The 223,523-nt window shown below is 60.5% G+C and carries 196 protein-coding genes, 15 pseudogenes and 1 riboswitch (1 of these 212 only partly in view); of the genes and pseudogenes, 118 read left to right on the top strand and 93 right to left on the bottom strand.

Annotated features, from left to right (window positions below):
• The coding region (locus tag NKJ46_RS04520) for a site-specific integrase (protein WP_352662338.1) at positions 1–472 on the bottom strand (472 nt) is incomplete at its 3' end.
• A gap of 2 nt (positions 473–474) precedes the next feature.
• Positions 475–708: pseudogene (locus NKJ46_RS04515) on the bottom strand (PIN domain-containing protein); the annotation flags it as partial.
• Between the two features lie 56 nt (positions 709–764).
• Between NKJ46_RS04515 and NKJ46_RS04510 the strand changes: the two are divergent.
• From NKJ46_RS04510 to NKJ46_RS04485, 6 genes and pseudogenes are all read left to right on the top strand, one after another.
• Positions 765–1,613 (top strand): DUF1403 family protein, encoded by an 849-nt coding sequence (locus NKJ46_RS04510; protein ID WP_502903357.1) that lies wholly within the window; start codon positions 765–767, stop codon positions 1,611–1,613.
• A gap of 5 nt (positions 1,614–1,618) precedes the next feature.
• A pseudogene (gene scpB / locus NKJ46_RS04505) lies at positions 1,619–2,337 on the top strand (SMC-Scp complex subunit ScpB).
• Positions 2,338–2,503: 166 nt separating this feature from the next.
• Positions 2,504–4,867 carry an ATP-binding protein gene (locus tag NKJ46_RS04500; protein ID WP_352662335.1) on the top strand — a complete coding sequence of 788 codons (2,364 nt, stop codon included), beginning with the start codon at positions 2,504–2,506 and terminating at the stop codon, positions 4,865–4,867.
• A complete protein-coding gene (locus NKJ46_RS04495; protein ID WP_352662332.1) occupies positions 4,864–6,819 on the top strand; it encodes a hypothetical protein in 1,956 nt (651 codons plus the stop codon). Before NKJ46_RS04500 ends, NKJ46_RS04495 begins: the two co-directional genes overlap by 4 nt.
• Before the next feature lie 83 nt (positions 6,820–6,902).
• Positions 6,903–8,312 carry a DEAD/DEAH box helicase gene (locus NKJ46_RS04490; RefSeq protein ID WP_352662329.1) on the top strand — a complete coding sequence of 470 codons (1,410 nt, stop codon included), beginning with the start codon at positions 6,903–6,905 and terminating at the stop codon, positions 8,310–8,312.
• 230 nt (positions 8,313–8,542) lie between these two features.
• A complete protein-coding gene (locus NKJ46_RS04485; protein ID WP_352662326.1) occupies positions 8,543–8,809 on the top strand; it encodes a hypothetical protein in 267 nt (88 codons plus the stop codon).
• Positions 8,810–8,862: 53 nt separating this feature from the next.
• Here NKJ46_RS04485 and NKJ46_RS04480 read toward each other — a convergent pair whose 3' ends face one another.
• The 10 genes and pseudogenes from NKJ46_RS04480 to NKJ46_RS04435 form a co-directional block, all read right to left on the bottom strand.
• Positions 8,863–9,705, bottom strand: coding sequence for a phosphoadenosine phosphosulfate reductase family protein (locus tag NKJ46_RS04480; protein ID WP_352662323.1), 843 nt, complete (start codon positions 9,703–9,705; stop codon positions 8,863–8,865).
• On the bottom strand, positions 9,702–13,004 hold the full coding sequence (locus NKJ46_RS04475) for a hypothetical protein (protein WP_352662320.1): 3,303 nt from the start codon (positions 13,002–13,004) through the stop codon (positions 9,702–9,704). Before NKJ46_RS04475 ends, NKJ46_RS04480 begins: the two co-directional genes overlap by 4 nt.
• Positions 13,001–13,918 (bottom strand): DUF4007 family protein, encoded by a 918-nt coding sequence (locus NKJ46_RS04470; protein ID WP_352662317.1) that lies wholly within the window; start codon positions 13,916–13,918, stop codon positions 13,001–13,003. Before NKJ46_RS04470 ends, NKJ46_RS04475 begins: the two co-directional genes overlap by 4 nt.
• A gap of 16 nt (positions 13,919–13,934) precedes the next feature.
• On the bottom strand, positions 13,935–15,113 hold the full coding sequence (locus tag NKJ46_RS04465) for a cysteine desulfurase family protein (RefSeq protein WP_352662314.1): 1,179 nt from the start codon (positions 15,111–15,113) through the stop codon (positions 13,935–13,937).
• Between the two features lie 33 nt (positions 15,114–15,146).
• A pseudogene (locus NKJ46_RS04460) lies at positions 15,147–16,384 on the bottom strand (nucleotidyl transferase AbiEii/AbiGii toxin family protein).
• A complete protein-coding gene (locus tag NKJ46_RS04455) occupies positions 16,377–16,970 on the bottom strand; it encodes a DUF6088 family protein (RefSeq protein WP_352662311.1) in 594 nt (197 codons plus the stop codon). The pseudogene NKJ46_RS04460 and the gene NKJ46_RS04455 overlap by 8 nt, the downstream one beginning before the upstream one ends.
• Before the next feature lie 555 nt (positions 16,971–17,525).
• Complete coding sequence (locus NKJ46_RS04450) at positions 17,526–18,074, bottom strand: hypothetical protein (RefSeq protein WP_352662308.1); 549 nt, start codon at positions 18,072–18,074, stop codon at positions 17,526–17,528.
• 10 nt (positions 18,075–18,084) lie between these two features.
• Complete coding sequence (locus NKJ46_RS04445; RefSeq protein WP_352662306.1) at positions 18,085–19,200, bottom strand: AAA family ATPase; 1,116 nt, start codon at positions 19,198–19,200, stop codon at positions 18,085–18,087.
• A complete protein-coding gene (locus NKJ46_RS04440) occupies positions 19,193–20,884 on the bottom strand; it encodes a GmrSD restriction endonuclease domain-containing protein (protein ID WP_352662303.1) in 1,692 nt (563 codons plus the stop codon). The genes NKJ46_RS04445 and NKJ46_RS04440 overlap by 8 nt, the downstream gene beginning before the upstream one ends.
• Before the next feature lie 576 nt (positions 20,885–21,460).
• Positions 21,461–21,712, bottom strand: a complete 252-nt coding sequence (locus NKJ46_RS04435; protein WP_352541505.1) for a DUF6074 family protein — start codon at positions 21,710–21,712, stop codon at positions 21,461–21,463.
• Positions 21,713–21,787: 75 nt separating this feature from the next.
• Between NKJ46_RS04435 and NKJ46_RS04430 the strand changes: the two are divergent.
• From NKJ46_RS04430 to NKJ46_RS04375, 12 genes and pseudogenes are all read left to right on the top strand, one after another.
• Positions 21,788–21,985, top strand: a pseudogene (locus NKJ46_RS04430) (transposase); the annotation flags it as partial.
• Between the two features lie 1,495 nt (positions 21,986–23,480).
• A complete protein-coding gene (locus NKJ46_RS04425) occupies positions 23,481–23,708 on the top strand; it encodes a hypothetical protein (protein WP_352662301.1) in 228 nt (75 codons plus the stop codon).
• A 274-nt stretch (positions 23,709–23,982) separates the two neighbouring features.
• Positions 23,983–24,201: a hypothetical protein gene (locus NKJ46_RS04420; RefSeq protein ID WP_352566830.1), complete on the top strand. Its 219-nt coding sequence runs from the start codon at positions 23,983–23,985 to the stop codon at positions 24,199–24,201.
• Between the two features lie 190 nt (positions 24,202–24,391).
• Positions 24,392–24,646: a DUF982 domain-containing protein gene (locus NKJ46_RS04415; protein ID WP_352566828.1), complete on the top strand. Its 255-nt coding sequence runs from the start codon at positions 24,392–24,394 to the stop codon at positions 24,644–24,646.
• Between the two features lie 740 nt (positions 24,647–25,386).
• Entirely contained in the window at positions 25,387–25,626 is a 240-nt protein-coding gene (locus NKJ46_RS04410) for a DUF982 domain-containing protein (RefSeq protein ID WP_352566826.1), read from the top strand.
• A gap of 48 nt (positions 25,627–25,674) precedes the next feature.
• Entirely contained in the window at positions 25,675–26,046 is a 372-nt protein-coding gene (locus NKJ46_RS04405; RefSeq protein ID WP_352662298.1) for a hypothetical protein, read from the top strand.
• 117 nt (positions 26,047–26,163) lie between these two features.
• Positions 26,164–26,568 (top strand): ATP-dependent DNA ligase, encoded by a 405-nt coding sequence (locus NKJ46_RS04400; RefSeq protein WP_352662295.1) that lies wholly within the window; start codon positions 26,164–26,166, stop codon positions 26,566–26,568.
• Between the two features lie 96 nt (positions 26,569–26,664).
• Positions 26,665–28,231, top strand: a pseudogene (istA, locus tag NKJ46_RS04395) (IS21 family transposase).
• Complete coding sequence (gene istB / locus NKJ46_RS04390) at positions 28,164–28,895, top strand: IS21-like element helper ATPase IstB (protein ID WP_352662292.1); 732 nt, start codon at positions 28,164–28,166, stop codon at positions 28,893–28,895. The pseudogene istA and the gene istB overlap by 68 nt, the downstream one beginning before the upstream one ends.
• A gap of 120 nt (positions 28,896–29,015) precedes the next feature.
• Positions 29,016–29,387 carry an ATP-dependent DNA ligase gene (locus NKJ46_RS04385; protein ID WP_352662418.1) on the top strand — a complete coding sequence of 124 codons (372 nt, stop codon included), beginning with the start codon at positions 29,016–29,018 and terminating at the stop codon, positions 29,385–29,387.
• A complete protein-coding gene (gene ligD / locus NKJ46_RS04380) occupies positions 29,315–30,088 on the top strand; it encodes a non-homologous end-joining DNA ligase LigD (protein WP_352662289.1) in 774 nt (257 codons plus the stop codon). The genes NKJ46_RS04385 and ligD overlap by 73 nt, the downstream gene beginning before the upstream one ends.
• Positions 30,089–30,190: 102 nt before the next feature.
• Complete coding sequence (locus NKJ46_RS04375; protein WP_352662286.1) at positions 30,191–31,852, top strand: DNA polymerase/3'-5' exonuclease PolX; 1,662 nt, start codon at positions 30,191–30,193, stop codon at positions 31,850–31,852.
• 21 nt (positions 31,853–31,873) lie between these two features.
• On the opposite strand, the gene NKJ46_RS04370 is transcribed toward NKJ46_RS04375, so the two are convergent.
• Positions 31,874–32,512 carry a hypothetical protein gene (locus NKJ46_RS04370; protein ID WP_352662283.1) on the bottom strand — a complete coding sequence of 213 codons (639 nt, stop codon included), beginning with the start codon at positions 32,510–32,512 and terminating at the stop codon, positions 31,874–31,876.
• 372 nt (positions 32,513–32,884) lie between these two features.
• Here NKJ46_RS04370 and NKJ46_RS04365 point away from each other — a divergent pair, with 372 nt between their 5' ends.
• The 6 genes from NKJ46_RS04365 to NKJ46_RS04340 all read left to right on the top strand — a co-directional run bounded on the left by NKJ46_RS04365 (position 32,885) and on the right by NKJ46_RS04340 (position 38,645).
• Complete coding sequence (locus NKJ46_RS04365) at positions 32,885–33,199, top strand: alpha/beta fold hydrolase (RefSeq protein ID WP_352467863.1); 315 nt, start codon at positions 32,885–32,887, stop codon at positions 33,197–33,199.
• Positions 33,200–34,369: 1,170 nt separating this feature from the next.
• Positions 34,370–35,239, top strand: a complete 870-nt coding sequence (locus NKJ46_RS04360; protein ID WP_352467862.1) for an MBL fold metallo-hydrolase — start codon at positions 34,370–34,372, stop codon at positions 35,237–35,239.
• 354 nt (positions 35,240–35,593) lie between these two features.
• Positions 35,594–36,046: a YidB family protein gene (locus tag NKJ46_RS04355; protein ID WP_352503351.1), complete on the top strand. Its 453-nt coding sequence runs from the start codon at positions 35,594–35,596 to the stop codon at positions 36,044–36,046.
• Between the two features lie 150 nt (positions 36,047–36,196).
• A complete protein-coding gene (locus tag NKJ46_RS04350) occupies positions 36,197–36,493 on the top strand; it encodes a TPR end-of-group domain-containing protein (RefSeq protein ID WP_352662279.1) in 297 nt (98 codons plus the stop codon).
• A 467-nt stretch (positions 36,494–36,960) separates the two neighbouring features.
• A complete protein-coding gene (locus tag NKJ46_RS04345; RefSeq protein WP_352662276.1) occupies positions 36,961–37,164 on the top strand; it encodes an alpha/beta fold hydrolase in 204 nt (67 codons plus the stop codon).
• Positions 37,165–37,718: 554 nt separating this feature from the next.
• Positions 37,719–38,645, top strand: a complete 927-nt coding sequence (locus tag NKJ46_RS04340) for an ArsR/SmtB family transcription factor (RefSeq protein ID WP_352566810.1) — start codon at positions 37,719–37,721, stop codon at positions 38,643–38,645.
• A gap of 226 nt (positions 38,646–38,871) precedes the next feature.
• Here the strand turns inward: NKJ46_RS04340 and NKJ46_RS04335 are convergent, their stop codons facing one another.
• The gene (locus NKJ46_RS04335; RefSeq protein ID WP_352473704.1) at positions 38,872–39,795 is read right to left on the bottom strand and encodes a glycoside hydrolase family protein; all 924 of its coding nucleotides are present in this window, start codon (positions 39,793–39,795) and stop codon (positions 38,872–38,874) included.
• A gap of 399 nt (positions 39,796–40,194) precedes the next feature.
• On the opposite strand from NKJ46_RS04335, the gene NKJ46_RS04330 reads away from it, so the two are divergent.
• Both NKJ46_RS04330 and glf read left to right on the top strand, forming a co-directional pair.
• Complete coding sequence (locus NKJ46_RS04330) at positions 40,195–41,367, top strand: glycosyltransferase family protein (protein WP_352662273.1); 1,173 nt, start codon at positions 40,195–40,197, stop codon at positions 41,365–41,367.
• A 2-nt stretch (positions 41,368–41,369) separates the two neighbouring features.
• Positions 41,370–42,512: a UDP-galactopyranose mutase gene (gene glf / locus NKJ46_RS04325; protein ID WP_352467893.1), complete on the top strand. Its 1,143-nt coding sequence runs from the start codon at positions 41,370–41,372 to the stop codon at positions 42,510–42,512.
• A gap of 139 nt (positions 42,513–42,651) precedes the next feature.
• Here the strand turns inward: glf and NKJ46_RS04320 are convergent, their stop codons facing one another.
• From NKJ46_RS04320 to NKJ46_RS04305, 4 genes are all read right to left on the bottom strand, one after another.
• Positions 42,652–43,818, bottom strand: coding sequence for a glycoside hydrolase family 1 protein (locus NKJ46_RS04320; protein ID WP_023677857.1), 1,167 nt, complete (start codon positions 43,816–43,818; stop codon positions 42,652–42,654).
• A 203-nt stretch (positions 43,819–44,021) separates the two neighbouring features.
• Positions 44,022–44,546, bottom strand: coding sequence for a YciE/YciF ferroxidase family protein (locus tag NKJ46_RS04315; RefSeq protein WP_352662415.1), 525 nt, complete (start codon positions 44,544–44,546; stop codon positions 44,022–44,024).
• A gap of 1,845 nt (positions 44,547–46,391) precedes the next feature.
• Positions 46,392–46,775: a hypothetical protein gene (locus NKJ46_RS04310; protein ID WP_156937370.1), complete on the bottom strand. Its 384-nt coding sequence runs from the start codon at positions 46,773–46,775 to the stop codon at positions 46,392–46,394.
• 904 nt (positions 46,776–47,679) lie between these two features.
• Positions 47,680–48,033 carry a hypothetical protein gene (locus tag NKJ46_RS04305; RefSeq protein ID WP_352456137.1) on the bottom strand — a complete coding sequence of 118 codons (354 nt, stop codon included), beginning with the start codon at positions 48,031–48,033 and terminating at the stop codon, positions 47,680–47,682.
• Positions 48,034–48,673: 640 nt separating this feature from the next.
• On the opposite strand from NKJ46_RS04305, the gene NKJ46_RS04300 reads away from it, so the two are divergent.
• Entirely contained in the window at positions 48,674–49,183 is a 510-nt protein-coding gene (locus tag NKJ46_RS04300; RefSeq protein ID WP_352637601.1) for a ferritin-like domain-containing protein, read from the top strand.
• A gap of 700 nt (positions 49,184–49,883) precedes the next feature.
• On the opposite strand, the gene NKJ46_RS04295 is transcribed toward NKJ46_RS04300, so the two are convergent.
• The 7 genes and pseudogenes from NKJ46_RS04295 to NKJ46_RS04265 form a co-directional block, all read right to left on the bottom strand.
• Positions 49,884–50,648, bottom strand: coding sequence for a hypothetical protein (locus NKJ46_RS04295; RefSeq protein ID WP_352662268.1), 765 nt, complete (start codon positions 50,646–50,648; stop codon positions 49,884–49,886).
• Positions 50,645–51,526: a hypothetical protein gene (locus NKJ46_RS04290; RefSeq protein WP_352662265.1), complete on the bottom strand. Its 882-nt coding sequence runs from the start codon at positions 51,524–51,526 to the stop codon at positions 50,645–50,647. The genes NKJ46_RS04295 and NKJ46_RS04290 overlap by 4 nt, the downstream gene beginning before the upstream one ends.
• On the bottom strand, positions 51,523–51,918 hold the full coding sequence (locus NKJ46_RS04285; RefSeq protein ID WP_352662262.1) for a phage holin family protein: 396 nt from the start codon (positions 51,916–51,918) through the stop codon (positions 51,523–51,525). Before NKJ46_RS04285 ends, NKJ46_RS04290 begins: the two co-directional genes overlap by 4 nt.
• A gap of 4 nt (positions 51,919–51,922) precedes the next feature.
• The gene (locus tag NKJ46_RS04280; protein WP_352467850.1) at positions 51,923–52,270 is read right to left on the bottom strand and encodes a hypothetical protein; all 348 of its coding nucleotides are present in this window, start codon (positions 52,268–52,270) and stop codon (positions 51,923–51,925) included.
• A gap of 237 nt (positions 52,271–52,507) precedes the next feature.
• A pseudogene (locus NKJ46_RS04275) lies at positions 52,508–52,831 on the bottom strand (transposase); the annotation flags it as partial.
• Between the two features lie 15 nt (positions 52,832–52,846).
• Positions 52,847–53,017 carry a hypothetical protein gene (locus tag NKJ46_RS04270; RefSeq protein ID WP_352662260.1) on the bottom strand — a complete coding sequence of 57 codons (171 nt, stop codon included), beginning with the start codon at positions 53,015–53,017 and terminating at the stop codon, positions 52,847–52,849.
• Positions 53,018–53,116: 99 nt separating this feature from the next.
• The gene (locus NKJ46_RS04265; RefSeq protein ID WP_352467848.1) at positions 53,117–54,166 is read right to left on the bottom strand and encodes a YihY/virulence factor BrkB family protein; all 1,050 of its coding nucleotides are present in this window, start codon (positions 54,164–54,166) and stop codon (positions 53,117–53,119) included.
• Positions 54,167–54,414: 248 nt separating this feature from the next.
• On the opposite strand from NKJ46_RS04265, the gene NKJ46_RS04260 reads away from it, so the two are divergent.
• Together NKJ46_RS04260 and NKJ46_RS04255 are read left to right on the top strand one after the other, a co-directional pair.
• Positions 54,415–55,272 carry an alpha/beta fold hydrolase gene (locus NKJ46_RS04260; RefSeq protein WP_352662257.1) on the top strand — a complete coding sequence of 286 codons (858 nt, stop codon included), beginning with the start codon at positions 54,415–54,417 and terminating at the stop codon, positions 55,270–55,272.
• A 527-nt stretch (positions 55,273–55,799) separates the two neighbouring features.
• Positions 55,800–56,129: pseudogene (locus tag NKJ46_RS04255) on the top strand (transposase); the annotation flags it as partial.
• A 314-nt stretch (positions 56,130–56,443) separates the two neighbouring features.
• On the opposite strand, the gene NKJ46_RS04250 reads toward NKJ46_RS04255, so the two are convergent.
• A complete protein-coding gene (locus NKJ46_RS04250) occupies positions 56,444–57,661 on the bottom strand; it encodes an IS110 family RNA-guided transposase (protein WP_352662412.1) in 1,218 nt (405 codons plus the stop codon).
• A gap of 264 nt (positions 57,662–57,925) precedes the next feature.
• On the opposite strand from NKJ46_RS04250, the pseudogene NKJ46_RS04245 reads away from it, so the two are divergent.
• Positions 57,926–58,124, top strand: a pseudogene (locus tag NKJ46_RS04245) (transposase); the annotation flags it as partial.
• Between the two features lie 229 nt (positions 58,125–58,353).
• On the opposite strand, the gene NKJ46_RS04240 reads toward NKJ46_RS04245, so the two are convergent.
• The gene (locus NKJ46_RS04240; RefSeq protein ID WP_352662254.1) at positions 58,354–58,707 is read right to left on the bottom strand and encodes a hypothetical protein; all 354 of its coding nucleotides are present in this window, start codon (positions 58,705–58,707) and stop codon (positions 58,354–58,356) included.
• Between the two features lie 175 nt (positions 58,708–58,882).
• Between NKJ46_RS04240 and NKJ46_RS04235 the strand changes: the two genes are divergently transcribed.
• Positions 58,883–59,185, top strand: coding sequence for a hypothetical protein (locus NKJ46_RS04235; RefSeq protein WP_352662251.1), 303 nt, complete (start codon positions 58,883–58,885; stop codon positions 59,183–59,185).
• A gap of 491 nt (positions 59,186–59,676) precedes the next feature.
• On the opposite strand, the gene NKJ46_RS04230 is transcribed toward NKJ46_RS04235, so the two are convergent.
• Entirely contained in the window at positions 59,677–59,895 is a 219-nt protein-coding gene (locus tag NKJ46_RS04230) for a KTSC domain-containing protein (protein ID WP_352662409.1), read from the bottom strand.
• 274 nt (positions 59,896–60,169) lie between these two features.
• Here NKJ46_RS04230 and NKJ46_RS04225 point away from each other — a divergent pair, with 274 nt between their 5' ends.
• From NKJ46_RS04225 to NKJ46_RS04145, 16 genes are all read left to right on the top strand, one after another.
• Positions 60,170–60,403, top strand: coding sequence for a hypothetical protein (locus NKJ46_RS04225; protein ID WP_352467844.1), 234 nt, complete (start codon positions 60,170–60,172; stop codon positions 60,401–60,403).
• A 974-nt stretch (positions 60,404–61,377) separates the two neighbouring features.
• Entirely contained in the window at positions 61,378–63,405 is a 2,028-nt protein-coding gene (locus NKJ46_RS04215; protein WP_352662247.1) for a conjugal transfer protein TraG, read from the top strand.
• 119 nt (positions 63,406–63,524) lie between these two features.
• On the top strand, positions 63,525–63,938 hold the full coding sequence (locus NKJ46_RS04210; RefSeq protein ID WP_352662244.1) for a CopG family transcriptional regulator: 414 nt from the start codon (positions 63,525–63,527) through the stop codon (positions 63,936–63,938).
• Positions 63,935–64,903, top strand: a complete 969-nt coding sequence (gene trbB / locus NKJ46_RS04205) for a P-type conjugative transfer ATPase TrbB (protein WP_352662241.1) — start codon at positions 63,935–63,937, stop codon at positions 64,901–64,903. Before NKJ46_RS04210 ends, trbB begins: the two co-directional genes overlap by 4 nt.
• Before the next feature lie 11 nt (positions 64,904–64,914).
• Positions 64,915–65,223 (top strand): TrbC/VirB2 family type IV secretion system protein, encoded by a 309-nt coding sequence (locus NKJ46_RS04200; protein WP_352528997.1) that lies wholly within the window; start codon positions 64,915–64,917, stop codon positions 65,221–65,223.
• Positions 65,223–65,495 (top strand): VirB3 family type IV secretion system protein, encoded by a 273-nt coding sequence (locus tag NKJ46_RS04195; RefSeq protein WP_023680309.1) that lies wholly within the window; start codon positions 65,223–65,225, stop codon positions 65,493–65,495. Before NKJ46_RS04200 ends, NKJ46_RS04195 begins: the two co-directional genes overlap by 1 nt.
• Positions 65,489–67,939, top strand: a complete 2,451-nt coding sequence (gene trbE / locus NKJ46_RS04190) for a conjugal transfer protein TrbE (RefSeq protein ID WP_352662238.1) — start codon at positions 65,489–65,491, stop codon at positions 67,937–67,939. The genes NKJ46_RS04195 and trbE overlap by 7 nt, the downstream gene beginning before the upstream one ends.
• Positions 67,936–68,661: a P-type conjugative transfer protein TrbJ gene (gene trbJ, locus NKJ46_RS04185; protein WP_023718720.1), complete on the top strand. Its 726-nt coding sequence runs from the start codon at positions 67,936–67,938 to the stop codon at positions 68,659–68,661. The genes trbE and trbJ overlap by 4 nt, the downstream gene beginning before the upstream one ends.
• 36 nt (positions 68,662–68,697) lie before the next feature.
• Complete coding sequence (trbL, locus tag NKJ46_RS04180; protein WP_352662235.1) at positions 68,698–70,020, top strand: P-type conjugative transfer protein TrbL; 1,323 nt, start codon at positions 68,698–68,700, stop codon at positions 70,018–70,020.
• Positions 70,021–70,752: a conjugal transfer protein TrbF gene (gene trbF / locus NKJ46_RS04175; RefSeq protein WP_352662232.1), complete on the top strand. Its 732-nt coding sequence runs from the start codon at positions 70,021–70,023 to the stop codon at positions 70,750–70,752.
• Positions 70,742–71,770 (top strand): P-type conjugative transfer protein TrbG, encoded by a 1,029-nt coding sequence (trbG, locus tag NKJ46_RS04170; RefSeq protein ID WP_352662229.1) that lies wholly within the window; start codon positions 70,742–70,744, stop codon positions 71,768–71,770. The genes trbF and trbG overlap by 11 nt, the downstream gene beginning before the upstream one ends.
• Positions 71,771–71,780: 10 nt before the next feature.
• Positions 71,781–72,998 (top strand): TraB/TrbI/VirB10 family type IV secretion system protein, encoded by a 1,218-nt coding sequence (locus NKJ46_RS04165; RefSeq protein WP_352662407.1) that lies wholly within the window; start codon positions 71,781–71,783, stop codon positions 72,996–72,998.
• A gap of 11 nt (positions 72,999–73,009) precedes the next feature.
• Positions 73,010–73,282, top strand: a complete 273-nt coding sequence (locus NKJ46_RS04160; protein WP_352662226.1) for a DUF2274 domain-containing protein — start codon at positions 73,010–73,012, stop codon at positions 73,280–73,282.
• 458 nt (positions 73,283–73,740) lie between these two features.
• Positions 73,741–74,907: an ABC-three component system protein gene (locus NKJ46_RS04155; protein ID WP_352662223.1), complete on the top strand. Its 1,167-nt coding sequence runs from the start codon at positions 73,741–73,743 to the stop codon at positions 74,905–74,907.
• On the top strand, positions 74,904–75,416 hold the full coding sequence (locus NKJ46_RS04150) for a three component ABC system middle component (RefSeq protein ID WP_352662220.1): 513 nt from the start codon (positions 74,904–74,906) through the stop codon (positions 75,414–75,416). The genes NKJ46_RS04155 and NKJ46_RS04150 overlap by 4 nt, the downstream gene beginning before the upstream one ends.
• Positions 75,417–77,381 (top strand): DUF3732 domain-containing protein, encoded by a 1,965-nt coding sequence (locus tag NKJ46_RS04145; protein WP_352662217.1) that lies wholly within the window; start codon positions 75,417–75,419, stop codon positions 77,379–77,381.
• Positions 77,382–77,587: 206 nt separating this feature from the next.
• Here NKJ46_RS04145 and NKJ46_RS04140 read toward each other — a convergent pair whose 3' ends face one another.
• Positions 77,588–79,171, bottom strand: coding sequence for a hypothetical protein (locus NKJ46_RS04140; protein WP_352662214.1), 1,584 nt, complete (start codon positions 79,169–79,171; stop codon positions 77,588–77,590).
• Between the two features lie 326 nt (positions 79,172–79,497).
• Here NKJ46_RS04140 and NKJ46_RS04135 point away from each other — a divergent pair.
• The 3 genes and pseudogenes from NKJ46_RS04135 to NKJ46_RS04125 form a co-directional block, all read left to right on the top strand.
• Positions 79,498–79,897: pseudogene (locus tag NKJ46_RS04135) on the top strand (IS110 family transposase); the annotation flags it as partial.
• A pseudogene (locus NKJ46_RS04130) lies at positions 79,882–80,385 on the top strand (IS630 family transposase); the annotation flags it as partial. The pseudogenes NKJ46_RS04135 and NKJ46_RS04130, both read left to right, overlap by 16 nt.
• A 90-nt stretch (positions 80,386–80,475) precedes the next feature.
• The gene (locus tag NKJ46_RS04125) at positions 80,476–81,222 is read left to right on the top strand and encodes a hypothetical protein (RefSeq protein WP_352662212.1); all 747 of its coding nucleotides are present in this window, start codon (positions 80,476–80,478) and stop codon (positions 81,220–81,222) included.
• A gap of 342 nt (positions 81,223–81,564) precedes the next feature.
• Here the strand turns inward: NKJ46_RS04125 and gmd are convergent, their stop codons facing one another.
• The gene (gmd, locus tag NKJ46_RS04120; protein ID WP_023718702.1) at positions 81,565–82,635 is read right to left on the bottom strand and encodes a GDP-mannose 4,6-dehydratase; all 1,071 of its coding nucleotides are present in this window, start codon (positions 82,633–82,635) and stop codon (positions 81,565–81,567) included.
• A 131-nt stretch (positions 82,636–82,766) separates the two neighbouring features.
• Positions 82,767–83,084: pseudogene (locus NKJ46_RS04115) on the bottom strand (nodulation factor ABC transporter ATP-binding protein NodI); the annotation flags it as partial.
• A 1,630-nt stretch (positions 83,085–84,714) separates the two neighbouring features.
• Here NKJ46_RS04115 and NKJ46_RS04110 point away from each other — a divergent pair.
• A pseudogene (locus tag NKJ46_RS04110) lies at positions 84,715–85,440 on the top strand (nodulation protein NodZ); the annotation flags it as partial.
• Here NKJ46_RS04110 and NKJ46_RS04105 read toward each other — a convergent pair.
• On the bottom strand, positions 85,419–85,604 hold the full coding sequence (locus NKJ46_RS04105) for an SAM domain-containing protein (RefSeq protein WP_352662209.1): 186 nt from the start codon (positions 85,602–85,604) through the stop codon (positions 85,419–85,421). The pseudogene NKJ46_RS04110 and the gene NKJ46_RS04105 sit on opposite strands and share 22 nt — an antisense overlap.
• 1,668 nt (positions 85,605–87,272) lie before the next feature.
• On the opposite strand from NKJ46_RS04105, the pseudogene NKJ46_RS04100 reads away from it, so the two are divergent.
• Together NKJ46_RS04100 and NKJ46_RS04095 are read left to right on the top strand one after the other, a co-directional pair.
• Positions 87,273–87,623: pseudogene (locus tag NKJ46_RS04100) on the top strand (DNA polymerase ligase N-terminal domain-containing protein).
• A gap of 50 nt (positions 87,624–87,673) precedes the next feature.
• Positions 87,674–88,129 (top strand): hypothetical protein, encoded by a 456-nt coding sequence (locus tag NKJ46_RS04095; RefSeq protein ID WP_352662206.1) that lies wholly within the window; start codon positions 87,674–87,676, stop codon positions 88,127–88,129.
• A 68-nt stretch (positions 88,130–88,197) separates the two neighbouring features.
• Here NKJ46_RS04095 and NKJ46_RS04090 read toward each other — a convergent pair whose 3' ends face one another.
• Together NKJ46_RS04090 and NKJ46_RS04085 are read right to left on the bottom strand one after the other, a co-directional pair.
• Complete coding sequence (locus NKJ46_RS04090; protein ID WP_352662203.1) at positions 88,198–88,497, bottom strand: hypothetical protein; 300 nt, start codon at positions 88,495–88,497, stop codon at positions 88,198–88,200.
• A 95-nt stretch (positions 88,498–88,592) separates the two neighbouring features.
• A complete protein-coding gene (locus NKJ46_RS04085) occupies positions 88,593–89,348 on the bottom strand; it encodes an SDR family NAD(P)-dependent oxidoreductase (protein ID WP_352503877.1) in 756 nt (251 codons plus the stop codon).
• A gap of 190 nt (positions 89,349–89,538) precedes the next feature.
• Between NKJ46_RS04085 and NKJ46_RS04080 the strand changes: the two genes are divergently transcribed.
• From NKJ46_RS04080 to NKJ46_RS04055, 6 genes are all read left to right on the top strand, one after another.
• On the top strand, positions 89,539–90,111 hold the full coding sequence (locus tag NKJ46_RS04080; RefSeq protein WP_352503876.1) for a L,D-transpeptidase: 573 nt from the start codon (positions 89,539–89,541) through the stop codon (positions 90,109–90,111).
• 199 nt (positions 90,112–90,310) lie between these two features.
• A complete protein-coding gene (locus NKJ46_RS04075) occupies positions 90,311–90,445 on the top strand; it encodes an ABC transporter (protein WP_352503875.1) in 135 nt (44 codons plus the stop codon).
• Positions 90,446–90,593: 148 nt separating this feature from the next.
• Complete coding sequence (locus NKJ46_RS04070; protein ID WP_352662404.1) at positions 90,594–91,166, top strand: hypothetical protein; 573 nt, start codon at positions 90,594–90,596, stop codon at positions 91,164–91,166.
• A 199-nt stretch (positions 91,167–91,365) separates the two neighbouring features.
• Positions 91,366–91,953, top strand: a complete 588-nt coding sequence (locus NKJ46_RS04065) for a protein-S-isoprenylcysteine O-methyltransferase (protein WP_352662401.1) — start codon at positions 91,366–91,368, stop codon at positions 91,951–91,953.
• Between the two features lie 11 nt (positions 91,954–91,964).
• Positions 91,965–92,744: a hypothetical protein gene (locus NKJ46_RS04060; RefSeq protein ID WP_352662200.1), complete on the top strand. Its 780-nt coding sequence runs from the start codon at positions 91,965–91,967 to the stop codon at positions 92,742–92,744.
• Positions 92,741–93,631, top strand: a complete 891-nt coding sequence (locus NKJ46_RS04055) for an SDR family NAD(P)-dependent oxidoreductase (protein ID WP_352662197.1) — start codon at positions 92,741–92,743, stop codon at positions 93,629–93,631. The genes NKJ46_RS04060 and NKJ46_RS04055 overlap by 4 nt, the downstream gene beginning before the upstream one ends.
• Positions 93,632–94,011: 380 nt before the next feature.
• On the opposite strand, the gene NKJ46_RS04050 is transcribed toward NKJ46_RS04055, so the two are convergent.
• Positions 94,012–94,683, bottom strand: coding sequence for a Crp/Fnr family transcriptional regulator (locus NKJ46_RS04050; RefSeq protein WP_352662194.1), 672 nt, complete (start codon positions 94,681–94,683; stop codon positions 94,012–94,014).
• A gap of 224 nt (positions 94,684–94,907) precedes the next feature.
• Here NKJ46_RS04050 and NKJ46_RS04045 point away from each other — a divergent pair, with 224 nt between their 5' ends.
• Positions 94,908–95,069, top strand: coding sequence for a hypothetical protein (locus NKJ46_RS04045; protein WP_167522729.1), 162 nt, complete (start codon positions 94,908–94,910; stop codon positions 95,067–95,069).
• A gap of 185 nt (positions 95,070–95,254) precedes the next feature.
• Positions 95,255–95,530 (top strand): hypothetical protein, encoded by a 276-nt coding sequence (locus NKJ46_RS04040; RefSeq protein ID WP_352662191.1) that lies wholly within the window; start codon positions 95,255–95,257, stop codon positions 95,528–95,530.
• A 1,739-nt stretch (positions 95,531–97,269) separates the two neighbouring features.
• Here the strand turns inward: NKJ46_RS04040 and NKJ46_RS04035 are convergent.
• The 7 genes from NKJ46_RS04035 to NKJ46_RS04005 form a co-directional block, all read right to left on the bottom strand.
• Positions 97,270–97,974 (bottom strand): GntR family transcriptional regulator, encoded by a 705-nt coding sequence (locus tag NKJ46_RS04035; RefSeq protein ID WP_352662398.1) that lies wholly within the window; start codon positions 97,972–97,974, stop codon positions 97,270–97,272.
• A 102-nt stretch (positions 97,975–98,076) separates the two neighbouring features.
• Positions 98,077–98,817, bottom strand: coding sequence for an aspartate/glutamate racemase family protein (locus tag NKJ46_RS04030; RefSeq protein ID WP_023722329.1), 741 nt, complete (start codon positions 98,815–98,817; stop codon positions 98,077–98,079).
• A gap of 8 nt (positions 98,818–98,825) precedes the next feature.
• Entirely contained in the window at positions 98,826–99,548 is a 723-nt protein-coding gene (locus tag NKJ46_RS04025; RefSeq protein WP_254022275.1) for an ABC transporter ATP-binding protein, read from the bottom strand.
• Between the two features lie 2 nt (positions 99,549–99,550).
• On the bottom strand, positions 99,551–100,330 hold the full coding sequence (locus tag NKJ46_RS04020; protein ID WP_352488882.1) for an ABC transporter ATP-binding protein: 780 nt from the start codon (positions 100,328–100,330) through the stop codon (positions 99,551–99,553).
• 4 nt (positions 100,331–100,334) lie between these two features.
• Positions 100,335–101,309, bottom strand: a complete 975-nt coding sequence (locus tag NKJ46_RS04015; protein ID WP_292659991.1) for a branched-chain amino acid ABC transporter permease — start codon at positions 101,307–101,309, stop codon at positions 100,335–100,337.
• Between the two features lie 5 nt (positions 101,310–101,314).
• A complete protein-coding gene (locus tag NKJ46_RS04010; protein ID WP_352466754.1) occupies positions 101,315–102,181 on the bottom strand; it encodes a branched-chain amino acid ABC transporter permease in 867 nt (288 codons plus the stop codon).
• A gap of 76 nt (positions 102,182–102,257) precedes the next feature.
• Positions 102,258–103,460, bottom strand: coding sequence for an ABC transporter substrate-binding protein (locus NKJ46_RS04005; RefSeq protein ID WP_352466755.1), 1,203 nt, complete (start codon positions 103,458–103,460; stop codon positions 102,258–102,260).
• A gap of 746 nt (positions 103,461–104,206) precedes the next feature.
• Between NKJ46_RS04005 and NKJ46_RS04000 the strand changes: the two genes are divergently transcribed.
• The 4 genes from NKJ46_RS04000 (at position 104,207) to NKJ46_RS03985 (ending at position 106,193) form a co-directional block, all read left to right on the top strand.
• On the top strand, positions 104,207–104,881 hold the full coding sequence (locus NKJ46_RS04000) for a protein-L-isoaspartate(D-aspartate) O-methyltransferase (RefSeq protein WP_352662185.1): 675 nt from the start codon (positions 104,207–104,209) through the stop codon (positions 104,879–104,881).
• 313 nt (positions 104,882–105,194) lie between these two features.
• Positions 105,195–105,323 (top strand): hypothetical protein, encoded by a 129-nt coding sequence (locus tag NKJ46_RS03995; RefSeq protein WP_352662182.1) that lies wholly within the window; start codon positions 105,195–105,197, stop codon positions 105,321–105,323.
• 169 nt (positions 105,324–105,492) lie between these two features.
• Positions 105,493–105,930 (top strand): hypothetical protein, encoded by a 438-nt coding sequence (locus tag NKJ46_RS03990; RefSeq protein WP_352662179.1) that lies wholly within the window; start codon positions 105,493–105,495, stop codon positions 105,928–105,930.
• Between the two features lie 41 nt (positions 105,931–105,971).
• Positions 105,972–106,193 carry a hypothetical protein gene (locus NKJ46_RS03985; RefSeq protein ID WP_352662176.1) on the top strand — a complete coding sequence of 74 codons (222 nt, stop codon included), beginning with the start codon at positions 105,972–105,974 and terminating at the stop codon, positions 106,191–106,193.
• 431 nt (positions 106,194–106,624) lie between these two features.
• Here NKJ46_RS03985 and NKJ46_RS03980 read toward each other — a convergent pair.
• From NKJ46_RS03980 to NKJ46_RS03920, 13 genes and pseudogenes are all read right to left on the bottom strand, one after another.
• Positions 106,625–106,927: pseudogene (locus NKJ46_RS03980) on the bottom strand (ATP-binding cassette domain-containing protein); the annotation flags it as partial.
• 7 nt (positions 106,928–106,934) lie between these two features.
• A complete protein-coding gene (locus tag NKJ46_RS03975) occupies positions 106,935–107,954 on the bottom strand; it encodes an ROK family protein (protein ID WP_352662173.1) in 1,020 nt (339 codons plus the stop codon).
• On the bottom strand, positions 107,954–108,676 hold the full coding sequence (locus NKJ46_RS03970; protein ID WP_352662170.1) for a ribulose-phosphate 3-epimerase: 723 nt from the start codon (positions 108,674–108,676) through the stop codon (positions 107,954–107,956). The genes NKJ46_RS03975 and NKJ46_RS03970 overlap by 1 nt, the downstream gene beginning before the upstream one ends.
• Positions 108,676–109,506 (bottom strand): alpha/beta fold hydrolase, encoded by an 831-nt coding sequence (locus tag NKJ46_RS03965; protein ID WP_352662167.1) that lies wholly within the window; start codon positions 109,504–109,506, stop codon positions 108,676–108,678. The genes NKJ46_RS03970 and NKJ46_RS03965 overlap by 1 nt, the downstream gene beginning before the upstream one ends.
• Positions 109,506–110,324 (bottom strand): sugar phosphate isomerase/epimerase family protein, encoded by an 819-nt coding sequence (locus NKJ46_RS03960; RefSeq protein WP_352662164.1) that lies wholly within the window; start codon positions 110,322–110,324, stop codon positions 109,506–109,508. Before NKJ46_RS03960 ends, NKJ46_RS03965 begins: the two co-directional genes overlap by 1 nt.
• Positions 110,324–111,400, bottom strand: a complete 1,077-nt coding sequence (locus tag NKJ46_RS03955; RefSeq protein ID WP_352662161.1) for a Gfo/Idh/MocA family protein — start codon at positions 111,398–111,400, stop codon at positions 110,324–110,326. Before NKJ46_RS03955 ends, NKJ46_RS03960 begins: the two co-directional genes overlap by 1 nt.
• Before the next feature lie 4 nt (positions 111,401–111,404).
• Complete coding sequence (locus NKJ46_RS03950) at positions 111,405–112,226, bottom strand: sugar phosphate isomerase/epimerase family protein (RefSeq protein ID WP_352662158.1); 822 nt, start codon at positions 112,224–112,226, stop codon at positions 111,405–111,407.
• 185 nt (positions 112,227–112,411) lie between these two features.
• Positions 112,412–113,254, bottom strand: a complete 843-nt coding sequence (locus NKJ46_RS03945; RefSeq protein WP_352662156.1) for a carbohydrate ABC transporter permease — start codon at positions 113,252–113,254, stop codon at positions 112,412–112,414.
• 5 nt (positions 113,255–113,259) lie between these two features.
• Positions 113,260–114,159 carry a carbohydrate ABC transporter permease gene (locus tag NKJ46_RS03940; protein WP_352488892.1) on the bottom strand — a complete coding sequence of 300 codons (900 nt, stop codon included), beginning with the start codon at positions 114,157–114,159 and terminating at the stop codon, positions 113,260–113,262.
• Positions 114,160–114,295: 136 nt separating this feature from the next.
• A complete protein-coding gene (locus NKJ46_RS03935) occupies positions 114,296–115,540 on the bottom strand; it encodes an ABC transporter substrate-binding protein (RefSeq protein WP_352662151.1) in 1,245 nt (414 codons plus the stop codon).
• Positions 115,541–115,663: 123 nt separating this feature from the next.
• Positions 115,664–116,809, bottom strand: coding sequence for an ABC transporter ATP-binding protein (locus NKJ46_RS03930; RefSeq protein ID WP_352662148.1), 1,146 nt, complete (start codon positions 116,807–116,809; stop codon positions 115,664–115,666).
• Positions 116,810–116,898: 89 nt separating this feature from the next.
• On the bottom strand, positions 116,899–117,849 hold the full coding sequence (locus NKJ46_RS03925; RefSeq protein ID WP_352662145.1) for a PfkB family carbohydrate kinase: 951 nt from the start codon (positions 117,847–117,849) through the stop codon (positions 116,899–116,901).
• A gap of 3 nt (positions 117,850–117,852) precedes the next feature.
• The gene (locus NKJ46_RS03920) at positions 117,853–118,653 is read right to left on the bottom strand and encodes a beta/alpha barrel domain-containing protein (protein WP_352662395.1); all 801 of its coding nucleotides are present in this window, start codon (positions 118,651–118,653) and stop codon (positions 117,853–117,855) included.
• A gap of 162 nt (positions 118,654–118,815) precedes the next feature.
• On the opposite strand from NKJ46_RS03920, the gene NKJ46_RS03915 reads away from it, so the two are divergent.
• The 3 genes and pseudogenes from NKJ46_RS03915 to NKJ46_RS34715 form a co-directional block, all read left to right on the top strand.
• Positions 118,816–119,577 (top strand): DeoR/GlpR family DNA-binding transcription regulator, encoded by a 762-nt coding sequence (locus NKJ46_RS03915; RefSeq protein WP_352662143.1) that lies wholly within the window; start codon positions 118,816–118,818, stop codon positions 119,575–119,577.
• Between the two features lie 270 nt (positions 119,578–119,847).
• Positions 119,848–120,996: a Gfo/Idh/MocA family protein gene (locus NKJ46_RS03910; protein WP_352662140.1), complete on the top strand. Its 1,149-nt coding sequence runs from the start codon at positions 119,848–119,850 to the stop codon at positions 120,994–120,996.
• Positions 120,997–121,233: 237 nt separating this feature from the next.
• Positions 121,234–121,428: pseudogene (locus tag NKJ46_RS34715) on the top strand (hypothetical protein); the annotation flags it as partial.
• Here the strand turns inward: NKJ46_RS34715 and NKJ46_RS03900 are convergent.
• Positions 121,388–122,410 (bottom strand): LacI family DNA-binding transcriptional regulator, encoded by a 1,023-nt coding sequence (locus NKJ46_RS03900; protein ID WP_352662134.1) that lies wholly within the window; start codon positions 122,408–122,410, stop codon positions 121,388–121,390. The pseudogene NKJ46_RS34715 and the gene NKJ46_RS03900 overlap by 41 nt on opposite strands.
• A gap of 266 nt (positions 122,411–122,676) precedes the next feature.
• Here NKJ46_RS03900 and NKJ46_RS03895 point away from each other — a divergent pair, with 266 nt between their 5' ends.
• Complete coding sequence (locus tag NKJ46_RS03895; protein ID WP_352662131.1) at positions 122,677–123,627, top strand: sugar kinase; 951 nt, start codon at positions 122,677–122,679, stop codon at positions 123,625–123,627.
• A complete protein-coding gene (locus tag NKJ46_RS03890; protein ID WP_352662128.1) occupies positions 123,624–124,910 on the top strand; it encodes a D-tagatose-bisphosphate aldolase, class II, non-catalytic subunit in 1,287 nt (428 codons plus the stop codon). The genes NKJ46_RS03895 and NKJ46_RS03890 overlap by 4 nt, the downstream gene beginning before the upstream one ends.
• Before the next feature lie 1,036 nt (positions 124,911–125,946).
• On the opposite strand, the gene NKJ46_RS03885 is transcribed toward NKJ46_RS03890, so the two are convergent.
• Positions 125,947–126,087: a hypothetical protein gene (locus NKJ46_RS03885; RefSeq protein WP_352662125.1), complete on the bottom strand. Its 141-nt coding sequence runs from the start codon at positions 126,085–126,087 to the stop codon at positions 125,947–125,949.
• A gap of 108 nt (positions 126,088–126,195) precedes the next feature.
• Between NKJ46_RS03885 and NKJ46_RS03880 the strand changes: the two genes are divergently transcribed.
• Positions 126,196–127,113 carry an NADP-dependent oxidoreductase gene (locus tag NKJ46_RS03880; protein WP_352662122.1) on the top strand — a complete coding sequence of 306 codons (918 nt, stop codon included), beginning with the start codon at positions 126,196–126,198 and terminating at the stop codon, positions 127,111–127,113.
• Between the two features lie 255 nt (positions 127,114–127,368).
• Here NKJ46_RS03880 and NKJ46_RS03875 read toward each other — a convergent pair whose 3' ends face one another.
• Genes NKJ46_RS03875 through NKJ46_RS03850 form a run of 6 tightly spaced genes read right to left on the bottom strand, consistent with a single transcriptional unit; the run spans position 127,369 to position 132,558 of the window.
• Entirely contained in the window at positions 127,369–127,962 is a 594-nt protein-coding gene (locus NKJ46_RS03875; protein ID WP_352662119.1) for a HupE/UreJ family protein, read from the bottom strand.
• A gap of 34 nt (positions 127,963–127,996) precedes the next feature.
• Positions 127,997–128,548 (bottom strand): hypothetical protein, encoded by a 552-nt coding sequence (locus NKJ46_RS03870; protein ID WP_352662116.1) that lies wholly within the window; start codon positions 128,546–128,548, stop codon positions 127,997–127,999.
• Between the two features lie 2 nt (positions 128,549–128,550).
• Positions 128,551–129,759: an agmatinase family protein gene (locus NKJ46_RS03865; protein WP_352662113.1), complete on the bottom strand. Its 1,209-nt coding sequence runs from the start codon at positions 129,757–129,759 to the stop codon at positions 128,551–128,553.
• A gap of 11 nt (positions 129,760–129,770) precedes the next feature.
• Entirely contained in the window at positions 129,771–130,580 is an 810-nt protein-coding gene (locus tag NKJ46_RS03860) for an ATP-binding cassette domain-containing protein (RefSeq protein WP_352662110.1), read from the bottom strand.
• Positions 130,577–131,479 carry an ABC transporter permease gene (locus tag NKJ46_RS03855; RefSeq protein WP_352662107.1) on the bottom strand — a complete coding sequence of 301 codons (903 nt, stop codon included), beginning with the start codon at positions 131,477–131,479 and terminating at the stop codon, positions 130,577–130,579. Before NKJ46_RS03855 ends, NKJ46_RS03860 begins: the two co-directional genes overlap by 4 nt.
• A 14-nt stretch (positions 131,480–131,493) precedes the next feature.
• Entirely contained in the window at positions 131,494–132,558 is a 1,065-nt protein-coding gene (locus NKJ46_RS03850) for a putative urea ABC transporter substrate-binding protein (RefSeq protein ID WP_352662104.1), read from the bottom strand.
• 102 nt (positions 132,559–132,660) lie between these two features.
• Positions 132,661–132,776, bottom strand: a riboswitch (guanidine-I (ykkC/yxkD leader).
• Positions 132,777–133,150: 374 nt separating this feature from the next.
• Here NKJ46_RS03850 and NKJ46_RS03845 point away from each other — a divergent pair.
• The 8 genes from NKJ46_RS03845 to NKJ46_RS03810 all read left to right on the top strand — a co-directional run bounded on the left by NKJ46_RS03845 (position 133,151) and on the right by NKJ46_RS03810 (position 139,038).
• Positions 133,151–133,792: an NADPH-dependent F420 reductase gene (locus tag NKJ46_RS03845; RefSeq protein ID WP_352662101.1), complete on the top strand. Its 642-nt coding sequence runs from the start codon at positions 133,151–133,153 to the stop codon at positions 133,790–133,792.
• A complete protein-coding gene (locus NKJ46_RS03840; protein WP_352662098.1) occupies positions 133,789–135,267 on the top strand; it encodes an aldehyde dehydrogenase family protein in 1,479 nt (492 codons plus the stop codon). Before NKJ46_RS03845 ends, NKJ46_RS03840 begins: the two co-directional genes overlap by 4 nt.
• A gap of 36 nt (positions 135,268–135,303) precedes the next feature.
• Positions 135,304–135,648 (top strand): antibiotic biosynthesis monooxygenase family protein, encoded by a 345-nt coding sequence (locus NKJ46_RS03835; protein WP_352662095.1) that lies wholly within the window; start codon positions 135,304–135,306, stop codon positions 135,646–135,648.
• A gap of 8 nt (positions 135,649–135,656) precedes the next feature.
• Complete coding sequence (locus NKJ46_RS03830) at positions 135,657–136,427, top strand: type 1 glutamine amidotransferase domain-containing protein (protein ID WP_352662092.1); 771 nt, start codon at positions 135,657–135,659, stop codon at positions 136,425–136,427.
• A 144-nt stretch (positions 136,428–136,571) separates the two neighbouring features.
• Entirely contained in the window at positions 136,572–136,916 is a 345-nt protein-coding gene (locus tag NKJ46_RS03825) for a hypothetical protein (RefSeq protein ID WP_352662089.1), read from the top strand.
• A gap of 75 nt (positions 136,917–136,991) precedes the next feature.
• Positions 136,992–137,786 (top strand): helix-turn-helix domain-containing protein, encoded by a 795-nt coding sequence (locus NKJ46_RS03820; protein WP_352662086.1) that lies wholly within the window; start codon positions 136,992–136,994, stop codon positions 137,784–137,786.
• A 30-nt stretch (positions 137,787–137,816) separates the two neighbouring features.
• Entirely contained in the window at positions 137,817–138,047 is a 231-nt protein-coding gene (locus NKJ46_RS03815) for a YdeI/OmpD-associated family protein (protein WP_352662083.1), read from the top strand.
• Between the two features lie 181 nt (positions 138,048–138,228).
• On the top strand, positions 138,229–139,038 hold the full coding sequence (locus NKJ46_RS03810) for an MBL fold metallo-hydrolase (protein ID WP_352662080.1): 810 nt from the start codon (positions 138,229–138,231) through the stop codon (positions 139,036–139,038).
• Between the two features lie 152 nt (positions 139,039–139,190).
• Here NKJ46_RS03810 and NKJ46_RS03805 read toward each other — a convergent pair whose 3' ends face one another.
• On the bottom strand, positions 139,191–140,060 hold the full coding sequence (locus tag NKJ46_RS03805; RefSeq protein WP_352662077.1) for a LysR family transcriptional regulator: 870 nt from the start codon (positions 140,058–140,060) through the stop codon (positions 139,191–139,193).
• Positions 140,061–140,283: 223 nt separating this feature from the next.
• On the opposite strand from NKJ46_RS03805, the gene NKJ46_RS03800 reads away from it, so the two are divergent.
• Both NKJ46_RS03800 and NKJ46_RS03795 read left to right on the top strand, forming a co-directional pair.
• A complete protein-coding gene (locus NKJ46_RS03800) occupies positions 140,284–140,439 on the top strand; it encodes a YjiS-like domain-containing protein (protein WP_156937304.1) in 156 nt (51 codons plus the stop codon).
• Between the two features lie 10 nt (positions 140,440–140,449).
• Entirely contained in the window at positions 140,450–141,433 is a 984-nt protein-coding gene (locus NKJ46_RS03795; protein WP_352662074.1) for an aldo/keto reductase, read from the top strand.
• 159 nt (positions 141,434–141,592) lie between these two features.
• Here the strand turns inward: NKJ46_RS03795 and NKJ46_RS03790 are convergent, their stop codons facing one another.
• From NKJ46_RS03790 to NKJ46_RS03780, 3 genes are all read right to left on the bottom strand, one after another.
• Positions 141,593–143,584 (bottom strand): calcium-binding protein, encoded by a 1,992-nt coding sequence (locus tag NKJ46_RS03790; RefSeq protein WP_352662071.1) that lies wholly within the window; start codon positions 143,582–143,584, stop codon positions 141,593–141,595.
• A gap of 405 nt (positions 143,585–143,989) precedes the next feature.
• On the bottom strand, positions 143,990–145,096 hold the full coding sequence (locus NKJ46_RS03785; RefSeq protein WP_352662068.1) for an acyltransferase family protein: 1,107 nt from the start codon (positions 145,094–145,096) through the stop codon (positions 143,990–143,992).
• 94 nt (positions 145,097–145,190) lie between these two features.
• Positions 145,191–146,012, bottom strand: a complete 822-nt coding sequence (locus tag NKJ46_RS03780) for a class I SAM-dependent methyltransferase (protein WP_352662065.1) — start codon at positions 146,010–146,012, stop codon at positions 145,191–145,193.
• Between the two features lie 425 nt (positions 146,013–146,437).
• Here NKJ46_RS03780 and NKJ46_RS03775 point away from each other — a divergent pair, with 425 nt between their 5' ends.
• The 8 genes from NKJ46_RS03775 (at position 146,438) to NKJ46_RS03740 (ending at position 157,651) form a co-directional block, all read left to right on the top strand.
• A complete protein-coding gene (locus tag NKJ46_RS03775; RefSeq protein ID WP_352489794.1) occupies positions 146,438–147,148 on the top strand; it encodes an AAA family ATPase in 711 nt (236 codons plus the stop codon).
• Between the two features lie 88 nt (positions 147,149–147,236).
• Entirely contained in the window at positions 147,237–148,520 is a 1,284-nt protein-coding gene (locus NKJ46_RS03770; RefSeq protein WP_352662061.1) for a hypothetical protein, read from the top strand.
• Positions 148,521–148,807: 287 nt separating this feature from the next.
• Entirely contained in the window at positions 148,808–149,041 is a 234-nt protein-coding gene (locus NKJ46_RS03765; RefSeq protein ID WP_023675609.1) for a Trm112 family protein, read from the top strand.
• A gap of 339 nt (positions 149,042–149,380) precedes the next feature.
• The gene (locus NKJ46_RS03760) at positions 149,381–150,604 is read left to right on the top strand and encodes a glycosyltransferase family 4 protein (RefSeq protein WP_352662058.1); all 1,224 of its coding nucleotides are present in this window, start codon (positions 149,381–149,383) and stop codon (positions 150,602–150,604) included.
• Positions 150,601–151,857 (top strand): O-antigen ligase family protein, encoded by a 1,257-nt coding sequence (locus NKJ46_RS03755; RefSeq protein ID WP_352662056.1) that lies wholly within the window; start codon positions 150,601–150,603, stop codon positions 151,855–151,857. The genes NKJ46_RS03760 and NKJ46_RS03755 overlap by 4 nt, the downstream gene beginning before the upstream one ends.
• A 4-nt stretch (positions 151,858–151,861) precedes the next feature.
• Positions 151,862–153,859, top strand: a complete 1,998-nt coding sequence (asnB, locus tag NKJ46_RS03750; RefSeq protein WP_352662053.1) for an asparagine synthase (glutamine-hydrolyzing) — start codon at positions 151,862–151,864, stop codon at positions 153,857–153,859.
• A gap of 1 nt (position 153,860) precedes the next feature.
• Complete coding sequence (locus NKJ46_RS03745; RefSeq protein ID WP_352662050.1) at positions 153,861–156,077, top strand: GumC family protein; 2,217 nt, start codon at positions 153,861–153,863, stop codon at positions 156,075–156,077.
• A gap of 122 nt (positions 156,078–156,199) precedes the next feature.
• A complete protein-coding gene (locus NKJ46_RS03740) occupies positions 156,200–157,651 on the top strand; it encodes a lipopolysaccharide biosynthesis protein (protein ID WP_352662047.1) in 1,452 nt (483 codons plus the stop codon).
• Between the two features lie 147 nt (positions 157,652–157,798).
• Here NKJ46_RS03740 and NKJ46_RS03735 read toward each other — a convergent pair whose 3' ends face one another.
• Together NKJ46_RS03735 and NKJ46_RS03730 are read right to left on the bottom strand one after the other, a co-directional pair.
• The gene (locus NKJ46_RS03735) at positions 157,799–158,914 is read right to left on the bottom strand and encodes an NAD-dependent epimerase (protein ID WP_352662044.1); all 1,116 of its coding nucleotides are present in this window, start codon (positions 158,912–158,914) and stop codon (positions 157,799–157,801) included.
• Between the two features lie 247 nt (positions 158,915–159,161).
• On the bottom strand, positions 159,162–159,875 hold the full coding sequence (locus NKJ46_RS03730; RefSeq protein WP_352489803.1) for a helix-turn-helix transcriptional regulator: 714 nt from the start codon (positions 159,873–159,875) through the stop codon (positions 159,162–159,164).
• Positions 159,876–160,161: 286 nt separating this feature from the next.
• Between NKJ46_RS03730 and NKJ46_RS03725 the strand changes: the two genes are divergently transcribed.
• A complete protein-coding gene (locus tag NKJ46_RS03725; protein WP_352662040.1) occupies positions 160,162–161,901 on the top strand; it encodes a sensor histidine kinase in 1,740 nt (579 codons plus the stop codon).
• 185 nt (positions 161,902–162,086) lie between these two features.
• On the opposite strand, the gene NKJ46_RS03720 is transcribed toward NKJ46_RS03725, so the two are convergent.
• A complete protein-coding gene (locus NKJ46_RS03720) occupies positions 162,087–162,764 on the bottom strand; it encodes a LuxR C-terminal-related transcriptional regulator (protein WP_023675618.1) in 678 nt (225 codons plus the stop codon).
• A 510-nt stretch (positions 162,765–163,274) separates the two neighbouring features.
• Here NKJ46_RS03720 and NKJ46_RS03715 point away from each other — a divergent pair.
• The 5 genes from NKJ46_RS03715 (at position 163,275) to NKJ46_RS03695 (ending at position 168,281) form a co-directional block, all read left to right on the top strand.
• Positions 163,275–163,997 (top strand): nucleotidyltransferase family protein, encoded by a 723-nt coding sequence (locus NKJ46_RS03715; RefSeq protein ID WP_023675619.1) that lies wholly within the window; start codon positions 163,275–163,277, stop codon positions 163,995–163,997.
• 53 nt (positions 163,998–164,050) lie between these two features.
• On the top strand, positions 164,051–165,187 hold the full coding sequence (locus tag NKJ46_RS03710; RefSeq protein ID WP_352490098.1) for a DegT/DnrJ/EryC1/StrS family aminotransferase: 1,137 nt from the start codon (positions 164,051–164,053) through the stop codon (positions 165,185–165,187).
• Positions 165,184–165,858, top strand: coding sequence for a sugar transferase (locus NKJ46_RS03705; RefSeq protein WP_352489804.1), 675 nt, complete (start codon positions 165,184–165,186; stop codon positions 165,856–165,858). The genes NKJ46_RS03710 and NKJ46_RS03705 overlap by 4 nt, the downstream gene beginning before the upstream one ends.
• Positions 165,859–165,932: 74 nt before the next feature.
• The gene (locus NKJ46_RS03700) at positions 165,933–166,937 is read left to right on the top strand and encodes an SDR family NAD(P)-dependent oxidoreductase (protein WP_352662035.1); all 1,005 of its coding nucleotides are present in this window, start codon (positions 165,933–165,935) and stop codon (positions 166,935–166,937) included.
• A gap of 81 nt (positions 166,938–167,018) precedes the next feature.
• A complete protein-coding gene (locus tag NKJ46_RS03695) occupies positions 167,019–168,281 on the top strand; it encodes a polysaccharide biosynthesis/export family protein (RefSeq protein WP_352662033.1) in 1,263 nt (420 codons plus the stop codon).
• Positions 168,282–168,305: 24 nt separating this feature from the next.
• Here NKJ46_RS03695 and NKJ46_RS03690 read toward each other — a convergent pair whose 3' ends face one another.
• Both NKJ46_RS03690 and NKJ46_RS03685 read right to left on the bottom strand, forming a co-directional pair.
• A complete protein-coding gene (locus NKJ46_RS03690; RefSeq protein ID WP_352662030.1) occupies positions 168,306–169,844 on the bottom strand; it encodes an HlyD family type I secretion periplasmic adaptor subunit in 1,539 nt (512 codons plus the stop codon).
• Positions 169,837–171,588 carry a type I secretion system permease/ATPase gene (locus NKJ46_RS03685; RefSeq protein WP_352662027.1) on the bottom strand — a complete coding sequence of 584 codons (1,752 nt, stop codon included), beginning with the start codon at positions 171,586–171,588 and terminating at the stop codon, positions 169,837–169,839. Before NKJ46_RS03685 ends, NKJ46_RS03690 begins: the two co-directional genes overlap by 8 nt.
• 404 nt (positions 171,589–171,992) lie before the next feature.
• On the opposite strand from NKJ46_RS03685, the gene NKJ46_RS03680 reads away from it, so the two are divergent.
• Complete coding sequence (locus NKJ46_RS03680; RefSeq protein WP_352662025.1) at positions 171,993–172,685, top strand: N5-glutamine methyltransferase family protein; 693 nt, start codon at positions 171,993–171,995, stop codon at positions 172,683–172,685.
• A 101-nt stretch (positions 172,686–172,786) separates the two neighbouring features.
• Here NKJ46_RS03680 and NKJ46_RS03675 read toward each other — a convergent pair whose 3' ends face one another.
• From NKJ46_RS03675 to NKJ46_RS03640, 8 genes are all read right to left on the bottom strand, one after another.
• The gene (locus NKJ46_RS03675) at positions 172,787–173,053 is read right to left on the bottom strand and encodes an acyl carrier protein (RefSeq protein WP_023675628.1); all 267 of its coding nucleotides are present in this window, start codon (positions 173,051–173,053) and stop codon (positions 172,787–172,789) included.
• A gap of 56 nt (positions 173,054–173,109) precedes the next feature.
• The gene (locus NKJ46_RS03670; protein ID WP_352662022.1) at positions 173,110–174,666 is read right to left on the bottom strand and encodes a class I adenylate-forming enzyme family protein; all 1,557 of its coding nucleotides are present in this window, start codon (positions 174,664–174,666) and stop codon (positions 173,110–173,112) included.
• Entirely contained in the window at positions 174,663–176,678 is a 2,016-nt protein-coding gene (gene asnB, locus NKJ46_RS03665) for an asparagine synthase (glutamine-hydrolyzing) (RefSeq protein ID WP_352662019.1), read from the bottom strand. Before asnB (NKJ46_RS03665) ends, NKJ46_RS03670 begins: the two co-directional genes overlap by 4 nt.
• A 3-nt stretch (positions 176,679–176,681) precedes the next feature.
• Complete coding sequence (nadE, locus tag NKJ46_RS03660) at positions 176,682–177,665, bottom strand: NAD(+) synthase (protein ID WP_352662392.1); 984 nt, start codon at positions 177,663–177,665, stop codon at positions 176,682–176,684.
• Positions 177,662–180,400, bottom strand: a complete 2,739-nt coding sequence (locus tag NKJ46_RS03655) for an AMP-binding protein (protein WP_352662016.1) — start codon at positions 180,398–180,400, stop codon at positions 177,662–177,664. The genes nadE and NKJ46_RS03655 overlap by 4 nt, the downstream gene beginning before the upstream one ends.
• A 222-nt stretch (positions 180,401–180,622) precedes the next feature.
• Positions 180,623–180,871 carry a hypothetical protein gene (locus NKJ46_RS03650; RefSeq protein ID WP_352662013.1) on the bottom strand — a complete coding sequence of 83 codons (249 nt, stop codon included), beginning with the start codon at positions 180,869–180,871 and terminating at the stop codon, positions 180,623–180,625.
• A gap of 374 nt (positions 180,872–181,245) precedes the next feature.
• Positions 181,246–182,145 (bottom strand): proline iminopeptidase-family hydrolase, encoded by a 900-nt coding sequence (locus NKJ46_RS03645; RefSeq protein WP_352662011.1) that lies wholly within the window; start codon positions 182,143–182,145, stop codon positions 181,246–181,248.
• 173 nt (positions 182,146–182,318) lie between these two features.
• Complete coding sequence (locus NKJ46_RS03640; RefSeq protein WP_352662008.1) at positions 182,319–183,044, bottom strand: LuxR family transcriptional regulator; 726 nt, start codon at positions 183,042–183,044, stop codon at positions 182,319–182,321.
• Between the two features lie 300 nt (positions 183,045–183,344).
• On the opposite strand from NKJ46_RS03640, the gene NKJ46_RS03635 reads away from it, so the two are divergent.
• From NKJ46_RS03635 to NKJ46_RS03590, 10 genes are all read left to right on the top strand, one after another.
• Complete coding sequence (locus tag NKJ46_RS03635; protein WP_352662005.1) at positions 183,345–185,018, top strand: ABC transporter substrate-binding protein; 1,674 nt, start codon at positions 183,345–183,347, stop codon at positions 185,016–185,018.
• A gap of 107 nt (positions 185,019–185,125) precedes the next feature.
• The gene (locus NKJ46_RS03630; protein WP_352662002.1) at positions 185,126–186,154 is read left to right on the top strand and encodes an ABC transporter permease; all 1,029 of its coding nucleotides are present in this window, start codon (positions 185,126–185,128) and stop codon (positions 186,152–186,154) included.
• Complete coding sequence (locus NKJ46_RS03625) at positions 186,154–187,128, top strand: ABC transporter permease (RefSeq protein ID WP_352661999.1); 975 nt, start codon at positions 186,154–186,156, stop codon at positions 187,126–187,128. Before NKJ46_RS03630 ends, NKJ46_RS03625 begins: the two co-directional genes overlap by 1 nt.
• Positions 187,118–188,143: an ABC transporter ATP-binding protein gene (locus tag NKJ46_RS03620; RefSeq protein WP_352661996.1), complete on the top strand. Its 1,026-nt coding sequence runs from the start codon at positions 187,118–187,120 to the stop codon at positions 188,141–188,143. Before NKJ46_RS03625 ends, NKJ46_RS03620 begins: the two co-directional genes overlap by 11 nt.
• A complete protein-coding gene (locus NKJ46_RS03615) occupies positions 188,140–189,132 on the top strand; it encodes an ABC transporter ATP-binding protein (RefSeq protein ID WP_352661993.1) in 993 nt (330 codons plus the stop codon). The genes NKJ46_RS03620 and NKJ46_RS03615 overlap by 4 nt, the downstream gene beginning before the upstream one ends.
• Positions 189,133–189,457: 325 nt before the next feature.
• Positions 189,458–190,666 carry an ABC transporter substrate-binding protein gene (locus NKJ46_RS03610; protein WP_352661990.1) on the top strand — a complete coding sequence of 403 codons (1,209 nt, stop codon included), beginning with the start codon at positions 189,458–189,460 and terminating at the stop codon, positions 190,664–190,666.
• Between the two features lie 11 nt (positions 190,667–190,677).
• The gene (locus tag NKJ46_RS03605) at positions 190,678–191,451 is read left to right on the top strand and encodes an ABC transporter ATP-binding protein (RefSeq protein ID WP_352661987.1); all 774 of its coding nucleotides are present in this window, start codon (positions 190,678–190,680) and stop codon (positions 191,449–191,451) included.
• Positions 191,444–192,154, top strand: coding sequence for an ABC transporter ATP-binding protein (locus NKJ46_RS03600; RefSeq protein WP_352661984.1), 711 nt, complete (start codon positions 191,444–191,446; stop codon positions 192,152–192,154). Before NKJ46_RS03605 ends, NKJ46_RS03600 begins: the two co-directional genes overlap by 8 nt.
• 7 nt (positions 192,155–192,161) lie before the next feature.
• The gene (locus NKJ46_RS03595; RefSeq protein ID WP_352661981.1) at positions 192,162–193,049 is read left to right on the top strand and encodes a branched-chain amino acid ABC transporter permease; all 888 of its coding nucleotides are present in this window, start codon (positions 192,162–192,164) and stop codon (positions 193,047–193,049) included.
• A gap of 1 nt (position 193,050) precedes the next feature.
• Entirely contained in the window at positions 193,051–194,028 is a 978-nt protein-coding gene (locus NKJ46_RS03590; protein WP_352661978.1) for a branched-chain amino acid ABC transporter permease, read from the top strand.
• 19 nt (positions 194,029–194,047) lie between these two features.
• Here NKJ46_RS03590 and NKJ46_RS03585 read toward each other — a convergent pair whose 3' ends face one another.
• The 4 genes from NKJ46_RS03585 to NKJ46_RS03570 are packed head-to-tail and all read right to left on the bottom strand — an operon-like array spanning position 194,048 to position 198,080.
• The gene (locus NKJ46_RS03585; protein WP_352661976.1) at positions 194,048–195,226 is read right to left on the bottom strand and encodes an ABC transporter ATP-binding protein; all 1,179 of its coding nucleotides are present in this window, start codon (positions 195,224–195,226) and stop codon (positions 194,048–194,050) included.
• A complete protein-coding gene (locus NKJ46_RS03580; RefSeq protein ID WP_352661973.1) occupies positions 195,219–196,361 on the bottom strand; it encodes an extracellular solute-binding protein in 1,143 nt (380 codons plus the stop codon). The genes NKJ46_RS03585 and NKJ46_RS03580 overlap by 8 nt, the downstream gene beginning before the upstream one ends.
• A 22-nt stretch (positions 196,362–196,383) precedes the next feature.
• The gene (locus NKJ46_RS03575) at positions 196,384–197,205 is read right to left on the bottom strand and encodes an ABC transporter permease (protein ID WP_352661970.1); all 822 of its coding nucleotides are present in this window, start codon (positions 197,203–197,205) and stop codon (positions 196,384–196,386) included.
• A complete protein-coding gene (locus tag NKJ46_RS03570; protein WP_352661967.1) occupies positions 197,202–198,080 on the bottom strand; it encodes an ABC transporter permease in 879 nt (292 codons plus the stop codon). The genes NKJ46_RS03575 and NKJ46_RS03570 overlap by 4 nt, the downstream gene beginning before the upstream one ends.
• 250 nt (positions 198,081–198,330) lie before the next feature.
• Between NKJ46_RS03570 and NKJ46_RS03565 the strand changes: the two genes are divergently transcribed.
• The 6 genes from NKJ46_RS03565 (at position 198,331) to NKJ46_RS03540 (ending at position 205,291) form a co-directional block, all read left to right on the top strand.
• Entirely contained in the window at positions 198,331–199,257 is a 927-nt protein-coding gene (locus NKJ46_RS03565) for an ArsR/SmtB family transcription factor (protein WP_352661965.1), read from the top strand.
• A gap of 184 nt (positions 199,258–199,441) precedes the next feature.
• Positions 199,442–200,953 (top strand): arabinosylfuranosidase ArfA, encoded by a 1,512-nt coding sequence (gene arfA / locus NKJ46_RS03560; RefSeq protein ID WP_352661962.1) that lies wholly within the window; start codon positions 199,442–199,444, stop codon positions 200,951–200,953.
• 49 nt (positions 200,954–201,002) lie between these two features.
• The gene (locus NKJ46_RS03555; protein ID WP_352661959.1) at positions 201,003–202,094 is read left to right on the top strand and encodes an ABC transporter ATP-binding protein; all 1,092 of its coding nucleotides are present in this window, start codon (positions 201,003–201,005) and stop codon (positions 202,092–202,094) included.
• A gap of 19 nt (positions 202,095–202,113) precedes the next feature.
• Positions 202,114–203,031, top strand: coding sequence for a carbohydrate ABC transporter permease (locus NKJ46_RS03550; RefSeq protein WP_502903356.1), 918 nt, complete (start codon positions 202,114–202,116; stop codon positions 203,029–203,031).
• Positions 203,028–203,876, top strand: coding sequence for a carbohydrate ABC transporter permease (locus NKJ46_RS03545; protein ID WP_292653774.1), 849 nt, complete (start codon positions 203,028–203,030; stop codon positions 203,874–203,876). The genes NKJ46_RS03550 and NKJ46_RS03545 overlap by 4 nt, the downstream gene beginning before the upstream one ends.
• 95 nt (positions 203,877–203,971) lie before the next feature.
• Positions 203,972–205,291: an ABC transporter substrate-binding protein gene (locus NKJ46_RS03540; RefSeq protein ID WP_352661953.1), complete on the top strand. Its 1,320-nt coding sequence runs from the start codon at positions 203,972–203,974 to the stop codon at positions 205,289–205,291.
• Positions 205,292–205,473: 182 nt separating this feature from the next.
• On the opposite strand, the gene minE is transcribed toward NKJ46_RS03540, so the two are convergent.
• The 3 genes from minE to minC are packed head-to-tail and all read right to left on the bottom strand — an operon-like array spanning position 205,474 to position 207,298.
• Positions 205,474–205,746, bottom strand: coding sequence for a cell division topological specificity factor MinE (gene minE, locus NKJ46_RS03535; protein ID WP_352661950.1), 273 nt, complete (start codon positions 205,744–205,746; stop codon positions 205,474–205,476).
• A complete protein-coding gene (gene minD, locus NKJ46_RS03530; protein WP_352661947.1) occupies positions 205,743–206,558 on the bottom strand; it encodes a septum site-determining protein MinD in 816 nt (271 codons plus the stop codon). The genes minE and minD overlap by 4 nt, the downstream gene beginning before the upstream one ends.
• Positions 206,559–206,578: 20 nt before the next feature.
• Positions 206,579–207,298, bottom strand: coding sequence for a septum site-determining protein MinC (gene minC, locus NKJ46_RS03525; protein WP_352661944.1), 720 nt, complete (start codon positions 207,296–207,298; stop codon positions 206,579–206,581).
• Between the two features lie 238 nt (positions 207,299–207,536).
• Between minC and NKJ46_RS03520 the strand changes: the two genes are divergently transcribed.
• On the top strand, positions 207,537–208,397 hold the full coding sequence (locus NKJ46_RS03520) for an alpha/beta hydrolase (protein ID WP_352661941.1): 861 nt from the start codon (positions 207,537–207,539) through the stop codon (positions 208,395–208,397).
• Positions 208,398–208,490: 93 nt separating this feature from the next.
• Here the strand turns inward: NKJ46_RS03520 and NKJ46_RS03515 are convergent, their stop codons facing one another.
• Positions 208,491–209,597, bottom strand: coding sequence for a glycosyltransferase (locus tag NKJ46_RS03515; protein WP_352661938.1), 1,107 nt, complete (start codon positions 209,595–209,597; stop codon positions 208,491–208,493).
• 10 nt (positions 209,598–209,607) lie between these two features.
• Positions 209,608–211,158: a GumC family protein gene (locus tag NKJ46_RS03510; protein WP_352661935.1), complete on the bottom strand. Its 1,551-nt coding sequence runs from the start codon at positions 211,156–211,158 to the stop codon at positions 209,608–209,610.
• Positions 211,159–211,329: 171 nt separating this feature from the next.
• Here NKJ46_RS03510 and NKJ46_RS03505 point away from each other — a divergent pair, with 171 nt between their 5' ends.
• On the top strand, positions 211,330–212,607 hold the full coding sequence (locus tag NKJ46_RS03505) for a VpsF family polysaccharide biosynthesis protein (protein WP_352661932.1): 1,278 nt from the start codon (positions 211,330–211,332) through the stop codon (positions 212,605–212,607).
• A gap of 18 nt (positions 212,608–212,625) precedes the next feature.
• Here NKJ46_RS03505 and NKJ46_RS03500 read toward each other — a convergent pair whose 3' ends face one another.
• Complete coding sequence (locus NKJ46_RS03500; RefSeq protein ID WP_352661929.1) at positions 212,626–214,068, bottom strand: glucosamine inositolphosphorylceramide transferase family protein; 1,443 nt, start codon at positions 214,066–214,068, stop codon at positions 212,626–212,628.
• Positions 214,069–214,269: 201 nt separating this feature from the next.
• On the opposite strand from NKJ46_RS03500, the gene wecB reads away from it, so the two are divergent.
• Genes wecB through NKJ46_RS03485 form a run of 3 tightly spaced genes read left to right on the top strand, consistent with a single transcriptional unit; the run spans position 214,270 to position 217,548 of the window.
• The gene (gene wecB / locus NKJ46_RS03495) at positions 214,270–215,424 is read left to right on the top strand and encodes a non-hydrolyzing UDP-N-acetylglucosamine 2-epimerase (RefSeq protein WP_352661926.1); all 1,155 of its coding nucleotides are present in this window, start codon (positions 214,270–214,272) and stop codon (positions 215,422–215,424) included.
• Positions 215,417–216,748 (top strand): UDP-N-acetyl-D-mannosamine dehydrogenase, encoded by a 1,332-nt coding sequence (wecC, locus tag NKJ46_RS03490; protein ID WP_352541698.1) that lies wholly within the window; start codon positions 215,417–215,419, stop codon positions 216,746–216,748. Before wecB ends, wecC begins: the two co-directional genes overlap by 8 nt.
• Complete coding sequence (locus tag NKJ46_RS03485) at positions 216,745–217,548, top strand: WecB/TagA/CpsF family glycosyltransferase (RefSeq protein WP_352661923.1); 804 nt, start codon at positions 216,745–216,747, stop codon at positions 217,546–217,548. Before wecC ends, NKJ46_RS03485 begins: the two co-directional genes overlap by 4 nt.
• A 44-nt stretch (positions 217,549–217,592) precedes the next feature.
• Here the strand turns inward: NKJ46_RS03485 and NKJ46_RS03480 are convergent, their stop codons facing one another.
• Entirely contained in the window at positions 217,593–219,032 is a 1,440-nt protein-coding gene (locus tag NKJ46_RS03480) for a lipopolysaccharide biosynthesis protein (RefSeq protein WP_352661920.1), read from the bottom strand.
• A 169-nt stretch (positions 219,033–219,201) separates the two neighbouring features.
• Here NKJ46_RS03480 and NKJ46_RS03475 point away from each other — a divergent pair, with 169 nt between their 5' ends.
• Complete coding sequence (locus NKJ46_RS03475) at positions 219,202–220,320, top strand: glycosyltransferase family 4 protein (RefSeq protein ID WP_352661917.1); 1,119 nt, start codon at positions 219,202–219,204, stop codon at positions 220,318–220,320.
• Here NKJ46_RS03475 and asnB (NKJ46_RS03470) read toward each other — a convergent pair.
• Both asnB (NKJ46_RS03470) and NKJ46_RS03465 read right to left on the bottom strand, forming a co-directional pair.
• Positions 220,294–222,219: an asparagine synthase (glutamine-hydrolyzing) gene (asnB, locus tag NKJ46_RS03470; RefSeq protein ID WP_352661914.1), complete on the bottom strand. Its 1,926-nt coding sequence runs from the start codon at positions 222,217–222,219 to the stop codon at positions 220,294–220,296. The two genes, NKJ46_RS03475 and asnB (NKJ46_RS03470), sit on opposite strands and share 27 nt — an antisense overlap.
• A 166-nt stretch (positions 222,220–222,385) precedes the next feature.
• Positions 222,386–223,523, bottom strand: the 3' portion of a protein-coding gene (locus NKJ46_RS03465) for a glycoside hydrolase family 5 protein (RefSeq protein ID WP_352661911.1). The gene runs 104 nt beyond the window's last position; only the last 1,138 of its 1,242 coding nucleotides appear in the window; the start codon falls outside the window, past its right edge; its stop codon occupies positions 222,386–222,388.

Raw genomic sequence — 223,523 nt, 5'->3', positions numbered from 1 at the left:
CGGTGGCGATATGCCGGTCCTTGCGGTCCAGCGGCTGGCCGCGCTGGGCAAAATTCCAGGAGAGCGACGAAAGCCGGCGCTCGATCGTCGCCACAGAGTTTGGTTTTTTCTCCCCTGTTACCTTTCCGGACGCGCAGGCGGTGATGTAGAGCCCGACGGTCTGCGGATCAGGTGGGAGCACTTCCAGACCCTGCCGGCGCGCCCAGGCGCAAAAATGCTTCCAGTCGGCGGCGTAGGCGCGCCGTGTATTGGCCGAGCTGGCCGCCTCGACATAGTCGCGGGCGTGGCCGGCAAGCTCTTCCAGATAGCCGGGAAGGCTACCATGTCCCCGTGAGTGCATAGGCGGCAGGGGAGGGGAGGGGGATTTTTCGCCCTCCTGTGGATGCTGTCCCATTTCCATCACGACATCGATGATGTCGGGAAGATCGTCCCCTCGGGGCGCTGCAGTTGATCCCGCACCGTCGCCAGCCATCGTTATGCTGCCTCGATATCCGTCTGGGAAAAGTCATTGCCGATAAAGAGCAAGGGCTCATCCGCCCGTCTGGCCAACGCGTAGGAAAGGCAATCGGCAAAATTCAGGGCGGCCGGGTGGCGGCCTTTGCCGTAGGTGAGCCAAGCCTGCGTTGCCACATCGACGAGATCGGCATCCACGGCGATGATGTCGGCCTCGATCTTGCGCAGCCACAGATCGATCTCGGCCAACGCGTGCCCAAAGCCTTGCGGGAAAAGATGTTGAGGACTTTGCGTTTGCCGCCGGTGCGGCCATCGGCGCGCTCGATGCGGTTGTCCGCCGGCAGGAGCGGTGGGCCGGCGCCTGGCGGCAGCGGCTGGCGCTTTCGGCGGCTGCGGCAACTGCGCAGCAGGCCGGCCGCGTCGAGGATGAAAGCTCGCTGCGCGATGCCGTGGTGCTCACGCGGCCGGGCGACAACGTCGGGCCCGCCGGTCTTTTGCTCCTCGCCTGGCGTCGGCTGGCGACCCGGCCGGCTGAGGAATTGCTGACGGCGAAAAACCTCGCTGCGGTGCTGGAAGATCTCGGTCACGCCCGTGACGACGAGGCCGTTAGCGATCTGTCGACCGCGCTACGGCAACTCGGCGCCGGCACCGATGTGGTCGGGATCCTGAACGGTGCCTTCATGGCCGCCGAACGACACGGCTTCGGCCGCGTCCTCGGAGCCTGGCTCGCCGACGCCCTGCTGGCGCAACGGCTGGGTTGGGTCCACGCGGTGCCGCTGCTGGGCGCCGATGCGGTCTTGGGCACAAGCGCCCGCCCGCGTCGATCGGCAGCCAACTCTGTGGCGACAAGCATTGGGACACATCCTGAGCGTGCGAAAGGCCTGCTTGCCGCGCAAGCGCGCGCTGCGCTGCGCGCGATTGATCTTCACGCCGAACTCGGGCGACGCGCGGACCGGCTGCTTGCCGTCACGCCGAAGCTTAGAGCCAAGGCGGCGGACATCGTCGTCGAAAAGCTCCTGTCCGACGACGCCATCGTAGCCTCGGAAAACATTGCCGGCATGAGCGACCGTGGGCTGCGCCGCCTGTTCGACCGGCTGGTCGAGTTCGGCGCCGTGCGGGAACTGTCCGGCCGCACCGCGTTCCGCATGTACGGGCTCTGACGACCATGGTGGAGGCAGTGCGCAGGCGAGGGGGAGCCCGTCAGATAACCGTCGATCGGCTGACCAGCTGTTTGACCGGGAGCTGGATCACCTGCCGCCGGAGGCGCGCTGGCGAGAATGAATGCATCGCGTTGAGGCAACGATTTTTGCGGCCAGCGAGCCGGTCAACCGCGAAACGCTCGCCCGCATCGTCGGCAAAAGCTGCAGCATTGATCTCCTCATCGACGACATCCGCGAAGAACTGCGCGGTCGGCCCTATGACCTCGTCGCCGTCGCCGGCGGCTGGAAGCATCTGACGCGGCCGGCCTATGCCGATGCCATCCTTGCCGCGGTCGGCGGAAACGAGCGAGCCGTGGATCTGACACAATCTGAAGTGCTGGTGCTGATGTGTGTGGCGTACTTCCAGCCGATCACCCGCGCCGAGCTTTCTTCCTTCTTCGGCAAGGAGATCAGCCGCGATCTCATCGGTCAGCTGCGCGGCGCGAAGCTGATTGCGTCCGGTCCGCGCAGCCCGACGCCCGGCGCGCCCTACACCTACGTCACGACCAAAGAATTCCTGCTGGAGTTCGGTCTCGACACGCTGCGCGACCTGCCGGATTTCGAGGCCCTCGAGGATGCTGGGCTTCTCAGCAAGGAGAAGCTGCTGTCAGGTGACATTCCAGTTGGAATGGCAAGCGATGAGGGCAGCGGTAGTTGGTCCCCTCGCCGGACGTCGCACGATTGATCGCTTTAGACGTTCGTACCCGCCAGATGGCGATCCACCGGCTATTCTCGGGTGTTGCCCGCCTAATTGCCGACCTTGCGCTGACTAGCAAGTCGGCACGCTCCGAGTTAATAATTATCTCAGCTGAAGACGGATGGTCGAATCAGCATGCGATGGGAATTGCTGCTTGTTCCGTATATCCGCTCGTACAGTGCTGGAACTTGGCTCGGAACTCATAAGTTCCGATGTGATTGCGTTCTACGAGCTAATCAAGAACGGCTTTGACGCCCGTACGAAATCTGGTGTGGAAGTTCGCTTCGATGTCGTGCTGCGCAAAAATGATTACCTTACTTTGCGGACACGCATTGCTACAAAGGCGGCCGACTTAGCCGACCTCCAGAAACAAGCACTTGAGCTGACCAACGCCGACGCCAGCGTTGAAGCCCTCTCTACGTTCACGTCTTTAATCACAACCGCACCCGACATAGACGCGTTACTGGATGCCCTCGACGAGGGCCAAGCCCGTTGCAACCGTATCTTGGTTAGTGACACCGGCTCGGGAATGTCGATCAGTGACCTTGAGAAGAACTTCTTGGTAATAGGCACCGCGTCCCGAAAGCATGCGGTCGAGCAAGCGCTGGCAGCCGGCAAGTCCGAGAGTCCATACCTAGGCGAAAAGGGTATCGGACGTCTTTCCGCCATGCGCCTCGGAGAGCACCTCCGTATTGAAACCGCGCGCACTGATGACCCCGAGCTGAACGTCCTGAATATTGATTGGTCGCTCTTTGGCGATCTCGACGCGATGCTCGACGAAATCAGGATCGTGCCTAGCACCGGCGGCGCGAAAGAAAGTCCGACCTGGTCGGGCACTCGCGTCATCATAAGTGATCTTTCGGAAGATTGGACCGAACGCCGCGTCCATGAGATGGCAGAGTATGATTTCGCCCGGCTGACGGACCCATTTCTGGATCCAAAGCATCGTCCCCGCATCGCCATTTATTGGAATAACGAGCGGATCACCATCCCGTGGATGAGCCCGGATTTGCTTGCGCAGGCCCATGCCAAGGTCACGGGACGCTATGTCATCGAGGAGGGCCGTCCGGAGCTGCACTGTACTATTGAGGCTATGGATCTCGGGTTCCCACACCCGCGTGAGAGCCGCATTGTGGTTGTGCCATTGGAGGATCTGCAGGGGGCAATCATCGGCGAGCACAGTCCAATTCATGACAGCGCATTGGTCAGCGTTGGCCCGTTCGCGCTCGAAGCCCATTGGTTCAACCGCCGTCGGCTGACCGCTGTGGACGCGATCGGTGACCTACGCCAAGTGAAAGAGCTTCAGGAGAAATGGTCAGGGATTCTGCTATTTCGGGATCGATTCCGCGTCTTCCCTTATGGTGACGACGAGGACGACTGGCTTGGCCTAGATCGCCGGGCGCTACGACGCTCAGGATATACCCTTAATAAGACTCAATTCGTCGGCCGGGTTGCGATCTCCAGAACAGCAAACCCTGACTTGGTGGATCAGACCAACCGCGAGGGGCTTCGGGAAACTCCCGAACAGTATGTTCTACTCAACGTCATGCAATATGTCGTTCAGACTTTGCTCGGTGGGTTTCTTAAGGACGTCGAGCGGCAATACAAGAGTCAGAAGATTGACTTGTCCGACGCCCGTTCTGAAGTGAATCGGCTTGAGGAACGTGTGAAAAACGCACTGAAAAAACTGCAACGGCTAGCGCCGCCTGAAGGTCAGGAGGCGGTGGAAGACTTACAGCAGACCATGTTTGAATTTTCTGATTTCGCCGCGAGGGCGCGAGCGCGCATAGCGGAAGTCGAGCAGGAAAGCAGGCAGATGGTCGAGATGGCCGGTGTCGGCCTGATGGTTGAGGTCGTTGCCCACGAGCTCGCCAGGGCATCGGAGAATGCTTTGGACGCGCTGGACCGACTCCATCGGCGGCCCGTTCCCGACGAGATAAAAGCCAATATCGAAACGCTCCGAGCTGAAATGAAAAGCATCAGCAAGCGGGTGCGTGTCCTTGATCCGCTCAGCATTTCCGGCAGACAGCGCGCGGAGGTGTTTAGCCTCAATGATCTGGTGCGCGACACATTGGAAGCGCACGACGCTCAATTCGAGCGTCAAGGCATAACGCTAAAGCTCAGTCTTCCTGAGCGCTCCCTGCGCATCCGCGCCGTTAAGGGTATGGCCATCCAGATATTGGAGAATCTGATCTCCAATTCCGTCTATTGGCTCGCACTGCGCGCCGAAAGGGAGAAGAGTTTCAAGCCCGAAATCCGCATTGCCGTCCATGGCGGGCCGCCGAGTATCGTCTACGAGGACAACGGGCGGGGCATCGCTCCTGACAATCGCGAGAACGTCTTCAAGCCGTTCTTCTCGCTGAAGGAAAAGAGCAAGCGCCGCGGCCTAGGACTGTTCATCGCCCGTGAAGCCGCTCAATATCATGGTGGGACCCTCGTCCTCGACGACGCGATAAACCCCGAGACGGGGAGACTTCACCGCTTCATTCTTGAGCTTCCAGACAAGGTGATCGCATGACCACTCTGGCAGAGCTTCTCATCGAGAAGGGTGTTCGGCGCGCCCTGGTGGTGGATGACGCCTATGATCCCTTACCTCGAGCGGCAGACCTCACCATAGACGCGAATGAATGGACCAATTTCTTCGATGATCTGCAGGAACCTGACGTCGAGATCATCCGAAATCTCACGCCCGAATACGACGCCTTGCCGACCGCGGAGCTGCCCTCAAGCGATAGTTTCGTTGCTACCATCTGGCAGAATCGGAACCAACTTCGTCCCGAACTCATAGGTCCGGTCTTCGCGCGTTACGATGCCGACATGGCAACCGATCTTGCTTACGTCAACGCACTAGTAGATGAGTTGCAGACCTTGGGGCTCGCGATCGAGACTGCAGGCCGCAATTTCGAACAGCAGGCTGCGGAGGCGGACCTGATTGTGATCGATCTGTTTCTTGGGTCTGTCCAAGATTCAGATGCCATCGCTGAGTCAAAGACCAAACTTCGCCGGGTTGTCGATCTTCGGCGTAGCGAGCCGCCGCTCGTGGTCTTGATGTCGCGCAGCGGTAGGCTCGAGGAGAAGCGCGAGGAGTTCCGCGATAGTGCAGGCCTCTTGGCCTCAGCATTCCGGATTGTGCGCAAGGCGGATCTGCAGAGAGATGGCAAGCTCGCACGTATATTGCGCCGCCTAGCCTTTCATCGAACAGACTCTACGCGGCTCGCGGCCTTCATCGATGCATGGCAGCGAGGCGTGAGCAGCGCCACAATGCGGGCGGTGGGCTTGATGCGGACACTAGACCTACCCGACTACGCGCAGATCCAACAGTTGCTTCTATCAGAGGAAGGCGAGCCCACCGGGAGCTATATGGTCGATATCTTCGACCGTATTCTGCAGCACGAGATCGAGAGTGAGGCCGCTATAATTGACGCCGCCATCACGCTGAATGAAATTACATCTGCTGAGTACCCGCCGCCTTACCTGGTTGGGTCCCCAGATTTGCAGCAACTTGTCTATCGATCGTTGTTCCAGAACGCGGAGCGGCTGCGCTTGGCGGGGCCGGGAGGCGGTGTTGCTTTCGGCGACGTCCTGCGGCCGTTGCCTCCCCCCGGCGAGCCACCTTTGCCTAGCCCGATCGCCGATGTCGGACCAAGCAATGTGCTAGCCGTGTTAACGCCCGCTTGTGACCTTCAGCGCGGCGGCGCCAAGCGCGTGTTGCTTTTGATCGGAGAGCTCCGCCAGCTCGGAGCGCGCGATTGGAGCTATGCAGACGATCCTGTCCGCACGCCCGTTATTGAGCTCGACGACACGAGATATTGGATCAAATGGGATCTGAAGCACGTCGATACGATTGGACAGGACGCCCTTGCCAGGGCTCGCGCGGATGGGGGCGGGTTGGCTCTGATAGGGAGACTGCGTGAAGCACATGCCCTTGAGCTCCAGCAGAAGATGCTTTCGGCCATGGGTCGAGTCGGTTTGCCCGCGCCGATGCCGGCGACCTTTCCGATGCAAGTGCGGCTCGTGTATCCAGGGGCAGACCGAACCCCCGTTTCTCTTAATATTCCCGCGCTAGAGAACGACGGAGTATGTTTCGTTGGACGCCCTGGGCTTGCCAAGATGCGGCTCGTTCTGAGCGAAGATGCGTGCGAAGCAATCTCCGCGTCGATCGCAGACTTGGATCCTGCGACGGTACATCCCAATGCGGCCGACGCACTTCGTTATCTTAAAGACAATCCCGGCGAGCTTTTAGACGCGTTGGCGAACGGCGTTCCGTTGCCAGCCCCCGACGCTACGACATACAAGCTCATTCCATCGCCCAGTGGTGCGCTGATAGGCCAGAATCCGAGAAATATCGGTCTTATTTTACGAAACGGGAAAGAAGATGGGCCTATCGATAGTGGGTTGATCGCAAAGGCCGGGATTGTAGTGCAAACTACCGATATCCGGCGCGGAGGCGGCGGAAGTGACGCCGCATAGAGCGCTCAGGCAATAGTTCTGTTCCGTGTCGAATGTCCGACACGGGTGCTAGGCAACGGCGGTCAGGGTGGCGAGGGTTTTTGGTGTTTGATCCACAGCGGGGCTACGCGGGTGCCTCTCCCGGGCAAAACCTGGAGAGTTTGCTTGGTCGCCTAACCGTGCGCGATCTTCAGATCATTGTTGGCCCGCGGGTGCTTCCCTTACTTCCATCTCAGCCCAAGGGCGACCGATCTGCTCTCCTCGCTGCGGCGGAACGCGCCCTGCAAGACCGCGCACAAAACGCAGTTTCGAACACGGAAATCAGAAAGACCCTGCTGCGAAATCTCGACCTTGGGAAGCTCGAAGAATTGAAGGCGCGATTGACTCAAGGAGGGGTTGATGTCGCTGACGATGCGCTGGACATTAGCGATCTCGCGGCTCTCCGACCTTGGGCCATCGCCAGCGGTTTTTTCGGCTTGCAAGGGGAGGAGACGGCCGCCGGAACGACGGCTCTTAGTCGTCAAGAGATCCAGCCATCATTCTCTCTCTTTGCCCATCAGCGGTCTGTGGTCCGACGAGCTTATTCGCGTGTTGGCAGTGGATATGGTCGCACGCTCATCCACATGCCGACAGGTTCCGGCAAAACCAGAACGGCAATGCACCTGGTGTCCAGAGCGCTGAATGAGTTCGAGCCAGGTGTTGTCGTTTGGCTCGCCACCAGCCGCGAGCTTCTGGAGCAGGCTGCTGAAACCTTCGAGGCAGCTTGGGCATCGCTGGGGAATCGTGACTTGGAGATTCGTCGCTTCTGGGGAGCTCGTACTCCTGCACCGGAAGATATGGCCGACGGAATTCTCGTTGCTGGCCTGGCAAAGCTGCATGCTTGGCGCGAGCGAGACGGGTTAGCTTTCCTGAAGCTGGCGGCCAAGGTTCGCCTCGTCATCATGGATGAGGCACATCAAGCGGTGGCACCGACTTATCGCGAGGTGATCGAAGGTTTATGCGGGGCAGGTGGCGAAGGCGCCTTGCTTGGTCTGACAGCCACCCCAGGTCGATCCTGGAACGATATGAGCGCCGACGAAGCGCTGTCCGAGTTTTTTGGCGGCTCGAAGGTAGTGCTTGAGATTGGCGACGATCCCAACCCAGTCAAATACCTGCTCGACAACGGCTACTTGTCTCGTCCTGCTTTCCATCAGATTGAGTACTCGCCTGCAATCCGGCCGACACCGGCTGAGCTAAAGAAGCTCGCAAAACTCGATGACTATGCTGAGGAGACCTTGAATAAGTTGGCGGCCGATACGGCTCGCAACCTTGCAATTCTTGATGCAGCCAAAGGGTTAATTGCTCGCGGGCACGCCCGGATTATCCTGTTCGCGGTTAGCGTTGAGCATGCGCAGGACATGGCCAGCGCCTTGTCCGCGTATGGGATCTTGTCCGCTGTGGTATCTGGGGACACCCCGAGCCCCAAGGCGAAGCGGTTTTACGGTGTCGGGTGGCCCTGGGTGCCGCGCGCTTAGCTACAATCGAGGAACGGGACTCAATCCAAGCAGCTGTTGATCGTTTGGACCAAAGGCCTCTTCCCGAGGCAAAGACGGTTGATGACCTGCTAGCCGGCCCATGGCTCCCGAAACTGGCGGCACCTGAGCGGTTGTTCGCAGCCTATTTGCCATCTGCCCGTGAAAGGTTGACGTACTCGGCCATTGAGGCGGCTGATCATGATCTCAAGGCGCTAGCCATAGAGCCGCACTTGAGCGAAGCTGCCTTCCGCACCAAGGTGGCGGAGCGCTTTTCCACCATGCCTGCAGTCAGGGCGATACTGGACGCGGCTCAGAACGACTTATCGGACGCCGTTGCGGCAGACTTGATCACAACGCTCGTTGAAGCATCCGACATGGGTCCGGCCGTGCGTTGGCAAATTGTGCGCGAATGGCTCACCTACTTCTTGCGTGATAAATATGAGATCGCCCCCCAATCTTTCGTGACGCGGCTTCGTCCTGGCGCTGGACGCGATTAGAGATACATCGGGCTGGCATCAAAGATGAATTTAAGTTGCCGCGTTGTTACAGGCTATTTGTGACAAATCACGCAACCGCCTGCGGCCTCGTCTATGCCGTAAACGTCGTCGATCGTGTCGGAGTTCATTTCGGCTAGGGGATTTGCTGGTCGGCGACGCTTAAGACGCTCCCGACGGAGTTCATAATCCAATTTGATTTGTTCCGCACGCTCAGCACGGATCAGATCGGGCAAGCTCTCACCTTGGCTCCATGTAAATGGAGAACCATCCCGTAATGCGGTCTTTTCGTAATCCACGGCTTCCGCGAACCGGTCGGGGTGATGCTCGGCCAATCGTACCCACTCGATCTTCTGCTGAAAAAAGCAGAAGGTGCAACCCGATCGGGAGCGCCATGAGTAGTACTCCGGCTCGCCTACATCGGCTTGCTGGAGGATCTCGATCACTCCGGCGCGATCGATACCTGCCTCTCTCAACGGGAGGTGAACCCTCATATTCGGATGAGTCGCCTGGTATCCCTCGCGGGTTGGTTCATCGGCACGGATCGCCACATACGAGTGAACCGTGACGCCCGCGTCGAGATCAGCGCGCAGCCATTGCTCAAGTGGCCTCAGCTTCAGTTGGCGCGTACACCAGCGAGTCCGTGGGGAGGGAAGAAAATTACCATACTCGTCGAGCCAAAAATCAAAGTCGCGATCCGGGTTGAGGCGCAGGATAGGCTTTCCCAAAAACCCTTCCAGCCGATCAAGAAATGTGTAGACCTCCGGCAACTCCTTTCCGGTGTCCGTAAAGAAGTACTCGAGCGGCAGTTCAGGATGGTTCTGTCGCATGTGGACAGCCAGTGCCGCGCTATCACGTCCACCCGAGACACCAAGAATATGGCGGTCCATTTTGGTCATGCGATTTCTACGTCGCTATCAGCGGCGAGACTTGCGACTGCGCGCGCTAGGGCGGCGAACTGGATCCGCCCATGGGCCGAGTCCCTTGCTAGCGTTTCTAGGAGCTGGTCGGCGAGCGCGGTCGCTTCGACCTTCTCCACTTCGGTCAGAATGAAGCTGCGGAACAGTGGGGCCGTCTTCGGATCAACGCCAACAACCAACGCGAGAGCTTCAGTGTTAGATCGCCGGTCTCGCACGACGGCCAGTGCTTCCAGCTCCCGGAATTGGCGGCCGAACCTAGCGAGTTGCAGGAGTGCCTGTTCTCTATCGCGATCCGACCATTGGTGGGCAGGCTTATGAAGAAGCAGGCTGGCGACTCCCTCAATGTCGCCATCGCCGGACTCGAAGGCAGCGGCGCGCATAGCGAAGCCTTCGAAAGCATAGTCATTGGTTAGGTTCTTTATCGAAGCGGCCCGCTCGGAAAGTCCAGCAAAGGTCGATGCGTCGACCGCAAGGGATCTGGCGAGCGCTTTATGCAGGCGATCGAGGAGGCTCTGATATGCTCCTTCGGCCTCAAGCAGCGCGTCATAAACGGTTTGCGCCGAAGGGTTATCATCTAAGACGTTCGGGAGATCCTCAAACAGGAGTGCCTCCGGGTCGCGCGACTTCAGCACCACCCGCCGCACCTTTTGTGCCACGTCACCCAATGTCTCGGTGCGCTTGGCATAAATCGTCAGCTTTTCGTAACGCCGAAATAAGGCTTGGGCAACGAGCAGAGTTGCGGTTCCATCGTTGATGTCAAATTTCTGGGCCAAGCCGCCCAGGAAAGCGGCTTGCAGTACCGAACGATCCACACGGCGCAGGCGGACCTCGTTAGGTTTCTGAAGAAACTTGTCCACGACGACATCATTGAGGCCGGTCTGAAATACGCCGTCGATATAGATCGCTAATCGGTCACTGTTCACGATAAGGCTCGCGAGTGCCAAAACGGGCATGACGCCTGCCTTGATACCGAATGGTGGAGCCGCCCAAATTCGGTAAATCTCATCAAGCGTAATATCCGTGGCCGCTTCGATGACGTGCCACGCGGGCCACAGGCTTTTCCCGTCACCGTGGGTTGCCGGAGCTCGGAAGCCATAGACCCCAGAACCAATCTCCCCATGAACGCCAAATGGCACCAATGTGGTCATGTAAAGCCCCATCTCCGCCGGAAACCCTACGAAGCCTAGGTCGGCCTGATCCGCGTGCTCGACCATCGCATGACAAAGCTCGCGAAGAGCCGCCATAGCGCTCGATGATGGTCGGTCGCGCTGCAACAATTCGCTTTGGAGGATGGGCGTATTGAAATAAGCAGTGTCTGCAAGAGCTGTCGCCACGATCGCCAGCGGCTCACGTAGAACTGTTGTTGGTTCAGGTGCGAGCCACCAGCGCGCATTGGCGAGACCAGCCTCCAAGTCGCGATGGACAATATCGATGCCGGCGGAGCGGCGAGCCGCGATCTCGCGACGTGCAATCCGATCGCCTTCGAGTTGGGGATGCTCGCGGAACACACGCTCAATTGCAAACAATTCCGTCGCACTCGACCGCAGGGCATATGCATCGGTAGCGCCGCCGACTGCAGCCACGACGTTGGCCTTGCCGAGAGCCTTGGCCACCGCCTTGCATCGGCGCTCGACCTCGCCGCCGTTGATCGTCCCGTCGCCGAGTAGAAGGACGAGAGATCCGCTCCCTTTGGTCCGGCGGGAAGCGATGGTATCAGCAATGGCGGGCGGCGTGTCGGCCTCGCCCGTCAAATGGATTACCACCTCGAACGTTCTGAGCGCGCCAGTGCGGAAATAGTGGCGCTTGGCCGCCGCAAAGCCGAGGCCAACACGTTGCGGTAGGGCCAACAAATGTTCGGCGCTAAGTGGTGCTGTCGCCTTGTTGATCGCGTCATCGAGATCGAAATCACTGCCGGCGAACAGAGCATAGCCTTTGAGCCGCGATTGGCGGATCAGCACCGCCCAATCCACTAAGTCCGCGATCGCTGCCTTGCGCTCTTTCTCGGATGCATTCGGCGTCGCCGCCGCCAAAATGTCGTCGGCGAGTGCGAGCCCGGATCCGTTGCGGAAGAATTCAATGGCGGCAGCGGACTTGGTTAGACGAACGTGCAGAGGTCCCCCTTTTGCACCGGCGCGTTCGATTGCTTCGAAAGCCAGACTAAACCGAGAACCATCGACACCGCTTGCGAGGGCCATACCGAAGTTTGACGCCAAATAATCCCATAGTTTATCGGGGCCGTAGGTAGTGCCGTCCTCACTCCTATTAAGATGCTCCTGAAATCCGGACGGTTCGGCCGAGCTTAGAAAGCCGAAAACGCTTCGCTCGTTCTGGGCGAAACGCTGACGAGATACGGGACCGAGAAGAAGCGCGGTAACTGGATTCAGCGGCCATGTAGCGGTCAGGGCGGCCGCCAGAACCTGCTCATCGGTCGGCCGCCGCTTGCCAATTGCCTCTGCAACTGCCGTGGCTGATGCAGAGGCGGAAGCCGGTCGTTTAGTGCATCTGATCGCCCGGCCGAGCAACGCGACTGTTTCGTCAGCGCCGGCAAGAAATGCAATATCTTGATAGCGTCCCTGGACCTTTACCCATTCTTGACGGGAATCGCGGGATGCCCGAGCCGCGTATTGGTCGAAGGCTTGGTGTAAAATACCCACTACGACCAAGCGGCCGTCGCTTCGTGCAGCCCGCTCGGCAATGTCCTGGAGTAAATGTATATCGCCGCCTTCCAGCGCTTCATGCTCAAGGAGCTTTCCAAGTTCGTCCAACACGACTAGAGCGCCGCTGCGGCCTGCGATTGCGGACGCCTGCAGCGCGTCGATAAGGGCGTCATCGCTAACAACGGCCCTTGTATGCGCCGCCTTCGACCAACCGAACGTAACAAGACAGGCATCTGCGATTGCTTGGCGCAATCCCATCCGGCTGCCGGTGACTGCGACGACTGCCCAAGGGCCTAACTTTTCCGGAAATGCCTTTTGGAAGATACCCGCCAAGGACGGCCCGGCAATCTTGCGCGCGATCGCGCGATTCTCTGGAATGCCGGCAACGAGATTGGCCACGAGCAGGGCGGCGCTCGATTTGCCGCCGCCATATGGGCCGGTCCAAGTGAAGGCGCCTTGCTTGCTGTCGATCTGGCTGGATGCAAGAGTCGTAAGCGACTTTTCGATACTCGCCTGCAGCACGTAACCGACCAAGGGCGGTGTGCCGTTTAAATCAGCATCTAGACGTGCGGATCGCGCAAAGCGTCGGTCGATTTCTACGATCGAGGCTAGGCTGCTCATGCCGCGGCCGCAAGCCGTGCTGGATACGCATTGGCTATCAGCTCAAGCGGATCGATCTCACCGATCCGCTGTATCTGACGCAAACCAGCAGTGTCCGTCCAAAGCCATGCTCCTTCCGTTATCGTCTCTAATCCCATGAGCCTGGTTATGACGCTGTCTTCATCGAGCTTAAAGACGCGACCGGGCGAGCCCGCCGCGTAGCAGACTTGCTCGGCGGTTAGCGCGGTAGATCCTCCCTGCCGCCGCCAAAATTCGTTCAGGGCGTATGCAAAAACGCCGTCGGGCAGCGTCGGCTTGGGGCCACGCACAAACTCGTGCCAACCTCCAAATCGCGCTTCTCGGATAAGCCCGAGTTCCGCTAGTAGGGGCTCGGCCGCATCCTCACCTTGACTATCTCCCCGTCGCGCATAACCTCGAAGAAAAACTTCGACATCGCGCTTGAGGGTACCTCGCGTGGCGCGCCATCCCTTCGCCGCAACCAAATCAAGCAGTTCCTCGACAAGCATCGCGGGGTCGAATTCGATAGCGGCCAGGCCATTGAACGCGTAGTACGCTGTCGTCGTGAACTGTGGGCTGCCAGCAATTGCCCAATGAACTAGCCATACAGTCGCGGGCCGCTCAATGTACGGGTCGAATCCCTCGTCAGACAGGATCGCCGCGCCAAGTGGCGTAGGTTTCAGGACACGCTCGACCTCTTCCACGAAACCTGAGGCCATGGCCCAATAGCGCATCGAAACGGCCATGTTGCGCCCGACGCCAAACCGTGCAATTGCTGATTGTTCCTGAAATGTTCCCGAGGGCGCGCCTCCAACAACCGCGTCGAAGGCTTTCTTCAGCCACAGGAGGCGGAGGGGGAAGGTTTCATGGCCTGCGAATTGGCCACGAGCATCAGAATCAAGGAGCCCATGCTTCATTCCCCCACTCTAACGGCTACTGGCGGCTACGTCCAGATGGGAGGCGTGCACGCAAGAGTGCTTTGGCAATTTCGTCTGCGGCAATGTCAATATCGCCTTCCGTTGTGTAGCGACTGCAATATATACGAAATACAGTTCGAGCCTCAACTTGAGTCATACCCATTGCAAGTAAGACATGAGATGAAAGAACTTGACCGGCCGTGCATGCTGATCCAGTCGAAAAACACACCCTTGTTTGCAAAAGCGAAACAAGATCATCAGCGTCTACACCCGATGCTGATAAACTTAGGGTCCCAGGCAGGACGGGGGCGCCGTTAGTCGTTCTGCGGCAGGCTGCCTGTCGCTCTTCTAGTTTGGCGAGCAGACGAAGCGCGAGCTCGTCCCCGTGTTTGGCATCCGCCGAGAACTTGCTGCAGGCAAGACTTGCCGCCGCGCCAAATCCAACGATCAATGGGACAGGCTCGGTGCCTGGTCGGATGCTGTTTTGCTGGCCGCCACCAAACTGGATTGGCCGGGGCGGCGGTGCGGCGGCAGACACATAGAGGCCTCCGACTCCAACAGGTCCATACATCTTGTGAGATGAAAGGCTCAGATAGTCGATGTCGAGTTCAACCACATCCAGCGGAATTTTTCCCGCAGCTTGGGCTCCATCACAATGTATGAGAGCACCGTTCGCGCGAGCGATCGCGACAACGTCGGATAGCGGCTGCAGTACACCCGTTTCATTGTTTGCTGCCATTATCGAAATCAGCAGCGTGTTCAAGTCTACAAGCAGTCTCAGCGCGCTAAGGTCAATCACGCCGCTGTAATCTACCGGCGCAACAACCACATCGAACCCGAGCTTCTTCAGCCGGTGCGCCGGTTCAAGCACCGCCTTGTGCTCGACCGCCGATACTACTATGCGCCGCCGCGGGTTTTGAGTTTCGATTGCCCAATCGGCGATGCCAAGCAAGGCAAGGTTGTTTGCTTCAGTTGCGCCGGACGTGAATACGATTTCAGACGGAGCACAGGCAATCAATCTGGCGACGTCGGCGCGCGCTCCAGAAATGGCCGCTGCCGCGCGCTCGCCTAGGATATGCGGCGATCCGGCATTTGCCGGCGTCGTCCATGCTGCCACCATCGCCTCTTGAGCCTCCGGCGCCAGCGGCATGGTTGCAAAGCCGTCAAGGTAGATGGGAGGATCGATACTGTTCATGTTTCTTTTCGTCACATTAGCGATTTCGCTTTGTTAGGAGGCCCGAAAACATCTTCCACGACGGGCCAATAGGCAAGGTTCGACTCCCGGGCGCTTGTTCAGGGCGGCGTTGTTCAGCGTCACAGCGGCTAGTGAGCATGCCGGTAATTTCAGGAGGTCGGATATCTGCACCTGCGTGAAGATATTTGTTTCGCCAGCATGGGCCGTACGCGCCTCACGACAAATGTCATGAAGAGACGGGTTGATTTCGTCCTCCAGCTTTTGGATTCGGGCAAGAATTTCGTCGAATGCTAAAGGTTTCTCGTCAAACATCATCAGCGCCATGTTGCGGTAGTCAGCACGCAGGTCTCTCTGCCTGGCTTCAGAAGGCATCAGTCGCAACGTTCCGGGCCGAGCGGTATCGTAATTTGCCCAGCCCGAGCGGAAAAATGCCGCTTTGTGCCTTGCCACCTGTTCGAGGAGGTCGAAGTCGGTCGCCGCGGCCTTTCCATCCGCGGTTTCGAGAAGCATGGCGATATCGTAATAGTGCCGCGAAAAATATTGCAGCGTTGGAGTTTCGTCTGGCCGGTGTGCCTCGGCATGGAGCGCCGTGGCCTTCTCCCAGAATGTGCGTCGCGCAGAGAGCACAGGCACCGTGCAGTCGGGATCTTCGAAGAAATCCGGGAAGTCGTCGGCCGCATATGGGCGAATGGTCCGTTCTTCGGTCGGCCATGGGTCCCCCAAGCGCCGAATTCCAGCTTCACCCGAGGTGTGATGTAGGCCATGCCCTCGTATTCGCCCTTCGACAGCGCGGCAAGGTAGTGAAAATTGATGGTCTGCGGATCGCTACGATCGATCGCTAGGGACCATCCGCCATTATCTGGGGTACCCAGATTCGAGGCGATAGCCATTTGAAGAGCTGGCAGAAGCGTTTCGGCGATATGCTTTTCGACATCTGCGGCGAGCTCGTCCATGAGTTTTCCTGCAGCTTTTCGACTAAGGCCGGGGTTCTCAGGGTCGCGCTCGCCCGTATAGCCGAGATCCGTACGATCAAAGGACAAATCGATGTCCTCGGAGAAGCGACGAATAGCGTTGAAGGCCTTCGATAATGATGTGCCACCCTTAAACACGAGAGTGGGCGCGTTTTCTTTTTGGAGCTCGAAGAGACGCTTCAGTGTCCAGCAGACCCAGAAATCTTTCTCGATGATGGTGTTGGCGACGCCACGTGCCTCTCCAGTCTGGCCGAACAACGCGGAGCGATCGGAGCGGCTAAAAACAGCGACTTTATCCATCAGCCATCCCAACCGCACCTTGAGCGATGGACACAAGCGTTGACCTCATCCATGCTGGGGCTTGAATGACGCTGTTGGCGAGTATCTTCTTATCGCGGGCGGACAGGCTGCGGGCGGCCACGTGAGCGATATCGACGGCCCGGGTGGGACCAAGATGCCGCAGGGCCTGGACAACTGTCCCAACTGGACTGCCTGGCGCGATCAGATGCTTCGGTGAGGCATGACGCAAATCGACGGTCCGCCTGCCAAGTACGACGCGCCTGGATGGGCCGTCGGTGAGATAGGTGTTCCTGGCTGGCACCTGCGTGGACAGGCCGAGGGCATTCGCTGCCTGTGCTCCAGTAATCTGTACCTGCGATCCAGTCTCACGGGCAAGCGCTCGGGCTACGTCGTCCGGAGTTGGCGACAACGGACCAAGTTTTATGTGCATCTTTGGAAAGTCGTAAAGGCCACGGGCCAAGCGGCGGAGCTTGCCGCCCTTAACCAGACGCGACAGAGCCTGATCGATCGCCGCACGGTCACCAAGGTCGAGAAAATCACTGGGCGTAAAAACACTCCCGCGCCCACCACCGCGGGCACGCTTCATGATCTGGTCTGGCGCTGATGGAGCCCTCGTTTTCATTTGTCAGAAAATAGCGGGTATTTTTCTGACATTCAAGTGCACGAAGGAAGAACTTTCCCCCGCTACTATGTACTTTCTTGGTCCATCCGATGTGGTGTAAGCGCGATATCGGTGGTCGTTATCCGATTCCGATTTTTCTACCGACGTGGCCGATCAGTGCCCTACGCTCCGGTTCGGTTTGAAGCAGAAAGTGCAACCTACCTTCACCTGGCGTGAATTTGGCGTGGTCTTCAAAATTGAGGATTGTGCCGTTCTCGTCAGCGAACGCAGCGAGCGGCCGTCGCGTGCGACTTTCACCGTTTACGCTAAAGGGATAAACTGGATACGGTGACCGGTTTCGTCTCCAAGCGCCGATGGCGCTGTCTAGGGCTAACAGTCGTTCCACGGTTGGATTAAGCATTCGATCACCGTGGCTCAGGGCTTCAATTTGCTGTCGCGTTCGAGGAATGAAGCGCAAATTCGGAAACAACAGGTCTCTTTCAGCCCAAAGCTGGGCTCCATCGACGATATTGGGCCTGACTAGGAGGATGAGCGCTCCTGATGATGGGCAACGCCTTCATCAGAGCATGCGTTTCGGCTTGTAACCATTTCCTCTTGAATGTCTCCGCCCTCATCGAGCGACAGCCTGCGCAGGTCGATACCCGGCTCGCTCCAGAAAGCATGGGAAAATATGCTGAGAGCTAGACCGTTAAACTGATGCGCTAGACCGAGTCCGAGCGCCGCTTCGCCCACGAGGATCGCCGCAGTGTCACCTATGCGGTACTCGAGACCGGCTAGTGGCGGCCCTTCAAGTTCCGCGACCGTCTGACCGTAGGGGAAACGATCCTGGACCGTCTTGAGATAGATATTCTCGTCGGTACAGCCGCCATCATTGCGAAGTGCAGCTAAGGACCAATTCGTTGCGAAACTCAAATCGGCCAGAGAATGGGGTCCGTTCAGGACAAACTGCGGAGAAATTGATGCAACCGCTCGAAGCGCATCAACGAACTGCTTTAGCCGCGCTGTAGCGACCTCTCGAGAGCAGGGGGCATTAGGGATGGAGAGATCGTTGAGAAGAAGCTGCAGCATCCTGAAAATCTTACGACAGCAATTGATCCAGGCTTCGCTCCCATTGATCGAAGAACCCGGACGGCCAGAACGAAAGTCGACCTTTCGAGTCGAGAACGGGCGTTTCATAGGTTGTGGCGGTCCCGGGCGATCGCGTGAAAAAGTGCAATTTGGTGTCTGCGGCTTCAAGGTGGCCATCTTTGACAGTAAGCCGAATACCATTCAGGATATGATCGCTATGAGTTTCGACGATAAGTTGAGCGCCGCTTGCTGCGGTCAGAGCAATCAATCGACCAAGCGCGGCCTGACCGCGAGGATGGAGCTGTGCCTCAGGATTTTCGATGATCAGCAGCGTTCCAGGTTCTGCCGCTAGGCACGCTGTCACGACGGGAAGAACATGCGTCAGACCGAATCCAACATTGGTAGGGCGCAACGGGTTTCCATAGGCGGCCTTCCGGCCTCTGTAGGTATAGGCCAACCGCACAAAGTCGGTCATCGGGACCTCCTCTGGTTCGACCCGAACCCCAGGGCTGAACTCCTGCATCCAGGCATTCACTTGCGCCAAGAGGCTTGTAGCATCACTTTGCTCCGCATAGCGGCGTGATGGCGCGACCGTGAGATCCTGACCAAACTTCAGTAGGAAGTATGCTGTGTATTCGCCGCGCGCACCAAGAAAACGCTCATGTCCGACGGCATGCTGGGACTTAGGAAATGTAACGGAGGGCGTTATTCGGTCAGCACGTAAAAACTGGAATCCGCGGCTGAACAAACCAATGGGCTCGTCAGCGACATTTTTCGGGCTCTCCTTGCAAACCAGGACGTCAGCCTCTGATGGCGCGTCCGCGATCCAATCCAGGAAGTGACGACCATCGTCGGACTTTACGGCTAATGCTATCTGCACAACGCGCTTGTCAAAATCTTGGTAGAGCAGATCGCGCCCTGTTCCAATCTCGACGAGGGGGCCGTTCAGACCCAGTTCGCCTGTCTGGAGACTTCCTGCGTCGAAAGACTGTCGGAGCAATCCCAGAGCCTGTAAAATCGAGCTTTTCCCCGTTCCGTTCAAGCCTGACAGGACCGTGAGCATCTCAAGCGGTAGCGCGAGATCGTCGAACGCCTTGAAATTTACCAGGGCGACGCTTTCAAGCATTGCTCACGACCGTCTGAAACATCTCGGCGACCATATCGAAACGTCGGTTAACCTTAGCTACATCACTCGTTCCTTGCGAAATAGCGGCCTCAAACTGTCGATCGGCGCAGAGCGCCATGAATTCGCTCTGCAGATGTGTGCGCCGCTCAACCAGAAAGCTACCCTCTTGCTCTGCCAACTTCGCAAGGTTGACAGAGACCGCTTCGAACAAAGCCTTATTGATGGGCATTCTTGCCGCCTCGGGAGACAAGCGCTTTCGAAATGCTTCGCCTTCGAAGATCAAATAGGCGAGGAGCATGGCACGGCTGAACGCCGACTTTACGCGCTCAATATCTGCCGCCTCCAGCCTGTTCAAGCTTCTCATGGCTTGGATGAGAAAGCCGTCCATGTCTGCTCTATTGTAGGAAGACACGCCAAGCGAATAGAAGGCAACAAATCGAAGGACCAGTTCCCGGTCATCCATTCTGATCGGCTTTACGCTCCTGTCCGTTGCCTTGAGAAACTCCTCCGAAGAAGCCCATTTTGCCAGCAGACCACGACCCGCACCGGGAGTTATTGCATGGCGTAATTCTTGCGGCGACAAGGCAATGCCACCTGAATTTATGCGCGCGAACACATTGAACTTAACCTCCGGCGGTGTTCCCTTCCGGATCAGGTGGACGACCAACTCTGTCTCTCTGAGACGTGTCTTCAGCTTCTCGCTCAAGTCGTTGAAGCTCTTGCCCTCATAAGCTTCGAGATATTGCAGGTCGGACAGGAGCAACGGCTGGCTATTTATGCTATCAGGGCGAACGAAGCGGGCAATCGTGGAGAGGCGTTGAATGCCGTCGACGATTTCCCATCGCTCGTCTTCGTCCTCGGCTGCGTAAAGGACAGGCAGCGGAATTCGAAGTAGGAGTGACTCGATCAGCCGGCTTTGTCTCTTTTGGTCCCATAACCCTACCCGTCTCTGAAAATCGGGCATCAAATCAATTCGCTCGTTGCTGACGCGAGAAAGCAGCAGATCGACGGTTACCGTCCTGGTTGCGACATCGATGGCTTCGGGATCGAAGGGCTGCTCAATATGATCGCTCTCAAGCGCAGAGGCGTCATCGATTTCGACGCCGGTGCCTTCGCCAAAAAGGTCAAGCTGTTCGCGAAAGAGCCGCAACTCCTCCATGACCTCTTCTTCTGGAGGCCATTCCTTCTGAAGCATCGCAAATTCGGCGCGAAAGAGCTGGCGCGCAAATCGCCGGCAGCCTTCGTCATCGTTCGCAAGGATGATCAACATGGCGCGACGTAGCGCCCGTCTATACTCAGGATCGAGCCAGAGAGTTCTATAAGGCTCGTTGACGGTCAGGAGGTCGAAGCGATTGAACAGAATAGCCTTCGTTCCTGGCTTGCGGTCCGCGCCGAAATCGTCACTCGTAATCGCGATATCGTCGTTAAAAAACGTCCAAAGGCCATCGTTGGATAGGTGCCACAACGGCTTCCATCCCATGTCAGCACGCGCTCGAAAACTCAGCCTCACATAGGCTTGGAAGCGCGAAAGAATCGCATCTGCATTGACCCGAGCGGGATCGAGTAGTCCTTCATTGGACAAATCTATCGCGGCAATCACGCAAACGGGTTTGAAAAATCGTGCCTCCGGAGCCCGTCGGCGACGAATAGAAGACACGAGCAACGCCCAAGGATCATTTCTCATACGATGACCCCGCTTTCGCAGGAACGCAGCGTGACTCTCGTTTGCCTATATTCGTCTCGAGACAATGCACCCCCCGCTCTCACAACTGATTTGGTCTGCGGGAACCGTACTAACTGCGTCAGCCAAGCGCCAGTGATGGATGCGATGTAAGAGCCTCCGCCAACGATGGGAAGATTTGACGCACAGTCTTCTGAACACGCACAACAGGAACCTGCGGGAAAGTTGAATTTAGCGGGTTTAGATGCGTTCGTGATGTGTTCTACATAATAAAGTCATAAATGGCAGTGTGGAACTCAACGGCGGCTCATTGGTTTTGCGGGTTCAGCTCGTGGAAAAGGTCCGTCGGCCTTTCGTGAATGCGGGTTTCCGCATCGCCTACCTCGATTTGGTCGATGACCGCCGGACAGGCGAGGCGGAGCCGTATCTCGCCCGAGAGCACATTCGCGCGCATGATTTCGACGAACGCGCCTATCTTTTCATCCGCAGTGAGAAACCTGCGTTTGACGGATGCAGTGGTGCTACGCTTGTGGAGCCCCGGGGCGTCTCTATGCGGCAATCCTTCATCGTGAGCCGATGCTATTGTGCAAGTTTCGCAGCACTGCGGGTGGCGATATCGGCCAAGACAGCATGAAGAAGCGTTCCAACTTCCTGTTCGGCGACCCCGGGTGCAATTCCTGATTCGGACAGTTGAACGAGAATTGCCTTGGCGGTGTTGCGCCAGAAGGCGTTCGCGTCCTTCCCGTTCTTGGATTCCAGGACCCGGGCGATCCCTTCGACCAACTTCCGCCGCCGATGCAGCGGAAACGCGCTTATGTTTGAATCACACATCGATCACCTCACCCCTTCAGTCGCGCGAATAAGCATTGGCGGGTGAGAAAATTTGGTTAACAGCGCTTTTGGACAATGGTCAGCAATGGAATAAAGCGTCTACCCAACAAGCCAAGAGGTGTGCCACATGTTGATGATCGGCGCGTGCTGAACGGCATCTTCTGGGTGCTGCGCTCCGGTGCTCCATGGCGCGACCTGCCTCAGCGCTATGGCCCGCGCACCACCTGTTGCAACCGCTTCGTCCGATGGCGAAAAGTAGGTGTGTGGCTGCGCAGTAACGAGTCTACGCCTAAGGTTTGCGGAGCCTCACGCCGGCGCGGCTGCCGTTCTCCGGGATGAACTCGACGCCGGCGGCCTAGAGGGCGATGCGCAAGGCAGCAACGGTTCGCTCTTGTGTGGAGCCCTGTCGGGCCGCGACATCTACTTAATGTCTACTTCAGACAGTCGCGCGACCATAACTTTTGATAACAGGTCAGGGTCGCGGGATGCCGAGCCGCTTGAAATACCGAGTTACGTCCGGATGCTCGCGATCGTCCCGCCTCAACCGCGCAAGCGCGTCATCATCGCCGGCGAGCGCCATAGCCAAACCGGGAGCGCTTATTCTCCACGGAGCACCGGGCATTGTCTGGTTGTGAAGACGGTGCTTGATCACCAGCCGCCTGAGTGTGTCTTCGCTTACGTTCTAGTCGTACCTGAACAGATCAATGGCCCTCTGGACCGTGATCGCCTCTGCCCGTGGGATGTAGAGCGGCCGAAGCCGTTCGCCTGTTTCCGGCGCTGTTTTGACAGGGCGCGCATTGGTCATTCGGCCCATCGCGCTTTTCTGCGGCCCGCCGTTTCGCCCGACATCAGGGAACGATATCGCCCCCCATGTATTAGAAACTGATGGACACTATGGAACCCCAGGGCCACGGGATGGCGGCCGATATTTTGACATCGGAAGTTGCCAATGCCAGGCAGCGCATCCACCGGACCGAGCTCGCGCTTCAACGCACTGAAGAATGCTGGCCGAAAATCTCGCGCTGTGCAGCAGGATACGAACTGCGGTCGAGGTGAAGATCGATCCCCCCAGCTGTGAAGGACGTCGCGGGGGTTGAACTGGGCCGGCGTTTCATTCGTCGCGACCTTGCGGCACCCTGCCGCAAGAGCCTGCCCTGTTGGCATCACAGCGTGAGCAAACATTGGACAGAAGCATTCCAACGTTCACGATGTGCAACGCCGACGCCAGACCGACACGAATCTTCAGTTCAAAGAGCCAGGATTAATGCTGCGGCAAACGAAGGTGGCACGGGGGTTTTCGCGCGAGCCAGTTAGCCGATCTCCCGCTCAGAAATTTCTATCAAATATTCCGACCTCCTGATGGAACCCATTCGTTGCGGGCGAGTTGCGGCTCATTGGGACGGACTTCCCGAACATGACAGCGAGCAACAAAGCAGACCATCAGTCTGTCTCCGAAGCGTTTCGGAAACTGATCCGTTCCGAAGGCTATCGTCATCACGTACAAACGTTCTTAAATGTGGAGGTCGAACCAGAACTGCCGCCAACCCTACAGTCATTACTTGCGGCTATTGATCGGGCCAAACAGGGGCCGACGGAAGAAGTCCCTTAGCGGGCTGACTGAGCGTCAAAGCGGAAGAGTACAGAGGCTCGCTCCGTACTTTTTTCTCTGGTTCCCGCTCAGAAATTCCGCCAAACATTTCTTCTTGATTTTTCCCGATAGAGGGTAATGAATATCCCCTTGGGTTCTCGCTGAGGTGGGAGGCCTTGTATGAACGTTTGGACGAACTGCCGACCCGACAAAGTGACTGCCAAACACCTTGTTCACGAGCTGATCCTACAAGCCCGTCGCGGCCAAATCATCTCCGTCAAAGAGACTATCGCAGCGGTGCGCCGAGACGGGCCACATCTGGCGGAAACTGACTGCGAGCTGGTGGAGGTTATTGTCAATGTTGCCCCAGCCTTTGGCCTGTTCGTCGGGTTCGATCTTCGCGAATAGCCTCATGGCAACCCATTGGTTCTCGCCTGCGGTGTACGTCAGGACAGACCGACCTGGGATTGTGGGAGAAAGGCGGCTCGAGGCGCGTCAATAGGATCGTGGAGGAGCATGAGGGTCTTCGCGAGCCGGTGTCCGATCCCCACCACAGAAATTCTACAAACATTCCTGACTGTCGCGGCCCAGCGCCGTACCAATTTGTACAATTCGTACATGGCCTTGATGCCGCTCAGGTAGGGAGTAGAGTACGCTTCGGCGTGTCCCTGGGGAGGGCTGGATGAGCGTCGCGCGAAGGGTCGGTCCGCTTCTAGAGCAAGCAATCACTGTACTCCTCAACAGGGCGGACCGTGGCGACACGGTCTCGATAAAAGCGGCACTACGCGAAACGCGGGAGACTGCGCCTTATTTGGTGGCCTCCGATGAAGAACTGACCGAGGCGATCGTCGAGGCAGCAACTGCCATGGGCCTCTGCGTGGCTTTCGACTGTGGCGAGTAGCTGTCAGCCACTTCAGTCACTGTGGCATCGCAACAAAGCGCGCCGTCCTGCGCTATTTTCCCATTTTCAACAGTTAGAGGTAATCCGCAATTACCTTCGCAACGTGCTAAATCTGCCTGTAGAACGGGAACTGCCGGCTGAGCAAAGGTAATTGCTGGAGGAACTTGATAGGGCCGACAAAGAGTGACGTATGGCTCTCCACTGGTTCAACCCTCCGGTCCCGGTCAAGACCGAGCGTCTCGGGATCATCCGCAACGTCAACAACGCCGAGGCAGCCGGCGAGGAGCTGATGAAGTGGACCAAGCGTGGCCCTTGCTGGGACCTCGCGGTGCGCGTTTGCATGACCGTGATTTTCGACGAGATGGAAGCTGAGGAGGCCCGCAAGGCATTCCTGGCTGCGGCAAAAGAGGAGGGGACATTACTCCCCCCAATGACAACCAGCTAAATTGGATTGCGGTATAAGGTTCTAGGTGTCTCAGACTGAAACCGCCTTCGCGAAAGGAGCCCGCCGCCAAGCATGGAGATGAGAGGCGACGGACCCCCCCACAGCGGCTGCACATCCACGAAGTAATCCCGCTGCCGCCTCTAAACCCGCGAGGGCCTACATCGTTCCCTTAGCTGCAGCTAAAGCGGGGTTGGTCGGCGGGCTCTTGCCGCTCTAAGTTCCCTCTTATGGGTCCCCTCTGGTTCGCTCCCCCGGTCTACGTGAAGACGAAACGTCCGGGCATTCGCAATGGGGTCAGCCACGTCGAGGGAGCCGCCGAGGAACTCCTGGCATGGGACACAAAGGGCCCGAGGTGGACGAAGGCGGTCCAATCCTGCGTCGACGCGTTCGAGGGCAGGATGTCCCCCATGAGGTGCGTGAAGCTTTGAGGCGGCTGCCAAGGAGGCCAACGTGTATCTCTCCCCTGAGTAGGAGGTATCATGGCGCCCATCTGGTTCGTCGCTCCGGTGTTCGTGAAGACTGAAACCGGTGTCAGGCATGGCTGCAACGCTGCAACAATGCGAAGGAAGCCCTTGAGCAGCTCAAGATGTGGACCCGGCGAGGGCCTCGCTGGCATAGGCGGTGACCCTCTGCCTGTCAGCCTTGGAGGGCGATTCGATTGACCCCCACATAATACGAAAGGCCTTTGAGGCTGCCGCCAAGGAGGCCAAGATGTATCTCTCCCCTGAGTAGGAGTTGTCGTGGCAACCCATTGGTTCTCCCCTCCTGTGTACGTCAGGACCGACCGACCTGGGGTCAGCTACGGGAGCAACAACGTCGAGGGTGCCGCCGAGGAACTCATGAAGTGGACCAAGATGGGACCTAAGTGGAGGAAGGCTGTGCAACTGTGCGCCGACGCCCTTCAGGACCGTGTGACTCCGGAAGAGGTCCGTCAGGCTTTCGAGGCTGCTGCCAAGGAGGAGGGGGTGCTCCGTGAGTAGCAGGCCGGTGCCCATGGCTATGTTGGGAAGGACCCGTTAGGCTGTCTAATGCTGACCAAGTCCGCGCTGCTCGAAATAGACCCGGATACGAGAGCATTCACTCTGGTTGGCGCATTCATGGGCCATTTTGCACTTCTTGAAACTGGCATCGGAGCTGCTCTGGGCGAGGTAGTTGGCGTCAATGGGGCACGTCCAGTAATCATCAATCGAAACATGGGGTTCGACGAGAAGATCAAAACCGTACGCACAGGGGACCGGAACCGGAATGTCAGGCTTCTAAAGCCGATGGCAGAAACCGGACACGCTGTGGCGGCATTTGAGGGCACGTTCCTGCTCTTGATTATTGCCTGTGAGCTGTGCGCGAAAATCGGGGATGGAAGGGCCGGAGGCAGGAAGCACGGCCTCAGGCCGAGGCGCTAATCAGGCGCGTCGGCAATGATCCCGAAAAGCTCAAAACGGCGGCAGCGAAACTAAAGAAGTAGTCGCGCGTTGGACGCGGATAACGCTATTTCGTCTCTCAGTATGGTTTAGGTCAGAGTGGTCAAGCCAACGTCGGGTAAGGCAATCAATGGGTCGAATGCTAGTCAAGCGAAGTCGCCCGCTCGTGACGAGGTCACTTTAGCGCCGCCCGCTTTCCGGCCGGTCCAGCTCGCAACGCTCGTGGACACGGTCCCTGCCGGCGATCGTTGGATCCATGAGATGAAATATGACGGCTATCGTATTCTCGTTGCCGTCGGCGGTGGCGAGGCGCGAGCCTACACACGATCTGGTCTGGACTGGTCTAGCCGTTTTCCCTCGATCCTCTCCGAGGCTCGCAAGCTCAAGGTGCGCTCCGCCCTGATTGACGGCGAGGCCGTGGTTGTCGATGCGGAAGGAAGATCTAACTTCCAGGCGCTTCAGAATGCATTGAAGGGTGCCCTGTGTTTCGGCGTGCAATTTTGACCCCCTGAGGCGGGGAATCGGCGTCCAATTTTGACCCCCCCCTGTTGATGGCGATCTGCGACCATCCGCTTGTCTCGGCGAGCGGATGGAGGGGGGATGAAGTCGGTGGATACAATTGCCCGTGTTCGGCGCGCTTTTTACGTTCAGAGGTGGTCGGTCAAACGGATCTGCCGGGACCTTCATCTGGCGCGCAACACGGTGCGCAAGATCCTCAGGTCTGACGAGACGTCCTTCTCCTATGAGCGCGAGCGGCAGCCGATGCCGAAGATCGGACCCTGGCAGGACCAGTTCGATGCGCTCCTGAGCAGCAACCGCGGCAAGTCCGGCCGCGATCGCCTGACGCTGGTGCGGATATACGAAGAGCTTCACCGGCTCGGCTACGAAGGCGGCTATGATGCGGTCCGGCGCTACGCCAAGACCTGGGCGAAGGCGCAAGGCTCGGCGTCGGAGGACGCCTATGTGCCGCTGTTCTTCCCGCCCGGCGACGCCTACCAGTTCGACTGGAGCCACGAGATCGTCCTCATCGACGGCGTGACGGTGACCCTGAAGGTGGCCCATGTCCGGCTCTGCCACAGCCGCATGATGTTCGTGCGGGCCTATCCGCGCGAGACGCAGGAGATGGTATTCGATGCCCACGACCGGGCCTTCGCTTTCTTCGGCGGGGCCTGCACGCGCGGCATCTACGACAACATGAAGACGGCGGTGGAGACGGTCTTCGTCGGCAAGGACCGTCAATACAATCGCCGCTTCCTGCAGATGTGCAGCCATTACCTGGTGCAGCCGGTCGCCTGCACCCCGGCCTCCGGCTGGGAGAAGGGGCAGGTGGAGAACCAGGTCGGGCTGGTGCGCGAGCGCTTCTTCACGCCGCGGCTGCGCTTCAGGAGTTATGAGGAGCTGAACGCCTGGCTGCTCGACAAGTGCGTCGCCTGGGCTAAGGCCCATCGCCATGTCGATCAGCCGGACCGCACGATCTGGGAAGTGTTCGAGGAGGAACGCCGCAAGCTGGTCGCCTATCGCGGCCCGTTCGACGGCTTCCATGTGGTTCCCGCCTCGGTGTCGAAGACCTGCACGGTGCGCTTCGACAACAACAAATACTCGGTGCTGTCGACGGCAGTCGGACGGCCGGTCGAGATCCAGGCCTATGCCGACCGCATCGTCATCCGCCAGGACGGCCTCATTGTCGGCGAGCACGCCCGCTTCTTCGGACGCGGCGAGACGGTTTATGATCCCTGGCACTACGTCCCGGTCCTCTCCCGAAAGCCCGGAGCGCTACGCAACGGCGCACCGTTCCGGGATTGGGTTCTGCCGTCGGCCACGGAGCAGGTCCGCCGCATACTGAAGGACGCCGACGACGGCGACCGGCAGATGGTCGCCATCCTGGCTGCGGTGGTCTCCGACGGGATCGAGGCCGTCGAGACGGCCTGTCAGGAGGCGCTCGACCAGAACGTCTGCTCGTCGGCCGTCATCCTCAACATCCTGGCCCGCCGCCGCGATCCGGCGCCGGCGGTGACCGTGCTCACTCCGGATGCGCTACGCCTGAAGCATGAGCCGCAGGCCGACTGCGCCCGTTACGACAGCCTCAGGAGGGCAAGCTGATGGAAAGGACTCAGGTTCTCGAACTGATGGGCACCTTGAAGCTCTACGGCATGCGCGGCGCCTATGACGAGATCATGGCCACCGGGATCAAGCGTCAGCACGAGCCGCCGAGGATCGTCGGCGATCTCCTGTCGGCGGAGATTGCCGAGAAGCAGGCGCGCTCCATCAAATACCAGCTGACCGTCGCCAAGCTGCCGCTCGCCAAGGAGATCGAGGACTTCGACTTCACCGACACGCCGGTCAACGAGGCCCTCGTCCGCGAGCTCGCCAACGGCACCTTCGTCGCCGACCAGCGCAATGCCGTGCTCATCGGCGGCACCGGAACCGGCAAGTCGCATCTGGCGATCGCCATCGCGCGCGCCCTGATCCGCAACGGTTCACGCGGCCGCTTCTTCAACCTCGTCGATCTCGTCAACCGGCTCGAGACGGAGCACCGAAACGGCAAGCAGGGACGCATCGCTGACCACCTCACTCGACTCGACTTCGTCGTCCTCGACGAACTCGGCTATCTCCCCTTCGCCCAGGCCGGCGGGCAGCTTCTCTTCCATCTCATCAGTCGGCTCTACGAACGCACCTCCATCATCGTCACCACCAACCTGGCATTCGGCGAATGGCCGAGTGTCTTTGCCAGCGACGCAAAGATGACGACGGCGCTGCTCGACCGGCTCACCCATCACTGCGAGATCATCGAGACCGGAAACGAGTCCTGGCGCTTCAAGAACCGCGCCTGACGCGCCTCTGCCGACCACCGCCCAAACAATCCGCACTCGCCGGGCTGCGCAACCCCGACCAGCTCCGCCCGGCGAGCGCTCCTCGTCGCGCTTAGGCAAGGGGGTCAATATTGGACGCCAATCGGGGGTCAAAGTTCGGCGCCGATTGACAGTGCCCCGGCGACTATCGACTTTTATGCGTTCGATCTGCTGCAGCTCGACGGCGAAGATCTGACAAGGCTTCCTCTTCTTGAGCGCAAGGCGAAGCTGGAGGCGATCTTGCCTGCGAAAAATCCGGTCCTTCGTTACTCCGACCATATCCTCGGCCGCGGAGAAGGGCTGCTCGATCGCTTCTGCGCAGCCGGCCTTGAGGGCGTCATCTCAAAGCTCGCGGATTCGAGTTATGTGGCGGCCCGCGGCGCAAGCTGGCTGAAGATCAAATGCATCAGGCGGCAAGAATTTGTGATTGTCGGCTGGACGCCGTCCGACAAGGTCCGCGCGTTTCGTCCTTGATCCTTGGCGTTCATGACGGCGGCAAGCTGCGCTACGCCGGGAAAGTCGGCACCGGCTTCGATACCGCTGAACTTCTTCGTCTCTTGAAGATCATGGCGCCGCTCGAGCAGAAGGCCGCCACCGTCGACGCACCACGCGCCGAAGTGCGCGGCGCACACTGGCTCCGTCCGAAACTGGTCGCTGAGATTGCCTTCACCGAAATGACAAATGAAGGGACGTTACGACATCCGAGCTATCTTGGTCTCCGCGAAGACAAGAAGCCGGAGGCGGTCGTGCTCGAGACGGAACGTCATGCAGCCGATCTCGCCGCGTCTGCGACAACCGCCATCGCGATAAGTAACCGTGACCGCGTCATCTATCCGGAATCGAACATCACCAAGGGACAGCTCGCCGATCATTACGCAGCGGTCGCCAAGAGCGATCCGGCCCATTTCACGGCCGTGGTGTCAAAGGCGCGCCGCAAGGGTCGCATCTTTGTGGACTATCTACGCAATCAGCGCGGGGCGACCGCGATCATGCCCTACAGCGCGAGATCACGTCCGGGCGCTCCTGTCGCGGCACCGATCACGTGGGCGGAGATGAAGACAATAGATGCGCCCTCTCATTTCCACGTGGGCGATGCTCCTGAATTAAAGAAACGCGCAGCCTCCAAAGCTCTGGCGGGATGGGGTCGCGCTGACCAATCCTTGCCCAATCTGTAGCGTACGTGAAGAGGCAGTAAAGCCGGGATTCACAGGGCAACGCGGCGCTCATGGCCTTGCCTGATTGGAACCTGCGGAGATCGGCCTCGTTTGGCTGAAGCCATGGCAAAAACCGATCCGAGGACCGTCGCCAGTCTTTTGAGGGAATACGCGCAACGGGCGTCTATGCGCGGCGACAATCTCTATCGCACAAGAGCATACTTGCGCGCGGCAGACAGTCTGACGGCGCTGTCGCAGCCGCTTGATCGGATCATCGCCGCCGGCGCCCTCACCAGGATCCCGGGGATCGGTGAAGCGATCGCAGACATCGTGACCAAGCTTTACCAAACCGGCACGCACCCGAGCCTTGAGAAGCTGCGCGAGGATGTTCCAGCGGGCGTGATGGAGCTGTTTGCCATACCCGGGCTTCGTCCTGATAAGATACTGAAGCTTCATCAGGCGCTCGGCGTGAACTCGCTGGCCGAGCTCGAGGCCGCAGCAAGAGAAGACCGCATACGCCCAGTCAAAGGCCTCGGCGCCGCGCTCCAGACAAAGCTCCTGCAGAACCTGGCCATCGTACGAAGCGGCGAAACGCAACTTCACCTGCACAAGGCCGCCGCCCTTCTCGAACATGCGGTCACATCGGTGAAGCAAGAGCATCCAGAGTTTTCGCGCCTCGAGATTGCCGGTGACTTCCGGCGCGGTTGCGAACTCGTTTCCGACTTCGCCTTGGTAGCGCAGGGCAGAAAGTCGACTGGAATCGAGGATACGACCCTCAGGCTTGTTGTCACGGACAGGAAGCACTTTGGCGCGAGCCTGCTCGAAGCAACCGGTTCGGCAGACCACCTCAAGCAACTGAAGACGTTCGCGGCCGACAAGGGGTTCACCCTAAACGCCGACGGGCTTCATCGCGGGAGAAAGCTGATCGCGTCAGCGACAGAAGAAGAAATCTACCAAGCTCTAGACTTGCAGTTTATCGAGCCTGAATTGCGCGAAGGCAGGGACGAGATTGAGCGGGCGGCAAAGCAGAAGCTACCCGCCCTCATTCGGGATGAAGATCTGCATGGCATCCTGCATTCTCACACGACCGCATCCGATGGCACCGAAACGCTTGAGGCAATGGCTGAAGCCACGCGCAAGCGCGGTTTCGAATACTATGGTGTCGCCGATCATTCGCAGTCCGCTCACTACGCAGGCGGCCTTTCGTTGCAGGAGATTGCTGAACAGCACCGCGAAGCTGACCGGCTGAACAAGGCATACAATGGAAAATTTCGCATACTGAAGGGCATCGAGGCGGACATCCTGGCGGATGGCTCGCTCGATTATCCGAATCACATCTTGGAGCTGTTCGATTTCGTCGTCGCGAGCGTGCACAGCCGCTTCAACTTGCCCAAGAAGGAACAGACGGAGCGTATCATTGAGGCAATCGGAAATCCTCGGACGACAATCATCGGGCACATGACCGGTCGCCAGCTGTTGCGCCGGCCCGGTTATGATCTCGACGTCGACAAAGTCCTCAAAGCGTGTGCGAAACACGGCGTCGCTGTCGAAATCAACGCACATCCGTGGCGACTCGACCTCGACTGGCGCTGGCATCAAAAGGCACTCGATCAGGGCTGCATATTCAGCATCAATCCGGACGCTCACTCGATCCGCGAGCTCGATCACATGCATTGGGGTGTCGAGATGGCGCGCAAGGGCGGTGTCCCTGCGAAGCGGGTCCTGAACGCAATGCGTTTGACGGCCCTCCTTGCGCATCTCGCACGGCGCAGGCAAACGTTTTAACCTGCCTGTGCGCCCGGCCTATCAGCGCAGGAGTCCCTCATTCTCAAAATCTTCCCAGCCGCGCAAACTGGAGTGCGAGTTCTCATCGGGGCCATGGCCAGCTGAAGCTGCAGTTCCGCGACCGCGTCTTTGAGCACGTTTCATCGCGGCCTTCCCCGCGGCTCGCCGCCTATTCTCTGCAGCTGTCGCTGCGTCCTGTTCGCGCCAGACCGTAACCAGGTCGCGGTCAAGCACATCCTCCACGTGCTGCGGGTCGAAGACGTGAAAGGTGATGTTCCTTGCCCGCCCGCGAAGTTTCACCGTTTTCGTCCCGGCGCTCTGCAAGCGACCATCTTTCAGCCAGCGGTGCCGTTCAGCGGTCGAGATCGTCAGAATGTCCTCGATTTCACGGGGGATTACGGGCAGGTCTTCGATATTCTGCAGTGCTTTGGATACGATCCCGAATACCACCTTCACATCATCCTCGGCGCCCTCAAACAGGCGCACGGTAAGCACGCGGGACTCGATATGGAGCAGTTTCCTGAACTCCGTTGGAAGGCGGGCGCGTATTTCGAGAAAAATACCCTTCGCTCTGACGGACGATCCAAGCGTTGCAGCCGGGGTTAAAGGCCACTCTCCAATCAGCTTCGCTGTTGCATTGATTTTCCGATGCTTGGACATGCCCCTTTATATAGGTCGTCGATCGCCAGCAGCGATGCCGATCGCAAAGCCAACATGAGTTCTAATCCGCCAGCGGTCTGAACCACGATGCCCAAAGGCGCAACCACGATTGTGAGCGGGGCCGTTTGCAACTTCGGCTAACAGGAAACGGCAGAGTTGATCTCGAAGTGCGATATCAGGCGCGTCGCCGCCTGGCGGCTTTTTGGGGGCCGTTTGCTGTCCGTCCGGTTATTGCCGAGGGACCAGTTAAAGCCGCCGTTCGGCTCACGACCTCTTCGCGGAATACAAGGCAAGTTCAGATCCCGCGGAAGTCGACATTGAACTGCCTCTCCGTTTACACGTTTGGCAAATGTTGCGAATGGAGGGAGTTGCATGTTTGAAGGTTTCTCGCTGGAGCAGATCAAACTTCCGGAAGCGACGCTCAGAGTGCGGGTTGGTGGAAGGGGCCACCGCTTCCTGATGCTGCACGGTCATCCTCGCACCCATGCCACTTGGCATCGCGTGGCGCCGATTTTGGCTGAGGAATACACCGTAATTTGCCCTGGTCTTCGGTGCTCGCCCTTGCGGTGTGTCGCAACACAATCAGCGCGTCCGGTTTGCCGTGAACAGATCTTGCTGATGCACCAGTTCGTCCGCGACGGGCTGACGGAGGCGGCGTGTGCCATTCGGGTGGATGGCCGAAAATAACCCCACCTCTGCATGACGCGAATTGTGCCAGCCCGGGTAGGCCGTTATCGGGTACAGGCAAATACCCTCGAATCGATGCTCCGACACCCATAGCGGCACGCACCTCGTCGCGGCATACATAGTGGAGCCAAGCCGGCCCGCCGGATCCCTCTGAGCCGGTCTCGGCAATGAACATCGGCTTACCGTACCGATGAGCAACCTCGAGCAACATTTCCGACAAAGCGCGGTACTCATGGTGTCCCATCGATATCGTCGGCCCGTTTATTTACCATTGATTGTGCGGCTAGAAATTCAGGCCCACGACATCGACAACATCTTCGCTCCCGCCCAACTCAGGTTCGACGCGGCCCAGCAACATGTCGTAAGCTTCGAACTGCCCCTGACGGGCGTTTTCGGCCCGACCCCGTTCGCTGCGGGTCCGGTCACGAGGAGCGATTTGGATAAGGGGCTCGGCCCAGACAAATCTGCAGGCGGGGTCGATCTCCCGCATTGCACGAACACCCGCGATGGCAGCCTTCACGAGATGCCGCTTGAACCATCCACGTTTGTTCGGCCCCACGCGGGAAATAGCCGACCTCAACAGCCCATGCGAAAAAGGAGATCTAGTTGATGGGACACAACAGAGGCGGTGTTCCGGCGATCGAACGCTGTACGCTCACGGCTTCTGCCGCGAACGAGGCATAGGCATCGATGAAATGCAGCGATCGCTGATCGACATGGTCTGGAGATCCGTAATGGAAGATGTCCCAGATAACCTGGACACCTGCCGATCGGGCCGCCTTGACCATTGGCGCCCAACTTGACCAGTCATAGGCGAAGCTTGCGGAACCGGAGCCTCCACCTGGTGCTCGTCCATACGCCCCACTTCGCTCATTCGAAGTCTTCTTTCAGCAGTCGGCTTCGAACTCGGCCGCCTTGTTAGGACCGGGAACCGCGTTGGCGAAATACCGCATCCAATGGGGCGCGCCATCTTCGTTGCTCAGTCCAGCTCGTCCTGGCGCGACCGGGTAATGCCGAACCGATTTGGTCGAGCCTTTGTTCCTGTGGTGGACTGTCCGGAGCTGGGTGGCGAAGGAGGAACAAGGAGGGCCGTGCCAAGTTCGGGGCGATATACCACCGCCGCCGATCGACTCGAGCGGCTGCTCAGCAACAAGAGAGGCACGGGATCACATGACCGTTCAGATTCGACTTTCCGAGATCGACCACGCCAGGCGCGAGGATCGTGGCGACGGCGCTTGGAGCATCGCACCGGACTTGGGCTATTTGCGCCTAGCAATCGTCAATGTCGTGTTCTTCGGCGCACCGGGCAGCGGAGATCGGAACTGGATGCTGATCGATACCGGGTTGCCGACGTCCCGCGGCAGCATTCTTGCGGTCGCGGAAAAGCGGTTTGGCACGAACGCACGGCCGGCCGCGATCATCCTGACCCACGGCCATTTCGACCATGTGGGAACGGTTCTAGACCTCGCGAATAGGTGGGACGTGCCTGTCTTCGCGCATCCACTCGAGCGCCCCTATCTGGACGGAACCGCGTCCTATCCGCCACCGGATCCCTGGGTCGGGGGTGGACTGATGGCGCTGCTTTCGCCGCTTTTTCCACGGGGGCCAATTGATCTTGGCAACCGTTTGGAACTCCTACCTGCCGACGGATCGATCCCCGGAATGCCCGGATGGCGATGGCTACACACACCCGGGCACGCTCCTGGGCATATCTCGCTCTGGCGCGAGGAGGACCGCTCGCTGATCGTAGGGGACGCTTTCATCACCACCGGTCAGGAGTCAGTCTATGAGGTCGCCGTTCAGGATCTTGAGATGCACGGTCCGCCGCGCTACTTCACGCCGGACTGGGATGCGGCGGAAAGATCCGTGAAGCACCTGGCTGCCCTGAACCCGCACATGGTCATCAGTGGACACGGTGCGGCTGCTGCGGGAGTGGGCATGCGTCAAGCTCTTGACAGCCTGGCTGAGCGGTTCAGGGTGTTCGCCGTCCCGCCGAAATTGAAATTCGTGCGCGAGCCGGCGGCAGTCCTAGGTAGCTGAGGCTAACTGAGCCGCCGTCGTTCTGAAGTATGATCAAGTTGGGCAGACTCTATCTCTCGAGCCGGTAGAGTTACCCGTCGGGTCGCGCTTTCCATCGTCGCGACAAACTCTGACAAGCGGAACAAACCCGGGAGGCGCCGGGTTAGGGTCGCTCGATCGGCGCAGGGCGACTGCGGCCAAGCGCCCCGAAGTTCTGCGTCAGGAGAAGACGTCAGATGGAAAACGAGTACCCGAAGGACGCGTCCTCTCCGCCCGCGAGCCGACCGGCAATAAGTTGTTCGAGTCCACACGCGTCGGCATCCGCCAAGACTTGGCTTTGATTCGCTCATCGGCCAAAACCGTGGAGGAGACCAAATGGCAAATCTGGGAAGATTGGCGATCGCGATGCTTGGCGTTCTGGCATACCAAAACCGCGACAAGCTCTGTGAATTGATTCCGGGAGCGGGGTATCTTAACCCAAACGACCCGCAACGCAGAATTCTGGCTCAGATAACGAATGGCGTGTCGAGGGCTGACCTTGGTGAGATCCTCGACCGGTTCAGGGAGGTGGGGGCAGGATCGAAGGTCGACTCGTGGGTTGGCAGCGGGCCAAACCAACCGATTGAGCCAAGGGACGTCCAAGCGGCAATGGACGAAGGTACACTCACGTCCATTTCGATGCAGACGGGTCTTTCGCGCGAGGAGCTAATCAGAAGGATTGCGCGGGATCTACCCGAGACAGTCAACGAGATGACGCCGAATGGTGAATGGCCGCCTGAGCCGACACATGGCTTGGATAAGTCGACCCTGCTCGACAATGTATCCTAGGGGACACAGCCAGGAATGCAGCCGGCCAAGGCGAGATCCAGGGTGGCAACTCTACACCGGGGGACGCTCCTGCGCGATCGCCTTCATCCGCTCGCGAACTAAGGATCTGTTTCGAGCGCGCCGAACGCGCAACTGGCCGCCATCCTGAAAATGCGGCACCGCTGCATCGCGGCGCCCTCGCTCGCGTATATCGGTGAGCGGAAGAAGGCGCGTTCCTGGCTGGCCAGAGCGCTGGCGATCGATCCGAACGACTTCGTGACGCAGTACAACGCCGCTTGCATGTATTCCGTGCTCGGGGAAGTGGAGGAAGCGGTGCGGTACCTGGAAAGAGCCGTCGGAGGAAGCGTGAGTCAGAACGTATTGGAACGAATCCGTCACGAAGTCGATTTCGACGCCATTCGCGATCACCCGCGGTTCGTGCAGCTTCTTAGTTCACTTGGCTTGTGACGCACAGCTGTACTTGCACAAGCTTCGGCCTGCCTAGCAGCCGCGTTCGGTTTGGGTGGCGGATTCAACTGATCGCAGCAACACACGCTCTTTTCTGAAAGATGGAGTGTGAGCCATGAAGCAGCGAAGTCGCATCTGCTACTCGGCCGCTCAGCGCCTGAGATTTGGGTTCGATGGCAGGCGGGCGAGTCGATGAGCTCGATCGGACGACGATTCGATCGGGAGTCTTCATCGGTCCGTTCTTGCCGCCGCGCCTGGGCCTTGCACTGGCGGGCTGCCGGCCTTGCCTGTCGCCGGTGGTGTTTTCCCGCACATTTTGCTGCTGCCGCTGCTTGTGCTGCTCACCTGGCCGCTCGCCATGGGCAAGTATTTCGCCCCGGCATCGTCTCTGCGGGGTTTGCTTCGTCGGCAAAGGACATCGCCAGCTGGCCTCACAGCTGCGGTCGATCGCGGCCGAATCGGGATTGATGCTGGCCGACGCGCTGGCCGGCGGCCGCTTCACCCGCTACAATGATCTGTTGATGCCTGCCGGCATTATTGCCGGGGCCGGCGACCGGTTGTTCGATGCGAAAGCCGAGGCTCTTAGACTACAATCGGAGATTCCTGGTTCGTTTGTCGATATCATCCCGCAGGCCGGCCACATGGTCCACCACACCGCACCGCACCGCTAGCTGTTCTCGCCATGGTGGACAGGGTCGCTGCCGCGGCCAGCATGAAGTAGGCCGGCACTGGCGCGATCCCGAAGAAGTGGAATCGCGATTTTCGGAAAAGATCATGCTCAAAAGCAATAGGTAGAACCCCGTCCCGACTCTATCGGGTGGCGAATCCGATGATTTACTTCACGGCGGCACGCACTTCAGCGAACCGCATCCTGTGCATCCATCCGCGCCGGTTCGGCTAACATCGACGTCGAGGTCCCGTATCTTGGGGATTTGGCCAGGGGAACGGCCCCAATTCCGTGTTCGGCTTCTGCCTCTCTTTGTGGCTGCCAGCATCTAGTCGTCTGCAAATCGAGGCCACGGACTGACAAGCACCCCCGCACTACAAGGAGCTGGCGGTCGGAGAACAAATGTAGACATGTCGCACCATCCTTGCGGGTACGGCTTGCGATGCATACTGACGGTCGAGGGCTTAATGTAACCAAATCAACGGCTCGGCGTTTCGGTCAGCGCCGTTGCAATGAGCGAAGCCATAACCTCTGTCACGAGCATAGACTGGCGATTTCATGAGTCGCAATTTTCTGGTGATCGAACCTGAGGAAGGAATTGCCGTGCTCAAGGGGCTTGCCTCCTCGGCGCGGATCTCGATGCTGAAACTGCTGCATGAGAAGGGGCCGATGAATGTCAACGAAATCGCCGCCGAGCTGTCGCTTCCGCAGTCAACCGTCTCGACCAATATCCAGGTGCTGGAGGATGCGGGGCTGATCCGCACCGAGAGCCTGAAAGCGAAGAAAGGCAACCAGAAAATCTGCTATCCGACCGCCGAAAAAGTGCTCATCGTGTTCAAGGGTGAGTATCGTAAGGTCAAGAACGACGCGATCGAAGTGTCGATGCCGATCGGGCTTTACACCGGCTTCGAGGTTACCGCGCCCTGCGGCCTTTGTTCGCCGGACGGCATCATCGGTCTGCTCGATGTGCCGAACACTTTCCTTGATCCGGACCGCATGAAAGCCGGTCTGCTATGGTTCACGCGCGGTTTTGTCGAATACCAGTTCCCCAACAATGCCAAGCTCGCCAATGCCGAGATCACCGGACTCGAAGTTGCGTTAGAGCTGTCTTCGGAAGTGCCGGGCACCAGCGCCGATTGGCCCTCGGACATCACGCTGACGATCAATGGCGTCGATGTCGGCACATGGACGTCACCGGGAGATTTCGGCGACAAGCGCGGCGTCTTCACGCCCTCCTGGTGGAAGCTCAAGGGCTCGCAATACGGCAAGCTGAAGACCTGGCGAATTGCCAAGGACGGCACCTATGTCGACGGCGTCAGGATTTCCGAAACCGGCCTCGCCGCACTCGATCTGAAGAGCCATCATTCAATCCGCGTCCGTATCGGCGTCAAGGACGACGCCGAGCGCCCCGGCGGGATCAACATTTTCGGCATGGGCTTTGGAAATTACGATCAGGACATCCTGCTCAGGATCAAAACCGCGTGAATCCACTGGCGGCGTGCTGCGCGCAATTACGGTCCACTGCCGAATTTCAGCTAGCAACGTCGTTTATGGCGACCAGCTTGCCTGAGGTGTATAGATGCCCCCGTCGCAAGCTTCGCCGACTGGCTGCGTATCACCTACTACCCTCAATCACCGGTATAAAGCGATCCCTCCCACCAACCGCCAGAGCGTTTCATCCTCCGTTCCGGCAAATGCCGGAACTTACCATCTAGGCAACTCTCGAAAGTATATGCCGATCCAGGTCACACTTTGCCAACCCGAACCGCCAGCGATGGTTGGTCGCCTCACGCCTGCTCTGGTAGAACAAGGTCAGTTGCCGGCCGTCGATCATCACCGTCGAATGGCCATTCTCGCCGGGCTCACCAGGGTCGAGAACGGGGCCAACGGAAACGTAGGGACCCTTGACGTCATCGGCGATGGCGAAGAAGACGCGCTGCCGGCTGCCGCGCGGACCTTCGGGGAGGAAGCAGGTGGCGTTGAGAAGCACACGACCGTCCGGCAGCTCGACGAGCTGCGCGCCTTCGATCCCCCATTCGTAATCGGGGTGCTCGCGCGCATTGTGATGCGGCACGTCGAGATGATCGAGTATCTTGCCGAGACGTTTCCATGGCCCGAACCAGGAATCGGATTGGCTGCGCGCCAGATAGACATCAGGCTGGGGCACCCTGGTGAATTTGGGCATGCCTGAATAGACGATATAGCGCTTGCCTCCGACGATTGCGGGGTGGGGATCGTAGATGCCGTCCTCATCGGTGTCGGGCAGCGACAATATCGCCGGATTGAGCACCACCCAATGAAAGCCGTCATTGGACACCGCGTGCTCGCAACGTCCGCCGGACTTCATGAATTCGGTCTGGATAAACATGTGGAAGACGCCGCACTCATGAATGACGCCGGGCGCCGCAATGCCAGATCCGGTTACCGGCAAAACGATCGCCTCGTGCTCTGTCCAGGGTCCATAAAGATCCGGCGCTGTGGCGTGGAGGATTTTCCAGCTCTCTGTTGTGACGGTGCCGCTGGAGCCGAAGACGTGCCAGAGCGTGCCGTCGAACACCGGACAAGGGTCCTTCAGATCATCCACAACCTGCGGGTGAAACAATGGAAAGACGTTGGTTTCAAAGTCGATCTTCATTCGCCAGCCATCCCTCGATTCGTCTCGGTCTCCATTCAAATGAACCACCGGCGCGACTCAGATGATTCGATTCCAAGCGTATTTATAGCTCCGCTGATGAACGGTTGTTGAACGATTGAAGGATTTGAACCGCTCTGTGGCAAAGGGCCACATTTGGGGAGCCCGACCTGACGCGAGGGGCTTCATCATGTGGATCGAATGGGGGCGGCCGGCTCGCCCCTTCTCTGTTGAGCCGTCGCAAGTGGAGCGGACGGCTGGTCTCGCCCGAGACAGTTTGGAGCTATGGAACAACTTATCAGGATGGAAGTTATATAGAAGGCTGCGAACTTCATGTCAAAGCTGCCTCGATTGACTTTTGTTAGTCGAGGCATTTTGTAACTATATCGAAGGATAATCTACATGGAAATGGCGGCGGGCCGGGCCAAAACACCAAGAAACCCTGTACAACCGTCTATTTTAATTTGCTTTTCACACCTCCGATGGAACTTCGTATATCAGAGACCACAACACATTCTGACCCTGGCGTCAAAACAGCAACAGCTAATTTACTTCGAAGAGCCAATCTTCGATGAGAGGCGCCACCCTTCGATGCGGGTGCACAATATTACCCCCAAGATCAGAATAGTGACGCCGCTGATGCCAGTTGGTACTTCCGCGACCAGGGCGGACGCAATCCAGCGCAGGTTCGTCGATCAGATCCTCGCCTCCACGCCGCATGACCGATTGACGACCTGGTATTACACGCCCATGGCGCTACGCTTCAGCGATCATCTCGCCTGTGACGTCTGCGTCTACGACTGCATGGATGAACTCTCCGCGTTCAAAGACGCTCCCGCAGAGTTGACGCAGTTGGAAAAGGCGCTGTTGCAACGTGCCGATGTCGTCTTCACGGGCGGGCAGAGCCTCTACGAGGCCAAGCGCAGCTTGCATCGGGCGATCTTTCCCTTCCCGAGCAGCATCGACGTTACCCATTTCCATCAGGCTAGGGCGCCAGGTGAAGACCCGTTCGATCAGGCCGACATACCTCACCCGAGGGTGGGGTACTTCGGGGTCATCGACGAACGGCTCGACCTTGAACTTATCGCGCATGCGGCTGCGGCAATGCCAGACGTGCATTTTGTCATGCTCGGCCCTGTCGTCAAGATCGATCGGGCGAGCCTTCCCACGGCAGGCAACCTGCATTGGCTGGGCGGCAAGTCCTATGCAGACCTGCCGAACTATCTCAGGCATTGGAGTGCCGGCTGGATGCCGTTCGCGCTCAACGAAGCGACCCGCTACATCAGCCCGACCAAGACTCCCGAGTTTCTTGCGGCAGGACTGCCGGTGTTGTCCACGGCGATCGTCGACGTTGTGCGTACCTACGGCGTCGAAGGCCTTGTCGAGATTGTCGAGGCGGAGGACATCGAGGCCAAGCTTCGCTCGATCCTGGCCCACCCCCGCGATTTCCTGGTGAAGAAGGCCGACGCCTACCTCGCCGACATGTCCTGGGAGAAGACCTGGAGCGCGATGGCTGCCCACATCGAGCGCGCCCATGCGATGAAGAGCGTCGTCCCATTCCTGAGGAGGGCGTGAGCGTGTTCGACTGGTTGATCGTCGGGGCCGGTTTCGCCGGCAGTGTGCTGGCCGAGCGTATCGCATCGCAACGGCAGGAAAGCGTCCTGATCATAGACCGACGAAATCACGTCGGCGGCAATGCCTATGACTGCTACGACGAGGCGGGAATACTAATTCACCGTTACGGGCCTCACATCTTTCACACCAACGCCCAATCGATCGTCGACTATCTGTCGCAATTCACGCAATGGCGGCCTTACGAACATCGCGTGCTGTCGCTTGTCGATGGAAAGCTGCTGCCGATACCGATTAATCTCGACACCATAAACCGCCTCTACGGCCTTGAATTGACGTCCGAGCAGCTGCAGGACTTCTTCACTTTCCGACGCGAAACGGTCAAAGAAGTCCGCACCGCCGAGGACGTCGTGGTGAGCACAGTAGGCAGAGAGCTCTACGAGAAATTCTTCCGCGGCTACACGAGGAAGCAGTGGGGTGTCGACCCTTCCCAGTTGAGCAAGTCAGTGACGGCGCGAGTCCCGACCCGGACCGATCGCGACGATCGGTATTTTGGCGACAGCTTCCAGAACATGCCGGCAGGCGGGTATACGCGCATGTTTCAGCGCATGCTGGATAGTCCCAAGATCAAGATCATGCTGCAGACCGACTACCGCGAAATTCGCGACAAGATCCCCTTCCAGCAGATGATCTATACCGGTCCGATCGACGAGTATTTCGACTGGAAGCTTGGTCGCTTGCCCTACCGTTCGCTGCGCTTTGAGCACACGACGCTTGATTGCGAGCAGTTTCAACCGGTCGCCGTCGTCAACTATCCGCAGACGGAAAAATACACACGGATCACCGAGTACAAGCATCTGACCGGTCAGCAGAGTCCGAAGACCAGCCTCACCTACGAATACCCCACCGACGTCGGAGATCCTTATTACCCGGTGCCGCGGGCCGAAAACGAGGCTTTGTACAAACGATACGAAGCTTTGGCCGCGGCGTGCCCGGAGGTCTGGTTCGTCGGACGTCTTGCAACATATCGCTATTACAATATGGATCAGGTGGTCGGCCAGGCATTGGCTACGTTCGGGCGCATTCAGACACGCCTGCCAGCAAACGGGATGCTCGTCACGCCGACGCAGCGCGAGGCGGCCGAGTGAATGATGCGCCGGCCTGACCGGCGTCGGGCGACCCACGGCCAAAGAGACCAACGATGTTTCTCGGCTTCTCGGCGAACAGCTCTAGATATGCTGTGCTGTTGATGCAGCTGAAAAGCGCGCACTGTTCGTATCAGCGAGGCTATAGCGCGCTTGCTTGTTGTTCCTCAAACGCCAAGAACGATTGGCGCTGGCGCTCCAACTCGTCCGCAAGTGGCTTGCGAACAGTGCGCGAGCCGTCCGCATGAATGGTGGAGAACAAGCCGACTTCGGCGTGGCGCGAATTGTCCCAACCTGGGTAGGCCGTCACCGGGTACAGGCATATACCCTGAACAGGTGCACCGAGGCTCGTCGCATCGCGCACTTCGTCGCAAACGTAGTGAAGCCAGGCTGGCCGGCCTGAACCTTCGGCGCCGGTCTCGGCGATGAACATCGGCTTCTTGTATCGTTCGGCGACCTCGACCAGCAATTCCGAAAGTGCACGGTATTCGTGGTGCCCCATCGGTATCGTTGGGCCATTCAAGTACCATTGGTTGTGCGGATAGAAGTTGAGGCCGATGACGTCCACAACGTCCTCGCTGCCGCCCAACTCCGGTTCCACGCGCCCGATCAGCATGTCATACGCCTCGAATTGGCCCTGGCGAGCATTTTCGGCGCGCCGCCGCTCGGGGTGAGTACGGTCACGAGGAGCAATATGGATCAGCGGTTCAGCCCAGATGAACCTGCAGCCGGGTTCGGCCTCCCGCATGGCCCTCACGCCGGCGACCGCTGCCCTGACAAGGTGTCGTTTGAACCATCCACGCTTGTTCGGCCCGACGCGGGGGAAATAGCCGACCTCCACAGCCCATGCAAAAAACGAAATCTCGTTGATCGGGCACACCAGGGGAGCCACCCCGGTAGCGGAGCGATGAACCCGAACAGCTTCCGCGGCGAAACGGACGTAGGCCTTGATAAACCCCGGGCCACCTTGGTCGATATGGTCTGGCGAGCCATAGTGGAAGATATCCCAGATAATCTGCACCCCGGCCGCCTGGGCTGCTTCGATCGCCGACGTCCAACTCGACCAGTCGAAGACTCCGGGCGCTGTTTCAATCAGGTGCCAGCGCAAGCCGTCGCGGATCGTGCGAAGCCCAAGCTCGGCACAACGGCGATAGTCGGCATGTGCATGGATGTCATGTGAGGTCGCGCGGATCAGATCAAGACGGGCCCCGTCGGCGCGCCTGTGGGAGGAACACTCGAAACCAGCCATGAAAAAGCTGTCGAACCCGGAAGAGCCTGCCGTGGGCCGACGAGCGGTATCCTCGTTCATACCAACATCCTGTCGCCCAAGGCGTGGGCAAGTAATCGCATTCGCAGTCCCCCATTGTCAGTTCCGGTGGCCTAGTCGAAACCGGTCGGCCACCACCTCGACGGCTCGGCGGCTGCGGTGTACACGTGTGCCTGGATTGGCGAATACAACCAAGCTCCAATCCCGTCTGCCGGGGGCCGCGGTCGCGTCGATTCGATCCGAAGTTATGCGGCCTGTTGCATCGCCCGTTCGTTGACGCCTGTTTCGCCTAGTCGGGTGAGCGCCTCATCGGTTGCTTTTTCTTCCTTGAGCGTCTGTTCGAGTAGCGGGACGGCGTCTTTCAAGCCAAGTAACCCGGCCCATGTGACAAGAGTCCCGTAGCGCGCTATTTCATAATGTTCGACGGACTGGGCTGCAGCCACGAGACCCGCATCCAATGCCGGAGCCTCCTCGAATTCCTCCAAAATCTCCTGTCCTTCTTCGATGATGCCGTCGATCGCCGGGCACGTTTTCCCTTGGGCTCTCTTGCCAAAGGCGTCGAAAACTTGCTGCAGACGCTCGATCTGACCTTCCGTCTCGTCACGATGTTTTTCGAACGCCGCCTTCAACTCTTTGGACTCCGCGCCCTTTGCCATTTTCCGGAGCGCCGTCAGAATCTTGCGTTCGGCGTAGTAGATGTCTTTCAGACCATCATAGAAAAGGTCTTCCAAGCCCTTGGAGCTGCCCTGAGAGCTTTTTTTCGTCGCCATTGTCATCTCCTCTTTCATTTCTATCGACGCATGCATGGCTCTAACTGGACCAGTCTCTTGTTGTTCCTTCGGCGACGGCACACCGGCAGCCAACAGCGAGCGAGGGTCGGGTTGACCGCTGATTTCAGTCCGCCGCGCCAGCAGCGGCTTGAGCATCTCGGCTGCGCTCCATTGCGGAAGTTCCGGAATGAGGATCGTCTGCCTGAAGGGTTTCCGCTGTCATCGAGTCCTTGCGGCCGCATTTTTCGCAACGGACCTTTGCCCGCACCTGATCAAGGTTCCCGATCTCTTCTCGGGCCCCCAATGGCGTCGAACCTGGACGAAGTTGCCGACCAGATCAGCAGTGTATAGGGCCGCGGACCTGTTTTGCGATGTAGTTGAACTCACCTTGAGGCAGCTGCTCGCGCAGGCGTTTGGACGACAGGCGGACGGCATCATGGCCTCTAAATTCGAATTCGAGGTCAAGAGGACCACGTCCACAGCATAGTTGCACCTAAGATCCTCCTCGATGTCGCCAGCGGCGCGAAGCCTCAGATGGTCTTCGAAAACCCCTCTGCGGACCGAGCATGTCATGTCTCCTTTGCAGTACCGGAAAGGCCGTGGACAGCCGTGTCGTCCTTCGCGATGCTGAACGGATGCGACGGCGGTTTGTTCCTGAGGCCAACATGCGCTGGAGCCGGATTGACTTGCACCCCCGATCACAAACGAATGAGAACATTCAATCGGGGTCCTCATGGCTTCCGCCATCGACATTCTGGCATGCTGACCAGCGACGAGGTCGGCAATTGTCCAGGACTAGAGCGGCCGGCCAGGTGCAGCGGTGCCGGGGGGACCTCACGCTCCAAGGCCGTCCTGGCCTTCGCCAGCGACAACCACAAGGCCTGCAAAAAAGCTTCATCTGCTTGCGGTGTTAATCCGACCTCCTTGCAATGTTCAACGATCCTGTCCTGGATCGACACTGCGGTTTCATACCGTTGGACAACCCTTGCCAGAACGTCCTGACAGGTGCCAATCGCCACCTCCCGAAGGTGGTCAGCGACGGGAGAGAGGGCAGCACGGGTGACATCATGAGCAACGGGGGCGTCCCGATCAGTCGGATGTATTCCGCCTCGGGCTGCCCATAAGAACGATCCGCCAACGCGCGTCTATAGCAATAGCTTCAGCCTTCAATTGAACAAAGCAATCGTGCGGGGACCGGTCCTCACCCATGACCAGGGCTGACCCGGTCATACCGTCAAAGCCAATAAGGCCAACCTCGGCCTCGACGTCAGCCCGAAGCTTCGCCACCATTGACCCGGGACCGCTCTCGAAGAAATCGACGGTGTCAATCGGGACCGAGGCCTGCTCCAGGTGCGTCCTCAGTCCCAAGTGACGGGCTTCGAGGTGAGGCTGCAGCAACGTCAGATCCGGCGCGCTCAGGCCGCAACAGTTCGTTCTTGAACGAGGTTTCCATCTGCGCTGTCTCCCGATCGGGGCGGAAGCGCGATGGTCGCTCACAGCTGACGACGCCCTAACAATTGTCGACAGTCAGGGGAAAGTATACCTAAAAGGGCGGGGAGTCTCAAAAAGCTACTATGCTGACCAGAGAGGCTCGTCAGTCTGGCGATCATCAAGATGCTGCTAACAAGCAGTGTCCGCCTCTCCTGGTCGAAGGTTGCCTTCGCAATCTGGTGTGCGCCTTTTGTCGAAGCATACGGCCCCAAACTGATTCATCCTCTGGGGAAGCCAAGCGGTATCGACGCTGCCTGAAAACTTACGCGCAAGCTCCACACTTTCGGGGGGCGCTTTGTCGATCGACCAGAGTAGCCAAGCACCCCTTCTGTATCCCATAGTATTCGGCTTCGCCTATTGCTCCGGAACGGCAGAGGTTTGCGGACGATTTCGTGCTGCTTCGGCAATTTCCGGGATGTATTTCGTCGCGGTGCAGCTTCGGTTCACATTGGCGCGTGCGTCGAATACCTCTTTCTCGCAGACCCGCTTGGCGAGCTCGATAGGCACATGAACTGCCAGAGGCACTTCCACCTCGGAGATTCCAAGCTCCCTTGCGATCTGCTGTTTCACTTCGTGCCTGCCAAGCGAAACGTCGACGCCGACATCCTGGGCATCTTCGGTTGTCGATGATGCGCCTTGCCCCGGCAGATCTTGCTGCTCGGTCTGAGCAAATGACTGCACGGCAAAAAGCTGCAAGGCGAACACGGCGAGCGGCAAAATTCGTTGGAATACTCTCATGCCTGGCTCCTGCAGGTGCCTTTAACAACGGCAAAGTATTTGAAGCGTTCCAGAGGCGGGGATGCGCGCGCTCAGCGGCAGTCGAGGCGGGTTTTTTCTGTTGGAATACGATATGGCGACCGTGGTTGGGTGCCGACAGCCGACTGTGCTGGCACATCGGAGTGTAGGAATTTGCCTACCGAGAAAGAAAGACAAGCCAGAGACGAGCGCACCTCGGATGCTGCACGAGGATTGACCGACATTGAGCGTGCGGCACGAGACGCAAAGACCGCGGCTTCGGGAGCAGCGCCTGAAGGCCGCACTTGCTGTGACGTCGGCCGCGGCATCTAAACCGAAGAGGACACCAAAAACCACGAAAGCCTAGCAGTCACTTGCACCACACGGGAGCTTGCATTCAACCCCACGGTGCTCAAGATCCAAGTAGGCTCTGCAGCTCTCTAGGCTCACAACCTCGTGCACCCAAGTTTGATCCTGCTGCAGCAATCAGGACTACCCCAGAACGAATATGGCCAGCAGGGCAACAAAGAGAACGAGGGCAGTCCAAACTGAGCAACGTGCCGTGCAAGGCTGTTCCCAACGCTCTCGGAGCCAACTTGGTGTCAGTCCAACTGCCGGTTGCCGTAGGGCTTCGAATCGCTCTAGCGCTATCGGCAATACAGCGCGGCTCTCCTCTGAGCGCGACCGCAGCTCCCTTCAGGCAAGATGCGCGAGCAGACGGATATCTATCTGACCGAAAGCAAAAGAAACCACGCGTGCCCCACTGAAAGCACAAGCAAGCGCAAAGGTTCCTGAACTGATGCTCGGCTGGCGGGAACTTGCTCGCCAGCCGAGTTGAGTTCAGGCGGTGGTCGGGGGAGATCAGCCAGCCACACGCTGGTGATTCCAACCTGAGCCGATGTGCCAATCAGCAACCTTCGTCGGTCTTTTTCACCTGGCCTGGCGCGGCGGTATTGGCTGTCGTGTCCTGCTGACCAGGCGCCGCCTGCTGAGCGCTGCCAGTCTGCTGGCCGGGCGCGCAGTCTCTGGCCGAGTTCGGATTTGTGGTGCCGCTGGTGGTGGTCGTGTCGGTGCCCTGATCGCCGGACATGTTGGTGCCGCTGCTCGTCGTGCCGGTGCCCTGATCCGTCGTACTGGGCATGGTTGTCGTGGTCGAGGTTCCGCTGGTCGAGGTTCCGCTCGAAGTTCCGCTGGTCGTCTGGGCAAAGGAAAGCCCTGCCGACACCGCCAGCACGGCCGAAGCCAAAAGGATGCGTTTCATCTTCTTTCTCCTGTCTGAATGCGCGGGATGCGCCTGGCAAATCGAACAGGCAGACAGAAGGAGTGTTCCCCGATGAAGTTCAACTTTTGTAACTCTGGTCATAGGTCCGCCTTAGGATGGCCGGCGTATATTAGAAGCCTCATGACGGCGGCTCGATTCGAAAAGCAATCAACGAGCGGAGAGGCCGTCGCGTTCCTTGTGACTGCGGTGGCGCGGTGAGGCACAAGGCTCAATGCGGAGCGCCAGCCGCCGCGATCAGCGCCTCGTCGAGAATCCACTTCAGCTTCGCCGAGCGCTAGTAGCTTGATCTGCTTGCCGTTCTTACTTGCCAGGAACGACATGCAGCGGTCGCAGTATGCCATGCGGACCTTCAATATGTCGCCGTATGTCGCCGCGTCGGATGGCCAGGAGCGGCCAGTGCCAGTTGGATTTTGTGATGGAGCGGCGCAGCGGCGAGCGTCCACGGGCCGTTTTCCTTGCGCCGATCTTCCGCGATCTTGGCCTTTTCCACGCATCGCTGCAGGATTTTTCGCGAGGTGAATTGAGACCCGCCACGACTGTCAGGGGCGTTCGGCGGGCTCTACTCCGGAACAATGTCTTCTTCTGAAAGTTTTTCCTTAAATCGCAAAGGAGATCCGAAATGTCAGAAAGCCGCGAATGGTTTGTCCAATGGCTTAGAGATGCCCATGCCATGGAAGAGCAGGCCGAAACGATGTTGAACGGGCAGTTGGGTCGCATCGAGAACTATCCCGAGCTGAGCGACCGGATCCGACAGCACCTCGACGAGACGAAGCAGCAGGCTGCCCGGCTGAAGACTTGTCTCGATCAGATGGACGAGGGTTCATCCACGATGAAGGACGCTGGCGGTAAGCTGACGGCGATGGCGCAATCGCTGAGCGGCGTCTTCGCTGGAGACGAGGTGATGAAAGGATCGCTCGCGAGCTACACGTTCGAGCACATGGAAATCGCCTCCTACACGATCCTGATTGCCGCCGCTCGATCGCTCGGCGAAACCGAGGTTCTTCGGGCTTGCGAAGAGAATCTGCAAGAGGAAGTCGCGATGGCGGATTGGCTGAAATCCCGTCTTCCCTCCACGACCGAGCAGTTCCTTGCGCGGGCCGAAGCGGACAGCGACAGCGCCAAGCGGTGATCGGGTAGGAACGCAGTAACCGTAAACTGGGTGATCGGGATTCGTCCGCTAGCGCGTCCCCCTTCGTGAACGCTGGGCAACGAACACGCCTAGCAAGCGGTCGTTGAGTTGCGCATTTCGAGAAATTGCAACGACGAGCGATGCTAATATTGCGGCGTCGTCACATAGAGAGTCGAAGCGTTCGCCTGCGCAAGCCTGGTTAAATACGCATTGGCAATAGCCAGATCGGAAGGGCTAGCGCAGCGCTCGGCGAGATCAAGCTCGAGTGGGCGTGTTAAAACGTTCGAAACGAGGTCGCGATAGCGGAATGCCCGAGAACGCCCCAGATGACTGAGCAGTTGCGTGCGCGGGCACCGGCAGCGCCAAGCCGGATCGGAGAAAGTTCGTCCTGACAGCGGACAGAGCGCGCCGTTGCGCTCACGTTATGGGGTCGGCAGCACTTGCACGGTTTTCGGGGTGAATTCCGCTTCAGCCGGTCGCTGGCGGTTTCGCTGAAGGCCGTGACCGACCGGCCGACGATCATCATGCTCGAAGGGGTTGACCGCTTTGTCTTCTCCGCCGTGCGCATCGTCATCGCGCCGTCCGTGGTTCCAGAATATGCAATCCGATGGCTGAACTCGTCGGGACTCGATAAATGTCAGCGCGGCATCATACTTTGCCTTCAGGACGACTGTTTCTCTGCAATGACCTCTGTCTACGCTCATCCAGTTCGGTCGGTGTCCATCTGCTCATTCAGACGTCGTTGATAGGCAAAGCCGACAGCCGCGGCGACTGCCAAACCTGCCGCCGCCAGAAGGAGTTTGTCCTCGGTATGCTCATTGCCCGATGCGTCTTGAATAGCTAACGAAGCTTCATCGAAGGGTGCGGATGCTCTTGCGGCAGTCTCGCCCTCGTGCGCCCCAGCGCCGCTATGGCGGATACCCGCAGCTAGACGTTCTGTCTTCTCTTTAACAGTTTCCTTGGCCACGCCGGTCAACTCGGCAGCTTCGCGTTTTATTTTACCAGCCGTTTCAAGAGCGAAATCACTGACGCTTTCCGCCAAATCACTAGATTGCTCCTTCAGGCGCTCCTTGGCGTAGGGTAGGTGATCCACCTGCTGCTCGCCGGGTGGCCGGGCTGAATTGGTCCGCCACAAGCTGATCAATCCCGCTCCGACGAGTGCGGTTGCGATCGGCGGATGGCGGAGGAAACGCCACCCCAAACCGGCCCCAATCGCCAAAGCAGCGCTCGGATTGGCAGCCGCCTTGGCCTTGAGATCGTCAATAATCGCCTGCGCCACCGATTGCATTGAGGCTCTTGCTTTCTCCACCAGGGCATTCTTTGCCTCAAGCGCTTCGTGTTTCAAATCATCGGTAAATTCGGAGAGCGTGTTTGGCGACCGAAGTGTCGACAAGTCCTCGGCGAGCTTAGCCCGGGCAGCCTCAACTTCGTATTCAAGATGCTCAAGTTGCGGATCGGCCATCATAAATCTCTCTTGCCACCGGGGCGGGCAGGTTTGCTCGACCGAGCGTTGCCCGACCGCGATTTGGCCGTTATTCCTTCCGAAGGGGTGGCGCTGCCCGGTTGCAGCTTGGCGGCCGGAGTGGATGAACCGCTCGATCCACTTGGGCTTGGCGAAGGCGGCTGCACGGGTTCACTTGATTGCTCTTCTGACAAGGCGCTTCCAAAGGCGCCCGCAACGTCCCTCGCCACCTCCTTGAGGCCGTCCGAATTCAGCCCACGTTCCTCGGCGACGCTCTTGAGCCGTTCGCCCGCCTTTGCTGTCGAAGACTTCAAGCGGTGCCCAGCTTTTTCAGCAGCATCCGTCAATCGCTCTCCTGCAGGGCCGAGCGTGCGCCTCTCGACATCGCTGGCCGGTAAAGCAGCAGCTATAGCGGCACCGGCTGCGAAGCCGGCCAGGACAAAAGCCAATGGCTGTTCTTCCACCATGCGGCCAATCGTGTCCTGGAACGTTGATTGGGCTTGCTGCACCACGCGCCCTGACTTCTCGGATACGGTGCGACCGGCCTGTTCTGCGTATGCCGCGGCCGATGATGCGTAGTGACTTGCGGTTTCACTCACCTTCTCCCCAATGCCGGCTAAATTGTCGCGCATGGCCTCAGCTGTCTCGCTAGCCTCTTCCTGCGTTTTTGACGCCCCGCCGCTGGCGGTGCGTACGTGCGGAGCATTTTGGCGCCCGTTGGTTCCACGGGATTGCTCGCGATGCCCGGCACTTGAACCGCGGCTGCGCATTAGCAGCGCGCACCCTGCTGCGACGAGCAGAAGGCCTTCGGGATTGTTCCTAGCGGAGCTGAGAAGCCATTCTTTCGTTCCAAAATCCTGGACCTGTGAATTGCGGCTCATGTTAGTTGCTCCTTGGTTGTCGCAATATCCTGCTTTATTTGGCTAATGGAGTGTGTCGGCAGAAGTTGTTTTTGCGCATCAGCCCGGCCCCTATAATAGGCGAAAGCAGCGGCGACGCCCGTTGCGGCCGCGACGATCAGACACGACCAGTGCAGGGCTATCCCTAAGCTGGCGATTCCAAGTACGAGGGCTTGCATTAGAAGCAGAGCGGCGACCACTCCCAGCGCGCCAGCAGCAGACATCCACACACCTGCTTGGAGCTTCGTTGAGACGTTGGCGGACAGCTCCGCATGCGCCAGGCGCAACTCTTTTTGAAAGAGGTCCGCGACGTCCGCCAAGACTGCCGACAGTGCTTGAGGGAGAGGCGAATTCTTCAGATGTTCCTGTGCCATCAGATCAGTTCGCTCCCTGCCGCCTTCCTTTGATGGACTCTGGTGCGGGAGGCGCGCTCTTCAGTGTGCGGAACGTCAAAAAGCCCGCTACGGCGGCCAGCCCAAACACCAAACCCGGCTTGCGCCTCGCGAAATCGGACGCTGCAAGAACCAGCTGATCGACGGACCTGTCTCGCAGGTCGTCTGCGTATCCATCAAGCCTATTCGCGAAGGTGCGCACGACCCCAGCGACTATCGGTGCGTTTGCGTCGAGGTCCTCGGCCGCACGCTTGGTCGAACTCGCCAGTTGGCCCATCACCTCGGCGCCGCTGCCGACCTGACGGTCCAACATCTCCTTCACCTGATTGGTCACGGTGGACGCGCCACCAACGGCCGCCCGTTTGGCGGTTTCCGCTGCCCCTTGCGCTATGTCGGACGCTTTGGATAACGTGCCGCTTACAGTCGCTCCTATGTCTTCCGAGGTACCGTCACCAACTCTTACCGCAGTCGGGGGACGCCGTTCAGAATTCCGGTTGTTCATGGTTTCCTCCATTCGAGGAGCAAACGGAGGTAAGGCCCGTTGGTTCCCAATGAGTGACTATCTGGGGTTTCAAGTTGCGTTTGCGAACTCGAGGCGCGCATCGCGTGCTTTTGCATTGGGAATGATGGGTAGCTTGCGGGCGGGCGCAATGCGAATAGTCATCTTTTCCTTTCCTGTCTGAAGGCGCGAGGGGATCATATCTGGCGACGGTGAGCGCGACGAGGAGAGGCTGGAGCGCGGACCTTCACGGCCGCCGCGCACCGGTCTTCGACCGCTGCGCCTGCCGCTGTCACTGGCGATCGGCGCCAAGCCTACGAGTTTGGCGATGGCCTTATTGGAAAGGGTGCCAATCTCGGGCAACTCGGCCATCAGGAGTACGCGGGCGACACCGTTGACCGAACGGAAGACCTAATCGAGACAGGCCCACAGCGGGTCGTCGTCGCTAGCGAGGCGATCTCGCCCTTCAAGTCGGCGGCTCTGACGCTTGAGCAGAACAATGACCTCGTCGAGGCTGGCGAGGGGTTCGGCATCGGCGACGGCGCTTTTGCGTTGCTTCTGGATGGTGAGATCGCCAGTCACCTGGGCAAGCCGGGCGACCAGCGCCTTGAGCCGTTCTGGGCTACGCGCCGCGGCGTTGGTTACAGCCGCTTGACCATGGTGTCCAAAGTGATCTGCGCGCTACTCGTTGCGCTCGTCAAAACGCGACTGCTGGTCGGCGGCATCGGCCGATCCGCCCAGCGTGTCGGCAACCGTGGCACCTCGCGCACCCATCGGCTGCTGCGCACCTGTGGTGGTGTCCATCGCTGTCTGATGCTCCATCTCGGAATTCAGCTCCGCACCTACAACCAGGATAATCACAGAAATCCAAGTCCACATCATCAAGCCGATGACTGCCCCAAGAGCCCCATACGTGGCGTTGTAGTTGGCGAAGTTTTCAAGATAATAGGAGAAGCCTATCGAGACTGCGATCCAGACCACAGCGGCGAGGAAGGCGCCCCATGTCGCCCATTGCCACTTTGCCCTTTCCCGGCTGGGTCCGTAGCGGTAAATCAGCGTGATCCCGACGCCCACCATGATCAGCATCATCGGCCACCGAAAGATCCGCACAAGGGCTTCGGTCCAGCCGCCGAGGTTCAGCAGCGCAAGCACGGCCGGCACAATCCCCACCGAGATGATAAAGCCGATACCAATGAGGATGGCGCCAAGTGTGAAGCCCAAGGCCAGGAGATTCAGGTGGATGAAGCCGCGCTTTTCACTCTCCTCGTAGGCGATGTTCATGGCTTCGAATAGCGTCTTTATGCCGTTACTGGCGCTCCACAGTGCGACGGCAAGGCCGAAGATGAAGCCGAAGCTGAGCGCGCCAGCCTTCTGAGCGGCCAAGGACGCAAGCTGAGATCTGATAATATCCAGACCTCCCGAAGGCAGTACGCCGCCAAGGAACGCAATGTGCTCAGCGATGGTCTGAGGATCGGCGACGAAACCATAGATGGACACGAACGCGGCAAGCGCTGGAAAGAGGGCAAGAAGCAGATAAAATGCAGCCCCCGCCGCGATCAGCATAACACGGTCCTCGGTTACCTCAGCAAAGACCCGCCACAGCACGTCCTTCCAGCCGCGGCTGGGAATCTCTGACGGCCATTCGGCATTGCGTCCGCGGCTCTCCCGTTCGGCCCGCCGCTCAAGTTGCACTTGACCTTCGTAAGCGTCCTCGGTTGTTTTCTTCGACATGGCCGCCGGTCCGGAGCATCTTCTTCGCGGGGCAAACGTATAATAGCGCCAAAGGATGCAGGTGCAGACCTGCGCTTACAAATAAACATCCGCCGCCTGCAGCAACAACTGCGCGATCCCCACTTGGCCCTTCGGCTCCCATGCTCATCTGGCGGGGGATGCGACGGCTGAGCGTGCATGTTGTCGGGACGACAGCCTGATAATCCTCATTGCGCTGGATCAGTTTTAGGACACCCGCGTTACCAGCCATGGTCTCGCTCGCGCCTGAACATCAGTTCGTCAACGCCGGAAGCATTCGGTTTCATGTCGTTCAGGCCGGGCCTGCCGGGGGTAAGCCGGTCATGCTCCTGCACGGCTTCCCGGACTTCTGGATCGGCTGGAGACGGCAGATCGGTACGCTCGCTTCCGCCGGATATCGGGTCATCGTTCCCGACCAGAGGGGCTACAACACCAGCGACAAGCCAGAGGGTATCAGCGAGTACACGCTCCCCAAGCTGCTCGGCGATGTATTCGCCCTGGCCGACGCGCTCGGCATCGGAAGGTTTCACCTCGTCGGACATGACTGGGGCGGCATCGTCGCTTGGGCCGCCGGGGCAAAGTTGCCTCATCGCCTGGACAAGCTCGTCATCCTGAATGCGCCCCATCCCGACGTTGTGTTTACCCATGCCCTGCGATCTCCGACGCAGTTTCTGCGGAGCAGTTACGTGGTTTTCTTCCAGATCCCATTGCTGCCCGAAGCCGTTTTGGGTGCGCGGCGCTCCGCCTTGCTCGCACGAGCACTTAGGACATCCAGCCGGGAAGGCGCCTTCGAAGAAGAGGAGATTGCAGAATATCGGCAGGCTTGGGAGCGGCCGGGGGCGCTGACCAACATGCTCAACTGGTATCGCGCCTTGCCCTTTCGCCCGAGCTTGAAGGAGCGGATCACGACGCCCACTCTTGTTATGTGGGGGATGCAGGACCAGGCTCTAGAATCCGGGCTGGCCAAGCGCAGTCTCGCCCTTTGCGACGATGGCCGCGTGCAGACTTTCGAGAAAGGGACGCATTGGGTTCAACGCGAAGAGAGCAACGCGGTGAATGCGGCGCTTCTGGCGTTCCTGGAGGGCTGAGGAACTCAAAAATGGATAGAAACTGGGGGCAGCGTCAGATGGAGCCGGAGGAGGCCTGCAGGGCATTCCTGGCTGCTGCAAAAGAGGAGGGGACATTACAACTAGCTAAGTTGGATTGCGGTATAAGGTTCTATTGTCTCCGACCAACACCGCGCTTTGCGGAGCCCGCCGCCAGCAAGGAGAGGCGACGGACCCCCGCCTTTGATACGCCTGTTCATGGCCTCCACGCTCATATCGGCGCAGCGGGCGCTCGACATCACTAGAGCTCATTGGCAAGCAGCCCGCCGATATACACTGGCAGTGTCCAGGCGTGGGCGTGGCCTTTCCGCTTGGGTATTATGGTGCGGCCTGCCCGATCGGCCGTCCCTCGATCGACCCTGAGTTGCTGATCCGCATGCGGATCGTCGGCAGCTCGTCCTCGACTCGATGCGCGAAGTCGTCGACGCCGTGCGCAAGCCTGGAGCTGTAGCGGCCTCGCCTGTCCCGCCCCGGTGTCATCGCTTCGCTGGCGCTAACGGTGAGACCGCGTCTCCGACGACCATCCGGGGCTCAGGGCGGCAATCCGCGAAGTGCTGCCCGAAGCGGTCTGGCAGCGCTGCTACGTGCACTTCCTCAGAAACGCGCTCGACTACGTGCCGCGCAAGGTCGACGACGATTGCCTGATGGAGCTCAGATGGTTCTACGACCGGCGCGACCTTGCCGAGGTCAAACGCGACCTGGCGCAGTGGATCGCCAAATGGCAGGCCAAATACCCGAAGCTGGTCAACTGGGTGGAAGATAACATCGAGGAGACGCTGAGCTTCTATGGGCTGCCGCTAGCTCACCACAAGCACATGAAGTCGACGGATGACATCGACAACCCTGATTTCGACTTTTTCGATTCCTGTTGCGTTTCTTTGTTCGGCTCAGGTGAGCCTGTTTCTTCGTCCCGGCCCACAGGATTTCCCATGCGAGCGTGTCGAGACGCAGTCAAGGCTGGCCGGTGCGATGGCGCCGCGGCCGGCTGCGAGGTTTCCAGGCCACGCCTTGACGGCGTCGAGCACGGCGCCGTTCTGGAGCGGACCGAGGGCGTAGGTCGTGCCGCCAGATTTCCTTGTGCTATATTTGTCCGGCACGGACGACCACGTGGCAAAGAGTGGTGCGAGAGGATGAGAGTGCCGCCACGCAGCCGTTATAGTCGTTCCTCCTTTGTGGCGTCCGTGCGCCGCTTCGGCCCGCGTGACCGCCAATGCCGAACCATTAGCTCGTAGGCACGTTCGGCATTCTCGGCCGCGGCTTTCTCGCTGTTTCGCAACTCCTTCACGTTGTAGGCGTAAGCCGAACCGCGGCGACCGACACCGCGCTCGCCCGGCGCGCCGGCCTTGAGAGCGAGCTGCCTCTGCTTTGCCGCCACCAGCGCCGGGCGAGCCCAGAAGTAGTCCTGCTCCTTTGTCAGCAGATGCCAGATCAGCACGGCGAGCTTGCGGGCGACCGCCACAGCTGCGACCTGATGACCACGCTTGTTACGGATGCGTAGGAAGAAGGCCCTGAGCGGTCCGGGCGCCTTCGCCGCCGCCCAGGCGGCCTCGACCAGCATGGCGCGGGCATTGGAACGCCCATGTTTGCTGATCCGGCCATATTGCGCCAAGCCAAGACCGGATTGGCGCACACGCGGATTGAGGCCGAAGTAGCTCACCAGCTTCTGCGGCTCGCGGAACCGCCGGATGTCGCCGACGGCGGCGATGATACCGCTCGCGACGATGACATTGACGCCGGTGATCGTCTGAAGCCGCCGGACTTGCGCATCATCAACCGCTTCCCGGGCGATGTCGCGATCGAGGTCAGCCAGATCCTCGGCCAGGCGATCGATCTCGCGGATGTGGCGGGCGATAGCGGCCCGCTCGTCGTCGGGAAGCACCTGCCGCTCGAGCCAGGCGCGACCGCGATTGTTGAACAGATCGGCATGCGGGCACTTCGGCACGAGGTGCGCCTGCAGGATGCCATGCACCTCGTTCTTCACTCGCGTGCGATGCCGCACGACCTGGTTGCGCCGCGCGACGTGGCGGCGAAGCCGCTCAGTCCGCTCATCGGGAACCCAGACCTCCGGCAGAAAGCCGCTGGCATGGAGCTGCGCCAGAACGCCGGCATCAATCTTGTCGGTCTTGATCCTGGCATGAGCGATCGCCTTCACCTGCATCGGGTTGGCGACAATCACCCGGCCGACATAGGGCCACAGAACCCGCACCACCGCCATGGCGTTGCCCGTAGCCTCGACGACAACCTCATCAGTCCGTCGCAAACTGCGGCCGAACCCTTCCAGTCCCGAGCGGGTCATGTCGATCCGTCCGTGATGGCGCAGCCAGCCGTCTTCCCAAACCACCACCTCCGCAAAGGTGCGGTGGATGTCCATTCCAATCACACGTCTCATCGGCTCCCTCTCCTCAACAGTCGGGAGCCGGCGGGCGACGCGACACCTACGGATCCGCGCTCTCGGCCCAACCGGGCAGGTCGCAGGGGCGGCCAGCTACTAACGCGAGCTCGCAGCTTATCGAATACATCGGCCTGCCCGCACTTGGCGTGCTCCCGGTGCCCCTGTCCCGGATGGTCGCACCATACGCCGAAAATCGCTCATCTCCAGCGGGGATCGGATGGCACCGTCATGATCATACCGGTTACCCATCCGATCGAGCGCCTCAACGGCGAGATCAAGCGGCGCACCGAGGTCGTCGGAATCTTCCCCAACCCGCGGAGCTGTCTGCGGCTGGTTCGGGCATTGGCGGTGCCACGAGAACTGGCTCGAGGCGACCCGCTACCTCAACATGGATCATCTGCGCGAGCACAAGAAGGAGAGCCTGAGGGCCTTGGCCGCCTGAGCACCGTCATGTGTCCGCCGCTCCGCTAAACACGGGGGCTGCGCGGCGGACACGCCGACGTCACCGCAATGCCACGCCATTTTGCAGAACTTGACGCACACAACTTATTTTCAGCATCAGACCGTTGAGCTGGCGGGAACTTGCTCGCCAGCCGAGTTGAGTTCAGGGGATGGTCGGGGGAGACTGGCCAGCCACACGCTGGTGATTCCAACCTGTGCCGATGTGCCAATCAGCAACCTTCGTCGGTCTTTTTCACCTGGCCTGGCGCGGCGGTGTTGGCTGTCGTGTCCTGCTGACCTGGCGCAGCCTGCTGAGCGCTGCCAGTCTGCTGGCCGGGCGCGCAGTCTCTGGCCGAGTTCGGATTTGTGATGCCGCTGGTGGTGTTCGTGTCGGTGCCCTGATCGCCGGACATGTTGGTCCCGCTGCTCGTCGTGCCGGTGCCCTGATCCGTCGTACTGGGCATGGTTGTCGTGGTCGAGGTTCCGCTCGTCGAGGTTCCGCTCGAAGTTCCGCTCGTCGTCTGGGCAAAGGAAAGCCCCGCCGACACCGCCAGCACGGCCGAAGCCAAAAGGATGCGTTTCATCTTCTTTCTCCTGTCTGAATGCACGGGATGCGCTGGCAAATCGAACAGGCAGACAGAAGGAGTGTTCCCCGATGAAGTTCAACTTTTGTAACTCTGGTCGTAGGTCAGCCTTAGGATGGCGGGCGTATATTAGAAGCCTCTTGAAGAAGACGCTGCCCGCACCAGAATCCATGGCATGGCTCAGGGAATAGGCATTGGTGACCAGGTGGCGATTACTGCCACGGTTCGAAGGCGGATAACAGAGGACCGCGTAAGCGTCTCTATCCCAGGTTATGACTTCCCACATTCCATCATCGACCACACCAAGGTGAACCGAGGCCAGCAAATCGACCTGAAAGGCGAGGTCACGCGCATCGACGAGGACACCGTGACGATCGACCTCGGGCCGCTGGTCACGGTCGACCGTGACAAGGTCCGGCTAATGGAGAAATATTGGCCGCCAAAACGACGAAAGGCACTTGTCGTTGCCCCGGATTAGAACCGACAACATCGCGACGGGCTATGAGGGCAGGCCGCATGACGGGCCGGTAGAGGACGAGTCGAAGCACTTGCTCTACTGCCCAGTCTGCGGCCAAACATTCGACGCGCGCGATCTTGGACAGGTCTTCCACCACGCTGAGCCGCAGCACGAGCCGCTTCCGGTCGAGCAATAGTCCAGCTAGTTGAGCTCCGGCGGCAGACCGATGTTGAGATCCTTCAGCGCGCCACCGACGTACGTTGGATGAGGAAAAGGTGCTGCGTGCACCGCGCCTTCCCCGCGCGCCGATGCTCCACCTGGACCGCAAAAAAGTCCCGCCGCACTGCCAGAACGGCGGGACCGATCAAACGCTTTGCACCAGGCGGGGGGATGCGGGGGGGTGGGCTTGCCAAGTGAGCGCGGACCGTAACCAACCCTAAGCGCCACAGCGGCAACGCGTCCACCAACCGCCGGTTGGAGCGACAGGACGATTGAGCCGCCGGCAGGTCAGGTCATCCCGGGTCGCTATCGCTCGCAACCAGACGGTAGCGGAAATTGTTGCGGATGTGGTCGTTGAAGTAGCGGCCCTTGGCGAACGCGGCCCGGAACGCGGCAAAGGTTTCCGGCGGTACCCCCTCAAACTCGTACCGCTTGACGCTGGCCACAAACCAGACAGAGAGGATTCTTCTGTCAGGATCATATTCCATCTTGCGGATCGAAGTAGATGGCATGAGCACCACAGGCCGAGGCCCGCGCCCTTGCGGGGAGCGCGGGCCGATCGGGATACCGATCTGCAGCAATACCTGGAGGGGGAGGATTCGCTGCGTGCACCGAACTTTCGCGGCGGTCCCGTGTTCCCAATCGAGATACACAAAAAGCTAGCTGCACCTTTCGGCATCACGCGGACGTTGGATTTCTGAGAAAGCGCGAGCGTCAATACTAACTTCTGGTGATGGAATTTTCCCGTGAGATAGGCACGCTCCACGGCGAAAGGAGTGCCCCGCCATGACCGTCCTCGCCTACAACCTTGCCAATGACATCAAAGGATTGTGGAGGGTCGTCTTCGTGCCGGACGAACTGCATCTGTATGTGGAATTCAGCCAGCCAGACGCCGACACAAACCCGGCTGATTGGATGAGCGTTGATGATTTCCTTGCATGGCGGCCGAAAGGCGCACTCCACGAGCGAGCGCGCGACAGCTTGGTTTCGCTCATTTGCAAGGCGCTGACAGGGCGATGAGACAAGGGAAACCCGCACCGAGATCCAGTGCGAGCGCCGCGAGTGGGCCTAGGGGCCCCACAAGCCAGTGCCACCACCGCCGCCGACAACCGCGGCGGGCGGGTGCCTCGGGGACAAGATGGTAGATCGCTAATGCGTTTGCGGGTGTGGCCTTAAGTCGCAAACTATTGGCTTCAGAAGCAGGGCGTCGGGCTTCATTGACGGTGCTGCCAACACCATATGGTAATCCATAGCCTCCCAAACGAGAGAAGCTCGCCCCTGACGGGTCGCACTGCGGCCGTCACCCGGCAATTGCTACGAACTAGGAAACCATCATGCCTGAAAATATCAGACTAACTTCGAGAGATGTCCCCCTCATTCAGCTAGGCCTCTATCAATGCCGCTTCCCGGTGAGCGAAGACCCGTCAGTACCCGGCGGTTATCGTTTTTGTGCTGGGCCAACTTCGCCGGATCGCGTCTACTGCGATCACCACCACAACATTGTGACCGCCGTGGACCCTCGTCGAGCCCGTTCGGGTCTCCACCTCGCTCAACGACGCGCCGCGTAAGTCTGACGGGCGGCGGCCTCCCGGCCAAGCGCTATGCGCTCCAAGGCCTTGGCTACGCCCATTCCGTCGGCTCGGTCTGGCCCATCCTCCCTTATGCCGTCTTCGCCGATGTATCCCCCGTCGCCCGATTGAGAACGACGACTTCTCGCCGAGCCCTTCAGCTCGCTACTCGCACAAACGCGTCGGCTCCAAAGGTTTGTCTGTCAGCACATCTTCAATGTGCCCGCGCCTGAAGCCCCAACATCTTCTGCGACCAAACCGCGTACCTGGCACCGCCGATCGGTTGCTGCGGCGGATTTTCGCTGTTCGCAGCTGAACAATGCCTATCAACCTTGTCATCGCACCTAGTCGCACATAGCGGCCGTTCGAATTCTCATCGCTCGGCGCGATGTTTGGTCCGTCTGGCCAGAAGAGCGGAGCAAGCCATTGACACCCACGAAGTTGCTGATTGGGCAGATCGCTGTCGTATTCGCAATTGTCATTCTTGGCGTGTGGACTGCAACCCAATGGTGCGCCCACATGCTCTCCTATCAGCCGCCACTCGGCGCGCCATGGTTTGTGACAGTCGGCTGGCCGATCTACCAGCCGTGGAAACTGTTCGAATGGTGGTTCCAATTTGACGCCTATGCGCCTGAAGTCTTCGACAAGGCTGGCATACTTGCCGGAGCCAGCGGGTTCCTGGGCTGTGCCGCCGCGATAGCTGGGTCCCTCTGGCGCGCACGGCAGCGGGGGTTGGTCACCACCTATGGGTCCTCACGATGGGCCATGAAGCTGGAGATCGAGAAGGCGGGGCTGTTTCAGCCGGCCGGCGTTTTCCTTGGTGGACTGAATTATCGCTATCTGCGCCATGACGGACCGGAACACGTCATGGCCTTTGCGCCGACACGTTCGGGCAAGGGCGTCGGACTCGTTGTTCCAACCCTTCTTTCCTGGACCGGCTCGGCCGTCATTCACGACATCAAAGGCGAGAACTGGCAGCTGACCTCTGGCTGGAGGTCGAAGTTCTCGCACTGTCTCTTGTTCAATCCGACCGATCCGAGATCGGCGCGGTACAACCCGCTGCTGGAAGTGCGCAAAGGTCCAGATGAGGTCCGCGACGTTCAGAACATCGCCGACATTCTCGTCGATCCGGAAGGCGCGCTGGAGCGGCGGAACCATTGGGAGAAGACCAGTCATTCACTCCTAGTTGGCGCCATCTTGCACGTGCTCTACGCCGAAGAGGAAAAGACACTCGCCCGTGTCGCCACCTTCCTGTCGGACCCGCAACGCTCATTCGCTGCGACACTGCAGCGGATGATGACCACCAACCACATCGGCACGGTGGACAAGCCCCAGGTCCATCCGGTCGTGGCCTCGGCGGCTCGTGAGGTGCTGAACAAGTCAGAGAACGAGCGCTCAGGCGTTCTCTCGACCGCCATGTCGTTTCTCGGGCTCTATCGTGATCCAACGGTGGCCGCGGCAACATCGGCCTGCGACTGGCGCATTGCCGACCTTGTGGATGCCGAGCGACCGATGTCGCTGTATCTGGTCGTGCCGCCGTCGGATATCTCGCGCACTAAGCCCCTGGTGCGATTGGTGCTCAATCAAATCGGCCGGCGGCTGACCGAGCGCCTGGAGGGCGATCCAAAGAAGAGCCGCAAGCATCAGCTCCTGATGATGCTGGATGAATTTCCGGCGCTCGGTCGGCTCGACTTCTTCGAGACTGCGCTCGCCTTCATGGCAGGCTACGGCATCCGCGCTTATCTGATAGCGCAATCGTTGAACCAAATCTCCAAGGCCTATGGCGAGAACAACGCCATTCTCGACAATTGCCATGTGCGGATTGCCTTTTCCTCAAATGACGAGCGCACGGCCAAACGCATCTCGGACGCGCTCGGTACCGCGACGGAACTCAGATCGATGCGTAACTATGCCGGCCATCGGTTGGCGCCCTGGTTGTCCCACGTCATGGTAAGCCGCCAAGAGACCGCTCGTCCCCTGCTGACGCCGGGTGAGGTGATGCAGTTGCCGCAGGCTGACGAACTAATCCTGGTTTCGGGATTGCCGCCGATTCGCGCCAAGAAGTTGCGTTATTACCAGGATCCGAATTTCACGGAGCGAGTGCTGCCTTCGCCGGTGCTGCGCGACGGTGCCTACGCGGATCGGCCCACGTCGCGCCCGGACGATTGGAGCGGACAGGTGCGCGGCGTGGATCGGCGTCTTGCTGGCGACGACGACAGTGCCGGCGCGGCAATCGAAGACGGAGGTGTCCAGCAGCAGCGCCATCCGGGCCTGCCCGAAGAACGGACCCTCGTCGCCCAGGAGCCTGATCATGGCGATCTGTTCACGCCCGCAGACGATGACTGCGAGACGCTCGCCGACAAGCGCGTCATGGATCGGATTTCCACCGCAGCACGTGCGTACGGCCTCAATGAGGGAATGGGCGACGACAAGGACATCGTGCCCGGCTTCTGAACGGCGCGCCATACGCGGGCGCATCTCAGCGTAGATAACGGCCGTAAGCGATTTCGAGGATCTCGACGATGCTCGTTCCCGTCGCCGGTGCATCAGCGCCGGTCAGAGGAACGAGCAGCATGAAGCCCCACCGCATTCGTCACCAGTTTTTGCTTGAACCCGAGTTGAGCGAGAAGCTGGAGAACCTCAGCCGCAATCCATCGACCACCAAATCGGCCATTGTGGCGCACGCGGTCGAGGCCTTTATCGAGCGGCGTGGGGAGAATGAACTCGACCAGCGCTACGGCAAGAGGCTCGACCGTCTTTCCCGCGACCTCGGACATGTCACGCGCGATGTCGAGATGATCCTGGAGAGCCTGGCGCTCTTCATCCGCTTTTCGATCACGCTTCATGCTCACACGCCGGTGCCGGACAGGGCCACGCAAGGGATTGCCCAGGAGCGCTTCGACAAATTCGTCGAACAGGTCGGCCGCCAAATCGCTTCCGGGAAACGGTCCCTTGGCACCGACGATCGCAGGGGAGGGGAAGGATGAGTTCTCATCCGGAAGCCGACCATCGCCGCCGCGCCATGCTGCGCACCGCCATGGGTCCGGCGATCACTGAAGCCCTTGCCGATCCGACCGTCATTGAGGTGATGGTCAATCCCGACGGTGCGCTGCGGCTCGACCGGTTGGGTGAAGGCCGGGTCGATACCGGCGTGCACATGCATCCTTCTGAGGCCGAACGCATCATCCGCCTGGTCGCCTCCCACGTGCGCGCCGAGGCGCATGCTGACAATCCGATTGTCAGCGCCGAATTGCCATCGGGCGAGCGCTTCGAGGGTCTGCTGCCGCCTGTCGTGCTGGGGCCATGCTTCGCCATCCGAACGCCTGCGGCGAAACTCTACACATTGGCCGACTATGTCGCCGACCGGGTCATGCTGCCGCTGCAGGCCGATGCGCTGAAGACGGCGGTCCGCGAGCGGCGCAACATCCTGGTCGCCGGCGGCACGTCGTCGGGCAAGACAACACTTGCCAACGCGCTGCTGGCACAAGTCGCCGATTGCGACGAGCGGGTGATCCTGATCGAGGACACGCGCGAACTGCAATGCGCGGCGAAGGATTGCGTTGCCTTGAGGACGAGGCGGGGGTCGGTCACGCTCGCCGATCTCGTGCGCTCGACCCTGCGGCTCAGACCCGACCGCATCATCGTGGGCGAAGTCAGGGGCGCGGAAGCCCTGGACATGCTGAAGGCATGGAACACCGGGCATCCCGGCGGCATCGCGACGGTTCACGCCAATTCGGCGCGCTCCGCTCTCTACCGTATCGAGCAGCTCGCCCAGGAAGCCGTCGTCACCGTTCCCCGCTGCCTCATCGCTGATGCGGTAGATCTGATCGTCTTCATCGCTGGGCGCGGATCCTCGCGCCGCATTGACGCGATCGCTGAGGTCACCGGTCTCGACAGCAGCGGTGATTACGCCGTCACCCCGCTCACGCTTCCGCAACTCCAGCAGTTTTGAAAGGTCACCTCATGCGCAAGAAGCTTCGCTTCCTTTCGTCCACCGCGCTCGCGTTTCTTCTCACCGTCCCGGCCCACGCAGCGGGCTCCGGCATGCCTTGGGAACAGCCGCTGCAGCAGATCCTTGAGTCGGTGCAGGGACCGGTCGCCAAGATCGTCGCGGTGATCATCATCATCACCACCGGCCTGACCCTTGCTTTCGGTGACACGGCAGGCGGTTTTCGCCGGCTGATCCAGATTGTCTTCGGCCTGTCGATCGCCTTCGCGGCATCGAGCTTCTTTCTCTCCTTCTTCTCCTTCGGCGGCGGGGCACTCGTCTGATGGCCACCGGAGAGCAGCATATCGAGGGTTTCGAAGTCCCCGTTCACAGGGCATTGACTGAGCCGATCCTGCTGGGCGGCGCGCCGCGAGCGGTGGCGATCCTCAACGGCACGGTGGCCGCGGCAATAGGCCTTGGCCTGCAGCAGTGGATCGCCGGACTGGCGCTCTGGATCGCCGGCCACACCCTCGCGGTCTTTGCCGCTCGCCGCGATCCGGACTTCGCCAGCGTGCTTGTCCGTCATCTTCGCCTGAAGGGGTGGCTTGCATGCTGAACCTTTCGGAGTATCGCGGCAAAGCCGATCGGCTTGCCGATCATCTGCCCTGGGCCGCTTTGGTCGCGCCCGGCATCGTGCTCAATAAAGACGGTAGCTTCCAGCGAACCTTCCGGTTCCGTGGCCCCGACCTTGAAAGCGCGACCGAAGCCGAGTTGGTCGGCATCTGCGCACGAGCCAACAATGCGCTACGAAGGTTGGGCTCCGGATGGGGGTTGTTTTTCGAGGCCGAGCGCGTTGAAGCGCTGGGCTATCCGAGCTCGGCTTTTCCCGATGCTGCCTCATGGCTGGTCGATGAAGAACGGCGCGCGGCCTTCGAGGGCAAGGTCGCGCACTTCGAGAGTCGCTATCATCTGACCTTGGTCTTCATGCCGGCGCCAGATGGCCAGGCGCGGGCGGAAAGCGCACTGGTCGACTCGCATCACTCGGGAGGGGCTAGAGACTGGCGCCAGGAGCTGGCGTGGTTTCGCGACGAGACCGACCGCGTCCTGGATTTGCTGTCCGGCTTCATGCCGGAAGTGCGCGCCCTCGATGATGCCGAGACGCTAACCTATCTGCACGGCACAATCTCGACCTACCGCCATCCGGTCGCCATGCCGGAAACGCCAATGTATCTCGACGGTGTTCTGGTTGACGCGCCGCTTACCGGCGGCCTGGAGCCGATGCTGGGTGAGCAGCATCTGTGCAACCTCACCATCCTTGGTTTCCCGAACGTCACCCGGCCAGGGATCCTCGACGCGCTCAACCATCAGGATTTCGCCTACCGCTGGATGACGCGCTTCATCCCGCTCGACAAGACGGAAGCCACAAAGACACTGACCCGGTTGCGCCGTCAGTGGTTTGCCAAGCGCAAATCGGTCGCAGCCATCCTGCGCGAGGTCGTGACCAACGAACCCGCCCCTCTCGTCGATAGTGACGCCGACAACAAGGCGCTCGATGCGGATGCCGCCCTTCAGGCATTGGGCGGCGATCACGTCGGCTTCGGCTATCTCACCACAACGGTGACGGTATGGGACCAGGATCGCCAAGCCGCCGCGGAGAACCTTCGCGCGGTTGAGCGCATCGTCAACGGACTCGGCTTCACCACAATCCGTGAAAGCATCAATGCGGTCGAGGCGTGGCTCGGCTCATTGCCCGGCCATGTCTATGCCAACGTTCGCCAGCCGCTCGTTCACACGCTGAATCTTGCCCATGTCATGCCGCTGTCGTCGGCGTGGGCCGGTCCGGTGGATAACGAGCATCTCGCCAACGTGACTGGGACCGAATCCCCGCCGCTTCTCTTCGCAGAGACCAACGGGTCGACACCGTTTCGGCTTTCCACCCACGTTGGCGATGTCGGCCACATGCTGGTCGTTGGGCCGACCGGTGCCGGCAAGTCGGTTCTGCTTGCGCTAGTCGCTCTGCAGTTTCGACGCTATGCCGGGGCGCAGGTCTATGTCTTCGACAAGGGCAATTCGGCTCGTGCGGCAACACTGGCCATGGGCGGAGAACACCACGCGCTGGGCGCGGATGGTGCGCTTGCCTTCCAGCCACTGAGCAATATCGGCGACCAGGCTACTCGCAGCTGGGCGGCGGAATGGATCGCCGGCCTCGTTGCCCATGAGAATGTCACCGTTACGCCGGAGGTAAAGGAGGCGATCTGGTCGGCACTCATCAGCCTTGCCACTGCGCCGGTGCAGGAACGCACGCTGACGGGCCTGTCGGTTCTGCTTCAGTCCAATGGGCTCAAGGCCGCGTTGATGCCCTACACGCTCGACGGTCCCTTCGGCCGTCTGCTCGATGCCGATGAAGATCGGCTGGCTTTGTCGGATGTGCAGTGTTTCGAGACCGAAGAGCTCATGCACAGCCAAGGCGCTGTTCTCCCGGTGCTCACCTATCTGTTCCATCGTCTCGAGGAGCGGTTCGACGGACGGCCGACGCTGCTGATGCTCGACGAGGCGTGGGTCTATCTCGACAACCCTCTCTTTGCCGCCCGCATCCGTGAATGGCTGAAGGTGCTGCGAAAGAAGAACGTGTCGGTGATCTTTGCCACGCAGTCGCTTGCCGACATCGCTGGCTCTTCCATCGCGCCGGCGATCATCGAGAGCTGCCCACAGCGCATTTTTCTCCCCAATGACCGTGCCGTGGAACCGCAGGCACGGGTGGCTTATGAGCGATTTGGTCTGAACGAGCGGCAGATCGAATTGGTCGCCCGTGCCACACCGAAGCGCCAGTACTATCTGCAGTCGCGCCGCGGCAACCGCCTCTTCGAGCTCGGGCTCGGCCCGATCGCTCTTGCGCTCTGCGGCGCCTCTGATCCGGCCACGCAAGCTTTGATCGACAGCGTCCTGTCAGAGCACGGGCAGGACAGCTTTGCCTCCCGGTTCCTGAGTGCGCGCGGCCTCGATTGGGCTGCCGAGCTTCTCCAGCAATTCCCTCAACCAGACAAGGAGCAATCGTCATGATGCGGCGCCGCCTTCTCACCAGCCTGATCACCGTTTCCCTAATCGCAAAACCGATGGCCGACTACGTCCAGCCGGCCCACGCCCTAATCGTGTTCGATCCGTCGAATTATGCGCAGAACGTGCTGACAGCGGCACGTTCCCTGGAGCAGATAAACAACCAGATCCAGTCGCTTCAGAACCAGGCGACGATGCTGCAGAACATGGCGCGCAACCTTCAGCGCCTGGATTTTTCTTCCGTCGGCCAGCTCACAGGTTCGCTCCAACGGATCGACGGCCTGATGACCCAGGCCAGCGGCCTGAGCTTCGATCTCGACAAGCTTCAGAACCAGTGGCGTGTGCAATATCCGGAAAGCTACGACGCCACAATCAAGGTCAGCGATGTGGCGAGCGCCGCGCGCGAGCGCTGGCAAAACGCCATGCAGGCGTTCCGCCAAACCATGAGCGCGCAGTCGCAGATCGTGGAGAACGTGCGGGCCGACGGCGACCTGCTTACCGATCTCGTCAACCGCAGTCAGGGCGCGGCAGGTGCCCTTGAGGCAAGCCAGGCCACCAATCAGCTGATCGCGCTTTCGACCAAGCAGCAGATTCAGATCCAGACGCTGCTCGCGACCCAGTTCCGGGCTGAAGCCGAAGATGCTGCCCGCAAGGCGCAGTCTGAGGAAGCCGCCCGCGAGACGACGAAGCGTTTCCTGGGCACCGGTACGGCCTATCCCGGCAACTGATCAGCAGTTCTTCAAGACAACGAGGAAGACGGCGACATGAATGACCTCGGCGTCATCGATCGCTTTATGCAGATCTTCATCCGCTATATCGACAGCGGGTTCGGTCTGCTTTCGGGCGACGTCGCCTTTCTCACTACCATCCTGATCGGCATTGACATCACGCTGGCGGGCCTGGTCTGGGCGTTCGGCGGCGAGCCCAATGTTCTTGGCCGGCTTGTCCGAAAAGTGCTCTATGTCGGCGCCTTCGCGTTCATCCTGAACAATTTCAGAAGCCTTGCCGACATTATCTATCGCTCCTTTGCCGGGCTCGGCATCAACGCATCGGCCGGCAATCTGTCCGCCGACAGTCTCCTGCGGCCAGGCCGCATTGCCGCGGCCGGCTTCGAGGGCGCCTGGCCGCTGCTCAATCAAGCGAGCCAGCTAGTCGGCTTCCCCGAGATTTTTGGCAACGCGCTGACCATCTTCGTGCTGCTTCTCGCCTGGTTCCTGGTCCTCATCGCCTTCTTCATCCTTTCCATCCAGCTTTTCATCACCATCCTGGAGTTCAAACTCACCACATTGGCCGGCTTTGTTCTGGTGCCCTTCGCGCTCTGGAACCGCTCGGCGTTTCTGGCCGAGCGCGTGCTCGGCAATGTGATCTCGTCGGGCATTAAGGTGATGGTGCTTGCCGTCATCGTCGGCATCGGCTCCACGCTCTTCGGCGAGTTCGCTTCCGCCCTGCAAGGCAAGGAGCCGGACTTGGCCGCGGCCATGTCACAGGTACTGGGCGCGTTGGCGCTGCTTGGGCTCGGCATTTTCGGACCGGGAATTGCCTCGGGTCTTGTTTCCGGCGCGCCGCAGCTTGGCGCGGGAGCCGCACTCGGAACCACCGCGGCGGCCGCCGGATCAACGCTCGTTGCCGGAGGTGCGGCGCTTGCCGGCGCGCGCATGTCAACCGGCGGCGGTCTCGCCGCCGTTCGAGCCGGCACGGCCATGGGATCGGCTGCTTCCACAGCTTGGCAGATGAGGCGTGCAACATCGCCCGAGTCCGGCCTCTCCGGCGTAGCTGCTGGACTGCAGGGCGTTGCCGGCGCAACTGGCGGCGCCGCGATTCGGGGAATGCGATCTGCAACAGAACCATTCCGGCGCAGCGCCGATGCCGGCCGCGATGCCGCCTGGACCGCGACGGGCGGCACGCCGACCGCATCAATGACCGGAAACCCTGCCGCGTCAGGTGCCAATGCCGCGCCGGCGTGGGCGAGGCGCTTACGTTCCGAACAGACCGCGCGCGCCCATCGCCACGCCGCCACGCAGGCCGTCCGCGATGGCGATCGGGGTGGAAGCGGCGCCAACCCCTCTCTCAACGATAAGGAAGACTAGATGCTCTTCAAGCGACCAGTTCAACGTTACGGGAAGACGCCCCACCCCGTCACACCATACCAGAAGGCCGCCCAACTTTGGGACGAGCGCATCGGCACTGCGCGCGTGCAGGCAAGGAACTGGCGCCTGATGGCCTTTGGCTGCCTCGCTCTGGCCACCGGGCTCTCTGGTGGACTCTTGTGGCAGTCGATGCAGGGCCGCGTTGTGCCTTATGTTGTCGAGGTCGACCGCTTCGGTGAGACACGGGCTGTGGCGCCGGCAATCCAAACCTATGAGCCCACCGATGCCCAGATCGCCTGGCATCTCGGCCGCTTCATCCAGAATGTCCGCTCTGTTTCCACCGATGCGGTGCTAGTGCGGCAGAATTGGCTGTCGGCCTACGACTTTGCCACCGACCGTGGAGCCCTCTTTCTCAACGAGTACGCTAAGGCCAACGACCCGTTCGGCAAGATCGGGACGCGCAGCGTCTCGGTGCAGGTGACGAGCGTGGTTCGAGCGTCCGACAGCTCCTATCAAGTCAAATGGACCGAGCAGGTCTTTGAGCGCGGCAGCCTCGCCAGCACAACGCGTTGGACCGGGATCCTCACCATTGTGATCCGGCCGCCGAACAATACCGATCAGCTGCGCAAAAACCCGCTCGGCGTCTTCATCAATGCCATCGACTGGTCGCGCGAGCTCGACAGTGCCGCGCAGACTTCCGTTCCCCCAAAGGAGCCCGCCAATGAAAAATAGACTCTCGTCGCTCCGCACTGCGCTGGTCCTGTCGACGTCGGCTGCGGTCATCTCCGCCTGTGCCTCGAAGCCGGTGCCGCCACCTCAGATTTCCTATGATGCTGCCAAGTTCCAACCGGCGGCAATCGAGAAGGCGCCGGAGAAGCCCGTCAAAGTCGTGGAAGTGCCGAAACCGCTACCGCTGCCCGGCCAGTTGCAGCCCGAGCCGGGCAAGGCTGCTGAAGACAAGCGCTCGCCTGAAGAACGTGTCGCCGATGCCAACAAGGCGGCGACGCAGCAACCCACCAAATATGGCTATGTGAATGCGGTGCAGGTTTACCCCTTTGCCGAAGGCGCGCTCTATCAGCTCTATGCCGCACCGGAGCGCGTCAGCGATATCGCTCTGCAGTCAGGCGAGAAACTCCAATCCGTGTCGGCCGGCGATACAGTGCGCTGGGTAATTGGCGACACCGTCAGTGGCTCCGGCGATGACCAGCGCACCCATGTGCTGGTGAAGCCCTTCGCGCCAGGACTTGCCACCAATCTGGTGATCACCACGGACCGGCGAAGCTATCACCTGCAGCTTCAAAGCACGGATAAGACCGCCATGGCAGCCATCTCCTGGACTTACAGCGAGGACCAGATCATCGCGCTACGCCGGCGCAATGCGCAGGCCGACGCCGCTATGCCAGTGGCGTCGAATGTGGCTCTCGAAAATATTCGCTTCCGCTATTCGATTACCGGCGACATGCCGCCCTGGAGGCCGACGCGCGCGTTCGATGATGGCAGCAAGGTCTACATCGAGTTTCCGCGCCGCATCGATCAGGGCGAGGCCCCGCCGCTCTTCATCGTCGGTGCTGACGGGGACAACCAGCTCGTCAACTACCGCATACGGGGCAACTATTACATCGTCGATCGCCTCTTCGCCGCGGCCGAACTGCGCCTCGGCGCCAAGCAGCAGCAGGTGGTGCGCATCACGAGGACCGACGGCAGGCAAGCGCCGCGGCGGATATTGCTCTTTTCGCGTTCCAGCAGGTGAGGGACGGCCCATGACGGATACTTCCCGCTCCGATGCTCCACCGAAACTCGATCCAGAACAGCTGCAGCTGCGGGCCTCGCCTCGCCGCACTGTGCGCTTCAAGCGCGGCATTATTGTCGCCATTGCTGCTGTTGGTTCCGGCAGCGTTCTAGGCGTCACCATGATGGCGCTGCAGGGACCGGCGCTGCGCATCAAAGAGCAGCCTGAAGAGCTTTACAACACTGAGCGGAAGCCAACCGCGGAGGCAATTGAAAGGCTGCCTAAGGACTATTCCGGGATCAAGCCCAAGCCTCCGGTGCTTGGATCACCGCTGCCCGGCGACCTCGGCCGCCCCATCCTTGAGCACCAACGCCAGCTGGGCATCGCGCCGGGCCAGGAGGTTTCGGCGGAGGAGCAGCGCCTTGCACAGCAGGCGATCGAGGCGCGCGAATCGCAAGTCTTCTTCCGGATCGAAAATCGACCCCGGCAAGCGGATGCCGCCGGCAACGGACAGGGCGGGCGTCCACCCTTTGAGGCAACGGCACCACAATCCGATGCCGCACGCGATTCAGCTTCCGTAGCACCGGCCGAGGGCGACCAAAACAATCAACAGCGCAAGCTCGATTTTGTCAGCCAGCGGAACACAACTGGAATCTACAATCTGCATGCACTGCAGACGCCGGCTTCGCCGTATCAGCTGATGGCCGGCAGCGTCATCGCAGCGAGCCTGATCACTGGCATCAATTCCGACTTGCCCGGCCTCGTCGTCGCACAGGTCACCGAGAATGTGCACGACACAGTCACCGGCAGCACATTGCTCATTCCGCAAGGCTCTCGCCTGATTGGCACCTATGACAGCGTTGTTGCCTTTGGACAAAGGCGCGCGCTGCTGGTCTGGCAACGGATACTGCTGCCCGACGGCTCTTCGATCGAAATCGACAATCTGCCGGCAACAGACACTGCCGGCTACGCGGGGCTTGAGGACAAGGTGGATTTCCACACCTGGCAGCTGATCAAAGGCGTTGCGCTGGCCACGTTGCTAGGGGTCGGCACCGAGCTGAGCCTCGGGGAAGACGAAAGCGACCTTGTCAAAGCAATCCGCGAATCCGCTCAGCAGAACGTCAGTCAAGCTGGCCAGCGCATCACCGAGAAGAACCTCAATATCCAACCCACCATCACTGTCCGGCCCGGTTGGCCACTGCGCGTCATCGTGCACAAGGATCTTGTGCTGCGGCCGTACCGGAATTGACTGGAGTCATCATGACCAATCTGAAACTCGCCAAACTTCCGGACCGGACTCCTTCGAAGATCACCATAAGCGTAAGTGCAGACCTGAACCAAGCACTGAAGGACTATGCGGCGCTTTATCGTCAGACCTATGGCGAGTCCGAATCGGTAGCGGAACTCATCCCGTTCATGCTGGCGGAGTTCCTGGACAGCGATCGAGCGTTTGCCAAGGCCAGAAAGGAAGGACTCCCTGTCGTCGACAAGCCAGAGAAATCGCGACGGCAGCCAATTTCAGGGTCCGAATAAGTGACAGCGACCAGTGAGTCCGAGGGGGCACCTTTCTAGGCGGGCAAATGCATTGAAGCAATTTGCCGGCGACAAGCCGAAACATAGGGCACGATAGACGAGCTGATCTGCCCCGAACCAGTGCCGGCTCTGCGCCTTCAAGCCGGAGTTCCGGCAAACTTCGCGTCCGTCCAAGAGCGGACATATCATCCGAGCCATATGGATGGTCGCGATACGCCTCGCAATGGTCGTCCTGCCCATTCGTTCGCCTCCCGCAAGTGGACTCCGAGCGCTGGCCTAGACCGCAATTGCATCGCGCCTGGCCGCCCCGATCGAGCAGATGACGATATCGCCGGTTGCCTGCCAAGTGCGGCCAGAGTTCGAATGAAACCGCCGGGCGCCAATTGTAAACAACGGCGAACTATACCAATATCTTTGCTGGTTTCTTCCTGTGCGACTCGGGAGAATCGGGATGGGCAATGAACGCGATAACACAAACGGGTAAACACGGCGCCGCTGGCCAATACCTCGGCTATGCGCTTCAACCCGTGCGCCTTTGCTTTCACCTGCTCAGCGTGCCTAGCGGCGCCTCGGTCTCTCTCGAACATTTAGACGATGTGGCGGTTCACCTGGTCGGCGGCGAAGTGGTTCTTGAGCAAAGCAAGAGCGCGCTGAAGCAAAATCCGATATCCGACTGGGCTGCGGACCTGTGGAAGTCGCTGGCCAACTGGCTCAGCTTCATGGCTGCGGGAGAGATCGACCCGGCGACCAGCCGTTTCCAGCTATATGTCACACCGGTGAAGGCATGCGCCTCCGCGACCGCGCTTAACGACGCGAAAACAGACGCCGACGTGGAGGCGCTAGTCGCCAATCTCGTCAAGGCCCACAGCAAGCTGAAAGCCGCCCCGGCATGCGAAGCCGACGTCCAAGCTTTCCTGAATGCTGATGCGGCTCATCGCGCCGCCTTGGTCAAGAATATCGCCGTTGTCAGCGTCGATGCAGATCCTGTCGATCCGATACGCGCGATCTTCAAGCCTACGGTCTCTCCTCTCATCATCGACCTAGTGTGCGAACGCGCGATCGGCGCAGCGAAGGAGGCGGCGGACAGGCTGATCAGAGCTGGCAAGCCCGCCATCTTGGATGCCGACGCGTTTCAGGCCGAACAAAGAGCATTTGTTCAGAAGAACAACCTTCCAGGGCTGCTGTCGTCTTTCACCAAGCAACCGCCGGTCGAGGCCATCGAACAATTGGTCGCCGACCGTCCCGCCTTCGTCCGCCAGCTAGAACTGATTGAGGTGGGAGACGAAGCGTGCGTCCGGGCCGTCAGCGATTATCTTAGGACGCTCGCCGACATCTCGATCTGGGGCGAAAGCGGGCTGATCTTTGAGAAGAACCTAAGCGACTGGGACGATGATCTTGTCGGTCGCTACGAGCACGTCAGTGCAGAGGTGCACGACGTACAGGCCGGACACCCCGCAACGGTTCGTGGGAGAATCGTTTACAGGCGCTGCGCGCAGTTGCAGCCCCCACTCGACGGTCGGGTCGTCCCCGGCCATTTCGTCCACGGATCGTTCAACGCCCTTGCCCACGGCCTGCGGCTCGGCTGGCATCCCGAATACCAGACTCTGCTGGAGCCAGCGACTTGATTGAGGCTGGCCGATCTCGCCTGCCGCTCAGCGACCTCGCTATTGTCCAGAATCCAGGACTTGGGGCTTTCGCATTGTGGCGGTTTGGCCAAGGTTTCCAGGCTGAGGACGAACGTCCAGCGCCGTTCGCCCTGACGTTTCTCGTGCTGCCGATCGTCTTGCATCGCGCAACGCTCGACATCGTGACCTCGACAAACCGACCCTCCGGGCTGGCGCTCTTCGCGGCCAAGCTCGGGAAGGAACGGGAACAACTCCTCGCCGTCCATGAGCGGGCGCTGCTGCTGCGCGCTCTGACATTGCAGTCGGTCGCTGTCGGTGTAAGCGGGCGGCTGCTGTCCGTGGATTACAAGGACGCTACCTTGAGAGCAAATGTGCCAGAACCGAAACCGAAGAGGCTGGTCCTTCCAGAGCGCGTCAAGCACCTCGGATCGGCCTCTGAGAAGTTGGGCTTCTGGTTTTCGAAACTGGGGACCGCCCAGGTGGCCAACCTGTTACGGGTGGAGTTCTAGATGTATTTCCAGCTTCGAAAACTGATCCTTTGGCCCCGCAATGGCACAGCGCCGCGGGTCGTCAAGTTCGAGCCCGGCGTCGTCAACGTCATCAGCGGCGCGTCGAAGACCGGGAAGTCCGCCGTGATCCCTATTATCGATTACTGTCTGGGCTCGGACAAATGCGCAATTCCGGTGGGCGTAATCCGCGAGAACTGCAGCTGGTTCGGCATTCTGATCGAGACGCTGGAGGGCGAAAAGCTCTTGGCGCGACGCGAACCGGGGGACCAACAGAGCACAGGCGACATGGTGCTGATCGAGGGGGCGGAGGTCGAGATCCCAGAGACGATCACCGACAAGACCACCAATGTCGACACGGTCAAGCGCGCGATGAACCGCCTGGCAGGCCTGACAGACCTCGACTTCGAACCGGGTACGGACAACGGATTCAAGCAGAAGCCAAGCTTCCGCGACCTCATGGCCTTCACGTTCCAACCTCAGAACGTGGTCGCCAATCCCGACGTGATGTTTTTCAAGGCCGATACGACGGAACACCGGGAGAAGCTGAAGACCATCTTTCCGTACGTTCTGGGCGCGGTCACCGCAAAGATTCTCCAGGCGCGGTTTGAGATCGATCGGCTCCAGCGCAACCTTCGCCGGAAGGAGGCTGAGCTACGCGCGATCGTGTCAGCGACTGGCGCTTGGCGGGCGGAGGCGGAGGCGTGGCTGCGACAGGCTGTCGAACTTGGCCTGGTCGATTCCTCCACTGAAGTGCCGAAGGACTGGAGTGACGTCGTTGACCTGCTTCGACGGGTGTCGAACAGCAACTCAAGCCTTGCTCGACCAAGCCTGGCCGGAATCGATGTGGTGCTCACGCGTCTGGAGACCCTTCGTGCGCTGGAAACCGAACTCGCCTCGCGACTTACCGAACATCGTCAGCGCCTGAACGAACTGCGCCGTCTGGTGGAGAGCAGTGAGGCGTACGGCGACGCCATGCGCATCCAACGTGACCGTTTGGACCTGTCCACGTGGCTGAGGGACTTGGCCGACGAGTCGGCCGATCCGTTGGTCGCACTCGGGGACGGCGGCCGTGAGAAAATCTTGGCCCTTTGCGACAACCTCGGCGGTCTGGAGATCCGGCTGCGGACTCACCCTGCCATGTCCAACACACTCGACAGGGAAATCCTGCGCCAGCGCGGCGCCGCTGAAGCGGTCCTATCTGAGCTGAACGAGGTGCGTAGCGAGATAACGATGCTGGAACAGGACTCTGACGCCGCCCGAGACGAGGTCAATCGCTTCGATCGGCTTGAGCGCTTCCTTGGTCGATTGGAGCAAGCGCTGCACATCTACGATCGCGCCGACCAGTCGTCGGACTTGCGGCAGGAACTCGCCTCGCTGCAGGCCGACATTGCGACGCTGCAAAAGACGATCTCCGAGGCCGACATCCAGCGCAAGCTATTCAACGCCCTGAACCAAGTCGCCCATCATGCCAATCGGCTGGTTCCGCAGCTTGACGGGGAGTGGCCCGAGGCCCCGATCAGGCTGTTGATTGAAGACCTGACCGTCAAGGTGACCAGGGGAACGCGTGAGGACTACCTGTGGGAGATTGGCAGCGGCGCCAATTGGCTCGCGTATCACATCGCACTAATGCTTGCGCTGCAGCGCTACTTCCTGGCCGAGCCTCATCACCCAGTCCCTGGGCAGCTGATCTTCGACCAGCCTAGCCAGGTCTATTTTCCCAAGCGGGCCGCGGGCGACGAGGGACCCGACCTCATCGCGTGGAGGGATCAGGACGTGGTCGCTGTCAGGAAGGTCTTTGCGCTCCTTGGCGCTGAGGTCACGGCCGCCAAGGGGCGCCTCCAGATCATCGTCCTGGACCACGCAGATGAGGACGTCTGGGGGAAGTTGCCGGGAGTCAAATTGATCGAGGAATGGCGTGGACAGGCCCTCGTGCCTAGGGCATGGATTACCGTCGCATCGGGCTGAAACGCATTAGTGGAGCGGCGGCTATCCGGCTCCTCTGCCCGAGAGCAAACCATACGAAAGCGGCCCCGACCCCGCAGGACGGTAAGGCGCCTCGTTGTCGGCGTTCGGGTGGCAAATCGCCGACCCCGGAACCGGTCGTACAATTAGGAGCGCCATCGCGACTCTTGCCCGCCAAACGTGGGGGGCGGGGTTTCCGCGTGGCTTGCCTAGCGATCGGACTCGGCCGCGAGCTTCCACGCGCCATCGTCCGCCATCTGCTCGGACAGCCGCTGCATCACGCAGATCACTTCGACAAGGCGCACGCCGTCGATCCGGCGCATGTGCATCGTCGGACGCCGGACTGCGATCAACTTCTGCATGTCATGGTCGAATTCGGTCTTGTCGACGAATACATAGCCGAACACTTCATCCCAGTTTTTCGTGCTCTGGATGATCCCCGACAGCTCACCCAGTTCGGTAAAATTGACTAGCGGTGCGAACGCTTCACCGCGCGCCATCGCCACCTTGCGAATCTCCTTCGCCTTGCCGATCAGGTTCGACGCGCGCAGCTTGAACCAGTCCGGACCGAAGCGCTCTTCGAGCTTGCGCTCGACATAAGCGCGCAGTTCTTGCTCGAACCGCCCGACCAACGCATAGGCATCCTTGCTGGTGCCGTGCGACCGCACGGTCATCGATATTTCGCCAAGTGTCACGACCGCCACGGCATTGGCTTCCGAGCGAAGCCCAACGGTCAGTCCGCTCTCGATCATGATCTCGAGCGCCATGCCGGGCTGGGCGACAACTAGCCCTTCATCGACTTCGGCCTCGCGATACATGCGCTTGCGCACACGCCCGTCGCGCCAGAAATTTTCTGGCAGATTGACGCGCGTGCGCCACTCGCCGAAGAGCGAATGATAGGCGTCGATCCGGAAATGGCTGCGCCGGTCGAACACTTCGCCAATGCCGGCGAGCGCCGACATCTTGAGTTGGGTCGCCGCGAAATCGGCTTCGAACCGGGCGGTCAGCCCAAGCATTGCGCTCATCTTGGCCTGATCGATCGCGGCCGAACCGACGAAGTTCTTAGCGATCGCGTCGCGCATGTCGCCGACAGCCGTGCCAAGGCCCCCGCCGAGCAGCTTGGTGATATCGGGGGTGTCGATCCGGCCGAGGGTGCTCGCCCATTGCGAGGTCTTGGCGATGTCACCGAACGGCCCGGCAAGCGAGGCGAATAGCGATTTCTGGATGGCACGCTGCTGCTCTTCGAACTGCTTGATCGCCGATCCGATGCCGCCGAGCGGTCGCATTGCCTCTTCGAATGTCCGCTGCGCCCGGCTGACGGTGCTCGCCAACAACGGATCGATCTTGAGCGGCTGCACGCCCTGGATCGCCGCAATCACCTTGGGATCAATAGACGGCGTGATTGCGCCGAGAAAGGCGAGCTTGGCATGGTCGATTGCGAATGGCTGGATCGCATTGAGCTTCGCGGCCAGCGCCGTGGACGGTTCGAGTAGCTTGCGCATCGCTTCCGTGCGCGCGATCTCGGCCGCTCCAAAGGCCGGGCTAAGCCCGAGCGCGACCTGCTGCGCAGGCGAATTGGCGTAATCGCGGGCGAGCTTTGCCGCAGGGGAAACGTAAAGCTCCCGCGCCATTTTGACCGACGGCGATTCCAGATACTCGCGGGCGAGGCGCTCGGTCGCGAGCTCACGCGCGCCGCGTGCGATCTCTTCGGCAGCCGTCAGCGGCTCGCCGCGCGCAATTTTCGAGAGCTTGTCGCCGGGCAGTTTGCCGCTAGCACTGTGGTCGTCATTCATCGCTACCGCCTGTACGTTCGCACTTCGATCGGCGGCCGCGCGCCGCCTTGTCTATATACATTCGCTCGCGTCCTGTCACACGTCGCCGCGACCAAAAGGGTCGCGCGCCCAATGGAATCAATCGGGTTTGGCTCGGCCGCGCGAGAAGCGGCATTTCGCAGCCCCGCGGCGATCAGGCTCATCGCCAGATCGGTCGAATGCTTGATGTGAATCGACTGCAGGTTTCTGCGGTCCGGGCCTGACAGCCACCGGTCTGCTATTGATGCGGTGGACGGCTCTCCTCCCTTCCTGCGGTATGATCGCGGGATTAGAGCTGGAGGAGCGCTATGATAAGCAACGTTACGACAATCGGTCTGATATTGCGAAGTCCGTGTTTCAAGTCCACGGCGTGGATGCGGCTGGTGAGGTTGCAGTTCGCAGGAAGTTGACGCGTGGGCGTGTGCTGCCGTTCTTTGAGAGTTGCAGCGATGCCTTGTCGCGATCGAGGCGTGCAGTTCGTCGCAGTATTGGGCTCGCGAGCTAATCGCGCGTGGCCACGATGTGCGGCTGCTGCCGGCACAGTATGTGAAGCCGTATCTGAAGCGGCAGAAGAATGATGCTGCAGATGCAGAGGCGATCTGCGAGGCCGTGACACGACCGACGATGCGCTTCGTGCCGGTGAAGTCGCCTGAGCAACAGAGTGTGATGATGCTGCACCGGGTTCGATTGATGCTACCACTACGAAGATGACACGTCTGCGCGGCCGCTGCCTAAAGGGCCAACGGCTGCGCTCAAAGGCACCGTTCGGGCATTGGAAGACGCAGACCTTCATCGCCGGGTTGCGCTGTCATGGGCTCACGGCCCCTTTTGTTATCGACACGCCGATGAACCGGTCCATCTTCGAAACCTATGTCGAAACGCAGCTCGCTCCGACGCTGGCAAAGGGCGATGTCGTCATCCTCGACAATCTCGCTGCCCACAAGAGCCCGGCCGCCGAGGCAGCGATCCGGGCCAGAGGCGCATGGCTGCTCTTCCTGCCGCCCTACAGCCCAGATCTCAATCCCATCGAAATGGCATTCGCCAAGCTCAAGGCGCACCTGCGCGCAAAGGCCATCAGAACCATCGACGCCCTGTGGCAGGCCATTGGCGATATCTGCAACCTCTTCTCTCCTACAGAATGCAGAAATTACTTCGCAGCCGCAGGGTATGGTTCACATGAAAGTCCGCCGCTCTAGGTCTGAATGGCCTGACTTTAGACGCGTGATGCCAAATGACAGAGAGTTCACAGCTGACTAGAGTGCCGAGCTGGCTCTTGGGAAACTGTCATGATCATCGACCAGAAGCATCCCATCTCTTGGTCACTCGTCGAGCGCGGCGCAGACGGCCGGAAAGTGATGAAGGACCCCGCACTCACAAAACCATTCCTCTATCATATGCTCGAATGGCGTTACGCCAAGCTGATTTTCGAAACTAACAAACTGCGGCTCTCGCCCGTCCGATGTTGGCAGGACCCCTATGAGCGGTGGTGGTGCGATGGTCTGTTCAATCGCCCCGGTCCCTTGTCGGGGTTTCAACCGTACGGCTCGTGTTGGACCACAGGTGCACATGACGAACCGCGTTGGCGAATGGCAGGCTTTGGTCCCGACAAGGAAACTCCTATTGTTCGAATCCGCTGTCGGGTGGACGCTATGGTGAACGCGGCAAAAGGCCTCCTCAAGAACAGCGCCGGCTCCGCTTTTCTAGGCCGCGTCCAATATCGTGGCGAGAGAACTCTTGTTCGTCTGGCACAGTCGGTCGCAGAAGGATCGAAGAAAGAAGTTACCCGGATGGCCGCGACCATGCTGTTGCACAAGCGGCGTGCCTTCAAGTTCGAAGACGAGGTGAGACTCCTTTGGCTAGACAAGCAGGCATTGAGAGAGGGCGTCTATATCGACATCGAGGCGAAGACGTTCATCGACCAAGTGATGATTACACCTCACGCAAGCCCCGCTGAAACGGCGAACATCAAACGGGAGATGAGGCCTTTTGGCGTACCTTGCCTCTCGTCTGGTGTGTTGAAGTCGCCGCGTTAGGCGCGGTCCACGAATCCTTGTGCCTCACGCAGTTCGTCACCACCTTCAATCTGCGACGGTCGCTCGCGCTGCGCGATGCCAAAGGCTCCGCGCCAGCGCCCGTCGCTTCACCCGCCCAGCAGGGCACAACCCACGCCGGAAACGACCTCAAAACTGGATAGAAACTGGGGGCAACGTCAGGGCAAATCCACCCCCGGAACGAACTCACGACTGGATAAAATTTGGGGGAAACGTCAGGGCGGCCATAACTTTGCAGTCTTCAGACGCGAGGCGGCCTACAACAGCGCTGCTCACCATGCTTGTGGCCCGCGACCCACACGGCTTTTCCCTTCAGATCGTACATTATGCTTCCTTCATGATTACCGATGTCTGCATGACCTTGAGGTCTTCCCGCACCATTTCCGCGGCGAGCTCGCGCACGGATGTCTCATGCACCCAGCCGAGCTTCTCCTTCGCCTTGGTGGCATCGCCCAGGAGAAGATCGACTTCCGTGGGGCGGAAGTAGCGTGGGTCTACCTGGACTAGGCATCTGCCGGTCTCGACATCATAGCCCTTTTCGTCGACTCCCTCACCACGCCATTCGAGCTCGACGCCGACATCTTCGAAAACCCATTCGACGAATTGGCGGACAGGGGTCGTCTTGCCCGTCGCCAGCACGTAATCATCCGGTTGATCCTGCTGCATCATCATCCACATACCACGCACGTACTCACGCGCATGGCCCCAATCGCGTTGAGCATCGAGATTGCCGAGATAAAGCTTGTCCTGCTTGCCGAGGTAGATAGCAGCGGCGGCGCGGGTGATCTTGCGCGTCACAAAAGTTTCGCCGCGCAGTGGGCTTTCATGATTGAAGAGAATGCCGTTGGAAGCATGGATACCATAGGCCTCGCGATAGTTGACCACGATCCAGTAGGCGTAGAGCTTGGCGGCGGCGTAAGGGCTGCGCGGATAAAAGGGCGTTGTTTCGTTCTGCGGTACGGATTGCACGAGGCCGTAGAGCTCTGAAGTCGAGGCCTGATAGAAGCGGGTCTTGTCCTTCAGACCGAGGAGGCGGATCGCCTCAAGAAGTCGCAATGTTCCGATACCGTCGGCGTTTGCTGTGTATTCCGGCGTTTCGAACGACACCTGGACATGGCTCTGAGCGGCCAAGTTGTAAATCTCGTCTGGCTGGGATTCCTGAACTACTCGGATGAGATTAGTCGCATCAGTGAGGTCACCGTAATGCAAAATTAGGCGCGGATCGGGATCGTGCGGGTCTTGGTAGATGTCTTCGATGCGACCCGTGTTGAAGGAAGAGGAACGTCGTTTAATCCCATGAACGACGTAGCCTTTTTCCAGCAGAAGACGCGTGAGATAGGCACCATCCTGTCCCGTTATGCCCGTAACCAGAGCAACTTTCCTGTTCTCGCCCATTTTCTTCCTGCTCTATGGTAGTTGAAATTTCGAATCTGGCTCGCCACACCGGCGGCCCGCCTCATACCCTATGGTAGGATTTCGACAGATGTGGCGCGGAGCTCGTCATTGACAGTGTCAGCCAGCGAGCACACCTGCTCCTGCTTGGAGGCATAGCAAAACAGAGTCTCGCCGCTAACCTGCCTAAGTCGCACATGCGGCCTGAGTGCCGAACTCAGCTCACGGGGTGAGCGACATAGATTTCAATCACGTCGGCACCCGATTTGCTCATCAATCAGCGAGTTAGGACGCCCTTCTGGGATTCTATATCCGTTCTCAAGCACGCACAGTCGGTTGCATAGCCGCTCCGCTTCTTCCACGAAGTTGGTGGCCAGTAGAATCGTATTGCCCTGCGCCAGCAGGGCACGTAGCCGTTCCCAGATAAAATGGCGAGCATGTGGGTCCAAGCCACACTAGAACTCCACCATCCCTCTTTTGCGCTGACCAAGTAATCTTTGCCTGCTTCAGCGTCTTCTAATGGAAATTGTTTTGATCAGTGAAATCGATTGTTTGGATGAGGTGCATCCATAAAATGGATTGTTTGACGGGCAGCGCGGCACATCGGCGGCACAAAGTCGTGGGCGCGAGGTTTCGCTCCGCGCGAAGGCAAAGTTCGTGGCAGTCGGGGGCTTTGGGCGAACCGCACATCTGAGACGGCGGCGAAAAGCCGGGTAGGGCATTACGCATTGACCTCCAAGGAATTTCGGGCGCGCTAGCCCGAAAACGGTGGCTGGGCTTCAACGATGGGCGGGACGAGGCGACCATCAACCTGTGATTCATACTGTAGGCGATCGCAGTGCGGCGAATTTGAACGGCCGCCTTCTCGCCATCGCATCCGGCTACAGGTGCCGAAGATCTTCTCGATCCGAGTACAAATTCTGTGGATCGGTTGGTTCCAGGCGTCAAGCTCTCGGCCTCGTCGCGCCCCCACATAGCGGTTGCGACGATGCGCGGCCTTCCACCCTTGGCGCGCCCCGCGCCGCCGAGATGATTGCCTCGGTAGGCGCTGTCGGCAAACACTTCGCCGGGATTGTCGGGCGGAGCATCAGGAACGGCGTTGCCGTCCTCGGTGTGGGCGCCGTGACGGCGATCTCCTCGACAAGGGCCGTATCGGCGTAGGCACCGAAATGGGCTTTGAAGCAATGAAACGCTGGTCGGCGCTTGTACTTGACCCAATGGCCCTCTTCATCATCTTCGCTGGCCGAGGCGATGATCGCCGCATCGACAGGCGTGCCGATCTTCACCTGGATCGCTGAACTGGCGGGTGATCTCGGCGAACAACAGGGTCATGAACCTCAAGGGCCTGTCGAAAACGGACGAGAGCGGGTTCGCACAGGTGTCCGCTCTGACACCGAGAACCCGCAGAACCGTCGGAACGATCCTCCACATGGCTGCAGACGCCAAAATTCCTCTCCCGGCCATCGTCGCACAGCATCGCGTGCCAGTCGCTCAGTCCAGCCGGCTCGAAAGCTATCCGGCAGGAATTGCGCCATGTTGGCGCACTTGAAAGCGTCAGAGGGCGCCGTGTCGCATCTTTCGATGGGACCGGACGCCATGATGGCCATAAATGACGTGGATGGCCTGCACCTGACATTCGACGGCTGGCGGGTCCTGCACATCCGTCCGTCAGGAAACGCCCGCAAATGACATGTTACGTTGACGCAGTTAAGAATTGGACTTGAAAAAGGGACTTTGTGGACTGCCTCGCCCGGTTGTTTCGCTTAGCAAAGCGCGGCCCCACGTCAGCAGAGGCTCATGGTCAAGGAACGCCTTAGTATCCATCACATGGATGGGCCACATTCACGCAATCAATTTTACACATGTCGCCGGGCGCATTAGAGAACGCTGAATTTAAACCGGAAGCGAGTGTACCCGGCGTCAAGATTTGCGAGCGTCACAGAGATAAGGATAGGCAGTGCTGAGGAGCTCTTCTGCCCCATGCGCAGCCTCTACCAAATCGCCCGGCGTAACGGTCGACTAGTATCGATTAAGAGATCCCAAGCCAGATGCAACCTCGTCTCTGAAACGAGATTTCCGAAAATGCAGGTCAGTGGATTGGTAAAGCGCAGGTTCGTCGTCTCTCAGAGGCGTACGGGGTTCGGTGATTGTCTGTGGTCGCTGGCGGCCGCTTGGCGCTACGCTCAGCGGTCGGGACGAACGCTAGCCGTCGACTGGCGCGGGTCCTGCTATCTCGACCAACCCTTCACAAATGCCTTTCCGGTGTTCTTCCAACCGATCAATGACATCGCTGGCGTACCGGCTATTTGCGACGACCGGATCAACGACTTTTCCTTCCCGGGTCCATTCTTCCCGGAGTGGTGGAATAGGCCAGCGATCGACTGCCTTTACCGCCCAGATGAGCAGATTTTCCAAGAGCGCGACGAGTTGGGCGAGCTCTTTCAGGCCGAACACGATGTCGAAGCGAACACAGTAGTGTGTGACGCTTGCTTGATGTGGCGCTGCGATGAGGATGCCGAGCGGCAGGTCTTCCAGAGTGTCAAGCCTCGGTCTGAAATTCAAACACGCATAGATGCCATTTACCAAGAATGTTTTGAGGGGCACAGCATCATCGGGGTTCATGTTCGACATGGTAACGGTGAAGACATCATGGACCATGCGCCCTACTGGGCCGATCCGGAGTTCGCCGTTCGACAAGTGTGCACTGCGGTTGATAAGGCTAAAGCGTTACCGCACCCCAAGCCTGTGCGGCTGTTCTTGTGCACGGACAGCGCGCAAATCCTGGATCATCTGTCGGCCAAGTTTCCCATCGCGGCAAGCAGCTTGCGACGATGGCCGACGAGGGTGACGCCGAGCTCCTTGAGATCTTCGGCAGTCAACTCGCGCAAGGTTTCAGCGTCGACCGCGTTGTCTTCAAAGGCTGCAGCGTATTGACCAAGTCCCAAGCTGCGCAGCCAGCTGCCAACATCCATGGGTCTCCCCCATCGGAATTCGTCACGGCAAGTTGTTTCAGTCTACCTCAATATGCTGCAGAGCGAGCATAAAAACTCCAGGACACTGCGATGCCTTCGGTCATTTCTCGAGCGCTTGGCAATGCTGGGAGGATGGTTGGTGGGACTCCAGCCGCCAGATTGGAACAAGGCGGACCTTGCACGATCAGAATGCGAAGGTCCGGGTCGGGTCATTAGCGTGAATTTGGGCGAGCGCGAAAGAGCTTCCGCTTAGGGTCGTGAGCCGATATTCAACCGCGAAGTTACCCAACATTTTGACCCAGCGCAAAGCTGCCCCACCACAACCCCTGTAGAACATTGATCGCGGGGGCCCCAAGGTGGCGGCTAAAACCGAACTGACCCAATCCTAAGTGGCGAGGCTACGGCAATGGCTGCTGCCTTTTGCCCTCTTGGCTCCCAGATCCGCTGCGCAGCGCTTTTTGGCCCGACCTCACGAGATTCGGCTCTCATTTCGTCGCGGCCCTCCGGCCAGCCCTTCGCGAGCGTAAGGTCGGACATCGGAACGAAAGGCGGATTCGCGAATTCTACTGCTAGATAATTGGAATCGTTCGCCCATGAGGCTCGCGACCCTGCACCTTGAAACTGCGAGATACGGCGACGTATATCGCGCCTCAAGGCTTGCCCAGCTGAGGCGGCAAATGGTGAGGCACATCGAGCGCACGGACGCTTCGGCGCAGAAAGTCGAGCAAGCGCTGGCCAAGTTGGCCGAAGCAGACGCACTCATGGACCGGCTCGCGCGGCATCAGTAGCCCAACCTCATGCCCGCCTTCGGATCGGCACTATGTGCGGATTATGCGGTCCGTACGTCATCACTGCTAACCTTGCTCTCATTAAGCGGTTCAATGCTCATTGTCGTGGGCCTGGTCACGCAATGTCTGTGAGCGGTAACTATGCGTTCAAGCCGATGCCACTTCGTGGCACGGCTCAACTTATTCGTTCGGCGTACGGGCGGGAGAATGGCCATTGACAGGCAATGGTTTTGAAAGGCGCGAAGGGCCGGAGCCTAATCGTTCCTCCGCTTGGGCCTGGGCGGCTCTGCTGCGCTGTTCGGGACCGGGGCTCTGCTGCTGTTCCTGACTACGCGGGTAGCCGTCCCCGCGTTGCTCTTCGCCACCGGGGCTGAGACCGTGGTGATGTGCCATGTCGAGAAGCATTTTTGCTCCGCGGCTTGAGCATAGGGCGGATAGCACTGCACGATGGGGATTTGATTCGTCGAGATGCCGAATTGTGCCATCGCGTCCCCATCATGATCGAGCGGGAAGGCACTAATCAAATCCCGATCCGCTCGGCTCGGCGTATGCCGATGGGCTCGCTTTAAACGGCATTTTCCTGCACCCGCACCGGTCTAACTCCGTCGGGCGCGATCCGATGAGGCTAGGCCGGATCGCATGGACAAACCTTGACGGAAGTCAGTTTTGGTCCGGACTTCGGCAGCCGTTATCTTTGGGTTACTCTGATCATCGTGCGCTTGTTGAATGCTGACGGACATCAAGCGTTTAAGGGGACTTCCCAGCAATGATCCTGGACCCTGCGCAAGCTGGCGACAGCCGCTAGTCGAAAAACATCGCGGCTAGCACCACGCAGAGCAAGGCGAAAACCGAACCAGTGCGGCGCCAGGCGAACTGAGCCATGGTGCTCGAAGCCTATCGGCAAAAACGCAACTTCACGGCCACGCCTGAACCGAAAGGCAAAAAGGCGCGCAAGCGAGGCAACAGGTTCGTTATCCAGAAGCACGACGCTCGGCACCGACACTATGATTTCCGGCTGGAGATGAACGGCGTTCTGAAAAGCTAGGCCATCACAAAGGGTCCAAGCCTCGTTCCGGGCGAGAAGCGGCTGGCGGTGCGTGTCGAGGACCACCCGTTCGAGTATGGCGACTTTGAGATCTACGTGCGGAATTACAATGAGCAGCGCCAACGGCTGGCAGCTGGTGCGACCAATGCTCGGATCACCCTTGAGATAAAGATCGCACGGGATTGAAGCCGAGCGCCAACGCAACATTGACTTAGTAGTCAAGGGAGTCATTGGGGATGACGACGCCCGGACGCATTGCCGAACTGAAAGGTCGACGCATCGAGGCCGAGGCAGAACTCGCCAATCTTGAAGAGGCGCCATCAACCCTTGCCGTACATCCAGCGGAGATAGAGAGGTACGTCAAAACGGTCGATGAGCTCGCTTCGGTCTTAGCTCATCACGCCGAGGCGAATGACGATCAGGGCGCGCTGGTGAAGAGCTTCCGCGCGCTCGTTCACAGTGTGAGGGTTCATCCCAAAGGGGCGCGACAGGGTATTGAGCTCGAGGTCAAAGGCAAGCTTGCCGCCCTTATCGGCGGCGACACATTTCCCCAAGCGCGCGATGCTGGGGAACGCGCGGTGGCCGAGGAGCGCCACAGGCAAGATCCCACTATTGCGTACGATAGTGGGTTTAGGGTGGTAGCGGGAGAGGGATACCGCCAATACAGTGCTGCTACTGAATTCACTTGCTAAATCGAGTCCCTGCGCCTGTTGGCGGTTCGAATCTCGTGCTGTGCGCCACTTTACGATTTTGCGCGATTTCATACCCTGCCGCGGACGGATGCCGCATCACGCCGCCGACAGCCGCACGTGGAACTTGCTGTCGGTTGCCGAAAATTGTGGCAATCCGGACAGACCCGTCGAAACAGGGTGTAGGCTTCCGCCTCCTGGGTCACAACCGCTGTTTGCAGGGTGGCCATGATCTTCTTGCCGTCGTCGATCGACAGGCCCAGGTCTCCTTCACGCAGACGCTCATCGCTTTTGTCGATCCGGACCTCTCGGCGACAGATGTCGCCGAATTCGTTCGTCCCTTCGATCGAAATCGTCCACTCCATTCCCATCACTACCTCCGAAACCAAAGAGATGGTGATGGCCCAGTCGACGCTAACAAATCGTGGCCGCGCTCACCCCAGAGAAGTCACCGGTCTCCACTGCACTAATGGGCGGTGTAAGCTCCGTCCACCAGATGGTAGCTCCCAGTGATAAAGCTGGCCTGGTCGGACAACAGGAAGCACACAAGAGCCGCTACCTCTTCCGGTTTCCCGCGCCTGCCCATCGGCTGAAGACCCGCCATGCGCCGGCTGGCTAATGCCTCCATTTGCTCCGATAAAAGAGGCGTTTCGATCCAGCCGGGGCCGACGACATTGATCCGGATGCCCATCCTAGCATATTCAATCGCCGCAACCTTGGTTAATCCAACGACCCCGTGTTTCGCTGCCGTGTAAGCGGACGCAGTTGGCAAGCCGACGGAACCGAGAACGGAGGACATGTTCACGATGGCACCTCCGCCTCGATCCAGCATCGCGGCGATTTCGTACTTCATGCTGTAGAAAACGCCATTGAGATTAACGTTTATCAGTTTGTGCCAGTTGTCGAGCGGATAGTCTGCCGTTGCTTTTCGAATGCCGTCGATACCTGCATTGTTTACCGCCATATCCAGTCCGCCGCATTTCTGGACAGTGAACTCGATCAGCTTTTCCACTGCTGCCGCATCCGTGACATCTACCGCAAAGTCGTAGGCCCTGCCTCCTTGCGAGCTTATTTCGGCGGCTGTGCAGCGCGCGGCCTCGGCATCAAGGTCGGCGACAACAATCTCGGCTCCTTCTTGCGCGAGTTGCCGTGAAACAGCCGCACCTATTCCGGAGCCTGCGCCGGTCACAATCGCGACTTTACCATGGAAGTCAGGCTTCATCGGCTCTGTCCTATGCCATTTCTGACATAACCGAACAGAGGCAGACGGTCATCGCAAGAAGTTTCGCTCCAATTCGCTTGTTTAATCCTGTGAATTCATTTTTGCCACCACACAGCGAGACTTGGCCCGCAGGCCTTGGAATGGTAGAGACGAGGGCGGCGGTAGATGACCAGTTTCCTAGCAGGTACAAATGGAAGAACACCACATTGCGCGCCGGGGGCTCGTGCTGGGTAGTCTGGCTCTGATGATCTCCGGATGCACGTCGATTTCATCCGCGTTCGGACCAAGGCGTGGCCTGAATCCTCGTTACCGACGGCAGCATGTGCGGTACGACGGAAACGAGCCGGCCGGAACGATCGTCGTCGATACTTCGCACCGTTTTCTCTATGCCGTCGAGTCTGACGGGTGGGCGACGCGCTACGGCGTTGGCGTCGGCGAGCAGGGACTTTCGTTCAAGGGTACAGCGACCGTCGGCCGCAAGGCGGACTGGCCGTCGTGGACACCCACCGCCAGCATGATGCAGCGCAAGCCGCGCCTGGTGCAGTATGCAGGGGGGGTCCCTGGCGGACCAAACAACCCGCTTGGTGCGCGTGCCCTTTATCTCTATCGAGACGGGCGCGACACCCACTTCCGGATACATGGTACAAACGAGCCATGGACGATAGGCACAGCGGTATCGAACGGGTGCATCCGTATGATAAATGACGACGTCATTGACCTCTACGACCGTACTCCTTTGGGCACGACGGTGGTGGTTGTTTGATGGTGGGCAGGCCTGATCTCCGTTGGATGGTGAACCCTGCCAGCACGTCACCGCAAAGGTGCCGCCGGCAACCGGGTACCAACTGTGTCATTTCTGCACTAGGCGTTGGTGTAGATCGCAGCTAACTTCGTGGGGCTGCATATCGTTTTAGTTGTGGCGATTCTATAGGCTATTCCGCCCCCGGGGAAAGGATTGCTTGATGAACAGGATATTGATTGCAATGGTTGCTGTGCTCGCCGTTGCCAGCCTGAGCGGCTGCGCGAACGACTGGATCGGCAAAGGAAAGGGTAAGGCTCCGGCACCCGCTCCGGTAGAGCAACCAGTGATTAAGTAAGGACCGGCTTGTATGGGGAAGGGGTGCCAAGCCCTTCCCCATACATACGCAGCCGGGGCTTTGGCCGGCTTCATAGCGTACGGCGCGGTTGGCGGGCATAGGCCGTTATTAGGTCTGTGCTTTGTGAAGTTCGGGAATGGACGCGGCGATGACGCTTCTAAGTAGCCGTCTCTTGCTTGTGGCGTTGGTGGCCCTCCCGGCAGCGGCATGTCAGACGAAAGACCTGCCGCCCCAGCCGAATTTCGTATCTTATGCCGATGGCGGAGCTGCGCCTCAAAAAAACGACGAGCGGTACTTCATCGAGTTCCGCTCCCGCTACGCCCTAAGCTACGGCCACACCTACGCAGTTTTTGGGCGCCTGGACCGGGCCGGGAGAATGATCGATCCCCAAGTCGCGGGCCTTCACCCGGCTTCGAACAGTGCGGTTCCCTATGTTCTGGGCCATGTCGTGCCGGTGCCAGCCGAAACCGGGTGGAGCGACGGTGATCTGGAAGAACCATACAGATCCGCAAGCTGGCAAATCATATTGACCCGGGCCGAATACGACAAAGTCGTTGCCTACATCCGCAAGCTGCAGGCGAGCTCGCATGTCTGGCAGGCGACGGTCTTGAACTGCAACGGCTTCGTGGCGGACATCGCGCATTCCATGGGATATAAGACTCCCGCCATTCAGCTCCGGCCGCAACAATTCATAACCGAGCTTCGGGAGATGAATACATAACCAAAATTCGAGGGATGAATGGGACCGAATGCGATCGGTACTGCCCTCCGGCTTTCGCGTCTGCGGATTAACTCGGGGAGGATCGCTGCGCCTGAAGGTCGGCCGGTGACGAAATCGAGGCAATGGGTGAAGTGGCCATACTCAGGGGCAGCGGCTACAGTCGCGATCGCAGAAAGGGCGCCGGTGACCTGAAGTGAGCATTGCGGCAGCCTCACTTGGCGAGGTCATTTGGGTGATCGGCATCGTTGCTTGGTACGTGATTCGGTATCCTTTCGAGCGCCGGGCGAGGCGCGTGCGAATTGTAACTGGCTACCGCTCACGTTCGGACATCGTCGGGCTTGCATCTGCTCTGTTCGGCCTCGCAATCCTGCCTGCCTTCTATGTTGTCACCGGCATGCCCGCAGCGGCTGACCACCCGGCCAGCGTTTGGGCCGTGGCTCTCGGCACAATCATCTTCTGCTCCGCGCTATGGGTTTTTCGCAGATCCCACAAGGAACTTGGCCGGAACTGGTCGATTACGCTGGAGATTCGCGAACGGCATGAACTCATCTGCGCCGGACCATACGCCTTGGTCCGCCACCCGATGTATACCTCGTTCCTGCTCATGGGCCTCGGCCAGGTCTTTCTGCTGGCGAACTGGATTGCGGGCATATCGGGTTTGATTGGGTTCACAGTCCTTTTCCTGCTGAGAGTGGATAAGGAAGAGCGTATGATGCTGGAGAATTTCGGCCCGCAATACCGTGCCTATATGGAAAAGACCAAGCGAATAGTCCCTTATCTTTATTAGAGGTACGTTTGATGCGAGGCCGAGCCCTCAAGCTTTCCGCGCCCCGGCGCCTTGTTGGCGATCTGATGAGGTTTTCGATCGGCGTGCCACGGGTCGCGGTGCAGCGTCAGATGAACCTCGGCCCACTCGTAAGGGCTAGAATGGCGCAGCAGACCAGGCCCTCCTGGACCGCGATCTTCCTGAAAGGATATGCGCTTCTTGCCCTAGAGATGCCGGAGCTGCGGCGCGCCTATGTCAAGTTGCCCTGGCCGCAGCTTTACGAGTATCCGGCAAGCGTAGCCTCGATTGCCCACGAGCGCGAATATGATGGCGAGCCGGCCGTTCTGCTGAGCTGCATCAAGTGCCCGGAGCGCTACTCCATCACGGAACTTGAGGGATCCATCCATGCGGCTCGATCACGGCCGATCCTGGAGGTCCCGGAGTTTCGGCGTGCCTTGCGGGTGGCAGGTGCGCCCGCGCCAGTCAGGTGGCTGCTTATGTGGCTAGGGTTGAACATCGCCCGGCAAAGGGCAAATTACTTCGGTACCTTCCAACTGTCCGTCTATTCTGGTCTCGGTGCGGAATCACTCAACCCGCTGACACCACTGACCACGCTTCTGAACTACGGTCCGATCGGCAAAGACGGATCGGTGAATGTCCGCATCCACTACGATCACCGGGTTATGGATGGAGCGAACGTCGCACGAGCACTGGAGAGATTCGAAAAGATTCTGAACGGCACTGTCGCCAATGAAGTCTTGCTGCTCGGTCAAGGTGTTTCCGCTCCTGCAAGACAGAGGAACGCGACGTGATTTCGCACTGTGAATTCCGGCCAGCTATCGTCGTGATTGGCGGCTCGGGTGGAATTGGCCGGGCGATTGCGAGCGTCGCTGCAAGGGAGCGCGGTGCGGTTGTGCTGGTTGCCCGCTCGCCCGAGGGTTTGGCCGCCGCGGCGTCTGAGGTTAGGGAGGCGGGCGGCGAGGCATTCACGCTCGAGTTGGATCTCGTGGCAGGCGATGCGCCAACGCGCCTGGAGGGCTTTCTGTCCACACACGGCCTGGTCTGTGATGTCCTGGTCAACAGCGCCGGCTATGGCCTGCGGGGCGCGACGACGGCGCTGCCTATTGATGGTCAACTGGGCATCATCGATCTCAACATACATTCCCTCACAGAACTGACCCTCCATTTCCTGCCGGGAATGGTGGCGCGCCGACGGGGCGGGGTGCTCAATCTCAGTTCCGTGGCCGGGTTCGTTCCCGGGCCTTATATGGCTCTGTACTTCGCTAGCAAAGCTTTCGTGCGCTTCTTCTCAGAGGCGCTTCACCAGGAATTGCGCCGAACCGGTGTGACGGTCACATGCGTTGCACCAGGCCCGGTGTCGACAGAGTTTCTCGCAAGATCAGGCGCCAATCAGACGGTGCTCTTCAACATCTTGCCCAAGGTGGATCCGGAGTATGTGGCCGAACGGGCGTGGCGAGGGTTCAAATCCGGTCGTCGCCTCGTCGTACCGGGAATCTCGGGCAAGTTGGCTGCCCTTGCGGCAGCGCTCCTGCCTTCAGCAGCGCTGCTGCCCCTGGTCGGCCGGCTGCAACGCGGCGGCAATGATCAATGTCCTTGCGGTTCAGGTATGAAGTTCAAGAAATGCTGCGGTACCCGCCAGATTCAGCTACGCCGGGGCCCTCGGGGAATTATCCCCTGACCGGACCAGCACGCCCGCTCGCTATTTCAGAAGTCGCCGATGGTCTTGGCAACGACCAAACGCTTTCCACCTGAACCGTTGCTGCGCTCGTGCATGAAGTCCCTCTCGGCCAGCGAGACAAAAGCCAAACCTTCCAGACCCTACCGCCCTCCAAGTGACCGCCATCTCGGCGCGGCCAGCGCTCGTTCATCTACTCGACTCTTCGAGTCACAGACGGCTCAGCACGGTCACTGCCGACGATGCAGCCTGCCAGCGAATGGAACCGGGTACAGCAGCCCATGTCCGAATTCTGATGCCAATAAAGCCATCGTCCGCCGCTATTTCGATATGTTCAATTCCGGTGAAAGGTGCGGTGCCCCCCGCCGCAGCGACAGCCTTCGCTATTCCTTCTTGTCGACCAGCGCCCGTAGTGCCGAGACGTCATGCAGCAATAACCTGCTGCCGCGCTTTTCGATCAGGCCTCTCTTGGCGAGGTCGCTCATTTCGCGCGAGACCGCTTCCCTGTGCGTGCTCATCGTTGCCGCCAGCTCGGAATGCGTCGGTGCCGGGCTTATGGATACCTCGCCGTCCACGAGTGCGGCTTTCTCCGCCCGATGCAGGAGCTCGACGATCAGCCGTTTTCGCACGACCAGAGTGCTGTATTCGAATACCCGCTCGGTCATGCGCCGGAGCTGGGCAGACAGATGCTCAAGCAGCATCCAGGCAAAAGTCGGGCGGGTCATCACGATATCCCGGAATGCTGTGCCGGACAGCCGTGCAGCGCGGGTTGCCTCCAGCGCGACTACGCTGGCAGAGCGTGCAATCCCGTCAATGCCTCCGAGCTCCCCGAAAATGTCACCCGGTTCGACATCGCGATACGCTATCTCCCTACCGTCCGCTGAAACCAGTGTCACGCGAGCCCGTCCTTCCAGCAGGAAGAAGACATCGCGACCAATGTCGCCGTGGGAAATGATTAGCTCGTTGTGTCGATAGCTGCGCTCGTGCCACCGTTTGGTCAGCGCGGCGAGGTCGGCATCGCAAAGTCTTGAGATGAAGGCCAGAGAGCCTGTCACAACGGTCTCTTGTTCAATCAAGTGTACTTCACCTTACTCCCTATCCAAGGAAATTTGATGGCCGCAGGCCCCGTTTTCCGGGATGCAAACTGGGAGCGGATTTCGCCAATGTTTTCCCCGGTGTGGGAATTCCCACAGCCGGGCCTGGTTCGACTGTCATATCCTTGTTGCAACGTCAGGCCCGCCGGCTCGTGTGCAAGCCGGCGAAGGGAAAGGGAACAGTCATGAAATTCTTGGCTCCCGTCACAAAACTTGCTGCGGGGTTTCGCAAATTCGTCGCGCCGCGCTACCGCCCGGAGCTTTATTACATGCGTGGCCCGGGGCCAGCCACCGCCCGCCGTATGGGCACGCCGCGGCAAAACCAATCCATCGACCACTACGCCTAATTTGCCTCGCGGACGGCTGACGCTCTCGCCGGGAGTGCCGTTCGCGCCGTTCCGTGCCGGTCAATTCAGATCAATGAAGGGACGATCTGATCATGGTTATAATTCATGCTGCCGCCATTGGTCCATTTCGCAGGTGGTTACGTCTCCGCGCCGAGCGAAAAGCTCTCTTATCGGCAACGGACCAGTTGAGCCGTTTACCCGATGACGTTCTTGGCGACATCGGCATCTCACGTGACGAAATCATGTGCGCTTTGCCAAGCCGTGCCATCCGTCATGCGGAGGCAGGCGCGGCCGGCACGACGATCGAGCGCACCAGGATCGCTTCGGCCTCGATCCCGAAACGGTTGGCCGCCGGCGGTGGCTACGCCTCGGCCGAGATCCCCTTTGGCTGGTTCACGAGCGCGCGATCGAGCCTTACATCGCGGCTTCGACAAGCAGCGGCGCGCGGACGGGAGCTTTGAACGGCACTACACCTGCGACCCCAAGGACTGAATGTTGACCGACGGGAGCTGGGGAGGATCTTAAAATGATCATGTCAGTTGTTAAGTGCCTCGCGCCTATGACGCTCGGCACCGTGCTGATCGCAATCAGTCCGGCTTCATTGTCGGCTTCTGACGCTCAGGACCTCACGTTCGCTCACGCTGACATGCCAATCAAACAGCTGAAAGACGTCTATTTGGATTGCGAGCGGGGAGGCCGCCGGTGCGCTGGGGCGGGAAGACGTGATGTACTGTTCGATGCGCGAGTTCCGACTAGGCGCGCGATAGCAGTTTGCGCATAATCAACGATGCATGGCCTTCTGCACCGTGCGACGCGGCCCTGCGATCGACCACTTCGAACCATGTTTGGACCGCGCACTTCGCCGATCAGCGCAGTAACCAAGCCGCGGAGTTCCGCGAGCGACAGCCTTCAAATGAATCAGTCGGTGGTAGCGTCACGCATAGAGTGAATCACGAACGCGCTCGCCTGCAAACCCCTTCGCCCGGAAATCTGCCCCGGTTACGCGGTTCGCCAGCAGACTGACAAGGAGCGGCTTCAGCCGATCGCCGATGCTATTTGTTATCTTTGTGCCGAATGGCAGCTTTGCGCCCCGATTTCGGCCGTTCGACTATATCGTTCGAACTGCCGAAAGGTGTCGGGGCTCCGGCCCTCTCAAACCCTCCGCCGCCGTTATCGCGCATGTGCCGCATGCCACCTGCCGTGCTTTCAGCGAGCCGACCTTAACTCCAGTCTGGAACCTGGCAGTCGCCCAACTGGTTCAACCTTCCGCCACGGCCGGGCAGGGGAGGGCGTGCAAAACGGTAGGCGCGACCTAAGAAACGGTCGCCGTTCGAGTCGGTAGAGCGCTACCGCCTTTCCCCCACCCACCCTCGCCGCGTTTTGCACTTCGTTACCGCGCGTAGCACGCGATAGGTTCAGGGAACGCCATTTGATTTGAGAAGTAGCGCAGAGACCACTCATGTGGCCACGCGTCCAGAAGCACATGCGAGAGCTGTTCACAGCGCGAGGCGGACGGTTGCGCGCATGGTACCCGTAAGCAGACTAGTCGCACCGAAGCGGGCACCAAATGAGAGGACACAGGTACAGATGTCGGTGGTCGTTGTGCTCTTGTGAATGGTCTCTAGAAGCTGGAAAGTTTCATCGAGGCGCTGACGCCAGTCGCGAGTCCAGCCTTTGGCCTTCTGACTGCCGGCTGCTTGGGGGAGATGGTTGTCTGAGGCCGTTAACTTGGCGCATTCTGATTGCGTCGGGTTGACCTGCCTTTGTATATTTCCCGTCCTCAGATAGAGATGACATTTGGCGGATAGCCCTTGATGACTCGGATTCACCCAAGGCCGTCAATTCACCCATCGATGAATTTGCTAATTCTGAGTGCTGGATCACAGGCTCGGCCGGCCCGCGGCGAGGCGATCTTCCTTCACTGCACCGAGCAGGCCATGCGGCCCTGGGTTCGCGATGACTGGAATCGCCTCATGCAGGCGCTTGGCATCGAGGCCTCGCCGCAGCCGACAGGTTGCTGCGGCATGTCGGGGGTCGCGACGCCGGCGAGGGCAGCGCCGCGGACTCAACGAGCGCTACTGTTATGACGGCAGGAACGAAGAAGCAGTCCTCATGGACCGATGCATGCCATGCATTGCTTCGATCACGCCCAGCACGTGCGGAGATGGGCGAACTCCGGCGAAGAGTTTGACAGCGGAGATCAGCGCAAGATGTCCGACAGGCTCTCGGGCTTCTTCTCGCCGAGCGACAGATCAAGGCCCGACAGAAGGTCGACGAGATGACCTTGCATCAGGTCGGACGCGTTTTTTGCGTCGTGCTTTTCGATGGAATCAACGAGGGCGTGATGGGCGTGGCTTTCGCAGGTGGTTTCGCGGCGGCGCCAGTAGAGCGCGATGATCAGCGACGACCGCGACAACAGGTCCTTGACGAAGCCGGTCAGGATCGAATGGCCGGCGATTTCAGCGATGCCGACATGGAATTTTGCCGACAGCATTATGGCGTCGCTGTCGCGGCCGGCATGCAGGGCCTCGTGCTCTTTTTCGAGATGAAGCCGCAGTTGCGCGATCTCGGCCGGCTTTGCCACTTCGGCGGCAAGCGCCGCGACCTTGGGCTCGATCAGCGCCCGCGCTTCGAACACCTCGCGCGCTTCCTGCTTGGTCGGCTGAGCGACGAACGCGCCGCGGTTCGGCTCGAGCCGAGCCAAGCGGTCATGCGACAGCGCCTGCAGCGCCGCGCGTATCACCGCGCGGCTCACCGAATAGATCGAGGCGAGCTCGTCCTCGGGCAGCTTTGTGCCCGGTGCGAGGCGGTGGCTGACGATGGCGTCGCGCAGGCCGGCATAGACCGGAAACCAGCGCATCGTCGGCTTGTCGCCATCCCGTGTCTTTGGTCCAAGCAGGTCCATCGTCTCATTGTCCCGGCGGCCGGATCGCATAGCGGCGCGAACACCGCGTTTCCGGCCGGACATCGAACATCCTGTGTGGGAGTGTCAACAATTTTGCACGCATCAGGATACACGGCCGGAGGGCGAAAAGGGCGCAAAGATTCCGGCGAAGGATTTTTCGAGTGGAACCTGGTAGCCGCCGCGCTTCGAGGTCGACAGGCCAAGGCTGACGAGGCTCTCGCAGAGTTGTACGGCGCAGGCGACGCCGTCGAGCACAGGAAGGCCATGTTCGCGGCTGAGCGCGGCGGCGAGGTCGGCCATGCCGGCGCATCCCAGCACAATCGCTTCGGCCCGGTCGTCGCGGATGGCGCGCTCGATCTCCTCCGAAATTCGATGGCGGGCGTTGGAGCCGGGCACTTCGAGCTCCAGAACGGGAACGTCGCTTGCCCGCACCCTGGCGCAGCGGCTGGCGAGGCCGTAGCGCACCAGATTGTGCTCGATCGCCGGCACCGAACGCGACAGCGTCGTCACCACGCTGAACTTGCCGGCAATTAGGCTCGCCATGTGAAACGCCGCTTCGCCGATGCCGACCACCGGCATCTCGCCGACGCAGCGTACTGCGTCGAGGCCGGTGTCGTCGAAGCAGGCGATAACGCAGGCGCTCGCCGCCGGATGTCTCTGGATCTCGCCGATCATTCCCGGGATGGCGAAGACCTCGTCGAAATAGCCTTCGACGCTGGGCGGCCCGTCCTTCGGATTGACGGCGATGATCCTGGTGCCGGCCGAAGCCGCGCCGCGCGCCGCCTCGCCGATCTTTTCGGTCATGGACGCGGTGGTGTTGGGATTGACGACGAGTATGTCCATTTGCGCTTTCATATTTCCCCGCCGAGATAGAGTTTCTTGACCCGGTCGTCGCCAAGCAGCTCGGCCGAATGTCCGGCCAGCGCGATCTTTCCGGTCGTCAGTGCGTAGGCGCGCTGTGAGATGCGCAGCGCCATGCGCGAATTCTGCTCGACCAAGAGAACGCTGACCTTTTCGTCGCGATTGATCGCCACGATGGAGCGGGCGATGTCCTGGACGAGCTTCGGCGCGACGCCGAGCGAGGGTTCATCGAGCAGCAGAAGCTTCGGTTTGGCCATCAGCGCCCGCCCGATCACCAGCATCTGCTGTTCGCCGCCGCTCATCGTGCCCGCCGTCTGGGAATAGCGTTCCTTCAGGCGCGGAAAGCGCCCGAGCACCATGTCCAGCGTCCTGGCGATTTCGGACTTGTCGGTGCGGGTGAAGGCACCCATCATCAGATTGTCGCGCACCGTCATGTAGGAAAAGACGCGCCGACCCTCCGGCACCATGGCGATGCCCATCCTGACCAGCTCGTCCGGGCGCGTTCCGTCGATGCGGTGGCCCCGGAAATGAATCTCGCCGCTGCGGACTTTCTTCAGGCCGGTGATGGCGCGCAGGATCGAGGATTTGCCCGCGCCGTTCGCGCCGATCAGCGCGACGGTCTCGCCCTCGTTGACGTTGAGCGACACGCCCTTCAGTGCATAGACATGGTCGTAGTAGAGTTCGACGTCGGAGACTTTCAGTAATTCGCTCATGGCTAAAATCCGATCGCCTCATCTTCGGCGCCGAGATAGGCCTCGATGACCTTTTCGTTCTCCTGGATTTCCTTCGGCGTTCCCTCGGCGATTTTCACACCGAAGTTCAGGACGACGATGCGGTCGGAAATGTTCATGACGGCGGGCATATCGTGCTCGACCAGCAGGACAGTCACGCCGCGCTTCCGCACGTCGCGCACCATCTCCACCGCGCGCACGGTTTCGTCATGGTTCATGCCGGCGAAGGGCTCGTCGAGCAGAAGCACGGTCGGGTTGGTAGCGAGCCCGATGGCAATCCCGAGCGCGCGCAGATGGCCGTGCGGCAGCGTGCTGGCGATCTCATGCCGTTGCGCGCCGAGATCGAGGAAGTCGATGATCTCGTCGGCCGAGCGGCCGAATTCATCCTCGTCGCGCCGTGCGGTGTTCGTGCCGAGATAGAAGCCGGCAAGGCTGGCGTTGGAACGCAGGTGATGCGCGATGATGACATTGTCGCGCACCGTCATGCCCTTGAAGATCGTCGTCTCCTGGAACGTGCGCACCACGCCCTTCCGGGCGACGATATGCGGCGCCAGCCCTGAAATCCGCTCTCCCCGGAATAGCACTTCGCCCGAGGTCGGATTGAGGAAAGAGGAAATCAACTTGAACAGCGTCGACTTGCCGGCGCCGTTGGGGCCGATGACGGAGAGGATTTCGCGTTCGCGGACCGCGAAGGAAACATTGTTGACCGCGACCAGCCCGCCGAAGCGTTTGGTCACGGCCTTGATCTGAAGAAGCTCAGTCATGGTCCTAGCCCTGCTTCTTGCCGAACAGCCTGAGGCTGAGCAGGCCGTTGGGAAGGAACAGCATCAGCGCGATCAGCACCGAAGAGAAGATCAGCAACTGGAACTCGCCGGTCTCGAACAGGAAATCCCAGCCGAAATAGAGCACGAAGGTGCCGATCATCGGCCCGAAGACGTGGCCGAGCCCGCCGAGGAAGCAGTTCAGCATGAAGTTCACCGAGTCGGTGACGGTGAAGCTCGACGGATAGATCGACTGCGAGATGGCGACGAACATCGCACCGCCGAGACCGCCGAGGAATGAGGAGAAGGCGTAGGCGATAACGCGCAGATAGGCGATGTTGACGCCGATCGAGGAGGCCAGTTCCTCGTTCTGCTGCAACGACTGGCAGAGTTTGCCAATGCGCGAATGGACTAGGCGGTAGAGCGCCGCAAAGCACAGCACCATCAGCACAACCGACACCAGATAGAAGGCGGGACGCGGATTGGCGAGCGTCGCGAAATCTGGAAGGATGGTCAGCCCGAAGATCGAGATGCCGCCGGGGAGCGGAATGCTGACCATGCCCTTGGCGCCGTTGGTGATCGGCAGCGCCAGCGCGAGCAGCCGCGCCACTTCGGTTAAAACCAGCGTGACCATGGCGAAATAGACGCCGCGAAGCCGGAGGATGGGCAGTCCGATCAGCACGCTTGCAGCGGCGCAGAATAGCCCAGCCAGCGGCAGTGTCAGCCAGAACGACACACCATACTGGACGACAAGAATGGCCGAAACATAGCCGCCCATAAGCGCGAAGGCCCCCTGGCCGATATTGATGCGGCCGATGTAGAAAGTCACCCACACCCCGGCGCTGGCGATGCTGAGCAGCGCGACCGAGGTCAGCGTGTAGTAGAGGTCGAGCCGACCGGTCGCCTCGATCAGCCAGGGCACGCCGACGAGTACGACCAGCAGGAAGACAGCGACGGCGAGGATGTTGCGTGTACGCTTCATGTCCATCATCCCCACGGCTTGCCCATGAGCCCGTTCGGGCGGATGCTCAGGAACACCATCAGCGCGGCGAAGATGACGAGATAAGTGACGTCGCCATATTGGCGTAGGACCGTCAGGCCGACCGATTCCATCATCCCGAGGATGAAGCCGCCGGCGATCGCTCCGCTGACCACGCCGGCCCCGCCGATCATCACCATCAAGAACGCCTTGATCGAGATCGGCCCACCGATGCCCGAATTGACGCCGGTGATGGCGACCAGCAGCCCCCCGACTATGCCGGCAAGCATGGCGCCGAGCGCAAAGCCGATCATCGAATAGCGGTCGACCTCGACGCCCATCAGCTGCGCCGCGACCCGGTCCTGCGCCAGCGCCCGCATGGCGCGTCCCGGCTTGCTGTACTGCATGAAAAGCACGAAGGAGGCGATGAACAGTATGGCGAGTGCGCCGACCAGCAGCCGGTCGTAAGGCATTATGAGGCTGTCGGAGACGAAGACGCCTTTGACGATCTTCGGCACGCCGCGCTGCTTTTCGCCGAACAGGAGGAGGATCACGGCGTCGAGGAAGAATGCGACCGCCGCCGCGAGAAGCATCGTACTTTCCTCCCGCACGCTTCGCTTAATCACCGTCCTGAACAGGAATTTCTCGACAAGCGCTCCAATGACCAGCAGCGTGATCCCGGACGCGACGAGCGCGACGACGAATGGCATGCCGAGCTGGCCATAGACGGTGTAGGTGACGAAGCCGCCGAGAACGTACATCTGCCCATGGGCAAAGTTAAGCACGTTCATCAGCGCGAAGATCAGGGTCAGACCGAGCGCGATCAAGGCGTATTGCGCGCCAAGATAAAGCCCGTTGGCGATGACTTGTTCCATCAGGATGGTTCCGGCCGTTCAGAGGCTGAAGACGAATGCTCGAGCCTCTGCGGCAATCCGCTTCGGTGCAGTTGCGTCAATCGACTTGAGCGACGAAGAGCGTCTCGAACTTGCCGTCGCGGTATTCCGTGACCACCATCGGGACCGAAAGCTGGCGCTTCTGGCCAAACGACGTCATTCCGACATAGGTCAGCTTGGCATCGCCCTTCAGATAGGGATTGGGCGCCGAGAAAGTGTCGATCGTCTTCTTGAACTCCTCGACATTGTCGATCGCGGCCGGGTTCGCCTTCAGCGTCTCGATGATGTATTCGAGCGCGTAGACCTTGGTGTTGGACTCGTCATTGTATTCGCCGAACATTTTCGTATAGCGTTCGACGAACTCCTTCATCGTGTCGGACGCGATTTCGGGCGTCGATGCGCCGCCGACCGAGATGAAGCCGTTGGCCAACTCGCCCGCGCCCTCTTCCAGCACCTTGGCATCCTGCGCCGTTTCGGTGGAGATCAGGCCTTCGTAGCCGAGCTCGCGCGCGGCGCGGATCAGCAGCGGCGCATTGCCCGGCGCGACGCCCGAAAGCACCAGCAGGTCCGGTTTTTGCAAAACGATCGGCGTCAGTACCGGCGTGAAATCGCGGGTATCGTTTTGGTAGACATCCGTGGCAGCCACAACCTCGAGCCCGAGCGCCTTTGCCGCGGCAACACCGCCATCCCGCTGGCTCAGCGGATCGGATTCGTTGGCGGCGACAAAGGCAACTTTTTTCACGCCCCTGTTTTCCATGAGATATTTGTAGATCGCCGGAGCCGACTGGTAGTTGGCGATCATGCCGAGCACGGCGTTGGACGCCGGCGGGGTGTAGAGTTCCTTCGGGAATGCGTAGGGAAAATAGATGATGCCCTTGGATTCTGCCACGGGACGCACCGCCGCCGCGCCGTCGTCGACATTCGGACCGACGACATAGTGGATGCCCTCCTGGGCCATCTTCTCCATGCCGGCGATCGCCCGCTTCGGGTCCTTCTGATCGTCGAAGGTGACGATTTTGATGTCATAGGTCTCGTCACCAATCTTCACACCGCCGGTTTCGTTGATCCAGGCGGCGCGCGTCTGCATCGAGCGGACGTTGGATGTGCCCCACGCAGCGGCCGCGCCACTCGTCACGCCGACAAAGCCGATCTTGAGTTCCTTGTTGGCGGCGTGCACCGCGATTGTGCCGCCGGCCATGATTGCCAGCGCGGAGACGGCGCCGCGCGCCGCGGATGTGATTATTGAACGTCTGTTGATCATTGTTCTTTCCCCTTTGGAGGCCGCGCATTGTTGCGACAGAACTCGATCGATACGCGGACTTTTGTGAGTGAAGGCTCAAATCAATCACCTGTCAACAAAACTTTCTCAGATTGTTGACAATCTTGTGAGCGGCCGTAGACGAAGAACGTAGGACCGATCGCGGTTCGGTGCTTTGCTCGAGAGGTTCGTGGTGTCGGAATTCCTGAAGCTCGCATGGTGGGGGGCCAATAGTGCGAAACCCGCTTTCCAAGCCGTTTGCCGATCCAGAAGGACAGCCAGTCCCCCAGTGCCGCGCCAATGGCGGCGGCAAGCCATCACGAAATTCCGGTTCTTCTCAGCAGCGCCACGCGGGCTAACGCTGATTATCGTATGGCCGGCCTGCAGCGCGAATAGCGCTGCTGGCTCGCCCAGGTTCGGTCATCGAAATCGCCAGATCACGCACGATCAGCACGGGATGGAGCCGGTGAGCGACAGCGCAGGGTTCGGCGTCGTTTTGGCCTTCGGCCTATTGGTGCTCAACTGGCTGGCGATCCGCTATATCGATGTTGTCGCCTGGCTGGCGAGCTTCTGATGCGCACGCCGTTCCACCCTGTGCGAGGAACGGGAGAGCACCAAGGACGGCGACGAAATAGCAGGGCGGTACACCCCCCAACCGAAGCCGCGTTCTCGACGACATGGTTACTGTGACAAGACGAACAGGGTATAAGGCTATAGGCAGCAGACTGGTTGAGGAGCGCCCCACCGTCATGAAGCCGATGAACGAAGAGCACCTCGCGGTTCTACGCAGGCACATGGTCGAGATGATTGCAATTCACACCGATCTTGCAAGCGAAGAACTTGGCAAGGTGGCGCTCGATGAGCGGGTATTGGCGGCGATGAGGCGGATACCGCGGCACCTCTTCGTGCCAGCATCAGTTGCGCCTTATGCCTACCAAGACATGCCGCTGCCGATCGGCTTTGATAAAACCGTCTCGCAGCCCTTCATCGTTGCTCTCATGACCGATCTCCTTGCGCCGCAACCGCACGAGGTAGTGCTCGAGATCGGCACCGGCCTAGGCTACCAAACCGCAATCCTCGCGGACCTTGCCGGGCAAGTTTGGAGCGTCGAAATCATCGAGGAATTCGCAAGCCAGGCCGAGGCTCTCCTGCGGGGTCTCGGCTTCTCCAATGTCGGCATTCGTGTCGGAGACGGGTCTCGCGGCTGGCCTGAGCACGCCCCATTCGACAAGATCCTGGTCACCGCGGCCGCTGAGCGGACACCGCCGGCTTTGCTTGAGCAGCTCAAACCGGGGGGACGCCTGGTCCTGCCCGTGGGACCTGGAGAAGCGCAGTTGCTGACGGTCATCGACAAGGATGCGGCAGCGCAACTGAAGACTCGCAAACTCATCCCGGTTCGGTTCAGCCGTCTCGAAACGGTCTAATGAGGGGTGCGGCTGCGCGGAGCCGTGCTGGAAGATCAGGATAACGCGCGCCGCATCGATCACACAGGCGCTGGATGGCATCGCCGATCTTTTGACATCCATGCCGCAACGCTACTCGTCGAGCACGCCTGCAGCGCCGGTCGCAGCCGCTGGCGGTCATGTCGGCGCGGTCGTATTGCGCGCTTCTCAAAGACCCCTTATCCAACCTACTGTGTGCCTGCCAGACGGCAAATGGGTCGCTCATCTGGGAAATGACGGCCAAAGGCTCAAGGAATTCGCCCAGTGGCCAACATGTAGCGGGCAGGAGGTAACGATGGATCTCAAGGACAGGCGCCTCTGGTACGGCGTGGTATCCGTGATCGTGTCAGCACAGACTCTGCCCGTCGATCACCTCGATCGGCACGGACTCCAGACCGACATCGTCGAACAGCCGCGCATTTGACCGCGTTCGCCAAATTAATGGCCGGATCTTTGCGAAGCCTCCGCATTTTCGTGCGGGGAAGCCCTCCCAGCATCATCGTGATTGGACTTCACGATCGGTCGGAGTCACGCTGGCCGCAGGTATAAGAAGGATATGGGTGGGCCAACTATCGTCCGAATAGGAGGCTAAAATGAAGCACCAGACGCTTGAGCAACTGCAGATCGTCGCCGAGATCGATCAGGACTACCTGCGCCAGGCCATGTCGCGCAGCGAACGTCTTGAACGCTGGGCGGAGCTCCTTGAACGGAACCCTGACCGGCGACTCTCGACGCTACACCAGACCGAGTATCAGCCGGTTAGATCACGCGGGGCCATGCGCGGCGACGGCTCGCCGATCTCAGTCGCTTTCGAGGATCCTGTCCTCCGCGCCGCCGGGTTGGAAAACGACAACTACGGCGAAGCGAAGCGGTTCTTCGAAGTGACCGACAGGCAATTGCATGAGATCATTTGCTATTGTCATTTCGGCGCGACGGTGAGCGCCTTAACGGCCGCCCGTCACATCCGTGCGGCGATTGCCGGGAGACAGCCCGGCATGTTCGCTCGGATGCGTGAGGCGTTCGTCGGATAAAGCCGGAGCCGTTTCGCAGCATCATTTTTGAAGCGGCTCGCATGGAAAGCCGCCGCCGTAGTGCAGGCAAGCGTTCCCCACGCAGGGAGGCTGCGTTGCATGAGGGGTGCGGCTTTCCGCAGGAGCACGCCGACCTGCATCTTTTCCATCCGAACCGGAAAGATCCCAATGCTGCCAGTACATCCGTGGTCAGCGCGGTGGTTCAAAGGCTCGAACAGAGCGACATGCGCGCCGGATATGCACTGTCGTCCGCAGCACCATGACAATGATGTCTGCATGCTTGGCTCACCCATTCGGCGTCGGCTATTTGCGCGGAACCTCCCACACATGGTGAATGGCGGGCGCGCTCCAGCAGCACGATCTTATCCGCTGATCCAAGGTTTCCGGGAAGCTGCGCGCATCGCTGATCAATGGTGCGGTTTCCATTCCGACGCGCTCTCGGCAGGGAGCGGACGAGGCGAGCGCCCTCCATTCGCCGGTTTTCGCGCACGGGCGACATCCGGAATGACGTTGCAATGCGTAGCGACCGTGACGCGAATGTTGCGGCAGAGGCAGTGTTCGCGGCGATTCATTCGCCCAACAGTTGGTCGCCGACGAACGTTGCCGTAGTTGACTTAACTGCGGTCGAGCCTCAGCCCGATAGCTTGTGTGTCCGGCTGCGAGACCCGCCGCAGATAGCCTGTTTGTCCAGTGCCGGCACCCCAGCGATCTTCGGTGCGAAGCCCATATTTTCGGCCACGCTCATATGCGGATAGGGCGCATAGGACTGGAACACCATGGCCAACCCGCGCGCGGACGGGTCCATGTCGTTGGCGCGCACGCCGTCGATCATGAGGTCGCCCGCGCTGATCCTTTCCAGCCCGGCGATCATGCGCGGCAGCGTGGACTTGCCCAAACCGGACGGGCCGACGAAGACGATGAATTCGCGGTCCTCGACGTCGAGGTCGATGCCCTTGATGATCTCGGCGGCTCCATAGAATTTGCGCGCACCGCGCAGCTTGAGCTCAGCCTTGGCTTACCTCCCTGGCCCCGGTTTTCGGCTCGTCGTCCTGCACCATCGCCAGCGCCGTGCCAGGTTCGCCCTCCCACAAGATCAGGCTCGCCGCGCCGACCAGGCCCGCCCGATCGCCGAGCTCGGCCGGCACGATTGGCACGTCGCGATAGGCTTGCATTGCGCGCTCCTCGACGGTCGCCCGGATCGTCGGCGCCAGGAGATCGAAGCCGTTGGAAAGGCCGCCGCCCATCACGATCAGGTCGGGCGAATAGAGATGCAGGAGGTTGGTGAAGCCGATGCCGAGCCACTTGGCTTCGGCCTCGACCAGTTGGCGAGCCGCCGCATCACCCGTCCGCGCGGCATCCACGACATGCCGCGCCGAGACATCGCCATTGTTCGAAAGGCGCCTGAGCAGCGAGCCGTCGCTCGGCGCGGTCAGTTGTGTCGCCCGCCGTCCAAGCGCGGTGCCGGAGGCGACCGCCTCGAAGCAGCCGACGGCACCGCAGAAGCAGCGGTCCCCTTCGCCGGTGATGGTCATGTGGCCGATCTCGGCCGCCAGCCCGCGCCTGCCGTGATAGATGTGACCGTCTGCGACGACGCCGCCGCCAATGCCGGTCGACACGGTGACGAACACCAGCGATCCGGTGCCGCGGCCGGCTCCGAAGCGCCATTCGCCGAGGGCTGCCGCATTGGCGTCGTTCTCCAGTCGCACCGGCAGGCCGAACTGCCGGCTGAGGATGTCGATCAGCGGCACATTGTGCCAGCCGGCCAGCGTCGGCGGCCCGATGACGATCCCGGCTTTGGGATCGAGCGGTCCCGGCGCACACATGCCGATGCCGACCATCTTTGCCCGCGGATGCTCCGCCAGCAGGGTGCCTGCCAGCACGATGATCTGGCCGATCACAGCCTCCGATCCCGAGCCTGCCATCGTCGGTGCCGAAACCCGGGCGATGACATCACCGCTGCGTTCAACGAGCGCGCCGCGCAGCTCCGTGCCGCCGAGATCGAAGGCAAGCGCAAGCGTGCTCATCAGGCGGCGACCTTCAGTCCGTGCAGCCAGGCCATGCGCTGCGCGAGGTCGGGATCGCCGAAGGCAAGCGAGCCCAGCACAACCGTCTCGGCGCCGGCGGCGCGCAGCAGCGGCACTGTCTCGTGGCGGATGCCGCCATCCGCGGCAAGCACGATGTCGGCCTCACGGCCGGCCTTCCGCATCAGCGCGCGTGCCTCGATCAGGCGCGGACAGGCCTGGTCGGACAGGCGCTGCCCTTTGACGCCGATGGAGGTGCCGAGCAGCGTCACGAACGCCACTTGCGACAGGAAGGGGGTAACCGCCGCGACCGGCGTTTCCAGCCTGAGCACGACGCCGGCTTCGGCGCCAAGCTCATGCGCCAGCCGCACGGCGCGAAGCCCCGCTTCACCATTCTCGGCATGCACGCTGATCAGGTCAGCGCCGGCCCCGATGAACTGCCGCGTCTGCTCCTCGACGATCTCTGCCTCGACCATCAGATGCACATGGATAGGCCTTGTCGTCAGCCTGGCGATCCGCGCCACCAGATCAGGAAAGAACAGGAAGCCGGGGGTGAAACGGGCGTCGGCGACATCGATGTGATGCAAGTCGACGTAAGCGTCGATGCGCTTCAGGTCGCGCTCCATATTGGCAAGGTCCGCCGACCACAGGGAAAATTCGCCGAGCAGCCGGTTGCGCGGCAAGGCGGCTATTGCCGAGGGGCCGGACAGGGATTTGGTGGTCATTAGGGAACAAGGCTCCGGAAATTGGCGTGGGCGTGAAGGAAGGCGGTGATCTCGGCCTGCAGCTCGGCGAAATGCCTGGCGCTGTCGAGCGCCTTGGCAGGGATTTCGGCAAAGGTCGCGCCGGGAATGGTGGCCGCCAGCGTATAGGCGGAAGACAGCGGATGCACGGCATCCATGGCGTTGCCGATGACCAAAGTCGGAATATCGAGAGACTCGGCATCCCTTGCCGAGACGCCCGGTCCGTCGGCGGCGATGTCAGCGAGCACTTGCGCGAACGTCATGGCGTCCGGCCGGTCGAAATAGCCCAGCAGCGAAGCGAGATTGTCGGGCGCCTCGCGATAGAGGCGTAGGGCGGTCTCGGACTGCGCGAAAAGCGCCCGCGCTTTGTCCGGGCCGTGATCCAGCATGAGGCCGGCGACTTCCGCGATCGGCCGCATGTTCGCCGGTGCCTTGCCAAACGTCCAGGCCGGGCGCACCAGCACGAGGCCGGCGACGCGATCGCGATGGCGGCAGGCGAGGCGCAGCGCGATTCCCGCGCCCATCGACACGCCGCCGGCAACGAAGCGCTCGAGGCCGGCCTGGTCGGCGGCGGCGAGCACATCGTCGGCGAACATCTGGAAGGAGAATGGCCGATACTTGCCGAGTGCCGAGCCGCCATGCCCGCGGCATTCGAGCGTGACGCGCCGCAAGCCGGTGCCGGCCGGGAAGGACTGGGCGACCTGAGCCTCGCCGCCGCCAAGACCATGCTGGAAGACGACCGCCAGCCCGTCGCCCGCGTCGGAAACCCGTAGCGTGCCACTATCGCGGAGCAAGGTCGTCGGGCGCTTCATCACAGGAGCCCTTTCAGAAAGCCGGCGACGCCGGGCGCCTCTTCGGCCGAAAGCCCATGCGTCACCAACGGACCGTCGAAGCCTGTCGCCTTGAGCCGTGCGATGAAATCGGCGAAGTCGACGACGCCTTGCCCGGCGGTGGCGAAGCAGCCGTGGGCAAAACGGTCCTTGGCGTGCGCCATGGCGACATGGCCGGCCGTGGTTTCGATGGCGGCGGCGACGATGGCGCGGGCCTGCGCGGCATCCGCCTGCTCGAACAGGTTCGCCGGATCGAGCACGATGCGCAGCCGCTTCGAACCCATTTCGGCGATCAACTGCATCGCGTCCTGCGCCGACGTCACGATGTTGGCCTGTTCCGGCTCGATGCCGAGATCGACGCCGTGGCGATCGGCGAGTTGCAATGCCTTTTCCATTTCGCGCGCCATGTCGGCCCAGGCCGAGGGATCGGCATTGTCGGGATGATGCGCCCACTGGTCATCGCGGTTGCGCGTTCCCGTGCACAGCGTGACGAGCGGCGTGGAAAGCTTGGCGGCGGCCTCGATCACCACCTTCAGCCGGCGCAAGCCATCGTCGCGCACGGCGTTGTCCGGATGCGCCATGTTGTAGGTGCCTGACAGTGCCACCAGCGCGACACCGGAGGCATCAGACGCGGCTGCAATGGCACGGATGACATCGTCCGGGACCGCATCCGGCGTCGACGGCAGCCCGGCGCAGGCGAGGTTGAACTGGGTGACGGCAAATCCCGCGTCGCGCACCGCGGCGAGCACGCCGCCTGGCTCGCTGCCAGGAAAAGTCTTGGCGAACACCCCGATCTGCATCAGACCGCTCCCGTCACGCTGGCGATCTCGACGCGTTCGCCGCTTTCGACCGAGCGGGCGATCGCCACCATGGCGCGGATCGAGGCAAGGCCGTCATCGACGTTGGCGCCGCGCATCGGCTCGCCGTCGAGCACCGTCTCGGCGAGGCCCTCGAGCTGGCGCCGGAAGAAATGGCCGTCGGCGCCAAGCGGCTTGCGCGACGTCGCATCCTTCTCGTGAAAGATGTCGACCTCGCTGGCGCGGAAATACCAGGGATTGAAGGTCTTCGCGATCACCGAGCCGTTTTCGCCGTAGAGCTGGAAACCCTCGTGCCAGTCCATGCGCACGGCAACCGTGAGGTCGAGATGGCCGAGCGCGCCATTGGCGAACTCGGTCTCGACGAACCAGCAATAGGCGCCGAATTTTTCGTTGAGGCGGGCACGCACAGCGGTGATCTCGCCGCACAGGAAGCGCGCCGTGTCGACGAGATGCGAGCCATGCGCCAGCATGAAATATTGCCTGAGATCGGCCTTCGGATTTCCGGCCGGCTTCCTCGCCAGCTTGCTGGTGACGGGCAGAGGTTGGATCGCGTCGGTGTTGGTGTAGCGATGGGTGGAATCGCAATACCAGGCCTTCAGTGCCAGGATGTCGCCCATCTCGTCGCGGACGAAATCGCGCGCCGCTTCCAGCGCCGGGTCGAAGCGCTTCATGTGCCCGACCTGCAGCACCTTGCCGGAACGGCTGACCGCATCGGCAAGCTTCTGGCCTTCCTCGACCGAGACGCCGATGGGCTTTTCGCAGAGAACGTGCTTGCCAGCCTCGAGCGCCTTGATCGACATCGGCACGTGATAGGCATCGGAGGTGGCGACGATCACCGCCTCGAGTTCAGGGTCGGCCAGCATTTCATCAAAGTCGCCATACATCTTCTGCGGCTCATAAGTGGCGCCCATGCGTGCCAGCAAATCGGGCGCGGCATCGCAGATCGCATAGAGATCGGCATTGCTGGCCTTCACGCAGGATTCCAGATGCGCGAATTGCGCGATCGGCCCGCAGCCAAGCACACCGACACGAAGACGACGGTCTTTCTTGCGGATCATTGTCTCAGGCTCCGTAGCCGCGCATGGTCTGGCGGTTGGTCTTGACCGCTCCGGCCGGATCGGCGGCGGCGGTTTCGGATTCCTCTTCCAGCACCAGCCAGCCGTTGAAGTTGGGCGCCGCGCTAGCGATCTCGATCACTTTCGCCGTGTCGCAGACGCCCTTGCCGAGCATCGCCCAGGCGCCGCTCGCATCGACATCCTTCAGGTGCACGTAGCAGATGCGATCGCGATAGGTTGAGAGCGTGCCGGCCATGTCCTTGTGACCGCGCAGGATGTGGCCGGTGTCCGGCACCCAGCCGACCAGCGAGGCGTCGAGCAGCCCGAAGATGCGGTCGTAATCGGCGCGGTCGTAGAGCAGCGTGTTGTGGTGCGAGCTCGGATGCACCGCGACCTGGACGCCGACCTTGCGGCCGAGTTCACCAGCCTTGTTGTAGACTTCGGCCGCAATGGCGAACTTGTCGTGGCGCGGACCGTCCGACACGACGGTGGCCGAGCCCATGGACACCAGCGCGCCCGGAAAGGCGGCGGCAAAATCGATCCAGCGCCTGGCGGTCTCGAGGTCGGCGCCGATCTTCTCCTTGAGTGTGAAGCCGCTATTCGAACCGAAGGCGAAGGAGACGAGCGTCAGGCCGGATGTCTTCAGCGCCGTCGCGAACTGCGCCGGTTTGCCGGCATAGCGGCCGATCATCGTGTCGGTGATTTCGATGCCGGCATAGCCGCCATCGGCGATCGCTTTGAGCAGGTCGTCGGGGCCGCCGGCAAAACAGTCTCCGAGCATTTCCCAGGTGAAGGTCTGGCAGCCGACTTTGAGGTCTTTCACGTTCATCCTTTCATTCCTTGATTCCACCTGCGCAGGCCCTTCGATGATGTGGCGCTGGAAGAACGGCACCAGCACGATCAGCGACGCTACGGCGCCTGAGGCCGCGGCGATATCACCTGCCAGCAGAGAAGGTCCAATCCATCGATTGCGATGCGCGGCCTACTCCATCGGTTCTCCGTGGGAGGGACATCCTACTTGACCGAGCCCGCGGTCATACCGGCCAGAAAGAACCTCTGGGCAACGAGGTAGATGAGCAAGAGCGGTAGCGAGCCGAGCACGCTCATCGCCATCATCTGGTTCCATTCGAAGGCGTGCTGCCCCATCAATAGCTGGATACCGATCGGGACGGTGCGCATGGACGTTGACTTCGTCAGCGTCAGCGCAAAGAGAAATTCGTTCCAGCACAACAGGAAGGTGTAGACCGACGTCGCCACGATACCGGGCAGTGAAATCGGGACGATCACCCGCCAGAGTGCGGTCCAGCTGCTGCCGCCGTCGACAGCCACCGCTTCATCGAGATCGCGGGGCAAGGTGTTCAGATATCCCGTCATCAGCAGGATCGCGTAGGGCAGCGTAAACACCAGGTAAGTCAGGATCAGTGCGACGTAGGTGTCGAAGATGCCATACGAGACGACAAGCCCGAAGAAGGGGATCAAAAGCGTGATCGGCGGGATCGTCTGCGTGCTGATGATGAGTGTGTTGAGGCTGCCCTTACCGCGGAAATTGAAACGGCTGAACCCATAGGCCGCCAGCAAGGCGATCAGCACCGTCAGCACGGTCACCGCTCCGGCCACGAAGTAGCTGTTGAAGAAGAAGCGCAGCTTTACCGGGTCGCCAAGGATGGCCGCATACGCTTCCAGCGTGACCGCCTTCGGCAGGACGGTTGGTGGCAGGGCAAAGATTTCGGTATTCGACTTGAACGAGCTGCTCAGCATCCAGTAGATCGGGAAGGCCGCGAAAAAGAGCCCTGCTGCAAGCGCGACATGCAGCGCGACGGTGATCAGCCTGTCTTTCGGCGTGTGCCTTTTCCTCATGGTGACTATCGAGCCTTTTGATAGCGGATGTAGAACAGCGTCAGGCCGAGAGAGATCAGCAGGATGACCACGGCGCTTGCCGACGCCTGCGACAGGTTGTAGCTCGAAAACGCCAGCTTGTATGTGTAGGTGCTGAGGACCTCGGTCGAATAGATCGGACCGCCGCCCGTCGTTATCCAGATCAATGGAAAGACCTGCATGGTCCAGATGAAGTCGAGCAGAGAGATGCTGATGATGATCGGCATCAGCTGCGGGATGGTGATGAAGATCAGCTTCTGGTAGGCCTTCGCCCCGTCGATATCGGCAGCCTCGTAGAAATCCTTGGGAATGCCCTGCAAGCCTGCGAGCAGGCTGACCATGAAAAGCGGGTAGCCCGCCCAGATATTGGCGAAGGTGACGGCGTGCAGCGCGGTCTCGGGCGAGGAAAACCACTCGACCTTGGAACCGATGATGCCCATCTGCATGAGAACGCTGTTCACGACACCGTTCGGCTCGAGCAGGAGGCGCCAGATCACGGCGATAATAACCGCGGTGAACAGCCAGGGCAGAATGTAGAGCACGCGCAGGATATTGCGCAGCGTCGGATTGATGCGGTCGCTGTTCAGCATGAGCGCGAAGATCATGCCGATGGTCATGTGGAAGACGACACTCATACATGTGAAGTAGAGCGTGTGCCACAGCGAAGCCCAGAACACCGGATCGTTAAAGATTGCCTGGTAGTGTTTCAGTCCGGCAAAGGACGGGTCGCGACGCAGCACTGCGCTGTTCTGGAACGAATAGCCAATCACCGTCACCATCGGCAGCAGCATCAGCAGGCCGATTATGAGGAGCGAGGGCGACAGGTAGAGATAGGGTGCGACCGCTCGTTTCAGTCTATGGTGGCGGGAGCGCTTCTGCCGGGTCATATGCCAACCTTGGGATACGCCTTCAAGAGAAGGGGCTTCGGAAACAGGTCCGTCTCGCATTGCCGATCCGTTGTTGCCGGAGGCCTGCCCGAAGTCAGGCCCCCGGTCGAAGATCGAAAACGAAGAAACAGGCCGATCAGAATTTCGCCATCCAGCCCTTTTGAGCGTTGGCCGCGGCTTGTTCCGGAGACTGCTCGTCGGTGAGCATCTTCTGCGCTTCCACGTCGAACTGGGTCATCAGGTCTTCCGCCACCGGCAGGCCCGTGAACTCATTGGCAAGATAACCGGTCTTGAAGATTTCGAAAGCCTTGCCGAAAGCTTTGTCGGAGGTCACGAAATCGGGCTTGGCGTTGACGTTGCCCGGGAAGGCGTTGGCCAGCGACACCAGTTTGGCGTTCACCTTTTCACTCATCAGATATTGGACGAGCTTCCAGGCTTCCTCCTGATGTTTCGAGGCCGCAGAGATGCCGATGCCCCAGGAGGCGTAGGGAAGGCCGCGCTTGCCGTTGTAGTTCTCCACGACCGGGACCGGGATGAGATCGAAGTTCAGTTTGGGATTGCGTTTGCGGATGAGGTTCACATGCGCAAGCGAGTCGATCATCATTCCGACCCGATCGTTGACGAATTCCTCGACCTTTTCCTGCTCGGTCTTGGTGGCAATGCCGGGCGAGATGACGCCGGCGTCGTTCAGCGATTTGACGAACGTGAGCATATCCACCACCGGCTTGCCCTCGAGAGCCGGCTTGCCGTCACCCATCATCGATTGACCCGATGCCCAGACCCACGACATCATGTCGTTCTGGACACCGGACGGCGTTTGCAGCGACAGGGGTAGCACCCAGCCATACTGGTTCTTGTCGGCATGCGTCATCTTCTTGGCGGCTTCGAGAAACTCCGCGCGGGTCGACGGCAGCTTGGTCACGCCTGCCTGGGCGGCGAGGTCCAAATTCACGAAGACCGGATAGACGAACGAAGCCACGGGAAACATCACCGCCTTGCCGTCCACCTTGATGATATCCGCGACCTGGCTCTTGTCGAACCCGCTCGCATCCATCATCGGGTTCATGTCGGCCAGCGCATTCTGCGCGTTCAAATTGTTCACCCAGGCGCCGTCGAGGCCAACGACGTCGCTAAGCGTTCCGGTTGCAGCACCAACCGAGATCTGGTCTCGCGTGGTCGCATAGGGGCCGCTGACCAGCGTCACCTTGATTCCGGGGTTTGCAGCCTCGAAGTCATTCATGATCGCCCTGAGCGAGCCGGCCGGCAATTCGGGCTCCCACCATTGGGTGAATTCCAGCGTCGTATCCGCCATGGCGCCGGTTGCGCCAAGCAACCATGCGGCCGCGGCTATTTTCAGCATCGCGGGTTGTATCCGAAACATCACTTTCTCCTCCTTCTTCAAAATCGACCGCACAATGCGGCCGATCGTCTGGTTTATTTAGAAGTCTTCTTGCGAGTATCTTTCGCAGGCGCCTCACTCTCGCCTGCGGTCTGCTGCAGATATTCAGATCGCCAGATGCGTCTCGGGATCGAAGAAATGGAACTTGGCATCATCCACGGCCAACCCGATTTCCGAGCCGGAGTGCACGGCGCTGATCGGCTCGAATCTCGCCACCGCGTTCGATGCCAGGCCAAAATCGTCCACCGCGTCCGGATCGCCGGAATCCACCCGGACCGCGTCGATGTTCAGGTGAACGATATGTTCAGAGCCGAGTTCTTCGATCGAAGTCACCTTTGCGGGTATCGTCTGATACTTGCGACCGGATTCGAGGCTGCTGTCATAAAGATCCTCCGGTCGTATGCCGAACACGACCTTGCGCCCCGCATACGACCTCAAGCCCGGCCTGCGCACGAAGGCTGCATCCTGCAGCCGGATGGCGAAGGTGCCGGAAATCAGTTCGTCGCCGGTCAGGGTCGCCTCGAAAAGGTTCATCGAAGGAGAGCCGATGAAGCCGGCAACGAAGGCGTTCACCGGCGATTCATAGAGCCTCTTGGGTGTGTCGACCTGCTGCAGCACGCCGCCTTTCAACACCGCGACCCTGTCCCCCATCGTCATCGCTTCGGTCTGGTCGTGGGTCACGTATATGGTCGTGACGCCGAGTTGCTTTTGCAGACGGGTGATTTCGGCGCGCATTTGCACGCGCAGTTTCGCGTCCAGATTGGAAAGGGGTTCGTCCATGAGAAAGGCGGCCGGCTCGCGCACCATAGCGCGGCCCATGGCAACCCGTTGACGCTGTCCGCCCGAAAGGTTCGCGGGTTTGCTGTCCAGCAAAGACGTCAGCTGAAGGGTTTTGGCGATCTCGTCCACGCGCTTCTTGCGCTCGGCCTTCGGCTTGCCTGCCAGCCGCATCGAAAAGGCGATGTTTTCGAACACCGTCATATGTGGGTAGAGCGCGTAGCTCTGGAAGACCATCGCTATGTCGCGGTCCTTGGGCGGCATGTCGACGACGTCGACTCCGCCGATCCGAAGACTGCCGCTGGTGATGTCCTCCAATCCCGCGATCATTCGCAATGCGGTGGATTTGCCGCAGCCGGACGGCCCGACGAGAATCAAGAACTCGCCGTTCTCGACCGATAGGTTCAATTGGTCGATCGCGCGAAAATTGTTCCCGTAGGTTTTGCAGATACTCTCAAGAATGACTTCTGCCATCTTCCTCCCTCCACAAGTATAAGCCGCTGATTTTATAATTGTTCTCGGCTTATGTTCACCTCCGAAATATTTCCTCCGACAGCTTCAGGCTATGTTCCAGTATCGACATGCGCACTTTTCAGTTCGACTGCTGACGGCGCGTTGGTCGATGCCAGGAGTTCCGTGACCTGGTCGTCAGTCGGAAGCGCCTCGCGCCCGCCACGCCCGGTTATCGAAAGGGCCGCCGCCGCGGCCGCGAATGCCACCCGGCCTGCGGCGTCGGCTCCGCGCGTCAACGCAAGGGCATAGGCGCCATGAAAGCAGTCACCCGCGCCGGTCGAGTCGACGACCACAACCCGGTGCGGGGGCAAGTGCCAGAGACCTGTCTCTTCACGCCCGCGATAGTACACGCCCCTCCCACCATCGGTCAGAACCACGGCGGATCGCGACGGCAACCATAATGCCTCGAGCATCTCGGCGGGCGATCGGCACCCCGTGGCAGTCCGCGCAAAGCCGAGTGGAAGAATGAGATGGTCGCAGAGCGCGATCAGCCGCTCCGTGGCGGGGCCGCCGCTCCATTCGATATCGCCGAGGATCGCAAGGCCGAGATCGCGAGCCCGAGCCACGACATCCAGCGACCGGATCGCGTAGCTATCGACGATCAAGACGGTCGCGCGGCTGAGGATATCGTCCGGAAAGTCGGGAGCGGTGCCCAGCATCGCATCGTCGTCATACGCGATGAACCGTTCCCCGTCCGAGCCGACGGTGATCCGTGAGCGCACCGGGCGCGCGTCGGGATGGCGCGGCGCGAATGCGGTTTCAACACCGCTCGCAACGAGATCGCGCAGCACGGCGTCGTCCGCGGCACTGCCCAGCCATCCGACGAACCCGGCGGTTCCGCCGAGCCGCACGACTGCGGCCAGCGCCGTCGCGATATTTCCCCCAAAAGCGCGGGCATTTTGCAGGACCTTCCCCTTGCCCGCCGACAACGGCTGATCGACATAGACGATGTCGTCGATCGCAATAGCGCCGAAGCCGAGGATCGAGGGGACGGTGGGCATCGTTCAGGCACCCGCCTTCGCCAGGGCGTCTTGCGCCGAAAGGCCGTCATGGATGACGCCGCGAAAGGCAAGCGCTGCCTTCTCCGGATCGCCATGCCCCCAGAGATTGCGGCCCACCACGGCACCGCGTGCGCCGGCACGGATGGCGTCCGCCGTCTGCTGAAGCGCGCCGAGTAGCGTATCGGTCTTCGGACCACCCGCGATCACAACCGGCACCGGGCAAGTCCGGACGGTCTCTCGGAACGACTCGAAATCGCCCGTGTAGCCGATCTTGATCACGTCGACGCCGGACTCGTAGCCGATGCGCGCCGCATAGGCGATCTCGTCGGGGGTGAAGACGATTTTTGCTCCGTCGGTGAAATCGCGTGGGTAGATATGCGCCACCACAGGCATGCCGTAGCGGGCCGCTGCATTTACCGAATCGGTGAGCCAGCGTATGTATTTGCCCTCGGTCGCGCCGCGCACCGGAATGGCCACGGCCAACGCATCGGCCCCGGCGCGCACCGCATCCTCGGGCGTTGCGATCAACTCGCTGATGCGATCGTCCGGAGTGAAGCAGCCCGCCTGAATCACCAGGGAAGCCTTGCCTGCATATTGCGGCCACAGATGGCGCGCGGTGCCCGGCTGGATGCTGACGTAGTCGGGTCTGCCCGCCATGACGCGTGCAAGCGCACCCGGCAGGTCGGCAAGGCCGCCTTTGCGCACGTCGCCATAGCCGACGAAGTGGTCGACCGCGCCGCCAAAAAGGTTCCCCGATGGATGCGAGAAGAGGCGCGCAAGACGCACCTTGGTTCCTAGGCTCATGAGTGCAAAATTCCCTAATCGTTTGATTTCAAAATCCTGAACCCAGTGTTTCCGAAAGAAATAAGAAAAACAATCTTTCGAAAGCTTTCGAAATTGCGTATTTTTGGTAAGGTGAGCCAAGGCCAGAGCGGTTGCTTGGCGCAGGGAGGCGAAGGCAGGGCAATGTTGTCGGAGCAGAGACGCCAATCGATCCTGGGTGAGGTGCAACGCAGCGGACAGGTTCGCACGAAGGACCTGTCAAACGGGTTTGGCGTGTCGGAAGTCACGGTGCGCTCCGACCTCGAGATACTGGACCGAAAGGGACTACTGACCAAGACCCGTGGAGGGGCGGTGACCCGTACCACCGATTCGACTACGGCCGCGTTCGCCCGGCGGATGCAAACGAACCTCGACGCAAAGAAGTGCATCGCCCGGGCGGCGGTAGACCTGTTCGAGGACAACCAATCGGTCATCTTCGACGGCGGCTCGACATTGATGCAGCTTGCCATGCAGTTACCGCCGCTCAGCAATGTCGTGGTCGCGGCCACGGCCATGAATATCGTGCAGCATCTTATGCATCGTCCCGGGCTCGACGTTCATATGATCGGCGGCCGGGTCTACCCCGACACGGTGAGCACACTGATCACCGATTCCGATACGGCTCTCGGCGGCTTGGTAGCGCATCAGGTCTTTGTTGGAGCGCATGCGATAGACTCGTCACTGGATGTGGTCGACGTGAACGAAGACATGGCGCGAACGAAGCGAAACCTCGTTCGCATGGCCCGGCGCGTTGTCCTCCTTGCCGATTCGAGCAAATGGGGCGTCAGCGGGACCTCCAAGGCATTTTCGCTGTCGGCCGTCGATGTGGTGATCACCGACGATGGCCTGCCCGGTCCAATACGCAGCCAGCTTGATAGGACCAGGGTCAAGGTGATCTATGCCTGAACCCGTCTCGGTCCCTGGCCGCGACGGAAAGATCCAGTGCGCCCATGAGCCACGGGATTCGCATCGGCCGTTGGCCGGTTTTTCATGTCAATCATGTTTTCTCCTCCTCAAGGCTGGCGGCCTCCAATGCTGAGCCAGCGTTTTCACATGCTCTATAAAAATTTTACGCGCGTCAAGTTCTAAAATGTTGTATGGCGGCTTTCGACTATGAACCGTTGCTGACGCAAGGGTGCAGCCAGGCCATGACCGCGTTGGGAGGTACGATCTTAAATGCACGGAAAATCAAAGACAAAGCTCGGCATCGGCGTCATCGGATGCGGCAACATCTCGATGACCTATTTGCGCAATGCGGCTCTGTTCGGCGGGGTAGAGCTCAGCGCCTGCGCCGACATTTCGGCCGATATGGCTGCGCTGCGCGCCAGGGAGTATGGCATCCGCGCACTCGGCGTCGACACGCTGCTGGCCGACCCGGACATCGACCTTGTTCTCAATTTGACGATACCGGCGGCGCATTTCAACATATCGCTTTCGGCGCTTTCGGCGGGAAAGCACGTCTTTACCGAAAAGCCTCTGGCGACGTCGGCCGCCGACGGCCGCCGGCTGGTCGAAGAGGCGAGGGCGCGCGGGTTGCAGCTCGGCTCGGCTCCAGACACCTTCCTCGGCGCTGCCGGACGGCGGGCGCGCCGGCTGATGGACGAGGGTGCGATCGGCTGCGCTGTGACCGGCACCGCCTTCATGATGGGGCGCGGCATGGAGCACTGGCATCCCAATCCGCAATTCTACTATCAGCCCGGCGGCGGCCCCGTCTTCGACATGGGCCCTTATTACCTGACGATGCTGGTCAACCTGCTCGGCCCGGTCGAGCGCGTCATGGCGATGGCGACGCGCGGCCAGGAGGAACGGCTGATATCAGCCGAAGGTCCTTACAAGAACACCAGCTTCAAGGTCGGCACGCCGACCACCATTCTGTCGCTGCTGGAGTTCCGCTCCGGCGCCACCGTCACCTTCGGCGCCTCCTGGGACGTGTTCAAGCACTCCAACCATCCGATCGAACTGCACGGCACCGAAGGCTCGCTGCGATTGCCCGATCCCGACACATTCGGCGGCACAGTTTCGCTCTCGGCGCGCGGCGACGACTGGGCCGATTTCGCCAGCGAGGCCGAACTCTACGGTGCGCGCAACTGGCCCTATGTCGCACCCGACCGCGCCAACTACCGCATGCTAGGCGTCGCTGATCTTGCGCGGGCGCTGGCCGATGGGCGCAAGCCCCGCGCCTCCGGCGATCTGGCGCTGCATGTTCTGGAGATCATGGAGGCGATCCTGGCATCGGGCGAAAGCCGCGGCTCAATTGCCGTCAATGGGACCGTCGACCAGCCGCCGCTGCTCGGCGAGGACGAGGCGGCAGGTCTGCTTGCCTGACGAGGAGGGAGATCCATGATGAAATCGCCTTCAGCGCCGTCCCTGTCCCCACTCGACCCGGAAGCCCGGTATGTGCTCGAGCTCGGCCGGCAGGCCGACGCCTTGCCATTCGAGACCGGTACACCGCAACAGGCACGCCGTGCCTACGAAGAAGGCCTTCCGGACCAGCAGGGTGAGCGCCAGCCGGTGGCTTCGGTCACTGAGCGCGCCATCCTTGGACCCGGCGGTTCGCTGACGCGTCTGCAAGACGACGGTGTGCCGGTCGTGCTGCGGCGTTGGCCAGGCCAGATCCATGGTTTTGTTTCCATGGGCCGCCATGGCACGGCAGCGCGACAGGCCGTTGGCGCTGCGGTCGCCGCATGGCGCGGCTTCGATCCGGCTTTTGACAAGATCAGGCCGACTGACGCATCACCAGCGTCGCATCGAGACTGACTTTGGGTGCGACCGCCGTGTCGTCCTTCTCAAGCAGCGCCAGCAGCGTCTCGACGCTGCGCCCGGCCATCGAGGCGAAGTCCTGCGCCATGGTGGTGAGGCCGGGGCAGGTGTAGCGGCTCAGTGGATGATCGTCATGGGCGGCTACCCGCAGGTCGCAATCGCCCTTGCGGCCGATCTTGAGTCCGCGCGCATAGGCGGCGGCCATCACGCCAAAGGCCAAGCGGTCGTTGTTGCATAGGATGGTCTTTCCCGCCAGGCCGCCATTGTCGAGCATCTTTTCCGTCTGCTCGTAGCCGATCCGTTCGAAATCCCAAGTGTAGTCCTCGGTGTTGCCGATGACGACCGGCTCATGCCCGAGCCGCTTCATCGAGGCGACATAGCTCTCCAGCCGTTCCGGCGAGTTGTGGTTGACATGCGGGATATCGAAATAGACCGGGGCGCCGCCGGACCGGCAAAGATAATCGACGATGGTCGAGACGCTCTGCGCGTTGTTGTTGCCGACGAACGGCGTCCCGCCTTCGAGATAGGTGTCGAAATAGACGACCGGGATCGCCTGCGTCAGCTTCTCCAGCGTGCGGTGGTCCGAGCGCACGCCGAGCGGCGCGATCAGCGCGCCGGAGACTTTCAGCGACAGGATCGTTCGCGTTGCCTCCACTTCGAGTTCGCGCGAGCCGTGCGAGGAGATCACGATCGGCCAGTAGCCCTTGTCGCGCAGCCTGAGTTCTATGCGGCTGACCATCTCCGAATAGAAGGGATCGGCCACCGTCGGCACCATGATGCCGATGCTGCGGGTACGCTTGCGGTTGAGGTTGCGCGCGAACAAATTAGGCTGGTAGTCGGACGAGCGCAGCGCTTCCTCGATGCGCTTTCGCGTCGCCGCCTTGACACTGGTCGGATCGTCGAAATATTTCGACAAAGTCGGCCTGGAGACGCCACAGGAGCGGGCGAAATCCTCCATCGTCTTGTGCTTCATCGCCACCGATTCCCCCGCCTACCGGAAACCTCGTTCCTTGTGCTGCCCGGCACCTGCTTACGGTGCGCCGGCGTGCAACCGCAAGGCAAAATTTTACAGAAAACTCCGGCCGTTTCACGCGTATAATAAAATTATTCCACGCGCAAATTTTTAATTGACGCAAAAAAGTGCAAGCCGTATTGACTCTGGATGTCGGTTGCCGCCAGGCACAATTGTGCGCGACTGAAGTCCGCAGCCGGACTGGGGCGAAACGCCGGGAGGAATTCCGCCAGATGAAGAAGCTGGTCTCAGCCGGCGAGATCCTCGTCGAGATCATGGCCGAGCGTATCGGCCAGAGCTTTCTCGAGCCGGGCCCGCTGCTGGGGCCTTATCCGTCCGGCGCGCCCGCCATCTTCATCGGCCAAGCCGCAGCGCTCGGCCAACCCGCCGGCCTGATCGGCGCGGTCGGCGACGACGATTTCGGCCAGTTGAACATCGAGCGGCTGCGGACGCTGGGAGCTGACGTGTCGGCGATCGCGGTTCACAAGGGCCACGCGACGGGCACCGCCTTCGTCACTTACCGGGCGGACGGCAGCCGGCACTTTGTCTTCAACATCCGCAACAGCGCCGCCGGCCTGGTCGGGATCGATGCCGCTGCGACAAGCATGCTGGCCGGCACCGACCATGTTCATCTCATGGGCTCGTCACTGTTCTCCGACCGCGCCACCGATGTCGCGCTGGCGGCGATCCAAACGGTGAAGGCCAAGGGCGGGACGGTGTCCTTCGACCCCAACATTCGCCGCGAGATCATGCAGGCCTCCGGCATGCGCGCAGCGCTCGACCAAGTGCTCAAGCAAACCGATGTCTTCCTGCCGAGCGGCAACGAACTGTTCCTGTTTTCTTCGGCCAGCGACGAAAAGGGCGCGGTCGATGAACTCCTGCAGCGCGGCGTTTCCTGCGTCGTCCTCAAGAAGGGCGCCGACGGCGCCGCCTACCACGACCGTCACGGCACGGTGGCCTTGCCGGGCTTTGCCGTCAACGAGATCGATCCGACCGGTGCCGGTGACTGTTTCGGCGCTGCCTTCGTCTCGTTCTGGCTTCGTGGTGCTGCACCCGCCCAGGCGCTCAGGATCGCAAATGCCTGTGGCGCGCTAGCCGTTACTCGCAAGGGGCCAATGGAAGGTATCTTTCCGTTAGCCGAGGTTGAGGCTTTCGCAACCATCGCCGGAAAGGGCCAGCCATGAGCGCCGCGACGCAGAGATTTGCCAGCATCGCGGTGAAGCGCGCCGCGGGTGAGAAAGGCGGCATCGCCTCGATCTGTTCGGCGCATCCGCTGGTGATCGAGGCCGCGCTCCGCCACGGCGCGTCGCGCGGTTCCGATGTGCTGATCGAGGCGACCTGCAACCAGGTCAATCACGAAGGCGGCTACACCGGCATGACGCCCGCCGGCTTCCGCAGCTTCGTCGAGGGCCATGCGCAAAGGGCCGGCTTTCCGCTCGATCGCCTGATCCTCGGCGGCGACCATCTCGGTCCCAATCCGTGGAAGCATCTTCCTTCCGCCGAGGCGATGACGAAGGCGAAGGCGATGATCGACGCCTATGCCGGCGCCGGCTTCACCAAGCTGCATCTCGACACCAGCATGGCTTGCGCCGACGATCCCGCCCCGCTTGCCGACGAGATCATCGCTGCCCGCGTCGCCGCGCTTGCGGCCGTCGCCGAGGCGGCGGTCGAACGCATTGGCGGCGAGAAACCGGTCTACATCATCGGCACCGAAGTTCCGGTGCCGGGCGGCGCGCTCGAAGCGCTCGACCATATGCATGTCACCGAACCAGATGACGCCCTGCGCACCGTCGAAATCCACGGACAGGCATTTTCGCGCGCCGGCCTCGACGGTGCCTTTGCCCGTGTGGTCGGCGTCGTCGTCCAGCCGGGCGTCGAATTCGGCAATGCCGAGATCATCGCGTACGCGCCGCGGAAGGCGACGCAGCTGGTCGGCGTACTCGGGCGCATGCCGCAATTCGTCTTCGAGGCGCATTCGACCGACTACCAGCCAAACGAGGCGCTTGAGGCTCTGGTGCGCGACGGCTTCGCCATCCTCAAGGTTGGACCCTGGCTCACCTTCGCGCTGCGCGAGGCATTGTACGGGCTGAGCCACGTCGCGGACGTGCTTGCGCCAGACCCATCCCGTGAAAGCCTGCCGGCGGCGATGGAGCGCGTCATGCTGGCCTCGCCGGATAATTGGCAGAGATACTATCCGGGTACGCCGGACGAGCAGCGCGTGCAGCGGCACTTCTCCTTCAGCGACCGCATCCGTTACTACTGGCCGACGCCCGACGCACAGCACGCGACACAGACGCTGCTGGATTTTCTGGGCGACAGGGACATTCCCCGCCCTTTGGTCAGCCAGTATCTGGGGCAACTCGATGCCGACGTTGCGGCAGGTCGGATCGAGCCCGTCGCGCATGACCTGCTGATTGGCAGCATCACCCGTGTCCTCGATTCCTATGGGCGTGCGACGTTACAGTAGCGCGGATCGTTCTACATTCGTCGTTGCAGGGTGGAGCCGCGCCCGGAGGCCGCGCGCGTGAGCTAAGATGTGCGCTCACTGACACACGCGGAGGCTATGCCGGACCTTCAAAGGTGGGCTGCCGTTGGAGGCAGGGCATAGCCAATTCGATGGTGAGAGCATCGCGGAACCATACGGAACGATACGGGAATACTTCTGATTTTGGCCCACGAAAAACCCAATCAAATCGACGTTTCTAGGACATCCTCCGGGCCCACCATTATCGTTATTTATCAACGACTTAGAAAAATTTTACCTCGGTTAGGCACGCCATAATTGGCGAACCTCCATCCTGGAATTGATTTTGTTGATTTATGGTGGCTACCGAGGACTCGGTGCACCGAGGTGGAATGGACCGTAGGCGCCAAGAGGCGCGCTGAGATCAAAAGCTCGATCGCGATAGGTCTGAAGCTTCTCCTGGCTAGCGGTCCACTAGCGCGCGGCTTGCATCGATTGGCGGGGCAAAGATTGGCTGCTTCCTAGTGCGAACCTCTTGAGTGTCTGTCTGGAATGACCGCAATGGCCGACAGGGGAATGGCGGCTTGTGGCGTCTGAAGAAAGATGGCGGACGTTGAGCCCGGCAGGACCAAGGTCTGGAGCGACCCTCAACGGTCCTTCTGACGGTTCCGGCGGAATGACCGCAATGCGCGGCTTGCGGACACGGCCGTGCCCGCAAGCCAAGGGGCAGGAGCAGCCCATTGCAGGATCGGGCCCTTCAAGGATCGCTGAGCGCTAGTGGCGCTATTGCGCCGCTTCCGCGAGCTGTCGGCAATACTGTGTAAGCCGACGCGTATCCAAGTTGGTCACGCCGAGCAGGAGCCCCTGCCACGGGGGTGATCGGACGCACCATTGAGAGAGGGGCGACGGAGCCAAGCCGAACGAGCGGGCGCGGCGGGCGATCTCCACGTCCGACAGAGAGGCGGTTATCGAGACAATGACGGCCAAGCCAGCGGTGGCTTCGACTTTCAGCGACTCCGACCCGACCTGCGCGAGGCCCTCAAGCAGGGCTTGCCGCCGAGACGCGTAGAGGCGCTTCATGCGCCGCAGATGCCTCGATGGCGTCCCGGACCGCCCGGTAGATCTGCGTCGCCAGCGGCGTCCTTGCGGCGCGGTCGAGATGGATGGGCACAGCAGCCATGGCGCAATGGTACCATCATTCCCGCCAATCTTGGTCCTGTTTCACGACCAGAGCCGGACATATCTACCGGCCATCGCCACGTGACAAATGACCGAGGAGACAATTCCGATGAAGGCAATCGTTGTGACGGATCAGGCCGCGGGAACGGCCGGGATGAAGCTGGCCGAGCGGCCCGAGCCGCAGGCAGCGATAAACGACGTCGTCGTTAAGGTTCATGCGTCGGGATTCGTCCCGACTGAGTTGGCGTGGCCGTCGACCTGGACCGATCGCGTCGACCGTGACCGGACGCCATCGATCCCCGGGCACGAGCTGGCCGGAGTGGTCACCGCCCTCGGTTACGGGACGACGGGACTGTCGGTGGGCCAGCGGGTATTCGGCCTCGCCGATTGGTATCGCGACGGCACCCTGGCGGAGTATGTAGCCATGGAGGCACGTAACCTCGCGCCGCTGCCGGGCGACGTCGACTTCACGGTAGGCGCAAGTTTGCCGATCTCGGGCCTGACTGCGTGGCAGGGTCTGTTCGACCATGGCCGCCTTCGGGCCGGGCGGAGCGTCCTTGCGCATGGTGCGGCCGGCGCAGTCGGGTCGATGGTGACGCAACTCGCACGGGAGGCCGGCGCCTACGTTATTGGCACCGGACGCGCAGCCGACCGTCAGAAGGCGCTCGACTTCGGCGCGAACGAGTTCGTCGACCTCGAGAACGACGCCCTGGAAGACGTCGGCGGCGTCGATCTGGTGTTCGATGTCATCGGCGGCGACATACAGAAGCGATCCGCGGGCCTGGTTCGAGCCGGAGGAACACTGGTGACCGTCGTCGGGCCGCCCGACGCGCAGCCCGCCAATGGCCTGGCAGTCGACTTCGTTGTCGAGTCCGATCGTGCTCAACTGAGTGAAATCGTCCAGCGGGTGCGGGACGGACGGCTCCGGACGAACATCGGCAACATCTCGACCCTCGATGATGCCGTTTCCGCCTTCAACCCGACCGAGCGACGCTCGGGGAAGACGATCATCCGCGTTCGTCCGTGAGCGACACGCGCTTATCGATGCACGCGGCCGACCGGCGCTGTCCAGATCGGCCGGCTGCGTCCTAGTCGCGACCCACGGCGGACCGCTCCGTACGCGCGAGACGTACGGCAAGCGGCATAGCCTCGGTCCCTGGATGCGATCAGAGTCGCTCAGACCGGGTCTTCAGGATCTGGTACAGCATGTTTCGGATGCGCAGCCAGACGGTCAGACGCTTGATCATGCCTTCGCTTCCTGTTCATCGCAGATGCCTGCGGGTCAGATGATCTGTGCCGCCAACCCCATACCGACCACCGACGTGCCGACCCCTGCCGTGCGGATGGCTCCCGGCCAGCGCCGAAGTGTCAGGGCGGCCAACGCGCCGGTCGCGTGAAGAGCCGAGGTGGCGACCACGAAGCCAACCGCGTAAGCGATGCCGCTGGCAGTCTCGGGAATTTCGAGGCCGTGGGCATTGCCGTGGAAGAGGGCGAAAAGGGCAGTCAGCGACGCAGCCACAGCGAGCGGAAACGGCTTGGCAAGCATCATCATGGCGCCGAAGACTACCAGCGATAGCGCTATGCCCGCTTCGAGTGAGGGCAGGCCGATGCCGGCGATACCGAGCAGGGCGCCAGCGACCATCGCCGAGACAAAGCACGACGGCACGATGATGATCCCATTGCCGCCGGCGCGAGCGGCAATGATGCCTACAGCCATCATGGCAAGCAGGTGGTCCATACCGGCCAGCGGGTGCTGAAGGCCGTCTACAAACCCGTGAGCATGAAAACCGCCGCTGTGGGCGAAGGCCAATGAGGGGATGAGAGTTGTGGCGGCTGCCAAGGCGAGTCTGCCGAAGAATGAAAGCGTTTTGTTCATGGTTCCTGACCTGTTTGATAGAGGTGCGATCGGTTCAAGGCCGGTGCTCATTGTCCGGCTCTGGCATGGTGAATTGTGCGGCGCCGGACCTGTCGGCCAGAAGCCGCGCCTCGCCGAAGTCGAGGGGCGTTTGTGCCTCGCCGTTATGGTAGACGAAGGCCAGGCGGCGCCGACGCGACGTCAGTTTCGCGGGCAGCGGGTGATAGGTGACGCCGGCGCCGCCGATCAGCGGCATGACGGCGCCGACATCGACCATGTCCTGCGTCTCGACGCGCAGGAGATGCAGCCGTACGCCGTCGGCGGTCTCGCCGACGAACGGAATCCCGGCGAGGCGCAGGAAACTGGACGGGTCGGGCGCCCGCGAAAACCCTTCGAGAAACGCGATCTCGACGAGATCGAGATCCGTCGCCCGCGCGTCGGCGGGTTCGGGCGCATGGTGGTGCGGTAGATGCGGTGTCTGCCATTGCAACGGCTTGCCGGCCGGCCCGTTGTGGCCGACCGGGTGCGGATGGTGATGATGACCGTTCGGCCCGTGATGGTGACCGTCGCTATGGTCATGGCTGTGGTGATGATGATCCTCATGCATGGTCAAAAGCTCGTCGGCTTGTCGATGATGGATTTGTGTTTGCCGAGATTGCCGTGCGCGACCATCGAACCGAGCGCCTCGACGACCACCCGCACGCCAAACAGCGCCGTGATGTCTGACGTGTCGTAGGGCGGCGACACCTCGACCACTTCCAGTCCGCAGATGCCGGGCGCCGACACCAGCCCGAGCAGCTTCAGCGCCTCGCGCGGCAGGAACCCGCCCGGCTCCGGCCAGCCCGTGCCAGGCACAAAACCGCAATCGATGCTGTCGACATCGAAGGAGATGTATACGGCGTCGGTGTCCTTCCATGCGAGATCGAGCGCGATCTCCGCCGCCTTCTCCAGCCCCATCTGTTCAATGTCGGAGATCGTCAGCACGTTCGTTCCGCGCTTTCTCGCCTCGGCCACGCCGTAGCGAGGCACCTGCCAGCCGCCGATACCGAGCTGCACCAGATTGGTGGCCGAGACGTTCGGCAGGTTTGTCGCCCAATACCAGGGCGTCGTGTGCATACGTTCGTCGAGATCCTTTTCCTGGATGTCGATGTGGCGGTCGAAATGGATGATGCCGATGCGCTTGGAGGTCACGTCGGCGATGCCGCGCACGCACGGAAATCCGATCGAATGGTCGCCGCCCAGCATGATCGGCAGCGCGCCGGACGAGGCGACATGGCTGACGCCCTTGGTGATCTGGTCGAAGCTCTTTTCGAGATTGGCGGGGATGGTGAAGACGTCGCCGGCGTCGCAGAGCGTCATCTGCTCGCGCAGGTCGACACCGAGCTCGTAATTGTAAGGCGTGTAGAGCGCCGAGATGCGGCGCATGCCTTGCGGCCCGAAGCGGGTTCCGGGCCGGTAGGTGGTGCCGCTGTCGAAAGGAATGCCCATGACGGCAGCGTCATATCTGCCGACATCGCGGACGTTCTCGACATAGGGCGCCTTGAGGAAGGTGTTGATGCCGGCGAAATGCGGCAACTCGCCTCGCGCGAATGTCGGGATCGACTTGTCGATGATCGAATCCGATCCGGGCAGGCCCATGTCGAGTGCCCATTTCTGTTCCTTGCGCCAGCCATCCTCGGGTAGCTTTCCTTCCGCCTCGATCGACTTCCAGCCCTGCATGTCGCGGATCTCGAAGTTCGGATGGTGGAGGCGTTGGCGCGGCTGGCGGTCGGTGAGCCCGGCGCGGCGATGCCGACGTTCTGGACTATCTCTATGCATGAAAACCTCCTTCACGACGCCGTCGTCGCGATTGCGCTATCAAGTCGGGTCGTCCCGACCATCGCGGCCACTTCGGCCACGTCTCGTGCGGAAGCCCGGTTCTTGCGGTCGAGCTTCAGATCGTAGGTGATCGTCGCGCCATAGGCGGACGGGAACTGGGGGTCGTGGCGCACCTTGTCGAAGACCAGCACGCGGGTGCCGAGCTTGAATGCCTCGCCGATATCATGGGTGACCATGACCACGGTCATGCCGTGCTCGGTCCATAGCTCGGTGAGGAGCTCATGCATCTCGGCACGGATGCCGGGATCGAGCGCGCCGAACGGCTCGTCGAGAAGCAGGATCCGCGGCCGGCCGAGCAAGGTCTGCGCGATCGCCAGCCGTTGCTGCATGCCACCCGACAGCGAAGCCGGATAGAGGTCGCGCGCATGGGCAAGCCCTACCCGTTCCAGCATGGTTTCGGCTTCTTGCCTGGCGCTTTTGCGCCTGGCGCCGAAGACGCGGCCGAACGGTCCGCCCGAACGGAAGTCCTCGACCAGCAGCAAGTTCTGCAGCGCGGTCAGATGCGGAAACACGGAATAGCGCTGGAAGACGATGCCGCGCTGCGGCGTCGGCTCCGGCACGATTGGCTGGTCGCCGACGACGACCACGCCGCCGCTTTGCTGTTCCTGGCCAAGCAGGATGCGCAGGAATGTCGATTTTCCACAACCGCTGGCGCCAACCAGCGACAGGAATTCACCCGCTTCGGCGGAGACGTTGACCCGTTCCAGCACACGGGCGTCGCCGTAGCTCTTCTCCAGCCCATGGACGAGGATTCGGCTCATCTGGTCCGCACCGGATGCGCCCAGGGCGAGATGATGTGAGAGAGCCGCACGAGCAGCCAGTCGGTCATCACCGCAAGCAGCGTGATCCAGGCGACGTAAGGCAGGATGACGTCCATCGACAGGTAGCGACGAACGAGGAAGATGCGGTAGCCGAGCCCCTCGGTGGAGGCGATGGCTTCTGCCGCGATCAGGAACAGCCAGGCCGGCCCAAGCGCCAGCCGTACGCAAGTGATGAGGCGCGGCATGACCTGTGGCAGCACCAGCCTGAGCACCATGGTCCAGCTGTTGCCGCCGAGCGTCTGTGCCTTGGCGACGAGCTCCGGCGGCAATTCCATCACCCGGTTGGCGATGTCGCGCACCATGACCGGTGCGACGCCGAGAGCGATCAAGGTGATCTTGGCCGTTTCGCCGAGGCCGAGCGCAATGAACAGGATCGGCAGCAGCGCCAGTGGCGGGATGACGCAGACAACTGTGACCAAGGGCAGTAGAAAGGCCCTGACGCGCGGGATGAAACCTATGGCGACGCCGAGGCTGAGCGCCACCAGCGTGGCCACGCCGACGCCGGCGAACAGCCTAATCAGGCTGGCATAGGTGTCGGCCCATAGGATCAGGTCGCCGGAGCGCTTGTCCGGCACTGTCGCCAGGTCTGAAAAGGCCGACCACATCTGTGCAGGGGAGGGCAGCAGCTTGTCGCTGGGATTGACCGCCAGCCTTTGCGCGGAAGCGAAGAGATAGGCCATCGCCACGGCGGCAAACGGCAGTGTCCCAAGCAGCAACGCTCCGCCGCGCGAGACCGTCGCGTTGATGAGGCGAAGCCGCGCTTTCGGCCTGCTAAGTTGCAGGCGCGCGATCTCGGGGCCTGTTGCGGCCTGCACGATGCCGGTTCCTCTGGCTAGCATGTCGCGCTCCCGTGTCAGAGCGTTCCGCCCGCCGCCTCTGCCATAAAGGCCGGATCGAAGCGCAGTTTGACGTTGTTGACGTCACCCAGCGTCGAGCCATCGGGGAAGCTCATGCCGATCACGTCGACGCTCGGCGCGTTGGTACCAAGAATGCCGTGGCTAAACAGGAAGTTACGCACCAGATCCATGGTCTTCGGCAGTTCGGCGCCGTTGGTGAATGCGACCGCCTTGCCCGGCTCGAAGAACATCGCCGTCGATGCAAGCTGAGCGTCGAAACCGGCAAGATCCGTCCCCGACGCCTTGGCCATCTCTTCCTTGGCCGCCTTGCCTTCGGGCGTGCCCGACGTCATCAGCGCCATGACTTCATACCATGCACCGACAAGCGCCTTGCCCAAGGCCGGATTGTCCTTCAGCGTCGCGGTGTTGACGACCATCATGTCGATGATCTCGCCGGGAATCTCAGTCGAATCGAATACCTTGTGGGCGCCCGGCATGGCGGCGATTTCCGAGACCAGCGGATTCCAGGTGACGACGGAGGTGACATCGCTGGTGCCGTAGGCGGCGACCATGTCGGCATCGGAGGTGTTGACCACGGTGATGTCCTTCTCGGCGAGCCCGACCGTGTCCAGTGCGCGCGCAAGCAGATAATGCGAGACGGAGAGCTCGACGAGATTGACCTTCTGACCGGCAATGTCTTTGAGCGCGGCCTTGTCCTTGAGGATGACCGCGTCGTTGCCGTTGGAGAAGTCGCCGACGATCAAGGCCGTCGTATCGACACCGCCGCCGGCCGGGATCGAAAGCGCATCCATGTTGGTCATCGAACAGCCGTCAAAGCCGCCGGCGGTGTACTGGTTGATGCTCTCGACATAGTCGTTGATACGGGTGATCTCGACATTGATGCCGTATTTGTCGGCCCACTTCTTCATGATGCCGCTGTCGGAAAGATAGCCCCACGGCATCCATCCGACATAGATCGACCAGCAAATCTTGAAGTCTTTCTTGGGCGCCGCTTCCGCGGCCGATATGGAGGGAAGGCTGAGTGAAGCGGCTAGGATGATTGCGGCCAGTTTGCGAAGCATTGCATACCCCTGTTTGCGATCCGGATTGCGTCCGAACGTCTGTTTGGGGGGTTCACGGAGCGCGCATCCGGGAGAGGTTCGCGCCAGCAAACCCGTGCAGGGTTCTCCCGGGATTTTGGCCCGCCGTGTTCCGCCGGATGCCTCAATGCATCTCAAGCGGTCGCGTCTCTTGGACCAGCACCGTGATCGACACGGCCGGAACCCTAGACGCTCTGCACGTGAATGACGAAGCAAGGGGCGTGCCAGTCCGGAAAGCCGTCCTGAGGCGGCTTTCCCCGGATTTGCAGGCAATCGCGTTATGCTGATGCCACAAAAGTCATCGCAACGCCGACGGATTAGGCAAAGAAAATCTAGTGTCACCAATGTGAGCCTTGTGCCCTGGGGACCTCCGCTGATGGCACCATCCTCTATGGTGCCCCACATACACGCCCAGTAGGGACACGTTCGGGGAGGGCGTGAGCGCGCGGCGGATCCGGATGCCAATTGGCGCCGACCCATGTGGCGAGTGCGCCCGATCGTGCAAGGGCAATTCGTGAAATAAGCGCGACTGCAATGATGCTAGCCAAGCCCGATCGCGTGTCGGGAGGCAGTTGTGAAAGTTGCGATCATCGGACCAGGCTCGCTCGGAAAGGCCTTGGCGAAACGTCTTGGCCTCGCCGGGCACGAAATTCGCCTCAGCTTCAGTCGTGACGAAGGTAAGTTGCGCGCAATCGCGGCAACCCTCCATGTTGGCTTCGGTGCCCCTGACGAAGTAGCGAGATGGGCCGACGTAATTGCCCTGGCGACGCCATGGCCGGCTCTCGAGTTGGCGATGGACGCGCTTGGCGATTTGGCGGGAAAGATCGTCTGGGACAATACCAATGCAGTCGCGCCTGACCTTTCCACGATGCTGCTAGGCACTACGACGTCTGTAGGCGAGGAGGTTCAGAGGCGCGCGCGGGGCGCGCTTGTCGTCAAGTGCATTCCGACCTTTGCCGAATTGCTTGACAGGGATGATCCGCGTCTCAACGGCGATCCGGTGACGAGCTATGTCGCCGGCAATGACGCTGATGCCAAGGCGGCGGTTTGCCGGCTTCTCGCCGATCTTCCGACAATGCCGGTCGATGTCGGCGATCTCACGGCCTCGCGCCTGATCGAGCCGATGATGCTGCTATTGGTCCAGCTCGCCTATCGGCGCGGGATGGGGCCGACAATTTCCTTCAATCTCATTCGACAGCACGGAACCGGTTCATGACTGATTATCTACCCGCGCGGCGCACGGCGATTCCAGTAGGACGTCTGCTGATCGATGGTCAATGGCGCGATGCCGTCAGTGGCGAGACTTCGACGACTTTTGATCCGACCACGGAGGCGGCGATCACCGATATTGCGAAGGCGGACGTCACCGACACGAGCGATGCCGTCGCGGCCGCGCAGCGGGCTTTCGAGCAAGGACCCTGGGCGCGGATGCATCATGAGGAGCGCGCCAAGATCCTGTTTCGCATCGCCGATCTGATGGACGAGCGGGCCGAGGATTTCGCGGTGCGCGAGGCGATGGACATGGGTATGCCCTATCGCGATTTCCGCGATATCATCATGCCGCACTGCTCAGGACTGTTCCGCTTTCATGGCGGGCTCGCCATGAGCGCGATGGACGGCGCCTATCGTACAAGCTACGAACCAAATATCAGGATCCTGACGCGGCGCGAGCCGCTCGGCGTGGTCGCTGCGATCACCCCGTTCAATTTTCCCCTCGCGCTGTCCTGTTCGAAGATCGCGCCGGCACTCGCGGCGGGTAACACGGTCGTTCACAAGCCTGCGACCGACACGCCCCTGACGGCCCTCGCCTTGGCGCAAGTCATCCTCGACGCGGGCGTGCCGCCGGGCGTCTACAATCTCGTCACCGGCCCGGGCGGCACCATCGGCGACGCGCTGGTCAACGATGCCCGCGTCGACAAGATCGCCTTTACCGGATCGACCGCCGTCGGCCAGGGCATCATGCGCAACGGTGCCGGGACGATGAAACACCTGACCATGGAGCTCGGCGGCAAGAGTCCCAATATCGTTTTCGCCGATGCCGATATCGATGCCGCGATACAGGCAGCCTTCTGGGGCATCTTCTGGAACAAGGGCGAAGTCTGCGTGGCCGGATCGCGCCTGCTGGTCGAACGCGCCTGCTATGACGAGGTGGTCGAGAAGCTGAGCGCCATGGCGAAGTCGGCGACGCTCGGCGATCCGCTGGACCCTGCGACGATGATCGGGCCGATCGCGTCGCGCGGCGAGTATGACAAGGTCTTGAGCTATGTCGAAGAGGGCAAGCACACCGCGCGACTGGCCGCGGGCGGCGGCACCCGCAAGGTCAATGGCAAGGGCCTTTTCATCGAACCGACCATCTTCGCCGATGCGACCAATGACCTAAGGATATCGCGCGAAGAGATTTTCGGCCCCGTCCTGCCGGTGATTCCATTCGACAACGAGGAGGACGCGATCCGGATCGCCAACGATACGAGTTACGGGCTCGCCTCGGGCATCCAGACGGGCGATCTCGGCCGTGCCTTACGTCTTGCCGACCGGATCAAGGCAGGCACGGTCTGGCTGAACTGCTGGCACAAGTACCACCCCAATGCGCCGTTCGGAGGCTTCAAGATGAGCGGCTATGGCCGCGAGCAGGGCCGCGAGGCGTGGGAAAGCTACACCCAATACAAGACGATTTGGGCAAATCTCGTTTGACCAAGTGCCTGCCATCGCCAAGAATAAGGACCAGTCATGGCTTATATCACTACGATCGACGTCCTCGGAATCACACCGAAGGAGTACCGCGCAATCCTTGATGAAATGGGCGTAGAGCTCCGACCCGAACCGGGGATCTATCTGCATTTGACCGCACCGATTGAGGGCGGCTATCGCGTCATCGAGGTGTGGGATCATCGCGAGGGATTCGAGGCATTCATGCAGGCGCGGTTGGCGCCGGCGGCGGCGGCGATCGGCTTAAACCGAGAGATGAAGGTGACGATCGAACCGCTCTACAACATCTTCGCGCCTAGGTTGGAGGAGCTGCCGCCGCTGGTCGAGGACGCGTTTTTGCGCCCCAACGCTCCCATTCCGGCCTGATATCACGCATGTCGGTCCGCGATCCCAACCCGCTCGACCCGCTGCGTCCAAAGCGGGTCGCGATGGTCCTTTCAAACCCGGCTGTGTCAACCACCACAGGCTGGCCGGTCGGATTTTGGTGGAGCGAGTTAACTCATCCCTGGCTCGCCTTCACGGAGCGCGGATACGAAGTCGCGATCTTCTCGCCTGAGGGCGGCAAATGCGAGGCGGATGCCTTGAGCGACCCGCGTGATCCGTCCGGCTATTCGGATACGGATCTGATTTCGCTCGGTTTCCTGTCGACGCCGAAACTGGTGACGCTGGTGGAGACGACCCGGTCCATCGCGGAGCTGTCGGTCGACGCGTTCGACGCGATCGTCGTCGCTGGCGGCCAGGCGCCGATGTTCACCTTCGAAGGCGCAACTGAGTTGCAGCGGCTGTTCGTCGCCTTTTTCGCGGCCGGCAAGGTTGCGGCCGCCTTGTGTCATGGCGTCGCGCTGCTGCGCTACGCGCGCCTCTCAACCGGCGAGCTGCTGGCCAAAGGGCGCACTGTTACGGGGTTCGCCAATGTCGAGGAAGATTTCGCCGACAATGCCGTCTGGGAAATGGGCGCGCTGCCGCACGGTAAGCATCTGATGCCATGGCGGATCGAGGATGAGATGCGTGCGCTCGGCGCGAACTATGTTCAGGCCGGGCTGTGGCGCGATTTTGCCGTGCGCGACGGCAATTTGATCACCGGCCAGCAGAACTTCTCCGGAGCGGCGACCGCCCGTCTTGTCATCGAGGCGCTCGGTGGCTGAGGACCAAAGATCGCTCCTGTCGGTGAAGTTCGGGAGTCAAACTCGCCGTCAGGACGGCGATGCCAAACGACATCGGCCCAGTAGGATCCGGGGTCGTCCAAGAACTTCATTTCAAACAACCACAATCAGCAGCGAGGATGAACCATGGCCGTGGTGACGACACTTGATATTGCCGGCCTGACGGCGGAAGATTATAGCCGCATCCTCGATCGGGTCGGCGTGGAGAAACGGCCCGCTGGTGGCATCTACCAGCACATCTCGCATGCCACCGACGATGGCTATCGCATCATCGAGATATGGGACGACAAGGCAGGCCTGGAACTCTTCTTGCAGGGCACACTGTTTCCCGCCGCACAGGAACTGCAAATTCAGCGTGAAATGACCATTATGACCCAGACACTGCACAACATCTTTGTGCCCCGGATTGGTGAACTGACTGCCTTGGCAAATGATGCCCCTGGTGGACCGGTCAAACGGGCAAAAGTGTAGGCGTCAAGGATCGAGGATGCGGCGATCGATCATCGAAGTCCTGGAGGAACTTGCGTCCGGACGCCCGGTACAACGATGGTGACCGCCGCAAGTGCAAAGAGATTGTTCTTTCCTGCCGGCGACTATCGCCATGCGCCGGCCGGAGTCGTTCAGCTGCGTGTGATTCGCAGCGGTTCATCCTATGCAGAGATCGATCTTGGCCGCGGGCTGCGGCGCGTCTTCACCCGCCCCGGCGACCTGCTGCTCAGCCTTCCCGAGCGTGCCACGCGGTTCAAGATCGAGGAGCCGCGCGAGCTGACGATGATCACCGTTGACTCCGCGCTGGCGTCAAGGCTCCTGGTATCCGCAGCCGGGACGCTCGAGGATCTGGTGATCCTGACCGATCGACCGGTACGCGATTCGCTGGTGGCCGAGTTGTGCCGACGCCTCGAAGGCGACCCGCCAGCCAACCCCGTCATCCGCGAATGGACGCTGGGCCTGGTTTTCGCGAACCTGCTCCGTCTCGGGCATGCACGTCAGCGGCGGCAGAAATCTCCGGTCCTAACCTCGCAGCGGTTCGACCGGGTCCTCGCTACGATTGACGGCGATCTGGAAAAGGGGGTGTCGATCGACCATCTTGCCGGAATCGCGGGAATGCCACGACGCGCCTTCACCGCCGCCTTTCGCGAGGCGACGCAATTGCCGGTACATCAATTCATTTTACGCCGCCGCGTTGATCGCGCGGTCGAGCTTTTGGAAAATAGCGATCTGCCGCTGGCCGAGATTGCTCAGCACGCGGGTTTCACTCACCAGGCCCATATGAATCGCGTCGTGACCCGATTGAAAGGGCTGTCGCCAGGCCGGCTGCGGTCTCGCAGGCGCGACGGCTGACTTGTGATCTATTCCAGCATCAGGATTCGAATGGCGGAGCGTGAGTTGCTGAAACGTCCGTTGGCTAAAATGCCCGACAGTTTGCGTGCAGAGCTCGAGGCCGCAAATCTGATGCATGCTTTCAAGCAACGGCCTCCCTATCAGCGCAATGATTACTTGCATTGGATCGCGCGCGCCCGTCACCCGGAAACACACCGAAAGCGCATAAATCAGATGATTGACGAGCTTACGAAGAGAGGAATCTACATGGGCATGCAATAAGAGCTGGCATCGTCGCGAAGCTAGCAGATCCGTCAACGATCATCTTCCGATGGCCTATCGAGATCGGGTGCTTTCCGCATTGATCTTCATCGATTTCCCCACGCTTTTGCGCAGAGTATGCAGAGAGCCAAATAGTGACAATCGAACCTATCCTCCATTTTCGTTTGCGGCAGGTGGCCTGATGATCGTGACATCGCAAACCAGCAACGTGCTCAGCAGCACGTCGGGAAGGTGGCGCGTCTGGTCGCTCTCGGACGGTTACGTCGAGATGCCGGCGGACCTTCTGCGGGACCCGCAGGATAATCCGGTGCCGCAAGCTGTGCAGGCAGGGGCGCTTCGCCTGTCTGTCAATTGCTTCGCCCTTGCAGGTCCAGGCGTTGACGGCGTTCTCATCGACAGCGGAGGAGGGGGGTGGGCCCCAACAGTGGGGCGTCTTGAGCAGGCCATGGCGGAAGCCAAGATCGACCCGGCTTCGATCACGGTCTTGGCGCTCACCCACGCCCATCAGGATCATGTGCACGGACTTTTGACCCCCGACGGCCGAGTGCTCTTTCCAAACTTGAAGGCGATTATTATTCCCGAGGCGGCTGTGCAGAGCTTTTTCGCTTACGCGGACCTTGCGCAGTTCCGGCCCCTGCTGAAGCCTGTCCAGAATGGCGACAAGGTGGGTGACCGATTGAGGGCGGTCGCCTTGCCCGGTCATGCTGCCGGTCATACCGGCTACGGGTTCGACACGGACGAGGACCGTTTCCTATTCTTCGGGGACGTCGTTCATGTGCCGGCCTTGCAGTTCGGCAATCCCGCGTTCAGTTGGGGCTATGACGACGATCAGCTGACCGCGCGCACAACCCGCCTAAAGGTTCTCAGTGACGCGGCCGAGGCAGGGACGTGGATCGGCGGCGCGCACCTTGGCTGGCCGGGCATCGGCCGCGTGGTGCGCAAGGGCGAAGCATACGGCTATGAGCCCGCAGAAGGACGAGTGACCGGATAGGCGGCTCGGTTTATACCGCTCTCTTCGCCCAAGGCAAGGATCTCGACGAGCAGCGCGCCGCACTCCGGCGTCCTCAACGGCGGCGGCACCATCGTTCGGCCTACCAAAATATCTGATTCTTGATCCGCCGGCGGCCGATCGACGCCTGAGGCTTACCGGATCGGCGTCTCGCCGCGAAACAGCGGCTGGTGCGCCCGCATCACGGCAGCGATCCGGTCGGCGACTTTCCGTACCGGCGGGGAGTGACGTTCCTCGTGATGGGTGACGATCCATTGGTCGGTTTCAAGTTCGGGGATAGGCTGAGCAACGCGAACCAGCCGCGGATCGCTGTCACCGACGAAGCACGGAAAGACCGAAAGCCCGGCGCCGGCGGCCACCAGTTCGCGAACCGAATGGGTATTGTTGCCGCGTACGGCGATGCGGTCGCCGTGATGGGCTTGCAGCCAGCGCGCCGAGGCAATGTTGGCGCCTTCGCCGGTGACGCCGACGAACAATCCGGCGGCGATGCCGTTGATCAGGTGACGTCCGGAATAAATGGCGTGGGCGACCTTGCCGCTCTGACGGCCAGCCAGCCACTGCTCGGTCGGACGCTCGCTGCGGATGCCGATGTCGGCGGCACGGCGGCCGATGTCGACCCGGTCGGTAGTGGTCACGAGTTCCACCCTTATGCCGTCATCGACCGTCCAGATATCGCCGATATGAGCGGAAACGAACGCCGAGGTCCATGGCCCGGCCGAGACGCGGACAATGCGGTCGGGCAGGTTTCCCTCGCGCCAGCGGGTCAGCGACTGCATTGCCGCCTCGACGTCTTCGGCGCGCCGCAGCAGTTCTTCGCCGACCGGGGTCAGCCGATAGCCGGTCTGCCGGCGCACGAACAGAGGTTCGCCGATCTGCTTTTCGAGCGCGGTGACGCGTCGTCCAAGGGTGGCTGCGCTGAGGCGCGTGGTTCCCGTCGCTGCGCTCAAGCCACCCAGCCGCGCAACGTCGAGAAACAACCTCAGATCGTCCCAGCCGATATCCATTTTGCAGAAATGAAAAACTCCTTGCGACCGTGGCTGTAGCGCGAAGCGGGCATCATGCGCAAGTATGGAGGCGTTGGAGGTGTTGGACAATCCCGCCTGGCGGGACGTGACAAGCGCCTCCGCTCGCCAAAAAGCGACCTCAACCCTTTCGATTGCGCATGCGATTGGCGCAGATGTTTTGCGCTTCCGACCAACCCAGGCGCGCAGGCCAAAGGAGACGATCATGTTGGATGAACTTCGATACCGTTTCGCCCGCTGGATTGCCTATCGCCAGACGCTCGCGAGCTTGAGGCAGGCCCGGGACAGCACACTGGCGGATGCCGGCATTTCTCGCGAAGAGATCCGCGAGCGTGCCCGCCATGCCAGCCTGCGTCGTTGAGGAGGCGGGCATGCAGATGATCGAGCTTTGGGATGGCCGCTCGGTACCGCGCATCGGCATCGGCACCTGGGCGGCGGGTGGCGCCGCGCGCTGGCGTGACATGGCAACCATCTATGGTGAGGTCGACGATGTCAGGTCGCAAGCCGCGCTGACGATGGCCTATGAGATCGGCGCGCGGGTGTTCGACACGGCTGCCGCCTATGGCGCCGGCAATGCCGAACTGATCCTCGGGCGGGCGTTGAAGAATAAGGACGAAGCCGTCATCGTCACCAAGGTCGGCTATTTCGGCGATCCCCAAACGCGCAAGATCGCACCCGAGGATGCCTCTGCCGCGGCGATCCGGACATCGATCGACAATTCGCGGCAGCGCTTGCAGCGCGATTGTATCGACGTCGTGCTGCTACATATCAACGAGTATCCGATCGAGCGCGCCGGCGAGGTGTTCGATACGCTCGGCCTGTTGCGCCAGGAGGGCAAGATCGGCGGCTTCGGCTGGAGCACGGATCACCGCGAACGGCTTGCCGCCTACGCGCCGCGCGAGGGGTTCGTCGCCGTAGAGAACGACTTCAATGTGTTTACCCCGGCGAACGAGCTGATGGCCGTTGCGGCGCGCGAGAACCTCGTCTCGTTTAGCCGGCTGCCGCTGGCAATGGGGCTGCTCACCGGCAAATACACGCCGGCTATGCGGCTGCCCACCAACGATGTGCGCGGCGGGAATGCCGAATGGATGGTGTTTTTCAGGGATGGCGCCGCCAACCCGCACTATCTGTCAAGGCTCTCGGCAATCCGCGACCTGCTCACCTCGGGCGGACGCACGCTTGCGCAGGGCGCGCTCGGCTGGATCCTTGCCAAGTCGGCAATCGCCCTGCCGGTTCCCGGCTTCACGCGGCCCGAGCAGGTCGCGGACAATCTCGGTGCGCTGGAAAAAGGGCCGCTGCCGGCAGCGGTGATGGCCGAAATCGACGCCGTGCTGAAAATTGCCGAGACCGCTTAGGGTGTGGCGGCGCCGAAATTCGCATTGGCGATATGCCGGCCAGCTTCGATCTGTCGGATGTCAGCCGATATCGCATCTTCCTTGATCAAGCTTCCGTGGCGCAATTGAATAAGGACGGAGCGGCGGACCGCTCCAGTTGAAGGTCCGCCGCTCTGGTTTTCAGATCAAAGAGTGATGCTGCAACGGGAGATGGGTAGCGAACTGCGCTTGAGCTGCGCCGCCGACCGCGTCGCTGTCGATCGAGAGCGACCCGGTTGAGCTGTCAAAGATGATGTGGTGGGAACCATCATCCGTGGCCGTACCAGCAGGGGAAGTATGCAATGAAAGCCCGCCCGACTTAAGCTCGGTAAGAGCGGCTTGATCGAGGTGGAGCTTGTCCTGAAGCTTGCTGAAATCGAAGGCATCGTTGCCTCCGTGGCTAGACATGATTTCGGCGGCAGCGCCGTTCTTTGCCTGGGCGCCGACACTTTCATCGGGCTGGACGGTTTGCGCGAACCCGTGGCGGATCAGGCTGGTTGCCGTCTTGTCGGATGGATCGTTGGTCGGGAGAAGCTCCGAGCCGGCCGAAAGAGAATGGCTCAACGAGGCCAATATGCGGTCAACGCTGCTGCCCTCGCTTACCTTGTCGCCGGCATTGTCGTGGGTGGTGTCAGTCGAACTGCCGTCGGTGGCGAAGAGGTGCGACCGCGCGGTCTTACCATGACTGTCATCGCCGGTGGTGGCGGCGGTAGCAGTCGAACTGCTATTGCCAGCAAGGAATTGCGAAAGCGCGGTCTTGCTGTGGCTGCCATCGCTGGTGATAGCGCCAGAGGCGGCGGAATCAGTCGAACTACCATTGCCAGAGAGGAGGTGCGAAAACGCGCTCTTGCCATGGCTGCCATCGCTGGTGGTAGCGCCGGAGGCGGCGGTGACAGTCGAACTGCCGTCGCTGGCGAGGAGTTGCGACAGCGCGGTCTTGCTGTGGCTGCCATCGCTGGTGATAGCGCCAGAGGCGGCGGTATCAGTCGAACTACCATTGCCGGCGAGGAGGTGCGAAAACGCGCTCTTGCCATGGCTGCCATCGCTGGTGGTGGCTTCGGAAGGGGCGGTTGCGGTCGAGGTGCTGCCGCTGGAGGTGGTCTCGGCCGGGGCTGTGGCGGTCGAGGTGCTGCCGCTGGAGGTGGCCTCGGAAGGGGCGGTGGCGGTCGAGGTGCTGCCGCTGGAGGTGGCCTCGGAAGGGGCGGTGGCGGTCGAGGTGCTGCCGCCGGTGGTGGCCTCGGTAGGGGCGGTCGCAGTCGAGGTGCTGCCGCCAGTGGTGGCCTCGGCCGGGGCGGTGGCAGTCGAGGTGTTGCCGCCGGTGGTGGCCTCGGAAGGGACCGTCGCCGTGGAAATGGGATCAGTGGCCGCAGCTTCGGAAGGAGCAGTCCCGGCAGTGCTGAGATTGTGTTGCCGGAAAACGGCCTGCAGTTCCGGGGAGCTTTCAAGCGCGGTGTCGCCGCGCTGCGAACCCCAGGCGTATGCGTACTCGAAGGCGGGTGACGGAACCAGCTTGGCCCAGTGGTCCATCATGGTTTCCATCTGGGCGGCGGTGGGCACGACATATTTGCCACCCATGTCGGTGTTATAGTCGCCGCCTCCAAACGTCTGGTAGCCTGGAACGATCTTGCTCGTCGGGATGCCCGACGCCTGAGCGGCGGCGACGAATTTGTCGATCATGTTGTAGTCGACCGCGCCATCCGTGCGGACAGGATAGACATCCACGCCGTAGTAATCGATACCCGTATTGGCGGGATTGTACGTGCCCGAAAAATCCGGATTCGCCGACGTTCCCAAGCTCATCATTGTGATGTAGGTCTTGCCGTCCGGCACATTGGAATGAATCCAGTCGGATTCTGCCTTCAGATTTGCGGCAGAGGCATAAGTGCCCCATTGGCCGGTGGGATCCGGCTCGTCGACAAGGAAGAAGCCGAACAGCTTAGGATTGCCGATGAAGGGCGTGACCTTGTCGATAAACGATTGGGTTACTCCGTCGGTTTCGTTCAGATAGACCAAGCCTTTCATACCGTCCGGCAGCGCATTGAGCTGGTCAACGGATGAAACGTCAGCCAGGTTGAATCCGGCTTGAGCAATTTCCGTGCCTGATCCGCCTGACGTGTAATGCAGAGTTGTCATCCAATATTCCTTTTTCTGTTTCGACAGCGCCCTACCTACAGACAGCGTATATTAGCGCCAAATCACATACCGGCACTCGGTGTGAGAATCTTTGATCGTAAGTTGATACACATCGCGACGTTCTCGCTGATAAGCCCTTCGATGGGTGTCAGGTCGCAAGAGAGTCTCGCGCCATGTGTCGGACCTGGCGTGCGCTATCTGGGGCGCGCATCGCTGCTCTTGAAGCTCCGGTCTATCTTGAAGAAGGGCCTCGTCATGCCAGGTGCTGGGGTATCGGCTGAGCCGTCAACGAAATCGGAAGCGGGACGCATCCAGTGTGCAGTACAGCCGTGCCAAGCCCAGATGCTCCGGTGTTTCGCGATTAACGCGAATCTTTCTGGGACACCCGCCGAGAGCTTGCGATCATCATGTTCGTGCGGAAGAGGCTGGCCGGATTGGCTGCGAGGCTGGCGCAAGGCGATATATCCCGGACATCAGGGCGCGGACGAGCGGCTTGCGGACCGGCGTCTCGATGAAGCGCCAGACGAGAAAAGAGGCAAGGAGGACCCCGGCCAATACAGCGGCGAATGCGGCGTCCTTGCCGATATGCGGCGCCAGCGCGTTAAGCGAAATATAGCCAATGTACTGATGCAAAAGATACAGCGGATAAGTCAACCCTCCGAGCATCATGACGGTCTTGGATGGAGCAATCATGGAGCGGAGCAGTATCGCGCCAGCGAAGACTCCGTAGACCACTATATTGGCAACGAGGAGGGCAGGATACGAAATGGCTGCCCCAAAGTGCTCCTGCATCCAGTTGTGAGAGAACATTATGGTCTGGCAAGACACCAGGAACGCGACGGCAAGAAGCAGGAACGCAGCCGGCGAACGACCCCTTGCAACGATGTCTTCCGCGAGGATGCCGGCGGCAAACAAAGGCGCATAGTTTGTAATAAAAAGAATGCGTATCGCCATGTTTCCAAAGAAGAACTCGTTGCTTGCCGAAATTGCGAGCCAGATGGCAGCGATGGGTATTTTCCAGCGCTGAAAGGCACCTGCAAAGATCAGCACCGCAACCCAGCCGTAGAACAGGATCTCGAGCATGATCGACCAATAGGCGCCATCCATGGATGGTCTGCCGAAGAGGCGAGCGAACATGGAGAGATTGGCTATATAGGTTGCAACATCAGTCGGGAAACGCTGGTCTTTGGCGACGACGAGAAAAACAAACGTCGCGGTCATGCAGACGAGGAATCCTGGATAAAGCCGGGCGAAGCGGGCGACCGCGAATTCTTGCCAGGTTCGACCTTCGGCCGACCACGCGATGACGAAACCGCTGATCAGGAAAAACAGATTGACGCCGAGATAACCATAGATGGCGTAAGGTGCTGCGGCAGGATATTCCACATCGAGACTTCCGGCGATCGCGCCGCCAAAAAGATAATGATAGAGCACGACCGCGAGGGCTGCAGCCAGGCGCAGCAGGTCGAGTGATGCCATGCGCGCCGGAATGGCCTTGCCTGCCGGTTCCACAGCTACCTCCCGCAGCCGTTTCAGCTTTTGACAACCATCAGCGGCCTGATCCGCAGTACCAGTGCTAACGCGAAGACTGCAAACCGGCGGCAGGTCAAGCCTTTACCTTCTCAAGTACGAACAGCTGCTCGCAGGACAGGAACCGCAGGACGCTAAAAGAGCGTACCAGCTTGAGCCCCGCCGCCGCGAAATCCTGTCGTGCAACGGTGAGATTGACGGGATGAGGCGCCGACATCCTTCCGGTGATCATCTTTCGCAGCCTTAGCCGTATTCTCTGGAGGCGGGTGCCAAGGCCGTAGGATACGATCAGGCGACGGCTGGCAACGCGCGCGAGCTCAATGATAATGTCGCGCCTGAGATGTGGCGGGATAAGGTGAATGAGGCGAAGACAGACCACCGTATCAAAGCTTTCGTCGGCGAACGGCAGCTGCGTCACGTCACATCGGATGAATCCCCGAAATCCGGATTGACCTTCATATGCTGATTTAGCCAAGGCCATCATTTCCATTGAAATGTCTGCAGCCAGCACCTGACAATCATGCTGGCCCAGCACGCCGGCCAGCTTCCCGGTTCCGCATGGGATATCGAGCACCTGAGACGGAGGCGGGCTGCACCTCTCCAGCGCCTTGGCGATGCAGCGTTGCTCCCGTCGCGCAATGACGTATGACGCAACGGTGGACAGCTTCAACCGGCCTGTATAGCCGTTCAGGTACCAGCTCGCAAAACTCGGATCTTGGTATCTCTGTTTTGTCGGGAGCTCATAGGCCGCGACTGCCGCGACCTTGGCGTTGTAATTGGCAGGTATAACCGTATTTGCCGCTGCCGTCTGATGTGCCTCGAGGTTCTCGCTCATATGCCTGCTTTCATACGATTTCTCCTGCAGATGAGATCGAAGATTTTTGTCCGACACGTTCATTGGATAGCCGACCAAGCTGCCCTATTGGCGATAGAGGGGATAAACGGCCAGTTGGCTGCGTCCATCACAGAGAAGGTTTCCAGAAGGCTGGGTGTCTCGCATCCCTCGAACGGATGAGACATGGCGAACTCATGACTGCCGCGCCCCCGCGGAAGTGTGCTGGGGAATAGGGCTACTGCACACCCCTGTCGGAGACGGAACGGTAAACGGACGGAAGGCAATCCGGAAGGATAGTGACCGAAACGCACTCCTTCCGTTCACGATTTTGGCGTCCGTCGATATCCTAACGTGACCACACCGTCATTCATACGGATGGCGCGGATTCCTGGCTCGTCGGCTAGACATCCCAGGAAGAGATGGGCGTTCGCTTCAGCAAATGGACATGACGTCACTGCCAGTAGGCTTCCCTCAGTCTGGATTGAAAGATGATCTTGGAGCTATTTGGGCCGTCCGGTGCTGGTAAGACGACGTTAGCGTCCGAGCTGGTGCACGTTTTGCGAGCTCAGGGCTACTGTGTTGTTTTGCAGACCGGTGACCGCCGACATCCGGTTAGAAGGGCCGCCTTCAAACTGGTCTCCGGCTTGCATTCAAAGTGGATCGGACAGCGTTCTCTCGGTGCAGAAGTGCTTAAGATTCTTCCACCCAAGAATGAGCTGTGGGCGGCTCGCCTGAACTGGCACCTTGAAGCTCTTCTTCAAGCTTGGCGCGCGGCAATAGCGTCCAATGACACGATCTCAATTTTTGACCAGGGTATGGTGCAATTCGTATGTTCACTGGTTTTGTTCAGCGGCATAACGGATCGTGAAAGGGTGTCGCGCGCGCTTGAGCTTCTACCCAAACCGGATCTGCTTGTCCGATTGCAGGCGCCAAGAGAAATTCTAGAGGTCCGTCTGAAGGAACGCCGGCGTAACCTCGGTATCATTCAGAAGTTCCTCGAAGTCGATCTGCAGAGCAGTCTTGATCATATTGACCACGTTAATCTCATTGAGGAACAACTTGGATCGTTTCCGGTGCCAACAACTTGCGTCGAAAGTTTAGATTCGAACGGGCTCACAGCCGCCACAGAAATGATAGCGCGTGGAGTAATCGACAAGTTCGGCGCGGCGCGGGCGAAATTTAAAAGAGTTGAAGCTTAGAGAGATGGCGGTTTTGAAGCGTCGACAGGAAGATATCCAATAATATGGAATCAAATTATTGAAAAGGAACCGCGCGAGTTGACATGACATGCGCTTTTCTCGCTACCAGACTGCCTTGGCGTTGACGTTAGCTGCTGTCAGCGCGATATCCATAGTTATCCACGGGGCGGTGAGTGGAGAGGACGTCGCATCGACAAAGTTCGTCGCGCCGGTAGCCATGGACCTGCCGGATTACCTGCATGCCGCGAAGGATGCGGCATTTGGCACAACTTTCACCCGAATAACCAAACCCGGAATCCTCGGCGCCGGCATCGCATGCGGGAGCAAATATTGCAGCCACCGCTATTCGAGCGCCCAGGCCTGGAATTCGGATCAGAGCCTTCTTGTCATCAGCAACGGCTGCGGCGGCTTATGCTTCCTGGATGGGCGCACCTACGCCCCGCTTTTTCGCCGTGATCGATCGATCGAATGCGAATGGCATCCTCACGATCCCGACCTGATGATCTGCGTCGGTGGCCGGAAAATCTCGACCTGGGCGCCACGCACCAATCATGAGGAGGTCCTGTTTGTTTCGACTGACAGTAGCAATCTCCAGTTCGGGCCATATAAGGGCAATCCAAGCCGTGACGGCAGCCGTATTGCCGTACGCGCGCTTCGCCGGGACGGCAAAGCGGTGGTCTTTGCCTACGATCTCAAACAGCGGCGGAAATTTCCGGAAATCGATCTCGCACAGCTTGTCGGCGCCAACAACGCCTGCTCAATCTCGCCGCTGGGCGTCAACATCTTATGTATTCAGAGCCTGAAAGACGACACTGAACAGACGTTCATCTTTTCTGTTGACGGCGTTCTGCGCCAGACATGGACTGAGCATCATCGGCCTGGCCATGGCGACATGACCGTCGATGCCGACGGCAGCGAAATCTATGTGGGGATCAGTAAGTCCGATCCGGACAAATTCCAGGTGATCAAGCGAAGGCTGTCAGATGGGAAAGTCACCTCGCTCATGAGATATGGTGAAGCACAGCATGCATCGCTCAGGTCGCTGGACAGGCCCGGTTGGGTATTCCTTAGCTATTCGGGCAATCCGGACGAAGTATCGAAATATCCGGCTTGGGCGCCATATGCGCGGGAAGTCATCGCGCTGCGCATCGACGGCAGCGGAGAGGTCCGGCGCATTGTGCAGACGAACAATGTTCCATTTGACTACTGGAGTGAGACCCACGCCTCGCCGTCCCCGGACGGTTCACAGGTGATCTGGTCAAGCAATTGGGGAGTACCCGGCGGCCCGGTTTACGATTTCGTCGCCCGTATTGACTGGCCGGAAGGATCAGACACTGGCTCGAGAGCATTAGCCGCGAGCGGTCTTCAATAACGAAACCTTCCGGTCACCTATGGCGCCGATCGTGCTTGCTCCATTCACGCTTTTACCCGCCTCACGTTCAGCTTCGCCGCCATACGGCTCCGTTCAATGTCGATTCATTCAAACGGACGACGACAGTGGCCAAGCCTGCACCTAGCGTGATTGTGCAGTTTGCAAGGCTTATGACACTTGCCGGAATCCTACGAATTACAGCGATGACGTCGGGTGACGGCTTGTATCGCGAAGGGCGCTCGCGCCGGAGTTCACTGTTGATGTCACGGCCGAGAAAGGAATAGCAGATGGATACGGACAAGCGAGCCGAAGAGAATGCCTCTTTCAACCCTGAGTTGTTAGAATGGTTGGTATGCCCAATGACCAAGGGCTCACTTGCCTGGGATTCGGACCGCGATGAACTCGTTTCGAAGAGCGCAGGACTTGCCTATCCGGTTCGCGACGGCATTCCAATCCTGCTAGCCTCGGAGGCACGCACGATCACCTCCCGCGTGGTCAAACTTCGCGCATCCAGACGATGATGGGAGCCGCGCTAAAGTAGGCGGCTTTCCGACGACAGCCAGCAATGACAGGAAAGTGTGCCGCGGAGCGCGAGCCGTTTGTCAGTGGACCACTCTGCGCTCGGCACCCGGGGCAGCGGCGACTTCTTTGATGCAGCGCGCGGCGACCTGAACCGGCTGGGTACGGCGGCCCGTTGCCGGGACAGGGTTTGCGTCATTTAAACAGACGAGGACAGTGGCAAGACCTGCCCCTACCGTGACCTTGGGCGAGATGGGTAGCGAAACCAACACCATGAAAGCAAATTCAAGGGCCGGCCACTTCGCGCGATCGGGCTACAGCGAACGGTCAGGAGACGCAGGATGAATCCGCATCTCGTGTGTGTCGGAGGCGAGGATCATGCCCTGCGAATTCCGTTCCTGATGTCGCTGCGAGAGAAAGGATTCCGGGTTACTGCGGTGTCGAGCGGCGGTGAAGCCGCATTCCTGCGGCATGGCATTCCGCATCGCAGCTACGGTTTCGACCGATTTTCCAGCAGCAGCGGAGAATGGGCCGCCATCAGCACCATTCGAAAGCTGATGGCGGAACTCCGGCCGGACATTATCCAAAGCTTCGACACCAAGCCCAACCTGGTGACGCCACTTGCGGTGCGCGGGAGCGTTCCAGTCGTGCGCACAATCAATGGTCTGGGCTGGACGTTCTCGTCCCTGGAACCGCGCGCCCTTGCCCTGCGCCCAATCTTTTGCGGACTGCAATGGCTTTCGTCGTTATGGACGGCGGCTACGGTGTTCCAGAATCGGGACGATCAGGCATTCTTTGAACGTTACCGACTGATCGGACGCGGCAGCGGACGAGTGATCCGCAGTTCTGGAATCGACGTCGATGCGTTCGCCATGGCAAGGCATCTTGCCCCGTCGGCGATGAAAATGCGCGAAGAGTTTGGGCTCCAATCCGCCGAGATCGTGATTTTTGTCGGCCGGCTAACGCGCCAGAAAGGCATCCCGACACTCCTCAAGGCAGTCCCTCGCATCCTGTCGGAAAGGCCCAATGCCCGTTTCGTGCTTGTCGGGCCATTGGAATCCGAGGGCCCGTTTGCAGTGGACAAGGCGGAGATCGATCGACATGTGCCGCATGTCATCGCATTGGGTCCACGACGCGACGTTCCTGCCCTTCTTGGCATGGCCGATCTGTTCGCCTTTCCAACACAATACCGAGAAGGGATTCCGCGCGTCCTGCTGGAGGCAGGGCTCGCAGGATTGCCTATCGTCGCCTCGATGATGCCTGGTTGCAATGAGGTGGTCGAGGACGGATGGAACGGCCATCTCGTCCCCCCGCACGATGCGAATAGCCTTGCCTCTCGAATTATAGAGGTCCTGTCCGACCGCCGGAAGGGAACGACCATGGGCGCTCGCTCTGTCGAGCTCGTCCGGACGCAGTTCTCGCTACCCTGGGTGGTCGAGCAATATTGCGATCTCTACGACAATGTCCTTAGTGCCAAATCCCGGGGCGGCTTCGCTCGGCCGGCATCGCCGGTGTTGCTTGAAGAGCCTGCTGCAAACCGCGGATCGGGCGGAGCGCGCCGATGATCCGGGACGCGATCCTGGCCTGCGGCGTGGCCATGTCGTATGCGGCGCAGCTCTCAGTTCCGGGCTTGCCCTTCGGCTATGGCGAATTGTTTCTCGCGCTTTGGATCATGCTGTCGATCGGGCGGGTGCTCGCCGGCGGTCACTTGGTCGTCAGGCCCGCCCTGATTCGTGTTGCTGGCTTCTGGCTGATCATCACGCTCGCTCTGAGTATTGGCACCATCGTCGGCTATCTGACCATGGTGCTGTATCTGTCGGTGGTGATGCACGATGTCGTAGCCTACCTGCTGCTAATCTGCGTCACCTGCCTGGCCGCCGCGGAGCCCGACGCGGATCGCCGTCTGCGCAGTGCTGCCTGGTGGGTGGTCGCTATCGCGAATGCATGCTTTATTGTTCAGCTGGCACTTGGATGGGGTTGGATCCACCAATCCGGCGTCGATCCCTGGTACTGGGATCGCTTCCGAGGCTGGTCAGAGAACCCCAACCAGCTCGCGCTCTATTGCGCACTCTTTGGTCCGCTCGCCTTGCATCTTGCGACGACCACAAGCAAGCCGTGGGCGAGGTTAGCCGGGCTCAGCAGCCTTATCCTGATCATCTATGTCGGAAGGCTGACGAAGAGTGATACCTATCTTTACACGACGGTCCTGGTCGGCCTGATATTTGTTGGGCTGCGGGTTCGGACATGGCTCGCAGCCGGTGACGGCAAGGTCAGCCTGTCCCGGCAAATTACCCTCCTGCTGATGATTGGCTTCCTTCCGTTGGCCATGTCGATGACGCCTTACATCGTCACGGAGGCGGGCAGCGTCGAACAGTTCGCCTTGAGTCTTACCAAGGACAAGGGCGGCGAAGCGACCGCCGAAACAGCTGCACTTCGAATCCATCTCTGGGGAGATGCATTGGGCAAGGGCCTAACGTCAGGATCCCTGGGCCTCGGTCCTGGCCCGCATCTGGAGCGCCCGCCCGTCGGCGACAGCCAATTTCTGCCCCGGCCTTTCGAGGCTCACAACACGATTCTCGATCTGTACACTCAAGGTGGTTTGATTGCGGTCCTGGCCCTGGCCTGGATCGTCGGCGCGGCGGCTTTATGCGCATGGCGTGCGAAGCTCGATGCCCTGTTCGTGCTGGTGGTGTCGATCGTCATCTTCGGAACGCCACATCTGATCATCCGCCATCCAATCGTGTGGTTTGCGCTTACCATTTGCCTGGTTGCCGGAACGCCTCGAACGATTTCGGCAACCTCTAGCGACCTGAGGTGATGGCATGTGTGGGATTACCGGAATTCTCCTTGCACCCGATGCCGCCAACATCAAGCCGCTCAGGGCAATTGGCCAGATGACGACGGCCCTCCGTCATCGTGGGCCTGATGGCGAAGGCTTCTGGATCAATCGCGAAGCCGGCATCGCCTTCGGCCACAGGCGTTTGGCTATAGTCGACCTATCGGAAGCAGGACGCCAGCCGATGCATTCGGCAAGTGGCCGATATGCCATTACCTTCAACGGCGAGATCTACAATTTCCGCGATCTGCGCCGCGAACTTGAAGACGTTGGCCATCGGTTCCGTGGCGCCAGCGATACCGAAGTGATGCTGTGCGCAATCGAGAGCTGGGGTCTCGACACCGCACTCACGCGCCTCGCTGGTATGTTCGCATTTGGATTGTGGGATCTAAAGACCAGGACCCTCCATCTCGCCCGCGACCGAATGGGCAAGAAGCCGCTCTATGTTGCTGCAACGCGCGATGCGCTCGTTTTTGCCTCCGAGCTGAAGGCAATCCATCGTTTTCCAGGTTTCTGTCAGGAACTCGATCTCGACGCGGCCGCGACAATGCTTTCGAAGGGATGGGTACCGGGTAACTGTTGCATCTGGCGAGGCGTGTTCAAGCTACCCCCGGGCTCGGTCCTGTCTGTGACGGCGGCGGATTTTGCCGAGGCGCGCAGCGCCGCATCCCTTTCGCAACGCGTCCGACACTGGTGGTCGCTGCCTGAAGTCGCCGCGAACGGACGACAGAATCCGATCGCCGGCACCGACGAAGAACTGACCGATAAACTCGACGACCTGCTTCGACTTGCCGTCCGGGAACGCATGATAGCCGATGTGCCGCTGGGTGCCTTTCTGTCTGGTGGCCTCGACAGCTCCACGGTTGTGGCGCTGATGCAGGCCCAATCGCCAAAACCGGTGCGCACATTCACGATCGCTTTCGGAGAAGGCGGGTTTGATGAGGCTCCCCACGCCGCGGAGGTCGCGCGGCACCTGGGCACCGATCACACTGAACTCCACCTTTCAGCAGCCGCTGCGCGCGAAGTCATTCCGGAACTGCCGCGGATCTGGGACGAGCCGTTCGCCGATGAATCGCAGATACCGACTTTGCTCGTGGCGCGGCTGGCTCGCCAGCACGTTACGGTGGCCCTGTCAGGCGACGGTGGCGATGAATGCTTCGCCGGTTACGCCCGTCATTTCATGGCTGCGCGGTTGAAACGACAGCATGCGCTGCCGTCGCCGTTGCGTCACGCGCTTGCTGCAGGGGTCGGATTGCTGGCCCGTGCAGCGCGTCACGATTTCGTCGGCATGCTGCCGCTTTCGGCGAGTGGACGGCACGCGCTGCGGAGCGACCGGCTGCATCGCCTCGCTCGGCTGCTCGCTGCACCAGATGAGGACGAACTGTATCGACGGCTGACCGAAGCATCGTCCGGGAGCCTCGCACTCCACAAGCCGCCCACATCAATTCAAGGGTGCCCCCGGCTTGATGGCCTGCTGTCCCGTCTCTTGTACGACGATATGGCCGGTTACCTGCCCGACGATATACTGGTGAAGTTGGACCGCGCCAGCATGGCCAACAGCCTCGAAGGCCGGTGCCCGCTTCTCGACCATCGGGTTGTCGAATTCGCCTGGCAGCTGCCGGCACATGCGAAGGTTCGCAACGGCAAAGGCAAGTGGCTTCTTCGTCAGCTGCTTAGCCGCTATGTTCCGCAACGGCTGATCGACCGGCCGAAGCAGGGTTTCGATGTTCCCATAGCAGTCTGGCTGAGAGGCCCGTTGCGCGTCTGGGCCAGCGATCTTGTCGCCGATATACGCCTCTCCGGAGACGGGATCTTCGACTTTGCGAAGGTCGAAACCTGCTGGCGCGACCATCTTGACGGAAGTCAGGATCATTCTCGCGATTTGTGGCCCGCGTTGATGTTCCAGGCCTGGCGCAACGAGGCAGGGCGGTCCGCCGGACCGGCAACGGGCATGTCCACAGCGCTCGAACTGACAGGAGTATGAGATGGAAGGGTCCATAGTCAGCCGAATTCACCTTCCGCGCGCCACTGACATGCACGTGCCGACGCGCGAGATCAACCCGCGCATGAGGCCATTCCTGCGCGAACAGGTCGACGCGCAGAGCCCCTTCCATCAGCTCCTGATTACCATCGCGAGGAGAAAATGGTTCCTGCTTGCAATGGTGATTTTGGGCGGAGTGTTGGCTGGGCTTGCGGGTTTTGTGCGTCCTGTTCTGTTCGAGGCGACCGCACAGGTGATTGTCGATGCTCCTGGCAGGAACGCGGGTCCCGGAGGCGCGGATTCTGCTCAGGAGATGCTGGATGCGAGCATTGATGACCACTTAACCATGCTCTCTTCGCAGGGGCATCTGCGTCGCGTGGTGGCAGCCCTACGCAAGACAGAGATCGGCAACATTGCTGAGCAAGGTGATGTCGGAAATTCCGGCGCCGCCCCTGTCGGCGGCAACCTGCAGAACATACGCACCTTCGCAGCCGGTCTGCTAGAAAGGATTTGGCCGCAGGGCAGGTCGGAGGCGGCCGATGCAGCCGAACTCAAGGCGTTGCGGAAGGGCATGAGGGTTGGACAGGAACTGAGGTCAAGGGTGATCACAGTCGGCTTCACCGACGACGATCCGGCGCGAGCCGCCCTGGTGGCCAATACGTTCGTCCAAGTGTACATCGACGATCTCGCACAGAAGCGCAGGGCGTCAGACAGGCTGGAACTCACCTCGATCGTCGCCAGCCTGCCGGTCGTACAGAGCGACCTGGCGAAAGCGACCGACCGCCTGGAAAAGTATCGACTGAGCCATGGCGCGGTCGATCAAGGTGCGGCGGATAGCGCTGCCAAGGAGACAGCCGAACTTAGTCAGCAGATATCGTTGTCGAAAGCGGATCTCTCAGCGACGGAATCTCGCCTTCAGCACATCGAGGCTTTGCGAGAGGAAGGAGCATCGGTCGCGGCGCTCGCCGAAGCGATCGGGTCTCCGGTGTTGGCCGACATGGCGGCTCGCCAAGCCAACGACAATGCGGATGCGGGCCTTAGCACTGCGATCAACGGCGAGATCGAACAAGGCACTGCTCGCATTGTGGCGGAGGCGAACATCTACCGTGCCCAGATTGCTGCTCTGGAGGGGCGTAAGAATGTGCTCGATGCGGTGGTGGCCGACACAGCCGGCCGGCTTTCCGGCTTGCGTGCGCTCGAGCCGCAGGTCAGCATCCTGACGCAGCGATACAACCAGCTTCTCACCCAACAACAGGATCTGGTCCAGCGCATCGCAACGCCCTTGCCCGGCGTCTCTATCCTTTCAGCGGCCTGGCCGCCGACCAATCCAAAAACGCTGCCGCCCGTCTTTCTTATTCCGCCCGGCATGATCGTGTTTGGCCTCATTGGCGGGATCTTCGTCATGGTACGCAGCCGCCTCAATCAGACCTTGCGCGGCGGGGCCGAAGCTGAAGCCGCGCTCAGGGTTCCGTGCCTGGGGCTGATACCGGAAGCGCCCACAATACACGCGAAACGACTACAGCAGCTGGTTCTCGGCCAGCAAAACTGCAGCTACAGCCGAGCCGTCACCTCTCTACTTGTCACCGTGACGCTCAACAAGGCGAGGGGCCGCGCGTCGCACGTCATCCTCGTCACGTCCAGCGTCCGGCATGATGGCAAGACCGAGCTCGCATGGAGCCTCGCCTTGGCAGCTACCCGACTTGGGGGACGAGTGCTTTTTCTCGATCTTGACGGCACGGGCGCCCGCCTCACGAACGAGTTTCTGAACGAATTCGGTACGTTCAAGCCGCATAAATCCTTTGGCGACTATATGAGCGACCGTTGTCCCCTGCACGACGCGGTCACCGGGATGCCCGAAATTGGCATTGACTTCATGGCACTCGCACCATCGGAGGATTTGCTGCCGCAACTGTACATGATCGACGGGTCCCTGGTCACAGATGAGCTGCGCTCGATGTACAGCATCGTCATCATAAATGGACCGCTGGGACTTGGAGGACCTGAGGCCAGGCTACTCACGGGCTGGGCTGACGCGGTTCTTTTCGCTGTTCGCTGGGCCAGGACGCGCCGCAGCATCGCGCGTGGTGTTCTGCAGTTGCTGACGGAGAACGAGACGGCTCAGGTCCCCGTAGGCAGCGTTCTCACGCAGGTCAATCTTAGGAAACACGCCGGCTACCGGTTTGGGGACAGCGCGGATCTCTTGCTCGAGAGAACATCATGAGTGTCACATGCGGGATTCCGCGTAACGACCGCCACGGCATTCGGCCTGTCGAGCGGAGGATAATATCGACGATCTCGCAGTCCGGAGCCGGGTCCGCGGCCGAGGGCGATCAGGGCGATGAAATGCGCGACGCCGGCGCAAGAGACATCGACGATTGCAGCGATCCGAAGCTCGCCCGCTTCCCTGCGGCCGCCGTTGCTCCAACGAATATGGTTTTACCGCACAAGGAGGACACGGGCAGGGGGCTCGGCTATGCCAGCATCTTCGCGCTTTTGGTCTATATCGGGGGTGCGGGCTTGACCAGCTTGGCGCAGTTATTGATTGCGCGCATCGTCGGCTCCACCAGCTACGGCATCTATTCCTATGTTCTGGCCTGGACCTCGGTGCTTGCCTATCTTGCAACGCTTGGTTTCCATGTATCCTTGTTGCGTTTCGTCTCCGCCTACAGTGCCAAAGGGCGGCTTGACCTGGTACACGGCGTAATCAGGTTTGCTCTGCAAAGGTCGCTTGCGGCAGCGACACTATTCGGCGTCATTGGCGCCGCCTTGGTCTTTTTCTTTTCAGATCCTTCTCACAAGGAGCTTCAAATCAGCCAGCTGCTAGGCATGGCAGCAGTGCCTTTGGTCACCGCCTACGCGTTGGGCGCAACACTTGTTCGTGCTTTCGGCGGCGGTGTCTCGTCCCTTCTGCCGGAACGCATCGTGCGCGACGGCCTCTTGTTGACGTTGCTGGGAATGGCGGTCTTATCCGGATCATGGACCCCCAACGCACCCTTGGTGATGCAGGCGGTGCTGGCAAGTTCAACCATCACGGTCGGCCTGGTGTTCGTCATGGCGGCAAGATTTCAGCCGCCTGGCTTGCGGCAGGTTCAGCCAGCCAACGAGTCGCGGGAATGGTGGTCCGCGGTTCCGCCAATGATGCTCATGGCTGGGCTCGATGTTTTCATCAGCCGGGCCGGAGTCATGGTGCTGGGCTGGACGCATCACATTCGCGAAGCAGGCATTTTCGCATTGGGATTGAACGTCGCCTTGCTTGTGAGCCTTTCCCTGGTTGCCGTCTCTACGATGTTTGCGCCGACAGCGGCTGCCCTTCATGCCCGAGGCGATCGGCTCGCTCTGCAGCAGCTGTTTTCACGGGCCGCCCTACTTTCCTCTGGTGGGGCTCTAACGATGGCCATCCCGATGCTTGCGATTATTGAACCTCTGTTGAGCTGGTTCGGCGGGGATTTCAGTACCGCGGCACCAGTCGCGCGGATACTCATTCTCGGATATGTCTTTGTCGCGCTGTGCGGCCCCCAGATGCTCCTCTTGATGATGACCGGAAACGAATGGGCGGCAGCCGTAACCATGATCGTCGGCGCCGCGGCCAGTGTCATAGGCTGTGCCACAGGAATTGCGCTCTACGGCGCGCCGGGCGCCGCAATCGGCCTCGCGCTTGCGTTGGCGATTTGGAATGTGGCGATGTCGATCTACATCAGCAAACGGCTGAAAATTATCCCTGGGCTGATCTTTGCGCTAACATCGTTCAGAACGCACGCAGTCGAAGGCCAGCCGCGACATTGGTTCCTGCGCTGATCTGAGACCGTCGCCTCGATACGCGACGGCATCAGCGTTCAGGAATTTCGAGTCCAGGGTTGTGTCGGATAGAAGCTGGCGAGGGCGGCTTTCTGGCTGACGCGTTACGCGCCGAGTGGCAGATCATCGCCCGACAGGGCGCGCGGCCTACACGGTGGCCTCATCATTCACCAACGTCTGTTGCCGTATGCTGGCCGCGGCATCCGTTCCATGAAAGTCCCGGTACCATTCGACAAAGCGTTGCACTCCGTCCTCGAGCGGTGTTGCCGGGGCGAAGCCGACGGCCTGGCGAAGATCGCTGACGTCGGCGCGCGTCTCCAGAACGTCGCCAGGCGGCAACGGCACATCCACGCGAAGCGCCTGGCTGCCAAGAGCGGTCTCGATGATCGAAATCAGCCGGTTGATCTCCTCGGGCCGGTCGTTGCCGATATTGTAGACGCGATATGGCGCGGAACTTGTGGCAGGGTCGGCGGTGCAAGGGTCCCAATTTGGATCTGGCCGCGGCGGTGCAGCGAGTGCTCGAACCACGCCCTCAGCTATATCGTCGATGTAGGTGAAATCCCGCCACACACGGCCGGCATTGGCTACTTGAATTGGTTTGCCCTCGACGATCGCGCGCGTGAACAAGTAGACCGCCATGTCGGGCCTGCCCCAAGGGCCGTAAACGGTGAAGAAGCGCAGTCCGGTCACGGGCAGGCCGAACAAATGGCTGTATGAATGCGCCATGAATTCGTTCGAACGCTTGGTGGCGGCGTAGAAGCTGACGGGATGATCGGCGCCGTGGTGTTCGGAAAACGGCACGGTTCGATTCAAGCCGTAGACGGAGCTCGAAGAGGCGTAGACGAGATGACTGACGCTGTGATGCCGGCAGCCCTCAAGGACGTTGAGAAACGCCACTACGTTCGATTGTACATAGGCGTGCGGGTCAACAAGTGAATGACGCACGCCGGCCTGAGCCGCGAGATGGACAAAGTGTGAGGGGCGAACGTTTGAAAACAGCAACTGAACGCGCGCGGCATCGGCCAGATCCATTCGCACCGGCGTGAATTTCGCCTCGCTACAGAGGCGTGCAAATCGCGCTTCCTTGAGCCGCAGATCGTAGTAGTGCGTGAAATTGTCGACGCCCACGACTTTGACACCGAGACGCAAAAGCCGTGAGGCCACGTGAAAACCAATGAAGCCTGCGGCGCCGGTGACGACGATCGGTCCTGTCCGTGCAAGTTTCTGCACCGCGCGGTCCGAACGGGATCGAGCGATTTCCATCTTCTCCGATGCGGCAAGGACAGACTCGCTGCATAGATCGTTGTCCACTTGTCGCCTTTCGAATCCGTTCGACGGTACCGAATAGCCGGTCCGGGATTGCGGCTTTCGATATTTACGCTGGCGCATAGAACCTATTGGAGTGCGCAACGCGATGCACGACCTGCCAAGTCGTGACACGCCAACTTGCGTGGTTTTGAATCCCGGGCGGATGTCGACGTCCGGGCGATTGGATCTAAGTGGCCGGCCCTTACGGCAGGACCGAAATACGCCCGAGAAGGGCCACCAGTTCCGCCTGGCGTTTTGTTTCGGTCTTGGCGAACAGCGAGGCAAGCTGGGAACGGATCGTGGTGCGGCTGAGACGCCAGCTGCGGGCGATCTCCAAAGGTGCGTCGCCCTGGGCCAAGCGCAAGGCGAGGTGCGTTTCTGCGCTCGTCAGGCCAAACATTCTTTGCAGCGTGCGAGGATTTGGCCCCGACCTGTTGTCGCGATCCAGCAACGCCACAATGCTCGTTCCCTCGGGAGCGATAACGCCGTTCTCGTTCAGTATCACCGGTCGGTCGCCCCTGCTGCGGATCACCACCCAAGACAACGAGCCCGGCAGGAATTGGCCCGGAACATTCGCGATCAGCCGCCTTAGGGCGGCGGTAAGTCCGCTCGCCGTGTCGGCCGCTTCGCCCTGGCGCTCAAGCGTGGTTTGGGCGGCTGCGTTCCACTCGACTACTTTTCTTTCGCGATTCAGCACAAGATAGCCACAGCCAATGCGATCAAGCACGCCGGTTATGGATTCCAGACTGCGGCCTTTTTGTTCGCCGAACCTTGCGTCCAATGGATCCGATGCGCGATCGGGAAGGTGACCAGAAGAAGAGGGCCGTGTATTCCGCGCTTCAAAATCATACTTGGTCCTCGTAGCAATGTACCGATTGCTCGAAGAAGCATCGACCTGTCTATCGATCAGATTCATTTTCTACCCCTAACCCAAAGTTTCACACGCCCGAAATAAGTATTCGGGATTCATGTAGTTTTCTATGTGTCGCTGGATTCTAGTCTTCTATGCGCTGACGGATGATACGTTCATCACCACCTTGAAAACTTAATATGATCCGACAGTTCTAAGGCAGCTCTTAGGCCCCGCTGCGTCCGATAAAATGCGCGCTATGATAGCGGTATGGCAATCCGGCAGTGGTACTAAGCTGTACGTTTTTTGCTCTAGTCTCGACGGGCTAGTCAGAAGGTTGTAGTCTGTGTCCATGAGCTCGCAGTCGCGCAGGTCGAATTCGAACCCGTCGGGCAGATTGCTAACTCATATTGCCTCTGCATCGGTGTTAGCCGCCACACTGATATTTGAAATAAAATCCTCAGCCTATATTGGGCAAGGCGCCAGTTTTCTGGAATTTATTCCGGCTATTATTATTATCGCCTATCTCGAAGACCGTGTACCGGCGCTCGCTGCGACCATTCTGATGGTGGCTGTCGGGCTGTGGGCACGAGGACACGATCAGATTTCAAGTGGAGATTGGGCACGCGCAATCCTGCTTCTGGTTTCGGGCGGGGTGATTGCCATGACGTTCCATCGCCTTCGGCAGGACTTGCGTGAGTTGCTGGAAGTCGCGGAGGCCAGGCTCGCTGCCGTCGAAGCGACGGAAAGCCGCTATCGTTGGGCCTTCGAACGTGCTGCCCTGGGATTCGCGAACACCAACGAGAAAGGTGAGTTGCTGCAGTCCAACAAACGCCTCTGTGAGATGACCGGGTACAAGGAGGAGGAGCTTGCCCAATTGCAGCTCGATACGCTCGCCCATCCGAACGACCGGCACACCTTGGCGCAATTGTTGGCGAGGCTGGGCAATGACATCTCTTCGTTCGTTTCCGAGGTCCGTCTATCAAGAAAGGACGGTACGGCATTCTGGGCTCGGTTAACGCTTTCTTCGTCCGCACCCAAGGGGGGGCTCTCGGAGAGCATCTTCGTGGTGGTCGACGATATTTCGGAACGACGCGCTGTTCACGAAGCGCTTCGGGCCCAGAAGGAATGGCTGGACCTCGCTCTGTCTGCTGGGCGCTTGGCGACGTGGCGCATTGACCTTAAAAACGGGACAGTCACGGGCTCGGACACGTTCTGGGACATTCTCGGCCTGGCCCAGGCCAATAGCCGCAGTTTGGAGGAGCTGTCAGCTGTCGTTCATCCGGCGGACTGGCCAAAGCTGGCGGCATCGAGAAAGGCCGCACCATCGGTCACGAATTACGATGTCGAGATACGCGTCCGCCGACCGGACGGACATATCCGCTGGGTTGCGCTGCGCGGAAGGGAGGAAAGACATGATGATGGTGGACAGCGGCTTGGAGTGGCTGCCGACCTGAGCGAGAGACGACAAACCACGCTGCTGCGCGCCGCGGCAAAGAAGCGGGAGCGCATCATGCTCGAACAGCGTCACAGATTCGGCAATGTTTTCGCAGTGATCACGGCGCTCGTGAAGATGGTCGATGTTCCCGGAAACAACGTCGCCAAATACAAGGAAATGCTGATCGACCGGATACGCGCGCTCGAGGCAACCCATCTGCTTCTTTCACGCAACGGCAGCGTATCGGGGGCGATAAACGATCTCGTTGCGCAAGAATTGCACCCATATATTGGAACACGTGCGATATCGGTCAGCGGTCCTTCCGTGGCGATGTCGGGAGGCGCCGCCGAGAGTTTTGCAATGATCGTTCACGAGCTTGCCACCAATTCCATGAAATATGGAGCGCTTGCCGATCCAAAAGGCCGGATCGACGTAAGCTGGACGTTCGCACCTGAAGAAACAGGCAATGATATCGTGTTCGAGTGGGTGGAATCGGGGCGGCGTCGGACCTCAAGCGTAGTCCGTCATGGCTTCGGTTCCATGATAATCGGAGTGGATGGAGCGCCGCTTGTCGGTCACTCTCCCAGGCTGGAAATATCGGACCAAGGGTTGCGGTATTCGCTGCGGCTGTCACGCAAGGAAATCGGATTGTAGTGCAGTGCTCCAATCGGAAAGCAGATATCTAAAGGCGGGTCGCGCTGAGCGGCCTTTGAGATGCCCAGGGTTCCTTCCAAGAATGTCGTTGGCCCAAAGCCGCGCCGCGGCTTTGGGATATGCAGCAATTATGCATGAGGAGTCTTGCGACGCCGTTTGCACGTCCAAAAGGGACGCGCGGCGCTCTAGCTGGCATGTCTCGAAAGCCAAGTCTTCAGCATGACGGCAGCCTCGGTCCGATTGCGTACCCCCAACTCACGCAGAACCGCAGCAGCGTGGATTTTCGTGGTCGCCTCCGCGATTTCCAGATCGCGTGCAATTTCCTTGTTTGAATAGCCTTCCGCCATCAGCTTGAGGACTTCCTTTTGCCTCGAAGTCAGCCTGCCAAGGTTGACGCCGGCGGTACGCCTCTGTGGGCCTTTGTCGTCGGAATGGGTATGTGCGTGGGTTGTTTGCGTTGCACCCGGGCGTGACAGAAGTGCAGGAACATAGATGCGGCCGGAGAGGATTTCATTGACTGCCAAAACAACCTCTTCGTCCGTCTGCGATTTTACGATGTAGCCGTGAAGCCCGATCGACAGCGCGGTGAGTATTTCCGAGCGTGAATCGTTTCCGGAAACGATCGCAAATCGCGTGTCCGGATATGCGGACAGGATCCCGCCGAGCACTTCTTGATTGAACAGGCCCGGCATATTCAGGTCCAGGATCGCAAGATCCACGAACGATTGCTCTGCCAGCAAACTGAGCACCGCGTCGAAACAAGACGCTTCAAATATCTCTACACCTGGAATGCCTGCGGTCAGTGCCAATCGCAAGCCGCGACGATACAAGCCGTGATCGTCGGCGATGACGATTCGATACATTGAACTACCCCAACGCCTGTCTGAATGGATTGAACGGCGATGGCCTGAAAGTCGTGGCCATCCACTCGTCGATTCATCCAGCTGACGCTGCGGCACCCCCAACACCGCAAACGCCAGATTTCTAATATAATCTTAAATGACGGGAAACGCTCCTCTTTTTTTGCCCCTTGTAAGCGAAACCCGCCGAACGTCGTCGAACATACGTTCTGACCTTTTGGACAGCTGACAGACCGGTCGGTCGTTCAGCAGTGCTATAGGTCTAAAGATATAGAACAGCAAAACGGCTGAATTGTTACCATTCGAATGCACGACGACATCCACCCTGACGGCCACATACCATCCAGATGCAATGTCCGGATCAGGGGACAGTGGGGAAATCTCACCGGTCTTCTACGGGAAATCTCACCGGTTCTTCTGAGGGGACAAGAACGCATTTCCCGGTGCTGACCAGGGCAGGATAGCCGGCCCGTGACGATAGCGTTCAGGCCGAATAAACAAGGGAGGACCAGGATGAAAGCGGTTATTCAATGTGGAGGAATGGGAACACGCCTCCGCCCCTTCACTTCGGTCTTGCCGAAGCCGCTCATGCCGATCGGCGCACGGCCGGTTCTCGAGATGCTTCTGAAATGGTTGCGACGCAACGGTATTCAGGAAGTCTATATTACAACCGGATATCTCGGCCACTTGATCCGCACCGTGTGTGGAGATGGCTCGCAGTGGAACCTGAAAATTCGATATACGCAGGAAATGGAGCCGCTTGGCACCATCGGGCCACTGTCTTTGATCAGGGATGAACTGACGGAGCCATTCATCGTTCTCAATGGCGATGTCCTCACGGATCTAAGCCTCAGTCGATTTGTGGCAGCGCACCGTAAGCACACCGATCCAGTGACGATCGCAACAGCCTGTCGCCTGATCAAGATGGACTTCGGCGTCATCGACGAAGTTGACAATACCGTGCAGGTCTTTCGCGAGAAGCCGACGCTTTCGCATCTGGTCAGCATGGGAATTTACTGCATGAACCCGGATGTTCTGCAGTTTATCCCATCCGGCATACCCTTTGGGTTCGACGACCTGATGCTGCAGATGATGCAGAACGGCACAACCGTGCACGTGTACAAACATGAGGGTCTCTGGCTCGATATCGGGCGCGTCGACGACTTTCAGAACGCACAGACCATTTCCTGGGAGGACCAGTCGGCCTCGATCGAGGTCACTGCGACCGCTGCATGATCATGATGAAGTCACGAGTCCGGTTCCCACAGTTATCAGTCTAGGAGGTTGTGATGCTCTTGGTCAGTGCCCCGATCTTGGGTGTGCCGGAGAAGACTGCTTTGACCAAGGTCATCGACAGCGGCTGGCTGACCATGGGGGAGCAGGTACGAGCCTTCGAACAAGCTTTTGCCGACGTTCATGATGCAGAGGATTGCGTCGCGGTCAGTTCTTGCACCGCGGCGCTTCATCTCATTTTGCACGCACTTGGCATCGGACCGGGCGATGAGGTGCTGGTGCCATCCTTGACGTTCGTGGCGACCGCAAATGCGGTCCTCTATGTCGGTGCGACGCCGGTCTTCGTCGATATCGAGTCAGCCGACGTGCCGCTGATGTCGATCGTGGAAGCCGAAGCGAAATGCACGGCCCGCACCAAGGCAGTCATTCTTGTCCATTTCGCCGGCTACCTCGCCGATCGGGAACACTGGCAGAAGTTCGCCCGTGCCCGGGGGCTGCATATCGTAGAGGACGCGGCGCATGCGCCGGGCTTGAAGGAGGTGGGGACATTTGGTGCCGCGGCCGCCTTCAGCTTCTACGGCAACAAGAACATGACCACGGCGGAAGGCGGGGCAGTGATTGCCAGGGATGCTGGTCTGCTCGAGACAATCCGCCAGGCGCGTGGGCATGGGATGACCACCGGGACGCGTCAAAGGCTGAACAGCCGCACCCCGCAGTATGATGTCACCATGCTCGGTTTCAATTATCGCATGGATGAACTGCGGGCTGCAATCGGACTGGTCCAGCTGCAAAATTTGCAGGAGTGGAATGAGATCAGGCGTATCCTGGTCATGCTGTATCGCCGTCTCATAGCGAAGCATTGCCCGGCCGTGACCATCCCGTTCCACGAGCCGCGGACGTCGGCCTACCACATCATGCCTATCCTTTTGCCACGTTACGCCGACAGGCAAGACGTCATCGACGCACTGCGCGCGCAAGGGATACAAACCACTATCCACTACCCGCCGGTGCACCAGATGACGCTCTATCGTGAGCTCATTCCCGGTACTCACTTACCGCGCACTGAAGATTTCGCGCAGCGCGAACTGACTGTACCGCTACATCCGCAGATCACCGCGCCATTGGTTGAATCGGTAGTCGTCGCTCTTGCCGCGGCGGTCAATAACTGCGCTCAGACAGGAACAGCCGCATGAATGCCCTGGACCTAGCCATTCACCGGTCTAACGTCTCGAGCGCCGCCCATGGGTCTGCGAGACGAGCAATCGATCTCGTCATTGCTGCGGCCGCGGCGATCGTCTTCGCCCCGCTGATGCTGCTGATTGCCGTGGCGCTGCTACTGGAAGGCGGTCGGCCCATCTTCTTCACTCAGACCCGCGTCGGGGCTGGTGCTCGCCCATTCCGCATGTACAAGTTCCGCAAGTTCAGCGTGCAATGCGACCCCGGTGGCTTGGCGCTGACCATGGCCGACGACAGCCGCATGACGCCGATAGGACGGTTCCTCGCCGTCACAAAATTCGACGAACTGCCACAGCTTTGGAACGTCTTCAGAGGCGAGATGGCAATCATCGGGCCACGCCCGGAGAGCCTTGCCTTCGCCGATTGTTTTCGCGGGGGCTTCGAGGGTATTTTACAATACAAGCCAGGCTTGCTGGGTCCTGCCCAGGTTCTCTTCCGGCACGAAGCCCGTTTTTATCCTCGGTCCGTGGATCCGCTACTGTTCTACCGCGAGGTTCTGTTTCCTGCCAAAGCCAGGCTCGACCTTTCCTATTATCCGCAGCGCACGATCGGCTCCGATGTCGTGTGGATGGTGCGCGGGCTGCTGGCGGTGCTTGGCGTCGTCTCGCCGCCGCCGATCGGACCTTGAGAGCAGGTGGGACATCCGCGCTCTCGTGGATTTGCAAAGTCAGTGCCTCACGTCATAGGGGGAACGCTTGGGTCATGGCATACAAGGGCAGGAAAGTTCTGGTTACGGGTGCCGATGGGTTCATCGGTTCTCATCTCACCGAAGCACTCGTCCGTAGCGGTGCCGACGTCACGGCGGTGGCTCTCTATAATTCCTTCGACAGCCACGGCTGGCTGGACGATTTGCCGGACACCATACGAAGCCAGCTGAATCTCATCCGCGGCGATGTTCGCGACAGCGCGTTCCTTAACCGGATCGTGCGTGGCCAGGCGGTCGTGTTTCATCTCGCCGCACTGATAGCTATCCCGTATTCGTATGCCGCTGCCCAGTCCTATGTGGAGACCAATATCCTGGGCACGGTCAACGTTCTCGAAGCGGCGCGCCAATGGGAGACGGAGCGTGTGGTGCACACTTCGACAAGCGAGGTCTACGGCACCGCGCTGACAATGCCTATCAGCGAATCCCACCCGTTGCAGGGACAGTCACCATATTCGGCATCCAAGATCGGCGCGGACATGATGGCAGAGTCCTACGCCAGATCGTTCGACATCCCCGTGGTCATCATGCGGCCCTTCAATACGTACGGCCCGCGCCAGAGTGAGCGGGCCATCGTACCGACCATTATACGCCAGGCCCTCGACAAAAAATGCCCGGCGATCATGGTGGGAGACACAAGCCCGATCCGCGATCTTACTTTCGTGGAGGACACCGCGGCGGCGTTTCTGACCGCAGGTTCTGCCGAGCTCGAATTTGGCCATGCCTACAATGCCGGAAGCCAGCGCGCTGTGACGATCTCGGACGTATTGGATCTGGTGATCGACTTGAGTGGCTGCAAGAAACCAATCCACCGGGACGAGCGCCGCCTGCGGCCGCAGAATTCCGAGGTGCGTGCCTTGCTGGCCGATTCTTCGCTCCTCGAAAGCAAGACTGGATGGCGTGCCCAGACCAGCCTGCGCGAAGGCTTGGAGCGGACCATCGGATGGTGGCAAGGGCGCCTCAGCGAAGGCCGGGTGCGACACGAAATGGGTTACATGACATGAGCTTTCGCCTGGGAGGATTAGCTCCGCTGTTGATCGCGGCTGCGGTATCGCCGGATTCGAGCCAGAAGGAGATTGTAGCCGATGGTCCGCGTTGATCGAATCCTTATTGTCGTGCTCGGCATGCTGGCTGCCATGGATACGGCCGCTGCAGCGGAAGCACGGGTCGCCTATCGACTTTCCGCCGGCGACGCCGTCGAGATTGGAATTGCCTCCATCCCGGAGCGAACGCAACGTGCGGTGGTTCAGATGGACGGCACGATCGCGCTTCCCGAAGTCGGTATGGTTTCGGTGGGCGGCTTAACTCCGGCTGAATTGCAAACGCGCATGCAGACGATCTTGCCGACCAAGATATTCCACCAGCGTCTGCCTGATGGGCGGGAGCAAATGATCGTCATCAAGCCGACAGACGTGACCGCCGTTGTTGCGGAGTACAGGCCGATCTATGTGACCGGCGACGTGCTCACTCCCGGACAGCAGGCCTACCGCCCGCTGATGACCGTGCGGCAGGCGATTGCCGTGTCAGGCGGTTTCAGCCTTTTGCGGTCCCGGGCAAACCAGGTTGGCCCAGATCCGGTGGATCTGCGGCGCGATTACGAGTCGCTTTGGGGGGAATATACGAGAGATTATTTTCATAGCGCCCGCATCCGCGCCGAACTTCAGAACAAACCGACTTTCGACATGCAGCCACCACAAGGATCGCCCTTGCCGGCAAGTTTTGCATCGGCGATCGCCCAGGCTGAAGCAGAAGGGCTGAAGCTCTCGTTGGACAACTTCCAGCAAGAGCAGAGCTTTCTGGATAAAAGCGGCAAGGATGCCGCCGCACAAACCGAGACCTTGCTCAAACGCGAGCAGGCCGAAGCGGATGGTGTGAAGGCGGACGAAGACGATCTGGCGCGCGTAAGGAAAGCGTTTGAGTCCGGAAATCTCACCAACAACCGGCTCGCAGACGTCCGGCGCGCTTTGGTTCTCTCTTCCAGCCGGGCACTCGAAACGTCGGTTGAACTTATGAGAGCACGACGTCAGCAGGACGATTTTGCCAGACAGCACGAACGCAATGACAACCAACGACGGATGGGTCTGCTGATCGAGTTGAAGGATACCAACGTGCGCCTTGCCGACGTCAGCGCAAGGCTTCGCGCCGCCAGCCAAAAGTTGCAGCCCACGGGAGCTGCCGCACTGCCGTTGCCGGTTGCCGGCGAGAAGATCCAGGCCGAGGTCACGATCATTCGCAAGGTCGGCGAAGAATGGCGAAAACAGCTTGCCCAAGAAGACACCGAGGTCATGCCGGGAGACACGATCGAGGTTAGGTTCAGCAGCGCTCTCGAAAATGCGGCGACCCGATAGATCGGGCCGCGTTTCGCAACCGCTTTACTGCCTGAAAGCTCTGGAAAACTGGTCGGTAAGGGGCTTCATCAAGTAGGACCAGACACTGCGCTCGTCGGTTCTTATGTGGACTTCGGCGGGCATGCCCGGTTTGAGTATTTTCTCTCCTGTCAGGCAGGTCGCTTCATTCTCGACGTCGATGCGCGCCGAAAAATAGGAAAGCTGGCGTTGCTGATCCTTGATCAGATCCGCTGACACGCGCTTGACCGAGCCTTCGCAAGCAGGTGTGGTGCCGGCGTCGAACGCCGGAAAGCGGATCGACACCTGCTGTCCGGGATGGATCTCATCAATACGCGCCGGAGGAATGGAAGCGTCGACGACAAGGTTGTCGGAATCGGGCACAATCATCATAAGCACCTCTCCGGCGCCAATCACGCCGCCGACGGTGTGGATCGAGGATTCTTGTACCGTGCCCGATTGCGGGGCACGAATGTCTGTCCTGCCGAGTTCGTCTTCGGCCACCACCTTGCGCTCACTGAGTTCGGTCTGCTTGGCTTCCGTTTCGCGAAGTTCGTTGGTCACGTCGCTCCGCATTTGTTCGTCGAGCTGAAGCACCTGCAGGTCCGTTTCACTGATGTGAGCTTGTACCTCCGCTATCGCTGCGACAAGGCGTCCCGATTCGCCGCGAGTCCGGGTCTTCTCCAGGCTGACATTGCTCAACCTCTCCTTGGACACCAACTTCTTTGCGTAGAGAGATTCGACATCTGCAAGGTTCTTGGTCAGCAGATCCAGAGACTCGTCCGTTGCAGACTGCTGCGATTTGAGGCCATCGATCTGACGTTCCAGCTGCTTCGCGCGGCTTTGCAATTGTGCCTTCTGGCCAGCCAACGCAGCAGCACGACTTTCAAACAAGGCACGCTCGCCACTGACAAGTGCCACCACTTGCGGGTCACCCATTTGAGCCCGAAGGTCGGGCGGGATCTGCATTTCCGGCAGACCCTGGCGCTCGGCCTCCAGTCGGGCCAGACGAATGGTGGCGCGATTGAGGTCCTCGGTGATTATCTGCAGGTTTGCTCGGGTCAATGTGTTGTCCAGCCTGACCAACACATCGCCGGCCTTCACATGATCGCCGTCCTGCGCGAAGATTCCGCCGATGGTGCCGCCGGTTTGATGCTGGACTTTTTTAATGTTGCTTTCGACCACCACGGTTGCGGGCGCAATCACCGCGCCGGCAATCTTGGTCAATCCCAACCAGAGCCCTCCGCCAAAGATCAACAGCAAGCTGGTTGCCAGGCCCAAGAGCAGATTGGCCCGGATGCCATCCGGATCTGGCTTCGTCTCCAACGAACGGCTCTCGCCACCGGCGGCGACGTATGACGACACGGTAACAGCAGAGCGATACTTCACATATGCCCGGCTGCATCTTTGTGCGGCGGAACGACAATGTGCTGCCAGGCTCCGGACCAGAGTACCCCAGGGTAGATTGGCTCGAATCCCATCCGGCTCCGGCTTGTTCCCGGTCGGCTGGCCTTCGTCGCCAACCGCAGCATATGACGACATGGTCACGTTAGACACCTCAAGCATGCCCGCTTGCACCGTGCTGCAGCGGAACGACAATGTTTGGCTTGTCCGGGCGCGGGAAGGGCCGGATCACATTTGCCAGAACGTCTTCGCGCGAGCCGAACGAATGGAGCATCCCGTTCGACAGGACGAGCACTTGGTCGATGTTGACGAGAGCGGAGGGGCGATGCGCAACGACGATCACGATACCGCCGCGCTGACGCACTGCCAGGATAGCGCCGGCCAAAGCAGCATCACCGTCTGCGTCCAGATTGGAATTTGGTTCGTCAAGGACGACGAGAAATGGATCGCCGTAAAGTGCCCTGGCAAGCCCGACGAGCTGCCTCTGCCCAGCCGAAAGGGCCGCGCCGCCTTCTCCGATGCGTGTTTGAAAACCCTGCGGAAGACGCATGATCATCTTGTCCACGCCCGCAGTCTTGGCAGCTGCCAGCACGCCTTTTGCGTCGCTTTTGCCGCCGAACCTCGAAATGTTGTCGGCGATCGTCCCGTCGAACAGCTCAACGTCCTGCGGCAGATAGCCAATATGGATGCCGAGCAGTTCTGAGTTCCACTGATCGAGCGAGGCGCCGTCCAATCTTACGGTGCCACGAAGCGGCTTCCATGCCCCGACCAAAGCGCGCACGAGCGTGGTCTTGCCGGAGCCGCTCGGGCCGACCACCGCCAACCCTGCGCCTCTCGCCAAGCGGAAGCTTACATTGAAGATGGTTGGCTTCTGCAGGCTTGGTGGCGCGACGGTCAATTCCTCGACCGCAAGCTCTGCCTTCGGGCGGGGCAGTTCCATTGGCTCTTGCTGGCTATCAAAAGCATCCAGCGCTGCCGCCAGCTCGGTATAGCTTTTGCGGGTTGCCAGAAACCCTCTCCAGTTTGCGATCGCCACATCGACCGGTGCCAGCGAGCGACCCAGCAATATGGACGATGCAATGATCACGCCAGGCGAGGCCTCGCCGCCGATCACAAGGTAGGCACCAAGCCCTAGCACACATGATTGCAGGGCCATTCGGAGCGTCTTCGACAGTGAGCTTGCTGCGCCGACGACGTCGGAGAGCCGTTCCTGGTTCTTCAGATAAAGATGACTGACCTCGTTCCAGCGCCGGCTAAGCGGGGCGGAAAGGCCCATCGCCTGAACAACCTCCGCGTTGCGGCGGCCGGAGTCGGCCAGAAGCCGCTGCGCTACGAGTGTCTCAGATGCACGAGCCGCAGGTTTGCGGCCGATGATCTCGGCAACCACCGTCAAAAACACAACGGCGCATGCGCCGAGCGTTGCCAGCACGCCAAGCGCGGGGTGCAGCAGATAGATGACCACCATATAAAATGGTATCCAGGGAGCGTCGAATAGGACTGTCGGTCCCAGCCCGGAAAGAAAGCCACGTAGCTGGTCCAGATCACGAAGCGGGTGTACCCGGTTCGCATCCGGCCCGGCGACGAGGGGCAGGGAAAGCGAGGCTGCGAACGCTTTTTGCTGCAGATTTCTATGCAGGCGGCTGCCGATGCGGACCAACAGGCGAAGCCTCACGAAATCGAGGAGCCCATAGGCCGCGTAAAGTCCAAGCATCCCGACTGTAAATCCGATAAGAGTCGGCACGCTCTGCGAAGGCAGCACGCGGTCATAGACCTGGAGCATGTAGACGGAGCCGGTCAAGGCGAGGATATTTATCAATGCGGAGAAAACGCCTACGCCGACGAGGCCGTGCACACAGCCGAACATTGCGGAGCGGAGATCGAGCGAGCGCCCTTTGGTCGACTTCATGATGTGCGCTCTTTGACGCGAAATTGCTGCGCAATCTCGTCGATTCTTTCGATGAGGGACAAACTTTAACCTTCCGGGAAGCAGCAGCCCCGCCCCGCTGCTGAACATTACGAATTGCTTACATACGTGCCTTCTTTGATTAAAATGTAGCAAAATCGTGACGCCAGGCTGAGAATTCGGCAACTGGCTCGCCAGGCTGGGGATAACCGGGTCGGGTAAGGAGATATTCCTAATCATGACACCCAGCAGAAGCTTATGATCATCTTCATAGCATCAAGGCTTCAAAGCGTCTGGCGACGGATGGGTTTTGATTTTGTCGATCGAGAGTTAAACGGTTTTGAGATACACTTCATCGGTACGCAATTGTCGGCCACCAACGCCGGCCAAAACGGGAGGCGAGTGTCGTGAGCGAAGAGATCAATGTCGCCGATGCCTACGGCAAGGGCCGCAGCACCTTCATGGGATTGCAGTTGCTGGTCTCGCCCGGTGCGCTTGTTCCTCGGCCGGAAACGGAACTGCTCGGCAAGGCCGCTCTCGATGTCCTGAGCCAACTGAGCCTGCCGGTGCCTCGCGTTGTCGACATGTGCTGCGGGGCGGGCAATCTGGCGTGCGCCATTGCGCACCACGCTCCCACCGCGCGCGTGTGGGCAAGCGATCTTACCGACGGATGCGTGGAGGTCGCGCGCCGCAACGTCACCCATCTTGAAATGGAGGACCGGGTAACGGTTCTTCAGGGCGACTTGTTCAGCGCCTTCTCCGGCTTGGAGCTCGACGGTACGATCGACGTGATTGTTTGCAACCCGCCCTACATTTCGGAAAAACGGCTCGAGGGCGACCGTTCACATCTGGTCGAGCTCGAGCCGCGTGAAGCATTCGCAGCCGGCCCCTACGGCCTGAGCATCCACATGCGGGTGCTCAAGGAGGCGCCGCGTTATTTGCGGCGCGGGGGCATCCTGCTTTTCGAGGTGGGGCTTGGCCAGGACCGGCAGGTCATGAGTTTGCTCGAGCGTTCCAAGGCTTATGAGAGTATCCGGGCAGTCACCAACCAGGCCGGTGAGGGCAGGGTGGTTGTGGGACATACGAAGGCGCAGGCGTAAGCATCGCAGCCGTGGCAGGCCCAGACGCGCTGTCGCGGCTAGAAACGGCCGGGAACTTGAAACAGAGTTGCGCGAGATTTCGGTAATCAGTTTCGCTCGCGTCAGTTTCTCTTGCGCATGACGTATTGCGCAATTCCCTCGATGGAATCGAGATTCTCCGGCAGCAGCTCGCTGTCTTCGACCGTGATGCCGAAGGTCTCCTCGATGAAGCCGATAACCTCGAGCACACCCGTCGAGTCCACGATGCCCTGGTCGAGGAGCGAGGTGTCGCTCTCCAGGCTCTCGGGATCGGCTATATAGAAATTCGAAGCCAGGAAAGCGCGAATTTGTTCGCTGCAGGTATCGGTTCTATCCTTGGTAGATAACATTGATTTCGCCTCCGGTACAAAAAATGAATGCTGATCAACTTCGCCCTGGTACCGACTCATGACAGGGCCGTTTTTTTGAGCTTACCCGTGTCGGTCATCGGCAGACTGGGTACGATGACGATGGACTTCGGAACCATGAAGTTTTCCAGCCGTCTCTGGCACTCTTTCTGCAACTGCTTTTCACCGATCATGCTTCCTTGCTCCATCACGACAAATGCCTTCACTGCTTGCCCGAGCAGCTCGTCCGGAACGCCGATGACCGCGGCTTCCCGTACGCCCGCAATGTTCATCAACACGTTTTCCACCTCCTTCGGCGCTATCTTCTCTCCGCGCGATTTTATGATCTCGTCGCCGCGACCGACAAAGTAGAGGTAGCCCTCGGCGTCCATCCGGCAGTAGTCGCCGGTGTATAGGACCTGCTCACCCGGCAGCGGGCCGGGCTTGAGCTTCCTGGCTGTCGCCTCCGGCTTGCCCCAATAGCCCTTCATCACCGTCGCTCCGCGGATGACGAGCTGACCAACGATGCCGGGGCCTACCCGCCTGTCATGCTCGTCGACAATCCACATTTCCGTATTGGGGATAGCGATCCCGACGCTCGACGGCTTCCGCTCCAGATCCTCCGGCGGCAGGTAGGTGCAGCGCTTGCATTCGGTAAGGCCGTACATCGAATAGATGCGGGCGCCAGAAAACAGCTCCTGCAGCAGGAGAATGTGCTTGAGCGGCAGGGCGGCCGCAGTGTTCGTGACGTAGCGAATACTCGAAAAATCCTGATCCCTGAGAGACCTGAGCTCCCCGAGTGCGGCGAAGATGGTCGGTACGCCGGGAAAACCCGTCACCCTTTCTTGCTTGATCAGCCCAAGGATCTGCGCCGGGAAGGCGAACGAGCGCTCAAGCACCAGCCGGGCGCCCGCGCCGAATGCCATGATCATCTGGTAAAGACCGTAGTCGAAGGCGAGCGGCAGGACATTGAGGATCACCTCGTCTTCGGCAAGCGCCAGGTATGAGGAAATCGAGGCGCATGCGGCAATCATGTTTCGGTGCGTCAGCATCACGCCCTTGGGCTCGCCCGTCGAGCCGGACGTATAAATGATCGCAGCGAGATCGATGTCGATGCAACGGCGCGCGGGCGGCGTGCTGCGGGCTGCCGCGACCGCGGCGTCCCAGCGCACAGCATGCGGCAGTTCTTGCAGATCGCTGCGTTCGATCGGCCCGGAGACGATCATGCGGCGCAACGATGGGCAATTCCGCGCCGGCTCCCTGAAAATCGAGTGCAGGTGTTTGTCGGTGATCAATGCCGTCGGGCGGCAATCGTTGAGCAGATAATCAAGCTTGTCGCTTTTGGTGAGCGGATTGACGATGCACACCACGGCGTTGGCCTTGAGCACCGCCCAGAACGCAACGACGGCCTCGACAGTGTTGTCGGCGAAGACCACCACGCGATCGCCACGCGCAATTCCGGCATCGGTCAAATGGTGCGCTATGGCGTTCGAACGCATATCGAGATCGCCATAAGTGACACGTTGATTGCCGCACACCAGGGCCACCTTGCCGCCGAGCCGGCTGGCAGAGTGGGTGAGATAGTCGTTTAGGAGCGGTACGGCGCCATGCATCATGCGAGCACCTCTTCGCGATGCACGCGGTCGATATCGATGCTGAGCTTGAGCGTGCGGGCCCCACTTGGACGGCTCGCGATAAATTGCCGATGGAGAAGCTGCGTCGACAGCACCCCGACCAGCGCCATATTGTCGGAGTTGGACAGGTCGCCGCCGCCGGCGCTGGCCTGGCACTTGCTCAGGAGCCGGGTAACCGACTTGGGATCGAAGACGTTCGCTTCGCGCAGCGCCGCCTCCGAAAGTGCTTCGCGAATGTAGGCCGGAGCGCCATCTGCGACGAAGCAAAGCGCGTTGGGAGCCCGGTAAGGCTGCTTCTTGCGGGTGACGATTTCCGACGGCACGATCGGTTGCGCGACGCGCTTCAGCACATGCTTTTCATCGAGCACACGCAGCTTGTAGGCGGCCGGAAGCGAATTCGCGAGTCTCACGAGTTCATGATCGAGGAATGGGAAGCGCCCCTCGACGGAATGAGCCATCAGCATCCTGTCCCCCTGTGAGGAAAGCAGGTATCCCGACATCAGCGTCTGAATCTCTATGTACTGGTCCTGCGCAAGAGAGCCCCATCGCGAAAACTCCGCCGGCAGACGGGCAAGCAGCTCGGACACGGCATTGCGGCGCTCCGTTTGGGCGCGCATGTCTGCCGAAAACAGCCGCTTGATGGCGCTTGTGGTACGCCAGCGCGTGCCATGCGCAAAACCAGGCGCGTCAGAGGCGTGGATATCGCGCCCGAAGAACTGGCGTGCCATCGCCTGCTGCTGCACCGGCGAGCGGCTGAGATAGGGATAGAGGCGCTCCAGCAGCCGTGAGCGTCGCGTCGAGGCGGGCTGGCGTCCCCAGAAGCGGCGGACCTTGCCCTCGCGGAACAAATCGTAGCCGGCGAACATTTCGTCGGCCCCTTCGCCGGTCAGCACGACCTTGATGCCATGCTGGCGCACCAGTCTCGAGAGCAGGAACAGCGGCGCCGGTGCGGTCCTGAGGATTGGCCGCTCGGCGTGGTAGATCACCTCAGGGAAGATGCCAGCGATATCGCTGCGCGAAACAACCACCTCATGATGGTCACTGCCGGCCACGCCGGCAACCAGGCGCTGGAAATGCGTCTCATCATACTCGGCGTCGGCAAAACGCAGCGAGAAAGTCTGGAAGCGCTCGCCCGCGAAGCGTCTCCCCAGCGTGGCGACCAGCGAGCTGTCGAGCCCGCCGGACAAATAGCAGCCGACTGGCACGTCGGCGCGTACTATCCTGAGCGCCGTCGCGGCTTCCAGGGCGCTGCGCACTTCCTCCACCGCGTCATCAAGCGAGCCGGTGAATTCATCGGGTCCGTCAACCTTTGGATAGTCAGGCTTCCAAAAAGCCCGCTCCCGGACGACGCCGCTTTCATAAATACGAATGCGCCCCGGCGTAAGTTCGCTTACTCCTCCAAACACGCCCTGTGGCGGCGTGACAGTCCAAAGTGTGAAAGTCTGATCGATGCCGGCTGGATCGAAGGCGCGAGGTATGTCCGCATCGGCCGCGAAAATGGCCTTCACCTCGCTGGCGAAGTAAAGCCGTCCGCCATGCTCGCAAAAGTGCAGCGGGCAGATGCCGAACCGATCCCGCGACAAGACGAGACGACCTGCCACGGAGTCCCAGATGGCGACTGCCCACTGCCCATTCATCCGCTCGAAGGCGGCCTCGCCCCAAGCATGATAGGCATGGACGATGACCTCGGTGTCGCTGCGTGTGCGGAAGCGATAACCGAGCGCGACCAGGTCTTGTCGCAGCTCGACGTAATTGAAGATTTCGCCGTTGAAGACGATCCACATTGTGTCGCCCGCGCCGGCGAGTGGCTGCTGGCCGCTTGCGAGATCGATGACGGACAGGCGGGCATGCGCCAATCCCGCACGTCTGTCCCGGTAAAGGCCGCGCTCGTCCGGGCCGCGATGCGCCAGCGCGCCCGCCATGCGTATCAGCGCATCCCTGGAAGGGGGCGCCGCTGCGGCGCTCAGCGACACAATTCCGGCGATGCCGCACATCGCCTAGCCCTCGCCCATTGAAGAGGACACCAAGGGCCGCGCGTGAAGATAACGTGCGGCGCGCCGCTTGCTGTCGATATCCTTGAAAACCTTCTGGACCTGCATCACGGTGAGGCCGGTTGCCTCAGCGACGTCTTCGTCGGCGATCCCATGGTTCAAGCCGTAGAGGCACAAATCCATCAGATAATAAGGAAGCGCGAAGTAGAACTCCTCCTGACTCTGCGCCATCGAGAAGGTGTCCGTGGTGGGCGGTCTGCGCCGGACCTCGTCCTCCACCCCAAGATATTCGGCCAACTGATAGACCTGGGTCTTGTAGAGGTGGACGATTGGCATCAGATCGGCAATTCCGTCGCCCTGTTTGACAAAGAAGCCCTGGTCGTACTCCAGGCGGTTCGGCGTGCCCGCTACCGCGTAGTTGAGGCGGTCGGCATGGTAGTATTCGGTCATCTTGCGCAGGCGCTGCTTGTAGTTGGTTGCAGCGACGATCTGCAGATAGGCTGCCGACGGCAGACGCACCGTGGCGGTCCTGCCCTCGGGGTCCTGGACCGTGAGGCGCGTGATGTTGAGACCGTTGCTCTCGAGAACCGAAGCGAGCACCAGCTTGCATTTCCAGCCGTCCCCATATTCGGGAACGACGGTCTGGATTGCTTCGGTCTGCCGTCTATAGGCGCCGATCGCTTCCAGGGCCGGCGCTATATCCTCCAGGATCGTTTCGATACCAAGCTGTGCGGCGACAATGCGGCCGAGCCTCAGTGAGTCGCCGGAGGAATGGCGCTCCGGCATGAATATCCCGAGGACCTTGCCTTTCCCAAAGGCGCGAACACACAACGCCGCGACGACGGAGCTGTCGATGCCGCCTGAGAGGCCGACAACCACCCCTCGACGTCGCAGCGTGCCGAAGACCTGCTGGCGCAAGATCTGGACGATGCGATCGACTTCCGCGCCAGCGTCGAGCACCAGCGCGTCTTTGCCGAATGTTGAGATCAGGTCGATGGCTTGTACTCCAGTTTGCGAGACTCGATTGGCGAATAGGTTTTCGCCACCGCTTTCTCGATAAGGGGACGATTGGTGGCGACGTGAGGCTCTACAACCAGATCGATGTGGCTGCCGACGATCGGAATCACGTCCAGATGGGCGAAGACGCTATCCCAGCCGATTGCCAGAGGCATTCCGGGTCGAGCACAGCGGAACAGGGTGCCGGTGATCGGCAGAGCCGGCTTTGGCTCGGCCACCCACTGGAAGAAGGCTTGCGCGCGCAAAACCTCTTGCAATTCCAGTTTGGTTCTAAAGCTCGTCGCGTTGAACTGTCCTTGAGCGAAGCGGTCGAGAAGCTGGACCAGTTGCGCCTCTCGCCGCATTTTCACGGCGACTTTCGCAAGGGCGCGGCAAGTCATCCGGTAAGCGGACACGCGGTTGGTTCGGATTCGATTGAATGTGCGCGTAAACGTCTCCCAGCGGGCGCTTCGCTCACCGACGAGGCTGGTGTCGAGGATGCCGAGGAACTTTACGGTTCGCCCCGCTGCCAGCAGCCGCGCCGCAACTTCGAAGGCAACAGCGCCGCCGAGCGAATGGCCGAGAAGTCGTACATGGCCCGAGGGTTGGGCGCGGCGGATCTGGTCGACGGCGGCGTCGGCCATATCGGCGAGGCTGTCTTTTCCGCGCAGTATCATAGCCAGGGCCGGATACCTGATCGGGGCAACGCGGGTCACCTTGCCCATCGCTGCTGCAAAGGCAGCAAGGCTCGGGCCATAGCCGACGGACCCCGGGAACAGAAAAAGAATGGGAGGGTCGTGCTTCTGGGCGCGCTCGCTTTGATCGCCTGCCTGGGCGGACACGACCGCCTTGACCATTTCCTCCAGGCTCATCCCGACGGTGAACGCCTCAAGGCCGAGTTCCTGCCCGATGGCGCTTTCGATTTCCATGACGCAGTGCAGCAGCTTCAGCGAATCTCCTCCGGCGTCATCCCAGCGTCCTGCCGCCACGCGCGTATTGAGAATGCTGGTCCATGCCCGCTGGACGACCTGCTGCGCGGTCAGCTTGCCTCGCGGCTCGAGCGGACGCGCGGTCGCCGCTGTCTCTCTGGCTGAAAGATCCATCTCTGCAAGTGTCGTGATGTCGACTTTGCCGCTCGGCAGACGCGGAATCTCGGCGATCGTGTGCAACCGCAAGGGACGCAGCGGCGGCGGCAGATTGGTCCTGACAAGCTGGCGAAGCTCGTCCGAAAAGGTCGCTTCGGCCGAGCGCCGAGGAACAGCAAAGGCGACAAGCTCATTCGCGGCCGTCACGATTGCCACGGCATCCGCGACAGAGGGTGCACAACGCAGCACCCGTTCGAGTTCGGCTGGCTCGACGCGTCGACCGTTGATTTTTACCTGGCGCCCCTTGCGACCGACGATGTGCAGTAGGCCTTGATCATCAAGTCGAACGAGGTCACCTGTCGCGAAAATCCGAAGGCCTGGATCGTCCGGGTCTGATGTTGCCGGTACAACCGCCCCGTCCTCCCAATGGCCAAGCAAGACATACGGACTCCTGATCAGAAGCTCTCCGCTGCGGCCCGGTTGAACGCGGCGACCCGCTTCGTCGACAATTGCGAAGGTGATTCCAGGCAGCAGTCCGCCAACTGGAACCGAATCTCCATGCTCCGGCCAGTCTCGCGGCAGGAACCATTGCGAGCCGGTGGTCTCGGTTGACGAGTAACCGATCTGGATAAGGCACGTATCGGAGACGGCCTTGCGCAGCAGGGCGATGTCGGTCCAGGGCACTTTCTCGCCACCGATCCGGGCGACTCTGAGTGAATGGAACGCTTCTGCAGGTCCGTCTGCCATAAGCGCGCGAAGCAGTGCCGGCACCAGATAGGTGATTGTCACGTTTTCGGATCGCACCAGGCGTTGAACGGCGCGCAAGCCGACCGCTTCGACTTCGACCAGATGCAAGGTGGCGCCGGTGAGAAGAGCTGCAAGAATCTCCCGGCACCCGGCGATTGTGGCGGGTCCCGTCAATGGCAGGAAAACATCATCCGAGTTGATGTGGCATGCATCGACGTATTGCTGGACCCGGCACAGCAAGCTGCGCTGGCTGTTAACGATGCCTTTGGGCCGGCCCGTACTCCCTGACGTATAAAGCACGATGGCGGGCGCATCGACCGGGACGGAATAAGACCGAGGCACTTGCCCAGCCGGCGAGGCGGCACTGGTCGACACATCGATCCAACTGACCCGGTGAGGCAAACCATCGGGTCGGACATTGCCCTCGCCCAGGACAGCTGAGAGCCGCGCTCCGGCCACGATTTCAAGGATCCGCGAGCTAGGATCTCGCGCGTTGAGTGGCACCGAAGGCCGCCCAGCCGTCATGCTTGCCAGCATGGCAATGGGATACCAGGCCGAGTTGGCCTGAAGAATCCCTATCGCCTGTCCGTCTGGGACGGTCGCCGCGATCTGGTGGGACAGCGCCTCGACTGACCGGAGGAGCTGGGAATAGGTCAGACGATTGGCGCCGTCGCTGATTGCAAGCTTGTCGGGGTACTGGCGGACGACATTTCTCAGGTGATCGAAGGCCGCAATGTTGGTAAAATCGACGCCCAATCGTTGAAATGGGCGCAGTACGGGACCACCCTGATCCAGTGCGTATTGTGCGACACTTGACCAATTATCGGAGGTCGTTGTCTGACAATCCACCGCTAGATCCTGATCCGCGACTTGTGATCCCAAATATGCCGAAGACATGAGTTGCCTACGCTAAGATTAGGGTCACTTATCGCCCCCCGCCCCAATCTTTTCATCGATCATTCTGATGATGCCCTGATCTTCCCTCAAGCAAGCCGCCGGCGGAGCCAATCATGCCAGGCTCGCTGGCTGTGTGGTGCGCATGACACGGACACATGCCAAGGCGGGATCGAAGACCAAGGTGGGGTCGAAGACGGAATTGCCGCTATTCGGGCATATTGCCTATTCGGTGGTTCTCCCGGGCGATACCGGCGATACTTCGGTGTCGGAATAGCTGCCGGGGACGAAACAATATGCATAGATCTGTCCCCGATTTTCGTCGGTCACGCGGATCCAATCCTTTTCCCACGTTCGGAAGGTAATACGCCCGCCCGTCATCATCGCTGCGGCTCTGAACGGACTCGGCGCGTTGACAACGCGCACCGAGATAACATCGTCACCGTCCATGCGCTCGACGAGATACGTCTGCATGAAAGCCTCCCCATGCCCCGCTAGATCACCCGTACTTTAACGCCGGCTAATGAATTCGGTTGCAACTGCTTAGCGAAACTTTGGGTCCGATACTTTCCGTACCCACCGGCAACAGGGTCCCCTCCCACGCCGTGTCCGTCAGGTTTTCAGCGACGGGATGCCAGTTCAGGGGAAGGCAAGCTGATTCCGGCATGCCGGTGACATGCCAATCTGCGTCGCAACGTTAGGCCTCCGCGTGGCGTCGCGATCACGGAGCATCACAATGCGCCGGCGGAGGCATGGGACAGCGGGCTGCTCGAGGTTTCTGAACCTGCCTTCACGACGACTGCGCCGTGTCGACGATCCGTTGGAACAGAAGGCCGGGTGCTGGAACGTCAATCGTGTTTGGCCAGAAAGCGTCCGACGGCGGTGAGGCAGTCGTGCTTTTCCTCCACATGCGGCATGTGGCTGGAATTCGGGAAGACCAGGCCTTCAACGTGCGGAATATGATCCAGAAAGGGCTGGACGCAGGCTTCGGTCGCTTCGTCGTAGAAGCCGCGGAAAACCAGGGTCGGCGCCTCGATCCGATACAGGCGGTCAACGATGGTCCAGTCCCGCATCGTGCCGATGACGTGGAACTCATTGGGACCATTCATGGTGTGATAGACGGTCGGATCTTCCTCGATTGCCGCAAATGTCCGGGCGACCTCTGGCGGCATCGGAACGACGCGACAGACATGACGGTCGTAGAAAGCCTTCGTCGCCGCAACATATTCGGGGTGATCGGTGGTTCCCGCCGCTTCGTGCCGGTCGAGCGCACTTTGCGCATCGGCTGGCAACTCGGCGCGCAATTGCCGGGCTCCTTCCACCCACAGCGCCATCGAGGCCAGCGAATTGGCCAGGATCAATGCCTTGAGCCCCTCAGGGCGGCGCACGGCGTGCTCGGCCGAGAGTATGCCGCCCCAGGACTGGCCGAGCAGGGCATAATGGCCGGCAATGCCGATATGGGCGAGCAACGCATCGAGTTCGCCCAGGAAGAAATCGACGGTCCAGAAGTCACCGCCCTTGTCCGGCAGATGGGTCGATTTGCCGTTGCCGATCTGATCGTAGTGGATGACGGCTCGCCCGGTTCCGGCAAGCTCCTTGAATGAGTCCACATAGTCGTGGGTGCAGCCCGGTCCACCATGAGCGACGACCAGGGGCAGCTTGCCCGACCCGAGGTCCCCGGTCACACGGTACCAGGTGCGATAGCCCTTGTAGTCGCTAAATCCTTCGGTGATCGCATGTGCCGTCACAGTCCAAGCTCCGCATCATGGCGCGGCAGGAGCCACTTTGGTGCACCCCTCCCAAGCCTTGTTTGCGGCCGACGGTACTAAGCGGCCCGGCGCATTTACAGCTAGCACTATTTATAGGTTGGCCGGTTATGGGTTTGCCCGAGCCAAGGCCGATCGCCCGCAGGTCGCGAGCCTCAATGCTCCGGTTCGAGCAGCCGGTAATGGGCGGCGAGCGCGATGGCATGGAAGCGGTTGCGCGCACCAAGCTTTCGCGTCGCCGCGTTGAGGTGCAGCGTTGCGGTAGGTACCGCACGGCCAATCTCACGCGCGACCTGCTTGGCCGTCAGTCCGGCAGCGGCCAGGCGCAGGCACTGGCGTTCGCGCGACGTCAGATGGACATGTTGGCAGGTGCGGATCCCGGCGTCGAAACCGGCGTAGACGGAGTCATGCAGCAGATGACCCAGATCGCCGATCTCGGCGATGAAGGGTCTGGCTTCGAGCTCGAATCCGGCCTCCGGCTCGGCACGGATCGCGGTGAAGGTGGCGAGATCGCCGCCGGCAAGGCGAATGGGTACGGTGACGCCGCAGGTCATCCTGGTGTCAAGCAAATAGCTGACCACAGGATCGTGCTTGGACTGGAGCACGCGCTGCATGACGGTGCTCTGAACGCCGTTGTGCGACCAGAGAAACGGTCTCGATACGGTGAGCGCGGCCTCCTGCACCGGATCAAGCTGATAATATCCGCCCTTGCACCAGAGATCCTGCATGTCGCGCGGCACGTTGCGCAGAGCCATCAGCGAGGGCGTGATAAGGTCGCCCTTGTGACTGACCGGCACGGGCGTATAGTCGTAGATGAATGCGGTGAAACCGATCGGCTCCAGCACCTCCGTTGCCACCGCCATGGCAGCGTCGATGCTCATTCCAGTTCGGAACCGGCTCTCTAGATCGCCTGGAAGGCTTTGCATCCGGCAAGCTTACCCGCTGATGATTGCTTGTCAAATAGCCATGTCGGCCGGCTGCTCAACAAATAGGCGGGATAAGCCTGTCCGACCCTATCTATCTTAATAGCTATCCCGTCCGGCTTCGCTCGCCGTAGTCTTTTGCGATTGGGCCAAGTAGCGGACGCCGTTCGCAACCCCAGCACTGTTTTTAGCCGCGCGATGGTCGAGCGACCGGGCTCAGCGCGGCAAAAGCCGACACGCCTCCATGAGGGAACAAATATGAGACTCCAAAAAGCATTTACAGCGTTGATACCCGGGCTGGCTCTGCTCGGCGTGACGATGATGTCGCCGGCAAGCAGTGCCTTGGCCGCCGAGGGCAAGCCAGGCGGCACGCTCCGATTGCTGGCCAATGCCGCCGCAAGCACCGCCGATCCGCACATCAATTACACGCTGCAGTATTTCCAGATCAATTATGTCCTCTACGATGGCCTGGTGACCTACAAAAAGGCCGGGGACAAGACCGGCTTCGAGGTCGTCGCGGATCTGGCGGAAAGCCTCCCGCAGGTCGAGAACGGCGGCAAGACCTATGTCTTCAAGCTGCGCAAGGGCATCAAATTCGCGGATGGCTCGGACGTCACCACGAAAGATGTGGTCGCTTCGTTCCAGCGCATCTTCAAGATCAGCGGGCCGACGGCCGGGACCTTCTACAAGGGCATCGTCGGCGCGGATGCGTGCTTGAAGGCGCCGGCTGCATGCACCCTCGACGGCGGCCTGTCGGTTGACGATGCGGCCGGAACCATTACCTTCAACCTGGTCCAGCCAGACGCCGAGTTCCTGCAGAAGCTGGCCGTTCCACATGCGTCGATCCTGCCGGCGAGCGCGCCGCTCAAGGACGCCGGCACCGATCCGATCCCGGGTACCGGACCCTACATGATCGCCAGCTACGACCCCAACAAGCTGATGAAGATTGTGCGCAATCCTCACTTCAAGGAATGGAGCAAGGAAGCGCAGCCGTCCGGATATCCGGACGAGATCGACTATGAATTCGGCCTGACCGACGAGGCGGCGGTGACGGCGGTCGAGAATGGGCAGGCGGACTGGATGTTCGATCCGCCGCCGTCCGACCGACTCGCCGAACTCGGCACCAAATATGCCAAGCAGGTCACGGTTCACCCGCTGACGGCGATGTGGTATGCGCCGATGAACACCAATCTGGCGCCGTTCAACGACATCCGCGTTCGCCAGGCGGTGAACTTCGCGATCGACGGCGCCGCGATCGTCAAGCTGTTCGGCGGCAGCAATCTGGCGCAGCCGGCCTGTCAGATCCTGCCGCCGGGCTTCCCGTCATTCGCAGCCTATTGCCCGTTCACCACCAATCCAGGTGAGAAGTGGTCCGCGCCGGATATGGACAAGGCCAAGCAATTGGTCGCTGAATCGGGAACCGCAGGTCAGGAGGTGACGATCATCACCGAGGACACCACGGTCGCGAAGGCGATCGGCGTCTACCTGCAGGATGTGCTCAACCAGCTTGGCTACAAGACGTCGGTCAAGCCGATCTCGCAGAACATACAGTTCACCTACATCCAGAACACCAACAACAAGGTGCAGATTTCGATCTCGCAATGGTTCCAGGATTACCCGGCGCCATCGAATTTCCTGCAGGTCTTGTTCAGCTGTGCCTCGTTTACGCCGGGCTCCGACGCCTCGGTCAATATTTCGGGATTCTGCGACAAGTCGATCGACGCATCGATGGACGAGGCAGAGGCAGCCACCATCGCCGATCCGGCCAAGGGCGCGACACTCTGGACCGCCATCGACAAGGCCGTGACGGACAAGGCTCCGGTCGCTGTCCTGTTCACGCCAAAGCGCGTCGATGTGATCTCTTCCAGACTGAAGAACTTCACCTTCAGCCCGCAATTCTACTGGATCGTCAGCCAGTCCTGGGTGGAATAGCCAACCGGAGCCAATGCGACGGAGTGCCGCTGGCTCTCCGTCGCATTTCCTTTTCCGGCGGATCAGCGCATCTTCCAGGCCGAGATTTTTCCCAGGCAATCCTGTTCATGGTCAATGTCATTGCGGACCCGCCCGCCATCCCGGTTCGCCGGGCCACCGATGGCCCGTGGCGAACCGCGTGGCGCAAGCTGAAAGGCGATCGTTCGGCAATATCGGCCTTCGCCGTGCTCGTCGTCATCGTGATCGCCTCGCTCGCGGCGCCGCTTTATGCGCGATACGTCTCCGCCACCGATCCATTTGTGACCAATCTCAATGGCGAGATCGTCGTCGATGGGGTGACCCAGCCGGTGCTGCAGCCCTCCACGGAAGGCCTTGGCCTCGGCATGACGCCGATCGGGCCGACCTGGCGCATCGGCCCCTATATGCTCGGTGCCGACAACCAGGGCCGTGACGTGGTGGCGCGGCTGCTTTACGGCGGACGGGATTCGCTGTTGATCTCGGGTGCTGCAGCGGTGCTGTGCCTCGTGTTCGCGACATTCCTGGGGGTCGTTTCCGGCTTCTTCGGCGGCATCGTCGACATCGGCCTGTCGCGCATTCTCGACGTGCTCTGGGCCTTTCCGATTTTCCTGTTGGCGATTTCGTTGTCGATCGTGCTGATTGCGCAGAGCATCCAGATCGGTCCATTCGAAATCCGCTCCGGCAGCCTGTGGCTACCGGTCTTCATCATCGGCATCGTCTATGTGCCCTATGTGGCGCGGCCGATCCGCGGCCATGTCCTGACCTTGATGCATGCCGAATTCGTCACCGCTGCGATCGGCCTAGGCGCGTCGCCCTGGCGCATCCTTTTGCGCGACATCATGCCCAATGTGGTGACCCGCATCATCGTTTTCGTGCCGTTGATCCTGGCGCTCAACATGATGACGGAATCCTCGCTGTCGTTCCTGTCGATCGGCGTGCAGCCGCCGGATGCCAGCTGGGGCACGATCATCCAGGACGGCCAGGGCCTGCTCTATTCGCGGCCGGTCGTGGCACTGGCGCCGGGGCTAGCCATTGTCATCACGGTCCTGGCCCTCAACATTCTGGGCGACGGCGTGCGCGACGCGCTCGATCCGAAATCCTCGCCGAGGGGCGTCTAGTGGTTGCCGCGCTCGGCTTCCGGCTTGGTCAGATGGTGCTGGTCATGTTCGGCATCAGTGTCGTCGCTTTCCTGATCTTTTTTGCGACGCCCGGCGCTGATCCATCGGCGCGTATTGCCGGCCGCAATGCTTCGCAAGAGACGTTGATCCAGGTGCGCCACGATTTCGGTCTCGACCGGCCATTGCCGGTACAATATGGGCTGATGATGAACCGGCTTTTCGTCAGCCGCGATCTCACCTCCTTCGTCAATCGCGGGCAGCGCGTCATTCCGACCGTGATAAGCGCCATTCCCGTGACGCTGTCGCTGGTCGGCGGCGCGGCAGTGCTGTGGGTGCTGGGTGGACTGATTGTCGGGGTGATCGCAGGCGCAACGCGCGGGACATTCATCGATCGCGCGCTGATGATCCTGAGCTTGGTAGGCGTGTCGATTCCGGTCTTCTGGCTGGGCGAGGTCGCCAACCTGCTGACGCAAAGCCGCTGGCACGACAGTTGGCTGTTTTCCTGGGTTCCTCCGCTCGGCTACATCCCCCTGACCGAGAATCCCTGGGGCTGGTTCAAGGCGCTCGTCATCCCGTGGTTCACGCTGGCAACCCTTTATGTCGGCCTCTACGGCCGGGTGCTGCGGGCAAGCCTGATCGAGATGATGCAGGAGGATTTCATCCGCACCGCCCGGGCCAAGGGGATCGGCGAGCGGCGGGTGCTGCTACATCATGGCCTCAGGACCTCGCTGGTCGCATTCGTCACCATGTTCGGCCTCGATTTCGGTGCCCTGGTCGGCGGCGGCGCGCTGCTGACCGAAGTGGTCTTCGGACTGCAGGGCGTCGGAAAACTCACCTATGAGGCACTGCAGACGCTCGATCTGCCGATGATCCTGGCCACGGTGATCTACGCCGCCTTCTTCGTGGTGATGGCTAACTTCGTCGTCGACGTGGTCTTCGTCATCATCGACCCGAGGGCTCGCGATGTCGGCTGATGCTCCTCTTCTGGTGGTCAAGGACCTCACCGTCTCCTTCCGCAGCGACGAGGGCCTGGTGCGCGCGGTGGGAGGTGTTTCGTTCTCCGTCGAGCAGCGCGAGATCGTCGGTGTGGTTGGCGAATCCGGTTCGGGCAAAAGCCAGACCTTGCTCGCCATCATGGGGCTGATCGACAGCCCCAACGCTATAGTCTCCGGTTCCATCCGTTTCATGGGACAGGAGCTGATCGGGCTCAAGCGACGTGCGCTCGATGCCATTCGCGGCCGCCAGATCGCGATGATCTTCCAGGATCCGATGTCGGCGCTCACCCCGGTGCATACCATCGGCAATCAGATCAGCGAGCAGGTGCGCGCGCATGAAAAAGTGTCGGCGAAAGCGGCACGGGCGAGGGCCGTGCAATTGCTGGACGCGGTCGGCATCGCAAATCCGGATCGGGTCGTCGACAGCTACCCGCACCAGCTTTCCGGCGGCATGCGCCAGCGTGCGGTGATTGCCATGGCGCTCTCCTGCAACCCGGTGCTGCTCGTCGCGGATGAACCGACTACAGCCCTCGATGTTACGGTGCAGGCGCAGATCCTCGAACTGATCGGACGATTGCGCGACCAGTTCGGTTCCGCGGTGATCCTGGTCACGCACGATCTTGGCGTCGTCGCCGAAGTCGCGGACCGGGTACTGGTGATGTATGGCGGACGCTTTGTCGAGGAGGGCGGCAAGAGCAGCGTGTTCCGGGCGCCGCTGCATCCCTACACATGGGGCTTGTTCGGCTCGATCCCGCCGATGGAGGGACCACGTCCAGCCCGGCTTGCTGCCATTCCGGGAATTCCGCCCTCGCTCTCCAACCTGCCGAAAGGCTGCGCCTTCGGCCCCCGCTGCGCCTTTCGCCACGACGCCTGCCTGGCTGAGCTGCCGATCATGCAAGGCGAGAGCCATCGCGCCGCCTGCCGGTTGCCGGAGCCTACGCGCAGGCAATTCGCTGCCCAGAGGCCTGGCGGCGTGGTGGAGATGCAACGATGAATGCCATGCCACGCGAACGTCCGCTGCTTCGTGCCGGCGACCTGTCGAAGCGCTATAGCGTCGGCCGCTCGATCTTCCCGGCGCGGCGCCGGACCGTGCATGCGGTCGATACGGTGTCGCTCGACATCTGGCCCGGGGAGACCCTCGGCATCGTCGGCGAGTCCGGTTGCGGCAAATCCACGCTTGGCCGGTGTCTGGTGCGTCTGACCGAAATCAGCTCGGGGTCGCTGGAATTCGAGGGCCGCGACATCAGCGACGCTTCCCAGCGTCAGCTCCGTCCGCTGCGGCGGCAGATGCAGATGGTCTTCCAGGATCCCAGCGCTTCGCTCAATCCGCGCCGGCGGGTCGGCGATCTTCTGGCCGATCCGTTCCGCATCCATGAACGCCTCTCGGCATCGGAAATGGCGGACCGCGTGGCCGAGCTCCTGCGCCGGGTCGACTTGTCGCCCCAGCACGCATCGCGCTATCCGCACGAATTCTCCGGCGGCCAGCGCCAGCGTATCGGCATCGCCCGCGCGCTGGCGCTGCGGCCACGACTGATCGTGGCCGACGAGCCGGTCTCGGCGCTCGACGTGTCGATCCAGGCGCAGATCGTCAATCTGCTCGCCGACCTGCGCGAGGAGTTCAACCTGACTTATGTCTTCATCGCTCACGACCTTTCCGTGGTGCGTCAGATCTCGAGCCGTGTGGCGGTGATGTATCTGGGATCGATCGTGGAGAGCGGGCCGACCGACGAGGTCTTTGCGGCGCCCAGACACCACTACACCGCGGCGCTGCGTTCCGCCGTGCCGATACCTAGCATCGACCGGGCGCGGCGCGGCCGGCTGGTGCTCAAGGGTGACCTGCCCAGTCCGATGAGCCCACCCTCGGGGTGCCGGTTCCACACCCGTTGCCCGGCTGCCACCCCGATCTGCCGCAGCGAGCGTCCGCTTCTCCAAAGCATTGGCGAGGGCCGCCTGGTTGCTTGCCATCATCCAGCCGACGGTTGACGATGGGAATTCTCGTTCAGCGATATCGGATCAGGACCGTTCAGCCGTAATCGCCCTTTCGGCGAGGATAGAGGCCGATCTGGACGCCGCACGATCCGGCGCTATCTTGCGCTTCGGCGGCCGGGCATCGCGAATGCCTAATACTAAAGTAACTGTTCTCGCGTTGCCGAGCGATGCTACGATTTGAAGGACGGGCATAGGCGGCCGTATAGCGCTGCGCGATCTGGCGCCGGAGAGGACGGAATGTGGGAGGCCACTCTTCGTGCCGCAGCAGGCAGCCGCCGACATGATTCCTGGTTGTCGACCATAAGGGAGGAAGTCACCAATGAAGATATCGTACCTGGTCTCGGCCGCGCTTCTTGCAGCGACTGCGATGCCTGCCGCAGCCGCCGAGATTTCCGACGGCAAGGTCAAGATCGGCATTCTCAACGACCAGTCGGGCGTCTATGCCGATTTCGGCGGCAAGTGGTCGGTCGAGGCCGCCAAGATGGCGGTCGAGGATTTCGGTGGCAAGGTGCAAGGTGCGCCGGTCGAGATCGTCAGCGCCGACCACCAGAACAAGCCGGACATCGCCTCCAACATTGCGCGGCAGTGGTATGACACCGAACAGGTCGATTCCATCATGGAACTGACCACCTCCTCGGTGGCGCTCGCCGTTCAAGGGATTTCTAAGGAAAAGAAGAAAATCGACATCGTCACCGGCGCGGCGACCACCGAGCTAACCGGCAAACAGTGCTCGCCCTATGGCTTCCACTGGGCCTACGACACGCATTCGCAGGCAGTGGGGACCGGTGGCGCTCTCGTCCAGCAAGGCGGCGACAGCTGGTTCTTCGTCACAGTCGATTATGCATTCGGATATTCGCTCAAGGAGCAGACCGCAAAGTTCGTCGAGAGCCATGGCGGCAAGGTGGTTGGCGAGGTGCGTTACCCGCTCGGCTCGACCGACTATTCATCCTTCCTGCTGCAGGCGCAATCGTCGGGCGCCAAGGTCATCGGCCTGGCGAATGCCGGCCTCGACACCTCCAACTCGATCAAGCAAGCGGCCGAATTCGGTATCGTGCAGGGCGGCCAACGTCTTGCAGCCCTTCTGTTCACGCTGGCCGAGGTGCATGGGCTCGGCCTCGAGGCAGCGCAAGGCGTGGTGCTGACCGAAGGTTTCTACTGGGATCGCGATGACAAGAGCCGCGATTTCGCCCAGCGGTTCTTCAAGCGCACCAACCGCATGCCGAACATGATCCAGGCCGCCACCTATTCAGCGGTGACCCAGTATTTGAAGGCGATCGACAAAGCCGGCACCGATGGAACCGAGGCGGTCGCCAAGGAATTGCATGCGATGCCGGTGAACGACGTCTTTACGGCAAACGGCAAAGTGCAGGCCGACGGCAACATGGTTCACGACATGTATCTTTATCAGGTCAAGTCGCCGAGCGAGAGCACCAAGGAGTGGGACTATTACAAACCGCTCGCCACGATCCCCGGTAACGAGGCGTTCCTGAGCGCCAAGGAGAGCGGCTGTCCCACGGCCGGCGAGTGATTGGCGGACCGATGCCGCCGCCTGAACCGAATGAGCCGCGGGTAGTGCTTTCCGCCCGCGGTTTGCGGCGCGACTTCGCCGGCTTTGTTGCGGTCAGGAATGTCGATCTCGACCTCTACCACGGCAATATCCACGCACTGATCGGACCTAACGGTGCCGGCAAGACCACCGTCTTCAACCTGCTCACCAAGTTCCTGCCGCCGACCAGCGGCAGGATCGAACTGCTCGGCCACGACATCACCCGCACCTCGCCGGCCAAGGTCGCGCGGATGGGCCTGGTGCGCTCGTTCCAGATATCGGCGGTGTTTCCGCATCTCAGCGTGCTCGATAATGTGCGCGTTGCGCTGCAGCGGCCGGGCGGGCTCAGCGTTCAGTTCTGGCGCTCGCTGGCGGCCCTCGACCGGTTGACGCCGCGCGCCGAGGAGCTTTTGCGGTCGGTCGGCCTCGACGATGCCAAGAACAGGCCCGCCGCCGATCTCTCCTATGGCAGGAAACGCGTGCTCGAGATCGCCACGACGCTGGCGCTCGACCCGAAAGTGCTGCTGCTCGACGAGCCGATGGCCGGCATGGGGCATGAGGATGTGCGCACAGTTTCCGACATCATCCGCTCGGTCGCCAAGGAGCGCGCGGTGCTGATGGTCGAGCACAATCTGACTGTTGTAGCCGATCTTTGCGACTGGATAACCGTCATGCAGCGCGGCGAAATCCTTGCCGCCGGCGACTACGCCACGGTCAGCCGCGACGAGCGGGTGAGGATCGCCTACATGGGCACCGCCGATGAGTGATGCCGCGCCGCTGCTCGCAGTCCGCGGCCTCAACGCCTGGTATGGCGAGAGCCATGCGTTGCATGGCGTCGATCTAGAGGTCTTTCCAGGTGAAACGGTGACGTTGCTGGGCCGCAACGGCGTCGGCAAGACCACGACATTGCGCGCCATTATCGGGCTGATTCGCCAGCGGACCGGGCAGATTTTTTTCGACGGCAAGGATTTGATGCGCCTGCCGTTGCACCGGACCGCGCATCAAGGCATTGGCCTGGTGCCGGAGGAACGCGGCATCTTCGCAACATTGACCGTGGACGAGAATTTGGTCTTGCCGCCGATCGTCGCCGAGGGTGGCATGAGCGTGGAGGAAATATTCGATCTCTTCCCCAATCTGAAGGAGCGCCGCAACAGCCCCGGCACCAGGCTGTCGGGCGGCGAACAGCAGATGCTGGCGATCGCGCGCATGCTCAGAACCGGCGTGAAAATGCTGCTTCTCGATGAGCCGACCGAGGGCCTGGCTCCGGTCATCGTGCAGCGCATCGGCGATCTGCTGGCAACGATGAAAAAACGCGGCATGACGATCCTGCTGGTCGAGCAGAATTTCCGCTTTGCCAGCCGCGTCACCGACCGTTTCTACCTGATGGAGCACGGCAAGGTCGTGGCGGGCTTTCCGGTCGGCGAACTGCCGGATCGCATGACGCTGCTGCATGAAGTGCTGGGTGTATGATGGCGCCATGATGATGATCTTCGGAATACCCGTTCAGGCATTCCTCGGCCAATTGCTGGTCGGCCTCATCAACGGCTCGTTTTACGCAATGTTGAGCCTGGGCCTGGCTGTCATATTCGGCCTGTTGCGCGTCATCAATTTTGCCCACGGCGCGCTCTATATGCTCGGCGCCTTCATCGGCTACCTGCTTCTCACCCGGTTCGGCATCGGCTACTGGCCGGCTCTGATCCTGTCGCCGCTGATCGTCGGCGGCTTCGGCGTCGTGGTCGAGCGCCTGGCGCTGTCGAGGCTTTACGACATCGACCCGCTCTACGGGTTGCTTTTCACCTTTGGCCTCGCGCTCGTGCTCGAAGGAGTGTTCCGTTACTACTATGGCGTATCGGGAAGCCCTTATTCCGTGCCGCCGCTGCTCTCCGGGGGAACCAATCTCGGCTTCATGTTCCTGCCTAATTACCGCGGCTGGGTGGTGGTCGCCTCGATGATCGTCTGTTTCGGCACCTGGGCGCTGATCGAGAAGACCAGGCTGGGCTCCTATCTGCGCGCGGCAACGGAGAACCCCGGCCTGGTGCAGGCTTTCGGCGTCAACGTGCCGTTGCTGCTGACCCTCACCTACGGCCTCGGCGCCGCTCTTGCCGGGCTTGCAGGGGTTCTCGCCGCGCCGATCTATCAGGTGAGCCCGCTGATGGGATCTGACCTCATCATCGTCGTCTTCGCCGTCGTCGTGGTCGGCGGCATGGGATCGATCCTCGGGGCGATCGTCACCGGTTACATGCTTGGCCTCGCCGAAGGCCTGACCAAGGTTTTCTATCCCGAAGCCTCCAATCTGGTGGTCTTCGTCATCATGGCGATCGTGCTTCTGGTCCGGCCAGCCGGCCTGTTCGGAAGGGATGCCTGAGATGGCCGAACTCTCACTTCGCGAGACGCGCGGCAAAAGTTCGGTATGGCTTGAATGGACGCTGGTGGGGCTCGGCATCCTGGCGCTGCTGGTGGCGCCTTTCTTCGTCTATCCGATCTTCCTGATGAAGATGCTGTGCTTTGCGCTGTTTGCCTGCGCGTTCAACCTTCTGCTCGGCTACACCGGGCTGTTGTCCTTCGGCCACGCGACATTCTTCGGCGGGGCGGCCTATTTTACCGCATACGCGGTCAAGGTCTGGGGCTGGCCGCCGGAAGCGGGCATCCTGCTCGGTGTCCTGGGAGCCGCGCTGCTCGGCCTTGTGATGGGCTTCTTTGCCATCCGCCGGCAAGGCATCTATTTCGCCATGATCACGCTGGCGCTGTCGCAGATGTTTTTCTTCTTCTGCGTGCAGGCGCCGCTCACCGGAGGTGAGGACGGCATCCAGGGCGTGCCGCGCGGCAGGCTACTTGGAATGCTCGACCTGAACGTCTCGATCAACATCTATTATTTCGTGCTGGTGGTCTTCCTGATCGGCGTGTTCGCCATCTGGCGCATCATCAACTCGCCTTTCGGCATGATCCTGCGTTCCATCCGGGAAAACGAGAGCCGGGCCATTTCGCTGGGGTATTCCGTCGCCAACTACAAGCTGGCGGCTTTCGTCATGTCGGCAACATTGGCCGGGCTGGCCGGTGCGCTCAAGGCGATCGTTTTTCAGTTTGCCACACTCACCGACGTCACCTGGCAGATGTCGGGCGAGGTGATCCTGATGACGCTCCTCGGCGGCATCGGCACCATGGTCGGGCCGATCATCGGCGCCAGTCTGGTCGTCGGCCTGGAAAACACGCTCGCCACCTCCAATTTTCCGGTGACCATCGCCACCGGCCTGACCTTCATGGTCTGCGTGCTGGTTTTCCGGCGCGGTATTGTCGGTGAGTTCTATGCGCGGTTTCTCGGACCAAAGGGTGACGCGAAAGACTGAACGGCTCGGTTCCGCCTCGCTATGCGATGCGTAAACCTTGCGCGTCGAGAAGCACGCAGCCCAGCGGATCGAAGCAGACATCGACCGTTTCGCCTTCACGCAGCGGCTGGCCATCGATCAGCGTGTTGGCGCGCACCAGCGTGCCGGCGCCGATGTCGATCTCGTAGACCGCATTGCCGCCGAGATAGGAGGTCGAGACGATCCGTCCCGCCAGCCTGTTGGCAGCACCTGATGTACCGACGGTGAGCTTCTGCGGGCGAACGACGACGGTGACCGCGCTGCCAATCGCGAGCGCCTTCGGCGCGGCTGCTTTTACCACATGGCCGCTGGCCAGCGCGATCGTTGCCATCTTGCCGTCTATCACTGTCACGCTGCCGGGCAGCATGTTGGCCTTGCCAAGGAAATTGGCCACGAATGCGGTGGCCGGCTGGTCATAGACCTGCGCGGGGGAGCCGATCTGCTCGATCAGGCCGGCGTTCATTACAACGATATGGTCGGACATCGACAAGGCTTCTTCCTGGTCGTGCGTCACGAAGATAGCGGTGATGCCCGTCTCCCTCTGGATTTTCTTGATCTCGACGCGCATGTCCTCGCGCATATTGGCATCGAGCGCCGACAAGGGCTCGTCCAGCAGCAGCACTTCCGGCTCGAAGACGATGGCGCGGGCCAGTGCGATGCGTTGCTGCTGGCCGCCCGAAAGCTGTGACGGCAGCTTTGTCTCACTGCCGGGCAGCCGCACCATATCCAGCGCCTTCTTGACCCGGCGCACGATTTCCGGTTTCGGCACGTTCCGGTGTTTCAGGCCGAATGCGACGTTGTCGAAGACGTTCTTGTGCGGAAAGAGCGCGTAGTTCTGGAACACCAGACCAATGTTGCGCTTGTAGATCGGGATGTCGTCGACCCGCTTTCCGCCGATCGAGATCTGGCCACCGGAGATGTCGACCAGGCCCGCGATCGATCGCAGGATCGTCGTCTTGCCGCACCCGGACGGCCCCAGCAAGGTGACGAAACTACCCTTGCGGATCGCCAGTGAAAAATCGCGCACAGCGGCGAACTTGCCGTAGAAAATATCGATGTCGCGAAACTCGACCGCAGGCTTTTCTATAGGCTGCTGCCTCTCGCTCTGGGCGAGCGGGTCGCCATCAGCCCCGGCCGAAGCCGGCCGGGGCTGATGGTCGTGGCTGTTGTCGTCATGCACCTTTCGACACCCTGTCCCATTGCTTGGTCCAGGCGTCTTCGTTCTTCGCCCAGTAGAGCGGATCGGCGAAGGTCAGCGACTTCATCGATCCGGTCGGGTCGAAGGCCGGAAGTGCCGCGATCTTGTCGGTCAGCTTCACCTTGGTCGGGTCAAGCGATGGCGGATAGTTCTGGCCCTCGGCGACGGCGATCGACGTGGCCGGATCCAGCATGAAGTTGATCAGCTCCTCGCATTCGGCCATGGGCGAACCCTTGAGCACCAGCATGTCCTCCATCCATGCGTATGAGCCGGCAGGGTCGAGATAGCCGATCGGCTGGCCCTGCTGCTGCAGGGCGGCGACACGTCCTGACCAGGCGTCGGTGACGACGATCTCGTTGCGCGACAGGAGGTCCATGAGTTCCGCGCCGGAACTCCAGAACTTCTTGGCCAGGTCGCGGGTCTCGCGAACTTTGGCCCAGACCGCATCCATGTCCTGGATGTTGTTGGGGTCTTGTTTCGTCTGCAGCGCCGCATACCAGACGCGCGTCGTCATATCGGCGTAGCCGCCGATCTTGCCAGCATATTTCGTGTCGGTAAGCAGGTTGGCGCCCTTTTCCTTGGCTTCCTCCGGCGAGATGACCTTGTTGTTGTAGGCGATGCCGGTGGTGCCGTAATCATATGGCACTGCCGACAGCTTCGGCGTGATCTTGCGGAATGGCTCGATCATGGCGGTCAGCACATTCGCCATGTTCGGAATGTTCGCCTCGTTTATCTCCGAATTGAAACCGCCATTGACGTATTTGATGTAGTAGTTCACGCCGGAAGAATGGACGATCTGGAAGTCGCCCGGCTTCGACGTCTTGATCTTGGTGATGATCTCGTTCTCGTCGCCAAAGGTGCCCTGGACGACCTTGACCTTGGACTTGGCGGTGTAAGGCTGGAACGCGTACTTATCGATCGCCTCCTGCACCACGCCGCCCCATCCGTCGAAGCGCACTTCCGAAACCGCGGCCAGCGCCCGACCCGTCCAGGGCATGGAAAGCCCGGTGGCGGCGGCAGCGGCGGCCGTCAGGGTCAGGAATGATCGCCGGCTGATGTCGCCATTGGCATAGCGTTCGTTGAGCCGTTCCAGTCGTTTGGTGGTTGTCAGTTTCATTTCCATTCTCCCATTTTCATTTTCACTTGCCTGCCTTGAACCAGGTGAGGCTTTGCAGGATGAGCCCGCCAGCCAAGGGAATGCCGACCGTCAAAAGGATCATGACGGTCCCGAGCGCGTTCACCTCGGGGCTGATCGAGATCTTCAGCATCGAAAGGATTTGCGTCGGCATGGTCTCGACGCCCGCCGGCCGCCAGAACAGGCTGGCCGAGGTGTTGTCGAACGAAATGGTGAAAGCGAGCAGAACACTGGCAAGCACTGCGGGAATGAGCAGCGGCAGCGTGATCTCGCGGAATGTCGACACACGCGGCGCCCCGAGCGAAAGCGCCGCCTCCTCATAGGAACGTTTTATGCCGACCATACGCGCCTGGACGATCAGCACCACGTAGGGGAGCGTGAGCAGAATGTGGCCGAGCACCAGCAGCGTCATGCTGCGCGGCTGGTCGACGGCTTTGATCATGACCAGCAGGCCGACGCCGAGTATCGTTTCGGGGACCAGCGCGGGAAGAATGACAAGCGTGTTGATCGCCTGCTTGCCACGGAACTCGAAGCGCACCAGCGCCAATGCCGCCATGATGCCGAGCAGCGTCGTCACCGTTGCCGTCACCAGGGCAATCCACATCGATGTCCTGAAGGCGTCGAGAACCGGCTCGTTGGTGAGCAGCTTCTCATACCATCGCAGGCTGAAGCCGGTAAGGGGAAAGCCGCCGAACATCGAGGCGTTGAAGGAAAGCACGATCGTGGCGAGGATCGGCGCAAACATAAAGACGTAGACGCATACCGTGATCGCGCCGGTCAGCCGCCACGCCCATCTGCCTTCGCGATCGGGATGATCCGCTCTCATGCACTGAGGCCCTTCATGATCTGCGATAGGCCCATATAGCGGCTGTAGGCGGCCGCGGCCGCGCCGAGCAGGACGAACAGGACGATGGAAAGCGTGGCGCCCATCGGCCAATTGAGCTGCCCCATGATGGTATCGTAGATCAGGTTGCCGAACAGCGCATCGCGGCTGCCGCCGAGCAGCTGCGGCGTCACGTAGGAGCCGGCCGCCAGCACGAAGCAGAGCAGCAGCCCGGCGCCCAGCCCCGGCATCGATAGCGGCAGGGTCACTTCGCGGAACGCCTGCGCGCTGGTACAGCCCATCGAGCGGGCGGCGGCGATCAGCGTGCGGTCGATACTTTCCAGGCTGACATAGATGTTCAGGATCATATAGGGCAGCAGAAAATGCAGCAGCCCCATGATGACGGCGCCCTCGGTGTAGAGCATCGGCAACGGCTCGTTGATGACCCCCAGCCTGATGAGCGCGACGTTGATCAGCCCCTGTTCGCCGAGAATATGGATCCACGAGAACGTCCGGATAGTGAAGCTGATCCAGAACGGCACGATGAGCAGCAGCAACAGCAGCCATTTGTGCCTGAAGGTCGTGGCCCAGATGAAATAGGCGGGGAAATAACCAAGGATCGCGCAGATCACAGCGGTGATGGCGCCGACGCGAACGGTCTTCCAAAGAAAGCCGTGATAGTAACTATCGGTGAGGAATTCCTTCCAGTTGTCGAAGGTCAGCACCGCCGACTCCACCCCCGCGGTGACGAAGGTGAAAAATGTGTAGACCGTCATCATCGCGATTGGCAGCAGCAGAAGCAGGGTGAGCAGCAAAAGCGCAGGCGCGACGAGGACCCAGGCCAGTCGCTGATCGTATAATTTCCACCCTTTGGTCACGATCCGTCCAACCGGTTAAAGTGCAAGCCGCCATCACCGGGCTCGGCTCCGGACTAGATTGGGCGATAGGCGTTCAGGTGTCCACTCTGCATATGGCTCCTGCACAAATTCTGTGCAGGGCCACCGTACGACCACCGGCCTTGCTGGATTCAACAAATTGCTCGGCGTCCTGCCTGCGCATTGATTAAATCAGATATCCCGATATACAGGATAATTTCGGATATAGATTTTGCATAGGTCGGGCAATTTCATGAGTCGCAATTTTCTGGTGATAGAACCTGAGGAAGGCATTGCGGTGCTCAAGGGGCTTGCCTCCTCGGCGCGGATCTCGATGCTGAAACTGCTGCATGAGAAGGGGCCGATGAATGTCAACGAAATCGCCGCCGTGCTGTCGCTGCCGCAGTCGACCGTCTCAACCAACATCCAGGTGCTGGAGGATGCGGGGCTGATCCGCACCGAGAACCTGAAAGCGAAGAAGGGCAGTCAGAAAATCTGTTATCCGACGGCCGAAGAAGTGCTCGTCGTGTTCAAGAGCGAATATCGTGCGGTCAAGAACGACGCGATCGAAGTGTCGATGCCGATCGGGCTTTACACCAGCTTCGAGGTTACCGCACCCTGCGGCCTTTGCTCGCCGGACGGCATCATCGGCCTGCTAGATGTTCCCAACACTTTCCTCGATCCGGACCGCATGAAAGCCGGTCTGCTATGGTTCACGCGCGGTTTTGTCGAATACCAGTTCCCCAACAATGCCAAGCTCGCCAATGCCGAGATCACCGGACTCGAAGTGGCGATAGAGCTGTCCTCGGAAGTGCCGGGCACCAGCGCCGATTGGCCCTCGGACATCACGCTGACGATCAATGGCGTCGATGTCGGCACCTGGACGTCGCCAGGGGATTTCGGCGACAAGCGCGGCGTCTTCACGCCCTCCTGGTGGAAGCTCAAGGGCTCGCAATACGGCAAGCTGAAGAACTGGCGAATTGCCAATGACGGCACCTATGTCGACGGCCTCAGGATTTCAGAAACCGGCCTCGCCGCACTCGATCTGAAGAGCCATCATTCAATCCGCGTCCGTATCGGCGTCAAGGACGACGCCAAGCGCCCCGGCGGGATCAACATTTTCGGCAAGGGCTTTGGAAATTACGATCAGGACATCCTGCTCAGGATCAAAACTGGTTGATATCATGAAACCGGGTTCTGAAGATAACGCAGCAATTTCAACTAGCTGGCTTTCTGCCGTGCCAAAGCGTTCGTCTAATTGTCCTACATTTGGGTATTTTGGCTTGACGAAGGGCTGCCAATCCCGCTTTGATATCGGGCAAGATGATTTAAATCATCGTTTGTGATATCGATGGGAGGAATGCATGAAGGCAGCCGTTACGGCTCATCCGCATTATGTTGTCTCGGAAATCGATCCGAGGCTCTACGGATCCTTCATCGAGCATCTGGGGCGAGCAGTTTACACCGGCATCTACGAGCCGGGCCATCCGACAGCGGATGCCAACGGCATGAGGCAGGACGTCATCGATCTCGTCAGGGAACTCAATGTTCCGATCGTCCGCTATCCCGGCGGCAATTTCGTCTCGGCCTACAATTGGGAAGACGGCATTGGCCCCAAGGAACAGCGCCCGGTCCGCCTCGACCTCGCCTGGCACACATCGGAAAGCAACGAAGTCGGCCTGCATGAATTTGCCGATTGGTGCACCTCCGCCAACACCGAGATGATGCTTGCCGTCAATCTCGGCTCGCGCGGCCTAGACGAAGCCCGCAACCTGCTGGAGTACGCCAACCATCCCGGCGGCAGCAAATGGAGCGACAGGCGCATCGCCAACGGCCGCAAGGAGCCCTTCGACGTCAAGCTCTGGTGCCTCGGCAATGAAATGGATGGCCCCTGGCAGATCGGCCACAAGACCGCGGATGAGTATGGCCGCCTGGCGCATGAGACGGCCAAGGCCATGCGCGCCTTCTCCAAGTCACTCGAGCTGGTGGTCTGCGGCTCTTCGAATGCCAAGATGCCGACCTACCCTGAATGGGAAGCGACGGTTCTCGACCATACCTACAACGAGGTCGACTACATCTCGCTGCACATGTATTTCGATAACGAAGCCAACGACGCTCCGAACTATCTCGCGATGAGCGAAAAGCTCGACGACTACATTGTCTCGGTGGCCGGCGTCATCGACTATATCAAGGCCAAGAAGCGCTCCAACAAGCAGGTCTACATCTCGTTCGACGAATGGAACGTCTGGTACCATTCCAAGGAGCAGGACAGGAAGATACTCGGCGGCAGCAACGGCTGGCCGTTCGCCCCGCCGTTGCTCGAAGACATCTATAATTTCGAGGATGTGCTGCAGGTCGGCCTGATCCTCAACACCTTCATCCGCCGTTCCGATGTCGTCAAGATCGCCTGCCTGGCACAACTGATCAATGTCATCGCGCCGATCATGACCGTTCCGAATGGCCCGGCATGGCGGCAGACGATTTTTTATCCCTATCTGTTTGCTTCTAACTATGGCCGCGGCAATGCGCTGGATCTCAAGGTGGAAAGCCCGACCTACAAATCCAGCGTTGCGGGCGACGTCGCCTATGTCGACGTTGCCGGCGTGCACGACAGGCAAACCGGCCACGTCACCTTCTTCGCCGTCAACCGCCATTCGAGCGAGGCAATCGAAACAGTGGTCGACCTCACCGGCTTCGGCGCGGCGGAGATCGTCGATCACCAGGTGATGGCACACGCCGATCTGAAAGCCGTCAATTCGGCCGAAAACCCTGGCAATGTCGGCCCCAGGAAAGGTGAGGGCGCCTCGCTCGCCGGCGGCAAGCTGAGCCTGTCGCTGCCGGCGTATTCCTACCAGGTCATACGCCTGAGGCTCTGAGTTCAGGCGGATCATCGAGAAAGCGCAAACGCTGAGGAGGAGCGTCGACGTGACGGCCGATATCGAGATCAGGAACGTGAGCAAGCAGTTCGGTGCCATGACGGTGCTGGACCATCTGTCGCTCTCCATAAGGGCACGCGAATTCATCGTGTTCCTGGGCCCGTCCGGCTGCGGAAAATCGACGCTTCTTCGAATGATCGCCGGGCTCGAAGCTGTCGATAGCGGCGAGATTGCCATCAACAACGAGCGCATCGATCATTTGCCGCCGGGCAAGCGCGGCATTGCGATGGTGTTCCAATCCTATGCGCTTTATCCGCATATGACGGTGCGCGACAACATGGCCTTCGGCCTTGCGAATATCGGCGTACCAGGCAAGGTCATCGAGGCGCGCATCAATGAAGCCGCCCGCATCCTGGAAATGCCGCATCTGCTCGATCGCAAGCCGGGCCAGCTCTCCGGCGGTCAGCGCCAGCGCGTCGCCATCGGCCGTGCGATCGTCAAGGAGCCGAAGGCCTTTCTGTTCGACGAGCCGCTCTCCAATCTCGATGCGGCGTTGCGCACCCGTACCCGCATCGAGCTTGCCCAGCTTCACCAGCGGCTGCAATCGACGATGATCTTCGTCACCCACGACCAGGTCGAGGCAATGACGCTCGCCGACCGCATTGTCGTCATGAACAATCGCAAGATCGACCAGATCGGTACCCCGATGGAGATCTACGAGCGCCCGGCGACCAAATTCGTCGCGGGTTTCGTCGGCGCGCCGGCGATGAACTTCGTCGATGCGACACTCGACAGATCGGGCAAGAACGCCACGGCCAGCTTTGCGGACGGCATATCGGTGCAGACCGAGATCGCCTCCAGCCAATTGACCGACGGCAAGTACACTTTCGGCATCCGTTCTGAAGACGTGCGCATCGTTGCCGCCGGGCAGGGCAATGCCGACGGCGTCGTCGATGTGCTCGAGCGGCTCGGCGAACGCACCCTGATCTACGCGCGGCTGGGCGATGGCCAGCAGATCGTCGGCTCGGATGCCGGCAACAGCCGCGTCGCCGTCGGCGACAGAATCGGGCTCGCCTTTGACGGCCAGAAATCGCATCTGTTCAACGAGACCGGCCGCGCCTGGCATGCGAGGGAGGCCTGAGATGGCTGACCGGCTGGCGATGTCCCCGACCGCGACGCTGGCTGTCGGCGTCAGAGCCCGTACTGCCGACATCTATGCGCCGCAATGGCGAAACTTCATTTTCGTTGCGCCATTCTTGTTCTTCTTCACCACGCTGCTGCTCTTCCCGCTGCTCTGGGGGATGTGGCTGAGTTTCCACAAGGCCGACACGTTCTCGTCCGGAAATTTTGTCGGTCTCGGCAATTATGCCAGGCTGTATCACGACAAGGTTTTCCTGCAATCGATCTGGAACACCTTCTATTTCGTGCTTCTGACGGTACCGACGCTGGCGCTGATCGGCCTTTTCCTGGCGCTTTGCCTCAACCGCCGCACGCGCACTGCGGCGGTTTTGCGGACGCTGTTCTTTTCCTCGTCGGTGCTGTCGGTCACCATCGTCACGCTGATCTGGCGCATCGTCTTCATTCCGAATGTCGGCCTGTTGTCGACGATCTACGGATGGTTCGGCGCGACCGCACCGGCCTTCATTTCCGATCCCAGCCTGGCGATGATCGGCATCGCCATTGCCACCGTCTGGTGGTGCATCGGCCTGCCGATGATGCTCTTTCTCTCGGCGCTGCAGCAGATTCCACAGGATATTTATGAGGCGGCAGCCCTGGACAATGCCAATCGCTGGCAGACGCTACGCTCGATCACGCTGCCGTCGATCAAGCGGACCTTCATCCTGGTGATCATCATCCAGATCGTGCTGCAATTTCAGCTGTTCGGCCAAGCCTGGCTGATGACGCGCGGCGGTCCGAACAACCTGACCAAGCCGATCGTGCTCTACATCTACGATACCGCATTCCGTCGCTGGGATCTCGGCCTGGGCGCCGCTGCATCGGAAATCCTGTTCATCCTCATCCTGATTGCGGCCATGGCCCAGTACCTGGTGACACGCAGCAGGGGAGACCAGGCATGAGCGCTCCAGCCACTTCCATCAAGGGACGGGCATTTGGCGACCATGTGCTATTAGCCCTCGTCATCCTGCTTTCGATCGTCATGATCGCGCCGGTTCTGTGGGTGATCGGCCTGTCGCTCAAGGACAATGCCGAGTTGATGGCCGATCCGAATTCGGTGTTTCACGCGCCTTATACGCTGAAGAATTATATCAACACCGTCGGCACCTCGTCGGTGTTCATCTGGGTGCGCAACAGCATCATCGTCTCGGGCGGATTGACGCTCGGCACGTTGATCCTGTCGTCGCTCGCCGGCTACGGCTTTGCACGGCTGAATTTCCCCGGCCGAGACGTGCTGTTCGTGATTGTGCTGTTCGGCCTGGCGGTCCCGGAGCAGGCCGTGCTCGTCGCCCGCCACCAGATCTTCAGCATGCTGAAGTTCCACAACACCTATCAAGGGCTCATCCTGCCGGGCCTTTCGGCTCCGTTCGGTGTCTTCCTGATGACCCAGTATTTCAAGGCCATCCCGAAGGAGCTGGACGAAGCCGCCATGCTCGATAACGCCAGCCGGCTCAGGATTTTCTGGAAGGTGCTTCTGCCGCTCACGCTGCCTGCGCAGGCAACGCTCGGCATCTTCACCTTTCTCGGCGCCTGGAACGATTACTTCTGGCCGCTGATTTCGGCGACGAGGAAGGACATGTTCACGCTGACGGTCGGCATGGCCTCGACCCAGACCAATTTCGCCCAGTCCGAAGGCATCGGCTTCCTGATGGCGCAGGCGGTGTTTGCCGGTGCACCGATCCTGATCGTCTACCTGTTCTTCCAGAAATACATCGTCACGGCGGTCTCCGGCGCTGCGGTGAGATAACGAAGATTGCCTGACGGCCGGGGGGAATGCGCAGCAATTGAAGCACGAAAGCCAATCCAGGGTGGAGCGGCGGAAACTCAGTAGGAGGAACTGATATGAAACTGAAGAAAATACTGTTTGCCGCAGTTTCTGCGGGCGCAATGATGCTCGCAGCTCCAAGCTTCGCCGCCACGGAACTGAGCGTGCAGCGCTTTTTCGGCGCCTGCGATGCCGATTTCGGCACCAACACCGATCCCACCAAGGCCGTTGGCGAATGCGGCATCATCACCTCGCTGATCAACAAGTTCAATGCCGACAATCCCGATGTTCACGTCAACGTCACCACCGTGGAATGGCCCGGCTATGATCAGCTGACCGCGCAGTTCGCTTCAGGTGACGCTCCGGACATCGTCACGATCCATGAATCCGTACTGTCGGATTATCAGTCGAAGGGCCTGTTGATGCCGCTCGACGATCTCTTGAAGTCGGTCGGTGTGACACCCGACGCCTTCACCGACGCAGCGCACAATGGCGCCACCAAAGACGGCAAGATCTATGGCCTGCCGATCGACAGCTGGACGATGCTCTATCACGTCAACATGGATCTTTTCAAACAAGCCGGCCTCGTCAATGCCGATGGCACGCCGATTTTTCCAAAGTCGCCCGAGGAACTGCTCGCCCAGGCCGAACAGTTCAAGCAGAAGACGGGCAAGCCTTATTTCGTCCAGAACCTGGCCAATGAGACTGCACTCTACACACGCAACCTCTACACCTATCTTTTCCAGCAGGATTCCGATTTCTTCGCCGATCCGAAGCATGTGAAGTTGAATACACCGGAAGCCAAGAAGGTCGTCGAGCTGTACAAGGCGATCTTCGATAAGGGTTACACCACCAAGGATCTCGACTATGGCGGCTCGATCAACGCCTTCCTTGCCGGCGAGGGTGGCGTCCACCTCAACGGCACCTGGGTGGTGGGCGACTACAACGCCCAGTCCGAGACCAAGGGAACGGCGCTCAACAAGGGCGGCTATGCGGTCTATCCGTATCCGCAGCTGTTTGGCGGCACCCACGCGCAGTATGCCGACGGCCACACCTGGGCCGTTTCGCAGAAAGACCGCACGCCTGAACAGGTCGCGGCCATCGGCAAATTCCTGAAGTTCTTCGCCGACAACGACTTCGAATGGTCGCGTACCGGCCACCTGCCGGCCTATAAGGCCGTCATCACCTCGGACGCCTTCAAGGCCCTGCCGCATCGCAACACGATCTCTGCGGTCGCCGACCTCGGCAAGCCGCTGCCGTCCGCCGTACAGCGTCAGTTTGCGATCCAGGACATCATCGGCGAAGAGATGAGCGCAGCAATCAGTGGCCAGAAGGACGTCGACACCGCCCTTGCCGACATGGAAAGCCGCGTCAACGAATTGCTCGCCAACATCTGATCACGGGTTTCGAAAGGCCCTCCCAAAGCGCCCCGCGGCTGGAAACGGCCGCGGGGTTTTGGTGAGGAAATGGTTATTATCCTCGAGTTGCGCGACTTGCCGGTGGCAACCGGCTCAAGCACGCCAACCACGGCGCCGCAACCTCGGCAGCAGCCGACGCAAGCCCTGCCTGGAAGATTCCGTTAGAATGCCGCGGCCATGGGCATTGCGACCTTGTTGGGGATCTGGATGTCGATCTCCAATCTCGACGTCGTTTCGCCGTGATCCATGCTCACCTGCAGGAAATTCTGGTCGACCTGAACATGCCGGGCGATCACCGCCATGATCTCCTCGCGCAACACGGAGACGAGATCGGGCTGGTTGCGGCTGCGGCGCTCGTAAGCCAACAGCAGTTGCAAGCGCTCGCGCGCCACCGGCGCGCTGCCGCGGCGCTTGAAGATATCGAGCAGGTTCATGCTGCCCTCCTTCCCAACAGCCGGTCGAGAAGGCCCCTCCGCTCGAAAGGCAGAATGACCGGCAGGTCCTCGCCCTCGAGTCTTCGTGCCGCGTCGATATAGGCGCGTGCGGCGGGGTTGGTGTTTTCGCTGAGCGTAACCGGCGCGCCCACATTGGATGCGCGCAGCACGTCCTGGCTCTCGGGAATTATTCCCAGCAGAGGCGTCGACAGAATCTCGAGCACGTCATCGATGCTGAGCATCTCGCCGCGGGCAGCGCGCGCAGCGTCGTAGCGCGTGACGAGCACGTGTTTGGCAATCGATTCACCTTGCTCGGCTTTCATCGTCCTGGAGTCGAGCAGGCCGATGATGCGATCGGAATCGCGGACCGAGCTCACCTCCGGGTTGGTGACGATTACCGCCTCGTCGGCAAAGCGCATGGCAAGTTGCGCGCCCCGCTCTATGCCGGCCGGGCTGTCGCAGAAGACGTAGTCGAAAACCGATCGCAGCTTGTCGATGACATCGGCGACGCCGTCCTCGGTGAGGGCATCCTTGTCGCGCGTTTGCGAGGCGGGCAGCAGGAACAGCGTTTCGAGTCGTTTGTCACGGATCAGCGCCTGCGAGAGTTTGGCGGTTCCCTGAATGACGTTGACGATATCGAAAACAACGCGCCGCTCGGCACCCATGATCAGATCGAGGTTGCGCAGGCCGACGTCGAAATCGACGAGGGCCACTCGCTTGCCGGTTTTCGCGACCGCGGCGCCGAGAGCGGCCGTCGAGGTCGTCTTGCCGACACCCCCCTTGCCGGATGTGACAACCACTACCTTGCCCATAATTTGTGCCTCCAATGTTGTTAGTTGAGCGGTGCGACGCAAAGTGCGCCGTCCTCGAGAAAGGCCTGTACCGGCCTTCCTCGCGAGGAGGCGTCCATTTCCTCGGCGGTGCGGTACCAGCCGTCTACCGCCAGAAGTTCGGCTTCGTTTTTCCGGCAAAAGATGCGAGCCGCGGAATTTCCCGTGGCGCCGGCGAACGCACGTCCACGCAGCGTGCCGTAGACGTGGATCGATCCTCCGGCGATGATCTCGGATCCGGAACTGACAGAGCCGACAATGACCACATCGCCATCGGGGTGAAAGATCGACTGGCCGGAGCGGATCGGTGCCTTGATCATCAATGAGTTCGGCGCCTGCGGCTCTTCCGTCTTGGCCTCAGCGGCGGCCTTCGGGTCCGGCTGCACGTAAAGCGCATCAGCGGTGGCCTCCTTGGCGCCAACCAGGAGCGGCGGCAGATCGGCATCGAGAGCAACATTACCATCGGCCTCGATCGCGTAAATGCGAATCCCGCGCTCCGCGAGCTGTGAGACCAGATCCCGCATCTCGCCCACCTCGGGCTTGAGCATATTCAGATCGAGCACGACTGGACGGCCGGCAAAGAAGCCGGGAGAGTTTTCGGTCCAGTGATCGAGGCTTTGCAGCCATTCCCCTAACGGGGCCTCAGGGGTGAGGGTGAAGGCTACGAACGAGCGCGCTCGAAAGCGTATGGACTTGTTTTGGATGGGAGCGACGCAGGTCACAGAGGCGAGTCCTTACTGATTGGTTAAGGCTAGCCGGGCATGGTTAACGAAAAGTTAATGGCGGCTTCCCGAGGCGTTGGCGGAGGCATTCTTTTTGCCTCCGATCGTCCCGCCTGCGCCCTGCTTCCGGTGCACGACGAGGTCCTCCTCGCGGCTGCCTGGAGGCGTCTCCAGTTCACGAGGTCGGCCGACCGGTATATTGTTGCCGGAATGCCGGGCGTATTAAGGAGTTATCGATTTGACAAGCGTTGCGAGGGGGTCTGTCGCGGATCGCGGTCGCGCTACCTATGACCTTGGCGCGACCGCCATCTTTGCTTCCAAATCAGACCCGCGCTTTCATTATTGCCTGTATGTCCCTCCCGCAGTGGGGGAAGGGGCCAAAGTCGATCTGATGGTCGCCATCCATGGCACCGGCCGCACCTCTTTTCTTGGATTCCGCGACGCGTTTTCCGAGTTCGGACGCTGGAACGGCTGCGCCGTTTTGTGTCCGCTGTTTCCCATCGGCGTTCTCGGCGATGATGCCCGCAGCGGGTACAAATATATCCTCGAGGGCAACATACGCTACGATCAGGTGCTGCTCGCCATGGTTGAGGAGGTCAGCGCCAAATACAGTCAGGATTGGAGCCGCTTTGCCATGTTCGGATTTTCCGGCGGCGGGCATTTCACGCATCGTTTTGCTATCCTGCATCCCGACAGGCTCTGGGCGGCCTCAATCGGTGCGCCAGGCTCGGTGACCTTGCTCGATCCGACGCGTGACTGGTGGGTGGGCATTCGCGATCTGCCGGAGAAGTTCGGCACCACCTTCGATGCCGCAGCGCTGGCAAAAGTGCCTTTCCAGATGATCGTCGGCGACGCTGACCTGGAGACTTGGGAAATCACTCATGTCCAAGGCAGCACCCATTGGATGCCGGGCGCCAACGATGCGGGGCTAACACGGCCGGAACGCCTCATGGCATTGTGTCGATCGTTCGAGGAGGCGGGTGCGCGCGTGCGCTTCGATTTGCTGCCAGGCATATCTCATGAACGGGATGCGGTTCTCGATTCGGTCAAGGATTTCCTCGCCCAACAGCTCAAGGAACGACGGAACGCCTCACCATGAATCGTTGCGCCCCGGCCCGTGAAGATTTTGCGGCGATCAACACTCGACCACGTAGATCGCATCCAACCGCGACCCTGCTGCCGTGACCGACAACTAGAGCAACGCTTCGTACTGATCGCCAATCTTTTCGACTGCGAAATCCGCCGCCCTGCTTTTCAGCACGGCAGCAGGGGTGGGGTGGTCCAGCATCTCGGCCATCGCCTTCGCCAGGGCCGCGGCGTCACCGACCGGCACCAAGGTGCCGAAGCGGCCGTCACCGAGTATTTCGCGCGGGCCATGCGGAGCATCGGTAGAGATTATGGGGACACCTGCAGCCATGGCCTCGACCAACACGTTGCCAAAGCCTTCGCTGGTGGATGTAAGGACGAACAGATCGGTTGCGGCATAGCAGGCTGCGGGATCGTTGACGTAGCCGGCAAAGAGCACGTGCGCGCCGATGCCGGTCTCTTCGGCATAGGCGTGCAATTCGGCAGCCAGCGGACCTTCGCCGAAGATGACAAGCCGGGCAGGGCGGCGGGCACGCAGGGCAGCGAAGGCCCGCAGCAAAGTCCGGTGGTCCTTGACCGGCACCAGGCGCCCGGCGGTGGCGATGACCGGGCCATCGCCCATTGCCGCCAACGCTGCCTGCCAGGCATAGGAAATCCCCTGCGGTGATTCAGCCGGCGACAGCGGGTTGTTGATGACGACGACCCTGGATTCGGGGAAACCGCGGGCGATGATGTCACGGCCGACACCCGCCGAAACGGCGATGGCTTTGGTTGTACGCGCTGCAACCAGCGCGGAAAGCCAGATCGCCAGCCTCGCGCCGAGGCCGCTGGCAGGCAGCGAGGCGGCGGCGTGGAAGCTTGGAAAGAATTTTGCCCGGCTTCTAGCCAGCATGAGTGACAGCGCCATCACCAGATTGGCGAATTCCGGGGCGCTATAGACCGCATCAGGGTCAAGGTGGCGGAACAAATTTGCGCTTCGCACTATGCCTTTCAGCGTCGCCGACTTGGCGTAACCCTCGCCGCGCAAGAGAAGGCCGAAGTCGACCAGATGCACGGCGGCGGAGCGCAGCGCGGCGTTAGGGCCTTCCGCGTTCCAGGTAAAAAGCGTGACCTCGTGGCCACGCGACGCCAGTTCATTTGCCATCAGGACGAAGACACGTTCGGCGCCGCCGCCCCTCAGGCTGGCGATGTGGAAAACGATGCGCTTCGCCATGCCCTGTGCTTCAGGCTCGGCTGGCGGCAAGGCCTGATCGGTTCGGCGGCCGGCGCATGTCGCGGATGATGCCCATGCCGATGGCCAGCAGCATGCCCAGGGCAAAGCCTGCGAACGCTCCTGCGCCTGCCACCAGGGAAGGCCGCGGTGGCCATGAGCGCCCTGGTGGCGGCACCGCGGTCGAAATCACCTGTACGTTTGTGGTGTCGATCTGCTCGCGCTCGCTGATTTGGCGCGCACGTGACAGGAAGCTCTCATAGACGGCTCTCTTGGAGGCGGCATCGCGTTCAAGTTCACGCAGGGCGACTTCGGACTCGCTGTCGGTGAAAACATTGCTTTTCAGATCGTTCATCCTGGCGTTGAGAGAAGCCAACGAGGCCCTGGCCTTGTCCAGGCTGGCCTTTGCCGTGCCGACGGTGCGGGAGAACTCGGCCCGGAGTTGCGAGTTGACGGTCTCGAGTTCCGTCCTGAGTCTCACAATCGTCGGGTGGCGCGGACCGAAGGTCATTGACTGTGAGTCGATCTGCTGCCGCAGGCTGTTTGACCTGTCGCGCAGCGCTGCGAGTGCCTCCGAAACCGTGGGGTCGGGATTGGCTCCATTGATACCGGAGGCAACCAGGGCGTCATAGCTTGCCTGCGCGGCGATGACGCGCGATTGCGCATCGACGATTTCGCCATTGAGCTGCGTCAGCGTCTGCGAACTGACGAGTTGGCCGTTGCTGGACGACAGGTTGTGGCTGCGCCTGTAGCTCTCGACCTTCTCTTCGGCAGCCTGCACGTCGCTCTTGAGTTGGCCAAGCCGGCTGTCAAGGGCAGCCGCGGCACGGCTGGCGCCGGCAGCTTCGGCCTTGGCCAATTCTTCCTGGAAGTTTTTGACTATGGCCTGCGAGATCAGGATCGCCTTGGCGGTGGTTTCCGCAGATACCGAGAGGGTTGTGACAAACGAGGTCGGGTCCGCGATGGCGCCTACCCGATCCGCCAGGTTCTTCAAGGCGATGAGCCTCGGGTCGGGCTTCGCCACAGCGCCGGACGAGGATGTGCTCCGGTCCGGATCGAAAAACTCCGGATCGTGAGTCAGATTCAGTTCGTCCACCACACGGGAAAGCACGTTGCCCGAGGTCAGGATGCGCTGCTTGCTGCGCGTGCTGAGCAACTGGCTATCGACCTGACCCGGTTGCGAGTAGAGGTCGTTTTCCACAACCTGCAAATTGGATGGGTTGATGAGGACCTCCGTCGTGACGGTGTAACGCTGTTTACTGAGCAACGCATAAGCACCGCCGACAATGCCGCCGATTACCGCCAGCATCAACGCCAGGGCGAGGCCGGCCCGCAGCCAGACGAACAGGCGTCGAAAATCGAGCTCGAGGAAATCGCCGATCTTGTCCAGTGTCACCGTCGCGACTGGCTCTGGAGCTTGCGGCGTCACCGGCGCGGAGCTTGGCGCCGCGACCGGGCCACGCTGTTGCAGCATTGCCCTGCGCCGTGCATTGGCGATACGCTCGAATGCACTGTTGTTGGAAGCCGTCGCGGGGATAGGGGGTGTGCCGGAACCGGCAGACATGGTGACAACCCTTGTTAAATCATTACGCTTGGCCTGCTCTACAGAAACATCGTTAACATCTTATTTTCCAAGTTGGCCCATTTTACTGTTCATACACCCCGTCCGTCCGGCGGACGTTGAAGGGATTTCGTTGCCCAGAATGCCGTTCGAATATCGCCATTTGGATGGGCCATGAGCTATCCCGCTGCCGCTTCGGAACGAGTGTTGTCCAGCCGAGCGCGCCGTCAGAACGCGCTGTCGCTGCTGTTTTTCCTGTGCGCGGCGTTCGCGCTCCTGCTTCGCTTTACGGTGTCGCCGCAGGTGATGAACATGGTCGTCGACTATACGGCCCAGGGAGGCTCGTTCTACGAAAAGCTGCATTTCGGCACCTATGCGATCATCCTGCTGCTTCCTGTCGTTCTTTTCAGCCGACCGTTTCTGCTGCACGGCGATGAAATTGGAATATTCAAGGCGTTGATCCGCTATTCGGTGCTGATGTTCGCGCTGGTGCCTTATCTGTTCGTTACCGGCCGTGCGGGCTCCTCCGGCTTCATCATCGATACCTATCTGGTGGCCGGCGCCACAGGCCTGTTGATGCTGGCATTGAATGCAGAGGTGCGGCGGGCGTTGGGAGACGTCGTGCTTGGAATGGCGGTCCTGAGCGCTGTCATCGGCACCATCGAGGCGGTGACTCAACATCGGTTGTTGCCCTATGGCTTGAACGAACTGCAATTCAGGCCAACTGGCCTGTCGTCCCATCCGCTGGCACTGGGCGCGCTCTGCGCCACAAGCATTGGATTCGTGCCGCTGACGCACTGGCGCATCTGGATGCGGGTGATGGCGATCTTCCTGTTATTCATCGGTTGCGCTGCGTCAGGCGCTCGCGCTGCGCTGATGCTCGCCACGGCGGAAATCCTCATTCTGCTACTGTTCGTGCCCTGGCCGGGCCTATCGCTCAAATACGAGCGGCAGGCCAAATTTTTCGTACTGATGTTCACCGTCGCCGGTGGCGCGGTGCTCGTAGCTGTACTGTTTGCGGGCGGTCTGCTGAATCGATTCAGCAACACCATCTTCGACGAAAACTTCATGGCCCGGGTGACCATTTACCAGGTATTCGGACTAGTCAGCTGGAACGACATCCTGTTCGGCATGAACGTTGACGACCTGCTGGCGATCGTCAGGCAGAAGCTGCATCTGCCCTACATCGAAAGCGCGCCTGTGGTAATTATCTTGCTCTTCGGCCTGCCCATAGCCCTGCTGTTTACAGCGCTGATATTCTGGTTTGTCTTCCGGCTGCTGCGCGGGGCGCCGCTGCCCGCATGGATCGGCACCATAACGTTCTTGCTTGCCGCGCTGTCGAACAACGCGCTTTCGTCAAAAACGCCGGACATGACGATCATCGTGGTGTTGCTGCTTGCCTACAGGGACCAGTCTTCGGTCGCTGCATTGAAGCCGACTGAGATCCGTTAAGCCCGGACCCCAAACCGGTCAGCCGGCGCTATCCACAACCTCGACACGGCCCGCGCGATTGAGCGTGTGAATGCCGGACCGAGCCCATGCCGGCCCGGGATCGATTGGCTGGGGCAGTTCGAAACGGACGTCGAAATTATCAAGCCGATCCAGTCGCATCAAGCCCAGACCACCGCCATAGGCTCTCAAGCCGTTTTGCACCGGTAGCAGCAAAGCGTCGCCCTGGCGGATAAAAGCGCCGCCCGGTCGAGTGGCGGAGTGATCGACTGCGACCGGATTGAGCGCGTGCGCAGCCCAGGGCCCACGCAGCGCCGGAGCGGAATAGACGGCCATCGTGTCGGACGCGCTGCCGTGACCGAACCGCTCGGTCCCCAACAGCCAGAAGCGGCCGTCGGATTCGAGCAGCGTAGCGTCGTTGAAATCCCTGTCCGTCATCAGCACCGTATCGCGCACCCAGTGATCCGGAAACTGCACCGCACGGTAGAGCACCAGTTCTCGCGCCGCAGCGCTTTCAGGGATCATGAAAATCTCGCCGGAGTGAGCGAACACCTGCGGATATGACAGGTGATGCGCTTCCTCCAGCACCAGTTTCGGCACGCTGAAAGTGCCGTCGGTGCTAAGTTCGGCGACAGAAATCACGCCGCGGCCGGTGGCGTAGGGAAACTCCTCGACAAAAAGATAGTGACGGCCGTCGCGCTCGAGAACGAACGGGTCGGCGTAGAATCGCTGCCCGTCATCGGCAAGCACGGTGAACGGCTTGCCATCCAGCTGTCCGGTTTCGGCGACACCTGGACCGTCGATCAGCCGGTAAGCGACCTGCCAATAGAAGGGGCGCCGGCCACGTCGCAGTTTTTGCACGGCGCGGTCGAGCAATCCCCTGCCGAAAAAGGGCAGATAATACCTGACAAAACCGCCTTTCTTCAGGGGCGGCGCCGGGCTCTCGGCAATCGGCGCAAGTTTGCCCGTCGAAAAGCGGGCGACACATTGGGCAATCAGGGAGATGGCGCCGGCGAGCAGGTCATTGCTGGTTCGGGACAGCCAGAGCCGATCGCTGATCATCGGCCGCGCCCTGGCGACGGCAACGCCGTCGAGGCGCGCGGTGAGTTCTGGCAAACGCCCGCTCGCCAGCATCTCGGTCATGCCCGCGGCAAAGCTGCTATGGCCGCAAAATTCGAGCGTCAGGACAGGCGTGCCCCGTCGTGCGGCGGTAGCGGTGAGATCGACTATAAGATCGACTGGACCGGTATCGCCTGACGGCAGCGGCCCGGAACGGCTTGCCAGTGAGGGGCCGAAGCGCCGGCCCTCGAGCGCCAGCACATTATCCATCCCGCGCGCATTGGGTTCAGGCGCCGCCGCGCGGCAACTCGAAACCGCATGTCCAGCCGCACTCAACCGCGCCAGAAGCTCATTCTCCCAGCGCCGGGATGCGTCGGCGTGGCCGATGATTAAAATATTAGTCAATCCAATATATTCTTTTTCAAGACTACCGCCATAGACTACTTGTCAGCCCAACCTTTCACAAGAGTTAAGCCGGGAGAACGCGGCCTTGGTTATTAATCATATATTAAGAATTGAGATCACGAAGGCGCTTCCCGGCGCTATTATGGCTCTTGCGGGCAATAGTCGGCATGTCCCGAAGGCTGCAGGCAACCAGGATCAGCAATGAACGTCCTTTCACGTCCAAAACTGCCCTCCAGGCAGAAACTGCTGATCGTGTTCGGCACGAGACCGGAGGCACTCAAATGCTTTCCAGTGGCGCGCGCCGCCCTTGCTCATCCAGGCTTCATCACCGAAATATGCATCACCGCCCAGCATCGTGAAATGGTCGACCAGGTTGTCGAGCTGACCGGTCTGCCTGTGCACCACGATCTCAACATCATGCAACCCGGCCAGTCGCTGTTCGACGTGACCTCGCGCGTGCTCCTGGGCATGGCCGAGGTGCTGGACAAGGCGAAGCCCGATATCGTCATGGTGCAGGGCGACACCACCACGGCAATGGCCGCGGCCCTGGCTGCCTTCTACAAGCGTATCCCGGTCGCTCATGTCGAAGCAGGATTGCGCAGCCACAACATCAACTCGCCGTTTCCTGAAGAACTGAACCGCAAGATTGCCGGCGACATCGCCACCTGGCATTTTGCGCCGACCGTTCAGGCACGCGACAATCTCATCGCCGAAGGAAAGGCCGAAAGCACCATCTTCGTGACCGGTAACACGGTGATCGACACGCTGTTGCATTTTTCAAGCGCGATCGATGCCGACAGGCTGATGAACGCGAAGCTCGCTGCCCGCTTCCCCTTCCTCGACCCTTCCAAGAAAATGATCCTCGTCACCGGCCATCGCCGCGAGAATTTCGACGGCGGCATCCAGCGCATCTGTACGGCGTTGAAGGGATTGGCGGCGCGCGGAGACGTGCAGATCGTCTACCCTGTCCATCCAAACCCCAATGTGCGCTCGGTGGTCAACGCAGAGCTGGAAGGCGTGCCGAACGTCCATCTGGTCGAGCCGCAGGACTATCTACCGTTCCTGTACCTGCAGAAGCAGAGCTATCTGGTGCTTACCGATAGCGGCGGCGTGCAGGAAGAAGCGCCTTCGCTCGGCAAGCCGGTGCTGGTGATGCGCGAAAATACCGAGCGACCCGAGGGGATCGTGGCCGGCACCGCCCGTCTTGTCGGCACCGATGTCGAGAAAATCCTGTTAAACGCCAATCGCCTGCTCGACGATCAGGCTGCCTATCGCGGCATGGCGGAACGACACAACCCATATGGCGATGGCCGGGCCAGTAACCGGATTGTTGAGGAACTGCTGCACCATGGCTGAAATCAAAACCGTTTCCGTAATCGGCATGGGCTATATCGGCCTGCCGACCTGCGCCATTTTCGCCAGCCGCGGGCTCAACGTCATTGGCGTCGATGTCAACGGAGCGGTGGTCGAGAAGGTCAATCGCGGCGAAATCCACATCGTCGAGCCGGACCTTGACGGTCTGATCCAGAAGGTCGTGGCGAACGGCAAGCTCATGGCCTACAGCACGCCGCAGCCGGCGGACGCCTATATCATCGCCGTGCCGACCCCGATGACCCACGATCATAAGCCGGACGTGACCTACGTGCTCGCGGCGGCACGAAGCATCGCCCCGGTGCTGAAGCGGGGAGACCTTGTGGTGTTGGAATCGACGTCGCCGGTGGGAACCACGCGTATCATGACCGGCCTGCTTGCCGAGTTGCGGCCCGATCTCAAATTTCCTGTCCAGCATGGCGAAGACGCCGATGTGCTGGTTGCCTATTCGCCCGAGCGCGTGCTGCCGGGAAAGGTGCTGACCGAGCTGATCAACAACGATCGCTCGATCGGCGGATTGTCCCGCAAATCGTCGGAACGGACCGCGGCACTCTATTCGACCTTCGTCACCGGCGACCTGTTCATGACAACGGCCGAAAGTGCTGAGCTGGTGAAATTGACTGAGAACGCGTTCCGCGACGTCAATATCGCCTTTGCCAACGAGCTTGCCGCAGTATGTCAGGATCTCTCGCTCAACGTATGGGAAGTGATCGACCTCGCCAATCGGCACCCTCGCGTGAATATCCTTCAGCCGAGTCCGGGCGTTGGCGGTCACTGCATTGCGGTTGATCCATATTTTATCATCGACGCTGCACCCAACAGCACACGGCTGATGGCTTCGGCACGCCGGATCAATTCCGAGCGGCCCATGTCGGTGGTCAGGGATATCGAGGCCTTGCTCGACCCCTCCCGCAAACAGACGATCGCCTGTCTTGGCCTCAGCTTCAAAGCCAACATCGACGATTTGCGCGAGAGCCCGGCCGTCGAGGTGGTGAAGCTTCTGTCCGATATCCCGAATGTGAAGATCATTGCGGCTGAACCCAACACAAATGCGCTGCCGCATGAGCTCGAGGGCAGGGGCATCGTGTTCACCGACGCACTTTCGGCCATCGACAAATCCGATATCGTCGTCCTCCTGGTCGACCATCGGCAGTTCAATCTGGTCGACCCCGAGGCGCTCAAGGACAAGAAGCTCGTCGATACGAGGGGCCTGTGGACGTGGCGCAAGGCACGCAAGCCGGACGCCCGCATCGAAGGCAAGAAACCAGAGGTCGCACAAGTGACGCTTGCAAGGGAGCAGGCCGCATGAACGCGCACGCCCCGGCATGGGCGCAGCATTCCCTGTTGGCGTCACGGCGCCGGGAGTTCCTTGGCGCACCTATCCATGCGCTGACCATGGCAGAGACGCTGGCCATCGCCGACGAGGCGATGACCCTGCGGCGGCCGCTGCATCATGTGGTCGTGAACGTCGCCAAGCTGGTGACCATGCGCCAGAATGCCGAACTACGCGAGGACGTGGCCGGGGCGGACGTTGTCAATGTCGACGGCATCGGCGTGCTTTGGGGTGCACGTCTGTGCGGTGTCGCGCTGCCCGAGCGGGTGGCGGGCGTCGACATCATGATCAATCTGCTAAGCCTCTGCGCAAAGCGTGGATTTAGGCCGTATCTGCTGGGGGCCGAACAGCACGTTCTCGACGCGGTTGTAGCGAGACTTGCCAAAGACCATCCGAGTCTCAGTATAGCGGGAATGCGCAACGGCTATTTCAAGCCGGAGGACGAGGCCGGGATCGTCGCGGCGATCAACGCCTCGGACGCCGACTGCCTGCTGGTGGCCATGCCGACACCGCGCAAGGAACGCTTTCTCAAACGCTACCGCGGTGAACTCGCCTCAAGCTTCGTGATGGGCGTGGGCGGCAGTTTCGACGTCTATGGCGGCAAGGTTGCCCGTGCGCCGAAGCTGATACAAGCGGCCGGCCTGGAGTGGCTGTTCCGCGTCGTCCAGGAGCCGCGACGCTTGTGGCGCCGCTACTACGACACCAACACTGCCTATGCCGGGCTGCTGTGCCGGGAGTTCTGGGAGCGTCGCTGGCGCCGAAACGCCGGTTTATAAGTTCGCTTTCCCACAAATAGGGCCGTTGGCCTTGGACTTCGGCCCTACGCGATCCGTAGCCGCGCGCGCAGCTGGGCGACGAATTGCGTCGCTGCCACAGGGTGGAACAACGAGGTCAGCCCGAAGAAAACCGCAGCACCGGCAGTGCCGCCGGCGACAAGCGAGAAGATCGCCGGCAAGTCGCCCACCACCATGCTGGCAAGCTTGGCGGCCAGCCCCGTGCTGAGCGAGATGATCACCGAAACACCGATGTCGCGCCACGGCACCGGCACCGGTGTGAGCCGCTCGCTGATGATAATGCAGGTTATGGAGCCCACCACCGAGCCGCCCGCTAGCGCCAAAGCGGCGCCGATCTCCGCCATCGGGGGAATCAACAGCAGGGACAATGCGATTGTTGCCACCGAACCGAAGAGATTGGCGATGATCAGCAGCCACGGCCGCTTGTGCGCGTGCACCACGACGCCATAGACGAAGCTGGTGAGGTTGGCGCACAGCACGCTGAAGGCAATGATCGGAAACAGCAGGCCAAAGCGGCCGTGGTATTGCGAAGGCAGCATGAGCGCGGTGATATCGCTGCTGAGCGCGACCAGCATCGCTGCAATCGGCAGGCAAAGCCGCATCATCAGCGCCATCAGTTGCGACAGCAGCCGGCCCGACGCCGCGGGCCCATCCTCGTCGAACCGGCTGACCACCTCCGGAAAGGCGCCCATGTTGATGGCGTTGGCGACCATGTCGATCGGCTGGCGGGCCAGCGCATAGGCTGCTGCGAAGATCGCCACAGCGCTGGCATCGTAATAGATCTTGAGGAACAGACGCTCCGCGCTGTTGAGCCCGAAGCCAACCAGCGCCATGATGATCAGCGGTACACCGAGCGCAAAGAAGTCCCTGTGGGTGAAACGCGGCGGACCGGTAACGAGCCGTCGCGATGCCATGATGCCCGCCACGATGCCGGCAATCAAGGCGCCGAGGCTCGAGCCCAGCGATACCGTCAGAAAGCTATCCTGGAAGACAAGGATGGCGCCGATCGGCAATGCGAGTTGCAGCAGGGCACGCAGGGCTTCTAGCATCGAATAGACCGAATGGCGCTGCTGCATCTGCAGCACCGTCAACGCGAAGCGGCTGATGGATCCGGCGACCAGATAGCCGCAGACCGCGATCGCGAACTCGACCCAGCGTTCCGGCACGATCACCGCCGACGCGCCTACCGATATGACCAGCGCCAGGGCCGTAGTGGCAAGCAACACCTGCCCGGCCAGCATCAGGCTGCCGCGGCTGACTTCGCCCTTGCCCCCAAGCCTGAGCAAGGCGATGCGCAGCCAGTTGGTGACGGCAATGTCGGTCATTTCACCGACGGTCACCACCAAGGTGAGCAGGCCGTACTCGGTCTGGTCGATCAGACGCGTCACGACGACCAGCAGGAGCAGCGCTGAAATTCGCGTCAGCAGGATCGCCGGGGCATAAATGAGCGTGGAACGAAGCAGCAAGGGCGTGTCCCTGGAAAACTCACCTTCGACTAGCCGCCGACTGGCGGAAAATCCAGCGCGATGACGGCGAAGGGTGAACAGATTCAGTTTGAACTAAAAGATTTGCCGTAAACCTTATCGGGAACGTTTGCTTTGCAGTTACCCGGTCTGTGTTATTTAGAGTACCATCATGTTGCAGCGCCTCATATCCGATCGAAAAATACATGTCCTGGTCGCGACGCCGTCGGGCGTTTCGGGGCAGGGCGGCATCGACCGCATCATGGGGGCGCTGAAGCAGGAGTTCGAACGGCAAGAAATCGCCGACATCGATGTGTGCTTCCTTGCCAGTCGTGGCCCGGGGCATGTCGGACTTTCGATCTTCTATATGCTCGGCTTTTGCTTACGGATGCTTAAGGCGCGTCTGGCTGGACGCGCCGATGTCATTCATATCAACATCTCAGTTTCCGGCAGCACCTACCGCAAGATGGTGATCGCCGCCTGTGCACGGCTGCTGTCGATACCTTATGTCCTGCATTTGCACGGGGCGCAGTATCAGACATTCTGGAAAGCCGACCGCGGTTTCGTAAGCCGCCGTATCAAAGCTCTGTTCGAGCATGCCGATCGGGTGATCGTCTTGGGCAGGCTTTGGCGCGATTTCGTCGCCAGCCGGGCGCCGGGCGCTGCCGGCAATATCGTGATCGTGCCCAATGCGACCGAAGTCCCGTCGCTGGCGCATGTCGGCGGCGGCGACCATGTGCATATCCTGTTCCTGGGCCGGATCGGCGACCGCAAGGGCGTACCGCAATTGCTGGAGGCACTGCACCGCATGAGCCCTGCCAAGAATTGGCGCGCGACGATTGCCGGCGATGGCGAAGTCGAGGCGGCTCGGACAAAATCAGCCGCGCTGGGGATTGCAGACCGGATCGCCTTTCCGGGTTGGGTGGGACCTGACGATGTCGCATCGCTGATTTCTTCGGCCGATATTCTGGTTCTTCCCTCCTTCGCCGAAAATCTGCCGATGTCGGTGATCGAAGGCATGGCAGCCGGTTTGGCGGTGGTGGCGACCCCGGTTGGCGCCGTCGAAGACATAATCACCGACGGGCAATCCGGGCTGCTGGTGCCGCCAGGCGATGTTACAGCGTTGACCGAGGCGCTGAGCCGCCTTGCGGAAAACCCGGCACTGAGGGCAAGGCTTGGTGCCGGTGCCATGGCCGTGCATCGGGAACGGCTTGAACTCGCCCCGTTTGTCGGCGCAATCTGCGATGTTTGGCGGTCGGCGGCGTCAAGCCGTCAACCGGTCAAGCGCTGAGGCCGACGATCGCGGCGGCGCTTCCAGCCTGAATTCGCGGTGGAATATCTCCAAATTCAACAGCGCCCATATCAGCTTTTCGTGGTCGGCGGCACGCGTGGTGTGTTCCGAGACGATTTGATCAAGCTGCTTCGGACTCAGATAGCTGCGAATGACGGAGTGAGGCGAGCAAAGATGGTCATGCACGTAGTTCCTCATCGATCCGCGAAACCATTCGGCGACCGGTACCTTGAACCCGACCTTGCGGCGGCTGAGAATTTCCTCCGGGAGGATATTGGCCATGCTGTCGCGCAGGATCTGCTTGCTGTGCAACCAACCCAGCCTGTAGCGATCGGGCAATTTGCTGACGAATGAAACCAGGTCGCGATCGAGGAACGGCATTCTTCCTTCGATTGAACCGGCCATCATCATGTGGTCGCCTCGTTCCAGGAGATTGTCGGGCAGCCACGATGTCTGATCGAAAAACAGCACGCGGCGAAGATGGGAAGCCGTGGCGCTTGACGAGAACGGAAAGTCGTTGCGCTCATAACGGCGATTTGCGGACGCACCGATCAGCCAAGCGCGCTGCTGCGCCGAAACGGCTCCAAACCAGGAGACCATCCGGGCGGCAAAGTCCCTGTCGCCCGCGGTGCGGGCAAACGTATCGACCTTGGCCGACGCGCCCGGCATGGCGCGTACCAAAGGGGAAAGGACGTTGTCGTGCAGCGAGGCTGGAACAAGCGACTGGTAGATCCCGGCCAGTGATTCCGCGCGATGCTTGGGATAGCCGCCGAGAATCTCGTCGGCTCCTTCTCCGCTGAGCACCATCTTGACGTCCTGGGAGGCGCGCTCCGACATCAGGTAAATTGGAATATCGCTGCTTTGCGAAACAGGTGCGCCGCGTTGGCGAACCATCGCCGGCAGGTGATCCATCAGATCGCCTGGCTGGATGACAAGTTCGCAATGATCGGTCTTGAAATGATCCGCAACGCGCCGGGCGAATGCAAGTTCGCTATAGGCTGCGTCGTCGAACCCGACGGAAAACGTGCGAATAGGTGTGGCGCTGTGCCTCGCCATCAGGGCGACGATAGCCGAGGAGTCGAGTCCTCCGGAGAGGAAGGCCCCAAAAGGTGCGTCGCTGCGCATCCTGATCTCGACGGAATGGTCGAGCAGTTCCAGAAATCGCCGCTTGGCGGTTTTTCCGTCGATTCGCTCGGTCAGGGCCGCCTGGTCCGGAGGCGTATAGTAGCGCGTTTCCTTGACTACCCCTTGCGACCAAACAGCATAGCTTCCGGGATTGAGCTTGCGGATCTGTTTAAAAAGCGTGCGTGGTCCCGGCACATAACGCCAGCTCAGATACTCGTGCACGGCATCCAGATCGAGTTGCTGCGCATCTTGCTGCGACGACAACAATGCGCTGATCTCCGAGGCAAACAGCAGCAGTTTTTCGCTTTGCATGAGGTAAAGCGGCTTTTCCCCGAAAGGATCCCGGGCGAGGATCAATTCCTGCCTCTGAGCATCCCAGAGTGCAAAGGCGAACATGCCGCTCAGCCGGTCGAACATGGACAAGTGCCATTGATCGTAGGCTCGGAGCAGCACCTCGGTATCGGAGCGCGTTCGAAAATGATGGCCAAGGCCGATCAGTTCCTGGCGAAGCTCGATGTAGTTATATATCTCGCCGTTGAAAATTATTTTGAGACGACCGTCCTCAATCTGCATCGGTTGATTCGACTCAGGCGCCAAGTCAATAATCGCCAGGCGGCGATGGACCAATGCCAGTTGTTGCTCGCCGGTATTCAGGTCCAATATCTCGGTGCCTTCGGCATCGGGACCGCGATGCCGCAATGCGTTTGACATTCTGGCGGCCTGCTCTTGTGGATTATCGGCCCTTCGACCGATCCATCCGGCAATTCCACACATTGTTCCCCCTAGGCGCGCATTCCTCCACTCCAGTACAACAAATGTGTTAAACACTTCGTGCCAACACAACCCAACCGGGAGAAAGCTGCAACAGGCCCGTTCCTCGATCGGGCCCGGCGGTCAGGGGTTGCCACCGGCTGTTCGCTGGTGAGGGGACTGGCGGCACTTATGGCAGGCCCAATGCCTGCAGCATCTCCGGGTCGGGTACCGGGGCGCCATCGGCCGGGATGAGGCTCATCCCATAGGGATTGGAGAACTCCCAGACAGACCATGGGATCGCAAAGCGTTCGGACTCTCGGCGCACTGCCTTGAGATAGCGCGAACGGTCGGCCTCGAAAGCGCCCATGCGGCCGTCCGCGGACATGAGGATAGCACCGAATTCGCCCATGAAGAGCCGCCGGCTGGGAATGCCATGGGCTTCAGCCCAGTCGACAGCCTGGCGAAAGCTCGCCTCCAGTTGGCTCTGGCCCCAGTTCTGCTCGAAATATTTCGCGATTGCTTGGCGCTCGGTGGCCATGTTCATCATCTGCTCGACTCTGCTCAAGCCGGCAGCTTCCATCCGTGCTCTAAGGGTTTCGGTCACCACTTCGGGTGTACTGCTGTCGGCCGGCCAGGGAAGTCCCGAAGCAAAGCTGATTGTGTCATCGGGCCGCTGGTGAGTGAAGCTGTGCGGCTCATACATATGGAAGCTGTAATAGAGGTTTGGGTCATCAAAGCCGGGGCTGAGGTTGACCAATCCGGCAATGCTGCCGCCGCAGGCGCCGGTTGCAACGATGGTAAGTTCGCTGCTGACCGCTCGAATGTCGTGGACGGTCCCTGCCATGATCCGTTGCCAGTCATCGCTGCCGCTCGCATCGCAAGGGTAGTATGCGGGCTCGTTGTAAGGTTCGAGGGCGACTTTGTCGGTGCCTATCTTGACCAGCATGGCGGCGACCGCCACAACCATTTGACGATAGCGGGCGACACCCTCGCTGTCGGCGCCGCCATAGATCATCTCCATGCTGTAGTCTGGAACCTGAGTGACGCCATGCAGGTCGAAAACCACCTTGAGGCCAGTCGACGTGATCCGCTCGACGGCGGCGGCAAGTATGTCCAGCGCCTGCTGCCGCTTGGCGTCCCCGCTGGCAAGCAGCGGGCCGGGATCGACGCTCAGCCGGACGAAGTCGAAGCCCATCGATCGGATGTGGGCAAACACCTCCCCGGCCGGCCAGTCGGTGAGCGGCCTGCTTTCCGCAAGCCACTCCTTTTCGCTGCGATAGGGCGGCCAAACGTAGGTTCCATCTTTGTCCACCGGCGACCAGTTG

This window comes from Mesorhizobium sp. M0166, assembly GCF_040322255.1.
Taxonomy (GTDB): Bacteria; Pseudomonadota; Alphaproteobacteria; order Rhizobiales; family Rhizobiaceae; genus Mesorhizobium.
Note: the sequence above shows the minus strand (reverse complement) of the source record. Positions and strands in the feature narration are given on the sequence as shown.

Excerpts from the sequence above, each read along its gene's own strand:
- NKJ46_RS03590 (WP_352661978.1), top strand. The coding sequence starts at position 193,051 with ATGGCCGAACTCTCACTTCGCGAGACGCGCGGCAAAAGTTCGGTATGG.
- NKJ46_RS04435 (WP_352541505.1), bottom strand. The coding sequence starts at position 21,712 with ATGTGTGATTCAAACATAAGCGCGTTTCCGCTGCATCGGCGGCGGAAG.
- NKJ46_RS03875 (WP_352662119.1), bottom strand. The coding sequence starts at position 127,962 with ATGAACAAAACGCTTTCATTCTTCGGCAGACTCGCCTTGGCAGCCGCC.
- NKJ46_RS04025 (WP_254022275.1), bottom strand. The coding sequence starts at position 99,548 with ATGAGCGAATTACTGAAAGTCTCCGACGTCGAACTCTACTACGACCAT.
- NKJ46_RS04445 (WP_352662306.1), bottom strand. The coding sequence starts at position 19,200 with ATGCTTGAAAGCGTCGCCCTGGTAAATTTCAAGGCGTTCGACGATCTC.
- NKJ46_RS03575 (WP_352661970.1), bottom strand. The coding sequence starts at position 197,205 with ATGAGAGCGGATCATCCCGATCGCGAAGGCAGATGGGCGTGGCGGCTG.
- NKJ46_RS04495 (WP_352662332.1), top strand. The coding sequence starts at position 4,864 with ATGACCACTCTGGCAGAGCTTCTCATCGAGAAGGGTGTTCGGCGCGCC.
- NKJ46_RS04005 (WP_352466755.1), bottom strand. The coding sequence starts at position 103,460 with ATGATCAACAGACGTTCAATAATCACATCCGCGGCGCGCGGCGCCGTC.
- NKJ46_RS04080 (WP_352503876.1), top strand. The coding sequence starts at position 89,539 with ATGGAAGAACACCACATTGCGCGCCGGGGGCTCGTGCTGGGTAGTCTG.
- NKJ46_RS04480 (WP_352662323.1), bottom strand. The coding sequence starts at position 9,705 with ATGACCAAAATGGACCGCCATATTCTTGGTGTCTCGGGTGGACGTGAT.
- minD (WP_352661947.1), bottom strand. The coding sequence starts at position 206,558 with ATGGGCAAGGTAGTGGTTGTCACATCCGGCAAGGGGGGTGTCGGCAAG.
- trbB (WP_352662241.1), top strand. The coding sequence starts at position 63,935 with ATGAGTTCTCATCCGGAAGCCGACCATCGCCGCCGCGCCATGCTGCGC.
- NKJ46_RS03505 (WP_352661932.1), top strand. The coding sequence starts at position 211,330 with ATGAGCTATCCCGCTGCCGCTTCGGAACGAGTGTTGTCCAGCCGAGCG.
- NKJ46_RS04345 (WP_352662276.1), top strand. The coding sequence starts at position 36,961 with ATGCTGGCCGACGCGCTGGCCGGCGGCCGCTTCACCCGCTACAATGAT.
- NKJ46_RS03855 (WP_352662107.1), bottom strand. The coding sequence starts at position 131,479 with ATGCTAGCCAGAGGAACCGGCATCGTGCAGGCCGCAACAGGCCCCGAG.
- NKJ46_RS04155 (WP_352662223.1), top strand. The coding sequence starts at position 73,741 with ATGAACGCGATAACACAAACGGGTAAACACGGCGCCGCTGGCCAATAC.
- NKJ46_RS03910 (WP_352662140.1), top strand. The coding sequence starts at position 119,848 with ATGCACGGAAAATCAAAGACAAAGCTCGGCATCGGCGTCATCGGATGC.
- NKJ46_RS03915 (WP_352662143.1), top strand. The coding sequence starts at position 118,816 with ATGTTGTCGGAGCAGAGACGCCAATCGATCCTGGGTGAGGTGCAACGC.
- NKJ46_RS04000 (WP_352662185.1), top strand. The coding sequence starts at position 104,207 with ATGAAGCCGATGAACGAAGAGCACCTCGCGGTTCTACGCAGGCACATG.
- minE (WP_352661950.1), bottom strand. The coding sequence starts at position 205,746 with ATGAACCTGCTCGATATCTTCAAGCGCCGCGGCAGCGCGCCGGTGGCG.
- NKJ46_RS03870 (WP_352662116.1), bottom strand. The coding sequence starts at position 128,548 with ATGCATGAGGATCATCATCACCACAGCCATGACCATAGCGACGGTCAC.
- NKJ46_RS04290 (WP_352662265.1), bottom strand. The coding sequence starts at position 51,526 with ATGAGCCGCAATTCACAGGTCCAGGATTTTGGAACGAAAGAATGGCTT.
- NKJ46_RS03840 (WP_352662098.1), top strand. The coding sequence starts at position 133,789 with ATGACTGATTATCTACCCGCGCGGCGCACGGCGATTCCAGTAGGACGT.
- NKJ46_RS03550 (WP_502903356.1), top strand. The coding sequence starts at position 202,114 with ATGTCCCCGACCGCGACGCTGGCTGTCGGCGTCAGAGCCCGTACTGCC.
- NKJ46_RS03925 (WP_352662145.1), bottom strand. The coding sequence starts at position 117,849 with ATGCCCACCGTCCCCTCGATCCTCGGCTTCGGCGCTATTGCGATCGAC.
- NKJ46_RS04330 (WP_352662273.1), top strand. The coding sequence starts at position 40,195 with ATGGAAATGGCGGCGGGCCGGGCCAAAACACCAAGAAACCCTGTACAA.
- NKJ46_RS03860 (WP_352662110.1), bottom strand. The coding sequence starts at position 130,580 with ATGAGCCGAATCCTCGTCCATGGGCTGGAGAAGAGCTACGGCGACGCC.
- NKJ46_RS03965 (WP_352662167.1), bottom strand. The coding sequence starts at position 109,506 with ATGAAGCGCCCGACGACCTTGCTCCGCGATAGTGGCACGCTACGGGTT.
- NKJ46_RS04075 (WP_352503875.1), top strand. The coding sequence starts at position 90,311 with ATGAACAGGATATTGATTGCAATGGTTGCTGTGCTCGCCGTTGCCAGC.
- NKJ46_RS04420 (WP_352566830.1), top strand. The coding sequence starts at position 23,983 with ATGAGCGTCGCGCGAAGGGTCGGTCCGCTTCTAGAGCAAGCAATCACT.
- NKJ46_RS04375 (WP_352662286.1), top strand. The coding sequence starts at position 30,191 with ATGGCAAAAACCGATCCGAGGACCGTCGCCAGTCTTTTGAGGGAATAC.
- NKJ46_RS04085 (WP_352503877.1), bottom strand. The coding sequence starts at position 89,348 with ATGAAGCCTGACTTCCATGGTAAAGTCGCGATTGTGACCGGCGCAGGC.
- NKJ46_RS03800 (WP_156937304.1), top strand. The coding sequence starts at position 140,284 with ATGTTGGATGAACTTCGATACCGTTTCGCCCGCTGGATTGCCTATCGC.
- ligD (WP_352662289.1), top strand. The coding sequence starts at position 29,315 with ATGCATCAGGCGGCAAGAATTTGTGATTGTCGGCTGGACGCCGTCCGA.
- NKJ46_RS04350 (WP_352662279.1), top strand. The coding sequence starts at position 36,197 with ATGCGGCACCGCTGCATCGCGGCGCCCTCGCTCGCGTATATCGGTGAG.
- NKJ46_RS03695 (WP_352662033.1), top strand. The coding sequence starts at position 167,019 with ATGGTCCGCGTTGATCGAATCCTTATTGTCGTGCTCGGCATGCTGGCT.
- asnB (WP_352662019.1), bottom strand. The coding sequence starts at position 176,678 with ATGTGCGGCATCGCCGGAATTGTGTCGCTGAGCGCCGCAGCGGCGCCC.
- NKJ46_RS03920 (WP_352662395.1), bottom strand. The coding sequence starts at position 118,653 with ATGAGCCTAGGAACCAAGGTGCGTCTTGCGCGCCTCTTCTCGCATCCA.
- NKJ46_RS03485 (WP_352661923.1), top strand. The coding sequence starts at position 216,745 with ATGAACGCGCACGCCCCGGCATGGGCGCAGCATTCCCTGTTGGCGTCA.
- NKJ46_RS03865 (WP_352662113.1), bottom strand. The coding sequence starts at position 129,759 with ATGCATAGAGATAGTCCAGAACGTCGGCATCGCCGCGCCGGGCTCACC.
- NKJ46_RS03885 (WP_352662125.1), bottom strand. The coding sequence starts at position 126,087 with ATGGCTGCTGTGCCCATCCATCTCGACCGCGCCGCAAGGACGCCGCTG.
- NKJ46_RS03740 (WP_352662047.1), top strand. The coding sequence starts at position 156,200 with ATGCGCGACGCCGGCGCAAGAGACATCGACGATTGCAGCGATCCGAAG.
- NKJ46_RS04250 (WP_352662412.1), bottom strand. The coding sequence starts at position 57,661 with ATGGACATCCACCGCACCTTTGCGGAGGTGGTGGTTTGGGAAGACGGC.
- trbF (WP_352662232.1), top strand. The coding sequence starts at position 70,021 with ATGCTCTTCAAGCGACCAGTTCAACGTTACGGGAAGACGCCCCACCCC.
- istB (WP_352662292.1), top strand. The coding sequence starts at position 28,164 with ATGGAAAGGACTCAGGTTCTCGAACTGATGGGCACCTTGAAGCTCTAC.
- NKJ46_RS03820 (WP_352662086.1), top strand. The coding sequence starts at position 136,992 with ATGGTGACCGCCGCAAGTGCAAAGAGATTGTTCTTTCCTGCCGGCGAC.
- NKJ46_RS04285 (WP_352662262.1), bottom strand. The coding sequence starts at position 51,918 with ATGGCACAGGAACATCTGAAGAATTCGCCTCTCCCTCAAGCACTGTCG.
- gmd (WP_023718702.1), bottom strand. The coding sequence starts at position 82,635 with ATGGGCGAGAACAGGAAAGTTGCTCTGGTTACGGGCATAACGGGACAG.
- NKJ46_RS03670 (WP_352662022.1), bottom strand. The coding sequence starts at position 174,666 with ATGATGCATGGCGCCGTACCGCTCCTAAACGACTATCTCACCCACTCT.
- NKJ46_RS04235 (WP_352662251.1), top strand. The coding sequence starts at position 58,883 with ATGGCTCAGGGAATAGGCATTGGTGACCAGGTGGCGATTACTGCCACG.
- NKJ46_RS03615 (WP_352661993.1), top strand. The coding sequence starts at position 188,140 with ATGAATGCCATGCCACGCGAACGTCCGCTGCTTCGTGCCGGCGACCTG.
- NKJ46_RS04010 (WP_352466754.1), bottom strand. The coding sequence starts at position 102,181 with ATGGAACAAGTCATCGCCAACGGGCTTTATCTTGGCGCGCAATACGCC.
- NKJ46_RS03745 (WP_352662050.1), top strand. The coding sequence starts at position 153,861 with ATGGAAGGGTCCATAGTCAGCCGAATTCACCTTCCGCGCGCCACTGAC.
- NKJ46_RS04475 (WP_352662320.1), bottom strand. The coding sequence starts at position 13,004 with ATGAGCAGCCTAGCCTCGATCGTAGAAATCGACCGACGCTTTGCGCGA.
- NKJ46_RS04265 (WP_352467848.1), bottom strand. The coding sequence starts at position 54,166 with ATGTCGAAGAAAACAACCGAGGACGCTTACGAAGGTCAAGTGCAACTT.
- NKJ46_RS04035 (WP_352662398.1), bottom strand. The coding sequence starts at position 97,974 with ATGGACCTGCTTGGACCAAAGACACGGGATGGCGACAAGCCGACGATG.
- NKJ46_RS03515 (WP_352661938.1), bottom strand. The coding sequence starts at position 209,597 with ATGGCGAAGCGCATCGTTTTCCACATCGCCAGCCTGAGGGGCGGCGGC.
- NKJ46_RS03475 (WP_352661917.1), top strand. The coding sequence starts at position 219,202 with ATGTTGCAGCGCCTCATATCCGATCGAAAAATACATGTCCTGGTCGCG.
- NKJ46_RS04090 (WP_352662203.1), bottom strand. The coding sequence starts at position 88,497 with ATGGGAATGGAGTGGACGATTTCGATCGAAGGGACGAACGAATTCGGC.
- NKJ46_RS04465 (WP_352662314.1), bottom strand. The coding sequence starts at position 15,113 with ATGAACAGTATCGATCCTCCCATCTACCTTGACGGCTTTGCAACCATG.
- NKJ46_RS04440 (WP_352662303.1), bottom strand. The coding sequence starts at position 20,884 with ATGAGAAATGATCCTTGGGCGTTGCTCGTGTCTTCTATTCGTCGCCGA.
- NKJ46_RS03655 (WP_352662016.1), bottom strand. The coding sequence starts at position 180,400 with ATGTCTTCGGCATATTTGGGATCACAAGTCGCGGATCAGGATCTAGCG.
- trbL (WP_352662235.1), top strand. The coding sequence starts at position 68,698 with ATGAATGACCTCGGCGTCATCGATCGCTTTATGCAGATCTTCATCCGC.
- NKJ46_RS03810 (WP_352662080.1), top strand. The coding sequence starts at position 138,229 with ATGATCGTGACATCGCAAACCAGCAACGTGCTCAGCAGCACGTCGGGA.
- NKJ46_RS03760 (WP_352662058.1), top strand. The coding sequence starts at position 149,381 with ATGAATCCGCATCTCGTGTGTGTCGGAGGCGAGGATCATGCCCTGCGA.
- NKJ46_RS04370 (WP_352662283.1), bottom strand. The coding sequence starts at position 32,512 with ATGTCCAAGCATCGGAAAATCAATGCAACAGCGAAGCTGATTGGAGAG.
- NKJ46_RS04315 (WP_352662415.1), bottom strand. The coding sequence starts at position 44,546 with ATGGCGACGAAAAAAAGCTCTCAGGGCAGCTCCAAGGGCTTGGAAGAC.
- NKJ46_RS03975 (WP_352662173.1), bottom strand. The coding sequence starts at position 107,954 with ATGAGCACGCTTGCGCTTGCCTTCGATCTCGGCGGCACGGAGCTGCGC.
- NKJ46_RS03765 (WP_023675609.1), top strand. The coding sequence starts at position 148,808 with ATGGATACGGACAAGCGAGCCGAAGAGAATGCCTCTTTCAACCCTGAG.
- NKJ46_RS04320 (WP_023677857.1), bottom strand. The coding sequence starts at position 43,818 with ATGAACGAGGATACCGCTCGTCGGCCCACGGCAGGCTCTTCCGGGTTC.
- NKJ46_RS03630 (WP_352662002.1), top strand. The coding sequence starts at position 185,126 with ATGGTCAATGTCATTGCGGACCCGCCCGCCATCCCGGTTCGCCGGGCC.
- NKJ46_RS03835 (WP_352662095.1), top strand. The coding sequence starts at position 135,304 with ATGGCTTATATCACTACGATCGACGTCCTCGGAATCACACCGAAGGAG.
- NKJ46_RS03950 (WP_352662158.1), bottom strand. The coding sequence starts at position 112,226 with ATGAACGTGAAAGACCTCAAAGTCGGCTGCCAGACCTTCACCTGGGAA.
- NKJ46_RS03565 (WP_352661965.1), top strand. The coding sequence starts at position 198,331 with ATGAGTCGCAATTTTCTGGTGATAGAACCTGAGGAAGGCATTGCGGTG.
- NKJ46_RS04240 (WP_352662254.1), bottom strand. The coding sequence starts at position 58,707 with ATGAAACGCATCCTTTTGGCTTCGGCCGTGCTGGCGGTGTCGGCGGGG.
- NKJ46_RS03610 (WP_352661990.1), top strand. The coding sequence starts at position 189,458 with ATGAAGATATCGTACCTGGTCTCGGCCGCGCTTCTTGCAGCGACTGCG.
- NKJ46_RS03985 (WP_352662176.1), top strand. The coding sequence starts at position 105,972 with ATGGAAAGCCGCCGCCGTAGTGCAGGCAAGCGTTCCCCACGCAGGGAG.
- NKJ46_RS03675 (WP_023675628.1), bottom strand. The coding sequence starts at position 173,053 with ATGTTATCTACCAAGGATAGAACCGATACCTGCAGCGAACAAATTCGC.
- NKJ46_RS03715 (WP_023675619.1), top strand. The coding sequence starts at position 163,275 with ATGAAAGCGGTTATTCAATGTGGAGGAATGGGAACACGCCTCCGCCCC.
- asnB (WP_352662053.1), top strand. The coding sequence starts at position 151,862 with ATGTGTGGGATTACCGGAATTCTCCTTGCACCCGATGCCGCCAACATC.
- NKJ46_RS04125 (WP_352662212.1), top strand. The coding sequence starts at position 80,476 with ATGATCATCGACCAGAAGCATCCCATCTCTTGGTCACTCGTCGAGCGC.
- NKJ46_RS03600 (WP_352661984.1), top strand. The coding sequence starts at position 191,444 with ATGAGTGATGCCGCGCCGCTGCTCGCAGTCCGCGGCCTCAACGCCTGG.
- NKJ46_RS03995 (WP_352662182.1), top strand. The coding sequence starts at position 105,195 with ATGGATCTCAAGGACAGGCGCCTCTGGTACGGCGTGGTATCCGTGATC.
- NKJ46_RS03770 (WP_352662061.1), top strand. The coding sequence starts at position 147,237 with ATGCGCTTTTCTCGCTACCAGACTGCCTTGGCGTTGACGTTAGCTGCT.
- NKJ46_RS03880 (WP_352662122.1), top strand. The coding sequence starts at position 126,196 with ATGAAGGCAATCGTTGTGACGGATCAGGCCGCGGGAACGGCCGGGATG.
- NKJ46_RS03650 (WP_352662013.1), bottom strand. The coding sequence starts at position 180,871 with ATGCAGACGTATCTCGTCGAGCGCATGGACGGTGACGATGTTATCTCG.
- NKJ46_RS04015 (WP_292659991.1), bottom strand. The coding sequence starts at position 101,309 with ATGAAGCGTACACGCAACATCCTCGCCGTCGCTGTCTTCCTGCTGGTC.
- NKJ46_RS04450 (WP_352662308.1), bottom strand. The coding sequence starts at position 18,074 with ATGCTGCAGCTTCTTCTCAACGATCTCTCCATCCCTAATGCCCCCTGC.
- NKJ46_RS04335 (WP_352473704.1), bottom strand. The coding sequence starts at position 39,795 with ATGAAGATCGACTTTGAAACCAACGTCTTTCCATTGTTTCACCCGCAG.
- NKJ46_RS04365 (WP_352467863.1), top strand. The coding sequence starts at position 32,885 with ATGTTTGAAGGTTTCTCGCTGGAGCAGATCAAACTTCCGGAAGCGACG.
- NKJ46_RS03755 (WP_352662056.1), top strand. The coding sequence starts at position 150,601 with ATGATCCGGGACGCGATCCTGGCCTGCGGCGTGGCCATGTCGTATGCG.
- NKJ46_RS03960 (WP_352662164.1), bottom strand. The coding sequence starts at position 110,324 with ATGCAGATCGGGGTGTTCGCCAAGACTTTTCCTGGCAGCGAGCCAGGC.
- NKJ46_RS04260 (WP_352662257.1), top strand. The coding sequence starts at position 54,415 with ATGGTCTCGCTCGCGCCTGAACATCAGTTCGTCAACGCCGGAAGCATT.
- NKJ46_RS03940 (WP_352488892.1), bottom strand. The coding sequence starts at position 114,159 with ATGACCCGGCAGAAGCGCTCCCGCCACCATAGACTGAAACGAGCGGTC.
- NKJ46_RS04310 (WP_156937370.1), bottom strand. The coding sequence starts at position 46,775 with ATGAGAGTATTCCAACGAATTTTGCCGCTCGCCGTGTTCGCCTTGCAG.
- NKJ46_RS03730 (WP_352489803.1), bottom strand. The coding sequence starts at position 159,875 with ATGAATCTGATCGATAGACAGGTCGATGCTTCTTCGAGCAATCGGTAC.
- NKJ46_RS03720 (WP_023675618.1), bottom strand. The coding sequence starts at position 162,764 with ATGTATCGAATCGTCATCGCCGACGATCACGGCTTGTATCGTCGCGGC.
- NKJ46_RS03735 (WP_352662044.1), bottom strand. The coding sequence starts at position 158,914 with ATGGAAATCGCTCGATCCCGTTCGGACCGCGCGGTGCAGAAACTTGCA.
- NKJ46_RS03805 (WP_352662077.1), bottom strand. The coding sequence starts at position 140,060 with ATGGATATCGGCTGGGACGATCTGAGGTTGTTTCTCGACGTTGCGCGG.
- NKJ46_RS04060 (WP_352662200.1), top strand. The coding sequence starts at position 91,965 with ATGCGAGGCCGAGCCCTCAAGCTTTCCGCGCCCCGGCGCCTTGTTGGC.
- NKJ46_RS03580 (WP_352661973.1), bottom strand. The coding sequence starts at position 196,361 with ATGAAACTGACAACCACCAAACGACTGGAACGGCTCAACGAACGCTAT.
- NKJ46_RS04230 (WP_352662409.1), bottom strand. The coding sequence starts at position 59,895 with ATGCCATCTACTTCGATCCGCAAGATGGAATATGATCCTGACAGAAGA.
- NKJ46_RS03955 (WP_352662161.1), bottom strand. The coding sequence starts at position 111,400 with ATGATCCGCAAGAAAGACCGTCGTCTTCGTGTCGGTGTGCTTGGCTGC.
- NKJ46_RS03945 (WP_352662156.1), bottom strand. The coding sequence starts at position 113,254 with ATGAGGAAAAGGCACACGCCGAAAGACAGGCTGATCACCGTCGCGCTG.
- NKJ46_RS03540 (WP_352661953.1), top strand. The coding sequence starts at position 203,972 with ATGAAACTGAAGAAAATACTGTTTGCCGCAGTTTCTGCGGGCGCAATG.
- trbE (WP_352662238.1), top strand. The coding sequence starts at position 65,489 with ATGCTGAACCTTTCGGAGTATCGCGGCAAAGCCGATCGGCTTGCCGAT.
- wecB (WP_352661926.1), top strand. The coding sequence starts at position 214,270 with ATGAACGTCCTTTCACGTCCAAAACTGCCCTCCAGGCAGAAACTGCTG.
- NKJ46_RS03890 (WP_352662128.1), top strand. The coding sequence starts at position 123,624 with ATGAGCGCCGCGACGCAGAGATTTGCCAGCATCGCGGTGAAGCGCGCC.
- arfA (WP_352661962.1), top strand. The coding sequence starts at position 199,442 with ATGAAGGCAGCCGTTACGGCTCATCCGCATTATGTTGTCTCGGAAATC.
- NKJ46_RS04405 (WP_352662298.1), top strand. The coding sequence starts at position 25,675 with ATGCTGACCAAGTCCGCGCTGCTCGAAATAGACCCGGATACGAGAGCA.
- NKJ46_RS03705 (WP_352489804.1), top strand. The coding sequence starts at position 165,184 with ATGAATGCCCTGGACCTAGCCATTCACCGGTCTAACGTCTCGAGCGCC.
- NKJ46_RS03700 (WP_352662035.1), top strand. The coding sequence starts at position 165,933 with ATGGCATACAAGGGCAGGAAAGTTCTGGTTACGGGTGCCGATGGGTTC.
- NKJ46_RS03970 (WP_352662170.1), bottom strand. The coding sequence starts at position 108,676 with ATGACCACCAAATCCCTGTCCGGCCCCTCGGCAATAGCCGCCTTGCCG.
- NKJ46_RS04095 (WP_352662206.1), top strand. The coding sequence starts at position 87,674 with ATGACGACGCCCGGACGCATTGCCGAACTGAAAGGTCGACGCATCGAG.
- NKJ46_RS04225 (WP_352467844.1), top strand. The coding sequence starts at position 60,170 with ATGACCGTCCTCGCCTACAACCTTGCCAATGACATCAAAGGATTGTGG.
- NKJ46_RS04165 (WP_352662407.1), top strand. The coding sequence starts at position 71,781 with ATGACGGATACTTCCCGCTCCGATGCTCCACCGAAACTCGATCCAGAA.
- trbJ (WP_023718720.1), top strand. The coding sequence starts at position 67,936 with ATGATGCGGCGCCGCCTTCTCACCAGCCTGATCACCGTTTCCCTAATC.
- NKJ46_RS03990 (WP_352662179.1), top strand. The coding sequence starts at position 105,493 with ATGAAGCACCAGACGCTTGAGCAACTGCAGATCGTCGCCGAGATCGAT.
- NKJ46_RS03930 (WP_352662148.1), bottom strand. The coding sequence starts at position 116,809 with ATGGCAGAAGTCATTCTTGAGAGTATCTGCAAAACCTACGGGAACAAT.
- asnB (WP_352661914.1), bottom strand. The coding sequence starts at position 222,219 with ATGTGTGGAATTGCCGGATGGATCGGTCGAAGGGCCGATAATCCACAA.
- NKJ46_RS03685 (WP_352662027.1), bottom strand. The coding sequence starts at position 171,588 with ATGAAGTCGACCAAAGGGCGCTCGCTCGATCTCCGCTCCGCAATGTTC.
- trbG (WP_352662229.1), top strand. The coding sequence starts at position 70,742 with ATGAAAAATAGACTCTCGTCGCTCCGCACTGCGCTGGTCCTGTCGACG.
- NKJ46_RS03935 (WP_352662151.1), bottom strand. The coding sequence starts at position 115,540 with ATGTTTCGGATACAACCCGCGATGCTGAAAATAGCCGCGGCCGCATGG.
- NKJ46_RS04415 (WP_352566828.1), top strand. The coding sequence starts at position 24,392 with ATGGCTCTCCACTGGTTCAACCCTCCGGTCCCGGTCAAGACCGAGCGT.
- NKJ46_RS04340 (WP_352566810.1), top strand. The coding sequence starts at position 37,719 with ATGAGTCGCAATTTTCTGGTGATCGAACCTGAGGAAGGAATTGCCGTG.
- NKJ46_RS04030 (WP_023722329.1), bottom strand. The coding sequence starts at position 98,817 with ATGGACATACTCGTCGTCAATCCCAACACCACCGCGTCCATGACCGAA.
- NKJ46_RS04145 (WP_352662217.1), top strand. The coding sequence starts at position 75,417 with ATGTATTTCCAGCTTCGAAAACTGATCCTTTGGCCCCGCAATGGCACA.
- NKJ46_RS04470 (WP_352662317.1), bottom strand. The coding sequence starts at position 13,918 with ATGAAGCATGGGCTCCTTGATTCTGATGCTCGTGGCCAATTCGCAGGC.
- NKJ46_RS03895 (WP_352662131.1), top strand. The coding sequence starts at position 122,677 with ATGAAGAAGCTGGTCTCAGCCGGCGAGATCCTCGTCGAGATCATGGCC.
- NKJ46_RS04070 (WP_352662404.1), top strand. The coding sequence starts at position 90,594 with ATGACGCTTCTAAGTAGCCGTCTCTTGCTTGTGGCGTTGGTGGCCCTC.
- NKJ46_RS03605 (WP_352661987.1), top strand. The coding sequence starts at position 190,678 with ATGCCGCCGCCTGAACCGAATGAGCCGCGGGTAGTGCTTTCCGCCCGC.
- NKJ46_RS03640 (WP_352662008.1), bottom strand. The coding sequence starts at position 183,044 with ATGAGCATCGACGCTGCCATGGCGGTGGCAACGGAGGTGCTGGAGCCG.
- NKJ46_RS03790 (WP_352662071.1), bottom strand. The coding sequence starts at position 143,584 with ATGACAACTCTGCATTACACGTCAGGCGGATCAGGCACGGAAATTGCT.
- NKJ46_RS03510 (WP_352661935.1), bottom strand. The coding sequence starts at position 211,158 with ATGTCTGCCGGTTCCGGCACACCCCCTATCCCCGCGACGGCTTCCAAC.
- wecC (WP_352541698.1), top strand. The coding sequence starts at position 215,417 with ATGGCTGAAATCAAAACCGTTTCCGTAATCGGCATGGGCTATATCGGC.
- NKJ46_RS03850 (WP_352662104.1), bottom strand. The coding sequence starts at position 132,558 with ATGCTTCGCAAACTGGCCGCAATCATCCTAGCCGCTTCACTCAGCCTT.
- NKJ46_RS03825 (WP_352662089.1), top strand. The coding sequence starts at position 136,572 with ATGGCCGTGGTGACGACACTTGATATTGCCGGCCTGACGGCGGAAGAT.
- NKJ46_RS03635 (WP_352662005.1), top strand. The coding sequence starts at position 183,345 with ATGAGACTCCAAAAAGCATTTACAGCGTTGATACCCGGGCTGGCTCTG.
- NKJ46_RS03545 (WP_292653774.1), top strand. The coding sequence starts at position 203,028 with ATGAGCGCTCCAGCCACTTCCATCAAGGGACGGGCATTTGGCGACCAT.
- NKJ46_RS04360 (WP_352467862.1), top strand. The coding sequence starts at position 34,370 with ATGACCGTTCAGATTCGACTTTCCGAGATCGACCACGCCAGGCGCGAG.
- NKJ46_RS03725 (WP_352662040.1), top strand. The coding sequence starts at position 160,162 with ATGAGCTCGCAGTCGCGCAGGTCGAATTCGAACCCGTCGGGCAGATTG.
- NKJ46_RS03620 (WP_352661996.1), top strand. The coding sequence starts at position 187,118 with ATGTCGGCTGATGCTCCTCTTCTGGTGGTCAAGGACCTCACCGTCTCC.
- NKJ46_RS04425 (WP_352662301.1), top strand. The coding sequence starts at position 23,481 with ATGAACGTTTGGACGAACTGCCGACCCGACAAAGTGACTGCCAAACAC.
- NKJ46_RS04020 (WP_352488882.1), bottom strand. The coding sequence starts at position 100,330 with ATGACTGAGCTTCTTCAGATCAAGGCCGTGACCAAACGCTTCGGCGGG.
- NKJ46_RS03795 (WP_352662074.1), top strand. The coding sequence starts at position 140,450 with ATGCAGATGATCGAGCTTTGGGATGGCCGCTCGGTACCGCGCATCGGC.
- NKJ46_RS04045 (WP_167522729.1), top strand. The coding sequence starts at position 94,908 with ATGAAATTCTTGGCTCCCGTCACAAAACTTGCTGCGGGGTTTCGCAAA.
- NKJ46_RS03780 (WP_352662065.1), bottom strand. The coding sequence starts at position 146,012 with ATGAACGTGTCGGACAAAAATCTTCGATCTCATCTGCAGGAGAAATCG.
- NKJ46_RS03710 (WP_352490098.1), top strand. The coding sequence starts at position 164,051 with ATGCTCTTGGTCAGTGCCCCGATCTTGGGTGTGCCGGAGAAGACTGCT.
- NKJ46_RS04160 (WP_352662226.1), top strand. The coding sequence starts at position 73,010 with ATGACCAATCTGAAACTCGCCAAACTTCCGGACCGGACTCCTTCGAAG.
- NKJ46_RS04200 (WP_352528997.1), top strand. The coding sequence starts at position 64,915 with ATGCGCAAGAAGCTTCGCTTCCTTTCGTCCACCGCGCTCGCGTTTCTT.
- NKJ46_RS04305 (WP_352456137.1), bottom strand. The coding sequence starts at position 48,033 with ATGAAACGCATCCTTTTGGCTTCGGCCGTGCTGGCGGTGTCGGCAGGG.
- NKJ46_RS03815 (WP_352662083.1), top strand. The coding sequence starts at position 137,817 with ATGGCGGAGCGTGAGTTGCTGAAACGTCCGTTGGCTAAAATGCCCGAC.
- NKJ46_RS04295 (WP_352662268.1), bottom strand. The coding sequence starts at position 50,648 with ATGATGGCCGATCCGCAACTTGAGCATCTTGAATACGAAGTTGAGGCT.
- NKJ46_RS04140 (WP_352662214.1), bottom strand. The coding sequence starts at position 79,171 with ATGAATGACGACCACAGTGCTAGCGGCAAACTGCCCGGCGACAAGCTC.
- NKJ46_RS03690 (WP_352662030.1), bottom strand. The coding sequence starts at position 169,844 with ATGCTTGAGGTGTCTAACGTGACCATGTCGTCATATGCTGCGGTTGGC.
- NKJ46_RS03595 (WP_352661981.1), top strand. The coding sequence starts at position 192,162 with ATGATGATGATCTTCGGAATACCCGTTCAGGCATTCCTCGGCCAATTG.
- NKJ46_RS03775 (WP_352489794.1), top strand. The coding sequence starts at position 146,438 with ATGATCTTGGAGCTATTTGGGCCGTCCGGTGCTGGTAAGACGACGTTA.
- NKJ46_RS04195 (WP_023680309.1), top strand. The coding sequence starts at position 65,223 with ATGGCCACCGGAGAGCAGCATATCGAGGGTTTCGAAGTCCCCGTTCAC.
- NKJ46_RS04210 (WP_352662244.1), top strand. The coding sequence starts at position 63,525 with ATGAAGCCCCACCGCATTCGTCACCAGTTTTTGCTTGAACCCGAGTTG.
- NKJ46_RS04355 (WP_352503351.1), top strand. The coding sequence starts at position 35,594 with ATGGCAAATCTGGGAAGATTGGCGATCGCGATGCTTGGCGTTCTGGCA.
- NKJ46_RS04105 (WP_352662209.1), bottom strand. The coding sequence starts at position 85,604 with ATGGATGTTGGCAGCTGGCTGCGCAGCTTGGGACTTGGTCAATACGCT.
- NKJ46_RS03830 (WP_352662092.1), top strand. The coding sequence starts at position 135,657 with ATGTCGGTCCGCGATCCCAACCCGCTCGACCCGCTGCGTCCAAAGCGG.
- NKJ46_RS04300 (WP_352637601.1), top strand. The coding sequence starts at position 48,674 with ATGTCAGAAAGCCGCGAATGGTTTGTCCAATGGCTTAGAGATGCCCAT.
- NKJ46_RS04455 (WP_352662311.1), bottom strand. The coding sequence starts at position 16,970 with ATGAAGCGTGCCCGCGGTGGTGGGCGCGGGAGTGTTTTTACGCCCAGT.